The organism is Rathayibacter sp. VKM Ac-2754 (genome assembly GCF_009807095.1).
In the GTDB taxonomy this organism is placed as follows: Bacteria; Actinomycetota; Actinomycetes; order Actinomycetales; family Microbacteriaceae; genus Rathayibacter.
In genome coordinates, this window is record NZ_WUCC01000009.1 from 1 (window position 1) to 181,010 (window position 181,010).

The window sequence follows — 181,010 nt, forward strand, 5'->3', positions numbered from 1 at the left end:
CGCCCGCGCCCTCGGTCGCCCCCGGCGTCTGCAGCGGCGTCGCGCCCGCCGACGTCGACGGGGTCGGCGTCCCCGTCCCGTCGGCGAACGCCGCCGTCGCGCCCAGCCCGGTCAGCCCGAGCGCTCCGGCCGCGATGCAGACAGCGATCGCGCGGACCCTGGGTCGGCGCGGCCCGAAGCCCGAGCCCTTCGTCGTGGTGGTCTCGCTCATGGTTCTCTCCTCGTGCCGGCCCGATGCCGATCCCGTTCGGGAGCGGTTGCGGCCGGTTCCAGTTCAGATTCAGAGCCGAATCTGAAGCGGCGCTTAAGAACAGTGCCTCCCCAGCCGATGCCTGGCCCGCGTCGATCCGCCGCCCCTACGGTCGGAGCATGCTCCCTCCCGCCCGGATCCTGCTCGTCGAGGACGACGACGCCATCCGCACCTCCGTCGAGACCGCCCTGCGCAGCGAGCGCTTCACGGTGCGCGGACTCGCGACCGGCGAGGACCTCGCCCACGAGCTCCTCGCCTTCTCCCCCGATCTCGTGATCCTCGACTGGATGCTCCCCGGCCCGAGCGGCATCGTGCTGGCCGAGCGCGTGCGCCGGGCGAGCGACGCGGCCGTCATCATGCTCACCGCGCGCGACGCCGTCGACGACCGCCTCCGCGGGTTCGACGAAGGAGTCGACGACTACGTGGTCAAGCCGTTCGTGCTCGCCGAGCTCGTCGCGCGGGTGACGGCCGTGCTGCGCCGGCGCGGGCGGGTCCCGTCGATCATCGAGATCGGCGATCTCGTCGTCGACCCCGACTCCGGCCGGGCCCAGCGCGACGGCGCTCAGCTCGACCTGACCGCCACCGAGTTCCGGCTGCTCGCGTTCCTCGCCGGCAGCCGCGGGCGCACGCTCAGCAAGACGCAGATCCTCACGCAGGTCTGGGGCTACGACCACGTCGACCCCAACCTCGTCGAGGTGCACCTCAGCTCCCTCCGCAAGAAGATGGAGGCGCACGGCGAGCGCCTGATCCACACCGTCCGCGGTCTCGGCTACCGGGTCGAGGCGTGAGCGCGACGCCGCTGCGCACCGGCTCGCTGCGCCTCCGGACGGTCGTCGCCGTCGTCGCGCTGCTGGCCGTGCTGCTGCTCGCGCTCTCGGTGACGGTGCAGGCCGTCCTCGGCGACCGCCTCCGCGCCCAGATCGAGGAGCGGCTGCAGGACCGCGCCTCCGCCGCCGCCGCTCTCGTCGGCACGATCGACGACGACGAGCTCGCGTCGCGGCTGTCGGCGCAGGGCGTCGCGGTGCGGATCACGAGCCCCGAGGGCGAGGCCGTCGTCGCCGGCCCGAGCCCGGAGCAGCTGCGCGCCGGCCCAGGGGCGGCCGATCAGCTGGCCGAGCCTCCTGCGGGACCGCCCGCCGCGGCGCCGACTCCCGCACCCCGCGCCGCCGCCGACGCCACCGTGACCGTCGCGTCGAGCTCCGTCTCGGGCGACGACCAGCTGATCACGCTCGAGTCGACCCTCAGCGACGGCACCGAGCTGACCCTGACCAGCGACGCGAGCTCGGTCGGCTCCACTCTCGCGTCGCTCAACGCGATCCTGCTCGTCTCCTCCGCCGCGTTCCTCCTGCTCGCCGCGATCGCCCTGACCGTGGTCGTGCGCGCGACTCTGCGCCCCCTCGAGCGGATGACCGCCGTCGCCCGCTCGATCGCGCACGGTGATCGCGGGCGCCGCCTCCGCCCCTCGCGCCCCGGCACCGAGCTCGGGCGGACCGCCGCCGCCTTCGACGAGATGCTCGACGACCTCGAGCAGGCCGAGCGCACCGCGGTCGCGGCCGAGAGACGGATGCGCGCCTTCGTCTCGGACGCGGCGCACGAGCTGCGCACGCCGGTCGCCGGCATCCAGGCCGCGGCCGACGCGCTGGCCAGGGCCGACGGCTCGGAGGCCGACCGCGAGCGGCTCTCGGTGCACGTGGTGCGGGAGTCGCTGCGCGCGGGCCGCCTGATCCAGGACATGCTGCTGATGGCCCGCCTCGACGAAGGGCTGGCCGTCGAGCCGCGGCCGCTCGACGTGGTGCCCGTGGCGGAGGCGGCGATCGAGCGGCAGCAGCTGCACTCGTCCGGCCTCGCACTGGCTCTGCACCCGTCGGCGCAGGCGCCCCTCGCGCTCGCGGACCCGGACCGGCTCGGGCAGATCCTCGGCAACCTGCTCGAGAACGCTGCCCGCTTCGCCCGCTCGCGCGTCGACGTCACGCTCTCGTCGACTCCCGGCACTGTCGTGCTCACCGTCGACGACGACGGCCCCGGAGTCGCGGAGGCCGACCGCGAGCGCGTCTTCGACCGCCTGGTCCGCCTCGACGACGCGCGCAACCGCGCCGACGGAGGCTCGGGGCTGGGCCTGCCGATCGCCCGCGGCCTCGCCCGCGCCCTCGGCGGCGACCTCGTCTGCGTCGAGGGCCCGGCCGGCGCGCGCTTCCGCGTGACGCTCCCCGCGGCCTGATCGCGCCCGCGACCGAGCGACGAAGGCCCGGCCCACGCGACCACCCGGCGACCGTGGACAACGCCAGGAGGACCGGTGACATCGCGACCGCGTCCGCGTTGGACAGTTCTCGCCCGGACTGCCGTCTCGAAGCGGCAGAAACCGCCGAACTGATCCGAGGACGGCCCCGGCATTCGGCACTTCTCGCCTCCATCGGATACGAGAAGCGGCAGAACCCGTCGAACAGGCGCGCCGCACGCCCAGGAGCGTCGAGAACCTGAGTACCGCCACCGAGGCGATGCGGATCGCCCGTCCCGATCGGGCCGGGTCACCCTGCGGCGTCACCCCCACCCGGTCCGAGGCGGAACCGTCACCCGAGTCCCGAGACACCGCAGCGGATGCCTCGGCCAGAACCGGTTCCCTCGGCCGAGGTCTCCCCCACCTAGGCTCGCCGCATGGCAGCCCGCATCTCGCACACGACCATCGACAGCCGCGACGCTCTGGCGCAGTCCGTCTTCTGGAGCGCCGTTCTCGGCTTCGCGGAGGACCCCGAGGATCCCGACGTGCCCGGGGACGACGAGTGCATGATCTTCTCGAGCGACAGCACTCAGCGACTGCTGTTCATCGAGGTCCCCGAGACGAAGCAGCTCAAGAACCGGCTGCACCTCGACCTCGAGCCCGACGAGGGCAGCACCCGCGACGAGGAGCTCGCCCGCCTCCTGCACCTCGGAGCCCGGCAGGTCGATGACCTCCGCCGCCCCGACGGCACGGGCTGGGTCGTCCTGGCCGATCCCGAGGGCGACGAGTTCTGCATCCTCCGCAGCCGGGCCGAGCGGAGCGCGTAGCCACCCGCCCCTCCGCCCCGTCGTCGCGAGGGAACCGGCTCTCGGCCGGCACGCGGTGTCTCGGCCGGAAGAGGTTCCCCCGGTGAGCCCCTGCACAGCAAACCGGCGATTCCGCAAGCACGTGTCCAGGTGGCATCCGCGCGCCACGATGACGACATGGACACGCTCGACGCCGCCTCGACCCGCACGCTCGTGCGCCACGGGTTCGGCATCGACCTCTCCGAGCTCGCGCCCGTGACCGGCGGGCTCGACCCGCGCGCCCGCGTCTGGTGCGCGACCGACGACTCCGGAGCCGTCTGGAGCGTCAAGGCCACCCGGCGCGACGGGCGCTTCGGGCTCGCGCTCGCCGCCGCGCTCGGCGACGCGGGCGCCCCCGGGGTCGCCGCACCGCGGCGCGCCGTCGACGGGCGCCCGTGGAGCGAGGCCGACGGCCTGCTCGTCTCGCTCGCCCCGTGGATCCCCGGCGAGGACGCGGTCGACGCCGAGGCCGACGCGCTGTCGTGGGAGGAGTTCGGCGGCGTGCTCCGCTCGATCCACGACGCCGAGCCTCCCGCGGGCGCCACACCGATCCGGAGGGGCATCCGCCGCGAGCACCGCCCGCCCGCCGAGCTGATCGCCGAGGTCGACGAGCGCCCCGCCGGCCGGTCCCCGTTCTGGCGCGAGCACCGCGAGCGCCTCCTCGCCCTCGCGAGCGCCGAGCGCCGCCTCAAGCGCGACCGCACCGCCACCTCCCGCGTCCCCGTGCACGGCGACCCGCACCCCGGCAACATCGTGATCGACGAGGCCCGCCGCCCCTGGCTCATCGACTTCGACGAGTCGACCGTCGCTCCCCGCGAGGTCGACCTCCTCCTGGTCGAGCTCGGCGTGATCGTCTCCCGGCCGATCACCGACGCCCAGCGCCGCGCTTTCCGCTCCGGCTACGGCGAGGCCCTCATCGACGACGAGCGGATCGCGCGCTTCGGCTGCGTGCGCGCCGTCGAGGACGTGACGGCCGCGTTCCTCGCACCCGCGGGACCGCACGATCTCGCCGGCCAGCTCGGTCCCCACGGACTCGTCTCGCTCGTCGAGACCGCACTCGAACGACTGCCGGGCGCCTGACCGGCACTCGCGAACCACAGCAGACGACCACCACAGCACTCCCCATCACAGCACTCCCCCACCACAGCAGAGGATCCATCATGCGCAGACGACTACTCCCCCTCGCCGCTCTTCTCACGGCACCCCTCGTCCTCACCGGCTGCAGCGGCTTCGGCGGCGGCGGCGGCGATTCCGCGGACGGCGGCGACTCGATCACCTTCACCACCTGGGCCAGCGAGTCGGAGCAGGCCGCGTTCGAGTCGCTCATCACCGACTTCGAGGCCGCGAACGACGGCGCGAGCGTCGAGCTCAACGTCGTCCCCTACGACCAGATGTTCAGCAACATCGACGCGCAGCTGAGCTCGGGCGAGGCGCCCGACGTGTTCCGCGTCGACTACGGCAACCTCGGCGTCTACTCGAGCCAGGAGCAGCTGCTCGACGTCACCGACCAGATCCCCGAGTTCGACTCGTTCACCCCGGCGTTCCAGGAGGCCGTGTCCTACGACGGCGTGCCCTACGGCGTCCCGCACCAGACCGACGTCTCGGCGCTGCTGGTCAACACCGCGCTGCTCGAGGCCGCCGGTGTCACCGACATCCCGACCGCGGCCGCCGACGCCTGGACCTGGGAGGAGTTCGCCGACGTCTCGACGAAGCTGCGCGCCTCCCTTCCCGCCGAGCAGTACCCGTTCGCCGCGAACTGGCAGCTGGGCGGCACGACCCGCTGGCTGAGCTGGCTGTTCGAGGCCGACGGTGCGCTGCTGGAGGAGGACGGCACGACTCCCGCGATCGACTCCGAGGCGGGAGCGAAGGCCGTCGACTTCACCAAGAGCTTCTTCGAGAACGGCTGGGTCCCGCCGACCAGCTCCGTCAAGTCGCCGGCCTACGCCGACTCCCTCTTCACCGAGCAGACCACCGCGATGGCGTTCGTCGGCTCGTTCCTCGTGCCCGACGTCGACAACCTGGCCGACTTCGAGTGGACCGCCACCCCGATGCCCGTCGATGAGCGCGGCGCGACCGACCTCGGCGGCAACGCCCTCGTCGCCACCGCCGACACCGACAACCCCGAGCTCGCCACCGCGTTCCTCTCCTTCATGACGGAGGCGGACAACATGGCCGCGTTCTGCGCCGCCACGAACGAGCTGCCCACCCGCACCGACATCGACCCCGCCTCGATCGACTTCGCGGTGCGCCCCGACGTGATGCCCGTGTTCGCCGAGCAGGCGACCACCATCACCCCGAGCGACGTCGAGCAGCTCACCTCGCCGTTCCTCGCCGAGATCGCGGTCGGGATGCAGGACCAGCTCGAGGAGGCGTTCGTCAACGGACGCAGCACCGAGGAGACGCTGTCCGGCCTGACCGACGCCATCACGCAGGCCACGGGCGAATGACGGCCGTCCCGCTCCGGCAGGCCGCCGCCGCCACGAACGCCCCGCGTCGCCGACGGCCCGCCCGCACCAGGGAGGCGCTCGCCGGCCTCGGCTTCGTCGGGCCCAACCTGCTGCTGATGGCGCTGTTCCTGTTCGTGCCGATCCTGTGGGCGATCCAGCTGTCGTTCCAGGAGTTGCGCGGCTTCGGCGACCCGGAGTGGGTCGGCTTCGCGAACTACCTGCGGATGGGCGCCGATCCCGTCTTCTGGCAGAGCCTCGCCAACACGCTGGTCTTCACGGCCGTGACCGTGCCGCTCGAGCTCCTCGGCGGGCTCGGCCTCGCCGTGCTGCTCAACTCGGTGCTGCCGGCCCGCGGGATCTTCCGCACGATCATCGTGCTGCCGCTGGTGATCTCGGGAGTCGCCTCCGGGATGATCGCGGTCACGATCTTCAGCGAGTCCTCGGGCATCGTCAACAAGGTGCTGTCCTCGATCGGGCTCTCGCCGGTCTCGTGGCAGTCCGACGGCACGGCCGCGATGGTGTCGGTGATGCTCACCGCGGTCTGGCTGCGCATCGGCTTCAACATGGTGATCTACATCGCCGGCCTGCAGAGCGTGTCTCCCGAGCTGTACGAGGCGGCGCGGATCGACGGGGCGACGCGGTGGCAGCAGTTCCGCGCCCTGACGGTGCCGCTCGTCGGCCCGTCGACGTTCTTCCTGCTGATCATGAACGTCATCGCGTCGTTCCAGGTCTTCGACATCGTCTTCGTGATGACCGGAGGCGGGCCCGGCTTCTCGACCTCCGTGCTCGGCACCTACGCCTACCGCAACGGCTTCCAGGTGCGCGAGCAGGGCTACGGCGCCGCGCTCGGAGTCGTCATCCTCCTCATCTCCCTCGCCTTCACCTACCTGCAGTGGCGCACGAGTCGCACCCGCGACCTCGTCGAATAGGAGCCGCGACCATGACCTCCTCCACCATCCCCTCCCCCGCGATCGCCGCCGCCGTCGTCCAGGCGTCCCCCCGCCGGGACCGCGGCCGCCGCGACGGCTCGCGTCTCGGGCTCGTCCTGCGCATCGTCGTCGCCGTGGTCGCCTCCGCGATCGTCTTCTTCCCGCTCTACTGGATGCTCGTCATCGCGTTCTCGCCCCGCGGCGAGGTCTTCTCGCCGGGGCCCCCGCGCTTCTGGCCGAGCGAGATCTCGCTCGAGAACTTCGCGACGGTGTTCGCGCGCTTCCCGGTCGAGGAGTGGTTCCTCAACTCCGTCGTCATCGGTCTGTTCGTGACGGCCTTCACCGTGGTGCTCAATCTGCTGGCCGGCTGGGGCTTCGCGCGGCTGCGCTTCCCGGGGCGCAACCTGCTGTTCCTCCTGGCGCTGGCCACGATGATGATCCCGGTGCAGGCGATCATGGTCGCCCAGTTCAAGCTCGTCACCGGGCTCGAGATCTACGGCACCTACTGGTCGGTGATCCTGCCCGGAGCGGCGGCCGCGTTCGGCATCTTCCTCGCCCGGCAGTTCTTCCTGTCGATCCCGGAGGAGCTCATCGAGGCCGCGCGCATCGACGGCGCCGGGCACCTGCGCGTCTTCGTGCAGATCGTGCTGCCGCTCAGCCGCCCGCTGATCGCGGTGCTGATCCTGCTGACGCTGCTCGGCAGCTGGAACGACTTCGCCTGGCCGCTGATCGCCCTGAAGGACAACGAGCTGTTCACGCTGCCGATCGGGCTGCTCTACCTCAAGGGCCAGTCGACTCCGGACTACTCGTCGAGCATGGCGCTCGCGCTGGTCTCGGTGCTGCCGATGGTGCTGCTGTTCCTCGCCTTCCAGCGCTACTTCGTCCAGGGCTTCGCCCGCAGCGGTATCCGCTGACGCGGCTCACCTGCTCGAGGGAACCCCGAACCGCCGAGACCGCCCGCTGTGCGTGGCGGTCTCGACGGTCCGGGGTTCCCTCGGTGCAGCGGAGCCGGGGCCGAGGTCGCGATCTATCCTGGAGGCTCCCGATCCTGGAGGCGCCGTGAACGTCCGCGAGCTCCTCACCCACCCCGAGCTGCAGCTCACCCTCGTCAGCGGCGACGACGTGCAGCTCGCCCGCGCCGTCTCGGGCACGTACACGATCGACCTGCCCGATCCAGGGCGCTTCCTCTCGCCCGGCGACGTCGTGCTGACCAGCGCGCTCTGGACCTCGGGCCGCGAGAGCGTCGAGCGCTTCGTCGGCGGTGTCGCCGACCGGGGCGTCGTGGCGATCGTGGTCGGGCTGATCGCGGTCGGCTCGCTGCCCGTGGGCATGATCGAGGTCTGCCGGCGGCACGGCGTCGCGCTGATGACGGTCGCGCCGGACGTGTCGTTCAAGACCATCGCGCAGACGGTCGCCGGAGTCGTCGCGCAGGCCGACCTGCCCACCCTCGGCCGCGACGCCCGCTTCGCGCGGCGGCTGCTCGAGGATCTGGCGTCGGGCGAGGGCGTGCACGTGGCGCTCCGCGCCTTCTTCGAGGAGTTCGCCCACGGCAGCTGGGTCGTCGATCACGCGGCGACGCTGGTCGCCTCCGCCGGCGGCATGCCCACCGCGGCCGACTACGGCGCGGCCTGGGAGGCGTCGCTCGCCTCCGCCGACGACCGCTGGCAGGTCACGGAGCAGGGCCGGTCGCTCTCGCGCCGCGCGCTGTTCTCCTCCGCCGGCGAGCGGCTGGGAGTGCTGGTCGTGACGGGTGATCAGCGCGGCTGGTCGGAGGAGACGGCCGACGCCGTCGAGCTGCTCGCGAGCGCGGTCGGCGGGCGGCTCGAACTCGCGCGGCGGCAGGAGGCGGAGGCGGGCGGTCCGCTGCTCGAGCTGCTCCGCGCCGTCGAGCACGACGAGCTGCCCGAAGCCGAGATCGCGGTGCGGCTGCGGATGCTCGGCGCCCGCCTCGGTGCGCCGCTCCGGGTGGTGACGGCGCGCTCCGACGACCCGGCGCTGCCTCCTGAGGCGCTGACGCGACTGCTGCGCGACGCCGCCGAGCGCGAGCACGGGCTGGCCCTCGGAGCCGTGCTCGACGCCGGAGCGGTGCTCGTGCTCGGCGACCCCGACGACGAGTCGCGGTCGTCGGGCGCGACGCTGCGGGCGGCCGTCGAGTCCGCGCCGTGGCTGCTGCGCGGGCGGCGCGTGGCGATCGGAGTCGGGGACGCGTCGCGCAGTGCGGCTCAGCTCGGCCGATCGCTGCTCGGAGCGCGCGAGCGGATGGCGGCGGCGACCGGAGACGCCGTCTCGGTGCTCGAGCACACCGTCCCCGTCTCGAGCGACGCGCTGCTCGAGCTCGTGGCTCCGCGCACCCGGGCGGCCTTCGCGCGCGAGGTGCTCGGCGAGCTCGTCCACTACGACGACGAGCACCGCACCGACCTCGTCGAGACGCTCCGGGTGTTCCTCGACGGCAACGGCTCCTGGCGCCAGGCCGCCGACCGGCTGCACCTGCACGCGAGCACTCTGCGCTACCGGGTGCAGCGGATCGAGGCGCTCACCGGTCGCGACCTCGCCTCGATGGCCGACCGCGTCGACCTGCACCTGGCGCTGCGGTACCTCTGAGGCCAGCCGCACAACTAAGGCTGAGTCGCGTCCCCGGCGGACGAATCCGAGGAATCCGGATTTCGGCCTTAGTTGTGCAGGCCTTTCGCGCTGACGACATGGATCACCGATACGCCCGCTGCGCGGGCTGCGGGCTCGATCAGCGAGGAGCGGCGGCAGCGACGTATGCGTCGATCCGCGCGAGCAGCGCCTCCTGGGCGTCGGCGTCGGCCCACGAGCCGAGCACGGAGTTGCGCGCCAGCTGCACCAGCTCCTCGCGCGTGAAGCCCGCGGCCTCCAGCGCCGCGTAGTTGTCGGCGATGTAGCCGCCGAAGTAGGCGGGGTCGTCGGAGTTGACCGTCACCCGCACCCCGCGCTCGAGGAGCGCGCGCATCTCGCCGGCCTTCATGTCGCTCGAGACGAAGGAGTTGGACAGCGGGCAGCAGGTCAGCGCGAGTCCGCGCTCGACCAGCACCTGCACGAGCTCGGGAGCCTCGACGATGTTCGTGCCGTGGTCGATCCGGTCCACGCCGATCTCCTCGAGCACCTGGCGGATGTGCTCGATCCCGTTCGGCTGGTCGACGTCGCAGTGCATCGTCAGGCGCAGCCCCGCCTCCCGCGCCCGCGCGAAGACCGGGGCGAACTTCGCCGGCGGGTTGCCGCGCTCGTCCGAGTCGAGGCCCACGCCGATCAGGCGGTCGGCGTACGGCAGCGCCGCCTCGAGCGTCTCGCGAGCGCTCTCGGCCGACATGTCACGGAGGAAGCAGAGGATCAGCGAGGCGTCCACGCCGAGCGCCACCGCATCGACCGCGGCCCGGTGGTAGCCGCCGATCACGGCGTCGAGCGGCACTCCGCGCGAAGTGTGCGCCTGCGGGTCGAAGAACGCCTCGACGCGCACCACGCCGTCGGCCGCCGCGCGCCGGAAGTACGCCGTGGCGAGGTCGTAGAAGTCCGCCTCCTCGCGCAGCACGTCCATCGCCGGGTAGTACACCGCGAGGAACGAGGCGAGCGAGTCGAAGTCGTAGGCGAGCGCCTCCGGCACGGGGAGTCCGTTGCGCTCGGCGAGCGACGCGCGCAGCTCGGGCTCGAGGGTCCCCTCGAGGTGCACGTGGAGTTCGACCTTGGGCAGTCCGACGAGGAAGGAGGACACGGGAGCGCCTTTCGGAGGGGTGTCAGTGGCCGGTCGCGATGAAGTCCATCGCGACGAGGGGTCCCGGCAGGGCGGCGCCGAGCACGGTGCGGGCGGGGGGATCGACGGGGAACCGCTCGGCGTACGCCGCGGAGGCGTCGGCGAAGTCGCGCCCGAAGTCGCTCAGGATCATCGTGATGCGCACCACGTCGCCGAGCCCGAGCGCGAACTCGTCGGCGAGCAACCGCTCGATGTTGTCGAGGGCCGCCGTCGTCTGCGCGCCGACCCCCTCCGGGAGCGTGCCGTCGAGCGGCGAGAACGGCCCGATCGCCGAGCCGTAGACGACGCCGTGCGCCTGGACCGCGTGGCTGTAAGCGCCCCGGGGAGCGCCGAGCGCCTCCGCCGTCACGAATCGACGGACCTCCGAGACGGTCATCGGGGCGGCATTCCGCCCGATACGAGGCGACCGCGCGAGACGACCGCGACGATGTTCTCGGCCCGCAGGTCGTCGATGCTCTCCCAGGGCCGTCCGCGCAGCACCACGAAGTCGGCGCCGAAGCCCTCGGCGAGCCGTCCGACGCGGTTGCCGAGGCCGACGACCGCCGCGGCGTCCGACGTGGCGGCGACGAGGGCGCGCTCCGAGGTCCAGCCGAACGCGTCGCGCATCCGGCGCACCTCGTCGAGCTGCTCGCCCCAGTCGACGTAGACGCCGTTCGCGTCGGTGCCGAGCACGAAGCGCACCCCGGCCTCGCCCGCGGCGAGGAACCCGGCGTCGCGGGTGGCGACCACGTCCTGCGCCTTGAGCGACGCCTCCGGGGACGACGGCGCACGGCCCGCGGCGATCACGTCGTTGATGAAGAGGGTCGGCGCGACCGGCAGGTTCCGCTCGACGAGCGTCGCCCAGTGCTGCGGGCCGATGGCCGTGCCGTGCTCGATCGAGTCGACGCCGAGCGCGAGCGCCCGGTCGAGACCGGCGACGGAGTGGGTGTGCGCGGCGACGGGCATCCCCAGCGCGTGCGCCTCGTCGATCGTCGCGGCGATCTCGGCGTCGGTCTGGTTGCGCCAGCCGACCCGATCGCCCATCGAGAGCACGCCTCCGCTCGTGTAGATCTTGATGCCGTCGGCGCCCGCGCGGGCCCAGGTGCGCACCAGGCGCCGGCACTCGTCGGGGCTGTCGGCGACGCGGTCGCGGTGCGGGTAGTGCGGCGGCACGAAGAGGTCGCCGTGGCCCGCGGTCATGCCGACCGCGCCGTGGTTCACGAGCCGGGGCCCGTCGGCGATGCCCTGCTCGAACATCCGCGCCACGGTCATCTGCAGCTCGTCGGCCCCGAGGTCGCGGAGGGTCGTGACACCCGCGCGGGCGGCCTTGCGCGCGTTGTTCGCGATGTGGAAGACCCGCTCCTCCCGCGGCGTGACCAGCGGCCAGGAGGCGAAGTCGGCCGTCCCCTCGCCCGAGTAGGCGCCGAGGTGCACGTGCGTGTCGACCAGGCCGGGGATGATCGAGAAGGGCGAGTCCCCCGACGCCTCCGAGACTGAGGCGATGTGATCGCCGTCCCACGCCAGCGTGGCGGTGCCGAGGGATCGCTCCCCGTCCCAGATGGTTCCGGTGATGCTGCTCGTTCCGGTGATGCTGTCGCTCATGCCCATCCTCAGTTCTGGCCGCCGAAGCGGACGGCCGCCAGTCTCTCGCCGATCGCCACGACCGCGTAGGCCACGACTCCCAGCGCCGTGATCACCGCGAGCGACGCCCACAGCTCGTCGTAGCGGAATCCGGCCGACGCGCGCTGCACGGCGCCGCCGAGTCCCTTGCCCGTCGCCAGCCACTCGGCCAGCATCGCGCCGCTCAGTGCGGAGGGGACGGCCACCTTGGCCGCCGCGAAGATCGCGGGCACCGCCGTCGGCAGCGCCACCTTGAGCAGTACGTCCAGCGGCGAGCCGCCGTAGACCGTGACGAGCTCGAACGACTCGCGCGAGAGCGAGCGGAGGCCGAACACCACCGTCACCAGCGCGGGGAAGAACACCGCGACGGCTCCGACCACGGCGACCGCCGCGATACCGTTGCCGATCGCCAGGGTGATCAGCGGAGTCACCACGATCAGCGGCATCGACTTGAGCAGCATCGCGATCGGCATGACGGTCGCCTCGAGCGAGCGGATCAGCACGAACAGCACCGCGATCGCGAGGGCAACGAGCATGCCCGCGGCGTAGCCGACGAGGGCGTCGAGGGCGGTCACGCCGAGGTTGCCGAAGACGATCGCCCGGTTCTCGGCGGCGTCGGCCTCGGTGAAGAGGTAGACGGCGACGTCGGTCGGGGTCTTGCCGAGCAGCGGAGACACGTCGGCGATCGCGAGGAAGGCGTACCAGAACGCGAGTGACAGCACGACGGCGACGGCCAGCGGCACGAGCTCGGCGCGGACGATGCGGAGGGCGAGGCGCCCGGTGAGGTCGCGCGGGCGGCGCGCGGGGCGGGTGGCCGGGCGGCCGGCGGCGGCGCTCATACGACTCCTCCCGTCCGGCGAAGGACCGCGCGCCGGGTCGCCCGCGGCGTGCCCGTCACCCGCGGCATCACCCAGCGGCCGAGCGCCGCGATCAGCGCGTAGCCGAGGATCGTGACGACCCCGCTGGTCACCGCGAAGGCCCAGGCGCGCTCGACGTCCATCTGGCGCTGCGCGACCGCGAGGGCGACTCCGAGTCCGGTGGTGACTCCGCCGAGGTACTCGCCGAGCACCGCGCCGAGGATCGCCGCCGGCACGCCGACCTGCAGGGCCGTGATCGTCGCGGGCACGGCCGCGATGGCCTGAACCTTGACGATCTGCGCCCAGCGTCCGCCGCGGTAGGCGGCGACCAGGTCGAGCGCCGTGCGGGGCGCCGAGCGCACGCCGAGCAGCGCGCCGATCAGGGTGGTGAAGAAGACGAGCAGCGCCGCGAGGAAGATCGAGGTCGTGCGGCCGCCGAAGATCACGAGGATCACCGGTCCGACGGCGGTCAGCGGGAGGCAGTGGCTGATCACGCCGATCTGCTCGATCACCCGGTGGGTCCACGGCACGAGCAGCGCGACGGTGGCCAGGGCGAGCGCCGCCAGGTTGCCCCAGAAGTAGCCCTGCCCGGCGGCGAGCACGGTGTCGCCGACGTTGCGGAGGTAGAAGGAGGGCCCGTCGCGGACGAACGCGGCGACGATCGCGCCCGGGCTCGGCACGGCGCGGCTCTCGCGGTAGACGGTGTCGGCGAGGATCCACCACACCGCGACGAAGGCCGCGAGGCCGGCGAGCACCCGCCAGTTCGCGCGGATCCAGACCGTCACGCGTCGTCCTCCATCGCGACACCGTGCTGCGAGAAGAGCAGGTCGGTGATGCGGTCCTCGATCGCGTGGAACTCGGGGCTGCGCAGCATCTCGACCGTGCGGGGCCGCGGCAGGTTGATCTCGATCACCTCGACGATGCGCCCCGGGCGGGGCGACATCACGGCGACGGTGTCCGAGAGGAGGATCGCCTCGGCGATCCCGTGCGTCACCATCAGCGTGGTCGCGGGTCGTGCGGTCCAGATCCGCTGCAGCTCGAGGTTGAGCCGCTGACGCGTCATGTCGTCGAGCGCGCCGAACGGCTCGTCGAGCAGCAGCAGGTCGGGCTGCACCACGAGGGCGCGGGCGATGGAGGCGCGCTGGCGCATGCCTCCCGAGAGCTGCGACGGGTAGGCGTCCTCGAAGCCGCTCAGCCCGACGAGGTCGAGCAGATCGGGGATGCTGTCGCGCTTGCTCGCCTGGCGGGTGAGCTCGAGCGGAAGTCGCACGTTCGAGCGCACCGAGCGCCAGGGCAGCAGAGCCGAGTCCTGGAAAGCGATGCCCAGCTCGGCGGAGCGCTTCGTGCCGACGACCGGGGTGCCGTGGATCGAGACGGAGCCGGTGGTCGGCTTCTCGAGCCCCGCCAGCATCCGCAGGATCGTCGACTTGCCGCAGCCGGAGGGGCCGAGCAGCGACAGGAACGACCCGCGCGGGGTGACGAGGTCGACCTCGGCGAGCGCCTGCACCGAGCGCGATCCCAGATCGAAGCGCTTGCTCAGCCCGCTCAGGCGGATGCCCTCGGTGGCGTTCTCGATGGTGCTCAACTGCTCGTCCTCTCCGCGCGGGTCAGGTTCTCGGGCGTGCTCGGGGCTCAGCCCTCGAGCAGCTCCGGGTGCTCCTCGTAGACCTCGTCGATCAGCGTCGTGTCGAAGAGGTCGTCGGCGTCGAGCTCGATGCCGGTCAGCGCGAGCGACTCGACCGACTGCTCCTGCAGCTCCGGCGTGATCGTGAGCAGGCCGTTCTCGTCGGTGTCGGGGGTGACGATGAGCCCGGTCTGGGTCGTCATGACCTGCGCCTGCTCCTCGACCTTGTAGTTCTGGTCGGCCGCGTAGTCGGCGACGACGGTCTCGGCGGTGGCCTCGGGGTCGGCGACGGCGTCCTTCCAGCCGCGGGCGACCGCGTACAGCAGCGCCTTGACCTTCTCGCGCTCGTCGTCGATGCTCTCCTGCGCCACGACGATGGTCTCGCCGACCATCGGCAGGCCGGTGTCGGCGAGCAGGAACTGCTGCGCCGAGAAGCCGCGCTGGTTGAGCGTGTTGGCGCCCGAGGTCGCGTAGCCGATGTAGCCGTCGACCTGGCCGGTGGTGAGCAGCGTGGAGTCGGTGAGCGGCACGCGGTCGATCTCGGACTCGTCGATGTCGTTCGCGGCGAGGAACGCGCGCCAGACCAGGTCGTTGCTGTCGCTGACTCCGATGGTCTTGCCGACCATGTCCTGCGGAGTCTCGATCGGGGCGTCGGTGAGCGAGACGATCGCGAAGGGGTTCTTCTGGTAGGTCGCGCCGACGATCTTCATCTCGGCGCCCTCCGAGATCGCGGGGCCGGTGATCAGCGGCGACGAGACGCCGGCGAAGGCCGATCCGCTCGCGATGGCGGTCTCGGCGCCGGTCGCGCCGGTGCCTCCGGGGGTCAGGGTGACGGAGTCGAAGCCCGCGTCGGCGAAGTAGCCGTTCGCGTCGGCGAGGTACTCGCCCGCGAACTCGACGTGGGGCACCCACGAGAGCTGCATCGTGGCCTCGCCGAACGAACCGTCCTCGCTGGAGGCGGCCGCGTCGGATCCGCTCGAGCAGGCGGTGAGTGCGGTGGTGGTCGCGAGGGCGACGGCGAGCGCGCCGAGCAGCGCGCGGCGGCGGCGGGCGGGAGTGGTCTGGGGCATGCGGGCTCCGATGCGAGGGAGGGACGAGGAGGAGTGGGGCGGGCCGGGGGAGGCTCCACCAGTCGACCAGAGCGGGGCTCCCCGGCGCCTCGTCGCACGGAGGATCTGTGCGCCGGGGTGCCGCGTCCTCCTCGATGCACGGACAAACCGTGTTGCGGTCAGGTTTCCAGCCTCGCATCCCGCGTTTCCCCTGCACGCATCGTGGATGCCGGACCGCCTCGCCTGACTATCAGCTCAACGATCCGTGCACCGCTTCTGCTGGAGCCGGCGGCGGCGCTCGTCGCCTTCCCTGCTGGTCGAGTAGCCGCGCAGTGGCGTATCGAGACCCACCGACTTCAGTGGATCAAGCAACCGACCCGATCTTCCGGCGGTGGTGGATCTCGATACGCCCGCTGCGCGGGCTGCGGGCTCTATCAGCATGCTGAGACGCATCGCCCCCCCTCCGACGACGCGGCGGCTCAGCCGGCCGCGACGGGCGCCGAGTGCAGCAGCCCCTCGAGCCGGGCGTAGCTCGTCTCCATCCCGTCGGTCATGCCGGTCGCGAGGACCGCGTCGCGCTGAGCGGCATCGGCGTAGGTGATGACCAGGGTCAGCAGCGTGCCGTCGGCCGTCGGCGTCAGGGTCATCTCGTTGAGCGTCGCGGGGAAGTCCGTCCCGATCATCGCCTCGGTGGTGACCGTCCTGAACGGCTCCTCCGACTCGAGGAGCTCGCCCGTGAAGCCGAACCGCTCGTCGCCGCCGTCGCGCTGCCACTCGTAGCGGTAGCTCCCGCCGACCTCGTTCGCGATCTCGCAGACGGGCATCGACCAGCCGTCGGGGCCGAGCAGCCATCGCTTCATCAGTTCGGGATCGTTGTGCGCACGCCAGACCTGCTCGATGCTCCCGCGGACGACCCGCGAGACCCGCACCTGCGTGTCGTTGAGGATCTGCGCCGAGGTGGCTCGGTCCGCGGCGAAGGAGGCCAGATCGGCGAGGACCTCGTCGATCTGGGCCATCGCCTCGCGGGTGCCCTCCTCCATTCCCATCGCGACGAGCTGCTCGAGCTGGTCGAGAGAGTCGAAGGTCGAGGTCGTCGTGAGCCGGGTGCCCTCTGCCGTCTCGTCGAAAGCGAAGACGGCGCGCGTGGCGGGCAGGTCGGCACTCGGTGCACCCGTCTCATCGGCGAACCGGTCGATCACCTCGAACGAGCGCATCGGCTCGACGGCGGTCCAGTCCCAGCAGCCGTAGTGCCGATCGCCGTCGGGGCCGGTCATCAGGTAGACGCTGCGGCCGCCGACCTCGGCGTCGTGGCGGAGGAAGGTGGCCGGGTAGGTCGGCGGACCCCAGAAGCGCTCGATCTGCCGAGGGTCGGTGTAGGCGTCCCAGACGCGCTGAACGGGAGCGGCGAAGTCGGCGACGATCGTGAGCGTCAGCCGGTCGAGATCCTTCTCGACGGAGGTGATGGGCATGGGGTGCCTTTCGGTGGAGTCGGTCAGACAGGGTTCTTCGAGGAGCCGGCGTCGGGCTCGGGTTCCGCGAGCATCGCGTCGAGTCGATCGATGCGCCCGCGCCAGATCTCCTCGAACCCGTCGAGCAGACGCTGGGCCGCGCGGAGGCGCTCGGGGTTGCCGCGCACGAGGCGCTCGCGGCCGAGCGGTCGCTTGGTCACGAGCATCGCCTCCTCGAGCACGGCGACGTGCTTCTGCACCGCCGCGAACGACATGTCGTAGCGGTCGGCGAGCTGCGAGACGGACACCTCTTCCCGGAGGGTCCGCCGGACGATGTCGCGCCGGGTCGCGTCGGCCAGCGCCCGGAACATCCGGTTGACGTCGGCGTCGGAGAGCTTATGTACAACCATGTGATTGCACGTTACGCCCGAAGGGGCGACACCGCAAGAGCGCGCAGCGGTCACACCGTCGGCGTCAGCTCCTGCAGCCCGGTCACGCGCAGCAGATCGAGCCGCGCCTCATCGGCCGACCCCGGCACCACCGTGTAGACCACGATCCGCAGATCGCCGCCGGTCACCGAGAGCACATCGCAGTCGACGGTGATCGGCCCGACGGGCGTGTCCGTGACCGTCTTGCGACTCGCGCGGTGCTCGGCGACGTGCGCCTGCGACCAGCGCGCGACGAAGTCGGCCGAGGCCGCCCGCAACCGCACGACGAGGTGGTCGAGCGCGGCGTCGTCGGGGTAGCGGCCCACAGCGGCGCGCAGGTCGGCGACGAGGTCGGCCGCGAACTCCTCCGCGTGCCGATCGTCGAAGTCGGTGCCCTCGTGCCCCTGCGTGAAGTGGCGCCAGACGAGGTTGCGGTCGAGCCCGGTGAAGCGCGAGGGATCGCCGTTGATCGCGGCCCAGAGCGGGTTCCACAGCAGGATGTCGTGGGCCGCGGTGAACACGGCGAGCGGCACGTCCCCCAGGCGGTCGACGATGCGCTGCACCCCGGCCGTGATGTGCTGCGGCACCTGCGCGCGGGTCGGCGGGGCGACTCCTGCGACGCGGAAGAGGTGGTCGCGCTCCTCCTCCGTCAGCCGGAGCGCGACGGCCAGGGCGCCCAGCAGCTGCCCGGAGGGGTTCACCGCGCGGCCCTGCTCGAGCCGCACGATGTAGTCGACGCTCACGCCGGCGAGGGCGGCGAGCTCCTCGCGCCGGAGACCGGAGGTGCGCCGCCCGGCCCCCGCGGGAAGCCCGACCTCTGCGGGGCGGACGCGCTCGCGCCACGACCTCAGCACGCTCGCGAATTCGCTCATGCGCCCATGCTCCTCCCTCTCCGCCGGTCGGTCCTGGTATCAGCAGTCCCCCCGTCAGGCGATACCTGGGGCGGATGCCGCAGCAGGCACAGCATGGAGTCATGACAACGACACTGATCACCGGGGCCAACAAGAGCCTCGGACTCGAGACCGCCCGCCGCCTCCTCGAGGCCGGCCACACCGTCTACGCCGGGATGCGCGACACCGCGAAGGGCGAGGAGGCCCGGGCGCTCGGCGCCCACGTCGTCCAGCTCGACGTCCTCGATGCGGCGAGCGTCGACGCCGCGATCGCCTCGCTCCCCTCCCTCGACGTGCTCGTCAACAACGCCGGCGTCCTCGGCACCTCCTTCGGCGTCGACGACCTGACGGCGGAGGCGATGGCGAGCGTCCTCGACACCAACGTCACCGGCATCGTCCGGGTGACCCAGGCCGCACTGCCCCTGCTGCGCCGCTCGGACGCGCCCGTGATCGTGAACGTCGCCTCCGGGGTCGGCTGGCCTCGTGCGCTCTCCACCCCGAGTGCCGACGAGTTCCCCGTGCAGACCGTGCCCTACGCCGCGTCGAAGGCCGCGGTCATCGCCCTGACGGTGCAGTACGCCAAGAACCTGCCCGGCTTCCGAGTCAACGTGAGCGATCCCGGCTACACCGCGACAGACTTCAACGGCCACGGCGGGTACCAGACCGTCACGGAGGGGACCGACGCCACGGTCGCGCTCGCGCTCGTCGGCTCCGACGGCCCGACCGGCGAGTTCCACTCCCGGCACGGCCGCATCGACTACTGACGCGCGCGAGGGAACCCCGGACCACCTGTTCACATCGCACTCGGAGATTCGGTAGAACAAGAACATGGGATTCTCCGAGGACGCCGAAGCTCGCGCCGCGCAGCAACGCGCAGAGGCCGCACAACGACAGTCGGAGTCGGAGCGCCTCAGGTCCTCTGTGGCCGAAGCTGCGGCGGGCTTCGCCCGAGTTGCTCTCGCACATGGATTGAGTTCGATTCCGATCTTCACGTGTATCGGCAGGAAGAAGTCATGGGGCTCCACGCGGGACGTGTGGGGGCGGACAGCTTCCGGTTGGGCGATAACCAACATGCAGAGCCACAATCGCCGGACTATCGCCATCTCCGTCGACGGCGGTACCTGCCCGAGCGTCCTCGCTGCGAGTTATGGCGGTCACGGATACCAAGGCAGAGGGTCGGACCATACCAGCAACATTCTGAGCCAATACGAGTACCGATCATTCCGGGAGATACCGCGAGATCAACCATTGATCGTTTGCGAAAGACTTGACCCTGCATCGAGTTCCGAACTCGATCGATCAGACGTCAATCTTCTCCGAGAATTCGCCGCGTCCATCATCAATGGACATCGGCCCGACTACATCCCCTGGGGCGAGCGGAAGATGTTCTAGGCCGTACACCCCTTCAGAGCTGCGAAGGATGCACGGAGCTGGTCGACACCCGACTCGATTGGTTGCAGGAGGCAACAAAACGGAGGCTTAGGCGGCAGAATGGTGAGATGACGCAACGGAGCAACTGGGCGGGCACCTACGAGTACCGCGCCGCCGACATCATCGAGCCCGAGTCGATCGAGGAGGTGCAGCGCCTCGTCCGCGACAACGACCGGGTCCGCGCGCTCGGCACCCGCCACTCCTTCAACGCGCTCCCCGACACCCCGGGCGCCCTGCTGCACCTGGGCCGCCTCGCCTTCGAGCCGGTGATCGACGCCGACGCGAGCACCATCACCGTCCCGGGTGCCACCCGCTACGGCATCGTCGCCTCGCACCTGCACGCCAACGGCTACGCCCTGCACAACATGGGCTCGCTCCCCCACATCTCGGTCGCGGGAGCGATCTCGACCGGCACCCACGGGTCCGGCGACCGCAACGCGAACCTCTCCTCCGCCGTCTCGGCTCTCGAGCTGGTCACCTCCGACGGCTCGCTCCGCACCATCCGGCGCGGCGAGCCCGGCTTCGAGGGCGTGGTCGTCGGGCTCGGCGCCTTCGGCATCGTCACCCGCGTCACCCTCGACATCCAGCCCACCTTCGACGTCCGCCAGGACGCCTTCGTCGACCTGCCCTGGGACCGCGTGCTCGACGACTTCGACGCGATCACCTCCTCCGCCTACAGCGTCAGCCTCATGACGCACTGGTCGAGCCCGACCGTCGAGCAGCTCTGGCTCAAGACCAAGGTCGAGAACGGCTCCGTGGCGGATGTCGACGCGACGCACCTCGGCGCGGTCGCCGCCTCCGCCAGCCTCTTCGCCGTCTCGGAGGGCGTCGACTCGAACCTCAACCCGTTCGGCGGCTCCGTCGGGCCGTGGTCGGAGCGCCTCCCCCACTTCCGGCTCGATCGCGAGCCGAGCGCGGGCGACGAGATCCAGAGCGAGTACATGGTGCCGCGCGAGAACATCCGCGAGGCGATCGTGGCCCTCCGCGCGATCGACGAGCGGATCGACGAGGTGCTGCTCATCACCGAGCTGCGCACCATGGCGGGCGACGACCAGTGGCTCTCGCCCGCGTCGGGTCGCGACAGCGTCGGCATCCACTTCACCTTCGCGAAGGACCGCGCCGGAGTCGACGCCGTGCTCCCCGCCGTCGAGGGCGCCCTGCTGCCGCTCGGCGCCCGGCCGCACTGGGGCAAGCACTTCCTCGCCGGCGCCTCCGAGATCGCGCCGCTCTACCCGCACCTCGCCGACTGGCGCGCGCTGCGCTCCGAGTGGGACCCGGCCGGGAAGTTCGCGAGCGACTTCGTCCAGGAGCGCCTCCTGGGCTGACGCGCGCGGTCAACGGGGTGACCTGCGCATCGCCGCGCCGTAGCGTCGAGGGGACGAGAGGGAGGCACCCCATGCCGCGGAACGAGCAGATCCCGTCCACCATCGAGCGCTCCGACGAGCATGCGCAGGCCCTGTGGTCGGCCGCGCACGACTCGGCCGTCGAGAGCTACGGAGACGGCGAGCGCGCGCACCGCACCGCCTTCGCTGCGCTGAAGCACGAGTACGAGAAGGTCGGCGACCACTGGGAGCGCAAGGCCGAGAAGGGCCCGTCCGACGACCGCGCCGCCCGGAGCGGACCCGACGGCGACGGCGAGACGGCGGGCGGAGTCGACGCGAACGCCACCAAGGCGCACCTGCTCGACCTCGCCAAGCGCCTCGACATCCGCGGCCGCTCCCGCATGACCAAGCCCGAGCTCGTCGACGCCCTCCAGCGCGAGAACACGAAGCGCACCCGCGCGGCCCGCTGACGCCGACTCGACGCGGACGCGGAAGCCGACGCGGACTCCCCCTCGCTGATCGAGTAGCCCGCGCAGCGGGCGTATCGAGATCCACCAGCGTCAGAAGTCCGGATCGACGGGCTCATCCGCTGACGCCGGTGGGTCTCGATACGCCCCTGCGGGACTACTCGACCAGCATGCTGTGGCTGCTGCAGCCTCCCCCTCACCGCACCGCGTCGCGGACGGCCGCCATGCCGAGCTCGAGCTCGGCGAACGTCGTCGACAGCGGCGACAGCCCGATCCGGATGCCGTCCGGCCTGCGGAAGTCGGGGATGATCCCCTCGGCCTGCAGCCGCGGCACGAGCGCCGCGAACGACTCGTGCGCGATCGTCACGTGCGAGCCCCGCTCGCCCGGCGCGCGCGGAGTCGCCACCCGCACCCCGAGCGGCACCAGCCACTCGTCGGCCAGCTCGAGCGCGTACGCCGTCATCGCCTCCGACTTCGCGCGGACCGCCGGCATGCCGACCTCTCCGATCAGCGCGATCATGTCCTGCATCGCGACCATCGCCGTGATCGGCGGCGTCCCGCTGAGGAACCGGCGCATGCCGGCGGCGGGCGTGTAGCCCGGCCCCATCTCGAACATGTCGGCGACACCCATCCAGCCCTGGATCGGCTGCGCCAGCGAGCCCTGGTGCCGCGACGCGACGTACGCCCAGGCCGGCGCCCCCGGCCCGCCGTTGAGGTACTTGTAGGAGCAGCCGACCGCGAGGTCCGCCTCCCACGCGTCGAGGTGCATCGGCACCGAGCCGACCGAGTGGGAGGCGTCCCACAGCACGAGCGCGCCCGCGGCGTGCGCCTGCGCGGTGATCGCCGCGGCGTCGGCCAGGAACCCCGAGCGGTAGGCGACGTGGCTCAGCAGCACGAGGGCGGTGCGCTCCCCGAGCGCCGGCGCGAGATCCTCCGTCGACACCCCGCGCTCCGGGTCGGAGGTGATCCAGCGGAGGGTGCTCCCGGTCTCGGCCGCGATGCCCTCGAGCACGTAGCGGTCGGTCGGGAAGTTGTCGGTGTCGACGACGATCTCGTCGCGACCCTCCTGCGCCTGCCGTGCGACGGCCGCACGCGCCAGCTTGTAGAGGAGCACGGTGGTCGAGTCGGCGACCACCGTCTGCCCCGCGGCCGCACCGAGCGCCGCCGCACCGAGCGCGTCGCCGACCTCGAGCGGACGGTCGAGCCACGACTCCGCCCAGCCGCGGATGAGCCGCCCGCCCCACTCCTCCTCGGCGAACCGGGCGAGCCGCTCGACGCTCGCCCGCAGCGGCCGCCCGAGCGAGTTGCCGTCGAGGTACGAGCGCACCTCGGGCGTGCGGACGAAGAGCTCGGGGTACGGCGCGAGCGGATCCTGGGCGTCGAGCGGATGCATGCCCTCAGCGTAGGGACACCCGCCGACACCCGCTCCGACCCCTCCCTCCACTCTCCAGAAGTTGCGGTAGTCGCGCTCGACTACCGCAACTTCTGAGGAATCGACGCTCTCCGCGCCCGGCCGCCGCCCCCAACCTGAGAAGTCAACGAGCAGACGCCGATCCACCGCCCACCTACGCTCGCCGGAGGACGACCGCCCCCGACCCCGGAGCCGCCCCGTGACCCAGCAGACCCCCCGCCCCCAGCCCCGCCGCGAGCCCGCCGCATGAGGGTCACCGACACCAGCGACCTGTGGTGGCGCTCCGCCGTCTTCTACAACCTCGACGTCGAGACCTTCATGGACTGGAACGACGACGGCGTCGGCGACCTCGAGGGCCTCGCCCACCGCATCGACTACCTCGCCGAGCTCGGCGTCAGCTGCCTCTGGCTCGCCCCGTTCTACCCGTCGCCCGGCCGCGACAACGGCTACGACATCAGCGACTTCTTCGGCGTCGACCGCCGGTACGGCCACCACGGAGACGTCGTGGAGGTCCTCCGCACCGCGCACGACCGCGGGATGCGCGTCATCGTCGACCTCGTCGTCAACCACACCAGCGACCAGCACCCGTGGTTCCAGGCGGCGCGCTCCTCCCCGGACAGCCCCTACCGCGACTACTACCTCTGGCGCGACGAGCCGCCCGCCGACCAGCCCGCCAACGTGTTCCCGGACGCCGAGGACGGCGTCTGGTTCTTCGACGAGCAGGCCGGTCAGTACTACCTGCACAACTTCTACCGCCACCAGCCCGACCTCAACACCGACAACCCCGCCGTACGCGACGAGATCGCCAAGCTGGTCGGCTTCTGGCTCCAGCTCGGGGTCGACGGCTTCCGCGTCGATGCGGTCCCCTTCCTGATCACCCCCGGCGCACCCGACGAGCACGAGTGGCTGCGACTGCTGCGCCGCTTCGTCTCGCGCCGCTCGGGCGAGGCGATGATGCTCGGCGAGGTCAACCTCGGCCGCGACGAGCAGCTCGCCTTCTTCGGCGGCGCCGACGCCGACGAGCTGTCGATCCAGTTCGACTTCATCGGCAACCAGCGCCTCTACCTGGCGCTCGCCCGGGGCGAGGCCGCGCCGCTCGTCGAGGCCCTCGCGAGCCGCCCCGCGATCTCGACCGGCAGCCAGTGGGCCAACTTCGTGCGCAACCACGACGAGCTCACCCTCGACCAGCTGTCGGAGCCGGAGCGCGACGAGGTCTTCGCAGCCTTCGCTCCGGAGGAGTCGCAGCGGATCCACGGGCGGGGCATCGTCCGCCGCCTCCCCCCGATGCTCGACGGCGATCCGCGCCGCATCCGGATGATCTACAGCCTCCTGTTCTCGCTGCCCGGCGTGCCCGTCCTCTACTACGGCGAGGAGATCGGGATGGGCGAGAACCCGTCCCTGCCGGGCCGCGGCGCGGTGCGCAGTCCGATGCAGTGGAGCGCGGCGGCCAACGGCGGCTTCTCGCGGGCCGACGCCGACGACCTGGTCGCCGCCGTCACCGAGGGCGGCTTCGGTCCTGAGCACGTGAACGCGGCGGACCAGCTGCGCGACTCCGTTTCGCTGCTCGCGCACGTGAAGGGCCTCGCCTGGCTCTACCGCCGCTCCCCCGAGATCGGCTGGGGCGACTTCGTCCAGCTGCCCGCCGACGACCCGGCCGTCTTCGCGCACCAGGTGTCGGCGTCGACGGGGACCACGGTGGCGGTGCACAACCTCGCGTCGAGCCCCTGCTCGGCGACGCTGCGGCTGCCGGACGCGCCCGCCGGCGCCCGCCTCGTCGACTCCCTCTCCGGCGACTCGACGCCCGTCGGCCCCGACGCGTCCGTCACCCTGCCGCTCGACGCCTACGGCGCCCGCTGGTTCCGCCTCGCATCGGAGTCGTCCCGCCGCCTGGTCTGACGCCCGCCCGAGACCCCGGAGTCGCCCTCGAGCTCGAGTCACCCGCCCACTCTCCGAAGGTTGCGGTAGTCGCGCCCGACTACCGCAACTTTCGCTGAATCGAGGGCAGCGCCCGGCCAGCAGCCCCGGCGTTCCCTGAGAGGGCACGAGGCGTTCTCACGGCGGACGTCCCTACTCTGTCCCGGTGGACTTAGACACCCTCCTCAACATCGGCCTCGTCGTGCTGTTCGTCCTCATCGGAGGCGTCTTCGCCGGCACCGAGATGGCCATCGTCAGCCTCCGCGAGAGCCAGGTCCGTGCGATCGAGGCCGACAGCGAGCGCGGCCGCCGCATCGCCGAGCTTGTCCGCAACCCCAACACCTTCCTCTCGGCGGTGCAGATCGGCGTCACCCTCGCCGGCCTCTTCTCGTCGGCGTACGGCGCCTCGACGATCGCGCCCGACCTCGTGCCCCCGCTGCAGTCGCTCGGCCTCTCGGCCGGCGCCGCCTCGACAGTCGCGCTCATCGCGATGACGCTCGTCATCGCCTACCTGTCGCTCGTGCTCGGCGAGCTCGTGCCCAAGCGCCTGGCCATGCAGAAGTCGGTCGCCTTCACCAAGATCCTCGCCCCGCCGCTCAACGGGCTGGCCCGCCTCATGCGCCCGGTCATCTGGCTGCTGTCGGTGTCGACCGACGCCGTGGTGCGCCTCCTCGGGGCCGACCCGCGCGAGAAGGGCGAGAGCGTCTCGGCCGACGAGGTGCGCGACATGATCTCGAGCAACACCGAGATCCACGAGGACAGCCGACGCCTCCTCACCGACATCTTCCGCGCCGACGACCGCCGCGTCGCCGAGGTGATGCGGCCGCGTCACGACGTCGACTTCCTCCGCGGCGAGCTGCCCGTGGCGGAGGGGTACCGCGCCGTCCTCGGGGCCCCGCACTCGCGCTACCCGGTCGTCGGCGAGAGCTTCGACGACGTCCTCGGATTCGTCCACGTCCGCGATCTGATGGCCGCGTACCCGGAGGAGTCTCCCCGTACCGTCGCCGACATCACCCGCCCGATGCTCGCCGTCCCCGGCACCACGAAGGTGCTGTCGGCGCTGCGCACCATGCGCCAGGACGGCCACCAGATCGCCGTCGTCATCGACGAGTACGGCGGGACCGACGGCATCATCACGCTCGAGGACCTGCTCGAGGAGCTCGTCGGCGAGATCTACGACGAGTACGACGGCGCCCGCCAGGAGGGCGACGCGAAGGCAGCCGAGAACCTCCTCGAGATCGACGGCGGCATGATCCTCGAGGATCTCGAGGAGCTCCTGCACGTCGAACTTCCCGAGGGCCCGTACGAGACGGTCGGCGGCTACATCCTCGACCGCATCGGCCGCGTCGCGGTGGTGGGCGACTCGCTGGTCGTCGGCGACCACCTGCTCCGCATCGCCGAGACCGACCGCTACCGGATCTCGCGGATCACGCTCGTGCCGCAGCCCGCGTCGTCCGCCGCGGAGGAGTCCGAACCGGCCTCCTGAGCCGGGTCGCGGCAGTCGCGCCTCACGGCAGTCGCGCCTCGACCCACCGCGTCGCCGGCAGCCCGCGCACCCCGGGCCGCGCGGTCCAGAGCCCGCCCGCGAACGGATGCGCCGCCCGCTCCTCCGCCGAGAGGTCGCGCGAGGCGGACGACACGATCGCCACGTCGAGCTCCTCGCCCGCGAAGGCGATGCTCGACACGTGCGGAGCGTCGACGGCGATGCCCTCCCCCTCGACGCGGCGGCCCTCGGCGTCGTAGACGCGCACGCCGCTCCCGCCCCAGATCGCGCACCAGAGCCGCCCCTCGGAGTCGACGGTGATCCCGTCGACGAAGACGCCCTCCTCGGGCTCGAGGAACGTCTCGCGCGCGGACTCGCCGGGGTACGAGCGCCGGTGGACCACTCCCGACTCGGTGTCGACCGAGTACATCACCGAGCCGTCGGGCGACCAGCCGAGTCCGTTCGAGAGCCGCAGGTCGTGGTCGAGCACGGTGACCGAGCCGTCGTGCTCGAGGCGGAGGAGCACGTCGTCGCCCACGGACTCGCCCAGCGTCAGCGACCCGACCACCAGCCGTCCCTGCGGGTCGATCGAGCCGTCGTTGAAACGGTGCCCCTCGGGCAGCAGCTCGGAGCCGCGGGTCAGCGACCCGTCGACCTCGAGGATCGCGAGGCACCGGGTGAGCGCGACCAGCACGCGTCCGTCGCCGAGCGGCAGGGCGCAGCCGACCTGCTCGCCCACGTCCGAGCGCGAGATCGCGCCGATCCCCTCCGCGGTGAGCGGAGCCGAGAGCACGGCACCCGCCTCGATGTCGACCCAGGTCACGCGACCGGTGCCGGCGTCCCAGACGGGCCCCTCGCTGAGGATGTAGGAAGGGGTGCCCGCAGGCGTCGCGTCGATCATCCGCCCACCGTAGTCGCGGGCGGTGGGAGGCCGGGGGGCGGTTGACGCGCTCCCTTCGACGAGCGAGCGCGCCTCCGCCGCCACCCAGCGGACGAAGTCGGCGGCAGGGCCCGCGAGGGTGGGATCCGCCGTCGCCCCTCGCCGTCGCTGGTCGACAGCGGCCTCGAGCAGTCCGCGCCATCGGGGTTCGGTGCGGCCCAGCCACACCGCCGACTCCGCCTTCCCCGCGACAGTGCCGGACGTCGCCGTCCACAGGAGACGGGCGGCCGTGAGCACGGCGTAGGGCTGGGCCCAGTCGTCCACCAGCACCGCCGGGTCGTCGCGAATCCAGACCGCGCGTGCATCGGCCTGCTGCAGCGCCTCCGCCCGCAGGGCTCGGGGATCGATCTCGGGCACCAGCGTCGCGGCCGACTCCCCCGCCAGCGCGATCGCACGATGCCGGAGCAGCCAGCGCGCGTTCCAGGAGTCGTCGTGCGAGGACTCCACCAGCTCGCGGCTGCCGTTGTCGACGTACAGCCAGAGGCCGTGCGCTCCGACGGGGTCGCGCAGAGCGGAGGCGGTCACCCAGCTGCCCTCGAGCCGTCCGGCCCAGCGCAGCGGAAGGTCGGGAAGGGACCGGTGGAGAGCTCTCGCGGCCGCGATCCGGTCGGCGGAGAGCGCCTCCGCGCTCACGATCACGACATCCGCGTCGCTCGCCCGATCGCCGCAGCCCAGCGCGAACGAGCCCGTGAGGTGGACTCCGACGAGTCCGTCTCCGAGGATGTCCGCGACTCCGTCCCGCAGGGCGAGGAGGGTCTGCTCGAGATCGGCCGCCTCACCCTCCGGCAGCTGCCGCCGGAGAGTGGTGCGGATCGTCATGAGCCGACGGTACGCGCTCCTACACCTCCGCGCACCGTGCGGACAAGGGGTGAATAGCCCGGCGATACAAGGGTCTATCGTCGTCTCGCCGCACCCGAGGAGCAGACGGAGCCGGGGCGACAGGAGGGCCTTCTCATGTCGACAGGTACGACCGACTCGCGTGACGCGAAGGGTCCGGTGCGCAGTCTCGTCCCGGCACGCATCGACAGGCTCCCGTGGACGAGGTTCCACTGGTCGATCGTCGTGGGGCTCGGCTTCTCCTGGGTCCTCGACGGACTCGAGATCCAGATCGTCGCCTCCGCCGGATTCGCGAAGGAGTTCGGCCTCGACGCCGCGCAGGTCGGCGTGCTCGGCTCGGTCTACCTGGTCGGCCAGATCGTGGGGGCGCTCGTCTTCGGGCGGCTCAGCGACAAGCTCGGGCGGCGCAGGCTCTTCATCCTGACCCTGGTGATCTACCTGGTCGCGAGCGGACTCGCCGGCCTCGCGCCGAACTACGCGTTCCTCGCGGTGTTCCGCTTCTTCGCCGGCATGGGCATCGGCGGCGAGTACGCGGCCATCAACTCCGCCATCGACGAGCTGATCCCGTCGAAGTACCGCGGCCGCGTCGACATCGCGATCAACGGCACGTACTGGGGAGGCGCGGCGCTCGGCTCCGCGGCGAACCTGTTCTTCCTCAACGACGAGATCTTCGCCGAGAACGTCGGCTGGCGACTCGGCTTCTTCCTCGGCCCGATCCTCGGACTGGCGATCATCTACCTCCGCCGGCACATCCCCGAGAGCCCGCGCTGGCTGATGACGCACGGCCGGGAGGAGGAGGCGGAGCGCACCGTCGACGAGATCGAGCGCCGCGTGAAGGCCGAGGGCGGCACCGTCGAGCCGGTCGACGACTCGCTGGCGATCACGGTCAAGGCGACCGAGAGCATCCCGTTCCGCACCATCGCCCGCGTGCTGATCAGGCAGTACCCGAAGCGGACGCTGGTCGGCGCGACCATGATGATCACGCAGTCCTTCCTCTACAACGCGATCTTCTTCACCTACGCGCTGGTGCTCGAGAACTTCTACGGCGTGGAGCAGAGCGCCGTCTCGTACTTCTTCTTCCCGTTCGCGATCGGCAATCTGCTCGGCCCGCTGGTGCTCGGCCACCTGTTCGACGTGTGGGGCCGGCGCAAAATGATCTTCCTCACCTACGGGATCTCGGGCGCCGTGCTGGCGCTCTCGGCGCTGCTCTTCAGCATGGACGTGCTGACCGCGACGACCCAGGTCGTGCTCTGGTGCGTCTCGTTCTTCTTCGCCTCGGCCGGCGCCTCGAGCGCCTACCTGACGGTGAGCGAGATCTTCCCGCTCGAGCTGCGCAGCCAGGCGATCTCGTACTTCTTCACCCTCGGCCAGATCGCCGGCGCCGTGGCGCCGACCCTCTACGGCGTGCTGATCGGCGACGGCAGCGACCGCGGACCCCTCACCGTCGGCTACTACGTCGGCGCGGCGGTGATGATCGTCGGCGGCGTGGTGGCGCTCGTCTACGGCGTCGACGCCGAGCGCCGCAGCCTCGAGAGCATCACGGAGCCGCTCTCGACGGTGCGCGACTGACGGCGGGCGGCGGAGTCGCGGTACGCGCCTCGCCGTGCTCCACGCGAGGAGAAGTCTCGTCGCGGCATGTTCTTTTGTCAGGACATTGGGTGTAGCCTGGCGGCACGTCCCTTCTGATCCGCGCCGCCGCCCCTCGCCTCCCGCGAGGCGGCGACAGAAAGTTGTACAGAGCCGTATGACCCCCTCCACCACGACCTACGACGTGCTGACCATCGGCCGCGTCGGCGTCGACATCTACCCGCTCCAAGACGGTCTCGGTCTCGAGGACGTCGAGACCTTCGGCAAGTACCTCGGCGGGAGCGCGGCGAACGTCGCGGTCGCGGCGGCCCGTCACGGCCGCTCCGCCGCCCTGATCTCCCGTGCCGGCGACGACCCCTTCGGCCGCTATGTGAAGCGGGAGCTGCGCCGGCTCGGGGTGTCGGACGAGTTCGTCGGCACCGAGGCGGAGCTCGCGACCCCGGTGACGTTCTGCGAGATCTTCCCGCCGGACGACTTCCCGCTGTACTTCTACCGCAAGCCCAAGGCCCCCGACCTCGCGATCACGGCGCAGTCGCTCGACCTCGACGCCATCCTCCGCGCGAAGGTCTACTGGTCGACCGTCACCGGCCTGACCGAGGAGCCGAGCCGCTCCGCCCACTTCATCGCCTGGAAGGCGCGCGCCCGCAAGGAGCTGACCGTGCTCGACCTCGACTACCGGCCGATGTTCTGGAGCTCCCCGGCGAGGGCGACGCAGGAGGTGGCGAAAGCGCTCGAGTGGGTCACCGTCGCCGTCGGCAACCGCGAGGAGTGCGAGATCGCCGTCGGCGAGACCGACCCGCACCGCGCGGCCGACGCGCTGCTCGAGCGCGGTGTCGAGCTCGCGATCGTCAAGCAGGGCCCCCGGGGCGTGCTCGCCAAGACCCGCTCCGAGACCGTCGAGGTCGCCCCCTTCCCCGTCGAGGTCGTGAACGGTCTCGGTGCGGGCGACAGCTTCGGCGGCGCGCTCACCCACGGCCTGATCGAGGGCTGGGACCTCGAGCGCATCCTCCGCTTCGCCAACGTCGCGGGGGCGATCGTCGCCTCCCGCCGCGAGTGCTCGACGGCCATGCCGACCTCGGACGAGGTCGAGGCCTTCCTCGAGGAGCGCAGCGATGTCGCCGTCTGACGCGCTCCGGAGCGGCGACCGCGACGAGGCCTTCGCCCGGCTGCGCCGGCTCCGCGCCGAGGATCCGACCGCGGTCGCACGGATGCTCGCCGCCCGCCGCCGCCGCCCGCTCCTCGGTGAGAACGGCCGCCTCTTCATCGTGGCCGCCGACCACCCCGCCCGCGGCGCCCTCGGCGTCAGGAGCGACGCGATGGCGATGGCCGACCGCTACGACCTGCTCGACCGACTCGCGACGGCCCTCTCCCGCCCCGGAGTCGACGGCGTGCTCGGGACTCCGGACATCATCGACGACCTCGCCCTCCTCGGCCTGCTCGACGACAAGGTCGTGGTCGGATCGATGAACCGCGGCGGGCTCAAGGGCGCGTCGTTCGAGATGGACGACCGCTTCACGGGCTACGACATCGACGGCATCGTCCGCGACGGCCTCGACTTCGCCAAGACCCTGCTGCGGGTGAACCTCGCCGACCACGGCTCCGCGGCGACCATCGAGGCCAACGCCCGGGCCGTCACCGCCGCCGCGGCGGCCGGGATCCCGATCATGCTCGAGCCGTTCATGAGCGAGTGGGTCGACGGAGGGGTCGTCAACGACCTCAGCGCCGACGCCGTCATCACCTCGATCGCCATCGCCTCCGGCCTCGGCTCGACCTCGGCCTACACGTGGATGAAGCTGCCCGTCGTCGACGAGATGGCGCGGGTGATGGCCGCCACGACCATGCCGACCCTCCTCCTCGGCGGCGACCCGCAGGGCAGCCCGGAGGCCACCTACGCCAAGTGGCGCGAGGCGCTCGCCCTGCCCGGCGTGCGCGGGCTCGTCGTCGGCCGCACCCTCATCTACCCGGCCGACGGAGACGTCGCCTCCGCCGTCGACACCGCCGCCGCACTCGTGCACGGCGTCACCTCCTGAGCCCCGCACCGCTCCGCCCCTCCACAGAAGCGCCGCTCTGAGAAGCGTCCCTCCACAGAAGAAGGAATCATGTCCGAGACCACCGGCATCGCGCCGCTCACCACCGTCACCGTCGTCCCGCACTGGATCGACGGCGCACCGTCGCCCTCGACCTCGGGCCGCACCGCGCCCGTCTACGACCCGGCCCTCGGCGTCGTGACGAAGGAGGTGGCCCTCGCCGACCAGGACGAGATCGCGGCCGCCGTCGCGTCCGCCAAGGCCGCCTTCCCCGCCTGGCGCGACCTCTCGCTGACCAAGCGGCAGGCGATCCTGTTCCGCTTCCGCGAGCTGCTCGAGTCCAAGAAGGGCGAGCTCGCCGAGATCATCACCTCCGAGCACGGCAAGGTCCTCTCGGACGCGCTGGGCGAGATCACCCGCGGCCAGGAGGTCGTGGAGTTCGCGACCGGCCTCGCGCACCACCTCAAGGGCGAGTACTCCGAGCAGGTCTCGACCGGAGTCGACGTCTACTCGACGAAGCAGCCGCTCGGCGTCGTCGGCATCATCTCGCCGTTCAACTTCCCGGCCATGGTGCCGATGTGGTTCTTCCCCATCGCCATCGCGGCCGGCAACACGGTGATCCTCAAGCCCAGCGAGAAGGACCCGTCCGCCGCGATCTGGATGGGCGAGCTGTGGAAGGAGGCCGGCCTCCCCGACGGCGTCTTCACCGTCCTCAACGGCGGCAAGGAGGCCGTCGACGGCCTGCTCACCCACCCCGACGTCCGCTCGATCTCGTTCGTCGGCTCGACTCCCATCGCGCAGTACGTCTACGAGACGGGCACCAAGCACGGCAAGCGCGTGCAGGCCCTCGGCGGCGCCAAGAACCACATGCTCGTGCTCCCGGACGCCGATCTCGACCTCGTCGCGGACTCGGCGATCAACGCCGGCTTCGGCTCGGCGGGAGAGCGGTGCATGGCGATCTCGGTCGTCGTCGCGGTCGAGCCCGTCGCGGACGAGCTGATCACGAAGATCCAGGAGCGCGCGTCGAAGCTGCGCATCGGCGACGGCCGTCGCGGCTGCGACATGGGGCCGCTCGTCACCGAGCAGCACCGCGACAAGGTCGCCTCCTACATCGCCATCGCGGAGGAGGACGGCGCCGAGGTCGTCGTCGACGGCCGCGGCATCGAGGTCGACGGAGCCGCCGACGGCTTCTGGCTCGGCCCCACCCTCCTCGACAGGGTCCCCACGACCTCGCGCGCCTACACCGAGGAGATCTTCGGCCCGGTCCTCTCGATCGTCCGCGTCGCCTCCTACGAGCAGGGCGTCGACCTCATCAACAACGGGGCGTTCGGCAACGGCACGGCGATCTTCACGAACGACGGAGGCGCCGCCCGGCGCTTCCAGAACGAGGTCGAGGTCGGCATGATCGGCATCAACGTCCCGATCCCAGTGCCGGTCGCGACGTTCTCGTTCGGCGGCTGGAAGTCGTCCCTCTTCGGCGACACCAAGGCGCACGGCGCGGAGGGCGTCCGCTTCTTCACCCAGCAGAAGGCGATCACCTCGCGCTGGCTCGACCCGTCCCACGGCGGCATCAACCTCGGATTCCCCCAGAATTGACCGCTCGCCATCTGACGCTGGTGGATCTCGATACGCCCGCTCCGCGGGCTGCGGGCTCGATCAGCATGCAAGGGCAGCAGCGGGCAACGGGCGCAGCAGCAGCCCGCGGCTCCGCCCGCCAGCATGCTGGTCGAGTAGCCGCCGCAAGCGGCGTATCGAGACCCACGTCCGTCAGCAGCTCGGATCTGCAGGCCCACCCGCCCAGCATGCTGGTCGAGTAGCCGCCGCAGGCGGCGTATCGAGACCCACGTCCGCCAGCAGCTCGGATCTGCAGGCCCACCCGCCCAGCATGCTGGTCGAGTAGCCGCCGCAGGCGGCGTATCGAGACCCACCAGCGTCAGAAGACCGTTCTCCAGCACGCACGCGAGAAAGAAGGCAACGATGCAACGGCGCAACGACTGGATGTTCCCCCGCGGAGCACTGAGCCGCGACGGGTGGGAGTCCGTCGTCGACGACAGCGTCCCCGGGTGGCGGCACACCGGGCTGCGGGTCGCCGAGCTGGGCGACGGCGACGAGGTGGACCTGCCCGCCGCCGGGCTCGAGCGGCTCGTCGTCCCCCTCTCCGGCTCGTTCACCGTCCGGCACCAGAGCTCGGGCCCGTCGACGACCACCCTGCTGGAGGGTCGGGACTCGGTCTTCGACGGTCCGAGCGACGTGCTCTACCTCTCGACGCTGTCGTCCGCGACCGTGTCGGGGGTGGGGCGGGTCGCGATCGCGGAAGCACCTGCCGCCTCCGTCCACCCGAGCCGCCACATCGCGCGCGTCGACATCCCCGTCGAGCTGCGGGGCGCCGGCCGCTCGAGCCGCCAGGTGCACAACTTCGGCACCCCCGGCGCGCTCGAGGCCGACCGGTTCATCGTCTGCGAGGTCATCACTCCGGCCGAGAACTGGTCGAGCTTCCCCGCGCACAAGCACGACGAGGAGATCCCCGGGCAGGAGACGCGGCTCGAGGAGATCTACTACTTCGAGTCCGCCGTCAGCCGCGGCGTGCAGGCCCCTCCGGCCGCCGAGCCGTTCGGGATGTTCAGCACCTCGTCCTCCCCCGCGGGAGAGATCACGATCGACGCCACCGTGCGCAGCGGAGACATCGCCCTCGTCCCGTTCGGCTACCACGGCCCCGCGGTCGCGGCGCCCGGCTACGACCTCTACTACCTCAACGTCATGGCGGGCCCGGGATCCGAGCGCGCCTGGCTGATCAGCGACCATCCCGCGCACGGCTGGATCCGCGGCACCTGGGACGGCCAGGAGATCGACCCGCGACTCCCGTACACCACGACCGAAGGAAGCACGCACGCATGAGCACGACGAAGCGGATGACCGTCAGCCAGGCGCTGATCGAGTTCCTCGCGAACCAGTGGACCGTCGACGGCGACGTCCGCGAGCGCACCATCGCCGGGACCTTCGGGATCTTCGGTCACGGTAACGTCGCCGGGATCGGCCAGGCCCTGAAGCAGATCGAGGCCGAGCAGCCCGGCCTGATGCCCTACCACCAGGCCCGCAACGAGCAGGCGATGGTGCACCAGTCGGTGGGGTACGCCCGGATGCGGCGACGCCGCGCGACCTACGCGAGCGCCGCCTCCGTGGGCCCGGGAGCCGCGAACATGCTGACCGGCGCGGCCCTCGCGACCACCAACCGGCTCCCCGCGCTGCTGCTGCCCAGCGACACCTTCGCGACCCGCGTGGCCGACCCGGTGCTGCAGCAGATCGAGCTGCCGCACGACACGTCGGTGCAGGTGACCGATGCCTTCCGGCCGCTCTCGCGCTTCTTCGACCGCGTCGACCGCCCCGAGAAGCTCTTCTCCATCGCCCTCGCCGCGATGCGCGTCCTGACCGACCCGGCCGAGACGGGGGCGGTCACGATCGCGCTGCCCGAGGACGTCCAGGCCGAGAGCCTCGACGTCCCGCTCGAGTTCCTCGCCCCGCGCGAGTGGCACCTGCGCCGTCCGCTGCCGGAGGCGGGCCCGCTCGCCCGCGCGGTCGCCGCGATCCGCAACGCGGAGAACCCGATCATCGTCGCCGGCGGCGGCGTGATCTACAGCGGCGCCGAGGACGCGCTGAAGGCCCTCGTCGAGGCGACCGGCATCCCGGCCGGCACCACCCAGGCGGGCGGCGGATCGCTGGACTGGGACCACCCGCAGTACCTCGGCGGCATCGGCGCGACGGGCACGACCGCGGCGAACCGCCTCGCCGCGCAGGCCGACGTCGTCATCGGCATCGGCACCCGGTACTCCGACTTCACCACCGCCAGCCGCACCGCGTTCCAGGCCCCCGACGTGACCTTCGTGAACGTCAACGTCGCCTCGTTCGACGCCTACAAGCACGGCTCGCAGCTGCCGGTGATCGCCGACGCGAGGGAGGCGCTCACCGCACTGCTCGCCGCGCTCGGCGACCACACCGTTCCCGCCGAGTGGGCCCGGCAGGCCGCCGACGAGAAGTCCGCCTGGGACGCGACCGTCGACGCGGCCTTCGAGCCCACGGGCAGCTCCCTGCCCGGGCAGGCCGAGATCATCGGAGCGGTCCAGTCCGCCTCCGAGCCGCGGGACGTCGTCATCCAGGCCGCCGGCTCGCTGCCGGGCGATCTGCACAAGCTGTGGCGGGTGCGCGACAGCCTCGGCTACCACGTCGAGTACGCGTTCTCGTGCATGGGCTACGAGATCGCCGGTGGCCTCGGGGTGCGCCGTGCCGCTCCGGACCGCGACGCGATCGTCATGGTCGGCGACGGGTCGTACCTGATGCTGCACACCGAGCTGGTCACCGCGGTGGCCGAGGGGATCAAGCTCATCGTGATCCTGCTGCAGAACCACGGCTACGCCTCGATCGGCCACCTCTCCGAGACCGTCGGCTCCGAGCGCTTCGGCACGAAGTACCGGTTCCAGGACGAGACGGGCGGCTTCCAGGGGACGCGGACGCTCCCCATCGACCTCGCGGCGAACGCCCGCAGCTACGGAGTCGACACGATCGAGATCGAGCCGAGCCCCCGCGCGATCGACGACCTGAAGGCGGCGATCGCCGCCGCGAAGGCCTCCGACACGACGACCCTCATCCACGTGAACAGCGACCCGCTGTCCTACTCGCCCGACGGCGAGGGCTGGTGGGACGTGCCCGTCGCCGAGACGTCGACGCTCGAGTCGACGGAGACCGCTCGCCGGACCTACCTCGAGAAGCGCGAGCGGCAGCGCCCGCTGCTCGGCTGAGCGCCGCCAGCATGCTGGTCGAGTAGCCCCGCAGGGGCGTATCGAGACCCACGTCCGTCAGCAGAGGAGACTTCTGCTCCACCCTTCTGACGGACGTGGATCTCGATACGCCCGCTGCGCGGGCTACTCGATCAGCGAGGGAGGGAACGCGCGGAGAAGAACACGTCCGCTGGGAGGCTCACCGAGGAAGAGACCCTCGGAAGCTCGCTGGTCGAGCAGCCGCCGCAGGCGGCGTATCGAGACCCACCTCCCTGCAGACGTGAGACCTCTTCCTTCTTCTGCGATGCGGGCCGTGGGCTCGATCACCGCCTTTCCGACGTCCTCATCACCGATCGACGAGCGTGATCTCGAACGAGTAGAGGTCGGGGCGGTAGCAGTGCTGGCCGTACTCGACCGCGCGACCGGAGTTGTCGAAGGCGGTCCGCGTCATGGTCAGCACGGCCGCGCCCTTGCGCAGGTCGAGCAGCTCGGCCTCGCGGGCCGTGGCCGCGCGCGCACCGATCCGCTGCTTGGCGACGCGCATCGCGACGCCCCTGGCCCGCAGCAGCTGGTAGAGACCGTGCGTCTCGAGGGCGGTGAGGTCGAGGTCGACGAACTCGGCCGGGAGGATGTTGTCGAGCACGGCCAGCGGCACGCCGTCCGCCGAGCGGACGCGCACGATGTGCACGACCGGCGACCCGAGCTCGACGCCGAGCGCCCCCGCCGCCGTCTCGTCGGCCACTCCGACCGAGGAGTGCAGGGTCCGCGTCTCGGGCGTCTGCCCGGACCGCTGGAGGTCCTCGTAGAGGCTCGTGAGCTCGACGTTGCGGGTCACCCGCCCGTGCACCACCTGCGTGCCGATCCCTCGACGACGCACGAGGAGCCCCTTGTCGACGAGGTCCTGGATGGCGCGCCGGATCGTCGGACGCGACATCCCGAGGCGGTTGCCCAGCGCCACCTCGTTCTCGAGACGCGAGCCGGCCGGCAGCGTCTCGTCGAGGATGGCCTTCTCGAGGCGGGTTGCGATCTGGTGGTAGAGCGGGATCGGGCCCGAGCGATCGAGGTCCATGAAGAGATCCATGGGCAGGGTCTGCTCCTCCTGAAGTGCCATGTGTCTCCCCCGTCGTCACGCCGTGCGTATGGGCTTACATTATGCCCTCCATGTCACCTCGCGCTCCTTACGTCTTATTGTTAGGACAATTGCTCCTGGCGCCACTAGGCTGATTCCCATCACTCGACGGTGATCCCGTCGGCCGGACCAGCCCTGGAGAAGACATGAGCGACACGCTGACCGCAGACGAGACCTCGACCGCCGCGGCGCCGGTCCTCCCCCTGCGCGCCGCGGCCGAGAGCACGCCGACCAGCCTGTGGAACGACTCCGCCGATCTGCGCGAGCTCGAGCGCTCCATCTCGTTCGGCGCCGTGGGCGCGACCTGCAACCCCGTGATCGCGCTGACCACCATCGAGAAGAACCTCGACGTCTGGGCCCCCCGGATCGCGCAGCTGGCGCTCGAGAACCCCACCGCGGGCGAGAGCGAGCTCGGCTGGCTCGCCATCGAGGCCATGTCGATCGAGGCGGCCGCCCTCCTCGTCCCCGCGTTCCGGGCGAGCGGCGGCCGCGACGGCCGGCTCTCGGTGCAGACCGATCCGCGCCTCCACCGCGACGCCGACGCCCTCGTCGCCCAGGCCGTGCACTTCTCTGAGCTGGCCGAGAACATCATCGTGAAGATCCCCGCGACCGCGGTCGGCATCCGCGCGATCGAGGAGGCGACGTACCGCGGAGTGAGCATCAACGCCACGGTCTCCTTCACCGTCGCGCAGGCCGTCGCCGTCGCCGAGGCGATCGAGCGCGGTCTCGACCGTCGCACGGCGGAGGGGCTGCCCGAGCACGAGTTCGGCTCGGTCGTGACCATCATGGGCGGGCGACTCGACGACTGGATCAAGGCCTCCGCCGCCGCCGATCGACGCCTCGTCGAGCCGGGGTACCTCGAGTGGGCCGGAGTCGCCGCCCTCAAGAAGGCCTACTCGATCTTCCGCGAGCGCGGCTACCGCTCCCGCATCCTCTCGGCCGCCTTCCGGAACCACCTGCAGTGGTCCGAGCTCGTCGGCGGCGACCTCGTCGTCTCCCCGCCGTTCGAGTGGCAGCTGCTGATCGACGAGAACCGGATCGCGGTCGACTTCGATCGGATCGACTCCCCCGTCGCCCCCGAGATCCTCGAGGCGCTGCTCGAGCTGCCGGAGTTCCGCCGCGCCTACCTCGAGGACGGCATGAGCATCGACGAGTTCGACTCGTTCGGCGCGACCCGGCGCACGCTGCGGCAGTTCCTCGACGCGGACGCCCGCCTCGACGCCCTGGTCCGCGACATCCTCCTCCCGGTGATCTGATCCGGTGGGCGGGGAGAGCGGGGGCGGCACCGACGACATCACCTTCCGCTCCCGCCGCTGGGTGCGCCCCGAGGACCTGAACGCCCACGGGAGCCTCTTCGGCGGCAGCCTCCTGCGCTGGATCGACGAGGAGGCGGCGATCTACGCGATCCTGCAGCTCGGGAACCCGCGCGCGGTCACGAAGTTCATCTCCGAGATCGAGTTCGTCTCCTCCGCGGTGCAGGGCGATCTCATCGAGATGGGACTGCGCGCCACCGCGTTCGGCCGCACGTCGCTGACGATGCGGGCCGAGGTGCGCAACATGATCACCCGCCACCGCATCCTCGCGATCGACCGCATCGTCTTCGTCGGCCTCGACGACCAGGGCCGGCCGACTCCGCACGGCTACACCGGCATCACCTACGAACGCGATCGGCTGCCGGCGCACGGCTGACACGTGCGGGGCGCCCCCTGAACCCGAGCACGGGCAGGGGGCGTCCCGCCGACCTCACTTCCCGGTGCGGACCGTGTAGATCGCGCCGGTCGTGACGTCCTCCTCGATCGCCTCGAGGGTCCGGCCGCGGGTCTCGGGAACCTGCGTCGCGATGAAGACCAGCGCGACCACGCCGATGCCCGCGAAGACGAAGAACGTGCCCGAGATGCCGATCGCCTCGACCACCGTCGGGAACCACAGGCCGAGCACCGCGTTCGCGATCCAGCCGAAGAACACCGCGAGGCCGATGGCGAAGCCGCGGATGAAGAGCGGGAAGATCTCGGCGAGCATCACCCAGATGGCGATGTTGAGGAAGGTCTGCATCGAGCCGACGAAGAGGACGACGAGCAGCAGGATCACGAAGGGACGCGCGGCGTTGCCGACCGGCAGCGCGATCGACGCGACGCCGATCAGGAAGTGCATGGCCGTGGTCAGCGAGAAGCCGAGCAGGAGGGTCGTGCGCCGGTTGATCCGCTGCATCAGCGAGAGGCCGATGACGCCTCCGATGACCGAGATGACACCGGGCGCGATGTTCGCGATGAGGGCCGACCCCTCGTCGAACCCGGCCTCGGTCAGCACCGACTGGCCGTAGTACATGATCGAGTTGATCCCGGTGAGCTGCTGGCCCACGCTGATGCCGATGCCGACCAGCACGATCCGGAGGATCCACTTGTCCTTCAGAGATCGCCAACCGCCCTGCGGACGGGCCGACTCCGCACGCGCGGTGCTCTCGATCTCGTCGAGCTCGGCCTGGGCCCGCTCGCGGCTGCGGACGGTGGTCAGCACCGCGAGCGCGTCGTCCATCCGGCCCTTCGAGATCAGCCAGCGCGGCGACTCCGGGACGCCCGCCATGCCGATCAGCAGAGCGGCGGCGGGGAGCGCGCTGACCGCCAGCATGTAGCGCCAGACGCTGCCGTGGTCGGCCCAGACGGTGCCGATGATCGCGTTGACGACGAAGGCCGACAGCTGTCCGACGACGATCATGAGCTCGTTCCGGCCGGCGATGGAGCCGCGGATCTCGTAGGGCGCCAGCTCCGACAGGAAGACCGGCACGACGACGGAGGCGCCGCCGACCGCGAGACCGAGGACGGAGCGGCCCACCACCATCACCTCGAGGTTCGGCGCGAAGACGCAGGTGAGCGCGCCCGCGATGAACAGGATCGCGAGGAGGATGATCGTCCGTCGCCGGCCCCAGGAGTCGGAGAGGCGGCCGCCGAGCAGGGCGCCGATCGCGGCGCCGACCAGGAGGGAGCTGGTGACGACGCCCTCGGTGAGGGTCGTGAGTCCGAGCTCCTCGGCCATCGGGGCGAGCGCCCCGTTGATGACGCCGGTGTCGTAGCCGAAGAGCAGGCCGCCGAGGGTCGCGATGAGGGCGACGACGCCGAGGCGGCGGCTGTGCGGACCCGCGGTGAGGGGCGGTAGCGAGCGGGAGGGGTGGGCTGGTGCAGTCACGGAGACTCCTTCGTCCGGTGGTGAGGCCCCCTGGCCGTGCCGTGGTCGACGTCGTCGTGACTCTCCGGAGCCGGGGTGCGACGACGTCGACGCTGCCTTCCCGGTCGAGCATACCTCACTTATGGTCAATGTGCTATTGTAAGAACATTAGCCAGACCGCTACCAGGGAGTTGTACACCGCCGTATGATCCAGACACTCGTCCGCGCCTCCGCCCCCACCGCCGGAGACCCCCGGTGAAGGCCTCCCTCGCCGGCGCTCCCGTCAGCTTCGGCGTCTTCGAGCTGACTCCCGAGGGGTCGGAGGTCGTCTCGCCCGACGATCTCGTCGACATCCTGGCCCAGGCCGGCTACACCGGCGTCGACCTCGGCCCGGTCGGCTACCTCGGCCGGGGCGCCGAGCTGCGCGGGCGGCTCGAGCGGTCCGGACTCGAGCTCGCAGGCGGCTGGATCCAGCTGCCCTTCACCGACGACGAGGCCTTCGCCGCCGCGCTCCCGCAGCTGCACGAGACCCTGCGGCTCTTCTCCGAGGCGTCCGAGAGCGGACCGTCGCGGCTCCCCCTGCCCACCCTCGCCGACGACGGCTCGACCGCCCGGCGCTCCTCCCCCGGTCGCGGCGAGGCCGCCGATCCCCTCGACGAGGAGCGCTGGTCGCGTCTCGTCGCCAATGTCGACCGCGCCGCGACGATCGTCCGGGCCGCCGGCTTCGAGCCGACCTTCCACCACCACGCGGGCACCTACATCGAGTCGCCCGGCGAGATCGACCGGTTCGTCGGGGCCGTCGACGTCGGCCTGACCCTCGACACCGGTCACCTGCTGATCGGCGGAGGCGATCCCGTCGCCGCGATCGACCGGTGGGGTCCGCACATCAACCACCTGCACCTCAAGGACGTCGACGTCGCCGAGCTCCACCGCGTGCTCTCCGCCGGCGGCGGCATGCGCGAGGTCTGGTCCTCGTCGTCCTTCGTCGCCTTCGGCCGGGGCGACATCGACCTCGACGCGGTGATGACCGCGATCGACTCGAGCGGCTACGACGGCTGGGTGGTGGTGGAGCAGGATGTGCTCAACGCGCCCGACGCCGTCATCGACGACTTCCGCGCCGAGCGCGGCGAAGACCAGAGGATCAACCGCGAGGCGCTCCGCTCCTGGGTGTGAGCCCGCCCCGCCCCCCTCACTCTCCCCACCCTCTCGACCGCCCCCTGGGCAGCTAGGACAACGACGTGACTCACAAGCCGCTCCGCTTCGGACTCATCGGCACCGGCCGCATCGGCCAGGTGCACGCCGCCAACATCGCGGCCGACCCCGAGGCCGCCCTCGCCTGGGTGTGCGACCCCTTCATCGACGGTGCGAACGCCGTCTCGGCCCTCTACGGCGGGACGGTGACGACCGACGCGGCCGAGATGTTCGCCTCCGGTGAGATCGACGCGGTGCTCATCGCCTCGCCCACCGCGACGCACGTCGACCTCCTCGAGGCGGCGATCGACGCCGGCGTCCCCGCCCTGTGCGAGAAGCCGATCGACCTCGACATCGCCCGCGTCGACGCGCTCCTGCCCCGGGTGCAGTCGTCGGGGGTGCCGATCGCGCTCGGCTTCAACCGCCGCTTCGACCCCGCGTTCGCCGAGGCGCGCGCCCGGGTCGCGGCCGGCGAGATCGGAGCGCTCGAGCAGCTCTCGATCATCAGCCGCGACCCCGCCGCCCCGCCCGCCGCCTACGTGGCGGTGTCCGGAGGCATCTTCCGCGACATGACGATCCACGACTTCGACATGGCCCGCTTCTTCCTGCCCGACATCGTCGAGGTCTCGGCGACGGGCACCACGACCTTCGACCCCGGCGCGCGCGAGCACGGCGACTTCGACACCGCGGTCGTCACCCTCCGCGCCTCCTCCGGCGCCCTCGTCTCGATCACGAACTCGCGCCACAGCTCGGTCGGCTACGACCAGCGCATCGAGGCGTTCGGCGCCGACGGCTCGATCGAGGTCGCGAACGCGCTGACGAGCCTGGTGAGCGTCTCGAACGCGTCGAGCGTCCAGGCGAAGCCGCCGTACCAGGACTTCTTCCTCGAGCGCTACTCCGTCGCCTACCGGGCCGAGCTCAGCGAGTTCATCAAGCTCGCGCGGGGCGAGGAGTCGACCAGCCCCACCTTCGCCGATGGTCGCGCCGCGCTGATCCTCGCCGACGCCGCCGCCCGCTCGGCCGTCGAGCGCGTCGCGGTCGGCGTCGCACTGTGACCGCGGCGAGCGGGGAGACGAAGCGATGAGCCTCCGCCTGGCCGCGTCCGCAGAGATGCTCTTCGCCGAGCTGGACTTCGCCGACCGCGTGCGCCGCCTGCACGAGCGCGGCTTCGAGGTCGAGATCTGGGACTGGTCGACGAAGGACCTGCCCGACCTCGCGGCGACCGGCGCGACGTTCTCGTCGATGACGGGCTACCTGTTCGGCGACCTCACGACCCCGGACGGGATCGCCGAGCTCCTCCGCACCGCCGAGCTCTCGCTCGACGCGGCCGAGATCATCGACAGCCCCCGCCTCAATCTGCACGGCACCGGCCTCGCGCCGGGCGGGCTGCCGGTCCGGCCTGGCAGCGACGTGTCTCCCCAGGAGCGCGACCGGGCGCAGGAGACGCTCACCCGTCTCGCCGAGCTCGGCGAGTCCCGCGGCAGGGTCTTCACCCTCGAGAACCTCAACACCGCGGTCGACCACCCGGGCACGCCGTTCGCCCGCGCGGAGGACACGCTCGCGCTGGTCAGCGCCGTCGATCGGGCGGGGCTCCGACTCAACCTCGACCTCTACCACGCGCAGATCGGCGAGGGGAACCTGATCGAGCTGGTGCGCCGCGCCCAGCCGTGGATCGGCGAGATCCAGGTGGCCGACGTGCCGGGCCGCTGCGAGCCGGGCACCGGCGAGATCCGCTACGAGGCGATCGCTCGCGAGCTGCGCACGCTCGGCTACGACGGCGTCGTGGGTCTCGAGGCCTGGCCCTCGACCGACTCGGAGTCGGCCCTCGACGCCTTCGAGGCGGCCTTCCGCGGCTGACGCCCACCCCCCCCTCGCTGATCGAGTAGCCCGCGCAGCGGGCGTATCGAGATCCACGTCCTTCAGCACGAAGGCTTCAACCCGATCTGCTGACGCTGGTGGGTCTCGATACGCTCCTCCGGGGCTACTCGACCAGCATGAGGGAGGGACGGCGCACGCCGACTTCTCCCCCATCCCCGAGACACGAAGCGGCCTCTCCGCTTCTGAGAGAAGTGCCCTCCTGCGCACGCCCCTCTCCTCGCTGATCGAGTAGCCCGCGCAGCGGGCGTATCGAGATCCACGTCCGTCAGAAGGCCGAGCCCGAGGACCGGCCTGCTCACGCGGGGGCTACTCGACCAGCATCCTCGTCAGCTGTCGTAGGTGGTGGGCCCCGTCACGCCGTGCACCGTCTCCCACGCGCGCGCCGCGTCGCTGCGGACGGCCGCCTCGACGATCTCGGCCGCCGACCACGCGTCCGACGCCGAGGGGGCGAGCTGCCGCCCCGCGAGGACCGAGCCGAGGAACAGCGAGGCCTCGATCGTCTTGAGGTCGTCGAACCCCATGCTCGTCCCGGCGCCGGGCTGGAACCGCCCGAAGTCGCCGAAGCCCGGCTCGGCCATCACGGTCCGGTAGCCGCTGGGGTCGTCGGCGAGCTGCAGCTCGTTCAGCCGCTGGAAGTCCCAGCGCAGCGACCCCTTCGTGCCGTACACCTCGAGCGCGTACTCGGCGCGGGGCCCGACGGCCACCCGGCTCGCCTCGAGCACCGCGACGGCGCCCGACTCGAACCGGCCGAGGAGCGCCGCGTAGTCCTCGTTCTCGACGGCGCCCTTCGCCGCGTCGTCGTCGCCCTTGCTGAAGTGACCGGCCGCCGCGGAGCCGGGCAGCGGACGCTCGCGGACGAAGGTCTCGGTGACCGCGGAGACCGAGTCGATCCTCCCGACCACGTACTGCGCCAGGTCGGCGCCGTGCGACAGGAGGTCGCCGAGGACGCCGGACCCCGCGCGGTCGCGCAGGAAGCGCCAGGTGAGCGCGCCGAGCGGATCGGCCGAGTAGTCGGCCAGCAGGCGCACGCTGACGTTCGTCACGGTACCGAGCGCGCCCGCGCCCACCAGAGCGCGGGCCTTCGCCACCGCCGGCGCGTGGCGGTAGTTGAAGCCGACCGACGTCACGATCCCGGCGGTCCCGGCCGCGCGCGCGATGTCCGAGGACTCGAGTGCGGAGCGCCCCATCGGCTTCTCGATCCAGAACGGCTTGCCCGCCTCGGCCGCCGCGAGGGCGACCTCGCGGTGCAGGAAGTTGGGCGCGCAGATCGAGACGACGTCGACCTCGGGGTCGGCGAGCACCTCGCGGTAGTCGGCCGTGGCGCGCCGGTAGCCGAGGACCTCCCGGGCGCTCGTGCGGGTCGCGGGGTCGGTGTCGGCGGCCGAGACGAGGTCGACGGCGACCCCGAGGTCCGGATAGTGCTCCGGGACCGCGCGATACGCACGAGTATGGAGGCGACCCATCCATCCGACCGATACCAGTCCGACTCCCAGTCGGTGAACCATGGCGCTCTCATTCCTTCTCGTCGACGCTGAACGGCACCACTCTACCTCCATGACAATATGTATTGACATTTGCAACGCCCGACTTCATACTCGACGCGACAGCGACGTTTTCCCGGACCGTCATCGACGACGGCATCCGCATCGAAGGGACTTTCAATGAAGAAGCGATTCCTCACCGGACTCGGCGTCACGGCCGCGGCCGCACTGCTGCTGAGCGGATGCACGGGGACCGGTCAGGAGCCCGCCGCCAGTGCCGGAGGCGGCGGCGACTACACCTACGCCGTCGTCACGCACTCCGGCCCCGGCGACGCCTTCTGGGACCGCGTGAAGTCGGGGGCCGAGGCCGCCGGCGCCGACTACGGAGCGACGATCACCTACAACGCCGATCCCGACCCGGCCAAGCAGTCGCAGCTGATCGACAACGCGGTGGCCCAGGGAGTCGACGGCATCGTCGTCTCGATGGCCAACCCCGACGGAGTGAAGGACAGCGTCGAGAAGGCGGTCGCCGCCGGCATCCCGGTGGTCACCATCAACTCGGGCATCGAGCGCTCGGCCGAGTTCGGCGCTCTCACCCACATCGGCCAGAGCGAGACCGTCGCCGGCGAGGCCGTCGGCACGAAGCTCGCCGAGGCGGGGGCGACGAACGCCCTCTGCGTCATCCAGGAGGCGGGCAACGTCGGTCTCGAGGAGCGCTGCAAGGCGGCCGCCTCGACCTTCGGCGGCACGATGTCGAACCTGCAGGTCGACGGAACGAACGACGCCGAGGTCAAGGCGACGATCAAGTCGAAGCTGCAGTCCGACCCCTCGATCGACGGCGTCCTGACGCTCGGCGGCCAGTACGCTATCGACGCCGTCGGCGCCGTCTCGGAGTCGGGCAGCTCGGCGCAGGTCGGCACCTTCGACCTCTCGGAGGACGTGGTCACGGCGGTCGAGGACGGCTCGATCGCCTTCGCGGTCGACCAGCAGCCCTACGTCCAGGGCTTCCTCGGCGTCACCGCGCTCTCGCTCTACAGCACCAACGGCAACGTCATCGGGGGCGGCCAGCCCGTCTACTCCGGTCCCGCCTTCGTGACGAAGGAGAACGCCGCGGCGGTCGCCGAGTTCGCCGCGAACGGCACCCGCTAGCAGCACCACGGAGGCCGGCGTCGCCCCGCGCCGGCCTCCGCTCTCCCCCTTCGAACAGGAGTCACCGTTGACGACCACAGACATCGTGACGATCGCCACGAGGCCACGCCTCGAGAGACGTCCTCTCCGCAAGATCCTGGCCCGGCCCGAGACCGGCGCGCTCGTCGCAGCCCTCGCCGTGCTGGTGTTCTTCTCCCTCTACACCCCTCAGTTCCTGAGCCTCGCCGGAGCGGGCGTCTGGCTCGAGTCCGCCTCGACCTTCGGCATCATGGCGGTCGCCGTCGCGATGCTGATGATCGGCGGCGAGTTCGACCTCTCGGCCGGAGTCATGACCGGCTTCTCGGCCCTCATCGTCGGCATCCTGACCACCCACTACGGGCTCAGCATCTGGATCGCCGTCCTGATCTCGCTGGTCACCTGCCTCGGAGTGGGCGCCCTCAACGGCATCCTCGTGATGAAGACCGGACTGCCGAGCTTCATCGTCACCCTCGGCACCTTCTTCGCCCTCGCCGGGATCGACCTCGCCGTGACCAAGATCATCACCGGCCAGGTCGCGATCCAGGGCATGACGAACGTCCCGGCCTACGACAGCATCCAGCCGGTCTTCGGCTCCTCCCTCACCCTCGGCACCGGCACGTTCTACGTCTCGGTGCTCTGGTGGTTCGCCGTCACGGCGGTCGCCACCTGGATCCTGCTGCGCACCCGCGCCGGCAACTGGATCTTCGCCGTCGGCGGTGCGCTCACCTCCTCGCGCCAGATCGGCGTGCCCGTGCTCAAGACCAAGATCGGCCTCTTCATGGGCACCGCCGGCGCGGCGTGGCTCGTCGGGATGATCTCGCTCTTCCGCACCTCGACCGTGCAGGCGAACACCGGCGTCGGCCAGGAGTTCATCTACATCATCTGCGCGGTCGTCGGCGGCTGCCTGATGACCGGCGGCTACGGCTCCGCGATCGGCGCCGCACTCGGCGCCCTCATCTACGGCATGGTCTTCCAGGGCATCACCTTCGCCCAGTGGGACACCAACTGGCTGCGCACCGTCCTCGGCGGCATGCTGCTCGCGGCCGTGCTGCTGAACAACTTCGTCCGGACACGAGCAGGAGGCGGGCGATGAGCGCCGAGTACACGACCAGCGGACCGTCGACCGGGCGACCGGCAGCGCCCCGCACCCCGGTCGGCGCGACGATCGTCGAGGTCCGCGACATCGGCAAGAGCTACGGAGCCGTCAACGCGCTCGCCGGAGTGTCCACCACGGTGAACGCGGGTCAGGTCACCTGCGTGCTCGGCGACAACGGCGCGGGCAAGTCGACGTTCATCAAGATGCTCGCCGGCGCCCACACTCCGTCAGAGGGGCAGCTGCTCCTCGACGGCGAGCCGGTCACGTTCTCGTCCCCCCGCGCTGCGCTGCAGGCGGGCATCGCGACGGTCTACCAGGACCTCGCCGTCGTGCCGCTGATGCCGGTCTGGCGCAACTTCTTCCTCGGCTCCGAGATCACGAAGGGCATCGGACCGCTGCGGCGACTCGACGTCAAGGCGATGCGCGCGATCACCCAGTCCGAGCTCGCGAACATGGGCATCGACCTGCGCGACGTCGACCAGCCGATCGGCACGCTCTCGGGCGGCGAGCGCCAGTGCGTCGCGATCGCCCGGGCGGTGTACTTCGGCGCCCGCGTGCTCATCCTCGACGAGCCGACCGCCGCCCTCGGCGTCAAGCAGAGCGGAGTGGTGCTCAAGTACATCGCCCGCTCGCGCGACCAGGGCCTCGGGGTCGTCTTCATCACTCACAACCCGCACCACGCCTACCCGGTCGGCGATCGCTTCCTGCTCCTGAACCGCGGCACCAGCCTCGGCAACTTCGAGAAGAGCGAGATCAGCCTCGGCGAGCTCACCAGCCTCATGGCCGGAGGGGCGGAGCTCGCCTCCCTCGCCCACGAGCTCGAGCGGTCGATGGGTCCCGACTCCGACCTCGCGGCCGAGGTGGCGCACGAGGCCGCCGCGAGCCCGTCGACGGCACCCGACCGCGCGGGGGCGAACCCCGCGGTCTGACACCGCGCAGCATCGGCCGGCCCCTCGCTCGAGGTGGTCGGCCGGTTCCGCGTTCGGCCGGCCCGACCACGAGACGAAGGCAGGCGCATGGCGCACTTCCGCATCCGCGACTTCCACCCCGAGGACATCGACGGCATCCTGCCGCTCTGGGAGGAGCTGCGCACGCAGGCCGAGCCCGTCTACGGGCTCTCCGAGGTGCTCGCCTCCTGCCGGCAGGACCACGCGGTGGTCGCCGTCCTCGACGACGTCGTCATCGGCGCGGCGGTGGGCCGCGCCGCGCACGCCCAGGGCTGGATCGTGTTCCTCGCGACCGAGCGGGAGCACCGGCGCACCGGCATCGGCGGCGCGCTGCTCGCGGCGCTCGAGAAGCGGATGGCTCCGCTCGGCCTGTCGAAGCTCTCGGTGCTGCTGCCCGACTCGGGGCTGCCCGACGACGCGTTCGCCGAGCAGGGCTTCGAGGCCAAGAAGAACCTGCGCTACTTCGAACGGCAGATCCCGGTGCAGCGGGCCGAGCTGGGCGTACTGTCCGAGCTCGGCGGCCGCGTCCTGCCCCGGGGTCTCTGGGAGTCGATCGGCGGCATGCAGCGCGAGAAGGAGCTGCTCGAGCGCCGCCTGGTCATGCCGCTCGCCCGCGCCGACCTCGCCGAGCAGTTCGGCGTCGTCCCGCCGAGCGCCGTGGTCCTCTTCGGCCCGCCCGGGACGGGCAAGACGACCTTCGCGCGCGCCATCGCCTCCCGGCTCGAGTGGTCGTTCGTCGAGGTCTTCCCCTCGCGCCTCGCCTCCGACTCGGCAGGGCTCGCCGGCGCCCTGCGCGAGACCTTCGACAGGATCACCGAGCTCGAGCACGCGGTGGTCTTCATCGACGAGGTCGAGGAGATCGCGGTGCAGCGCGGAGGCGAGCCGCCGTCGGCGCTGCAGGGCGTCACGAACGAGCTGCTCAAGATCATCCCCGCGTTCCGCGATCAGCCGAACCGGCTGCTGGTGTGCGCCACGAACTTCATCCGCTCGCTCGACTCGGCCTTCCTCCGCCACGGCCGCTTCGACTACGTGATCCCGATCGGGCTGCCGGACGACGACGCCCGCTTCTCGATCTGGTCGCGCTACATCCCGGGCCACGTCCTCGACACGATCGACGTCGCCGCGCTGGTCGCCGACACGACGGGCTTCTCGCCCGCCGACATCGAGTACGCCGCCCGCAGGGCGTCGCAGGCGGCGCTCGAGGACGCCGTCGACAGCGGCGGCGACGCGATCGAGGCGCGCCGCGGACCGCGGACCTCTGACTACCGCGCGGCGATCGCGGCGACCCGGGCGACGGTCTCGCACGAGGTCGCGGAGGCGTTCCTCGACGACATCGGCCGGCTCGCCCGGGTCTGAGAGGGCGGCCCTACCCGACGTGCACGCCGGGGCGGCGGGAGCGGCGCGCCTCCGCCCGCCGCAGCACCTCGCGGGTGACGGGCGCCACCTCGCCGGTGCCGGTGACCAGGAAGCGGAACATGTTGGTCAGCGGGTCGCCCTCGGTCCACTCGAAGTAGACCTCGGGGATCACCCCGGTCAGCTCCCGGATCTCGAGCAGCACGGTCGCGATCGTGTTCGGGATGTTCCCGGAGGTGACGGTGAGCACGCGGAACCCGTGCCGGATCTCGCCGCGCACGAGCAGGTCCTCCTCGAAGTCGGACGAGTCGGTCGCCTGGACCTCGAGGAAGAGCACCGGCGAGCGCCGCGGCAGGTTGCTGTGATGGTGCTCCTCCGCCAGCTTCTGCCGGTACTCGGCCTCGGATCCGTCGTCGGGCTCGTTCGCGAGGACCCGGATGACGCCGTACTCGTCGGCGTCGGTGGTGACGAAGTCGAGCGCGGCCGCGTCGAAGGTCACCGAGGTCGCGCGCAGCTGGAACGAGCGGTGCACCCGCGACACCAGCGACACCGTCAGGATCCCCAGGATGAACACCCCGGCGATCCGCACGCCGTCGGGCCGCTCGACCACGTTGACGACCGTCGTGTAGACGAAGACCAGCGCGATCACCGCGAAGCCGATCGCGCGCTTGCGCTGCCTCTTGCGCCTCGCCGAGAGGAACACGGCGACGGAGGCGGAGGTGATCAGCACGAGCACGCCCGTGGCGTACGCCCCGCCCTGCGCGTCGACGTCGGCCTGGAACAGGATCGTGATGACGAAGGCGATCACCGTGAACACCAGCACCAGCGGGCGCACGGCGGCGGCCCACTGCGGAGCCATCCCGTAGCGCGGGAGGTAGCGCGGCACGATGTTGAGCAGCCCCGCCATCGCGGAGGCGCCCGCGAACCACAGGATGCAGATCGTGCTGATGTCGTAGACGGTGCCGAAGGCCTCGCCCAGGTACTCGTGCGCGAGGTAGGCGAGGGCGCGGCCGTTCGCCTCCCCTCCCGACCGGAACTCGGCCTGCGGGATCAGCAGCGTCGTGACGAAGCTCGACGTGATCAGGAACGCAGACATCGTGACCGCGGCGGTGACGAGCAGCCGCTTGGCGCCGCGGATCCGACCGGCCGGGTTCTCCTCGGTGTCGCCCGCCTCGCCGCGGATCTGCGGCATCACGGCCACGCCGGTCTCGAACCCCGAGAGCCCGAGCGCCAGCTTCGGGAACACGATCAGCGCGATCCCCACCATGATCAGCGGATTGCCGTGCTGCGTGTTCAGCGCCGACCACCAGTCGCTGACCACGACCGGGTTCTCGGCGACGTGAGCGAGCGCGACGACGATCACCACGGCGTTGAGCACGAGGAACGCCGCCACGAGCACGACCGCGATCGAGATCGCCTCCTTGAAGCCGCGGAGGAACACGACCGCGAGCAGGGTGATCAGACCCAGGGTGAGCGGCACCTCGGCGCCGTGGAACCACTCCGGGGCGAACGGGTTCTCGACGGCGTGCGCGGTGGCGTCGGCCGCGCTGAGCGTGATGGTGATCATGAAGTCGGTCGCCGCGAAGCCCAGCAGCACCAGGACGAACAGCTTGCCGCCCCACCACGGCAGCAGCCGCTCGAGCATGGCGATGGAGCCCTCGCCGCGGAAGCTCTCCTTCGCCACGCGCCGGTAGACGGGCAGCGCGCCGAAGAGCGTCAGCAGCACCAGCACGATCGTCGCCAGCGGCGAGAGCAGGCCCGCGGCGAGCGCCGCGATCGCGGGCTGGTAGCCGAGCGTCGAGAAGTAGTCGACGCCGGTCAGGCACATCACCCGCCACCACGAGTGCGTCTTCTCGGCGGAGGAGTGCGGCCCCGGGTGGGTGCCCGCGTTCTCGCGGAGGCCCTCGAGCAGCCACGCCCGCAGGCCGCCGGAAGGCGCCGTGCGGAGCGGGGAGGGTTCGAGGGCGTCGGCGTCGCCACGGACTGCGGAGGAGGTCACCGGACAGTTCTACTCGCTCGCCACGACCTCCGAGCGCGGATCCCGCGCATCCTTACGGATCCCTAACGGGCAGTTCCTGGGGAGGAGCGTTCAGGCCTCGCGGACCGCGTAGGTGAGCACCGCGTTGCCGGCGCTCGTGATGACGGAGTCGCGCAGCTCCAGCCGCGTCGGGGGGTCTCCCGCCTCGAACAGGCGCCGACCGGCGCCGGCGACGACCGGGTGGATCATCAGGGTCAGCTCGTCGAGCACGCCCGCGAAGAGGAGGGTGCGCACGAGCGAGATGCTCGAGAAGAGCGAGATGTCGCCTCCGTCGGTCTGCTTCAGCCCGGTCAGGAACTCGGCGGCGTCGCCCTCGATGAGGGTGGCGTTCCAGCCGAGCGGGCCCGAGAGGGTCGTGGAGGCGACGTACTTCTCGATCGGGTTGATGAAGGAGGCGAAGGGGTCGTCCGCCGGCGCACTCGGCCAGTACTCCGACCACTCCTCGTAGCCGGTGCGCCCGAGCACGGCGGTGTCGACCGCGCCGATCATCCGGCCCATCATCGCGCCCAGCTCGGCGTCGAAGCTGTCGAACTGGAACAGGTTGGGCGACTCGACGACGCCGTCGACCGACATGAAGAGCCCCGCGGTGAGCGTGCGCATGGTGTGCCTCCCGTGACCGCCGACTCCCCCGCCGGCTTCGTCCACCATCCCGCACCCCCCGCGCGGGGACAACCGTGCATCCGCGCCGCACAGACAAGGCTGGAAGGCCGATTCCGCCGAGAATTCGGCGATCGCGGGATCCCAGCCTCGGTTGTGAGGCCGATCGCCCCGACCCTCAGCTCGCGACGGCCCCCGCGCGGCGGTACCGGCGGTTGCGGACCGCGAGGATCGCGCCTCCGATGATCGCCGCGAGGAGAGAGCCGGCGAGGACCCCGACCTTCACGTGGTCGTCGGACTCGCTGCCCACGCCGTACGAGAGCTCGCCGACCAGCAGCGAGACCGTGAAGCCGATGCCCGCGACGAACGACATCCCGATGACGTCGATCCAGCGCAGGGTCGGGTCGATGACGATCCCGCGGAACCGGGTGAGCAGGAACGTGCTGCCCGAGATGCCGATCGCCTTGCCGAGCACGAGACCCGCGATGATGCCGAGCGCGATCGAGTCCTGGAACGACTCGACGAGCCCCGAGAAGCCGCCGACGGTGACGCCCGCCGAGAAGAACGCGAAGACGGGGACGGCGAACGTCGTCGAGAGCACGCTCCAGCGGTCCGCGAAGTGCGCGGCGAGGCCGTCGTAGAGGGGGCGGCCCTCGGCGTCCGCGCCGGTCTGCACGCGGGCGCGCTTCGTCGCGACGACGGGCACCGTGAAGCCGAGCAGCACGCCGGCGACGGTCGCGTGCACCCCGGAGGCGTGCACCAGCGCCCACGTCGCCACGGCCAGCGGGATGAGCACCCACCACGCGCGCACGCCGCGCTGCACGCAGACGGCGAAGACCGCGAGCGGCACGAGGGCGAGGGCGAGCAGGAGCGCGTCGATCCCCGCGGTGTAGAAGACGGCGATGATCGTGATCGCCAGCAGGTCGTCGACCACGGCGAGCGTCAGGAGGAACGTGCGCAGCGCCGGCGGCAGGAACTTGCCGACCACGGCGATGACCGCGACCGCGAAGGCGATGTCGGTCGCCGCCGGGATGGCCCAGCCGTCGAGGGCGGCGCCTCCGCGGGGCAGGTTCACGAGGACGAAGATCAGCGCGGGGACGGCGACTCCGCCGGCCGCGGCGACGATCGGGACGATCGCGGTGCGCGGGTCGCGGAGCTTGCCGGCGACGAACTCCTCCTTGAGCTCGAGGCCCACGACGAAGAAGAAGATCGCCAGCAGCCCGTCCGCCGCCCAGGCGCCGACGCTCAGGTTCAGGTGCAGCGCCTCGGGCCCGAAGGAGAAGTCGCGGATCGCGTCGTAGAGCCCCGAGGCCGGGCTGTTGGCGATGATCAGCGCGAGCAGCGTCGCGGTGAGGAGGAAGGCGCCGCCGACCGTGTCCTTCTGGAGGGTCTGGCGGAGCCCGCGCCAGATGGCGTGCGGGGCCTGGTCGGCGGGCAGGGGGGTGTGCGGATGCGTCATGGGTCTCTTCCGGAAGGGAGGGAGTCGGGAGACGCGGCCGCGGGCTCGGAGGAGGGGCGGACGCGGATCAGACGCGTGGCGGCGGGCAGCCGGCGATCTCGCCGTGGGCGTTCGTGCCCCACGAGCTGAGCCAGCCGTTGGTCCCCGAGGCGCGCTTCGTGAGGAGCAGGCGGTTCGGGTACGCCGCAGCGGCACGCGCGAGAGCGCGCCGGAGCGGGAGGAGAGACATCCCTGCGAGTTTACCGAGCGCACCTGAGCGCGCACAGAGGGAGAGGCCCGCGCACAAGTGAGGCTGAGAGGCCGGACCCGCCCGGGAAACGGGGGGACGCGGCCTCTCAGCCTCACTCGTGCACGCCGGGCGGAGGCGCACTGCCCCCGCCCGAGCGGATCACTCCTCGACGACGATCGTGGTGATGACCGGGTTGCGGCGGTGGCGGCGGGTCAGCCAGCGGCCGAGGGTGCGGGTGATCAGCGCCTCGATCGCCTCGCGGTCGGTCGGCTTGCCGGCGGCCTGCAGCACCGCGTCGTCGATCGCCTTGCTCGCGTTGGCCTTCCAGCCCGGCTCCTCGACGAAGCCGCGGGTGAAGAACTCCACCGGCTCGCCGAGCGTTCCGCGGTCGAGGTCGACGATCGCGAGGACCGTGATGGCGCCCTCCTCCGCGAGCACGCGGCGGTCGATCATCGCGTCCTCGGTGGCGACGCCCATCGTGGTGCCGTCGACCAGGATCTGGTCGGCCGGGATGCGTCCGCTGATGCGCGAGCGGCCCTTGACGAGGTCGATCGAGACGCCGTCCTCGATGACGAAGACGTTCTTCTCGTCGATCCCGGTGCGGGTCGCGATCGCCGCGTTGGCGGTGAGGTGGCGCCACTCGCCGTGCACGGGCAGCACGGCGGTCGGCCGGAGGATGTTGTAGCAGTAGGCGAGCTCGCCCGCGCTGGCGTGACCCGAGACGTGCACCTTGGCGTTGCCCTTGTGCACGACGGTCGCGCCCCAGCGGGTGAACGCGTTGATGATCCGGTAGATCGCGTTCTCGTTGCCGGGGATCAGCGAGCTGGCCAGCAGGACGGTGTCGCCCGGGCCGATGTCGATGATGTGGTCCTTGTTGGCCATGCGCGAGAGCGCGGCCATCGGCTCGCCCTGCGAACCGGTGCAGATCATCACGATCTCGGTCGCCGGCAGCTTCTCGAGCACCTTCATGTCGACCACGAGACCCGCGGGGATCTTGAGGTAGCCGAGCTCGGCGGCGATGCCCATGTTGCGGACCATCGAGCGGCCGACGAAGGCCACCTTGCGGCCGTGGCGCTGCGCGGCGTCGAGCACCTGCTGGATGCGGTGCACGTGGCTGGCGAAGCTCGAGACGACGATGCGACGCGGAGCGGTGCGGAACACCTGGTCGATCGCGGGGGCGAGGTCGCCCTCCGAGATCGCGAAGCCGGGCACGTCGGCGTTGGTCGAGTCGACGAGGAACAGGTCGACGCCCTCGTCGCCGAGGCGCGCGAAGCCGGGGAGGTCGGTGGTGCGCCCGTCGAGCGGGAACTGGTCCATCTTGAAGTCGCCCGTGTGCAGCACGAGGCCGGCCTCGGTGCGGATCGCGACGGCGAGGCCGTCGGGGATCGAGTGGTTCACCGCGAGGAACTCGAGGTCGAAGACGCCCGCGTCGACGCGGTCGCCCTCCTTGACCGGGCGGGTGCGCGGGGTGATGCGGTGCTCCTGGAGCTTCGCGCTGATCAGCGCGAGCGTGAAGGTCGAGGCGATGATCGGGATGTCGCCGCGCTCCTTGAGGAGGTAGGGCACACCGCCGATGTGGTCCTCGTGACCGTGGGTGAGCACGATCGCCTCGATGTCCTTCAGACGCGAGCGGATCGCGGCGAAGTCGGGCAGGATCACGTCGATGCCGGGCTGGTTCTCCTCGGGGAAGAGGACGCCGCAGTCCACGATGAGCAGCTTGCCCTTGTGCTCGAAGACGGTCATGTTGCGACCGATCTCGCCGAGCCCGCCGAGCGGGGTGATGCGCATCCCGCCCTTCTCGAGGGGCTTGGGCGTGGGGAGCTCGAGGTGGTGACGAGCGGGCTTGGCGGTGCGGGTGTTTCTCATGAGTGCTTTCCGGTGAGGGAGGAGTCCGGTTGGCGGCGCGATGGCGCAGGGCTGCGGAGTTCTCGGTAGGGGTGTCTCGCATCCGGCGTGCTCCTCCGGCGGACTGGCGCGGAAGGGGCGGTGCGGGTGGTCGCGAGGGCGATCAGGGGTGCGCGGAACGATCTGTCGTCCGCGGCTGCTGCTCCTAGTCTGCCAGCGATCGCTGCGCCCTGACGACGGGACGCCGATCCCGGGTATGTCGCGCGCCTCCGGGGGGTGCGCTCAGCGGGTCGAGAGCAGCTCCACGAACTCGTCGGCCATCGCCAGCTGCGCCTGCAGGGTGGCGCGGCGCTCGCGGGCCTGCTCGACGAAGCGGCCGAGCTCGGCGCGGTCCTCGGGGTCGCCTCCGTGCGCCTCGATGCGGTCGATGACGCGCAGCAGGGCCGCCATCTCGTCGAGCGAGAAGCCGAGCGGCTTCATCCGGCGGATGAGGATGAGGCGGTCGTGGTCGTCCTGCGTGTAGAGGCGGAAGCCGCCCTCGGTGCGGCCCGACGCGGTCACGAGGCCGACCTCGTCGTAGTGGCGCAGGGTGCGCAGCGACATCCCGGTCTTCTCGGCGAGCTCGCCGATGTGCATCGTGACCGGCATCCGACCTCCCGAGAGCAACCCTCACGTGAGGGTAGGGTTGGCGCAGGGCGTTCGCCCGCCCCCACATTCTTCCCTGCGCCGAGCCGCGTCTCGCGCCTTCCGACTCTCGCGACGAGAGCCACGACTCCTGGAGCTCCATGACCGCCACCGCCCTGTCCCGCCCCGAGCACTCCGTGAGGACGGCGCTGCGCACGCCGCGGATCCTCAGCCGCGAGGTGCTGGCCGGCCTCGTCGTCGCCCTCGCCCTCATCCCCGAGGCGATCTCGTTCTCGATCATCGCCGGAGTCGACCCGCGGGTCGGCCTGTTCTCCTCCTTCGTGATGGCGGTCACCATCGCCTTCCTCGGCGGCCGCCCCGCCATGATCACCGCGGCGACCGGAGCGGTCGCACTCGTGATCGCGCCTGTCGCCCGCGACTACGGGATGGACTACTTCATCGCGACCGTGATCCTCGCCGGGGTCTTCCAGATCGTCCTCGGTCTGCTCGGGGTCGCGAAGCTGATGCGCTTCATCCCCCGGAGCGTCATGGTCGGCTTCGTCAACTCGCTCGCGATCCTGATCTTCAGCGCGCAGATCCCGAACCTGATCGGCGTGCCGTGGCTCGTCTATCCGCTCGTCGCGGTCGGCATCGTGATCATGGTGGTGATGCCGCGCGTGACGAAGGTGGTGCCGGCTCCGCTGGTCGCGATTGTGCTCATCACCGTGGCCGTCGTCGTGACCGCGATCGCCGTGCCGACCGTCGGCGACCAGGGCGAGCTGCCGCGCAGCCTCCCCGAGCTGTTCGTGCCGGACGTGCCGCTGACCTGGGAGACCCTCACGATCATCGCGCCGTTCTCGATCGCGATGGCGCTGGTCGGCCTCCTCGAGTCGCTGATGACGGCGAAGCTCGTCGACGACATCACCGACACCCGCTCGCAGAAGACCCGCGAGTCGCTCGGGCAGGGTGCGGCGAACGTGCTGTCGGGCCTCTTCGGCGGCATGGGCGGCTGCGCGATGATCGGCCAGACGATGATCAACGTGAAGGCGTCGGGCGCCCGCACGCGCATCTCGACGTTCCTCGCGGGCGTGTTCCTGCTGATCCTCGTGGTCGTGCTCGGCGACATCGTGGCCGTCATCCCGATGGCCGCCCTGGTCGCCGTGATGGTGATGGTGTCGGTCGCCACCTTCGACTGGCACAGCATCCGCCCCTCGACCCTGCGCCGGATGCCGCTCGGCGAGACCCTGGTGATGGTCGCGACCGTCGTCGTCGTGGTCGTCACCCACAACCTGGCGATCGGAGTGATCATCGGCGTCATCGCCGCGATGGTCGTCTTCGCCCGCCGCGTCGCGCACTTCGCCACGGTCGAGCGCATGGTGTCGGAGGGGACCGCGCACTACCGCGTGACGGGCGAGCTGTTCTTCGCCTCCAGCAACGACCTGACGACGCAGTTCGAGTACGCGGAGGACCCGGCCCGCGTCGTCATCGACCTGTCGGGCTCGCACGTCTGGGACGCCTCGACCGTCGCGGCCCTCGACGCGATCACCACCAAGTACGAGCGCCACGGCAAGCACGCGGTGATCGAGGGGATGAACGCGGCCTCCACCCGGATGCACGACCGCCTCGCCGGGAATCTCGGCGCCGGGCACTGACCGGCGCCGGGCCGTGCGGGACCACCGTCGCGATCACCAGCCGTCCCCGAGTGGACGCAGAACGGGGTCTGCGGCCGGGGCAGGGCCCGTCTCCCGTCCAGTCGTCCGTGCAGGTGCTCGCGAGTCGACGCTGACGGGGGTGGGAGCGGGATACGGAGCCCGTCCCGCGTCCACTCGCGCGGGCGGGCCGTGTCGCGGGACGTCGACGGCGGAGCAGGCGTGACGCAGGTCGGACGGCGCCTAGCATCGGGGCATGGCCCTCCTGCATCACGCGACGATCACGCCGACCAAGCTCGAGCTCGTCGAGGCGTGGGCCCCGGCTCAGCCGTGGAGCCCGGCCGGAGGCTTCGCGCAGCTCGGCGCGTACCGGTTCGACGACCCCGCGGGCGAGGTGGGCATCGAGGCGCTCATCGTGCAGGCTCCCGGCGGGCCCGTTCTGCAGGTGCCGGTGACCTACCGGGGCGCACCGCTCGAGGGCGGCGAGCCGTGGCTGATCGGCACGACGATCCACTCGGTGCTCGGCGACCGCTGGGTGTACGACGCGGCGGGCGACCCGGTCGCGGTCGCCGCCTTCGCCACCGCGATCCGCACGGGCGGGGTGCAGGCCGACATCGAGTTCGAGACCGACGGAGTGAGGGAGCGGGTCGATCCGACCACGACGGTCCGCGGCAGCGGCTCCGCCTCGGAGGCGGTCGCCGTGCCCTCGACGGTCAGCACCCGAAGCGACGAGCACTCGACGGTCGTCGAGGCCGACGAGTTCGTGCTGACGCTGCGCCGGGTGCTCGACGACGCACCGGCCGAGGGCGAGACCCTCGTCGGCAGCTGGTCCGGCTCCACTCCGACCATCCTCGCGACTCTGGCCTGACCGACTCCGAGCGCCTGCTGATCGAGTCCGTCGAGGACACGCACGACATCAGCTGAGAGGGGGGTGCCTCGCTCGTCGGCCGAGGGACACTCCTGTCAGCTGATGTTGCGCCGGCGCCTGACGTGAAGCGGCGCCGCGGCTCAGCGCAGCGAGGCCAGGACCGCCTCGAGCTCGTCGACGGCGAAGTCGATCTCGTCGGCGGTGACCACGATCGGCGGCGCCAGGCGGATCGTCGAACCGTGGGTGTCCTTCGCCAGCACTCCGCGCGCCATCAGCGCCTCGCAGACCGCGCGGCCCGAGGCGAGCGCCGGGTCGATGTCGATGCCGGCCCAGAGTCCCGCGCCGCGGACGGCGACGACTCCGTGGCCGAGGAGTGACGTCAGTCGCGCGTGCAGCTGCTCACCGCGCGCCCGGGCCATCGCCTGGTACTCGCCCGTGGCGAGCAGCTCGACGACCGCGAGGCCGACGGCGGCGGCGAGCGGGTTGCCTCCGAAGGTCGAGCCGTGCTGCCCCGGCTGCAGCACGCCGAGCACGTCGGCGTTCGCGACGACGGCCGAGACGGGCACGATGCCGCCGCCGAGCGCTTTGCCGAGCAGGTAGACGTCGGGGACGACGCCGACGAGGTCGCAGGCGAAGGTCGCGCCGGTGCGGCCGAGGCCCGACTGGATCTCGTCGGCGATGAAGAGCACGTTGCGGCGGGAGGTGATCTCGCGCACCGCGGGCAGGTAGTCGGCCGGCGGCACGACGATGCCCGCCTCGCCCTGGATCGGCTCGATCAGCACGGCGACGGTGTCGTCGTCGATGGCGGCCTCGAGGGCCGCCGCGTCGCCGAACGGCACGGTGCGGAAGCCGGGCGTGAACGGCTCGAAGCCGTCGCGCGCCTCCGCGTCGTCGCTGAACGAGATGATCGTGGTCGTGCGGCCGTGGAAGTTGCCCGCCGCGACGATGATGTTCGCGCGACCGGGGGTCACGCCCTTCACGCGGTAGCCCCAGGCGCGGGCGACCTTGATGCCCGACTCGACCGCCTCGGCTCCGGTGTTCATCGGCAGGACCATGTCCTTGCCCGCCAGCGCGGCGAGCGCCGTGACGAACGGGCCGAGCCGGTCGTTGTGGAACGCGCGGCTGGTGAGGGTGACCCGCGAGAGCTGCGCGCGCGCCGCCTCCAGGAGCACCGGGTGCGAGTGCCCGAAGTTGACGGCGGAGTAGGCGGCCAGGCAGTCGAGGTAGCGGCGCCCCTCGACGTCGGTGATCCACGCGCCCTCGCCCGTCGCGGCGACGACCGGCAGCGGGTGGTAGTTGTGCGCGGCGTGCGCCTCCTCGGCGGCGATCAGCTCGGCGGACCGGTGGGTGTCGGTGATGCTCATGTCGTACCTCCTGGAGGCGGTCGACTCCTCAGGAGTCGTCGTACTCGGTGCTCGCGTACGACGACTTCCGAGGAGTGGTGGGTCGAGGGTCAGCGCCGCAGCTCGAGCGTGCAGCACTTCACGCCGCCGCCGCCGAGCAGCAGCTCGGAGAGGTCGACGCCGATCGGGTGGTAGCCGCGCTCGCGGAGCTGGCGCTCGAAGCCGACCGCGCGCGAGGCGATGACGACGTTGAGGCCGTCCGAGAACGAGTTGAGGCCGAGGACGGAGGCGTCCTCCTCCGAGACGAGGATCGCGTCGGGGTACAGCTCGCGCAGCACGCGGTTGCCCTCGTCGCTGAACGCGCTGGGGAGGTAGGCGATGTTCGTGTCGTCGAGCACGGCGATCGCCGTGTCGAGGTGGTAGAACGACGGATTCACGAGCTCGAGGGTCACCACCTCGCGGCCGAAGACGCGGGCGACCTCGGCGTGCGAGTCCGAGGCGGAGCGGAAGCCGGTGCCCGCGAGGATGCGCTCGCCGACGAGGAGGAAGTCGCCCTCGCCCTCGTTGATCTCGTCGGGGACGCGCACGTCGAAGCCGGCTCCGCGGAACCACTCCATGTAGGCGGGGCCCTCGGGCTGGCGCTCGGGGTAGGTGAACGAGGCGCCGTAGGCGATGCCGTCGATCACGAAGCCGCCGTTCGCGGCGTAGACCATGTCGGGCAGACCGGCTTCCGGCTCGATCAGCTGCACATCGAAGCCGAGGCCGACGTAGGTGTCGTAGAGGGACTGCCACTGGCGCAGCGCCAGGGCGGTGTCGGTCGGGATCGCCGGGTCCATCCAGGGGTTGATCCGGTAGACGACCGTGAAGTGCTCGGGGCGGCACATCAGGATCGACTTGGCGACGGGGGTGCGGGCGGGGGCGGGGGCGAGTGCGGCGGTGTCGGTCATTCGAGTCCTCCTGCGAAAGGCTGCGGATGAGCGGACCGGGTCCAGTGGCTCCGGACCCCGCGGAGGATCATCACGGGGTGGAGCACGCTCGCAGCCAGTCTGGCACGCAGCGATCCTGCGATTTTCGCAGCGGCGCGCATCTCATCTGCGCATCTCCACTCCTCGGCGCACGCTCCGTGCGTTCAGCCGACGGAGTCGCCGCCCGCTGCCAGCACGCCCCCGCGCCACACCCGGCGCACCAGCTGCACGCCGGGACGGTAGGCGAGGTGCGCGGGGTCGGGCGCGTCCAGCTCGACCAGGTCGGCCCTCGCGCCCACCCGGACGACGCCCACGTCGTCGCGGCGGAGGGCCGCCGCGCCACCGGCCGTCGCCGCCCACAGCGCCTCCCCGGCCGTCATCCCCATCTCGCGCACCGCGAGAGCGATGCAGAAGGGCAGCGAGGAGGTGAACGACGAACCGGGATTGCAGTCGCTGGCGATCGCGACGCGCACCCCCGCGTCGATCAGTCGCCGCGCATCGGGGTACGGCTGCCGGGTCGAGAACTCGACACCGGGCAGCAGGGTGGCGACGGTGCGCGAGCCGGCGAGGGCGGTGACGTCGAGGTCGGTGAGGTACGTGCAGTGGTCGACGCTGGCGGCGTCCAGGTCGACCGCGAGCCGCACCCCGTCGCCCGGTCCGAGCTGACTCGCGTGCACGCGGATCCCGAGCCCGCGAGCGCGTCCGGCGACGAGGACGCGCCGCGACTCCTCCGGGGTGAACGCTCCGGTCTCGCAGAACACGTCGATCCAGCGCGCGTGCGGAGCACAGGCGTCGAGCATCCCGCCCACGACCAGGTCGACGTAGTCGCCGCGTCGATCGGCGTACTCGGCCGGGACGACGTGGGCGCCCAGGTAGGTCACCTCGTCGGTCAGCTGGGCGGCCAGGCGGACGAGCCGCTCCTCCGTGGCGACGTCGAGGCCGTAGCCGCTCTTGATCTCGAGCGTGGTCGTGCCGTGCGCGTGCGCCTGCCCGAGCAGGTGCCGGGCGTTCGCGAGCAGTGTCTCGTCGTCGGCGGCGCGGGTCGCGGCGACCGTCGAGCGGATCCCGCCGGCGGAGTAGCGCAGACCCGCCATCCGCGCCTCGAACTCGCCCGCGCGGTCGCCCGCGAAGAGGAGGTGGCTGTGCGCGTCGACGAACCCGGGGACGACCGCGCGCCCGCCGAGCCGGGTGACGTCGTCGGTCGCGGGCGCGTCGGCGGCGGCACCGACCCAGGCGACGAGGCCGTCCTCGACGACGACGGCCGCGTCGGTCAGGGCGCCGAGGTCGCGGATGACCGGCTCGGAGCCGTCGCGCGGCACGTTCGTGACGAGCCGGCCGATGTCGGTCAGGAGGAGGGAGGTCATGCGTCGCGCCTTCCGCGGGTCGGGAGATCGGAGGAGGAGGGAGTCGCCGCGCTCCGAGCCGCGTCGAGAGCGCCGAGCGCCTGGGCGAGGAGCGCCTCGGTAATGCCGGTGTCGATGACGCGCCCGCCCACGACGGTCCGCAGCACGTCGGCCGCCGTCGCCACCAGCGGGAGCGCCTCGAGCGGCGCGCCGAGGGTGCGCATCGACGCCGCCTCGATCTCGACGAGATCGCAGACCGCTCCGACACGGATCCCGCCGTGCCAACCGAGCGAGGCGTAGCCGTCGACGGTGCCCGCCCGCCACAGCTCGGCGGGTGAGAGCACTCCGCGCCGTCCGCGGTTCAGGCGCTCGCCCGCCTCGAGCCCGCGCAGCTCGAGCATCGGATCGACGACGGCGTTCTGGTCCGAGCCGACGGCGAGGGAGGCGCCGCGATCGGCGAGGGCGCGCGCCGGCCCGATGCCGTCACCGAGGTCGGCCTCGGTGCTCGGGCACATCACGACGGCGACGCCCGCCGCGCCGAGCAGTTCGTGGTCGCCCTCGGTGAGATGCGTCGCGTGCACGACGGAGAGGCGGTCCGAGAGGGCGCCGGCCCGCGCGAGCAGCCCGGTCGGAGTGAGGCCCGTCGCGGCCAGGCACTCCTCGTTCTCGCGGGGCTGCTCGGAGAGGTGGATGTGCAGCGGGACCTCGGCCGGCAGCCCCGCGACCAGTGCCGCGATCTCGCGTTCGGGGACCGCGCGCACCGAGTGGATCGCGGCTCCGAGCAGCAGCCCGGGTCTGTCGGCGAGCGTCGTGCGGAGGCGGTGCCAGCGCTCCAGCCAGCCCGCCGCGCCGCGATCGCCGAAGCGCCGCTGATCGGGGTCGAGCCCGCGGCCGATCCCCGCCCCGAGATAGAGGGTGTCGAGAAGGGTGAGCCGGATCCCGGCGTCGGCGGCGGCGTCGGCCACCGCGCGCTCCATCGCGTGCTCAGGCTCACGGTCGTGAGCGCCGTCGTGAGGATCGACGCCGTAGGGCTCGCCGCCCGGCCGGTGGTGCACGTAGTGGAACTCGCCGACCGCCGTGTAGCCCGCCGCGACCATCTCACTGAAGACGGCACGGGCCAGCGAGCGGTAGAGGCTCGGATCGAGCACGCCGGCGACCGCGTACATCTCGTCGCGCCAGCGCCAGAAGTCGCCGCCGTCGCCGTGGGTGCGGCCGCGGAGGGCGCGGTGGAACAGGTGCGAGTGGGCGTTCGCGAAGCCGGGCGCCACGGTGCCGAGCAGGTGGTCGCCCGGCCTCGGATCGGCCCCCGGCTCCACCGCGGCGACGACCCCGGACTCGGACACGATGCGGACTCCCCCGCGGGGCACCCCGTCGACGACCGCCCGTTCGCACCAGAACGCCGTCACAGCAGCTCCCGCAGCACCGTCACGAGAGCGTCGGCGCCCCGGCGGCAGTCGTCGTCCTCGGCGTGCTCCTCGGGCGAGTGCGAGACGCCGGTGGGGTTGCGCACGAACAGCATGGCCGTCGGCACCGCGGATGCCAGGATCCCGGCGTCGTGACCGGCTCCGCTGGCCAGCACCGGTACTCCGCCGCCGAGCGCGCCGACGACGCGGTCGCGCAGGGCCGGATCGAAGGCGACCTCTGCTCCGTACGACTCCTCGACCACCTCCAGGGTGCAGCCCTCGAGCTCGGCGGCGAGGTGCGCCCGCGCGACGATGTCCTCGACCGCCGCGCGAGCCTCCGCGTCGACCCCCGATCGCACGTCGAGCCAGGCGTCGACTCTCGAGGCGATCACGTTCGTCCCGCCGGGAACCGGGACGAGGCGTCCCACCGTCGCCCGGGTGGGCACGCGGGCGGCAGCCACCTCGCGGGAGGCGAGCACCGAGCGCGCCGCGGCGACCATCGGGTCGCGCCGGTCCTCGATCGCGGTCGTCCCGGCGTGGTTGCCCTCGCCCGAGAACGAGAGGCGCCAGCGGCCGTGCGCGAGGATGCTCGAGGCGACGGCGACGGGCGCATCGAGGTCGATCAGCCCGCGGCCCTGCTCGACGTGCAGCTCGACGAAGAGGCCGAGCCGGGCGAGCGCCCGGCGGTCGACCCCGAAGTCCGGTAGTCCGGCGGCGGTCGCCGCCTCGCCGAAGGTCACGCCGTCGGCGTCGCGGAGCGCGCCGGCCCGCTCGGCGGTGACGGCGCCCGAGAGGAGGCGGCTGCCGAGGCAGGCGATCCCGAACCGCGATCCCTCCTCCTCGGCGAACACCACCACGGCGAACGGCCGTGACGGGACGAACCCGCTCGCACGCAGCTCCTCGACCGCGACCAGGGCGGAGGCGACGCCCAGCGGGCCGTCGAACGCGCCGCCGCCCGGAACGGAGTCGAGGTGGCTGCCGGTCACGACGGCGTCGTCGCCGGGCTCGCCCCACCACGCCCAGAGGTTGCCGTTGCGATCGGTCTCGACGCCGAGGCCGAGGCCCTCCGCGCGCTCGACGAACCACTCGCGCAGCTCGCGCTCGGCCCGGTCGAACACGTGGCGGGAGTACCCGCCGCGGACTCGGTCCCGCCCGACGCCGTCGATCTCGGCGAGCAGCGCCGGCACGCCTCCGGTCGCGCTCACGCCCCCGAGGTCCCTTCCCACATCGGCACGCGCAGGCCGCGCTCGCGGGCGACCTCGGCGGCCCGCTCGTAGCCCGCGTCGACGTGCCGCATCACTCCGGTGCCGGGGTCGTTGGTGAGCACGCGCTCGATCTTCTGCGCGGCGAGGTCGGTGCCGTCGGCGACGATGACCTGGCCGGCGTGCAGCGAGCGGCCGATGCCGACGCCTCCGCCGTGGTGCAGCGAGACCCAGGTGGCACCGGAGGCGGTGTTCAGCAGAGCGTTGAGGAGCGGCCAGTCGGCGATCGCGTCCGATCCGTCGGCCATCGCCTCCGTCTCGCGGTAGGGCGAGGCGACCGATCCGGAGTCGAGGTGGTCGCGGCCGATCACGACCGGGGCCGAGAGCTCGCCGCTGGCGACCATCTCGTTGAAGCGGAGCCCTGCGAGGTGGCGCTCCTTGTAGCCCAGCCAGCAGATGCGCGCGGGCAGGCCCTCGAACGCGATCTTCTCGCCGGCCGAGGTGATCCAGCGGCGCAGCTTCTCGTCGTCGGGGAACAGCTCGAGGATCGCGCGATCGGTCGCCGCGATGTCGGCGGGGTCGCCCGAGAGCGCCGCCCAGCGGAACGGCCCCTTGCCCTCGGCGAAGAGCGGGCGGATGTAGGCGGGCACGAAGCCGGGGAAGTCGAACGCACGCTCGTAGCCGCCGAGCTGCGCTTCGGCTCGGATCGAGTTGCCGTAGTCGAAGACCTCGGCACCCGCGTCGAGGAAGCCGACCATCGCCTCCACCTGCTTGGCCATCGCGGCGCGGGAGCGGACGGTGAAGTCCTCGGGGTCCGTCTCGGCGCTCTCGGCCCAGTCGGCGACTCCGGTGCCCTCGGGGAGGTAGGACAGCGGGTCGTGCGCGGAGGTCTGATCGGTCACGATGTCGACGGCCGTGCCTCGTTCGAGGATCTCGGTGAAGACGGTCGCGGCATTGCCGACGACGCCGACCGAGAGCGCTCGCCGCTCGGCCTTCGCCCGCAGCACGCGCTCGAGGGCGTCGTCGAGATCGGGCGTCATCTCGTCGAGGTAGCCGTGGTCGACCCGGCGCTGGAGGCGGGCGGGGTCGACGTCGACGATCAGCACGACTCCCTCGTTGAGGGTCACCGCGAGCGGCTGGGCCCCGCCCATGCCGCCCGCGCCGCCCGTGAGGGTCAGGGTGCCGGCGAGCGTGCCGCCGAAGCGCTTGTCGGCGATGGCCGCGAAGGTCTCGTACGTGCCCTGCAGGATCCCCTGGGTGCCGATGTAGATCCAGGAGCCGGCGGTCATCTGGCCGTACATCGTGAGGCCGAGCGCCTCGAGCCGGCGGAACTCGGGCCAGGTGGCCCAGTCGCCGACGAGGTTGGAGTTGGCGATCAGCACGCGGGGGGCCCACTCGTGGGTGCGGAACACGCCGACCGGCTTGCCGGACTGCACGAGCAGCGTCTCGTCCGACTCGAGCGCCTCGAGGGTGCGGACGATCGCGTCGTACGCCTCCCAGCTGCGGGCCGCCTTGCCGGTGCCGCCGTAGACGACGAGATCGTCGGGGCGCTCGGCGACCTCGGGGTCGAGGTTGTTCATCAGCATCCGGAGGACGGCTTCGGTCTGCCAGCTCTTGGCGGTGAGGGTGGTGCCGCGCGCGGCGCGGACGGGGCGGGGGCCGGGCATGGTGGGTCCTTCGTGCGTGCTCGTGGAGTCGGGGAGTGCCGCGTCGCTGGGACGTGACGGGGAGGCGATGGTCATGGGGTCCTCTCGGAGAAGTCCGCTGGTCGTGATCAGAGTCCGGAGTCGACGAGGAAGGCCTTCGCGGCCCGCATCGCGTCGACGGGGGACGGCACGGCGTCGAGTTCGAGCAGGCGCCAGTGCGCACCCGCGGTCGTGTCGTAGAGACGGGCCCAGGCGGGCCAGTCGACGACCCCGGCGCCCAGAGCGCACATGTACTCCTGGTGCTGGTCGTGGATGGTCGAGTGGTCGATCGGGAAGCCCTCCGGCATCCGTCCGATCGCGTCCTTCCAGTGCGCGATGATCACGCGGTCGGCATGGCGCCGGACCACCTCGACGGCGTCGCCACCGGCGAGCGTGATGTGCGCCGTGTCGGGGCAGAAGAAGACGTACTCGGGGTCGGTCGCCGTGAGGATCAGGTCGATGTCGCGCCGGGTGCAGAAGGTCGAGTGCGCCTCGGTGTGCAGTGCGGTCCGCACTCCGACGCGCAGCGTGGCGTCACCGACGGCGTGGGCGAAGGCGGCGACGGTGTCGGCGAAGGCCAGGTCGACGAAGAGGGGCGGGACGCTGTCGCGGCTGGTGCGCATCGGAAGGCCGGCGACGAGCATCCCTCCGCCGACGTCGGCGACGAACTGAGCCAGCTCCTGGGCGCGATCGACCTCGGTGGCGAGATCCGATCCCGCACGCCACCCGGAGCCCGAGTGATAGCTGCTGATCAGCGAGAGCCCGCGCGACTCGAGTTCGGTGCGGAAGCCCGCAGCGGATCCGTAAGCCTCGATGGCGGAGGCGGCGTCGGCCGGCGGGAACGTCATCTCGAACGAGCTGATGCCCGCGTCGGTCAGGGCGTCGAGGATCCGCGTCCAGATCATCAGAGGGTCGCGGCGCCGGATCGCCATGATGTCGTCGTAGGTGCTGACGCCCCAGAAGGACGGGTGGTAGAAGGTGATCAGGTCGACGCCGTAGGCGGGTGCGTTCATGGCGGAGAGCTCCTCGAGGGGTCGGACCGGGGACGCCGCCTGAGCGGCGTCCCCGGTCGTCACAGCTGGATCAGTGGTCGATGTCGTGCTCGGTGAGGAACTCGTCGGCGACGCTCGCTGTCTCCTGCTTGTCGATCGTCACCTTCGAGAGAGCCGAGGTGAGGTTCTCGGTGGTGAGCGCCTCGGAGACGGCGTTGATCGCCTCCTTCGCCTCGTCGGTCGCCTTCTCGGAGCGGATCAGCGGCGTGATGTTCTCGGCGAGGAAGAGGTGCTCGGGGTCGTCGAGGATCACCAGGCCCTCCCGCTCGATGTTCGCGTCGGTGGAGAAGAGGTTGGCGACCTGGATCGTGCCGTCGAGCAGCGCGGCGAGGGTGAGGGGGCCTCCTGTGTCGAGGCCGCGGAACTCCTTGAAGTCGAGGTTGTACTTGTCCTTGAGGCCGACGAGGCCCACGTACGTCTCGTCCCAGCCGGCGCCGGAGCCGATCGCGAACTCTCCCGCGACCGGCTCGAGGTCGGCGATCGAGGTGAGTCCGTACTTCTCCGCCGTCTCGGGGGTGACGACGAGGGTGTCCTTGTCCTCCGCCTCCGACATCGGCAGCGTCTCGAGGCCCTCGGGGAGGACCTTCTGCAGCTCGGCGTTGACGGCATCGGCGGTGGTGACGCCCTCGGGCGCTCCGCCCTCGATGAGGGAGGAGTAGAGGGCGCCGTTGTACTCGGGGAGCAGGTCGATCGAGCCGTCCTGGATCGCCGCGAGGTAGATGTCGCGCGCTCCGATGTTGAAGTTGCGCGTGACGGTGAGTCCCGCCCCCTCGAGCGCCTGCGAGTACATCTCTGCGAGGAGCTCGTTCTCGGGGAACGCGGCGGAGCCGACGGCGATGGTGCCCTCGGCGCTGGATCCACCGCCGCCGGCGGCCATCGGGTCGTTGCTGCAGGCGGAGAGGGTGAGCGCGGCGACGGCGGCGAGGCCGAGCACTGCGGAGTGACGACGGTTCATGGCAGGTGCCTTTCGGGGAGGTCGGCGGCGATCGCATCGCGGCCGAGAGGGGAGGAGGTGGCGCGGGCTGGAGCACGGGGCGTCCTGCGTCGGGTGGGGCGGAGGAGGGAGTTCGTGATTCCGGGAGAGACGACGAGACGTTCGAGGCCGGCGAGAGCGAGATCGATGAGGATCGCGAGCAGCGCGACGAGCACGCCGCCGGCGATGACGCGGTCGTACTGGTTGAGGCTGAGGCCGGTGATGAGCGGCTGCCCGAGACCGCCGAGACCCACGTAGGCGGCGACGGTGGCGGTGGCGATCACCTGGAGGGTCGCCGAGCGGATCCCGGCGAAGATCAGCGGGAGGGAGTTGGGGATCTCGACACGCCACAGCATCTGGAGGTCGCGCATCCCCATGCCGTGCGCCGCGTCCACCGTGTGGCGGTTCACGGCGCGGAGTCCGGCGAACGTCGACGTCAGGATCGGCGGGATCGCCAGCACGACCAGGGCGACCATCATCGGCGTGATGCCGAGACCGATGGTGACGACGAGCAGGCTGATCAGCCCGAACGTCGGGAGGGAGCGCCCGGCGTTGCCGATGGCGATGACGATGAACGAGAACCGCCCGGTGTGCCCGATCCAGAGACCCACCGGCAGAGCGATGAGCGCCGCGATCGCCACGGCCGAGAAGGTGTAGCCCAGGTGCACGGCGATCAGGGCGGGGAAGGCGCCGCTCGGGCCGATCTGCCAGTTCGCGGGGTCGAAGAGCCAGGGGATGTCGGAGCGGTTCATCGCGTGCTCATCCCCAGACGGTTCCACGGAGTGAGCGCCCGCTGGGCGAGGACGATGGCTCCGTCGCAGAACGCCGCGAGGGCGATCGAGAGGACGATCCCCACGATGATCGGCTCGACGTAGCTGAGCTGGAGTCCCCGGGTGAAGAGCGCGCCGAGCCCGCCGACGCCGATCAGCGCACCGACGCTGACGATGCTGATGTTGGCGACCGTGGCCACCCGCAGCCCCTGGAGCGTCACCGGGAGCGACATCGGCAGCTCGACCGCGAAGAGGCGCCGCAGTCGGCGGAACCCCATCGCTGAGGCGGCCTCGAGGACAGTGGGATCGACCGAGCGGAGTCCGTCCGCGACGACCCGCACCATCAGCGCCGCGGTGTAGATCGCCAGGGCGACGACGATGTTCATCGGATCGAGGATCCGCGTCCCGATGATGCCCGGCAGCACGACGAAGAGCGCGAGCGAGGGGATCGCGTAGACGACTCCCGTGACCGCCGTGAGGGGTTGGTAGAGCCAGCCGTACCGGACGGCGAGGTAGCCGAGGGGCACCGAGACGACCACGCCGATCACGAGGGGCACGATCGCGAGCACGATGTGCTGCACGAGCGCGGCGACGACCGTCGCGCCGCTGTTGGAGAGGTACTCGATCACGGCGTTCCTGCGGCTCTCTCCAGGCGACGCGCCGTGAGCTGGGAGAACAGGCTCTCGTGCGTGACGATCCCGTCGGCCGCGCCGTCGGCGTCGACCCGGACGGCGATGCCGACCGGCGAGCTGATGACGGCGTCGGTGACGACACGGAGGGAGTCCTTCTCGGTGAAGGTGGCCCCGACCGGGAGGGCGTGATGCTCGAGTGTCGTCCACCGGAGGGGACGGCCGGTCGCGTCGAGCTCGAGGCGGGCGTCGGCGCTCGACGCCGAGGCGACGGTGTCGACGGTCAGCGCGGCCGCCGACTCGAAGGAGAGGCTGCGGAATCCGCGGTCCCGGCCCGCGAAGGAGGCGACGAACTCGTTGACCGGGTTCTCGAGGATCTCCTGCGGCGGCGCGAACTGCTCGAGGTGGCCGCCCGTCTGGAAGATGGCGATGTTGTCTCCGAGCTTGATCGCCTCGTCGATGTCGTGGGTGACCAGGACGATGGTCTTCCCGATCTCGCGCTGGAGGCGGAGGAACTCGTCCTGCAGCTCGGCGCGGACCACCGGGTCCACCGCGCTGAACGGCTCGTCCATCAGCAGCACCGGCGGGTCGGCCGCGAGCGCGCGGGCCACTCCGACTCGCTGCTGCTGCCCGCCCGAGAGCTGCACCGGGTAGCGCTTCGCCAGTGACAGGGGCAGTCCGACCCGCTCCATGAGCTCGCCGGCGGAGGCCAGGGCCTTGCGCCTGCCCACGCCCATGAGCCGGGGGACGGTCACGATGTTCTCGGCGATCGTCAGGTGCGGGAAGAGGCCGGCCTGCTGGATCACGTATCCGATCGACCGGCGCATCACGGCGACATCGCGCGAGCGGACGTCCTCGCCGTCGAGCCTGATGGATCCGCTCGAGGCCTCGATCATCCGGTTGATCATCCGGAGCGACGTCGTCTTGCCGCATCCCGACGGCCCGACGAAGACACTGATGCGGCCGGTCGGGAGCGTGAGCGTCAGGTCGTCGACGGCGACCGTTCCATCGGGGAAGACCTTCGAGACGCCGTCGAACTCAATCATGATCGGCGTCCGCGCGGGTGAAGGGAGAGACGGTGGTCACGGGCATGGGGAGCCTCCGAGGGATCGGGGTGGGGTGAGGAGGGATGTCGGGTGGGGCGGCGGGGTCAGCCGGCCCCGCCGACGCCGGAGGAGACGAGTCGGGCGGCCCGGACGAGCGCAATCCCGTGGCGCATCTCGTCGACGGCGCGCTCGCGGTAGCTCGGGACGACGAGGCTCATCGCGGCGATGATCCTGGCGCCGGCGTGGACCGGCGCGGCGATGGCGGTGACATCGGGTTCGATGCCGCTCTGCACGACGACGAAGCCCTGGTCGGGGGTCTCCCCCCGGAGCACGGCTCCGGCGGCCGAGCCGTCGAGCGGGATCGCCCGACCGACCCAGCTCGCGTGACGGACCGAGTGGGTGCCCTCGACGATGCTGATGTAGAGGGCGGTCTCCCGGTGACCCTCGATGCTCAGGTACACCGACTCGCCCGTCTCCTCGACGAGGTCCTCCATCACCGGCCGCGCGAGCGTGACCAGCGACTCGCTGCTGAGGGCCTGTGCGCCGAGCTGGACGAGCCTGCTCCCCGGACGGAACGTGCCGTCCTCGTCGCGCCGGACGAATCCGCTGCCCTCGAGGGTGCGGAGCAGCCGCAGGGCCGTGCTGGCCGGGAGGTCGGTGGCTCGGGCGCTCTCGGCGAGCGTCGCGCTCCCCCGGTCGCAGATCACCGCGAGCAGGGCGAGCGCCCTGTCGACGGTGCGGGTTCCTGCTTCCTCCGCCATGGTGCCTCCTTCTCGTGGCCCCTTCTCACAGGGGGTGACGCCGATCGATGTCGAGCGGTGGGGGGCCACCGACCGGCGTCGTGGTTCCCACCGTAGGGAGCGCAGGTTTCCGCTGAACCGGCCTCATGTTTCCGTTCAGTAAAACGTCATTGCCACTGGGTGAAAGCCGCTGCGGGATGCGACAGGATGAGCGCACGACGGAGGAGGACACGTGATCGCACTCGACGGCACGGCCGGAATCGGCGACATCGTCGCCCTCGCGGACCGCCGCGACCGCCCGGCGCTCGGACCGGGCGCCCTCGACGCCGTCGCCGACGCGGCGCGCGCTGCGGACCGCGTCGCCGAGCACACCCCCGTCTACGGGCGCTCGACCGGAGTCGGCGCGAACCGCGCCACAGCGGTCTCCAGCGACAGCGGCCACGCCCTCCGCCTGCTCCGCAGCCACGCCGTCGACGCCGGCCCCGCTCTGCCCGCCCGCGCGGTGCGGGCCATGCTCGCGGTCCGACTGAACCAGCTCTGCCTCCCCGGCTCCGGGATCGCGCCCGAGATCGTGACGGGGCTGCTCCGGATGCTCGAGGCCGACGCGCTTCCCGAGGTGCGAGCTCTCGGCTCGATCGGCACCGGCGATCTGACCGCGCTCGCGGGAGCGGCCCTCGCACTGCTCGGCGAGCGCCCCACCTCCTCGCCGCTGCCGCCGATGGCCCCGTGGGGCGCCGGGAGCGCCCTGGCCTTCGTCAGCAGCAATGCGCTGACGATAGGCCGAGCCTGCCTCGCCGTCGACGAGCTCGCTCGGCTCGACCGTGCCGCGCGCGTGGTCTTCGCCCTCAGCGCGGTCGCCCTCGGCGCCGAACCCGGAGCCCTCTCGATCAGGGCGGCCGAGGCGGCCGCCGCTCCGGGCGTCGTGGCCGTGGCGGAGGAGGTCGGGGGGCTGCTCGCGGGCGTCGCCGACTCCGGGCTGCTCGGCGCTCGCGTGCAGGATCCGTACGGGCTCCGGGTGTTCCCGCACACGCAGGGCGCGCTCGCCGCCGCGCGCGACGCCCTCGCCGATCGGGTGTCCGGTCTCGTCCGCGCCGGACAGGAGAACCCGCTGTTCCACGCCGGCTCCGTCGTGCACCACGGCGGCTTCTTCCAGGCCGCTCTCGCCCTCGCGGCGGAGTCGGCCCTCCTCGCGCTCGCGGGCACGACCGCGACGACACTGTCGAGGATCCGCCTGCTGAACGAGCCCGAGTACACCGGGGCCCGGCCCTTCCTCGCCACGGGGCCGGCCGGATCGTCCGGACTCATGATGGTCGAGTACGTCGCGGCCTCCGCGATCGCCGAGATCCGCTCGAGCGCCCAGCCCGCCTCTCTCGGCACGGTCTCGCTCTCGCGCGGCACCGAGGACGACGCTCCGTTCGCATCGCAGGCGGTCGCGCAGCTCGAGCGCGCGCTGCCGGCGTACCGCGTGCTGCTCGCGAGCGAGCTGCTCGGCGCCGGTCGCGCGCTGCGGCAGCGGGAGCGGACCGCGGGGCACACCGGCGCCCTGGGCCTGGCGGTGGCCGTGGTCGGCACTCTGCCCGTCGACGACTCCGACCGCGATCTGCGCCCGGATCTCGAGCGCGCCGGCGCCGCACTCGAGGAGCTCGCGGCCCTGATCGGCGACCGCGGGTGACCGTCCGGACGGTCCGGATCGACGAGCTCCCCGTCGAGCGCTGGGCGAACGGGCTCGGCCGGACCCGGCCGGTACTCGAGGAGGACGGTCTCCGCGTCAGCGTCGCGACGATCCACGAGGCGGCACCGTTCTCGCCCCTGCCCGGGCTGCACCGGCTCCTGACCGTCGTCGGCCCCGTGGGCGTCCGACTGACCGTCGACGGCGCAGGGCGCGAGGTGGAGCCCGGCGAGGCGATCAGGTTCTCCGGCGCCGCCGCCGTCTCCGTCGACGCGACCGCTGAGCCGACCGCCGTGCTCAACATCCTGCACGACGAGCGATGGGGCGCGGACGTGCTGATCGGACCGGTGCCGCCCGACGAGCCGGCCGACCTCCGCACCGCGCTCGACTGCAGCGGAGCCGGGGTCATCGCGATCTCGGGGCGGCGCCTCACTCTGGCGATCACCGGACCGACGCAGAGCAGCGCGGGCGCCACGCGCGTGATCCTCGCGTCCTGGGCGCCCGTGCCGGGCCGGTCCCGGTGAGGGCGCTCGAGCGGAGCGTCGCCGCCGCCGTCACCGTGGGGCTCCTCGTCGCGGGATCAGCGGCGTGCGGCTCGATCTCCGCCGCACCGTCCCCCACCGTCCTCCGCGCGCCGGAGAGGAGACCGACCGCAAGAAGGAACGACCCCACGGCGATCCGCGCCCGACGCGGATGACGTCAGGAGATCTGCGCGGCTTCGTGCCGCGCCGTGCCGGCGCGGTGGCCGGCTCGGCGTTCGGTGATGAGGAAGACGACGAGGAGGACGACTCCGACCAGGATCACGACGATGTTGCCGAGCTGGGCGAAGGAGGAGAGGGGGCCGGCGGCGGGATAGGTGCCCTGCATGAAGATGCTGGGGTCGGTGCTGGCGTGCAGCAGGATCGGCGCGATGATCGTGCGGGTCACGCGCATCGCGAGGTACATGCAGAAGCCGAAGAAGAACGTGTAGAGGATCTGCAGCAGCGTCGGCAGGAGTGGCTGGCCGATGAAGAGGTTGGTCGCGTGCAGCAGGGCGAACAGGGCGGCGGAGACCATCCCGACGGCGATCTCGGAGCGACCCGACGAGCGCATGATCCGGACGACGTATCCGCGAGTGAGGAGTTCTTCGGAGAAGCCGATGACGAGTCCGGCGAGCAGCCAGGCGGCCACCCAGTCGAACCCGGCGGCGGAGTAGTCGATGCTCGCGAAGCGCATCACATTGAAGAGCAGGACGACCGCGATCGCGATCCACATCCAGCCGCCTCCGCGAGGGGTCTGCCGTTCGAAGGTGCTCCGCAGCCAGCCGACGCTCGCGCCGAAGCCGACCAGGATGAGGCTGCCGATGAGGACCGGGACGGCGATGAGGACGATGACGTAGCTCGCGGAGTCCGCGCCTCCGATGAACGGCACGAACGGTGCCATCAGCAGAGAGGCCGGCTCGTAGATCGCGAGATAGCCGACCGCGAGGATCAGGGCCTTCCACCATCGCCCGTGGTCCCAGAAGCGCGCCCATCCCGACCGTTCCGCAGTGCTGTCCATTGCTCATCCCCCCGAATCGAGATCAGTAGACCACACCTGACGGCCACTCGAGGGCGGCCTGCTTCCGTTCGATCCTCACCATTCGGAACGACCCGGAGCGCGCCTGAGACGACGCCCTCGTCGTGCTGCAGGGCCTGCGGCAGCAGGGGTGGATCGGCGAGCCGTGGCACCGCCGGCGCCGCCCCTGTAGAACGGGAGTCCCGACGAGAGGCACCACCGTGATCGACCGCGACGGCCTGGCCACGTTCCTCCGGCACCGGCGCGAGGCGCTGCAGCCCGAGGACGTCGGCCTCACCCGCGGCCCGCGCCGCCGCACCGCGGGGCTCCGCCGCGAGGAGGCCGCCGCCCTCTGCCACATGTCGACCGACTACTACGCCCGCCTCGAGCGCGGCACCGGTCCGCAGCCGTCCGAGCAGATGATCGCGTCGATCGCGCAGGGCCTGCACCTCTCGCTCGGCGAGCGCGACCACGTCTTCCGGCTCGCCGGCCACACCCCGCCCACGCGCGGATCCGCCGCCGGAGACCACATCGCGCCCGGGCTGCTGCGCATCCTCGACCGCCTGCACGACACTCCGGCCGAGATCATCACCGAGCTCGGCGAGACGCTGCGGCAGAGTCCGCTCGGCGCGGCGCTGCTGGGAGACGCCTCCCTCCGCCGCGGGCCGTCGCGCAGCCTCGGCTACCGCTGGTTCGCCGATCCCGAGGGGAGGGAGGCGTACCCGGAGGAGGATCGCGCGCTGCTCTCGCGGGTGTTCGTCGCGGGTCTGCGCGAGATCGCGACGCTGCGCGGCCCGGGCTCGCGGGCGGTCGAGCTCGTCGACCTCCTGTCGGCCGAGAGCGAGGAGTTCCGCACGCTGTGGGCCGCGCACGAGGCGGGGCTCCGGCCGCCGGCGCTGAAGCGGTTCCTGCACCCGAGCGTCGGGCTGCTCGAGCTCGAGTGCCAGACGCTGCTCGATCCGGAGCAGTCGCACCGGCTCCTCGTCTACACCGCGGTGCCCGGCAGCGAGAGCGCCGAGAAGCTCGAGCTGCTCGCGGTGGTGGGGGCGATGGTCTGAGCCGGGCCCGGCCGTGGATCGCGGAGCCGTGGATCGAGAGGTCCTTCCTCCGCTCCGGGCACCGCCCGACCATGGAGGCACACCGACCCCGAGGAGTCCCCATGGCCCGCAGCACCCCCCTTCCCGACCTGACCGGGCGGCTCGCCGTCGTCACCGGCGCGAGCGACGGCATCGGCCGCGTGATCGCCACTCGTCTCGCTGCAGCGGGGGCCGAGATCGTGATGCCCGTCCGCTCCGCCGCCAAGGGCGAGGCGGCGGCGGAGGGGATCCGCCGCGCGGTCCCCGGCGCCGCGGTGAGCACGCGCCCGCTCGACCTCTCCTCCCTCCGCTCGGTGACGGCGCTGGTCTCGACCCTCCTCGCCGAGGGCCGCCCGCTCGACCTGCTCGTCAACAACGCCGGAGTGATGCAGCCGCCCGAGCGGACGCTCACCGAGGACGGTCTCGAGCTGCAGTTCGGCACCAACCACGTCGGGCACTTCGCGCTGACGCTCGGCCTGATGCCGCTCCTCGAGCACGCCCGCGTCGTGCACCAGACGAGTGTCGCCGCTCGCAGCGGAGCGATCGACTGGGACGACCTCGACGGCGAGCGCCACTACGACGTGATGAAGGCCTACTCCGGCTCGAAGATCGCCGTCGCCCTCTTCGCCCTCGAGCTCGACGCCCGGAGCAGGGCGGCCGGCTGGGGCGTCACGAGCACCCTCGCGCATCCCGGGATCTCGCCGACCAACCTCCTGGCCGCGCAGCCCGGGCTCGGCCGCCCGCAGCAGGTCCGCGGCCGCGGCCTCATCACCGCCCTCTCGCGAGTGGGCGTCGCCGGCACCGTCGAGAGCGCGGCGCAGCCCGCCCTGCTGGCCGCGATCGCGCCCGAGGGCGGCGGCTTCTTCGGCCCGACCCGCGTGATCGGCGGCCCCGCCGCCCGCCGCGACCTCTGGGCGCCGATGCGCCGCTCCGACGACGCCCGACGCCTCTGGGAGGTCTCGGAGAGCCTGGTCGGCAGCCGCTTCCCGGCGTGAGGCGCCCTACTGGGTCCTCTCGATGATGGCGCGCATCACCTCGCTCGCTCCGCCGGCGTCGCCCCTCTGGATGTGCGTCGCCAGGTCGACGTGCAGCTGGAGGTCGTGGGCGTCGAACCCGTGCCGGCCGAGCTCGTGCAGGGTGCGCTCGCGCAGCGTCTCCTGGATGACGGAGGAGACCTGCGCGAACATCGGATTGCCGGACGCCCGGAGGACGAGACCGTGCAGCGCCGCGTCCTCGCGGAGGAGCGCGTCGGGATCGGCGCCGACCGTCGATCCCGCGCTCCACAGCCGGGCCGCGGCGCTCACGATGTCCGCCGCCTCGTCCAGTGTCCGCCGGGAGGCGGCGAGGCGAGCGGCCTCGGGCTCGACGGCCAGGCGCATTTCGCCGAGGGTCCGGAGCTGGCTCTCGCGCTGCGGGGAGCGCAGACGCCAGCGGATGACCTGGGGGTCGAAGAGGTTCCAGGCCGCCTCGGGGAGCACCCGGAGCCCGATGCGCCGGCGCGGCTCGAGCAGGCCCCTCGAGGCGAGCCCTCGAGCGACCTCCCGGACCACGCTGCGCGACGTCGCCGTCGCGACCTCGATCTCCTCCACCGTCATGACGGTCCCCTCGGGGAGCCGTCCGTCGCAGATGGCGGACCCGAGCTGGTCGTTCAGCTGCGAGTAGCTGCTGCCGGCGCCACCCCTGACGACGGGGGCCAGACCGCTGAGGCGCCTCACGCGGCGCTGCCGAGAGGGCGTGCTGTCACGACGTCACGACCGGCGTGATCACGAGCTCGTCGATGCAGACGTGCGGCGGGCTGTCGAGGACGAACTGCGTCGCGGCGGCGATGTCGTCGGGGGTCAGCATCGATCGGCGGGCCTCGGCATCGGGGACGACCGGCCGGTGCGCGAGGAACTCCGTGTCGACCTCGCCGGGGCAGAGGCAGCACGCGCGGATCCCGTGGCGGTTCTCCTGTGCGTTGAGCGTGCGCGTCAGGGACGACAGCGCGGTCTTGCTGGCGCTGTAGGCGACGCCGGCATCCGGGGAGAACTGCCACCCGGACACGGACGAGACGAGGACGATGACGCCGTCGCCGGCGTCGCGCATCCCCGGGAGGACGGCGTCGACGACCCGGGCGCAGCCGGTCAGGTTCGTCTCGACGACGGAGGCGAACCCCGCCATCGACTGGTCCCGCCAGTAGCGGTCGGGCCGGTTGAGACCGGCGGAGGCGGCCAGCCTCGTCACGGGCCCCCAGGCCTCGACGATGCTCCGGTGGACCTCCCGGGGCTCGGCGGGCGCCGCCACATCCGTCGGCGCGATCAGGAACTCGCCGCCGACGGCCTCGACGGCGTCCGCCGTCTCCCGGAGGAGCTCGGAGCGGCGTCCGCTCAGAGCCACGCGATGCCCGTGCCGCGCGGCGGACACGGCGATCGCGCGGCCCATCCCGCTGCCCGCGCCGGTGATCCACAGGACGGGACGGGGGTCGGGACGTGTCATGCTGCTCCGCTCGAAAGGATGAGGTGTCGCCTCGATCCTGCCATGAAGTATGTTTTCAACTCCGGACGAGAAGAGGATCCCGTGCTGATCGATGTCACCGGCCACGTGGTGGTCGTCACGGGCGCGGGCCAGGGGATCGGCCGGGTCATCGCCGAGTCGTTCGCGGAGGACGGGGCGACGGTCGTCCTGCTCGACGTGGCGGAGGCGCTCCTCCGAGAGGTCGGCGCCCACCTCGACGCCCGGGGCCTCGCGAGCGCCCAGTACGTCTGCGACGTGCGCGACGAGGCCGCGGTCGAGAGCGTCATCGGCGACGTCGTCTCCCGTTTCGGCCGGATCGACACCCTGATCAACAACGCCGGGGTCAACGTCGAGGGCCTGATCGAGGACCTCGACGTCGCGGCGTGGGACCGCTGCTTCGAGGTCAACGTGCGCGGCACGTTCATCACGTGCAAGGCGGTGATCCCGGTGATGAAGCGGCAGGGACGGGGCAGGATCGTCAACGCCGCCTCGTTCGCGGCGATCGTCCCCAGCGTCGGCGGTGCGGCCTACGCGGCGTCCAAGGCGGCGGTGGTGCAGTTCACCCGCACCCTCGCGGGCGAGGTGGGCCCGTGGAACATCACCGCCAACTCCTACGCCCCCGGCATGATCCCCACCGCGATGAACGGCTTCGCCGAGCTGTCGGAGGAGCGCCAGGCGCAGAAGCTGGACATGCTGGCCGTGCGCCGCTGGGGCGAGGCCCAGGACATCGCCGACCTGCTGCGGTTCGTCGCCAGCGACTTCGCGGGCTACATCACCGGCACCCTCCTCGAGGTGAGCGGAGGCAAGCTCGCCACGCAGACCGCGAGGGCCGTCGACGAGCAGCGTCCGTAGGCGGCGCGGGGGCCTGCACGGTCCGTTTCGCGCCGGTTCGACGTATCGCCTCTTCCCGATATCGCATCCGGACTATATTCTGAGCAATGAGCTGGGTTGTCGAATTCTCCGACGAGGTACGCGAGTGGTATGTCTCGTTGACTCCGGGCGGCAAGGCTGCGACCCAGCGCATCCTCTCCCGCCTCGAGGATCGCGGCCACCTGCTCGGCATGCCTCACTCCCGACCTCTGGGCGAAGGCCTCCGCGAATTGCGCTTCACCTGCGAGGGTGTGGCCCGAAGGATCACTTACGTACTCGATCCGGAACGGAAGGCCGTCACCCTGACCACCTTCCGCAAGCAGCGCGACAATGAACGCAGCGAAGTGCTCCGAGCTCGGCGCGCTCAGGCCGACCGCTCGACGACCCCTCCGAAGCAGACAAGGAAGAAGCGATGACGACCACGCCTTTCCGCGCTCTCGAGGCCGAGGCCCTCGCCACGATGACCCCGGACGAACGCGCCCGATTCGATGCCGCACTCGAGGAGGAGGAGGCCCGGCTGCGCCTGGCCGAGCTCGTCTACGACGCTCGAACCTCCGCCGGGCTGACGCAGACCGCGCTCGCCGAGAGGATGGGCACCAGGCAGTCCGTCATCTCGGCGATCGAGAACGGCGCTCAGGTGCCGACTTTCGGGATGCTGCGGCGTATCGCTCGAGCTCTCGACCGCGATCTGACCATCGAGCTGGCGCAGGCGGGCTGAGCAGCGCTCACAGCGACCCGCCCCTCTCCTCCGCCAGCCGCCCCGCCACGCGGTAGGCCAGCGCCAGCACCGTCAGCACCGGGTTCACTCCGCCGTTCGTGACGTGCAGCGAGGCGTCGGCGATCGTCAGGTTGTCGTGACCCCAGACGCGGCCCCAGCGGTCGGTGACGGAGGTCGCCGGGTCGAGGCCCATCCGGCAGGTGCCCGCCTGGTGCTGGCCACGGCTCGGGCCGGCGTCGGGCAGGTGGCGGAGGCGGTACGTCGAGGCGGCGCCGCTCGCGCGCAGCCAGTCGACGGCGCGGTCGGCCACGAAGTCGGCCGTGCGGAGGTCCTCGGGGTGGATCCCCCCGGACAGGCGGGCGGCGGGCAGCCCCCAGCGGTCGAGCACCGACGGATCGACGGTGACCCGCGAGTCGGGGGACGGCACCTCCTGCACCGGCCCCATCACGACCAGCAGCCGCGGGAACAGCTCCCGCATCGCCCGCTTCGACGCGAGGCCGTGCGGCGGGACGAGGCCGAGGCCGACCGCCGAGTAGTAGAGCGAGAGCGGCGTCGGCACGAAGTCGTTCGCGAGCATCGCGCCGCCGACGATCCCGGGGTTGGCGTGCCGGTGATCCGTCGTGGCGATGCCCGGGCCCGGGCCGACGCTGTCCTGCACGGGCTCGTCGAACAGCCCCCACGCTCCCGCGTACACGTGCGACTGCAGGTGCCGGCCGACCTGGTCGTGCCGATTGCCCAGGCCGTCGGGCTCGGAGGCGCTCGCGCTGTTCAGCAGCAGCCGCGCGGTCTCGACGGCGCCGGCCGCGAGCACCACGTCGGCGGCGGCGACCTCGAGGGTCCGCTCGCCCACGATCCGCACCCCGGTGACACGGCCCTCGTCGTCGGTCAGCACCGTCGCGACCTGCGCCCCGGTGAGCACGTCGCACCGCCCTGTCGCGACCGCGCGCGGGATCACGGTGTTGCGGGTGTCGGTCTTGAACTCGCCCGGGCACGCGAATCCGACGCAGCTCGCGCAGCGGATGCACGCCCCGCGGCCGTTGTACGGCGTCGTGTTGATCAGCAGCGGCACGTCGGTGGTGCCGAGCCCGAGCGCTGCGGCACCCTCGGCCAGGCGCGCGGAGTCGACGGCGTGCGGGAACGGCGGCATCGGGTAGCCGCGGCGGCGCGGGCCGGCGGTCGCGTCTCCGGTGGCGTCGCCCGAGACACCGAGCTCCCACTCCGCGCGGTCGTACTCGGGCTCGAGGTCGTCGTAGCCGAGGGGCCAGTCGGCCAGCGAGCTGCCCTCGGGCACCCCGTAGGTCGTCGCCATCGCGAAGTCCTCGGGGCAGAACCGCCACGCCTGCGCGCCGTAGACGCGCGTGCCTCCGCCGACCGTCATCGCGTTGCTGCCCCAGCGCGGGTCGGTGGCGAGCAGCGTCGTCGCCGCGCCTCCCGGAGTCGGCACCACGCGCGGGTGACCCGCCGACGGCGGATCGACGACGGTGTCGTAGCCGAGCGAGAGGCGCTGGCTGCGGAGGTGGTCGACGGGCAGATCGGACGCGGCGAGCCAGCTCCCCTGCTCGACCAGCAGCACGCGGCGGCCGGCCTCGGCGAGGACGCAGGCCGCGACTCCGCCGCCCGCTCCGGCGCCGACCACCACGGCGTCGTAGCGGTCGCGGACGTCGCTCCAGGCCGTGACGGGTGCGGCCGATTCGACAGGCCGCGGCCACTCCGTCCCCTCGGGCCGGGGGCGGTAGCCGATCATCGACCACGAGGCGGCGTCGCGGTTGCCGCCGTTGCCGGGGTCGCCGTAGTAGCCCTGGATCACGAGGTCGGCGAGCTGCGCGAGCGCGTCGTCGTCGGGCCGGCCGTCGAGTGCGGCGAGCGCCGGAGCGGCGAGGTCGCTCCGCTCGCCCGAGAGCATCGCCCGGAGGAACTCCGGCGCTCCGACCTCCCACGCCGACGGGTGCTCGTCGGCGGGCACGATGCTCTCGACGAACGCTCGGAGCCCGGGGTGGGCGAGGAGTGCCTCCGCGGCGCTCATCAGGCCAGGGCGGTGGGGGCGGCAAGGAGCTGCGCGGCGGCGACCGCGCCGAGCACTCCCGAGCGGTCGCCGAGCTCCGGAGGCACCATGAAGTCCCACGGGTCGGCCGCGATCGGGTGTCCCGCCAGCGGTCCGCCGGTGACCACGGTGAGCTGGCGGCGCGCCTCATCGAGCAGGCCGGGCGCCTTGACGACCCCTCCGCCGACGGCGACGCGCTCGACTCCCGTGCTGTACGAGATGGCGGCGACCGCCTGCGCGACGTAGTAGCCGAGCATCTCGAAGGCCTCCCGCTGCACGCGCACGGGCAGGTGCGACGAGTCGGCGCCCCAGCGCGCGAGGACGGACGGGCCGGCCGCGAGCCCCTCGAGGCAGTCGCCGTGGAACGGGCAGCTGCCCGCGAAGTCGTCGGACGCGTGCCGGCGGACGAGCAGGTGCCCCACCTCGGGCGCGCCGTTGCTGTGCAGCACGCGGCCGTCGATGACCACGCCGATCCCGACGCCGGTGCCGAAGGTGGCGTAGGCGAGCGAGCCGACGTCGCGGCCCGCGCCCCAGCGCTGCTCGCCGAGGGCCGCACCGCTGACGTCGCTGACGAGGGCGAGCGGCTGGCTCACGTGCTGCGCGATGCGCTCGAGCAGCTTGGTGTTGGCCCAGCCGGGCTTCGACGTGCCGGTGATCCAGCCGTAGCGCGGGCGCGCCGGATCGACGTTGACGGGGCCGAAGGAGGCGATGCCGACCGCGTCGACGCCGTGCTCGCGATCGGCGTCGCGCACGAACTCGACGATCCGCGCGATCGTCTCGGCGGGAGTCGTGGTCGGGAAGCGGCGCGTCATCAGCAGAGTCGTCGGTGCGGACTCGTCCACGACACCGCAGACCACCTTCGTGCCACCGGTCTCGATGCCAGCGAGCATCAGCTCTCCCCTTCTCGGACGCCCCGTGCGCAGACGAGTCGACCCCGGACGGACGTCGTCGAAGCTGCGCGGGCCTCCTCAGTAAAGGGGGCATGTCCCACGTTGTCAAGAACGGGCCTCGGGCGCGCGGCGCGTCACGGCGGGCGACGGCGGGGGGTCGTGCGGCCTTACGATCTCCCTATGACTGACGTGGACATCCCCGACCCGGTCGGCGCCGCGGGCCGGGCGACGGTGGCCGACGTCGCCCGCCTCGCCGGGGTGAGCATCAAGACCGCCTCGCGCGCGCTGAACAACTCCCCCAACGTCAAGCCGAGCACTCGGGCGCGCGTGCTGCAGGCCTCGGGCGCCCTGCGGTTCCGCCCCAACGCGATGGCGCGGGAGCTGCGCCAGGGCCGCCCCGCCACGGCCGTCGCCTTCGTCATGGGCGACCTGACCAACCCCTTCTACTCGCAGGTCGCGATGGGAGTCAGCGCCGCGACCGCCGAGCGCGGCTTCACCCTCGTGATGGCCGCCTCGGGCGACGAGGAGAGCCGCGAGCGCCCCACCGTCGACAGCATGCTCGAGCGCCGCGTCTCGGCGCTGCTGCTCGTCCCCATCGCCGACGACCACTCCTACCTCGAGGGCGAGCGCCAGCTCGGAACGCCCATCGTCGCCGTCGACCGGCCGCTCTCGAACGCGGCCAGCGACTCCGTCGTCTTCGACAACCGCGGCGGAGCCCGCTCGGCGACCCTGGCCCTCGCCGACGCCGGCTGCACCCGCATCGGCTTCGTCGGCAGCTCGAGCCACCTCTACACGCACCGCGAGCGGCGCCTCGGCTACCACGACGCCCTCGTCATCCGCGGCCTCGAGCAGGACGAGACCCTCGTCAGCGACGACGCCGCGACGATCGAGGCCGCCGACGCCGCGACGACCCGGCTCCTGCGCCTGCCCTCGCCGCCCGACGCGATCTTCGCCGGCAACAACCGCGCGACCTTCGGCGCCTTCCGCGCCATCCAGCGCGAGGGCGGCGCGACCGCCCTGATCGGCTTCGACGACTTCGAGCTCGCCGAGCCCCTCGGCGTCACGGTGGTCTCGCACAGCCCGCAGGAGATGGGGCGGATGGCGGCGACCCTCGCGCTGCGCCGCATCGACTCCCTCGACGGCGGGCTCGAGCAGATCGTGCTGCCGACGCAGCTGACGCTGCGGCGCTCGCACCTGGGGTTCCCGCGGGTGTAGAGGGGTGGGCGATCCGGCTGCTCCCGTGGGGCGGAGCGTCCCGTGGGGCGGATCGCGCGGTGGGTGGCGCAGGGCGTGGCGCGAACGTGAGCGAATGTCAGTGGTCGCTTGTCGACTGCTTCACATGGAGATGATCGGAACGGCGGAGGCGGCGCCCGCGGAGGCAGTGCCTGCAGAGGCGGTGCTCGCAGCAGTGCGCGAGTGCGGTGACGGTGTTGCGGGCGAGGACCGCGCGATGGCGCCGCGGCTGCTCGCGACGGCCGAGCGCCTGTATGCGGGGCATCGCAGGGCGCTCGAGGCTCAGGAGTCGTTCGCGCGGGGGCTGCGCCTGTCGCGGAGCGAGGCGAACGACCTCGCCGAGCGCTCGATCCGGGCCGAGCTGGCCGTCGCCCTGGGCACGTCGGAGTGGGCCGTGTCGCGCCGACTCGAGCACGCGCAGCTGCTCGTCGAGGACCTCCCGCTCACCCGCGCCGCTCTGGCGGGCGCGCGGATCCTCTGGCAGTCCGGCGAGCTGATCTGCCGGACCGCCTCGACCCTCCCGCCCGAATCGCGCGCCGCACTCGACGAGCGTGCCGCCGATGCAGCCCTCACGATGACGCCGACGCAGCTGCGACGCGCGCTCGCGCGGTGGCGGGAGCAGCTGCACGAGCAGCCGCTCACCCAGCGCCACGCCCGCGCACGCGAGGACCGCGCGGTATGGCTCACGCCGGAGGTCGACGGGATGGCGACGCTGACCGCCTGCCTTCCGGCTCCGGCCGCTCTCGGCGCCTACCACCGCCTCGACCGGATCGCCCGGAGTCTCCGCGACGGCGACGACGGGCCTGGGGACGAGCGCACCCTCGCGCAGCTTCGGGCCGACGCCCTCGCCGATCTGCTCTGCGACGGCGACATCACCGGCACCACGCCCGTCTCCGACGAGCAGGCCCCCGCGCCGACCTTCGTTCCCGGGGTGCGCGCGGAGGTTCGACTCACGCTGCCCGCGACGACGGCCGCCGGCCTCGATGACGCCGCCGCCGACCTCGACGGGTACGGCCCGATCCCCGCCGACGTCGCCCGTGCACTGGTCGATCGCGGGGCGTCCTTCACTCGAGTCCTCACCGACCCGGTCACACGGACCGTCGCCTCCGTCGGGCGCACCCACCGCATCCCGCCGGCACAGATGCGGCTACACCTCCAGCTGCGGGACCAGACCTGCCGCTTCCCCGGCTGCACCCGCCCCGCCGCCACGTCGGAGGCCGACCACACGATCGAGTGGCGCAACGGCGGCGAGACGGCGCTCGAGAACCTCGCGTCGCTCTGCACCGGCCACCACCACGTCCGTCACGGCGACCGGTGGACCTACGTCCTGCATCCCGACGGCACCGCCGATTGGACCACCCCGACCGGACGCCGCGTCACCACCCGACCACCCGCGCTCCCCGGCAGCCCACCCGGCCCGCCGATGCGACCCCGCTTCACCGACGCACCACCACCGTTCTGAGGACACCGCCCAGCGACAGGATCGGCGGCCCCGAGGCACTCCGATTCGCGCTGCACTCCTCCGACGACCCTTGTCCCGACCTCGACCACGAGGACCACCGCGGGCCTCCTCGGCGCCTCGGCGACTCGGAAAAGAACGCTCTCGACGAGTCACGCGATCGTAACGTCCAAGTAACCTGACCCGCCCTCCGCCGTCCACCGGAGGGCGGTGGGTTTCGCATTTGTTTCGCCGAAGTTACAGAACACGCGTATCAGCAAATCCGATCCGAAGGATGCCTCGCCACTATTTGCCCGGCCGCCGTGCCTGCCTCCAGGATGAGCACCACTCCGCTCCGCATGTCCCGTGTTCCGGGGCCGGACGGCACCCCACCCCCGCGCGTCCTTCATCCCGAGGAGATCCCATGGTCCACCGCAGAAGCACCATCGGCATGACAGCACTCGCCCTCGGCGCAGTCGTCGCCCTCTCGGGATGCGCCGGCGCCGGGTCCGGAGACTCCGACAGCGAGCTGACTCCCTTCACGCTCGGACTCAACTCCTGGACCGGCTACGGGCCCTGGTACATCGCCCAGGACCAGGGGTACTTCGAAGACGCCGGCATCGACCTCGAACTGCTCCTCTACAACGAGGCCGACTACGTCTCCCTCGCATCGACCGGCCAGGTCGACGGCATGAACCACTCGATCAACGACTGGCTCGTCAACGTCGGCGATCACGGCTACGAGCTCGTGCTCCTCGAAGACGTCAGCCTCACCGCTGACGCCATGCTCGGCAGCGAGGGCGTCGACTCGGTCGAGGACCTCGTCGGCGGCAAGGTCGCCTTCGGGTACGGCGGGGTCAGCGCACTCGTCTACTACGACGCTCTCGCCAAGAACGACATCGACCCCGCCGGCATCGAGACCGTCAACCTCGAGCCCGCCGACGCCGGGAACGCCATGATCGCCGGCCAGGTGCCCGCCGCTGTGACGTACGAGCCCTACGTCTCGACCGTCCTCGCCTCCGATCCCGACGCGAAGATCATCTACTCGGCCGGCGAGACACCCGGCCTGATCAGCGACGGCCTCTTCGTCGACCCGGACTACGCCGCCGAGAACCCTGACGTCGTCGAGGGGCTCGCCGACGCCTGGGGCCGATCGATCGCCTTCATCGAGGAGAACCCTGACGAGGCGAAGGACATCATCGGCGAGGCCATCGGCATCCCGTCCGACCAGCGCGAGGACATGTTCGAGGGCCTCGAGTTCTACTCCCTCGAGGACAGCCAGGAGATGCTCGCCCCCGAGGGAGCCTTCCTCACCGAGACCCTCCCCTCGATCCAGGCCGCGATGATCGCCGCCGGGATCATCGACAGCGAGGTCGAGCTCTCGGACGGCGCCGTGTCGACCTCCTGGGTCGACGCCGCGCTCGAGGACTGAGCCGAGAGGACTGAGCCGAGAGGACACCCATGATCGACACCGCCGCACCGCCTCGCAGCGCGACCCCGACCGCCGTGATCCGGAGGAGGCGTCGGCGACTGCCGGCACCGCTCCGGCTGGACGGCAGCATCACCCGCTCGCAGTCGCTCCTCGCGTCGATCGGCGGCTTCGTCCTCCTGCTCGCGATCTGGGCCGGCGCCTCCGCTTCCGGCCTCCTGAACGAGGCTCTCGTACCCGGCCCGGTCGCCGTCGCCGCCCGCACGATCGAGCAGGTCGCGAGCGGAGAGATCTGGGGCGACATCGGCATCTCGTTCGCGCGGATCCTCGCGGCCTTCGCCCTCGCCGCGGTGATGGCGGTGCCGCTGGGCATCGTCATGGCCCGGGTGCGCGTCGTCGAGGCCATGCTGCTGCCGCTGTCGGAGTTCATCCGCTACATGCCGGTCGTGGCCTTCCTGCCCCTCTCGATCGTCTGGTTCGGCGTCGAGGAGAGCCAGAAGCTCTTCATCATCTGGATGGGCACGTTCTTCTCGCTGCTGCTCATGGTCGTCGACGACACCCGGCGGGTCCCCCGGGAGCTCGTCGAGATCGGCCGCACCTTCGGCATGAGCGACACCCGCGTCTTCCTGCGCATCGTCTGGCGATCGGCGCTCCCCGGCATCTGGGACTCGCTCCGCCTCGCCATGGGCTGGTGCTGGACCTGGCTGCTCGTCGCCGAGATCATCGCGGCGGAGTCGGGACTCGGCTACCGCATCACCCTCGCGCGCCGATTCCTCGACACCGAGCTGATCATCGGCTACATCATCGTGCTCGGCCTGCTCGGGCTCATCCTCGACCAGCTGTTCCGCCTCACCGGCCGACGGCTGTTCGCCTACCTCGGGAAGGGTCGGTCATGACCATCGAGTTCTCCGGCGTCGGTGTGCGCTTCGGCACGAGATCGGATCCGTTCTGGGCTCTGCGCGGTGCCGATCTGACCATCGGCGACAACGAGTTCCTCTCGGTCGTCGGCACTTCGGGCTGCGGGAAGAGCACCCTGCTCTCGACAGCGGCCGGTCTGCAGGACGCCAGCGAGGGCACCGTCCTCGTCGACGGCGTGCCCGTGGACGGCCCGGGCCGTGATCGCGGAGTCGTCTTCCAGAGCTACACGCTGCTGCCGTGGCTGACCGCCGCCGGCAACATCGACTTCGCCCTGCGCGAGGCCGGTGTCGCTCGAGTGGAGCGACGGGCACGGGTCGACGAGATGCTGGACGCCGTGGGCCTGCGCGCCTTCGCCGACCGCTACCCGGCCGAGCTCTCCGGCGGCATGCGGCAGCGGGTCGCGATCGCCCGCGTGCTCTCGTACCGCCCGTCGATCCTCCTGATGGACGAGCCCTTCGGCGCCCTCGACGCCCTGACCCGCCGCCTGATGCAGGAGCTGCTGGTCAAGATCTGGGAGCAGTCGAAGCTCACCGTGCTCTTCATCACGCACGACATCCACGAGGCGGTGTTCCTCTCGGATCGCGTGATGGTCATGACGAACCGACCAGGCCGAGTGAAGACCGAGATCCCGATCGACCTGCCCAGGCCCCGAGACCACGACGTGCTGCGCAGCCCGGAGTTCGCGGCTCTCGAGGAGGAGGTGCTCGACGAGATCCGCTCGGAGACGCTCCAGGTGGAGCACATGGCCTCCTGACTCCGTCCTCGGCGAGGAAGGGCGCCCCGGCTCAGGCCGAGGCGCCCTTTCCTCGCCTTCAGGACTCGCCTCGCGTTCAGGACTCGATGCGCGCCAGGAAGTCGGCGACCGGGTCGGTGCCCGACACCGGCTCGGCACCGCACTGCACGATCATCGCGAAGGCGAGCGCGCTCGTGAGCGGGGTGTGACCTCCGGCTCCCCCGGCCCGCACATCGCGCACGAGGAGCGGGCAGAGCATCAGCGCCAGCCGCACGATGCGCTTCCAGTGCGCCGGCAGCAGGCTCCGCTCCTCGAGCGCGGCGACCAGCGGCCGCCAGGTGCGCTCGGCACGGGAGACGAGCAGCGCGGCGCGCAGGGGGGTGAGCGACCAGTCGCGCTCGACGACGAGCACGCCGTCCTCCAGCCGGACGGAGGCGCCGAAGCGCTCCTCGGCGAGCGCGGGCTCGTAGAGCCAGAGCGGGTGCGCGAGGGAGTTGTGGAACGTCGCCTTGACCTCGGCGAGCAGAGCGGGCACGTGACGGCCCGCGAAAGCCGGGTCGAACGCGACGAGCGGGTGCGTGTCCCCTTCCGTCGTGAACCAGATGTTGGCGTTGTGGTCGTCGCCGTGCGCCACGACCCCGCCGAAGGGAGCGAGCGCGGCCGGATCGAGCATCTCGGCGGCCTCGTCGAGCAGCTCGGCGAGAGTCCGGTCGTAGTCGACGCCGTCGATGCGCCAGCGGAGGCCGAGCAGCCGCTCCCAGCTGAGCTCGACCGCCTCCTCGCCCTCGCCGAGCGCGAGATCGCGGCCCCCGTAGTAGGCGGCGATGCGGCCGCCACGACCGGGTGCCGCACCGGGGCTCGTGAGCCGGTGGTGGAAGAGCTGGTGGATCGGCTCGGCAGCGCTCTGCTCGACGGTGACGGGATGCAGGGAGTCGACGAGGATGCGGGCGGCCCGCTCGTCGCGATCGGCCTGCGCGGCGAGTATCACGGCGTCGCGCTCCGCCCCCGTCTCGCCGAGATCGTTCGCGCGGGCGACGTCGGCCAGCCGCGGCTCCTCCCGGAGCGCGTAGAGCAGGATCTGCCGACCCGGCTCACCGTTCGCGAAGACCGGCAGGTCGACGAGGTAGCCGTGCTCGCGCAGGAGCTCGGCGTTGTAGTACTCGGCGATCGTCCCGTCCTCGCCCTCCTCGCTGTGGAACTTGTAGAAGTAGCGGGATCCGTCGGCGAGAGCCGCGCGACCGTTGACGGAGTTGAGGCTGTACTGATCGAGCGTGAGCACGAGCTCGACGACGTCCTGGCCGGTCACCTCGGCGACCAGCGTGCGGATGAGAGCGGCCGCGCCCTCCTCATCGCCTGCTCTGGCGAGATCGCGGGCGCGGGTGGCGAGCGGGTCGTTCGCGGTCATGGCTCTCCTTCATCGTGGCGTGCTCCTCAAGGCTCCTGCGGCCGGGGCCGGACGCGCGATCGTGAGCTGCGTCGATGTCTGAGATCTGGGACACTCGCCCTCCCCCGCCGACCGGCCCCGGCGGAGCGGGCGTTTGAATGGGAGATGTGACCCCGATGCCGACAGCGTGCAGAGTGAACCGCGATCTCACCCTCGAGATCGCCGAGGCGAGTCCTGCTCCGATGGGTGTCGCTGAGGTCCGCGTCCGGCCCGCCTACGCCGGAGTCTGCGGCTCGGATCTGCACGCGGCGCGGACGGGCGCGTGGATCGAGTACTGGCCCGCGACGCTCGGCCACGAGGTCGCCGCGGTCGTCGTGGACTCCTCGGTCGAGACCTGGGTCGCCGGCGACCGGGTCGTCGTCGACTCGCGGATCCCCTGCCGCGCCTGCGCGGACTGCGCCGTCTCGCCCCGCTTCTGCTCCCACCTCACCTGGCTGGGCGAGTCGCGGCCCGGCGGCTTCGCCACCGACCTCGTCGTCCCCGCCACGAGTCTGCACGCCGTGCCCAGCGGCCTCCCGCTCGATGTCGCCGCGCTCGCCGAACCGCTCGCCGTCGTCCTGCGCGCCCTCGATGCGCTGCCCACCGGGGTCGAGCGGGTGCTCGTGCAGGGCTACGGCCCCATCGGCGCGCTCGCCCACCGCGTGCTCGCCTCCCGGGGGGTGGGGGTGAGCGTCACCGAGGCGCGTCAGGATCGACGGGAGCTCGCTGCGGCGCGCGGGGCGGAGCCGCTCGCCCGGGTCGACGCGGTGATCGACGCCGCCGGCTTCCCGGGCTCCGTGCTCGCAGCCGTGAAGGCCGTCCGCCGCGGCGGCACCGTCCTGGTCGTGGCTCTCGGACCGCACTCGATCGACCTCGTCGCCCAGGACCTCGTCGAGCAGGGAGTGCAGATCGCCACCTCTCTCGGCTTCGACGACGGCGACCTCCCGCGCGCGCTCGCCACCCTCGCCGCCGACCCGGAGGGCTTCGCCTCGGTGATCTCCACTCGCATCCCGCTCGACGAGCTGCCCGCCGTGCTCTCGGGCCGCGCCGACACCCTCGGCAAGCTCGTCGTCGCCTGCGCCCCCGAGGAGTCCGCCGCGTGAGCCGCCGCTACCTGATCACGGGCGGCACGAGCGGGATCGGCTCCGCCGTCGCCCGGCACCTGACAGCCTCAGGACACCGGGTCTGGATCACCGGGACGTCCGAGCGCACCCTCGGTGCCGCGCTCGGCGACGGAGTCGCCCTCGGCGGATCCGTCGTGGACGTGACCGATCGCGACGCCGTGGACGCAGCCTTCGCGGCAGCGGTCGACGAGCTCGACGGTCTCGACGGCGTCTTCTCGAACGCGGGCGTCGACGGCGAGGGGAAGCCCGCCGAGCAGCTCGACCCGGATCTCTTCCGCCGCGTGCTCGACGTCAACGTCGTCGGCGGCCTGCACGTCGCCCAGGCCGCGCACCGCACTCTCACGAGGCCGGGATCGCTCGTGATCAACGCCTCCGTGAACGCCGTGCGGCCGGAGGCGCACTTCGCCGACTACAACGCGAGCAAGGCCGCCGCCCTCTCGCTCGCCAGGTCGCTCGCACTCGAGTGGAGCGCCGAGGGACTGTCGGTGACGGCGGTCTGCCCGGGGTACTTCCCGTCGCGGATGACCGCGCCCTACCTCGGCGATCCGCAGATCGCCCAGGAGCTGCTCGAGCTCATCCCCGCGAACCGCTTCGGTCGGGAACGGGAGATCGGCGCCCTGCTCGAGTTCCTGCTCGGCCCCGACGCCGGCTACCTGACCGGCTCCGCCATCACCGTCGACGGCGGCCGCAGCATCTGACGCCGCACGACCCCACCCGACGAACCCGAGGAGAACCATGACCGAGAACACCTCCCCGCTCCTGGAGCGAGGGCTCTGGAGCGCCATGGACGCCGCCGCGCGCGACGACCTGCTCACCCGCGGGCTCGAGAAGATCTTCGACCCCGCGCTCCGCGAGTCCGTACTGGAGATCGTCGAGGACGTGCGTCTGAACGGCGACGCGGCCCTCGTGCGCGCCCTCGCGAAGTTCGACGGAGTCGAGATCGAGCCCGCGCAGATCCGCGTCAGCCGCGCCGAGTTCGAGGCCGCCCGGGCCGCGCTCAAGCCCGGGATGATCGACGCCATCCGCGAGTCCATCGCGTTCGTGCGCCGCTACAACGAGCAGATCCTCGCGCACGACGCCGACTGGATGTTCGAGACCGCCCCCGGCGTCATGGTCGGCGAGCGCACCAGCCCCATCGAGAGCGCGGGCCTCTTCGTGCCGAGCGGCAAGGGCTCCTACCCCTCTGTCCTGATCCAGCTCGCCACTCCCGCGGTCGTCGCCGGCGTGCAGAGGATCGCGGTCGTCGTACCCCCGGTGGCCGGCAGCGGCGGCAGGGTCGACGACGCGGTGCTCGTCGTCGCCGACGAGCTGGGCATCGAGGACGTGTTCCGCGTCAACGGACCGGCGGGAGTCGCGGCGCTCGCCTTCGGCACGGAGAGCATCCCGGCCGTGCGCAAGGTCTGCGGACCGGGCAGCCCGCCCGTCGCGAGCGCCCAGATCGAGGTGCAGCGCTACGGCACCCCCAGCGTCATGCTGCTCGGCCCGAGCGAGAGCCTCATCCTCGCCGACGACTCGGTCGACGTGCGCCTGCTCGCCGCCGACCTGCTCAACGAGGCCGAGCACGGCCCCGACTCGTCGAGCGTGCTCGTGACCGACTCGCAGGAGCTCATCGACGCCCTCCAGCCCGAGATCGCGAAGCAGCTGGCCGAGCTGCCCGAGCCGCGCAGGGGCTACGCCGCGCTCTCGCTCGGCACCAACGGCGGCGCCGTCCTCGTCTCGAGCCTGGAGGAGGGCGCCGAGGTCGCCAACGCCTACGCGCCCGAGCACATGCAGCTCGTCGTGCGCGCCGAGCTCGAGGACGCCGTCCTCGACCTCATCCACGACGCCGCCGAAGTGCTGCTCGGGCAGGACACCACCGTCTCGATGGGCAACTTCGTCCTCGGCGTGCCGGCCTCTCTGCCGACGAGCGGCTACGCGAAGGTCTCGAGCGGCATCACCGCGCACGCCTTCCGCAAGAAGCGCGCCATCGCCAAGTCGACCAGGGAGGGTCTCGTCGCCCTCAGCGGCACCGTGCTGGCCTTCACCGAGCACGAGGGATTCCCCGCGCACGGCAAGGCCGTCAGCGCGAGGCTCTGAGCCGTGCGTCTGCGTGAGGCCATCGACTTCGTAGGGATCGGGCGAGCGGGCGATCGCGGTGCGTTCCGACGGATCCTGACCGTCGACGACCTCCGCTCCGCCGCCCGGCGGGCACTCCCGCGGAGCGTCTTCGACTACGTCGAGGGCGGCTCGGATCGCGAGCTCGCGCTCACCGGAAACGAGGCGGCGTTCCGCGGGGCCCGCTGGCTGCCCCGGCAGGTGCAGGACGTCGCCTCCATCGACACCGGGACGACGATCGCGGGCGACCGGTGGGCGCTGCCCCTGGGCCTGGCGCCCACCGGCTACACCCGGATGATCGATCCGGCGGGCGAGGTCGCCGTCGCTCGCGCGGCGCGGACGTCTCGGATCCCGTACGTGCTCTCCACCGTGGGCAGTACCACGATCGAGGACGTGACCGCTGCCGCGGTCGCACCCTGGTCGCAGCTGTACGCGATGAAGGACCGCGATCTGACCGACGACCTCGTCCGGCGCGCCGTGGAGGCGGGCTCGCCCGTGCTCGAGATAGCGGTCGACACCGCCGTCTCCGGCAATCGCCTGCGCGATCGGCGCAACGGTCTCACCATCCCGCCGAAGATGACCCTGTCGACCCTCACCGACATCGGCATGAAGCCGCGGTACTGGACCCGGATGCTCCGGCACGAGGCGATGGACTTCGCGCAGGTGCGGGCGAGCGACCGCAACGGCGTCTTCGCCGGTGGCTCGATCGCCGACATCGGGGCCCAGTTCGATCCGTCGCTGAGCTGGGACGACGTGGCACGGATCCGCTCCCTGTGGCCTCGCACGCTCCTGCTCAAGGGCGCCTTCTCCCCCGACGAGGCGCGGCGCGCCCGTGACGCGGGCGTCGACGGGGTGCACCTCTCGAACCACGGAGGCCGCCAGCTCGACCAGCACGTCGCTCCGATCTCGCTCGTCGCGCCGGTGCGCGCCGCCCTCGGCGGCGACGCGATCGTGATCGTCGACTCGGGTGTGCGCTCGGGAGGCGACGTCGCCGTGGCGATCGCCTCCGGCGCAGACGCAGCATTCGTCGGCCGCCCCTACCTGTGGGCCCTGGCCGTGGGAGGCGAGGCCGGTGTCGAGCACCTCGCGGACATCCTCGGCGCGGAGTACCGGCGCACCCTCGCGCTTCTCGGTGCGACGAGCACGGCCGAGCTGCGGGCGAGGGGGCCGGAGCTGCTGCGAGGGGCGTGAGAGGCTGTGCCCGAGCATCGCCGGAGGGAGGATCGTCGTGACCGAGCCGCTCGCTCCCCGGGCCGTCGACCGCACCACGGCGATCGGACCGCGCATCCCCGCCCTGCGCAAGGGCATCGCGATCCTGCAGGTGCTCTCGAGCTCCGCCTCACCGGTCCCGGCGTCCGTCCTCTCGCGACGCATCGAGACCCCGCGGAGCACCACCTACCAGCTGCTGCAGGTCCTCGTCGACGAAGGCCTCGTCGTGCACATCCCCGAGTCGCAGGGCTACACCCTCGCCGTGGGGGTCTTCGAGCTCGGCTCGGCGTACCTCCGGCACCACGTCCTCGAGAACATCGGGCGTCCCGTGCTGAAGGCACTGGCGACCGGACTCGGTCACACCGCGCACATGGGCGTGCTGCACGGCCACGAGACGCTCTACCTCCTCAAGGAGCAGCCGCTCCGGCCGACCACGCTCGTCACGGCGGTCGGGGTGCGGCTCCCGGCGCAGCTCACGGCCTCCGGGCGCACGATGCTCGCACAGCTCTCCGACGCCCAGATCGCCGCGATCTTCCCGACGAAGGATCGCTTCGTCGACCGCACAGGAGCCGGCCCGGCGACACTGCGGGAGCTCAGAGAGCTCCTGCGCGCCGACCGTGAGCGCGGATGGTCGATCGAGCACGGCTCGACCACCGAGAACGTCACGTGCATCGCGGCGGCCGCCGTCGACAACGCCGGCCTGCCCGTGCTGAGCGTCGGGGTCTCCTTCTTCTCGGACAGGGTCCCGCAGGAGGACTACAGCGGGATCGCCGCCGAGCTGACCGGAGCCGCCGCGAGGTTGAGCCGCCGTTTCGGAGGGCTGCGGGGCGTCGGCACCTGAACCGGCGTGCACGCGCTCGACGGGTGGTTCAGCGCTCGACGGGGGTTTCAGCCCTTGACGGCTCCGCCGAGCAGGCCGCGGATGAAGTAGCGCTGCAACCCGAGAGCCACGACGACCGGGATGACCATCGAGAGCAGCGCGCCGGCGCTCACGATGTTCAGCCCGCCCCCCGTCGCCTGCACGAGGCCGGCGACCTCGACGGTCGAGGGCGCCGCCGGGTTGCTCGCCCCGAGGAAGAGCAGGGGGATGAGCAGGTCGTTCCAGGACCACATGAACTGCATGATCGCGAGCGACACCAGGATCGGCACCGAGGTGGGGAGCACGATCCGCAGGAAGACGGTGATCGTCCCGGCGCCGTCGAGCCAGGCCGCCTCGATGAGCTCGGCCGGGAAAGCGCGGAAGAAGGCGTAGAGCAGGTAGATCCCGAACGGCACGACGAAGCCGACCTGGTAGATCCAGATGCCCCAGATCTCTCCGGTGAGACCCAGCTGCGTGAAGAGCCTCAGCAGCGGGACGAGGGTGAGCTGCGGCGGAACCACGAGCAGGGCGACGGCGGTCATGAGGATCGCGACCCGGCCGCGGAACTCCATCCGAGCGAGCGCGTACGCTCCGATCGCGCTCACGGCGACCGTGAAGACCGTCGTGGGCACGGTGATCGAGAGGCTGTTGACCAGACTCTGGCCGAGACCGGCGGAGTCGAAGGCCTCGCTGAAGTTCAGCGAGGTGACGCGCGGCCGGGTGACGATCGTCCACCAGCCCGTCAGGGCGTTGTCGGCGCTGGTGCGCAGCGAGTAGACGAGCAGCCCGACGATCGGAGTGATCCAGGCGACGACGACGGTGATGAGCACGGCGTGCAGGAGGATCCTGGCCGGGCGGACGGGGGTGCGGCGACGGCGCGGCGCGGCGAGTGCGGCGGTCATGTCAGCTCCTCTCTGCCCGGAACTGCCGGACGTTGATGACGATGATCGGGACGGCGACGACGAGCAGCAGCACCGCGATGGCCGAGGCGTGCCCGTAGTCGCGGGCCCGGAACAGCTCCGAGAACATGCGGTTGGCGATGACGTCGGTGTTGAAGGCTCCGTTGGTCATCGTGTAGACGATGTCGAAGACCTTGAGCGAGAAGATGAGCTGGGTCGTGTAGACGACGCCGAGGGTGGGCGCGATCTGCGGCACGACGATCCGGAGCAGGCTGCTCACCTCGCCGGCACCGTCGAGCGTCGCGGCCTCCAGCACCGACGAGTCGAGGTTCTTCATCGCGGCCGACGACATCAGCATGCAGAGCCCGACCGACATCCAGACGCCGACCGCGATCAGGGAGAACGTCGTGATCGAGGGATCCGAGAGGAACGCCACCGAGTCGAGACCCACCAGGTTGAGCAGCGCGTTCAGCGTGCCGGTCTGCGCGGCCCCGGTCGGCTGGTACGCGTAGACGAGACGCCAGATCACGGCCGCGGCGGTGAACGAGATCGCGATCGGCAGCACCATCACGGTGCGCACGAGCCATTCGTAGCGCACCCGCTCGGCGAGGGCGGCGAGCAGGACACCGAGCACGAGGGTGACCACCGGCAGCACGACGATCCAGATCAGGTTGTTGACCAGGACCGGCAGGATCGTGTCGCTGAAGGCCCAGGCGTAGTTGTCGAGGCCGACGAAGTCCGCACCGTCGGCGTCCAGGAAGCTCATGACGACGGTCTGCAGGAGCGGATAGAGCAGGATCCCGCCTCCGAGGATCACCGGGATGACGAGCCAGACTGCGGCGCGGGCGGACTCCTGCGCGCGCGACGAGCTGAAGAGGCGCACGGCGCGCTCCCCCAGCGCGAGCCAGAGCACGAGCGCGATCGGCACGGCGACGAGCCCGACGAGGGCCGTTGCGAGCGGTGCGAGGTTCATGGGATGTCTCCTGCCGGGTGAGGGGCTCGGAGCGGCAGGGAGGGTCGCTCCCCCCTGCCGCCCGGCCGGGTCAGTTCGCGGCGACCGCGGCGTCGACGGCCGCGAGGTTCTGATCGAGCGAGGCGGGGTCCTGCACGAACTCCGCGACGGTCGTGTAGAAGGCCGCCGTGACCGCGCTGGGGGTCGAGGCGATCGGGAAGGGCACGAGCTGGTCGGAGCCGGTGAGCAGCTGCTCCGAGACGCCGGCGAGGATCGAGTTCGGGAACGCCTCGGCGTCGATGTTCGCGTTCGCGCCGATCCAGTTGCCGGTCGAGGCGATCAGATCGGACGACTCGACGGAGGCCATGTACTCCATGAAGGCCGCGACCTCGGGGCGATCCGCGAAGGCGGTGAAGACGGTCCCGCCGTAGCCGTTCGCTCCGGCGTACTCGGGCGTGATGGAGGGCATCTCCATGAAGTCCAGGTCGGTGCCCGGCTCGAGCGAGGGGTCGCCGCCCAGGATGATCGAGGCGGTGTAGGTGCCCCAGTGCTCGAGTGCGCACTGCTGCGGGTCGGTGTACATCCCGGCGCCGACGGCACCCGGGTCGGTCGTGAGGACGGCGTCCGGGCCGCCGAGCACGGTCTGGTCGTCGGCGACGACCTCGCCGAAACGGGCGAAGGAGGCGCGGACCTCGTCCGAGTCCCACGCGTGGGTGCCGTCGGCGAGACCCGTGAGCAGGTCGGGACCGAACTCCTTGAGCATGAGGTTGAAGACGAAGTAGGAGCCCGGCCAGCCGGTGTTGGCTCCGGCGCTCAGACCCATGCACCACGCCGCCGTGCCGGAACCCGCGAGCGAATCGGTGTAGGCGGTGAGGTCGTCCCAGGTGAGGTCCTCGGGTGCGGGGCCCTCGTAGACCGACGGGTCGTACCAGATCATGTAGTTGTCGACCATCGTCCAGAGCCCGTAGTTGCCCCCGTCGACGGTCGTCGAGTCGATGAACCCCGGTGCGTAGTTGTCGGCGATGACGTCCTCTCCGATGAGCTCGTTGAGGTCGATCGCGTCGGAGCCCGCGTACTCGTTCACCGTGCCGAGGTTGCCCGCGGCGACGACGTCGATGGGGGTGCCCGCCGCGAGGGAGGTCTGCTGGAGCGTCTCGTAGTCCTCGTTGCCCGTGAAGTCGATCGTCACGCCGGTCGCCTCCTCGAAGGGCGCGAGGGTCGAGAGGAAGCGCTCGCGCTCCTCGCCGCCCCACGTGCCGACGAGCGACACCGTCGTGCCCTCGAGGTCCTCGCCGTCGGCGATGGCGGCGGCCTTGTCGACGGCCGCCGCGACGAGGTCGGTCGGCAGTCCGGAGGCGCCGGCGGAGGTGCCGGTCTCGGCGACCTCGGCGTCCACGCAGCCCGTGAGGGTCAGCGCGGCGATGCCGGCGACCGCAGCGGCGATCGTCAGCGAGCGGGTGTGGCGGTGGGTCATGATGCATGCTCCTCGGAGCTCGGTGGAAGGGATGAGGCGGTGCGGGGACGTGCGGTGGTGCGCAGAGGGCGAGTGGTGCGGGTCGGGAGGGACGGGGTGCGCGCGGATCAGGCGGCGGAGGGCGCGGCGCGCAGCAGCGGCGTGAGGTGCTCGATCGCTGCTCGGATCTCCTGCACGGGCGTCGCGATCGCGTCCACCTCGAGCAGGACGGGGTCGGTGAGGCCCGCGGCGGTCATGACCTCGGTCCACGCGGCCCAGTCGACGACTCCGGTGCCGGGCACACCGCAGAAGGCGCGATGGGCGACGTGCACGCTCTCGTCGAGGGTCAGGTCCCACGAGATCGTGCCGGTCGAGTCCTTCCAGTGCGCCGAGACGAGGCGGTCGCGATGCCGGCGGGCGACGGCCACCGCGTCTCCGCCGCCGAGGGTGATGTGCGCGGCGTCCGGGCACAGTCCGACGTAGAACGGATCGGTGGCGAGCATGAAGAGGTCGATGTCGCGCTCGAGCCACATCGCCGAGTGCGACTCCGTGTGCAGCCCGAAGCGCAGGCCGGCGGCGTGCGCGACGCGGCCCACGTCGTGGAACGGGTCCGAGAGCGCCTGCACGGTGCGCAGGTCGACCGGCACGGCGTCGACGCTGCCGCGGGTGCTGCGCAGGGGAGCGCTGCCGATGAGCGCGGTCGCTCCGGCCTGCGCGAGGAAGTCGGTGTAGGCGCGCACGTCCTCGAGCAGCGCACTGCGACGCTCGGTCGCCAGCGCCTCCGGGCGCTCGAGCGCCGGGAGGTAGCCGCCGCAGACGCTCAGCCCGCGACCGCCGAGCTCGTCGAGGAAGGCCCGGGTCGACCCGTAGGCGGCCGCTCCTGTGCGCCAGTCGAAGGGGGCGAAGGTGAGCTCGATGGCCGAGACCCCCGAGGCGACGATGCGGTCCAGCAGGACGTCCCACAGCTCTCGCGGCTCCTCGGCGCCCCTGCGGACGACGGCCTCCACGCTCTCGAGTCCGAAGACGTCCTCGTGCCAGAAGGCGAACAGGTCGACGCCGAAAACGGGGGTGTGCTGGTCCATCTCGTCCCATTCGTCAGGAGTTCCGGCGAGTCCTCGTCCGGCTGGGATGGAGCATAGGAGCGCCTCGAGGGCGCCGTCCGGGGCGCCTCGGGATCGCGAGTCGGCCCGAGGCGTCGGTGAAACACCGGGGAAACATGCTCGTGACAGGGGCGACACGGACCGCGGGGCGCGCCGGCCGAGAAGCCCGGGAATCCGGGCATCGCCGAATCCGATGCGTCGCTTCGGCTCGTTCGTTACGGTCGGATTAATTGTGCGCAGCGGGTGCCGTAAATCGCCCGCCGCTCCGGATCAGAGGCTCGGCGCAGCGTCCAGCTCGCTGCCCGAGAAGAGCAGAGCCTGCACCTCGTCGAGGCACGACCGGAGCGCACCGTGCAGGATCGCGGAGGGCGACCCGAGCTCCGATGCGGCGAACCGGCTCGCCGGAGCGGTGCCCGCCCGCGCCAGCTCCCGCTCGAACGCCGGCACGAACACCTCCTGGAGCTCGGCGAACGCACCGTCGAGCACGATGAGCTCGGGCGCGAGCGTCCACGCCAGGATCGCGAGGCCGGGCGCCAGCTCCTCGGCGAGGCGCTCGGCCGAGGCGCGTGCCGAGGGATCCCCGGAGCGGACCGCCGCGACGAACGCCGCGGCCCCGGCACTGCGCTCCGCATCGTCCCCGCCGAGTCCGCCCAGGACGTGGCGGTCGAGGGCGGCGAGGCCGTAGCGCTCCGCCCAGACGATCTCACCGGCCACGCCGTCGTGCCCGCGGAACAGCTCGCCCCTGAGCACGATGCCGAGTCCGACCGTTCCGCGGTCGGCGCGCAGCCGCACGAAGTCGTCCACGCCGCGCGCCACGCCGGCCATCCGCTCGCCGAGCGCCGCGAGCTTGGCGTCGTTCTCGACGCGCACCGGGCAGTCGAACATCGCATCGATCTCGCGGGCGATCGAGAACCGCGACCACTCCGGGATCGTCATGGGCAGGTCGACGAGGCCGTCGTCGCGGACGATGCCGAGGGTCGAGACCGTCACCGCCAGGACGGCCTCGGCACTGCGACCGCTGGCCGCGAGGGCAGCCTCGATCGCCGTGCGGAGCACGCCGATCCGCTCCGGGCGCCGCAGGCCCCGGGGAGTCGCGACGGCGTGCTCGACGATCGGCGCACCCGAGAGGTCGGCGACCGTGACGGTGATGTCCTCGAGATCGAGACGCACGGCCACGATCGCTCCGCTCGCGGAGTTGAAGGCGTAGCGGCGCGCGGGCCGTCCCCGCCCTCGGCCGTCCCGGCGCTCCGGCTCGACGTCGACGACCCACTCCCGGCGGCCCAGGTCCTCGAGGATCGCCTCGGTCGTCCTCCGCGAGAGGCCCGTCGCGCGGCGCACCTCGTCGATCGTGAGCGTGCCGCCGTCGTACAGCGCGCGCAGGGTCAGCGACGCGTTGACCGTGCGGATGCGACGCTGGTCGACTCGTTGCACGCTGCCGCTCCGTCCCGGGGCGGACGCCCCGCCCTCATCGTAGGGACCGCCGGAACCGGGCCCGGACCGCCTCAGAGCACCCGCGGCTCGTGCGCCGGTCCCTCGGCCAGGAGCCGCACCGCCGACCGCGCCCGCTCGGCGAAGGCCCCCGCCTTGCGGCTGAGCGGCTCCCCCGATCGCGTCGCGAGCACGATGTCGAGGCCGGGGACGTCATCGAGCAGGGGACGGGTCACGAGTCGTCCCCCGTCGTAGCTGCGCCCGACGGCGGGCCGCTGGTTGAGCAGCGCGAAACCGTGCCCGCGGGCCACCATCGCGCGCACGGTCTCGAAGCTCGCGAAGCGGTAGCGGATGTGGGGACTGAGTCCGCGCTGCGCGAAGAGCCCCACGAAGTAGTCGCGGCTCACCGGCATGTCGAGCAGGATCATGGGCCGCGCCGCCAGCTCGTCGAGAGTCAGGCCGTCGCGCAGCGCGAGCGGATCGTCCTCGGCGACGGCGACGGAGACGGGGGCGGTCGCGAGCAGCTCCTTGCTGATGCCGTCGCCGAGCCCCAGGTCGTAGGTGAGCGCGATGTCGATGGCGCGGTTGCCGAGGGCCCGGGCCACCTCGTCGGCGGTGCCCTCCCTGACGCGCGCCTCGATGCCGGGGTGGGTCCGTTCGAGATCGTGGATGATCTGCGGCAGGTAGAAGGGCGCGAGCGTCGGGAAGCAGGCGGCGTGGAGGGGACCGCTCAGGGCGTCGGGCCGGAAGGCGTCGAGCGTGTCGTGGACGGCGCCCAGCACCTCCCTGGCCCGGGTCAGCAGCTCGTCTCCCGCCGCCGTGAGCTGGAGGCCCTTCACCCGGTGGCGGATGAAGAGCTGGGTCTGGAGCGTCCGCTCGAGGTGCTGCACCGCGGTCGAGACGGCCGACTGCGCGACGAAGAGCTCGGCGGCCGCATCCGTCATCGAGCCGAGCTCGGCGGCGCGGGCGAAGTAGTTGAGCTGGGTGAACGTGAACTCGGGCCGTCCTGCCACGCGTGTCTCCTTCCGACCGACCGGCGAGGGCCGCTGCGCATTTCCAATGTGTTACGCCGATGTGAACCCGGCGTTGCATCCGAATTTCCGATGTTCACGATACTCGAACGCTATTTGCCGGGGCGCTCCGAGGCATCCCAGGATGAGTGCGCAGGGCGCTGGGCCAGGCAGCGCGACAGATCAGGACGCGACCTCACAGGGGGCCCGCGCCGTGAGCCGCAGCATCGAAGTGGAGCCCCATGCAACCCGAGAAGTTCGAAGTCGTCGTCGTCGGCGCAGGCCAGGCCGGCGTCGCCATGAGCGAGCACCTGCTGGACGCCGGAGTGCCGCATGTGGTGCTCGAGCGCGACCGCATCGCCGAGCGCTGGCGCACCGGGCGCTGGGACTCGCTCGTGGCCAACGGTCCCGCCTGGCACGACCGGTTCCCCGGCCTCGAGATCGCGGGCGTCGATCCCGACGGCTTCGCCACCAAGGACCAGATGGCCGAGTACTTCGCCGCGTACGCCGCGCACATCGGCGCCCCGGTCCGCACAGGGGTCGAGGTGCTCTCGGTCACGCGCCTCGAGGGGCGACCGGGCTTCCGCGTCGTGACCTCGACGGGCGAGATCGAGGCGCGCTTCGTCGTCGCCGCGACGGGACCGTTCCAGACCCCGGTCGTGCCGACGAACGTGCCCGCGGACTCCGGTCTCCACCAGATCCACTCGAGCACCTACCGCAGCCCCGCGCAGCTGCCCGACGGAGGAGTCCTCGTCGTCGGCGCAGGCTCCTCGGGCGTGCAGATCGCGGACGAGCTGAATCGCTCCGGCCGCAGCGTGCACCTCTCCGTCGGCCCGCACGACCGACCGCCGCGCCGGTACCGGGGTCGCGACTTCGTCTGGTGGCTCGGGGTGCTCGGCAAGTGGGACCTCGCCGCGCCGCCCGCCGGCGCCGAGCACGTGACCATCGCGGTCAGCGGAGCGCACGGCGGCCGCACCATCGACTTCCGCGACCTCGCGGCGAACGGCATCACGCTCGTGGGCCGCACCGGCGCCTACCACGACGGCAGGCTCGCCTTCGGCACCGACGTCGGGACGAACATCGCGCGGGGAGACGCGAACTACCTGACCCTGCTCGCCGAGGCCGACGCCTACGTCGCCGCCAACGGACTCGACCTGCCGGAGGAGCCCGCAGCCCACGAGCTCGGCCCCGAGCCTCGCTGCGTCACCGATCCCCTCGCCGAGCTCGATCTCGCCGCCGCCGGCATCACGAGCATCGTCTGGGCCACCGGATACGCGACCGACTACTCGTGGCTGCGCATCGCGCCCGAGGCGTTCGACGACCGCGGGCGCCCCGTCCACCAGCGCGGCGTCTCGATCGAGCCCGGCGTCTACTTCCTCGGCCTCCCCTGGCAGTCGCGCCGCGGCTCCAGCTTCGTCTGGGGGGTCTGGCACGACGCCCGCTTCGTGGCCGACCAGATCGGCATCCAGCGCAGCTACGCCCAGTACGACCCCGCCTCCCCCACCCTCGACCTCGTGACCGGAGCCGCCCGATGACCACGCACACCCGCATCCGCCCCTTCAACACCCGGGAGACGTATCCGGAGCAGAGCCTCGACAACGATCTCTGCCAGGCGGTCGTGGCGGGCGGCGTGGTCTACCTGCGCGGTCAGATCGGACAGGACCTCGACACCCGCGAGAGCGTCGGCATCGGCGACGTCGAGGCGCAGGCGGAGAAGGCCATGGCCAACATCGATCTCCTGCTGCGCGAGTCCGGGAGCAGCCTCGCCGACATCGTGAAGGTCGTGGTCTACCTGACCGACATCCGGTACCGCGAGCCGGTCTACCGCGTCATGGGCGCCTGGCTCAAGGGCGTCCACCCGGTCTCGACCGGACTCGTCGTCCAGGCGCTCGCACGACCGGAGTGGCTCGTCGAGATCGACGCGACCGCCGTCCTCAGCGAGCCCGCGTCGTGACCGTCTCGCTGGTCGCCCGCGACCCCCTGACCGGAGCGCTCGGCATGGTCGTGAGCTCGTCGAGCCCCGCCGTCGCCGCACGCTGCCTGCACCTGCGCGCGGGCGTCGGCGCGGTCGCGTCGCAGAACGTGACCAATCCCGCGCTGGGCACCGCGCTGCTCGACGCACTCGAGGCGGGCGTCGACTCCGCGACCGCGCTCGCGGCCGTTCTCGCCGATGAGGCGTTCCCGCAGTACCGCCAGCTCCTCCTCGTCGACGCGTCCGGACGGACCGCCCTCCACTCGGGCGACCGGGCACTCGGGCTCCACTCGGCCGTCCAGGGCTCGTCCGCCGCCGCGGCCGGCAATCTGCTCGCTCACGACGGCGTTCCCGGCGCCATGCTCTCGGCCTTCCACGCGAGCACGGGGTCGACCCTGGAAGAACGTCTGCTCGACGCTCTGCGCGGCGCGATCGAGGCGGGCGGCGAGGCGGGCCCGGTCCGCTCCGCGGGACTCGCCGTCGTCGAGGACGTGCCGTGGCGGGTCACCGACCTGCGCGTCGACGACGCCGACGACCCGGTCACCGAGCTCGAGCGCCTGCTGGGCGTCTGGCTCCCGCAGAAGCTCGACTACCGCCGTCGCGCCCTCGACCCCGAGGCCGCACCCTCGTACGGCGTGCCGGGCGACGAGTGAGCGCCTCCGACCGCAAGCGGCGCGTCGCGGCTCACGTCGACGCGGGGCTCGACGTGCTCCTGCGGATCAGCCACCGTCTGCACGCGGAGCCCGAGACGGCCTGGCGGGAGCACGCGTCGGCGGCGCTGCTCGCCGAGGCGCTCGAGGAGCGCGGCTTCCGGGTGGAGCGAGGCGCCGCCGGACTCGAGACGGCCTTCACCGCCGATCACGGGCCCCGCGACGGACGCCCGGTCGTCGGGATCGTCGCCGAGTACGACGCCCTGCCGGGGCTCGGTCACGCCTGCGGGCACAACGTCATCGCCGCGGCCGCGATCGGCGCCGCCGCGGCCCTCGCCGACGCCGGAGTCGCCGTGCGTCTCCTCGGCACTCCGGCCGAGGAGGGCGGGGGCGGCAAGATCGCGATGCTCGAGGCCGGATGCTTCGACTCCCTCGCGCTCGCCATGATGATCCACCCCGGCCCCGCCGACGCGGTGTACGCGCGACCCCGCGCCGTCGCGCACTTCGACGTGCGCTACCGCGGCGCCACCGCGCACGCCGGCGCCTACCCGCACCTCGGCCGCAACGCAGCGGACGCCTTCACGATCGCCCAGGTCGCGATCGGACTCCTCCGGCAGCAGCTGCCGACGTCGATCCGCGTGCACGGCATCGTCACGGCCGCCGGCACCGCCCCCAATGCCGTCCCCGACCTCGCCGAGGGATCCTGGTACGTCCGCGCCGACGACCTGGCCGAGCTCGACGACGTCTTCCCCCGGGTGCGGGCCTGCTTCGAGGCGGGTGCCCTGGCCGCAGGCGTCGAGTGGGAGCTCACGGAGACGAGCCCCCGCTACGCCGAGTTCCGCAACGACGACCGGCTCGCCGAGCTCTTCGCCGCGAACGCCGCCGCCGTCGGCCGCGACATGGACCTGGACGAGGCCGGCCCGCGCGGCATGGCCACGGCCTCCACCGACATGGGCAACGTCTCGCAGCGGATCCGCGCCCTCCACCCCTACCTCGGCATCGCCTCGCTCCCGTCGGTCAACCACCAGCCGGCGTTCGCCGCCGCCGCCGCGACGCCCGCCGCCGACCGCGCAGTGCGGGACGGCGCCGTGCTGCTCGCCCAGACCGCGATCGACGCCCTCGAGAACCCGCACCACCAGGAGGACCACCATGCGCACCCGTGAGGACTGGGCTCGACTCGCCCGCTCGATCGAGCCCCGCCGCCGTGCCTTCATCGACGGATCGCCCGTCGACGCCGCCGACGGCGGCACCTTCGACACCCTCGACCCCGCGACCGGTCTCGTGCTCGCGAGCGTCGCCCGGGGCGGAGCCGAGGACATCGACCGCGCCGTCGCCGCCGCGCGCCGCGCCTTCTCGGCCGGATCGTGGTCGCGCAGCGCTCCGGCGCACCGCAAGGCCGTCCTGCTGCGCCTCGCAGACCTCGTCCGCACCCACGCCGACGAGCTCGCGCTGCTCGACACTCTCGACGGCGGCAAGCTCATCGCCGACACGTCGACCGTCGACATCCCCGGCTCCGCGCACATCCTCCAGTGGTACGCCGAGGCGATCGACAAGCAGTACGGCGAGGTCGCGCCGACCGCTCCCGGCGATCTCGCGATCATCACCCGCGAGCCGCTCGGCGTGATCGGCGCGGTCGTCCCCTGGAACTACCCGCTCGAGATGGCGATCTGGAAGCTCGCTCCCGCTCTCGCCGCCGGGAACAGCGTCGTGCTGAAGCCCGCTGAGGAGTCGCCGCTCTCGGCGCTGCGGCTCGCCGAGCTCGCGATCGAAGCGGGCCTGCCGGACGGTGTGCTCAACGTCGTACCCGGGCTCGGCGACGAGGCGGGGCAGGCGCTCGGCCGGCATTCCGACGTCGATGCGATCGCCTTCACCGGCTCCACGGCCGTCGGCAGGCTCTTCCTGCGCTACGCGGGCGAGTCCAACATGAAGCAGGTCTGGCTCGAGGCCGGCGGCAAGAGCGCCGGCCTCGTCTTCGCCGACGCCGCCGATCTCGACCTCGTCGCCGACAGAGCGGTCGCGGGGATCTTCGGATGCTCGGGCCAGGTCTGCTCGGCCAACTCCCGCCTCCTCGTCGAGGCCCGCATCGCCGACGAGCTCCTCGAGCGGATCCGCCTCCGCGCCGCCGCTCTGCGCGTCGGCGATCCCCTCGACCCCGCGTCGACCATGGGTCCGCTCATCAGCGCGAAGCAGCTCGAACGCGTCCAGCGCTACGTGGACATCGGCCGCAGCGAGGCCGGACTCGCCTTCGGCGGAGGCCGACTGCATCTCGAGTCCGGCGGCTACTACCTCGAGCCCACGGCCTTCCGGGACGTGCCCGCCGGCGCGGTGATCGAGCGGGAGGAGCTCTTCGGCCCGCTGCTCGCCGTCTCGACGTTCACCGAGGAGTCCGAGGCGATCGCGCGGGCGAATGCGAGCGAGTTCGGACTCGCCGCCTCGGTCTTCACCGACAGTCTCTCCCGCGCCCGACGGGTCGCGTCGGCGCTGCAGGCGGGTACCGTCTCGGTCAACACGGTCGACGCACTCGACGTCACCGTTCCGTTCGGCGGAGTGAAGCAGTCGGGCTTCGGACGCGATCTGTCGCTGCACGCTCTCGACAAGTTCACGTCGCTCAAGACCACCTGGTTCGCCGGGCCCTCGGAGGGATGACCATGGCCTACGACACTCCGGATCTCGTCGACGTCCTCGTCCTCGGCGGCGGCACCGCCGGCATCATCGTCGCCTCGCGCCTCAGCGAGGACCCGTCGCTCAGCGTCGGCCTCGTCGAAGCGGGCCCCTCCGACGCGGACGAGCCCCGCGCGAACTCGATCCGCCGCTGGGCCGAGATGCTCGAGGGCGAGTACGACCTCGACTACCGCAGCGTGCCGAACGCGCGGGGCAACTCCTTCATCCGCCAGTCCCGGCTCCGGATCCTCGGCGGCTGCTCGACGGCGAACACGATGATCACGTGGCGCCCGCTCCGCGGCGACATGGACGAGTGGGTCTCGCTCGGCGCCGACGGCTGGGACTACGAGACCATGTCGGCGACGTACGACCGGCTCCTGGCACCCGTCACGCCCATCCCGCCCGAGGACCGCAACCCGTACCTGCAGGGCGTGATCGACGCCGTCGTCTCGGCCCTCGGCGTCGACGAGAAGCCCTCCTGGAACGATCACGAGTTCGTCCAGGGCGCCGGCTACTTCGAGATCGGCTACGACCCCGCGACGAATCAGCGGTCCTCCGCCTCGCACAGCTACCTGCGACTCCACGGCGCCGAGCACCGACCGAATCTGCACATCACCCTCGACGGACTCGTCGTGCGTGTGATCGTGGAGGACGGTCGCGCGGTCGGTGCGCTCGTTCGCACCCCCGACGGTGTCCGGGAGCTGCGCGCGCGCCGCGAGGTCGTACTCTCGTGCGGCGCCATCGACAGTCCCGCCCTGCTGCAGCGCTCAGGCATCGGACCTCGGGCCGTCCTCGAGGCAGCGGGCGTGCCGGTGCACGTCGACCTTCCCGGTGTCGGCGAGAACCTGCAGGACCACGCGGAGGGTCTGGTCGTCTGGGAGGCGCGCACCGAGCGCCCCCCGATCAGCGCGACCGGCTGGGACGCGGGCTACGTCATCGCGATCGACCCCGACAGCACCCTGCCCGACGTCTCGACGCACATCCCGCTCGAGACCTGGGGCGTGCACGCCGAGCGAGCCGGCTTCACGCTTCCGGAGGGCAGCATCTCGCTCGTCCCCAACGTCGCCAAGCCGCGCAGCCGCGGGCGGGTGTGGATCACCTCGGCCGACCCGGATGCCGCCCCGTCGATCGACTACAACTCCTTCAGCGACCCGGCGGGCCGCGATGAGCGGATGCTCGTGGCGGGCGCCCGTCGTGCCCGGATGGTCGCGCAGCACGAACCGCTCGCCTCCCTGATCGTGCGCGAGGTGTTCCCCGGCCCCGACGCGCAGACGGACGAGGAGCTCTCGGCCGCGCTCCGCGCCACGCACCAGACCGTCTACCACGTCTCGTGCACGGCCAGGATGGGCGCCGACGCCGACCCGCTCGCGGTGCTCGACCCCCGTCTCCGGGTCCGCGGCGTGACGGGGCTGCGCGTCGTCGACGCCTCCTCGTTCCCGACGATCCCCGCGCTCAACCCGGTCGGCGTCGTCATGACGCTCGCCGAGCGCGCGGCCGAGCTCATCCGGGACGATCTCGCGGCACCGCCCACCGGGTGACCTCCGACTGTCTGCGATCTCAGACGGAGGAGCATCGCCGGCTGCGCCCGCGTCCGCCGGAGAGGCTTTGCTGAATGCCATGACTGATCGAGCCGACGCCCCCACCCCCACCGTCGCGGAGGCCGTCGCGGACGTCGTCGCACAGCGGAGCCCGGTCGTGTTCGGCCTCATGGGCAACGGCAATGCGCACTTCATGGCGAGCCTCACCGGCCGCGGCCACCGGGTCGTGACGGTGCGGCACGAGACCGCCACCGTCATCGCCGCGCACAGCTACACCCTCGCGGGCGGCGCGATCGCCGCGGCGACCGCGACCTACGGCGCGGGATTCACCAACCTCCTCACCTCCCTCGCCGAAGCGCGTCTCGCCCGCATCCCCGCGGTCGTCGTCGTGGGCGACGCGCCTCGCACCGGGCCGCGCCCGCAGGACATCGATCAGATCGGTGCGGCGGCCGCCGTCCACGTGCGGACGCTCGTCGTCGACCGAGGGAACGCCGTCGCACAGACCGAGCTCGCGTACGAGATCGCCCGCCGCGATCGCGTCCCCGTCATCGTCGCCCTGCCCTACGACCTCGTCGACGCACCTCTGACCTCCGCCGTCGAGGTGGCGCCGCTCGAGCAGGGCGCCGTGCTGCGCGCGCACGAGATCCCCGCCGCGCCCGCCGTCCCGGCCGAGGTGGCCGCCGGGATCGCCGCGCGCCTGCTCGCCGCAGAGCGCCCCCTCGTCCTCGGCGGGTACGGCGCGGTGCTCGCCGGAGCCGGCGGCGCGCTGCGCGAGCTCGGAGACCGGGTCGGCGCACTGTTCGCGACCTCGCTGATGGCCCACGGGCTCTTCGAGTCGCCCTGGGACATCGGCATCGCGGGCGGATTCTCGACGGAGGAGGCCGCCGCGCTGATCGGCCGGGCGGACCTCGTCCTCGTCGTCGGCGCGAGCATGAACCTCTACCAGATGCGCTACAACGGCCTGATCGCCGCCGATTCCCACGTGATCCAGATCGACACACTGGCCGCGGCGACGCACGACCGGGTCGACGAGTTCCACCGCGCGGACGCCCAGGACTTCGCGAGGACGCTCCTGGAGGCACTCCCCGCGACGCCGCTCGACGGGTGGCGTCACACCGCTGTGCTGCCCCGGCGCGGAGCCGAGGAGTTCCCGGAGTTCGCCGCCGACGGCCTCCTCGATCCGCGCCCCGTGATGGCCGCCCTCGACGGCATCCTCCCCGAGGCTCGGTCGATCACTCAGGACAACGGCCACTACATGGGCTGGGCGCCGCGCCATCTCCGCGCTCCCGACCCGCAGGCCATGCTCCTGCCCGGTCTCGCGCTGCAGTGCATCGGTCTCGGCATGGGCTCCCTCCTGGGCATCGCCGAGGTGCGGAACGACCGCCTGCCCGTCCTCGTCACCGGCGACGGAGGCCTCCTCATGGAGCTCAGCGAGCTCGACACCGTCGTGCGGGAGCTGCCGTCGGCGCTGATCGTGGTGATGAACGACGCCGCGTTCAGCATGGAGGTGCACCAGTACGGAGTGCGCGGCCTGGACGTGTCGGCGATGAGGTTCGCGCGGGTCGACTTCGCCGCTCTGGGCCGCGCCATGGGAGCACAGGGGGCTCGGATCGAGTCACTGGCCGACCTCGAGGCCGTGCGCTCCTGGATCGAGGGAGGCGCCGAGGGCGTCTTCGTCGCGGACGTGGCGATCTCGCCCGCTGTCGTCGCGGACTGGCTGACGCTGAGCAATCGCTACAACGGGGTGCCCGCACCGGAGTGATGCGCTGACCGGTGTCGACGGCCGTCTCCGGTCCTTCCTCCATGCCAGGCGCGCGGGGGTCAGCCTGACGGTGCGAACGTGAGCGAATGTCAGTGGTCGCTGATTAGCTTCTCGTATGGAGATGATCGGAAGAGCGGACGCGGTACTCGCGGAGGTGCGGGAGTGCGGTGACGGTGTTGCGGGCGAGGACCGCGCGATGGCGCCGCGGCTGCTCGCCACGGCCGAGCGCCTCTACGCGGGGCATCGCAGGGCGCTCGAGGCTCAGGAGTCGTTCGCGCGGGGGCTGCGCCTGTCGCGGAGCGAGGCGAACGACCTCGCCGAGCGCTCGATCCGGGCCGAGCTGGCCGTCGCCCTGGGCACGTCGGAGTGGGCCGTGTCGCGCCGACTCGAGCACGCGCAGCTGCTCGTCGAGGACCTCCCGCTCACCCGCGCCGCTCTGGCGGGCGCGCGGATCCTCTGGCAGTCCGGCGAGCTGATCTGCCGGACCGCCTCGACCCTCCCGCCCGAATCGCGCGCCGCACTCGACGAGCGTGCCGCCGATGCAGCCCTCACGATGACGCCGACGCAGCTGCGACGCGCGCTCGCGCGGTGGCGGGAGCAGCTGCACGAGCAGCCGCTCACCCAGCGCCACGCCCGCGCACGCGAGGACCGCGCGGTATGGCTCACGCCGGAGGTCGACGGGATGGCGACGCTGACCGCCTGCCTTCCGGCTCCGGCCGCTCTCGGCGCCTACCACCGCCTCGACCGGATCGCCCGGAGTCTCCGCGACGGCGACGACGGGCCTGGGGACGAGCGCACCCTCGCGCAGCTTCGGGCCGACGCCCTCGCCGATCTGCTCTGCGACGGCGACATCACCGGCACCACGCCCGTCTCCGACGAGCAGGCCCCCGCGCCGACCTTCGTTCCCGGGGTGCGCGCGGAGGTTCGACTCACGCTGCCCGCGACGACGGCCGCCGGCCTCGATGACGCCGCCGCCGACCTCGACGGGTACGGCCCGATCCCCGCCGACGTCGCCCGTGCACTGGTCGATCGCGGGGCGTCCTTCACTCGAGTCCTCACCGACCCGGTCACACGGACCGTCGCCTCCGTCGGGCGCACCCACCGCATCCCGCCGGCACAGATGCGGCTACACCTCCAGCTGCGGGACCAGACCTGCCGCTTCCCCGGCTGCACCCGCCCCGCCGCCACGTCGGAGGCCGACCACACGATCGAGTGGCGCAACGGCGGCGAGACGGCGCTCGAGAACCTCGCGTCGCTCTGCACCGGCCACCACCACGTCCGTCACGGCGACCGGTGGACCTACGTCCTGCATCCCGACGGCACCGCCGATTGGACCACCCCGACCGGACGCCGCGTCACCACCCGGCCACCCGCCCTCCCCGGCAGCCCACCCGGCCCACCACCCCGGCCCCGCTTCACCAACGCGCCACCACCGTTCTGAGCGCGCCCGCAGGCGGGTTCGTCCGGCGCAAGCACCCCGACGCCGATGAGCTGTGCGAGCCGGCTGAGCCCGCGGTGTCGAGCGTCCCTACAGCATCCCGGTCAGCACGCCTCCGTCGGCGCGGAGGGCGGCACCGTTCGTCGCCGACGAGAGCGGGCTCGCGAGGTACACGGCGAGGGTCGCGATCTCGTCGGGCTCGAGGAAGCGCTCGAGCAGGGACGTCCGATTCCCGCCCGCGATCTGCGCCCTCACGTCGCCCTCGGCGAGCCCGTTCGCGGAGGCGAGGCCCCGGACGGCGGCGGCCACGCCGTCGGAGTAGGTCGGCCCGCCCAGGATCGTGTTGACCGTCACTCCCGCGCCCCGGGTGAGCTTGGCGAGACCGTTGCCCAGAGCGAGCATCGCCGCTTTGCTCACGCCGTAGTGCACCATGTCGGCCGGCACGTTCACGCCCGACTCGCTGCCGATGAAGACGATGCGGCCCCAGCCGGCGTCGATCATCCGCGGGAGCAGCGCTCGCGACAGGCGCACCCCGCTCATCAGGTTGACGTCGAGGACGCGCGCCCACGCGGCGTCGTCGACATCGGCGAACGGCGTCACGTCGAAGAGTCCGGCGTTGTTGACGAGGATGTCCACGCCCCCGAGCGCGTCGAGCAGCCGCTGGGTCTCGGAGGCGTCGGCGAGATCGGCCGCGATGCCCGAGACCTCGCCGCCCGGCACCTCCCGCTCGAGCCGACGCACCGCCTCCTGGACCCTGCGGTCGTCCCGGCCGTTGATCACCACCGCGGCACCCTCGCGCAGGAGCGCCCGCGCGATGGCGCAGCCGATCCCCTGGGTCGAGCCGCTGACGAAGGCGCGGCGGTGCGCGAGCTGGAGATCCATGACAGTCCTGACGGTCGATTAACTTGCTTGAGCAAGCAGTACCGTACGGTCGAACAGTTGCTCAGTCAAGTGACGGGTAGACTCCGGGCATGGCCGAGAACCGCCCCGATCACCGCCCCCTCGCCGGCGCCGACCTCGAGACCTGGGCAGCACTCGCGACAGTGCTGGAGTGGCTGCCGCCGGCACTCGACGCCGACCTCGTTCGCGACTTCGAGCTCACCCACTTCGAGTACGGCATCCTCTACGCACTGGGCGCGGCGCCCGACCGCGCGGTGCGGATGAGCACCCTCGCCGACTTCGCGAACAGCTCGCTGTCGCGACTGTCCCGCGCGGTGTCGCGGCTCGAGGCGCGCGGCTGGGTCCGCCGCAGCCCGGACCCCGCCGACGGCCGCTCCACTCTGGCCGCTCTCACCGACGACGGCGGCGCGATCCTCACCGCCGCCACGCCGGCGCACGAGGCGGCGGTCAGGAGGCTCGTCCTCGACCCGCTCACCGGCGCCCAGCGCCGTCAGCTGAAGGAGATCGCCCTGCGGATGCAGCGGGCCGTCCGGGAGCGCGCGGGGTGGCGGGCATGAGCGCCCCTCGTCGGCCCGACATCGCGGCCGTCGAGCTGATCGGCGGTCGGGAGGCGCTCCGGGTCGGGCTGCACCCCTCCGACGACCGCTGGCCCGGTCTCTACGAGCAGCACCGGCGCCGCATCCTCGATGCCCTGCCCGACGTCGAGGTCGAGCACATCGGCTCCACCTCGGTCCCCGGCCTCGCCGCGAAGCCGATCATCGACATCGTCGTCGCGGTGGCCGACATCACCGCCGAGGAGGACTACCTCGACGCCCTCCTCGAGGCCGGCTACGAGCTCCGCGTCCGCGAGCCGGGTCACCGCCTCGTGCGGACGCCCGAGCGCGACGTCCACGTCCACGTCTACGGACGCGGCGCCCGCGAGATCGACGACTACCTCCTGCTCCGCGACCGCCTGCGCTCCGACCCCGCCGAGCGCGCTCTCTACGAGAGCACCAAGACCACGCTCCTGGGCCGCCCCTGGGACGACATGAACGCCTACGCCGACGCCAAGACCGAGGTCGTGCTGGCCATCCGCGAGCGAGCGCGCACCGCCCGCGACGCCTGAGCGCGCCTGGGCTCAGCCCGCCTGGATGGCGTGCAGCCCCGCGTACACGCCCTCGGCCGCGAGCAGCTCGTCGTGCGTCCCGCACTCGACGACCCGGCCCGCGTCGAGCACGACGATCCGGTCGGCCGAGCGGATGGTCGACAGCCGGTGCGCGACCACCAGCGTCGTCCGTCCCGCGCGCAGGCGGAGCAGCGCCTCCTGCACGAGCTGCTCCGACTCGCTGTCGAGCGCGCTGGTCGCCTCGTCGAGGAGCAGGATGCGCGGGTCGCGGATCAGCGCGCGGGCGATCGAGATCCGCTGCCGCTGACCGCCCGAGAGGCGCGCGCCCTTCTCGCCGAGCAGGGTGTCGAGGCCGCGCGGGAGGCTCTCGACGAGGTCCCACGCGTTCGCGTCCCTGAGCGCCCGGCGCACCTGCTCGTCGTCGACGTCGTCGAGTCCGTAGGTGACGTTCTCGCGGATGCTGCCCGTGAAGAGCACCGAGTCCTGCGGCACGACCGACACCGCTCGGCGCACCCGGCGCAGATCGAGGGTGTTCATGTCGACCTCGTCGAGCAGGATCCGCCCCTCCGTCGGCCGGAGGAACCCGAGCGCGAGGTTCAGCACCGTCGACTTGCCCGAGCCCGAGCGCCCGACGAAGGCCACGGTCTCGCCGGGGCGGACGTCGAGGTCGAGGTCGAGGACGGCGGGAGTGTCGGCATCCGGATAGCGGAACGCCACCCGCTCGAAGCGGAGCCGGCCGACCACGCGCGAGGGCGCGGCCATGCCCTCGTTGCGCTCGATGTCGGGCTCCTCGAGCACCTCGGCGATCGACCGGAGCGACTCGCGGCCCTTCGTGATGATCGGCGCGAGGTTGAGCAGGTTGACGATCGAGTTGGTCAGCATCACGAAGTAGGTGCTGAGGAGGACGACCTGGCCCGCCGTGACCGGCAGCAGCCCGGTCACCGAGATGAGCGCCGCCCCGATCAGGCACGCGATCGACAGGAACTGGAAGGCCACCCACGCGAGGGCGGTGAAGCGGCCGTTCAGCACGTCGAGCGAGAAGCCGGAGTCGCGCACCGTCTGCGCGCTCTGGTTCATCCGTCGCGTCGCGACGCCCTCGAGGCCGTGCGCGCGGGTGATCGGCAGGAGCGACGCCATCTCGCCGACCTGCGACGAGAAGTGCTCGACGTCGCGGCGGAACCGCTCGTTGCGCGTCGCCGAGCGCTTCCGCACTCCGGCGACCAGCAGCACGGAGAGCGGCACGACCAGCACGAAGAGGATCAGGAATCCGGGCACCTGCACGGCCACCACGGCCAGTGCGCCGACGATGACGCCGAGGGCGCTGAGCAGCGGGTTCGCGCCCTGCTGCAGCATCAGCTCGACGTTCTCGACGTCGCGCACGACCTTGGTCTGCATCACCGACGAGCTCGAGCGCGTGTGGAAGCCGATCGACAGCTCCTGGAGGCGGTGGGCGAGCTGGTTGCGCAGGGAGACGCCGAGATCGCGCACCGTCGACATGAACAGGCGCACGAAGAGCTGCGCCGCCGGGTAGTTCAGCGCGACGAGGACCAGCGCGCCGGCGCCGAGCCCCAGCAGGGTCGCCGGGGATCCGCCGGCCACGACGGTGTCGATCACGGCCGACGTGATGACGGGCAGCACCCAGATCGGGCTGTCCTTCACGAGGTAGGCGAGCACCGCCACGAGCAGCCGCGACCGGGCGGGGCGGAGCGAGGCGACGAGCCCTCCGAGAGGCCGTCGCGCGGTGATGACGGGATGCAGCCCCCGCGGATGACGTCTCTGGCCCACGATGTCATCGTAGGCACACCGGGCCCCGCGCGGGAAGACCGGCGAGCGCTCTCCGCCCGCTTTCGGACCGGGAGAGCCGCGGATCGCGGCCCCGGTCACGATCATGACAACGATGGTACAAATCTCTTGACTCGCCGCCGGAGCCCCGTGTACCGTCCCCCGGAGACAGGGCAGCCGCCACACGGCTCGGTCCGTCGGTCAAAGACGATCACGAAGGAGACACCATGAAGTTTCGGCGCGTCATCGCAGTCGGAGGCGTCCTCGCTCTCGCCGCCGGCCTCACGGCCTGCTCCGGCGGCGGAGGCGACTCGAGCGGCGGAATGGACGGCACCCCCGAGGGGGAGATCACCGTCCTCACCCAGCGCACCGACCTCATCCAGGACGGCACGTTCGACGAGTACGCGAAGCAGTTCACGGAGGCGTACCCCGGCACCTCGGTCAAGTTCGAGGGCATCACCAACTACGAGCAGGACGTGACGACCCGTCTCTCCTCCGGCAACATCGGCGACGTGCTCGCCCTGCCGACCTCGGTCGCACCGGATCAGTTCTCGGCCTTCTTCGAGCCGCTCGGCACCACCGAGGAGCTCTCGAAGACCTACCGCTTCACGGAGCCGAAGGCCTACGAGGGCACCGCCTACGGCATCGCCCAGTTCGGCAACACGATGGGCTTCGTCTACAACAAGAAGGTCTGGAGCGAGGCCGGCGTCGACGGCATCCCGACCACGCCCGACGAGTTCCTCGCCGACCTGCAGCTCATCAAGGACAACACCGACGCGACTCCGTACTACACGAACTACAAGGACGCGTGGCCGCTGTCGCAGTGGAACGGCGACCCGAGCATGCTCGGCGACGCCGACGCCAACAACGCGCTGAACAGCGACGAGACTCCCTGGACCGGTGACGACTCCTACGTCGGCATCTCGGACGGACTGCTCTTCGACATCGTCAAGAACGGCCTCTCGGAGGAGGACCCGACCACCACCGCGTGGGAGGGCTCGAAGGCCATGATCGCCACCGGCGAGGTCGCCACCATGTACCTCGGCTCCTGGGCGATCCAGCAGATGAAGGATGCGGCCACCACCGCCGGCACCGACCCCGCCGACATCGGCTACATGCCCTTCCCGTACCAGGCCGACGGAAAGTTCGTCGCGACGCTCGCCCCCGACTACTTCAGCGCGATCAACAAGAAGTCGGACAACAAGGCGACCGCCATGGCCTGGATCGAGTGGTTCACGCTCGAGTCCGACTACGCGGCCAAGTCGGGTGCGATCGGCACCGCCATCGACAGCCCGAACCCCGACACCCTCGCCGACTTCACCGAGCTGGGCGTCGAGTACCTCGAGCAGGACGCCGCTCCCGCCGGTGAGGAGAGCGTGCAGGCCGACATCATCAAGGCCTCGCAGGTCGACCTGACCGGAGGCATCTACCGCCAGAAGCTCGTCGACATCGCTCGCGGTGCCGCCGACGGAGACAAGGAGTCGGCCTTCGCCGACCTCGACTCCCGCTGGGCCGAGGCCATCGCCTCGATCGAGTGACCGACTCCGGAGGCGGGGTGCCCACGCGCCCCGCCTCCGGATCTCGTCTTCATCCACTTCGACCAGCGGGACTCCAGACATGACCGAGATCATCGGCGCCACGGGCGTCGCCTCCACCCGGGCGCTCGCGGGCGCCTCCCCCGTCGTCAAGCGCCGGCGCGGGCTGAGGGGCCCGAACGGCGAGCTGAGCATCACGCCGCTGCTCTTCCTCGCGGTGCCCCTCGTCCTCCTCATCACGCTGACCTACTACCCGGTCGGCAACATGATCTGGTACTCGTTCACCGACTGGGACGGCATCTCGCTCGAGAAGGACCCGATCGGGTTCGACAACTACCTGCAGATCTTCACGAAGCCCGAGTACTTCCAGGTCTTCTTCGTCAGCCTCTACTACTTCGCCGCCTCGTTCGTGCAGATGTTCATCGCGCTCTACTTCGCGACCCTGCTCAGCTTCGACACCCGGTTCCGCAACCTCTTCAAGGGCATCATCTTCTTCCCCTACCTCCTCAACGGAGTGGCGATCGCCCTGGTGTTCCTCTTCTTCTTCCGGCCCGGAGGAACGCTCGACGCGACCCTGGCCGGCCTCGGCCTCGCGCAGACCGGCACCACTCCGCTGTGGCTCGGCGACCCCGACTGGGTCAACGTCTCGCTCGGCGGGGTGTCGATCTGGCGCTACACCGGTCTCAACTTCGTGCTGTTCCTCGGAGCGATCCAGTCGATCCCCGACGAGATCTACGAGGCGGCCGACCTCGACGGCGCCAACTCGTGGCACAAGTTCCGCTTCATCATCGTGCCGGGTATCAAGCGCATCATCAGCCTGTCGTTCATCCTGGCCATCGCGGGATCGCTTTCGGTGTTCGAGATCCCGTACATCATGACGGGCGGCTCGAACGGCAGCTCCACCTTCGTCATCACGACGATCCAGCAGGCCTTCGTCTTCCAGCGGGTGGGCTTCGCCTCCGCCATGGCGGTCATCCTGCTGATCGTCGTCCTGCTCGTCACCTACGTCCAGCGCCGGCTCGTGCCGGACGACGACGTGGCCCTGAACTGATTCGTGGCCCCGAACTGATTCGTGGCCCTGAACTGATTCGACAATCACTGATCCGTCTGGAGACGTCATGACCTCCGCACTCGCCGCGCCGCAGCGGCCCCGGGAGCGCTCGCTCGCCCCCCATCCGATCCGGCGGTTCCTCGCCGTCTTCGGCAAGTACGCGTCGCTGATCGCCTTCAGCCTGCTGCTCCTGCTGCCACTCGTGGTCATCGTGTTCGCGAGCTTCAAGACGGCGCAGGAGTACGCGACGACCTCGCCGATCACTCCCCCGCAGAACTGGCTCAACTTCGAGAACTTCGGCACGGCCTGGGTCGGCGGCGACATGCTCCGCGGCTTCGCCAACACCGGCCTCGTGCTGACGCTCTCGATCATCGTCACGATCCTGATCGGCACGATGGCGGCCTACGCGCTCGACCGGTTCGAGTTCCGGGCCAAGAAGCTGGTGTTCGCGCTGTTCCTGATCGCGACGCTGGTCCCCGGAGTCACGACCCAGGTCGCGACGTACCAGGTCATCAACGGCTTCGGCCTGGTCAACACCTACTGGGCGGCGGTGCTGCTCTTCTCGGGCACCGACATCGTCTCGATCTACATCTTCGTGCAGTTCATGCAGTCGATCCCGAAGAGCCTCGACGAGGCGGCGATGCTCGAGGGCACCAGCCGCTTCGGCATCTACTGGCGGATCATCCTGCCGCTGCTGCAGCCCGCGATCGTCACCGTGATCATCATCAAGGGGATCGCGATCTACAACGAGTTCTACATACCGCTGCTGTACATGCCGACGCCCGAGCTGAACATGGTCTCGACCTCGCTGTTCCGCTTCATCGGGCCGTTCAGCTCGTCGCAGCAGATCATCGCGGCGGGGGTGCTGATCGTGATCGTGCCGACGCTCGTGATCTTCGTCTCGCTGCAGCGCTTCATCTACAACGGCATCACCAGAGGGGCCACCAAATGACCACGTCCGTCCGACCGACCACCGTCCGACCGACCACCGTCCGACTCCACGAGGGCTGGAGCGTCGAACCGCTCCCGGGGCGCCTGGTGCCCCGCGCCGTCGCCGCCGCCGGCCCGATCGCGGCCGTCGTCCCCGGCACCGTCCACACCGACCTGCTGGCCGCCGGCCTGATCGAGGACCCGTACATCGGCACGAACGAGAAGCTGCAGGAGTGGGTCGGCAGTACCTCGTGGCGCTACACGACCACCTTCACCGCCTCCGCCGACGGCGCCGACCGCGCCGACCTGGTCTTCGAGGGGCTCGACACCATCGCGACCGTGCGCCTGAACGGCGAGGTCGTCCTCGAGAGCCGCAACCAGCACCGCAGCTACCGCGTGCCGGTGCAGGGCCGCCTCGTCGACGGAGAGAACACGCTCGAGGTCGTCTTCGCAGCGCCCGTCCCGGCGGCCGACCGGGCCTCCCTCGAGCTCGAGTACCGCCCGCACGTCAACCACCACCCCTTCAACGCGATCCGCAAGTCGGCCTGCAGCTTCGGCTGGGACTGGGGTCTCGACACCTCGACCAGCGGCATCTGGCGCCCCGTTCTCCTCCAGTCGTGGTCGACGGCGCGGATCGCCGAGACGATCGTGTCGGCGGATGTCGACGGGAACGACGGGGTCGTCGACCTGCGCGTCGCGGTCGACTCGGTGACCTCCGACGCGCTCGAGGTCGTCGCGAGCGTCGGGGGCACGACTCTTCGCGCCGACGTCGTGGACGGCGAAGCGCGGCTCCGCCTGGCGGTGGCCGACGTGCAGCGCTGGTGGCCCCGCGGCTATGGCGAGCAGACGCTCTACGACCTCGCGATCTCGCTCGAGGCGGGCGGCGAGGTGCTCGACGAGCGCACGAAGCGGATCGGCTTCCGCACCGTCCGCGCCGACACGACTCCCGACGACGCCGGCACCCCGTTCGTGCTGATCGTCAACGACCGCCCGGTCTACGTGAAGGGCGTCAACTGGATCCCCGACGACACCTTCCCGCACCGCATCGACGCCGAGCGCTACCGCGCGCGGCTCACGCAGGCCGCCGACGCGAACATCAACCTGATCCGCGTCTGGGGCGGCGGGATCTTCGAGAGCGACGACTTCTACGACGCCGCCGACGAGCTGGGCCTGCTGACCTGGCAGGACTTCCTGCTCGCCTGCGCCGCCTACGCCGAGGAGGAGCCGCTCTTCTCCGAGATCGTCGCGGAGTCGCGCGAGGCGGTCATCCGTCTGGGCTCGCACCCCTCGCTCGTGATCCTGAACGGCAACAACGAGAACATCTGGGGCCGCGTGGAGTGGGGCTGGGACTCCCGGCTCGAGGGCCGCACCTGGGGCGAGGGCTACTACTACGACGTGTTCCCCGGGCTCGTCGACGAGCTCGCGCCGCACGTCGTCTACACGCCCGGGAGCCCCTTCTCGCCCGATCGCTCGCAGCACCCCAACGACGCCCTCAACGGCACGACGCACCTCTGGGAGCACTGGAACCGCGAGGACTACCCGCGCTACCGCGAGGTGCGCCCGCGCTTCGTCTCCGAGTTCGGCTGGCAGGGCCCGCCGACCTGGGCGACGCTCTCCGAGGCGATGCCCGATGAGCCGCTCACGCCCGAGTCGCCCTCGATGCTCGTGCACCAGAAGGCGATGGAGGGCAACGTCAAGCTCACCGACGGCCTCGTCGCGCACCTGCCGCTGCCGAACACGATGCCCGAGTGGCACTGGGCGATGGGGCTCAACCAGGCCCTCGCGATCCGCACCGCGCTCGACTGGTTCCGCTCGCTGCAACCGCACAACACCGGCGCGATCGTCTGGCAGCTGAACGACAACTGGCCGGTGGTCTCGTGGGCGGCCGTCGACGGCTACGGGCGGAAGAAGCCGCTCTGGTACGCGATCCGCGCGGCGTTCGCCGACCGCGTCGTGACCGTGCAGCCCGAGGGCGGGCGACTCGAGGCGTCGCTGTCGAACGACACCGACGTCGACTGGACGGGGACCCTGCGCGCCTCGCGGCGGTCGTTCGACGGCGAGGTGCTGTCCGAGACCTCCGCGACTCTCGAGGTGCCGGCACGCACGACGATCCGCGTTCCGCTCGAGCTGGGCGCGCCTGCCGACGCGGCCGCCGAGCTGCTCGTCGCCGAGTTCGGCGGAGAGCGCGGGCTGTGGTTCTTCGCCGAGTTCCGCGACTCCGCGCTGCGCTCTCCGTCATCGGCCGAGGCATCGCTCGAGACCGAGGCGCACGCGGTCGACGGAGGCGTCGACGTCACCGTGACGGCGCGCAGCCTCGTCCGCGAGCTGGCGCTCCTGGCCGATGTCGCCGCTCCGGACGCCGAGGTCGACGACATGCTCGTGACCCTGCTGCCGGGCGAGAGCGTCACGTTCCACGTCCGCACGGCGTCCGGGGTCGCTCCGGAGGCGTTCACCGCGCCCGAGGTGCTCCGCAGCGCCAACACGCTCCTCGCGGCGGTGACCGCATGAGCGTCGACCTGTCCGCGCTCGACGAGCACTTCTCGGGGATGACCTGGGGCTGGACCGGTGTCCGCGGCACCTGGGCGACTCCGCAGGCCGAGCACTCGCTCGACGAGATGCGCCCGCTCGGCCTCAACTGGGTCACCATCGCCTTCGCGACGCTGCAGGACACGGTCGTCTCGACCGAGATCCCGTGGCGGGAGGCGCCGACGCCGACCGACGACGAGGTGCGCTGGGCGATCCGCGCCGTGCACGAGCGCGGCTGGAAGGCCGTGCTGAAGCCGACCGTCAACTGCCGCGACGGCCTCTGGCGCGGCTACATCGGCTTCTTCGACTGGGACGTGCCCGGCGAGGCGCACTGGGGCGACTGGTTCGCCTCCTACACCGAGTACATCGTGCACTTCGCCGGGATCGCGGAGCAGGAGGGGGCCGAGATGCTCTGCATCGGCTGCGAGATGGTGCGCAGCGATCCGCGCCAGGCCGAGTGGCGCGCCCTCGTCGCCGAGGTGCGGAAGGTCTACTCCGGCATCGTCACGTACAACTGCGACAAGTACCAGGAGGATCACGTCGAGTGGTGGGACGCGGTCGACGTGATCTCGGCCAGCGGCTACTACCCGACAGGGCAGTGGGAGGAGCAGCTCGATCGCATCGAGCCGGTCGCCCGGCGCTCCGGCAAGCCGTTCCTCTTCATCGAGGCCGGCTGCCCGAGCCGCGACACGTCTCCCCAGCGCCCGAACGACTGGACGCTGCAGGGCGCGCCGTCGGGGAAGGCGCAGGCCGACTACCTCGGTGAGATGTTCGAGGCGTGCCGCTCGCGCGACTGGGTCGGCGGCTTCGCGCTGTGGGACTGGCCGGTCGCGCTCTACGACCCGGCCGAGGCGGAGTCGGACACCGACTACTGCATGTACGCGAAGCCGGGTCAGCAGGTCGTCACCGACTACTACGCGTCGCGCGCGCTCGACGCCCCCTGATGGGGGTCGGTGGGGCGGGCCGGCAGGAGTTCTCGAAGCACCTCGACGGCTAGCATTCAGACACCTGCCCGCCCGCGGCTCACCGCGGATCCTCTCGAAAGATCTGCCGTGAACTCACGCCGCCGCCGGCCCCTCGTCCCCCTCACCGCGCTCGGCCTCGCCGCCGCGCTCCTCACCACCGGGCTCGCCGCGAGCCCCGCGTCGGCGGCTCCCGTCTCGGACGCGTCGACCGGCCAGAAGACCGCTCGCGAGGTCGTGCAGGCCGACGCCGCCGCCGGCGAGGTGGTGCTCTCGGGCACCATCGCGCTGTCGGACGTCGACGAGGCGCACCCCGCCCCGACCGGCGCCGCGTACTCGCTCCGTGTCGAGAACGCCGCGTTCGAAGAGGTGACCACCGTCGTCGTCGAGTCGACGTTCTCGATCACCCTGCCCGGCGGCGAGGACTACTTCCTGCGCGCCTCGGTGATCGGCGACTCCGCCTGGTACCCCGTCTGGTACGGCGACGACACCCCGATCGACGTCGAGGCCGAGCCTCTCGCCACGACCACCGCCGGCCTCACGATCACGCTCCCGCGGAACGCCCCGGTCTCGGGCACGGTCACGGCGGACGCGGTCGCCGGAGTCACGACCACCGCCCTCGAGGTGCAGGCCTGGTGGTACGAGGAGGGCAGCGACGCCTTCTACAAGCTCGGCGGCGACGCTCCCGCCGCGGGCGCCCCCACCACCGCCGTGCCGTGGTCGCTCGTGGCGATCCCCGCGGGCGAGTACGTCTTCCGCTCGGCCGAGGACACCTACCCGGCCTACGACGACCAGTACTTCTCGAAGCTCCCCCGGCTCGTCGAGCAGGCGGTGACCACGGTCCCTGCCGCCGGTCTCACCGGCGTCGACTTCACCCCGGGGATCTACGGCTCGAGCGTCTCGCGCCTGCAGGGCAGCGATCGCTACGCCACCGGAGTGGCCATCACGAAGTCGACCTTCGACACCGTCGACGTCCTCTACATCGCGAGCGGAGCGAACTGGCCCGACGCCCTGAGCGCCGGCCCCGCCGCCGCCGCGCAGAAGGGCGCGCTGCTGCTGACCGACCCGAACGAGCTGTTCGACGTCGTCGCCGCCGAGATCGTGCGCCTCGACCCGGAGCGGATCGTCGTCGCCGGCAGCTCCCTCTCGGTCAGCGACGCCGTCCTCGACGACATCGCGAGCCTCACCGACGCCCAGGTCGACCGCATCGCCGGCTCGGACCGCTACGACACCTCCCGGAGGCTCGTCGCGGACGCGTTCCCCGACGGCTCCTACGACTCCGTCTTCCTCGCCACGGGCAACGCGTTCCCGGACGCGCTGTCCGTAGCCCCGATCGCCGGACGACGCGGCGAGCCCGTGATCCTCGTCGACGGAGCGAAGCCCGAGCTCGACGCGGCGACGAAGGCCGCCATCGGCGACCTCGACGCGACGAACGGAGTGCTCCTGGGACGCGCCGGCTCCATCTCGCAGGGCATCCAGAGCAGCCTGCAGTCCTCAGGCGCTGTGCAGGCCGTCAAGCGGGTGGCCGGCGTCGACCGCAACGACACGAGCCGACAGCTCAACGAGGCCTACCGGCCGTCGCTGCTGACCGACACCGCCTTCCTCGCCTTCGGCAACGGCTTCGCCGACGCCCTCGCCGTCGGCCCGGTCGCCGCGGCGGTCGGTGCCCCGCTGTACCTCAGCGAGGCGACCTGCCTGCCCCGCGACACCCGCACCGCGCTGCAGAGGAACAGCCTCGACTACGTGACGCTGCTGGGCAGCCGCCTGACCCTGGCGGCGCCGCTGGAGTCGCTGACGGTCTGCCCGTAGGGCGATCGCGGGAGGGGGCACGGGCTCGACGCCTCCGACCACTAGCATTCAGAAATCCCGTGTCCTCCGCGGCCCGCCGCGACGTCCAGAAAGCTCTCCTGTGACTCCTCGCCGCCGCCGCACCCTCCTGCTGTCCCTCTCCTCCGTCGCGATCGGCGCGCTCGCCGCCGTGGGGTTCGCCGCCCCGGCCTCGGCCGCCTCGGCGCCGATCAGCGGGTCGATCACGTCGCCCGCCGGCGTCGCGGGGAGCCACCGCTACGTCGTGCAGGCGTGGTCGGTCGACGGGGACTCCTTCGACGAGGCGGAGCTCGCCGGCTCCACGACGACCACGCTCGCCAGCGGAGCGACGGGCGCCTACACGCTGCCGGCGCTGCCGTCCGGGTCGTACACCGTCCGCGTGCTCGAGCAGCCCGCGGGCTCCGGCGTTCCGACCGTGGCCGACGAGTTCTGGATGGACACCGACTGGGTCCGCGCGGCGACGAGCGTCGAGGTCGGCGAGTCGCCGGTCTCGGACATCAGCTTCACGCCGGAGGCCTACTCCTTCTCCTCCGCGCGGATCGAGGGCGGCGACCGCTACGCGACCTCGGTCGCGACGACGCAGAGCGTCCAGCCCGGCGTGCCGGTCCTCTACCTCGCCAGCGGCGAGAAGTGGGCGGACGCGCTGAGCGCCGGGCCCGCGGCGGCGATCCAGGGCGGCGCGCTGCTGCTGACCGACCCGAACACTCTGTTCGCCACTGTCTCGGCCGAGATCGAGCGGCTCGCTCCGGTGAAGACCATCGTCGTCGGCAGCGAGCAGACCGTCTCGGCGGCCGTCTACTCGCAGATCGACGCCGTCGTCGGCGACCTCGAGCGGATCGGCGGCAGCGACCGCTACGACACCTCGCGGCAGATCGTCGCCGACGCGTTCCCCGCCGGATCGGCCGACGACGTGTTCCTGGCCACCGGCGGCAACTTCCCCGACGCGCTCTCGGTCGCTCCCGTGGCCAGCCGCTCGGGCGAGGCCGTGCTCCTCGTCGACGGGGCGGAGGACGACCTCGACGCGCCGACGACGGCCGCGCTGAAGCGCCTCGACCCGACCACCGCCGTGGTGATCGGCCAGGAGCCCTCGATCTCGGCGGGTATCGAGACCGCGCTGACCGCCTCCGGCGCCGTCGACGACACGACGCGCATCGGCGGACCCAGCCGCTACGCCACCAGCCGCCTCATCAACGAGGCCTTCCCCCCGGCGCCGCTCACCGACACCACGTACATCGCCTCGGGCGAGGGCTTCGCCGACGCCCTCTCGGGAGCGACCGTCGCCGCGGCGAACGGCGCCCCCATCTCGCTGAGCTACCCCTCCTGCGTGCCTGCCGAGACCGTCGACTCGCTGAAGCGCCTGCACCTCGACTACGCCTTCGTGCTCGGCAGTGAGCTGACGCTCTCTCGCGCGATCAGCACCGTCACGCCCTGCTGACCCGGGGCGAGCAGTGAGCAGCACCCCCCTCCTCGTCGGCATCGAGACCGGAGGGACGAAGGTCGTGGCGGCCGTCGCCTCCGCCGCCGCCCCCGAGACGATCCTCGCGACGACGACCCTGCCGACCCGCGGGCCGGTCGAGACGCTGGCCGATCTCGCGGCCTTCGTGCGCGACCCGGGAGTCGACGGCACGGTCGGCGCCGTCGGCCTCGCCTCCTTCGGCCCGCTCGACGTCGACCCCGCATCGGGCGACTACGGCCGCCTCACCTCGACGCCCAAGCTCGACTGGGAGGGCACGGACGTGCTCGGCCCGATCGGCGCCGCCGCCCCGGGCGCGCGACTCGGACTGGTGACCGACGTCAACGGCGCCGCCCTGGGCGAGGCGCGCTGGGGAGCCGGGCTCGGCGTGCCCGACTTCGCCTACCTGACGGTCGGCACGGGCGTCGGCGGCGGCCTCGTCTCGAGCGGCGGCCTGCTCGCCGGCAGCGGCTGGCCCGAGGTCGCGCACATCCTGCCCCGCCGCCACCCGGAGGACCGCTTCGACGGGATCTGCCCGTTCCACGGCGACTGCATCGAGGGCCTCGTGAGCGGCCCCGCGATCTCGGCGCGATGGGGAGTCGACGGTTCGCGCCTCGGCCCCGACGACGCCGCCGCGAACCTCCGCTTCAGCTCCTCCTACCTCGCGCAGCTCATCACCACGCTCGCCTACGTGACCGGCGTGCGCCTGGCGATCGTGGGCGGCGGCGTCTCGAAGACGCCCGGGCTCGTCGCCGCGGTCGAGGCGGAGGCGGCGCGGCTGATGGGCGCGCCCGGCGCCACGGGCACGGGCGGCGGTCCGGTCCGCGTCGTCCGCCCGACCCTCGGCGACGAGGCCGGCGTGCGCGGCGCCCTCTCGCTGGCGGAGTCGCTGCTGCGCTGAGGACTCGCCCCTCCCTTGCTGATCGAGTAGCCCCTGCGGGGCTACTCGACCAGCAGGGAAGGCGACGGGCGCCGACTTCTCCCCATCGCTGAGACCCGGAGCCGCTGCGGCCGCTAGGCGTCGAGCTCGTCGAGCTCGCGCAGGGCCTCGCGGGCGCGCTCGAGGCGGTCCGCCTCGGGCTCGTCCCACCAGGCGGGGCCGCGCTCGCCGAGGCCGTGCTTCGCGAGGCCGACGCGGCGGCGAGCAGCGGCGACGGCATCCGGGTCGCCCTTCGCGGCGCGCACACCCGAGCGCCCGCGGCCGAGGTGCGACGTCAGGGCCGTCACGACGTCGTCGGGGAGGCTCGGGTCGGTACGCCGCCACCGGCGCCCGCCGATCACGAGCCAGCGCTCGTCGTCCTCGGTCATCGCGCGCGACCGTTGACGCGGTCGCCGGTGCTCGTCAGGTCGACCTCGGCCGGCAGGGGCAGCGCCTCGATCGTCCCCTCTGCGGCGAGCGCCAGCAGGGCGTCGACCAGCTCGCGCGAGCCGCCGACCACGGTCGAGTCGAAGTCGATCTCGCTCGCGAGGTACCAGGCCCGGTCCTCGGGCCAGAGCGCCATCGGGGTCTGCACGGTCAGCCCCGACGCGTCCGCGAATCCGGAGTCGCGCGCCCAGCGGGTGTCGGTCAGCGCACGGACGTCGAGCGCGAACAGCAGGCAGTCGCGGCCCGGCAGCTCGAGGTACGGCGCCGACGCGACGAGCCCGAAGCCCTCCCAGAACGCGGCGAGGCAGTCGTCGGGAGTCGCGGTGCTGAGCGCCAGCACTCCCGCGATCGCGGCGAGCTCGTCGAGCGGCAGCTCGCCCGTCCGCGGCGGGCTGTAGACGTCGGAGTGATCCGCGACGAGGTCGCCCCACTGGGCGAGAGGGTGCAGCACCGTGCCCTCGCGCTCGGCGACGGCGCGCCAGCGGAACCGCTCGTCCGCCCCGAGGCCGGCGGGGTGCAGGATCCGCACGGCCGCCTCGAAGACGGGCGGGACGATGCCGTCGAAGGTCCCGAAGCGGCCGAGCGCGTCGAGCACCCACCGGCCGCGCTCGACATCGGTCGCGGCGCGGAGGGGTCCCATCGCGCCAGGCTAGCGGGGGGCCGTCGCCGGAGACAGGGCGTCGAAGGCGCGGGCCGGTCCCGGTGCATCGCGCAGGGCCGCGGACAGGGCGTCGAGACGATCGCGCGCGTCGCCGTCGAGCGCGAGCATCCGCCGCGCGGCCTCCGCGAGGTCGGCGACGACCGCCGTGTTCGGATCGAGCGCCAGAGCGACGCCCGCGTCCTCGAGCGCGGCGGCTCCGGCGAACTGGTCGGTCGAGAACGGCAGCACGACGAGCGGGACTCCCGCGGTCATCGACTCCGTGACGCTGTTGTTGCCGCCGTGCGTGATCGCCAGACGGGCGCGACCGAGCAGGGTGACCTGCGGGAGGAACCCGCGGACCAGCCAGCCCGACGGGACGACGCCGAGCGACGAGAGCGCCGTCGCTCCGGAGGCGAGGGCGACCCGCACCGGCCGGCCGTCGATCTCGACGTCGGCGAGCGCCGCGACCACCCGGGCGAGCACGTCGTCGCGCACCGAGAGGAAGCTGCCGAAGCTCACGTAGACGATCGGCGCGTCGGAGGCGGCGAGCCACTGCTCGACCTCCTCGTCCCGCTCCTCCGAGCGCACGGCCGAGCCGAGGAACGCGTGCGGAGGCAGCAGCGCCGTGCGCGCCGCATCGTGCAGCTCGCCGGGGTAGTTGAGCAGCAGCACGTCGCCCGTCTCGGCGAAGGCGTCGGTGCTGGGCGGCGCGCTCGGATCGAGCGCGGCCAGCGCCGCGTTCCACTCCGCGGTGAAGGAGTCGCGGACCCGCTCGCAGAGCGCCCGCAGCTCGGAGGTCTCCGCGGCCGCGGGCGCGAAGGCCGCGGGCCAGGCGGGCGGGAAGCCGTAGACCTCGCCCGGCACGGTCAGCGCGCTGGGGTGGCCGAGCACGACGTCGCCGTAGGGCACGCCGAGCGCGCGGAGGGCGACCCGGGCGGTGAAGGCGAGGTGGTCGACGACGATCGCGTCCGGCTGCACGTCGTCGAGGATCTCGCGGAGGCGCACGGAGACGCCGGCCGGGTCCCAGAGCAGGTCGGTGAGGCGCTCACGGGCCTGGTAGGCCAGCGTCGGCACCATGCCGAGTCGCGTGGCGTCGAAGAAGCCGCGGAGCGACTCCCCCTCGTCGGGCGCCTGCTCCTCGGCGCGGATGGTGCCCGCGTTCGAGCCGCGGCCGAGGCGGAGCGGCGTGTGCTCGAAGCCGAAGCCGTCGACGATCGCGCGGGTCGCCTCTCCGGTCGCCACGACGACGCGCTCGCCGCGATCGCGCCAGGCGGTGCCGAGCGTCGCGAGCGGGAGCAGGTGCGAGGCGTAGTCCGGGCTGACGATGAGCAGGCTCATGACGCTCCCAGCACGAGTCCCGAGTGGAACGGGCGCTCCTGCTCGGCCGTCGCCTTCGCGTAGACGCCGGTGAGCGCCCGGGCCATGGCCCGGATCGTGTACCGCTCGGCGACCATCGCGCGGCCCCGTTCCGCGGCGTCCGCGGCGAGCGGCCCGCCGGCGAGGTCGAGGGCGCTGCCCGCGGCGCGAGCGAGAGCGGCGCGGTCGGAGGTGTCGATCAGGAAGCCGGTCACGCCGTCCTCGACGTAGGTGGCCGGGCCGCCGGTCGCCGGGGCGACGACCACGAGCCCGGCGGCGAGCGCCTCCAGGAGTGCGATGCCGAACTCCTCCTTGACGCTCGCGCAGACGTAGGCGCCGCCCGGCGCCGAGAGCCCGGGGCGGCCGTGGCGCACGGCGCCGAGCCAGCGGGCGACCGTGCCGTTGGGCCGGTGGCCGGCGAGCAGCAGCCCGTCCGCGGCGACGGCGGCGATCCGGTCGAGCTGCTCGCGCTCGTCAGGGCTCGGGTCGGTCAGGTCGCCGCCCACGAGGACGAGGTTGGCGCGCTCGCGCAGGGCGGGATCGTGCGCCCACGCCTCCGCGAGTGCCGCCATGCCCTTGACCCGGTGCAGGCGCCCGACGCTGAGCAGCACCGGCAGCGAGCGCCGCTCCTCGGGGAGCTGCGCGAGCAGCGCGTCGAGCGAGGCGAGGTCGTCGCGCACATCGGATGCGACGACTCCCCCGGCCGCCGAGATCCGGGCCGCCTGCTCGCCGCGCTCGACGAGGCGCACGTCGATCCCCTCCGGCACGACCGTGTGGCGCTCGGGGTGGGCGGTGATGTCGATGCCGATCAGCTCGCGCATGCTCGTCGCGAGATCCTCCCGGGGGAAGAGCACGGTGTGCGCGGCGTCGGCGGCGAGCCGCTGCACCAGCCGCACCCGGAACCAGAAGTGCTCGGTCGCGTCGCGGTCGCCGAAGTCGGCGCGGGAGAGCGCCCCGGAGGCGTCGAGTCCGGCGATCAGCGCGTGCGGGTCGGGAGCGACCGTGAAGACGGTGGGGATGTCGAGCTCGCGCGCGACCGCGGCGGCCGCCAGCGAGCCGACGTCGGCCATGCGCAGGTGCAGCACATCGACGCGTCCGGCGGCGCGCAGCACGCGCCGGATCCCGCGCTCGGCGGCGACACGACGCGGCCAGGCCTGCGGCATCGGCACGGGCAGTCCGACGAACGGCACCGGCGCGAATCCGTGGCCCGAGACGGGCAGATCGGCGAGCGCCCGCTCCGCCTCGGTCGGGGTGCCGCGCGAGAGGGTCAGCACGCGCGCGACGCCCTCGGCGCCGAGAGCGTCGCCGAGACGCACGAGCAGCGTCGCGATGCCGCCGTTGTCGCCCGCGCCGACGCGGGTCAGCGAGCCGTCGATGTCGGCGTGGACGAAGAGCTGCGCGACCGTCGGGCCGGCCTGCGAGGCGACGAGGGGAGCGCGGTCGGCGAGCGCGAGGCGGGCGACCGCGCCGAGCTGGCCCGCGTCGTCGGCCAACCGGGTCAGGAGGAGTGCGGCGTCGTCGGACCGGCGCTCGCCCAGCGCGTCCGCAGCGGCCATCCGCACCTCGAAGCACTCGTCGCCGTCGGCGGCGAGGTGCAGGAGGCTGCGCTCGGCGATCGCGCCCGGCACCAGTCCCAGCGTCTCGGCGTAGCGGGCGCGCACGTCGAAGTCGCGCTCGCCGATCAGGGCGCCCTCGAGCGCGAGCGAGAGGAGGTCGGGGGTCGACGGCGCCCAGAGGAGAAGGGTGCGCTGCGCGAGCATGCCCGCGAAGCCTCCCGCGCGCAGCATCCGGAGCAGCGGGCCGATCGCCGCAGGGCGGGGCAGACGGCCGCCGAAGGCCCAGGCGGCGTGCTCGCGGAGGAACGCGCGATCGTCGGCGAGCAGCGCCAGGAGGGCGAGGTCCGCCTCCTCGTCGAAGACCTGAGCGAGCGAGTGCACCGCGGCGATGGCGGTGAGCTGGTCGGAGGGGTCGAGCGCGGCCCGCATCAGCAGGCGGACGGCGCGGCCGCCGCCGTCGCTCACCGCCGCGATGGTCAGCTCATCGGCCGCCCGGATCGCCTCGAGGAGGGTCGGAGCGCTGCGAACGGCATCGAGAACGGTCTGCACGGCCACGGTTCACCTGGATCTCATCGGTACGGGGAGCAGGCCGAGACGCACTCGGCCACCCTGAGACTGCCAAGCCGGGGGCTGGGATTTCACCTCTTGCGCGCGGGTCGAACCCGCGCTAGGCCGTTCTGTCAAGGGATACCGTGCGGGCGCGAGTGATGCAGGTCAGGCGCGCGTCCACTCCAGCAGCCGCTCGAGCGGCCACGTCGTCACGATCCGCTCCTCGGGCACACCGAGCCGCTCGGCGCGCTCGGCCCCGTAGTCGAGGAGCCCCAGCTGCCCTGGGGCGTGGGCATCGCTGTCGATGGCGAACAGGCAGCCCGCCTCGATCGCGAGGGCGATCAGCTCGTCCGGCGGATCCTCGCGCTCCGGTCGCGCGTTGATCTCGACCGCGGTGCCGTGATCGGCGCAGGCGCGGAAGACCGCGGCGGCGTCGAACGTCGACGGCGGGCGCGTGCCCCGCTCGCCGCTGACGAGCCGGCCGGTGACGTGGCCGAGCACGTCCGTGCGCGGATCGGACGCGGCCGCGACCAGCCGCGCCGTCATCTCGCGGCTCGGCATCCGCAGGGTCGAGTGCGCGCTGGCGACCACGACGTCGAGGCGGTCGAGCAGCTCGTCGCTCTGGTCGAGCGAGCCGTCGTCGAGCACGTCGACCTCGATCCCGCTGAGGAGCCGCAGGGGGCCGGTGTCGAGGGTCGCGAGGTGCTCCAACTGCTCCTCGAGGCGCTCGGCGCTCAGTCCGTGCGCGACGCGCAGCCGCGGCGAGTGGTCGGTGAGGGCCAGGTACTCGTGGCCGAGCGTCCGCGCCGCGTCGACCATCGCGGCGACCGGAGTCGCGCCGTCCGACCACTCGCTGTGGCAGTGCAGATCGCCGCGGAGGCGGCTCCGCAGCGCGCTGACCGGCAGCGACGCGGTTCCGCGCAGCTCGGCGAGGTAGTCGGGCACCCGCCCCTCGCGCGCCTGGCTGATCACGGTGAAGGTGGTGTCGCCGATCCCCGCGGCCCGCCGCACGGCCGCGAGGTCGTCGCGCTCGGCGTCGGGCATCGCCTCGAGCACGGCGATCGCCTTCCGGAACGCCTTGGCCCGGTACTTCGAGGCGCGCTCCTGCTCGAGCAGCGCGGCGATCTCGGCGAGTGCCGTCAGTGGGTCCATCAGCCCGGTCTACCAGAGGCTCCGCCGCCGGTCAGCCCCTGCCCTCGACCAGGATCCGCAGGGCGTCGCGCACGAACGCCGCGCCGGTGGCGCCTCCGTAGTGCGCGGCGAAGCGCTCGTCGGCGACGTACATCTCGCCGAGCCCGAGCAGGTACCCGTCGTCGGGGGCTCCGGAGGCGTCCCGCGGGATCCCCGGGACGGAGTCCAGCCAGCGGCGGTGCCGCTCGGCCAGCGCCTGCGCCTCGGGGCCCGCGGGATCCGCGCCCGCCTCGGCCGCGGCCGCCCAGTCGTCGGCCAGCCGCTTCTGCGAGCGCTGCCACTCCTCCTTCTCCGTCGCGCTCATCGAGCGCCACCAGCGGTCGCTGTCCGCGTACGCGGCCGACCCCCAGCGCCGCTCGACCTCGTCCTGGTACCGCGTGTGGTCGAAGCCGTCGAACATCTCGTCCGCCATGAGCTCCTCCCCTCCTCTCATCGTCGTGATCGTCCTGCGCACCGCGGCGATCCGCCGCTGCAGCAGCTCGCCCTCCTCCTCGAGCCGGTCGAGGTGCCGTTCGAGCGCCTCGGCGGCATCGGTCTCGCGGCGGAGGATCCCGGCGATCGCCGGCAGCCCCAGCCCGAGATCGCGCAGCAGCAGGATCCGCTGCAGCCGCACGAGCGCCTCGGCGTCGTAGAAGCGGTATCCGTTCGCCGCCACCCGGCTCGGCTCGAGCAGTCCCTCCGCCCCGTAGTGACGGAGGGTCCTGCTGGTCGTCCCCGCCAGGCGGGCGACCTCGGCGATCGGCCAGTCGCGCATCGGCGCCTCCCTCGGTGCGCACCGGCGGGGTGCCGGCGACGTCTCCGACGGTAGGCGTTGACGGTGCGTCAAGGTCAAGGTCGTCGCCTGGTCAACTGCTGAGCAGACGTTGCCTGCGGGACAGACGCGATATATCGTGTCTCACACCAACTCGCGTTATATCGCGTATCAGCCCCGCCCCACCCGGGCGCAGGAGAAGAGGAGCACCATGTCTCTCGAGAAATGGCTCGTGCAGGCGGGCGAATCGAAGGTCGTCGACCTCGACGTCGTCCGATCGCTCAAGCTCGCCCTGGTCGGAGGTCAGATCGACGTCATCGCGCACGACGAGCCGACCGCCCGCGTCGAGGTGCACAGCGTCAGCGGCCGTGCCCTCAAGATCTCGATGGACGGCGACCGTCTCGAGATCGACCACATCCAGCTGCGCTGGGACACGATCGTCGACGTCGTGAAGGGCCTGGGCCGCCGCGGCGACCGCGCCGACGTCAGCCTCCTCGTCCCCCGCGGCGTCGAGCTCAAGTTCGACACCGTCTCGGCCGACGGCCTGGTCTCGGGTCTGCACAGCGACGCCCGCGTCTCGACCGTCGGCGGCGACATCGTCCTCGACGGCCTGCACGGCGACATCGAGGTCAACACCGTCCACGGCGAGCTCTCGGTGCGCAGCCACACCGGCCGCGTCACCGCGCACACCGTCTCGGGCGACGTCACCGCCGCCGGCGACCTGACCCGCTTCTCCGTCGACGGAGTCTCGGGCAGCGTCTTCGTCGACGCCGAGGGCACCCCCGATCAGATCCAGGCCAACACCGTCAGCGGCGACCTCACCGTGCGGATCGACGAGAGCCTCGGCGCCCGGTACCGCATCAACACCGTCTCGGGCACGCTCCAGCTCGACGGCTCCGTCGTCCGCGGCACCTTCGGCCGCGGCTACACCTCGACCACAGGCTCGCTCGACTCCCAGTGGATCGACATCGCCGCCAACTCGGTCTCGGGAGACGTCACCGTGGTCCGCCGCGTCGCCGCCCCGACCCCGGTCGACGAGCACGCCGGCTGGGGCTCGCCCGATGCAGGCGCACGCCCGACCGACGGAGGCGTGCTGTGAGCCCCGTCTTCGCGCACGGACGCCTGCGCCTCTACCTGCTCAGCCTCCTCGCCGAGTCGCCCAAGCACGGCTACGAGCTCATCCAGGCGCTCAGCGAGCGCTTCGGCGGCACCTACTCCCCGAGCGCCGGCACGGTCTACCCGCGCCTCGCGAAGCTCGAGGAGGAGGGACTCGTCACCAAGGAGGCCGACGGCCGCAAGACGGTCTACTCGATCACCGACGAGGGCCGCGCCGAGCTGTCGAACCGCGCGACCGACCTGGGCGACATCGAGGACGAGCTGACCGACTCCGTCCGCCGCCTGGCCGACGAGGTGCGGCTCGGAGTCGCGGAGGCGATGAAGAGCCTCCGCGCCGACCTGGCGAGCGCCGCCCGCGACGCCCGCGGGCCGTCGGAGCAGCGCACGCCCGAGCACTCGACCGAGGAGCCGCGCCCCCGCGACGCGGAGACCCCTCAGGAGACCGCGCCCGCGGCCGACGCGCGCACCGCCTCCCGGCTCGCGCTGCGCGACGCGGAGGTGCTCCTCACCGAGTTCCGCGACGAGCTGCGGGCCGAGCTCCGCACCGCGGTCTCGCGCGGCGGAGTGACGGCCGAGAGCGTCAGCGCCCTCCGGTCGGCTCTCGAGCAGGCGCGCACGGCGGTCCGCTCGACCCTGAAGTAGCCGCTCCGCAGCACCGCCGACGGCGGGGATCCCTTCGGGGGTCCCCGCCGTTCGTGCGTCCGCCACCCGCGCACCCGCCACCCCCTTGCGCTCCGAGCCCTTACTCCCGCACTCTCTTTCCTATAGGATCTTTTGTGCGTCCAGAGTCGGGCGCCCGAGTGCAAGGGAGCACGATGACCGAAGTCAGCACCGGCGGCGGAGCCCAGACCTGGGACGACGTCGACTGGAATCCCGACAGCTGGACGGCCGAGACGTGGCCCATCGCCACGTGCCTGCACGGCATCCCCCCGGTCGGCCCCGACGGCGTCGCGCTGCACGACGCGGCCCCCGAGGTCTGGGACGACATGTTCGCCCAGGTCGAGCAGGTCGGCTTCACCCTCGCCGAGCTCGCCGACAGCCACGTCCGCCCGGCCGACCTCGAGCCCTCGCGGCGCGACGAGTTCCTCAGCATCGCGCGCTCGCACGGCATCGGCATCCCCTCGGTGCACCTGCAGCGCCAGAGCGTCATCATGCCCGGGCACGAGGAGAAGAACCTCGCCTACGCACACCGCACCATCGACGCGGCCGCCGAGTGGGGCATGAAGGTCTTCTCGACCGGACTGCACCAGCCGTTCAGCGAGGCGCAGAAGCGCGCTCTGTGGTTCTGGACCGCCGAGGGCCCGAAGGACCCCGACGACCCCGAGGTGTGGAACGCCGCCGTCAGCCGCATCCGCGAGCTCGGCAGGCACGCCGCCGACGTCGGCCTGCCGCTCGCCCTCGAGCTCTACGAGGACACCTACCTCGGCACCGCCGACAGCGCCGTCCGCTTCGTCGAGGAGGTGGGCCTCGACAACGTCGGCCTCAACCCCGACGTCGCGAACCTCATCCGCCTGCACCGCCCCGTCGAGAACTGGCGCGAGCTGTTCGCCAAGACGCTCCCCTACGCCAACTACATGCACGTGAAGAACTACACCCGCGACGAGTCGGCCGACGGATCGTGGGCGACCTCGGTCCCCTCGAGCATGGAGGCCGGTCTCGTCAACTACCGCCAGGTCCTCCGCGACGCGGTCGAGGGCGGGTTCCGCGGCATCCTCCTCGCCGAGCACTACGGCGGCGACAGCCTCGGCATGTGCGGGACCAACCAGACCTACATCCGCTCGCTGCTGCCCCGCGCGGCCCGGGCCTAGAAGGAACGAGATCATCATGACGTCACGCAGAATCGCCGTCGTCGGCTCCGGCTACATGGGCGGAGGGATGGCCCAGGTCCTCGCGCTCTCGGGCGCCACCGTCGTCATCGCCGATATCTCCGAGGAGATCGCGCGCAGCAACTACGAGCGCCTCCTCACCGAGACCGCGCAGTTCGTCGCCGACGGCCTGTTCCCCGAGGACGCCGTCGAGCGCATCCGGCAGAACCTCTCGCCCACCATGTCGATCGAGGAGGCCGTCGCCGACGCCGACTTCATCGAGGAGGCGGTGCCCGAGAAGATCGAGATCAAGCACGAGACCCTGCGCCGCATCAGCGCCGCGGCCCGCGCCGACGCGGTCATCGGATCGAACACCTCCACCATCCTGATCGGCTCGCTCGCCGAGGCGGTCACGAACCCCGAGCGCTTCCTCGGCGTGCACTTCTCGAACCCCGCGCCGTTCATCCCCGGCGTCGAGCTGATCCCGCACGAGGGAACCTCCGAGAGCGCGATCGCGCTGGCCGAGGAGATCGTCGCGGCGACGGGCAAGGAGACCGCGCGGGTCAAGGACTCGACCGGCTTCGTGCTCAACCGCCTGCAGTACGCGCTGTTCCACGAGGCGACGCAGATCGTCGAGGAGGGCATCGCGACCCCCGAGGACATCGACACGATCGTCCGCACCACCTTCGGCTTCCGCCTCCCGGTCTTCGGCCCGTTCGCGATCGCCGACATGGCCGGGCTCGACGTCTACGCCTTCTGCTACGCCTCGCTGCAGACCCGCTGGCCCGAGCGCTTCGCGACTCCGGAGTCGCTGGCCGCGCTGGTCGACGCCGGCAGGTTCGGCATCAAGTCGGGCGCCGGCTACCTCGACGTGCCCGCCGACCGCACCGCCGAGCTGATCGCGTACCGCAACCGCGCGTATGTGGCCATCAAGAAGCTCATGGACGAGCTGGGCCCGGCTCCGATCGCCTGACCCGCCGCACCACCCTCCCGACACCGTCGTCAGAAAGGCACCCATGTTCCCCGAGTCCCGCACCGTCGTCCTCACCGGCGCCGCCTCGCCCCGTGGCATCGGCCGCTACTCCGCCCACCACCTCGCCGAGCAGGGCTGGAACGTCGGCATCATCGACCTCCAGGCCGAGGCGGCCGAGGAGGTCGCCGCCGAGATCGCCGAGCAGCACGGCGTGCAGGCCGCCGGCACCGGCGCGAACGTCGCCGACGACGCGCAGGTCCGCGCCGCGTTCGACACCCTCGAGGCGGCGCTGCCTCCGGTCGTGGCCCTCGTCAACCTCGCCGGAGTCGCCTCCCCCGTCTCGTACCTCGAGGTCACCCCCGAGGAGTGGCAGCGCGTCATCGACATCAACCTCAACGGCGTGCACTTCACCACGCGCCGCGCGGTCGAGTCGATGGTGACCCGCGGAGTCGGACGCGTCGTCAGCCTCTCCTCCGTCTCGGCCCAGCGCGGCGGCGGCACGTTCAGCAAGACCGCCTACTCCGCGGCGAAGGCCGGTGTCATCGGCTTCACCCGCAGCGTCGCCCGCGAGCTCGGCCAGCAGGGGATCACGGTCAACGCGATCTCCCCCGGCCCGATCGACACCGACATCATGGGCGGCACCCTCACCGAGGAGCGCAAGACGGCCATGGCGGCCGACGGCGTCCTCCCCCGCATCGGCACCCCGCGCGACATCGCGGCGGCCATCGCGTACCTCATCAGCGAGGACTCCGGCTTCGTGACGGGTCAGACCCTGAACGTCGACGGCGGCCTCTACATGCACTAGCCCCGGATCGGAACCCTCATGAACAAGCTCGTCGGAACGTGGTCGATCGGCCGCTTCATCTTCCTCGGCGTCGGAGTCCTCCTCGTCGGAGTCGGCGCCGCCCAGATCCTGCCCGCTCTCGGCGCCTGACCCTCCCGGGTCCCGCGCCCCTCACTCCGCACCATCGGTCAACCCTCAAAGGAGAGTGCCTTGTCCACCGCTTCGCCGTCCGCGGCCCTCGGATCCAGCCGTGATCCCGCACTGAAATCCGCCATCTCCAAGGCGTCCCGGCATCTCATGCCGATGCTCGTCATCCTCTACTTCGTCGCGTTCCTCGACCGCACCAATGTCGGGTTCGCGGAGGAGGCGCTCTCGGTCGACCGCGGCATCTCCGACGGAGCGTTCGCCCTCGGCGCCGGCATCTTCTTCATCGGCTACGCGATCTTCGAGATCCCGAGCAACCTGCTGCTGAAGCGCTTCGGCGCCCGCTTCTGGCTCGCCCGCATCGCGGTGACCTGGGGCATCGTCGCGGCCTGCTTCGCCTTCACGACCGGCGACACGATGTTCATCATCCTGCGCTTCCTGCTCGGCGTGACGGAGGCAGGGCTCTTCCCGGGCGTCATCATGTTCCTGTCGGAGTGGTTCCCGAACAAGGTCCGCGTCCAGATGTTCTCGATCTTCTACCTGGCGCAGCCGTTCTCGCAGATGCTCGGCGCACCGCTCAGCGGCGGCCTGATCAGCGTCGGCAACCAGGTCACTCCCTGGGAGGGGTGGCAGGTGATGTTCTTCGTCGAGGGCGTGCTCGCGGTGATCGCGGGAATCGCGGCACTGAAGTTCCTGACGAACCACCCGTCGAAGGCGAAGTGGCTGACGCAGGGCGAGAAGGACTCGTTGACCGCCGCGATGGAGCGCGAGGACACGGTGCGGCAGGCCGACGGGCCGACCGGCATCTGGCGCGCGATGGCGAGCTGGAAGGTCTGGTACTTCACGGTCATCTACTTCTGCCTCCAGATCGCGGTCTACGGCACGACCTTCTACCTCCCGCAGCAGGTCGCGAACCTGATCGGCCAGGACGTCGGCTTCCAGGTCGGACTCGTCTCGGCCATCCCGTGGCTCGTCGGCCTCTTCGCCTGCTACTACGTGGGCAAGCACGCCAACACGATCCGCCGCCGCCGCTCCTGGGGCTCGCTGTTCTACATCTTCACCGGCCTCTCGATCTTCGGATCGGCGTGGGCGGGAGCGACGGAGCAGCCGATCCTCGGCCTGCTCTTCATCACCCTCGCGGTGGCGAGCTTCCTCTCGGTCGGACCGATCACCTGGGCCTACCCGACGGCGTTCCTCACCGGCGCGGCCGCCGCGGCCGGCATCGGCCTCATCAACTCGCTGGGCAACCTGGGCGGCTTCGTCGCCCCGCTGATGCGCAACGGCTTCAACGAGGCCGTCCCGACCGACAGCGGGGTCTGGGGAGTCGTCTCCCTCGGCGTCTTCGCCTTCCTCGCCTCGGCGATGATGTTCAGCACCAAGTTCTTCCGCGGCTCCAAGGCGGACGAGCTGCTCGAGACGACGAGCGTGCAGGCGGGCCACTGACCCGCTGTCCGCTCGAAGGCCCGGTCGCTCCGCGCGGCCGGGCCTTCGTCGTGTGCGGCCTCTCCACCCATGCTGATCGAGTAGCCCGCGCAGCGGGCGTATCGAGATCCACGTCCGCCAGAAGACCGAGTCCGAGAACCGATCCGCTGGAGCCGGTGGGTCTCGATACGCCGCCTCGGGCGGCTACTCGACCAGCATGAATTCCGGCGGTCCTGCGCGGCGCCGGCCCGCTCAGCGCACGGAGTCGCGCCGCGAGCGCTCGCGGACGCGCTCGATGTGCGAGCGCATCGCCGCCGCGGCGGCCTCGGGGCCCTCGGCGAACGCGTCGACGATCGCGCGGTGCTCGATGACGGCGTCATCGGCGTCGCTGATGCCGGTCTGCACCGTCTGCCGCATGCGGTGCACCCGCGTCGAGATCGCGTCCGACATGTCGATCAGGAACGGATTGTGCGTCCCCTCGAAGATGAGGTGGTGGAAGTTCCAGTCGACCGCGAAGTACTCCCGCAGCAGCTCGACCGGCAGCTCCCCCGCGGAGGAGGCGGCGCGCACCACCGCGGTCATCTCCTCGTGCTCGATGAGCGCCTGCTGCAGCCGCGGCACGAGCGCCGCCTCGTGGGCCGAGGCGAGCGCCGCGGCGCCGCTCTCGAGCACGAGTCGCGCGTCGAACAGGGCGTCGAGCTGGTCGTCGGCGAGCGGAGGCGCGACCCGGTAGCCCTTGTTGGCCACGCGCGTGACGAGGCCGGTGCGCTCGAGCTGCACGAGCGCCTCCCGCACGGGCGTCGGCGAGACGCCGAGCTCCCGCGCGACGGCGTCGATCGACAGCCGCATGCCCGGCTCGATGCCGGGGCCGAGGAGCACGTCGAGCACGCGGTCGTAGACGTGGTCGCGCAGGCCCCGCCGTTCGATCGACTCCGAACCGGGGAGGCGGAACACGGGGTCGGTCATCAGGGGCCTCGCGGTGTAGTCGGTGGGGGAGGACGCCAGCATACGCAGTCGCGGGCGCCCGTCCCCGAGAAGGGCTAGGCCTTCTCGTACGCGACGATCTCGGCGACCTTCTCGGCCGAGGCGCTCGACGTGTCGAACACGTAGCCGAGCCACTCGCGCACGTTGCGGCGCGCGAGCTCGATGCCGACCACGCGCTGGCCCATGCAGAGCACCTGCGCGTCGTTCGAGAGCACGCTCCGCTCGACCGAGTAGCTGTCGTGGGCGGTCACCGCGCGGATGCCCGGCACCTTGTTCGCCGCGATCGCGACTCCGAGGCCGGTGCCGCAGATCAGCAGGGCCCGGTCGGCCTCGCCGCGCGCCACCCTCTCGGCCGCGGTGGTCGCGACGGTCGGATAGGCGGTGTGCCCGTCGGCGTCGACTCCGACGTCGACCACCGAGACGACGCGGTCGTCGGCCTCGAGATCGCGCTTGAGGATCTCCTTGTAGTCGTAGCCGGCGTCGTCGGATCCGATGACGATCCTCCAGGTGGTGCTCACGGGGTCTCCTTCGTCGAGGCGGTGGTGTCGGTCAGCTGCGCGGCGATCGTCTCGACGATCAGCGCGAACGAGATCGCTCCGGGGTCGGGGGTGCCGAGCGACTTCTCGCCGTGCGAGCGCGCCCTCCCGAGGCCGGGCATGAGGTCGGAGGTTGCGTCGGCGGCGGCGCGGGCACTACCGGCGGCGGTGGTCCAGGCGGAGGCGAGCGCTTCGCCCGCCGAGACCCGCTCGGCCAGGGTGTTCACGAACGGAACGAGCGCGTCGACCATCGTCTTGTCGCCGATCGTCGCCTTGCCGTACTCGCGCACTGCGTCGGAGGCGGCGGTCGCGCCGGCGCTGACGTCCTGCGCGGTCACGGCGCGGTCGTCGCCGAGAGCACCGCCGAGCGTGTTCAGGATGACGCCCCAGAGCGCTCCGGAGGTTCCGCCGGCCCGGTCCGACCAAGCGTCGCCGGCGCGGGCCAGGAGCGACTGCGCGCCGGCGCCGCGCTCGAGCACCGACGCGGCCTCCTCCGCTGCGGCCCGGGCGCCGCGCTTCATGCCGATGCCGTGGTCGCCGTCTCCTGCGATGGAGTCGAGGCGCCCGAGCTCGTCGGCGTTCGCGTCGATCACCGCGCGGACGGCGTCGAGCGCCGAGGCCAGCACGACCGCGGCGGCGCGGGACTCCTCCGTCGACTCGGGCAGCTCCTCCTCCGCGATCTCGTCACTCGAGGCGGCGACCGCCACGAGCGCCCCGCCGTCGACCGACCCCGTGCGGTAGGCCGGGGTGTCGCTCGGAGCGGCCCACAGCGTCTCGAGCTCGTCGTCGACCCAGAAGAGGGTGAGCGAGACGCCCGCCATGTCGAAGCTGGTGCAGAACTCGCCGACCTGCGGGTCGACGAGGGTCACGCCGCGCGCCTCGAGGAGGTCGGCGATCGTGCTGTAGACGACGAAGAGCTCCTCGCTCTTCACCGAGCCGAGACCGTTGAGCACCGGCACGACGCGCGCTCCGTCGATCGAGACGCCCTCGGGGATCTCGGCGTCGGCGAGCAGGTGGGTGACGAACAGCTCGCCCAGCTCGGCCGCGCTCGGGATGTCGACCTCGTCGATGCCGGGCTCGCCGTGGATGCCGAGGCCGACGGCCATCCGTCCCTCGGGGACCGTGAAGAGCGGCTCCTCCGCTCCCGGCAGCGTGCAGCCGGTGAAGGCGACGCCGAGCGAGCGGGAGCGGTCGTTGGCCGCGACGGCGACGCGCTCGACCCCGTCGATGTCGTAGCCGGCGGCGGCCGCGGCGCCCGCGACCTTGAAGACGGTGAGGTCTCCCGCGATCCCGCGGCGCTTGTGCGCCTCGGCGGGCGGGGCGCTGAAGATGTCGTCGGTGACGGTGACGGTGCGGCAGTCGATTCCCTCGGCGCGCACCACGTCCTGCGCGGCGGTGAAGTGCAGCACGTCGCCGGCGTAGTTGCCGTAGCTGAGCAGCACGCCGCGGCCCTGCTCGCTCGCGCGGACGACGCTCTCGACCTGGTGCGCCGACGGCGAGGCGAAGAGGTTGCCCATCGCGGCGCCGTGCGCGAGCCCCGGGCCGACGAGGCCTGCGAACGCGGGGTAGTGGCCGGAGCCGCCTCCGATGACCACGGCGACCTCGGGCTCCTCGGAGCGGGTCGAGCGCGAGACGCCTCCGACGACCTTGCGGACCCAGCGGCCGTTGGCGCGGACGAAGCCGTCCACCATGTCGTCGGCGAAGTCGGCCGGTTCGTTCCAGAGTCGGGTCATGCGCGCGGTGCTCCTCATCATCGAGTCGTGCGGCCCTGCAGCCGAACAGCATCGATCCTATAGGATTCTATCCCGACGGGCCAGTGCGGCACTCACTGCCGACCGACCGCCAGCGCCTCCTCCTCGACGTCGAGGAACGCCAGCGCACTGACCACCGCCGGCTCCTGGTAGCGCCCCTCCGCGCGGGCCTTGAGCACCGCCTCCCGCTCGGCCTCGATCATCACGCGGCGCAGCCGGTTGTACGAGCGGGTGAGCGGCTCGCCGTCGGCCGGAGGGTTCTCGAGTGCGTCGGCGAGGAACGTCGCGTTCCGCCGCAGCCGGTCCAGCACCCGCTCCTCGACTCCGTCCTGCGGCTCCTGGTCGAGTCGCGCGAGGCCGGCGGTCTGCGCCTCGGCGAGCAGCATCTGCTTCTCGACGTGCTCCTGCATCTCGTTCGGAGGCGGCAGCTCGAGCGCGCGGACGAGGCGCGGCAGGGCGAGCCCCTCCACGAGCGTGCCGGCCACGACCACGAAGGCGAGGAACTGGAGGAACGCCCGCTGCGGAGTCTCCTCGGGCAGCAGGAAGGCCGCGGCCAGCGTCACCACTCCGCGGATCCCCGCGAACGAGACCCCGATCGCGGTCGGCCAGGTCCAGCCGCGCTGCTGGAGCCGCCGCGGTCCGTGCCGGAACAGCATCGTCGTCATGCACATCCACAGCACGCGACTGCCGATGAGCGCCGCGAGGATCGCCGCACTGATGCCCACCGTCTCCCCGACCCCGATGCCCGAGTCGGCGGTCGCACCGACGACGGAGGAGAGGCTCAGCCCGATGAACAGGAACACCGCGTTCTCGAGCAGGAACTGGATCGTGCGCCAGTTCAGCGACTCCGCGATGCGCGCCTGCGCGGACTGGATCACCGGCGAGCGGAAGCCGAGGAAGAGCCCGGCGACGACCACCGCGAGCACTCCGGAGCCGTGCAGCAGCTGCGCCGGGATGAAGGCGACGTAGGGCGTCACCAGCGAGAGGCTCGTGTCGAGCACCGACGACTGCACCTGCTTGCGGATGAATCCGAGCACGACGGCGATGACGACGCCCACTCCCGCGCCGACCACGACGGCCAGCACGAAGTCGAGCGCGATGCCGCCGGGCGTCACCGTGCTCACGATCGCGAGCAGGGAGGCGTTCAGCGCGACCAGCGCCGTCGCGTCGTTGAGCAGGCTCTCGCCCTCGAGCACCGTGAGCATGCGCCGAGGGAGGCGGAGCCGCCCCGCGATCGCCGTCACCGCCACCGCGTCGGTCGGCGCCACGATCGCCCCGAACGCGAGGGCGGCGGCGATCGAGATCGCCGGGACGACGGCCCACGCCACCGCACCGACGACCAGCACCGTGAAGACCACGAGCCCCACCGAGAGCAGCAGGATGCTGTCGCCGCGGGCCCGGACGTCGAGCACGGAGGTGCGGATGGCCGCCGCGTAGAGCAGCGGCGGCAGGATCCCGTAGAGGACCACGTCGGGCTCGACCACCACCTCGGGGATCCCGGGCACGAACGAGATCAGCGCCCCCACGAGCACTAACGCGACCGGAGCCGACCAGCCCGCCCGCCCCGAGAGGCCCGTCACGATCACGGTGACGACGACGAACGAGACGATCCAGATGATCGCGACGACCGGTTCCTCCACGGCGGCTCCCCTTCTCCGGCGCACCGCGCGCCTCCGGGGACCATTCTGGCGGCGCGGCGGTGCCCGGCGGCGAGGCGCTAGGCGCGGGACTCGTGCACGTCGCGCGCCTTCGTCACGCGGGCGGAGTCGACGGGGTTCATGCCGAGGACGATCTTGCCGCGGGAGTGCCGCTTCTCGAGGTCGTCGAACGCGTCCTGGATGTGGTCGAACGGGTAGAAGCCCGAGACCAGCACCCGCAGCTTCTGCGCCCCGACCAGCGTCACCAGCTCGCCGAGGATCTCGGTGTCGCGTCGCGCCGTCTCGGGGTCGGGCCAGACGGCCCGCAGCTCGATCTCCTTGCGGTCGTCGCTGGAGTGGAAGCGGCCGGGCTCGATGCCGAGCTCCTGCGCGAGCGCGGCGTTGTCGCCGCCGAAGTTGTCGAGGAACGCGGTCACGCCGTTCGGAGCCGCGGCTCGGATTCGGTCGGCGATCCCGTCGCCGTAGACGATGGGCTTCACGCCGATCTGGCGGAGGTAGTCGAAGTTGCGCTCGCCGCACGTGCCGAGCACCGTCGCTCCGCGGAGCTTCGCGAGCTGGATCTCGAGGCTGCCGACTCCGCCGGCCGCGGCCGACACCACGACGGTGTCGCCCTCGCGCACGCGGACCGCCTCGAGAGCGCGCCAGGCGGTGACCCCCGCGAGGAAGAGGGCGCCGCCCACCTCCCAGCTGACCGAGGCCGGCTTCGCGACCAGGTTCTCGCGGGGCACGACGACGTGGGTCGCGTGCGAGCCGACGAGCGCGTGGCCCACCACCTCGCTGCGCAGCTTCAGATCGGTGACGCCATCGCCGAGCGCGACGACCGTGCCGGCCAGGTCGGTGCCCTGCCGCATGGGGAAGACAGCGGAGTGGTCGGAGTCGAACATCCCCTGCCGGATGAACGCCTCCATGTGGTTCACCCCCGCCGAGAGGACCTCGACGAGCACCTCGCCCGCCCCGGGCTTCGGCCTCTCGACCTCCGCGATCTCGAGGACGTCAGCCCCTCCGAAGCGGGAGTACTGGACGACACGGCTGGAATCGGGACGCAGACGGCTCATGCCCCATCCTCTGCCCATCCCCCCGCAAAAGAGTTACCCCCGAATGGGGACGTGCACTTCTGATCCTTCCGAAGAGCGGCCCCCGACCCCACCCGCGTCAGCAGAGGGGCCTCCCGCATCGGGACACTTCCTCCGAAGAATCGGCCCCTCCTCCCCTGCTGGTCGAGTAGCCGCCGCAGGCGGCGTATCGAGACCCACCGGCTTCAGCGGATCGAGCTTCTGCCCCGCCCTTCTGACGGACAGGGATCTCGATACGCCCGCTGCGCGCGCTACTCGATCAGCAAGGGGGAGAGAACCAGCCCCCTCCCCCCTCCCCCCTCCCCCCAGGAGAGGAGCGGCCAAGAAAGAAGGGGAGGTGGGGGGTGTGCACACGGCACATCCCCCACCTCCCCTTCTTTCTTGGCTAAGAGAACACCGTCTCAGTTGGCGACGCGCAGCGTGACGGCTGCACTGGTCGTGAGGTTCCCGGCCTTGTCCTGGGCCTTGGCCGTCACCTGGTAGCTGCCGTTCGGGTACGAGGCGGAGCTCGCCGAGAGCGTCCACGTGCCGTTCGACTGCTTCACGCCGTTGCCGAGCTTCGTCGATCCCGCGTAGAACGCGACCGCCGTCACTCCGACGTTGTCGCTCGCGGAGGCCACCAGTCGGATGGAGCCGGTGACCGTCGTGCCCGAGGCCGGCGAGGTGATCGCGACCGTGGGCTTCTGGGTGTCGGGCGCCGTCGTCGGAGGCGTGGTGGGCGGCGTGGTCGGAGGCGCCGTGGTGGGAGGCGTCGTCGGCGGCGTGGTGGGAGGAGTGGTCGGCGGCGTCGTGGGCGGCGTGGTCGGCTCCGTCACGGTGCCGGTCGGGAGGGTGCTCACGCCGTAGCCGAAGTAGCGGCCGGCGGTCGCGCGCGTCGGGTCGCCCTGGAAGGTGCGGCCGCGGGTCGTGGCGGCCTTCGCCTGCGCGATGACCTGGGCGCGGATCTGCGTCGGGGTCTTGCCGACGCAGGATCCACCGGAGCTCAGGCAGTCGAGGACGACGCCGCTGACGGCCGCGGCCGCCATGCTCGTGCCGGACTGGATGTACGCGTACGAGCCGCCCTTCTTGGTGGTGTACGGGCACATGCCCGGAGCGGCGATGGTGTGCTTCTGGTCGGCGGCCGAGACGGCGAAGTTGCTGTTGACCGCGACGGTGTCGTCCTTGGTGGTGATCGACGCGCACGGGATCGAGGCGAGTCCGCCGGGCTTGCCGTCGTAGTTCGCGAAGTTCGTCACGGCGAGGGTCTCGTCGTAGGCGGCGGGGATCCAGCCCGCGAGGTCCTCGGAGGTGTTGCCGGCCGAGCCGACGGTGACGACGCCCTTGCTCTCGAGGTCGCAGATCGCCTGGTGGATCACGTCGCCGTTCGAGCGGCCGCAGTTGCCGTCGTCGGTGCCGTAGGTCGCGAGCGACATGTTGACGACCTTGATGTTGTACTTCGCGGCGTTGGCCGACACCCAGTCGAGGGCGCACATCAGGGTCGCGGTGGTGCCGCGGTTGTTCGCGTCGAGCGCACGGACGGAGTAGACGGGAGCGCCGGGGGCGACGCCGACCGTTCCCGAGCCGTTGTCGAGGGCGGCCATGTAGCCCGAGACGCCGGTGCCGTGACCGTTGGCGTCGGCGGCGGTGCCGGACCCGAAGCAGTTGATCTGCTGGGCGAGGTTGTAGTCGGGGTGGGCGCTGACGCCGGAGTCGATGACCGCGACGGCCGGGCCGGAGTAGTTCGTCACTCCGTCGCCCGCGCGCACGGGAGCCTTGTCGGCCTCCGCCGTGAGCACGTGCGAGGGGATCGTCTGGGCCTGGCCCTCGACGACCTGGTCGGCCGAGGCGACGCCGAGGATCCGCGAGTCGGCCTCGAGGAGCGCCTTCTGGCGATCGGTGAGGGTCGCGGTGAATCCGGCGACGCCTCCGTCGTACTGGATCTCGTCGGCGATGCCGAGAGCCGAGACGAGCTGCTGCGAGACCGACTTGGAGTCGACGGTGACGAGGTAGCGGCCGGAGGCGGCCTGGGCGGGGGCGGAGCCGGCGAGGGCGAGGCCGCCGACCACGGCGAGCGCCGTCGCGAGGCCCGCGGCTCGGCGGAGCAGGGATCGGGCCGGCGGCGCGGAGGCCGGAGCGGTGCGAAGGGAGGACACGGGTTCCGTCGATTCTGTCGGCGTCTCGGCCGACGGTTCGGTGGTGGAGTGCGAGGAATCGAGGGCGCACGGACAGGGCGCCCGCGCCGCTGCTGCGGGACTCGGGTAGGCGCCGGGAGGCGGCGTGGAGTGCGGGTCTCTCCGTGCGGTGACGGCCTGAACCGCGCCCGCTCCCCCCGTCGGAGTGACTCGCTCTCGACTCCAACAGACTTCGGGTGATTTCACAGCATCTGGGGTGGCCCCAGTACGGGGGTCATTTGCCCCCCTGTCCCACAAATGATGACCCTTCCGCGCGACCCGGTCGACCCGCCCGCGAAACCCCCGGTCACAGCGCGGGTTCAGCCGCCGTTCGCCCCGCGTCCACGCGGCTTGACTCCCCCTTTGCGCGGAGTAGTGTCGTCGCTCGTGACACACGAGGCGCCGCCGTCCGACGCGGAGGAATTACCCACCGACCCGAACGAGCTCCGCACCGCGAAGCACTTCTTCATCGGCGAGCCGCTGCCCAGCGACAAGCTCGAGGGGCAGCTGCTGCCCAAGCGCCTCGCGCTCCCCATCTTCGCCAGCGACCCGCTCTCCTCCGTGGCCTACGCGCCGCAGGAGCTGCTGATGATCCTGATGCTCGGCGGCCTCTCCTTCCTCACCTTCGCCCCGTGGGTCGCGGCCTGCGTGGTCGTCCTGCTCGTCGTGGTCGTCCTGAGCTACCGGCAGCTCATCAAGGCCTACCCCTCGGGAGGCGGCGACTACGAGGTCGCCCGCACCAACATCGGCGAGACGGCCGGCCTCACGGTCGCCGCGGCGCTCCTCGTCGACTACGTCCTCACGGTGGCGGTCTCGGTCGCCTCGGGAGTGGACAACATCATCTCGGCCGTGCCCGAGCTCGCGCCGCTGCGAGTCGAGCTCGCGATCCTGTTCGTGGTGCTCCTGGCGGCCGTCAACCTCCGCGGCGTCTCGGAGTCGAGCAAGGCCTTCGCCGTCCCCACCTACCTCTTCGTCGCGAGCGTCTTCGTGATGGTCGTCGTCGGACTCGCCCGCACCGCCTTCGGCGACACCCCGGTCGCCGAGTCGGCCGGCTTCACCGTCGAGGGCGAGCAGCTGACGCAGGCCGCGGTCGTCCTCCTCCTCCTGCGCTCCTTCGCGAGCGGGTGCGCCGCGCTGACCGGAGTCGAGGCCATCTCGAACGGCGTCCCCGCGTTCCGCGTGCCCAAGGTCAAGAACGCGCAGCGCACCCTCGTCGCGATGGGCACGATCGCGATCACCCTCTTCGTCGGGCTCACCGCGCTGGCACTGCTCTCGGACGTGCACTACGCAGAGCGCGCCTGCGACCTGGTCGGCTTCGCGAACTGCGAGACGACTCCCCAGCGCTCGGTGATCGCGCAGGTCGCCGCCGCCACCTTCGGCAACAACACGATCCTCTTCTTCGTGATCCAGGCCGCGACCGCCGCGGTGCTGCTGCTGGCCGCCAACACGGCGTTCAACGGCTTCCCGCTGCTCGGCTCCGTCCTCGCCCGCGACGGCTACGCGCCCAAGTCGCTGAACACCCGCGGCGACCGCCTGATCTACTCCAACGGAGTGATCATCCTGGCGCTGGTCGCCGCCATCATCCTGCTCGTCTACCAGGCCTCGCTGACGAGCCTGGTGCAGCTGTACATCATCGGCGTCTTCGTCTCGTTCACCCTCGGCCAGTCGGGGATGGTGAAGCACTGGATCCGGATGATCAGGAACGGCGAGGGCTCGCGCACCGTCTACACCAGCCTCGGCATCAACCTGTTCGGCGCCACCCTCACCTTCGCGGTGCTCGTCGTCGTCACGATCACCAAGTTCACCCACGGCGCCTGGCTCGTCTACCTCGTGATGCCGATCCTCGGCTTCCTGATGGCGGGCGTGTACCGCTACTACCGCGACGTCGAGAAGGAGATCGAGGTCGACCCGACCACGACCTTCGGCGCCAACGGCGACCACGCGATCGTGCTCGTCGGCCGGATGAACAAGCCGACCCTGAAGGCGCTCGACTACGCGATCGCCGCGCGGCACGAGAGCCTCGAGGCGATCCACTCCTCCATCGACGACGCGCAGACCGCGCAGCTCAAGGCCGACTGGGCGAGCATGGACATCGAGGTGCCGCTGCGCTGCATCGCCTCGCCCTACCGCGACATCTCCTACCCGCTGATCAAGTACATCAAGGCGCACCGCCTCGAGCACGGGTCCGAGATAATCACCGTCTACATGCCGCAGTACATCGTCGGGCACTGGTGGGAGACGCCGCTGCACAACCACAAGTCGCGCCGCATCCGGCAGAAGCTCCTGCTCGTGCACGGCGTGACCGTGGCGCTGGTGCCGTGGCTGCTCGACTCCTCCGAGGTGATCTACGGGCGCCGGTCGCGCCCCATCCCCGGTCAGGCCCGCCGCGGCGAGCCGGTCCGCCCGGTCACGCGCCGCCCGATCCCGCCCGCCTCGGTGCTGCCGAAGGGCGCCGCCGGCGAGGGCGCGCCGCGGCGGCCGCAGGAGCGACCCTCCGCCGCCGCGCGCAACCGCGCCAAGCGCCGCTGACCGGCGGCCTCCGGGAGGAGCTCCCGGGCAGAGGTAGAGGGCCCGCGGCTCAGCCTGCGGGCCCTCGATTTCCCCTTGTGCCTTCCCCCGAAGGCGGCCCGCCCCAACGGGCCACCTCGACGGTATCGGCGGGCTATGCACCTGCGCATCCTCCTCACGACGGATCCGCTCCTGCTTCAGGACGAGGCACCGGCAGGCCCGCGAGCCGCCACAGCAGCGCCACGACGACGAGCGCGACGGCGGTCCAGCTGACCACGAGGATCGCCGCGTCGACCACGTACGAGCGGTACTCCTCCTCGAACGGGTCGAGACCGGTCCCCGCGAGCACGATCCCGGCCGGCACGATCGCCGCCGCGAGCACGGCCGTCCACGCGGCGAGCCTGGCCGGCCCTCGGCCGTCCTCCTTGATCGGATGCGGCCGCCGTGTGACGTACCAGACCGCCGCTCCGATCGCGAGGCCGAGCAGACCCAGCACCCCGCTCGCGTACTGCGCCCACTTGTAGCCGGGGAACGGGCCGAACTGCTGCTGCAGGAAGGGCGCCGCCGCGACGAACGGCCCGCCCAGGTGGGTGAAGCCGTCCCAGAGCACGTGGCTGGCCGATCCGATCACCAGGCCCGCCGCCGCGAGCAGCAGCGTCACGGTCCACGCGCGGGCGCCCCGCGGTCGCCGCGGGGGCGGGCGGAGGCGGACCCGCACGATCCACGGGGCGAGGTCGCGCCAGGCAGGCGCGAGCAGCACGCTCCAGAGCAGGAGGCCGAGCGCGCCGAGGAGCAGATCGACCGTCACGACGCCGAGGAGCGAGTGGGTCGACTCCCGCGCCCAGCGCACCGGCAGGTAGAGGCCGACATCGGGCACCATCGCGCCGACGGCCACCGCGGCGGCCGGGATGCGCCCGTTCGAGAACGCGAGAGCGACGACGGCGTGGCTCGGCGTGAACGGCATAGTGCACGGTATCCCGGTCGCCCGACGCGCGGTGCGTTCAGCGCCCGGGGGCGTCCGACGCGACGCCGTCGGGCTCCTCGGAGGGCGGAGGGGAGTCCGCCTCGGCCGGCTCGCCCGGTCGCCCCGCGGCGCCGATCGCGAAGAAGGTGATCCCGACCGGGAGGAACGCGATCCAGGCCGAGTTCCCGGTGAGGACGAGCACGGCGCACACCGCGAGGAACACGCCTCCGAGCACCATGAACGCGGCCTGCTGCCCCCTGGGTGCGCCCTCGTCCGATCGCGTCATCCTCCGACGCTACGTCGGCGATCCCTCCTCCGCGTCCGTCGCTGGTCGGAGAGCGCACGGCCCCCTTGCGGGAGGGAGCTCCGAGCGGGGCGACCGTAGAATCGCACGATGGTCCGGCCCGCCGGGCGGGGTGCGACGGATCGGAGCGGTGTGCGGAAGACGTTCGCGATCCTCCGACTCGCACTCGCGGGCCTGGGCGCCGTGGGCCTCGTCGCCGACTTCTTCTACACGCTGGGCTTCCGCGCCTTCCAGATCGACAACTTCTTCGCCTACTTCACGACGCAGTCGAACATGGCCGGAGTCGTCGTGCTCGGCCTCTCGGGCCTCCTCGGCCTCGCCCGCGAGCGCGAGCCGCGCTGGCTCAGCAGCCTCCGCGCGCTGGTGCTGACCTACATCGTCGTCTCGGGCATCGTCTTCGGGCTCATCGCGGTCGAGGCCAACAACCGCGGGGTGCGGGTCGACGTGCCCTGGTCGAGCGCGCTCCTGCACTTCGTCATCCCGACGATCGCCCTGCTCGACTGGCTCCTCGGGCCGGGGCGGCACCCGGTGCGCTGGCGCTCGGCCCTCACCGTCCTCGGCTTCCCGATCGTCTGGGGCGTGATCACCCTCGTCCGCGGCGCGCTGATCGGCTGGTACCCCTACTTCTTCCTCGACCCGGGTCAGGTCGACGGGCCGGTCGCCTTCGTGCTCTACGACGTGATCGTGCTCGGCCTCATCTCGGGCATCGCGGCCTTCGTCGTCGCCCTCAGCCGGGTGCGCCCCCTCGGCGCCGCGCGCAGCACGGAGTGGCGGGGCCCGCTGGCGAGGCTGCGCGAACTCGTCAGCCGGAGACGGCGGCGAACGGCTCCAGCGCCGTCTGCGCGACCGTGAGCAGCTCGTCGTCGCTCAGCGCCTGCAGCGACAGCGCCTGATCGGCCCCGAACACTCCGACGAGGACGGCCTCCCCCGTGACCGGCTGCAGGTTCACCCACTCGGTGATGCCCGCCTCGGACCCCACGAGCGACCAGCGCGAGGCGGTCACGGCCTCGACGTCCCAGAACGGCTCGTCGAAGCGCAGCCAGAGCGAGTCGACCACTCCCGAGCCCAGCGCCGCGATCGCCGCCCGGTGCGCGAACGGCAGGGCGGGGTCGAAGGCGATCGCGTCGGTCTGCAGCACTCCGATCGGCACGGTGATCAGGACGCGGTCGGCGGTGAACGACTCCCCCGTCGCCAGACGCACGCTCGCGCCGTCCTCGTCGTAGCCGATGCCGCTGACGACGGCGCGCAGCGACACCTCGACGTCCTCGAGCAGGGTCTCGACGAGGGGCGCGAGTCCGTCCGTCAGGCTGCTGTCGGAGGCGTCGCTGAGATCCTCCGCGGTGGTCGCGGCCGACGCGTCGCCCAGCCCGTACCAGGCCGACAGCTCGGCGGTCGCGGCGCCCGTGCGCAGGGCGGCGCTCCCGGCGAGGTAGGCGGCCACCCGCTCGGCGTCGCCGTCGCCGCCGCCCGGCTCCGCGCTCGCCGGGTCGGGGGCGCCCGAGCCCGCGAAGGCCTCGGTCAGGGGCAGGTCCTCCTGCTGCTCGGCGCCCCACTCGAGAGCGCGGGTCAGGGCCTCGGGGCCGGTGGTCTGCACGTCGAGGTCACCGCCGTCGGCGGCCACCGAGCGGACGGTCGCGAGGTCGATGGCCGAGAGGGAGATCCCCGCGTCGAGCACGCTCTCGCGCAGCGCCGGGCCGGCCTCGGTCAGCGCCCAGGCGCCGGTGTCGACGGCGATCGGCCAGCCGTCGGGCGTCGAGGTCGCGATGCGGCCGCCGACGCGGTCGCGCGCCTCGACGAGGGTCACGTCGTAGCCGGCGTCGAGGAGGCGCCGCGCCGCGATCGCGCCGGCCAGCCCCGCGCCGATGATCGCGATGCGCTCGCCGTCGGCCGCGATCGCGGCGATCTCGCCCGCCGCGCGCACGCCGGAGTTCCAGGCCCCCTGCAGCGTCGCCGGCGCCTCGGTGTCGGTGGCCTCGCCCGCGAAGAACAGCCGGTCGAGCACGTTCTGCGCGAGGTCGTCGCGGTGCTCGGGCGTCGCTCCGACGGGCAGGTACGAGACGGAGCCCAGCGAGTACGGGTCGGTGCCCCAGGCGGAGCGCACGAACGCGGCGGGCGTCGGGACGGCGGTCGTGCTCACCGTCGGGACGGGCGCCTTCGTGACCGAGCGCGTCGGCGTCGGGCGCGGCGGCGTGCACCCCGCGAGGACCAGGAGGCCGACGCCCGTGGCGGCTCCCGACAGGAAGGTGCGGCGTCCGATCGTCATCCCCGTCATCCTACGTTCTCGGCCGTGCCTGCTGATCGAGCCCGCAGCCCGCGCAGCGGGCGTATCGAGATCCACGTCCGTCAGACGGCAAGGCCCGGAGCCTGACCTGCTGACGCTGGTGGGTCTCCTAGGAAAAGTGACCTCCTGCGTGTGGTCGCTGCCTTGCTGATCGAGTAGCCCGCGCAGCGGGCGTATCGAGATCCACCAGCGCCAGAAGTCCAGATCAGAAGCCCGATCTGCTGACGCTCGCGGGTCTCGATACGCCCCTGCGGGGCTACTCGACCAGCATGGAGGGCGACGAGCGCCCTCTTTTCCCTCACCACCGAGACGCATCGCGGCTTCGCCGCTCGATACGCCGCCTGCGGCGGCTACTCGACCAGCAGGCAAGGCGACGGGGCTACCCGACCAACCGGCTGCGGGCCGCCGCCCTCGCGATGCGGGTCACCGCCTCCTCCAGCACCTCCGGGGAGCAGGCGAGGTTGAGCCGCACGAAGCCGCGGCCCTCGCGGCCGAAGTCGGCGCCCGACGAGAGAGCCACCCGCGCCTCGGCGAGGATCACCGCGGCCGGATCGACGCCGAGTCCCGCGTCGCGCAGGTCGATCCAGGCGAGGTACCCCGCTCGCGGCCGACGGTAGCGAGCGGCGGGGAGCAGCCGGGCGAGCAGCGTCCCGAGCAGCGCGGCGCTCTCGTCGATCGCGGCGATCGTCCCGTCGAGCCAGTCCTCCGCCTCCTCGAACGCGGCGACGCTCGCGTGCAGGCCGAGCAGGCCCGTCCGCCAGGCGACCTCCTCCGGCAGCCGTCCGAGCGCCGAGTGGAGCCGCTCGTCGGCCGTCACGATCAGCGCGCACTTGAGCCCGGCCAGGTTCCAGCCCTTGCTCGCGGAGGTGGCGCACACGCCGACCCTGGCGGCCGCCTCCGACACCGCGAGGAACGGTGTGAAGCCGTCCTCCGTGCGCGCGAGCGGTCCGTGGATCTCGTCGGAGAGCACGATCGCCCCGTGCTCCTCGGCGAGCGCCGCCAGCTCGGCGAGCTCGGACGCAGGGTGCGGGAGGCCGAGCGGGTTCTGCGGGTTGCACAGCAGGATCGCGGCCGCTCCCGCCGCGAAGGCGCGCTCGATGCCGGCGAGGTCGAGGCGGTACGCGCCCGACTCCTCGAGCATCGCGACCTCGAGGACCTCGTGCCCCGCCTCCGGGATCAGCTCGAAGAACGGCGGGTACACCGGCGGCGTGATCACGACGCGGCTCGCCGGGGGCAGCAGGACGCGCAGCGTCTCGGGGATCGCGACGCTGACGTCGGTCGTGCTCAGCACCTGCGCGGAGTCGACCTGCCAGCCCCAGCGCCGCTCGGCGAACGAGGCGAACGCCCCCGCGAGCGGGCCGGGGCCGAAGGCGTAGCCGGTGTCGGAGGCGCGCACCCGCTCGACGAGCCGCTCGGCGATCACCGGCGCGAGCGGGTAGTCGGTCTCGGCGACGAAGAGCGGCAGCACGTCCTCGGGGTGGAGCCGCCACTTCGCGCTCGTCCGCTGCCGGAGGATCGCGAGCGGCTCGGCGCGGACGACGGTCATGCCTCCACCGTAGGCGGAGTGCAAGGCCGCGCGGATGCTCCGCCTGCAGTGGTAGGACTAGGGGCATGAGCAACGACATCCGCGAACTCTCCGAGGGCGAGAGCTATCTCGCCTTCTTCCAGGGCGGGCCGTTCGACGGCCAGACCGAGACCCGTGTCAGCACCGACGGCGGGTACGAGAAGGAGGTCGACGTCTACGCGGCCGTCGACGGCCAGGAGACCCACCTGGTCTACACCTCCGTCGCCGCGAAGGAGGTCGGCGAGGCGGTCCACGTGACGTACTCGCTCGACAAGCCCGACTCCGACCCCATCGAGGACCCGGAGGACCGCGGGGGCGGGTTCCAGTAGCCCGCACCTCCCCCTGAGATGCCGCCCCGGTCGTGTTCCGCGCGACCCGGGCGGCATCTCGTGCGTCCGGCGCCGGAACTCCCGCCGATGGGGGTGCGACGCCTGCGGTCGGGCTAAACTGACGGTTCCTCATCTGCCGTGACTCGCGAGGGAGCCATCGTGACCGTGCACCCCAGGACCTCTCCGTGACGCCGCTGCGCGACTCCGCCGCTCGCGAGTGGCTGAGCTCACGCGGGATGCAAGCGGAGGCGGCGACGCTCACCCTCGTGCCACAGGAGTGGAGGGGCTCCGGAGTGACGGTCCGGCGGCTCTGGCACACCGCCGCGTCGCTGCGTCGACCGGACGCGTCCACCGGCCTCCTGCTCGTCGTACCCCTCGAGGGCGTCGTCACGATCACCACGCCGAGCGGAGCGACCGACTCGGTCGAGCGGGGCCGGTTCACGACGCTGCCCGCCTCCGCGACCCTCACGACCGGGGCGCCGAGTGCGCGCCTCGAGCTGCTGAGCCCTCGAGCGGAGTCGAGCCCTCTGCTCGCCGTCCGCTCGTCCCCGGCGCTGGCGGTTCTCGTCGCGACGGCCGACGCGATCCTCGACGGCGACCTCGATCACGACGGGCCGAGCCGCGCCGGGCTCGGCAGCGCCCTCGAGAGCCTGCTCACCGCGGTGCTGGCGGGCTCCGCTCCGTGACGAAATGTGACCCTTCTCGGGGTCGACTCGAAGGCATCGAACCTACGATCGCGCCGGGAACGGCCGATCGACGGCCGCCCGGACGGAGACGACGATGCCCACCGAGCAGACCACCTCGACGATCGGCGCCCAGTCCGCCGAGTTCACGACCGGCTTCAACGAGACGATCGGCGACGAGCTCGCCGCGGTCTTCGCGGCCGAGCAGGCCGACCTGGTGTCGAGCGGAGTCCCCGACGGCGCTGTCTCGGTCGGCGACCGGCTGCCGAGCGCGACGGTTCTGACCGTCGGCGGCGAGACCGTCCACCTCGCCTCCGTCCTCGGCCGGGGAGCGGCGGTGCTCGTGTTCTACCGCGGCGCGTGGTGCCCGTACTGCAACATCACCCTGCGCCACTACAACGCCACCCTCGCGCCCGCGCTCGCGGAGCGCGGCGTCACGCTGGCGGCCGTGAGCCCGCAGACGGCCGACGCCTCCGGATCGGTCGCGGACGGCGAGCTCGGCTTCACCGTCGTCTCCGACCCGGGCAACGTGCTCGCGGCCGAGCTCGGCATCGTCACCGCTCCGAGCGACGCCGCGGTCGCCGCGCACACCGAGCTGGGCTTCGCGGTCAAGGACTCCAACGCCGACGACACCGCCGCGATCCCGTTCCCGACGGTCCTGGTGCTCGATGAGGCCGGAGTCGTGCAGTTCGCCGACGTGCACGTCGACTACACGACGCGCACCGAGACCGACGAGATCCTCGCCGCGGTCGACGCGATCCTCTAACCAGTGCGGGGAGGGGCTGTCAAGGGTCCCTCCCCTCCCAGCCTCCTCCCCATCCGCGGCGCGACGCTCCTTCGAACAGCTGAATGACGCCGATCCTCGGCGCCGGAAGGAGCACGACTCATGGCAGAGATCACCGCCCACCACGGACTCTTCAAGGACACCGACCTCCACGTCGACGACACCGGCGGCTCGGGCCGTCCGATCGTCCTCATCCACGGCTGGCCCCTCTCGGGCGAGTCCTGGAGCGAGCAGGTCCCGGCCTTCGCGGCCGCCGGCTACCGCGTCATCACGTACGACCGCCGCGGCTTCGGTCGCAGCGACAAGCCCCTCACCGGGTACAGCTACGACACCCTCACCGAGGATCTGCACACGCTGCTCACCGAGCTCGACCTGCAGGACGTCTCGCTCGTCGGCTTCTCGATGGGCGGCGGCGAGGTCGCCCGCTACTTCTCGAAGTACGGTGCCGAGCGTCTGCACAGCGTCGTCTTCGCCTCCGCGGTGCCGCCGTACCTGATGAAGACCGACGACAACCCGGAGGGTCCGCTCGAGAAGTCGGCGGCCGCCGAGATGACGGCCGGCCTCACCAAGAGCGAGGACGACTTCTACGAGCAGTTCACGACCGAGTTCTTCTCGGTCGACGGCGTCCTCAAGGTCACGGAGGCGCAGCGCCAGGACGCGCTCGCCCTCGCGAAGCAGTCGTCCAAGCACGCCGCACTGGCCTGCATGACCGCGTTCGCGACGACCGACTTCCGCGAGGACCTGCCGAAGGTCTCGGTCCCCACGCTGGTCATCCACGGCGACGGAGACGGCACCGTTCCGTTCGAGGGCTCGGGAGCGCGCACGCACGCGGCGATCCCCGGCTCCGAGCTGTACGTCGTCGCGGGCGCCCCGCACGGCGTCAACGTCAGCCACGCCGACGAGTGGAACCGCGTCGTCCTCGAGTTCCTCGCGAAGTAGAGGCACCCGCGCTCGAGAAGGGGCGCTCCGCATCGGCGGGGCGCCCCTTCCGCGTGCCCTTGCGGATCGCACCCGCCCCCTCCTCGCTGGTCGATGCGCCGGCCTGGAGGGGCCCCCGCGTCAGCCCTTCTCGGCGCCCTCCGTGGTGTTCATGATGCGCTTCTGGAAGACGAAGAAGAGCACGGCCACCGGGATCGACATCAGCACCGCCGCCGCGAGCTGCAGCGGGTACTGGTTGCCCGTGCCCAGCTGGCCCGAGACCAGCGACGCGACTCCGGTGGTCAGCGTGTTCAGCTCCGGCGACTGCCGCGACACCACGAAGTGCGAGAACTCGTTCCACGAGCCCTGGAACGACAGGATGAACAGCGTCACGATCGCCGGCCGCGCCATCGGCACCACGATCGAGCGGAACGTGCGGAACACTCCCGCTCCGTCGATCCGCGCGGCCTCCTCGATCGACAGTGGGATCGAGTCGAAGAACTGCTTCATGATGAAGATGCCCGCCGCGTCCACGATCAGCGGCACGATCATCCCCGCGTAGCTGTCGTAGAGCCCGAGCTGCTTGAGGATCAGGAACCGCGGGATCAGCAGCACGACGCTCGGCACGCTCATCACTCCGATGAACAGCGCGAACAGCAGCCCTCGCCCGCGGAAGCGCAGCCGCGAGAGCGCGTAGCCCGCGAGCGAGTCGAAGAACACGCGGCCGACCGTGACGACCACGGTGACGATCACCGAGTTCAGCGTCCACAGCGGCAGCGGCACGTCGGTGAAGAGGCGCTCGTAGGAGGCGAACGACCAGGTCGCCGGGAGCAGCGACAGCGGGTTCGCGGTCGCGTCGGAGTCGGTCTTGAACGACGAGGCGACCGAGATCAGGAACGGGTAGATGTAGACCAGCGCGAGCCCGATCAGCAGCAGGTAGCCGCCGATGAGCGAGGCGCGACCGCGGGCGCCGAGGGTGACGCGACGGTGCGGGACGCGGGCGGGCTGCTCCTCCGGCGTCGGGTCGGCGGTGGTGCGGTCGGAGACGAGCGTGCTCATCGCACACCTCCCGTGGTGAGGGTCGTCGCGGCGTCGGCGCGGGCGGCGCGGCCCGCGCGCTTGCGGGGCTCGCCCTTCTCGCGGAGGATCGCGCGCTGCAGCAGCGTGAGGACGACGATGATGAAGAACAGGATGAAGGCGATCGCGGCGCCCTGGCCCCAGCGCAGATCGGTGAACGACGACTCGTAGGCGAGGTAGGCGGGGGTGAGCAGCGTCTTGCCCGGAGACCCTCCTCCGGTGAGGTAGATCTGGTCGAACACCTGCCAGGTGCCGATGAGGCCGAGGGTGAGCACGGTGAAGAGCGTCGGGCGCAACATCGGCAGCGTCACCGAGAAGAACTTGCGCAGCGGCCCCGCGCCGTCCATCAGCGCGGCCTCGTCGATCTCGGCGCCGATGTTCTGCAGCGCCGCGAGGAACAGCAGCATGAACGTGCCCGAGGTGGTGAAGATCGCCATGGTGATCAGCACGCACATCGCGACGGAGGGGCCGGACAGCCAGTCCCACCAGGTCAGCCCGAGAGGCGCGGCTCCCCCGAAGCCCGTGCCGTCGAGGCCGATCAGCCCGAGCAGGCTGTGCAGCACTCCGGTCGGATCGGCCATCCAGGTCGGGCCGTCGGCGCCGAACCAGCCGAGCACCGCGTTGACCACTCCGGAGGCGCTGAAGAGGAAGAGGAAGATCACGGTGATCGCGATCGAGGAGGTGACGGAGGGGAAGTAGAACGCGGTGCGGAAGAAGCCGCGGCCGCGGAGGATCCGCCGGTTGACCTGCACCGCGAGGAACAGCGCGAGCGCGGTCTGCAGCGGCACGACGAGCAGCACGTAGTAGACGTTGTTGCGGATCGCGGTGCCGAAGTCCTTCTGCGCGAGACCGGAGTCGAGGAGCACGGCCCGGTAGTTGTCGCCGCCGACGAACTGGGCGGTCGGGCCGAGCGGGGAGCCGAGGCCGTTCCAGTTGCTGACGCTGACCCAGAGGGCGAGGCCGATCGGCACGACGAGGAACACGCCGACGATGACGAGGGCCGGCAGGGTGAAGAGCCAGCCGTAGCGGGCCTCGTGCCCGCGGATGCCGGAACGGCGCCTCCGCGCGGCGACGGTGGTGCTCATCGATGCGTCTCCTTCGACGATTCGCGATGCGGGTGGGACCGGGGGGCGGCGGTCGGGTCCGCCGCCTCCCGGAGTCGGGCTACTGCGCGGTGGCCGTGTCGAGCGCGTCCTGCAGGTTCGTCTGCAGATCCGCGAGGATCGCCTCCGGATCGCCGGTCGCCAGGCCCTCGAGGGCCGAGTTGAAGTCGGTGATCACGGTCGCGGCGCCGGCGAAGGCGACGGGGCTCACGGCGTAGTCGTTGCCCGAGACGAAGGCGGCGTTCTCGGGATACTTGGTCGCGTACTCCGCGGCCCCGGTCTCGGTCGACGGGATCACGCCGAAGGCGTCCGAGAAGGCGAGCTGCTGCTCGTCCGAGGTGAGCGCGGTCACGAGCGACTCGGCCTGGTCCGCGGTGTCGCTGCCAACCGGGATGCCCCAGCAGTTGCTGAAGGTGAAGGTCGACTTCCCGCCCGGGCCCGCGGGGAGCTCGGCGACCGTGTAGTTCACGTCGGGGTAGTCGGCGGCGAGCGCTCCGTTGATCCACGGGCCCTCGATGACCATCGCGGCGGCGCCCTTGCCGAACGCCTCGCCCGACCAGCCGGAGTCGAGGTCGGCCGGGAACTTCAGCGTCCCGTCGGTCAGCAGCTTCTTCACCTCGGTGAGGCCCGCGACGTTCTCCGGGGTGTCCGCCGTGACCGTCTGGCCGTCCTCCGACAGCAGCGAACCGCCGGCCTGGTTCATGAACGTGCCGATGCGGGCGTACTCCGCGCCGAACGAGAGCCCGGCGACGCCGTTCGCGGTGAGCGTCGTCGCGGCCGCCTCGAGCGAGGCCCAGTCGGTCGGGATGTCGGCGTCCGTCAGTCCGGCCGCCGCCCAGAGGTCCGTGTTGATGATGAGGCCGAGCGTCGAGAAGTCCTTGGGCTCGCAGTAGAACTGGTCGTCGTAGGTGAAGGCGTCGCGCAGCGCCGGATAGAAGGCGTCGGCGTTCCCGGCGTCCTGCGCGTAGGGCTCGAGGTAGCGGTTGCTCGCGTAGGTCTGGAACTGGTCCCAGCTCATGTAGAAGAGATCGGGCGGGTTGCCGCCCGAGAAGCCCTGGCCGAGCTGCTGCGTGAGGTCGCTCGCGGCGACGACGTCGACCGTCGTGCCGTTCTCCTCGCCCCAGCTCGTGACCGCGTCGGTGACGGCGGTCGTCTCGGCGTCACCGGAGGAGCCGATCATCACGGTGAGGCCGGCGGAGTCGCCCGACCCTCCGTCGTCGCCGCCGCCTCCGCTCGAGCAGGCCGCGAGGCCGAGCATCGTCGCGCCGGCGAGCAGGGCGGCACCCCATCGTGCCGCGGTGTGGGTGGGTGTCATGGTCGGAGCCTTTCGTGGGAGATGTCGGCCGCCTCGGGTGCGGCCGGGGGTGGGGTCAGTGCTGGTGCAGGGGCGTCCGCACGACGAGGTGCGGCTCGATCAGGCGGTGCGCCTCGCCGGGGGCGAGCTCGCGGTGGACGACGTCGTCGCCGTGCTCGCCGAGCAGCAGCTCGAGCACTCCCGCGGCGACGGCGCCGAGGTCCTGCTCGACGCTCGAGAGCCCGACCGCCGCCGCGACCGGGGTGTTGTCGAAGCCGACGATCGGCAGCTGCGCTCGACCGACCGCCACCGCCGCCATCGACGCGCCGAGGGCCAGCGAGTCGGAGGCGCAGACCAGCCCGTCGATCCCCGGCTCGTCGCAGAGGAGGGTCATCGCCGCCGACCGCGCCCGCTGCACGTCGTCCTCGGCCGCCGCGACCGTCAGCGGCGACTCGGGGAGGCGCTCGCGGAGGATCCGCTCCCAGCCGCTGCGCCGGTCGTCGCCCGTCGCCGACCCGTCGGGCCAGCCGAGGAAGGCGATGCGGGTGCAGCCCTCGGTGACGAGGTGCTCGGTCGCCTGCGCGACTCCGGAGGCGCCGTCGACGTCGACCCAGAGGTGCTGCGGATCGTTCTCGTCGTCGACTCCCCACGGGCGGCCGAACGTCACGAAGGGCACGCCCTGGTCGATGAGCCACGCGGTGCGCGGATCGCCGTAGAAGGTCGAGGTGAGCACGAAGGCGTCGACGTCGGCGCCGTCGCGCAGGCGGCCGATCTGCGCGATCTCCTCCTCCGGCGACCGTGCCGTGTAGAGGAGGATGCGCATCCCGCGCTCGTCGGCCTGCTCGGTCACGGCGTGGAGGAACCGGTCGAGCAGGCTGCCCGAGACGCCGTCGAGCACGCGGTCCATCCGTATGCCGATCGTGCCGGACTTGCGCGTGCGGAGGCGGCGGGCCGAGGCGTGCGGGCGGTAGTTCAGATCGGCGATGGCCGCCTCGACGCGCTCCCGAGTGGCCGCGCGGACGATCGCGGGGCTGTTGAGCACGTTCGAGACGGTCTGCCGCGACACTCCCGCGACGCGGGCGACGTCGGCGACGGTCGGCAGTGCCATGCGTCCTCCTCGACGGGTTCGATCGTTCAAATGCCGGCTCATGCTGCGGATTTGATCGATCCAATTCGAGTGCTACATTACCTCCGACCGCGGTGGTGTCAACCGGGTGACTCCCGATCCCCTGCCCCGTGCCGACGATTCAGTGAGGAGTCGACCGTGACGACCGAGCACGACGACCGTCCGCTCCAGCCGCTCCTCCACGACGCCGTCGTCCTGCTCCGCGCCCCGTCGCAGCTCTGGTCCGACGACGCGGGCGACCTCGGCGGCCTGCCCGTGCACGGGCTCTACCACGGCGACGTCCGGGTGCTCGCGGGAGCGCGCCTCCTCGTCGGCGGTCGGATGCCCGAGCCGATCTCCGCGGGACGCGCCGACGCCTCCTCCGCCCGCTTCACCGGCCTGGCGCGCCTGCTCGACGACGCCTCGGCCGACCCGCGGATCCGGGTGGTCCGCTCCCGGACGGTCGCCGCGGGGTCGCTGCGCGAGACCGTCCGCCTCGAGTCGGCCCTGCCCGAGGCCGTCGCCACGCGCCTCGAGCTCGCCCTCGAGGCCGACTTCTCGCTCGTCCACGTCGTGAAGGCCGGCCTCCGCGACGACGTGACGATCGAGACCGCGCGCGGCAACGCCTCCCTCGAGTGGCGCCACGGCTCGACCCGGGCGATCGTCCGGGCCGAGGGCGCCTCGATCGACGGCGGCACGGAGGCGGCGCTCGGCTGGGACGTCGTGGTGCCCGCGCGCGGGGCGGTCGAGGTCGCCTGGAGCGTCGAGATGGACGACTCCGCCGCCGTCGTGGCCGCCGCCCCCGGCCCGGCCGAGTGGGCCGGCACGACGGTCGACTCGGGCGACTCGCGCCTCGCCTCCTGGTGCCGCGCCGCGCTCGACGACCTCGACGCCCTGCGGATGGTCACCGTCGACAGGCCTGGCGAGGCCTTCCTCGCCGCCGGCGCGCCCTGGTTCTTCACCCTGTTCGGCCGCGACTCGATCTGGGCGGCGCGGATGCTCCTCCCGCTCGGCACCGGGCTCGCCGCCTCCACCCTCCGCGTCCTCGCCGGGCTGCAGGGCACGCGCGACGACCCCGAGACGGCGGAGCAGCCCGGCAAGATCATGCACGAGCTGCGCTCGACGACCCTCGAGATCCCGGGCGAGGGAGTGTCGCTCCCGCCGCTCTACTTCGGCACCGTCGACGCGACCGCGCTCTGGGTGTGCCTCCTGCACGACGCCTGGCGGTGGGGCCTGCCCGACGACGAGGTCGAGGCCCTGCTGCCCGCGCTCGAGGCGGCGCTGCGCTGGCTGCGCGACGACGGCGACTCCGACGGCGACGGCCTGCTCGAGTACGTCGACAGCACCGGCCACGGCCTCGCCAATCAGGGCTGGAAGGACTCCGGCGACTCGATCCAGTGGCGCGACGGCACCCTGGCCGAGGGGCCCATCGCGCTCTGCGAGGTGCAGGCCTACGCCTACGAGGCGGCGATCGGAGGCGCGGCGCTGCTCGAGCGCTTCGGCCGCGACGGCGCCCCGTGGCGCGCCTACGCCGCCGCCCTGAAGGAGCGCTTCGCCGACTCCTTCTGGATCGACACCCCTGACGGCGGCTTCCCCGCGATCGCCCTCGACGCGCAGAAGCGCCCGGTCGACACCGTGACCAGCAACATCGGGCACCTGCTCGGCACCGGCATCCTCTCGCCCGAGCACGCGGCGCGGGTCGCCGAGCTGCTGATCTCGCCCGAGCTCGACTCCGGCTACGGCCTGCGCACGCTGTCGACCGACTCGGCCGGCTACTGGCCGCTCTCGTACCACGGAGGCTCGGTGTGGGCCCACGACACAGCCATCGCCGTCACGGGGCTCGCCCGCGAGGGCTTCGGCGCGGAGGCGACGACCCTGTCGCGCGGGCTCCTCGCCGCCGCCGAGGGGTTCGGCTACCGGATGCCCGAGCTGCACTCGGGCGATCCGGCCGCGGAGGCCCCCGCGCCGGTGCCCTACCCGTCGTCGTGCCGCCCGCAGGCCTGGTCGGCCGCCGCCGCCGTCGCCGTGCTCACGGCGGCGCTGGGGCTGGCGCCGGGGGGCGAGACGCTCGCCGTCGCGCCGATCCCGCTCGCCGGGCCGATCAGGGTGACGGGGATCCGCTACCGCGGCGCGGACGTGCCGATCGACACGCGCGACCTCGGCTGAGGGCTCAGGACAGCCGCGCGACGACCGCCCGCGCGATCCTCCGCCCGGAGCGGTTGGCGCCGATCGTCGACGCCGTCGGCCCGTAGCCCGCGAAGAACACGCGGGGGTCGGTGAGGGAGGCGCCGTCGGCCACCGCGACTCCGCCCTCGCGCTCGCGCAGACCCAGCGGAGCGAGGTGGCGCAGCTCCGGGCGGAACCCCGTCGCCCAGATGATCGCGTCGGCACGGCTGAACGATCCGTCGGGCCAGCGCACGCCGTCCTCCTCGATCGCTCGGAACATCTCGCGCTCGCGGAGGACGCCCCGCTCGATGCCGGCGACGACCCGGCGGGTGCGCTGCACGCCCGTCCCGCCGACGATGCTCGGCAGGGCGCGACCGGCGCGGGCCGCGCGATCCTGCTCGGCCACCGCCTCCACCGCCGAGTTCAGCGCGAGCTGCTCGCCGTCGTGGTACCTGACCGGGCGCCGCGTGGCCCACGTCACCGTGCGGGCGACCCGCTCCAGCTCGAGCAGGAACCCGATCGCCGAGGTGCCGCCGCCCACGACGACCACCTGCAGGCCCGCGAAGTCGGACGCCCTGACGTACTCGGTGGTGTCGACCTGCGTGCCGCGGAAGCGCTCCCGGCCGGGGTAGTACGGCACGAAGGGCGAGCCCCACGTGCCCGTCGCGTTCACGAGGATCCGCGCCCGCTCGGCCGCGCGATCGGTCTCGACGACGAGTTCTGCCGATCGGTCGCCCGGCGTCGCACTGCTGACGCCGCGCACCGCCTCCGGGCGGCGGACGGCGAGTCCGAACTCGTCCTCGTAGCGCCGGTAGTACTCCGAGACGACGTCTCTGGCGGGCCGCCGGCGGTCGGCCGTGGCGAACGAGAGGCCGATCCGGTCCATCCCGGGCAGGTCGTGCACGCGGTGCGCGGAGCCGAGCCGCAGCGCCTCCCAGCGGAACTGCCACGCCCCGCCCGCGCGCGGCCCGCGGTCGAGGACGACGAAGTCGCTGCCCGCCGCGAGGCCCAGACGCTGCAGGTAGTAGGCCACCGAGAGGCCCGCCTGGCCCGCACCGATCACGACGACCGGCGTCGGGGCGACAGGCCGCGGAGCGAGCGCACGGGTCATGCTGCTCCCAACGGGTCGAGGGGCCGTGGCGGACCGACGCGCGAGGGCCGGAGTGGCGGATGCCCCGTCTGCTAAACTACCGGGTAGATTTCATTCTTCTCTGTCTGCTATTTATCCCCAGCTGGCTCACCGCCCGTCTGGCCTGTCATCGTGAGGGGGTCACCCATGGGGCGCGGCCGTCAGAAGGCAAAGAACACCAAGATCGCTCGGGAGCTGAAGTCGTTCAGCCCAACGGTCGATTACACAGCGCTCGAGCGCGAGCTCAGCCACCCGGACGAGCCGGACTACTCGAAGTGGATCGACCCCTCGGACGACGAGGACGACGACACCGGCTTCGTCGAGGAGCAGCACCAGAAGCGTGCCTGACACGTCGTCGCCAGCGGGGTCGCTCGGTTCGAGCGGCCCCGCTGTGCGTTCGGGGGGCGTCGCTCCGGCGGTCGTCGAGCAGCTGTCGACCCGCATCGCCTACGAGACCCCGTGGATCCGCGTCCGCGAGGACGAGGTCCTCTGGCCCGGGGGCAGCACGGGGGTCTACTCGGTCGTCGAGCGCGCCGACTACGCGCTCGTGATGCCGCGCGAGCGCGACGGCTTCTGGCTCGTCGAGCAGTACCGCTACCCGATCCGCCGGCGCGCGTGGGAGTTCCCGGCGGGCGGCTGGCCGCACGGGTCGGCCGGCGGCGACGCCGTCGCGCTCGCCCACGCCGAGCTGCGCGAGGAGACGGGGCTGCGCGCCGGCCGCCTGCACCACCTCGGGCGTCTGAGCGAGGCCTACGGATTCGTCGCGCAGGCCGTCGAGATCTTCCTCGCGGAGGAGCTCGAGCACGGCGAGCACGAGCGCGAGGCGACCGAGTCGGACATGGTGCAGCGCTGGTTCTCCGACCGCGAGGTCGCCGAGATGGTCCGCTCGGGCGCGATCGTCGAGACCGCCGCCGTCGCGGCGCTCGGCCTGTTCTGGATGCACCGCGGGCTCGTCCCCTGACGCTCTGAGCACTGCTCGGCGCGGTGTCAGGGGTGCCTGCGACACTGACCGGATGTCCTCTCCTCCGCTGTCGCGGCAGCCGGTGTGGCACTCCGACGTCCGTGGGAACGACCTCGACGAGGCCCGAGACTTCTATGCGCGCGGCTACAACGGCTCCGGGTTCCGTGCCGAGCGCTCCGCCGCGCCGTTCTCGTACCGCTACGCGTCGACGGCACCCGGTCCGGTCAGCCTGCACTCCGCCTCGTTCCTCGGGTCCGTGCGCGGCGCGGTCGATCCCGGAGGCGTCTACGTCGTGCTCTGGCTGACCCAGGGCCGGGCCTCGCTCGACCTGGGCCGCGACGAGATCCGCCCGGCGATCGGGCAGCCCGCCGTCTTCCCCACGGGCCGTCCCTTCGGCTTCGACGCGCACGAGTACCGCGACGCCCTCGTGCACATCGACGCGGCCTACCTCGAGCGCGCGGCCGCCGAGCGGCACGGGACGGCGCCCGGTCCCCTCCGATTCGCGCCCACTCCCGGTGATACCGCGACGTGGTGGGCGGCCGTGCGCGTCCTCCGCGACACGCTCGCCTCCGCGACCGCGCCGACCGCCCTGCAGCGCGACGCCGCGCACCGGATCACCGCCGACGCGATGCTGAGCACCTTCGCGCACCTGGTCGCCGCTCTTCCCCCGACACCACCGTCGGTGAGCGCACGCCGGCTGCGCCGCGCCGTCGAGTTCGTGCACGCCAACGCCGATCTCCCGCTCGGCGTCGCCGACATCGCCGACGCCGCGGGGCTCACCGTCCGCGGGGTGCAGCTCGCGTTCCAGCGCGCCTTCGCGCAGACGCCGCGGCACTACCTGCGGGGCGTCCGCCTCGATCGCGCGCGCGAGGAGCTGCTCGCCGGCAGCCCCGGCACACTCGTCGTGAGCGACGTCGCCGCGCGCTGGGGCTTCGTCAGCGGCGGCCGCTTCGCCCAGCACTACGCGCGCCGCTTCGGCGAGCTCCCCCGCCAGACGCTGCGCGCCTGACGCCCGCCGCAGCGCAAGGGGGTGCCGCGAGGTCCGGCCCGGCGTAGGGTCCGAGGACGGCCTGCGGAACGACCTGCAGGCTCGCGTCGATGGAGCCGCGATGTTCGAACCCGAAGGATCCGTGCGCCCTGTGGCACGGATCAGCTATGTCACTGCCGCCCTGCTGGTCGGCGCGATCCTGGTCGGCGGTGCCGTGGGCGCCGCAGTGGCCCTCGTCCTCTACCTCCCCGGCGCACTGCGCGCGGGCGAGCTCGATCCGTCCGCCCTGGTGAGCTTCGGGATGCTGATGGGCATCGCCTCCGGAGCCGGGATCGGCGTGGCAGGAGGCGCCGGCGCCGTCGCCGGAATGGTCTCGGCCCGCGCCGTCAGCCGCAGCGACCGCGCCTTCGTCCTCGGCACCAGCCTGGGATCCGCGGCCGGCGTGCTGACCGCCTCCGCGAACCTGCTGGTCAGTCGCGACGCCTCGACGTGGCTGGCCGCCCTGCTCGCCACCGCGACCGCGTTCGTGCTGTGCCTGCTCGGGGCGCGACTGCTGACCCGCCACGAGCACTCGTGGGAGCGCGAGCACGCGACCCGGAGCCGCTCGGCCTGACCTCCGGCCCGCAGGAACGGGTTCGGCTCGCAGGAACACGCGATTCCCGCGAGCCGAACGCGATTCCACGAGCCGGAGCTCGACACTCAGCCCGCGTAGGACCCGACCAGGCGCACCGCGCCGCCGTCGACGCCCTTCGCACCCTGCTCGAAGCCGTCGAGCCCGCGCTCGCCGACCGTCACGCGCCCCGCGACCCAGGAGGGGACGCCCGCGCGCTCGAAGCTCGCGATCACCGCGGGCGCCGAGTCGGCGTCGACGACCGCGAACATGCCGATGCCGAGGTTCCACGTGCCCTCGGTGCTCTCGAGCGACGCCCCCGACATCGCCGCGAGCGCGCGGAACACGTCGGCCGGGCTCCACGACGCGCGGTCGACCTCGACCCACGATCCCCGGGGCAGCACCCGCGCGAGGTTCGCCGCGATGCCGCCTCCGGTGACGTGGCTGATCGAGTGGATGCTCGCCCCGAGCGTCTCGTCGTCGAGCACGGTCAGCAGCGGCGCCGTGTAGAGGCGGGTCGGCTCGAGGAGCACCTCGCCGACGACCCCGCCCAGCTCCGCGGAGCGATCGGTGAAGCCGACGCCGCGATCGGCGAGGATGCGGCGCACGAGCGAGAAGCCGTTCGAGTGCAGTCCGGAGGAGGCCATCGCGATCACGAGGTCGCCGTCGCGCACCCGGTCGGCGCCGCGCACCGCGTCGGCCTCGACCGCGCCGACCGCGGCACCGGCCACGTCGTAGTCGTCGGGTCCGAGCAGCCCCGGGTGCTCGGCGGTCTCGCCGCCGACGAGGGCCGTGCCCGTGGCGGAGCAGGCGCGTGCGATCCCGGCGACGATGTCGGCGATGCGCGTGGGCACCACCTTGCCGCAGGCGATGTAGTCGGTCATGAAGAGCGGGCGCGCGCCGACCACGACGATGTCGTCGACGACCATGCCGACGAGGTCCTGGCCGATCGTGTCGTGCTTGTCGATCGCCTGCGCGATGGCGACCTTCGTCCCCACTCCGTCGGTCGACGTGGCGAGCAGCGGCGCTCGGAAGTCCTTGAGGAACGACACGTCGTACAGCCCCGCGAACCCGCCGACTCCGCCGAGCACGTTGCGGTCGTGGGTCGCCGACACCGCCGCCTTCATCAACTCGACCGCGAGATCTCCCGCCGCCGTGTCGACTCCGGCTCGGGCGTAGCTGCTCGTCTCATCACTCACGCGACGACCCTATCCAAGGGCCGCGCTGTGGAGGCGACGGTTCCCGCCGGGCTCCTGCCGCGACCGCGCTCGACGACAGACTGGTCGCCGTGCCTCTTGTCGCTGTCACCCCCGCCGACATCCACTCCCTCCGCGCCTTCCTCACCGAGGCCGATCTCACTCTCGCCGGACTGGACGACCCCGCGGTCCGCCTCTGGACGGACCGGGGCGCGGACGGTGCGATCGTCGGCAGCACGGGGTTCGAGCTCAGCGCCGACGGAGCGCACGCGCTGATCCGCAGCGTGGCGGTCGCCGGTGGTCGACGGGAGGCCGGCACCGGGTCCCGCCTGGCGACCCACGCCCTGGAGGCGGCGGCGGCCTCCGGAGCGACTCGAGCGTGGCTCTTCTCCCGCCGCTCGGGCCCCTTCTGGCAGAAGCTCGGCTTCGAGGCGGCCGATCGCGAAGCGCTGGCCGCCGCACTTCCCGACGCGCATCAGGTGCGCCTCTTCAGAGCGACCGGCCAGCTCGATCGCGAAGTCGCCTGGTCGCGGGGCTTGGACACCGCGATGGGCGACAACCCTGGGCTTGTACAACCCCTGACTGATACTATGCACTCTTGACCTGGCGGGTCCTGCAGAGCGACCAGGTCTCGGAGTGGCTGGACGGGCTGGACGACTCGACCTACGAGCAGGTCATCGCCGCCCTCCTCCTGCTCGCGCAGGAGGGTCCGCAGCTGGGCCGACCTCTGGTCGACACGATCACGGGCTCCGCTCTGAAGAACATGAAGGAGCTGCGTCCGGGATCGAGCGGACGCAGCGAGATCCGGATCCTCTTCGCCTTCGACCACCGGAGACAGGCGATCCTCCTCCTCGCTGGAGACAAGGCCGGCAATTGGAAGAAGTGGTACCGCACGAACATCCCGCTCGCCGAAGCGGAGTTCGACCGACACAGTGAAGGAGACATGCCGTGATGCGCACCCTCGAAGAACAGCTGCAGCGCCGACCGGTCGATCGCGAGCGGGTCGAGGGACTCGTCGACGACCTACGCCAGCGGGTACGCGCCGCGCGTCTCCGAGAACTCCGCGAGCGCCTCGACCTGACGCAGGTCGAGCTCGCGTCAGAGCTCCACATCTCCCAGAATCGCGTGTCGCAGATCGAACGGGGCGACATCGACAAGTCCCAGGTCGAGACTCTCCGTCGCTATGTCGAGGCTCTCGGAGGTTCTCTTGCCATCGAGGTCTCGTTCGGCGACGAGCGCTACATCCTTGCGTGAGCGCGACACCTGATCGCAGAAGAGTGGCGCGCTGGCCGATCCGCCCGCACATCGCACACCGGCGCCCCGCGGCCCGGCCGATCCGCCGACAGCGAACCATTAGGGCCAGCGTCGCACCCATGTCAGGATGGACCGTCATCCCCCCTCCATCCCCTTGGGAGCCCATCCGGCATGTGCGGAATCGTTGGAATCGTCTCCTCGGGACCCGTCAACCAGTCCATCTACGACAGCCTCTCGCTCCTGCAGCACCGCGGCCAGGACTCGACCGGCATCGCGACGGCCGACGGCAGCACGCTGCACATCAAGAAGGCGGCGGGGCAGGTCAGGGAGGCGTTCCGCACCCGCGACATGCGCTCGCTGCTCGGCACGATGGGCCTCGGCCACGTCCGCTACGCCACCAAGGGCAACGCGGAGCGCGAGGAGGAGGCGCAGCCGTTCTACGTGAACGCGCCGTACGGCATCATCCTCATCCACAACGGCAACCTGACGAACACGCGTGAGCTCACCGAGGAGCTTTTCCGCATCGATCGTCGCCACCTCAACACCACGTCCGACACCGAGCTGCTCGTCAACGTGCTCGCGAACGAGCTCCAGGCCTCCATGTCGGGCCGCGACCTCGACGCGGACGAGGTGTTCGACGCGGTCGCCCGCGTGCACGAGCGCGTCGAGGGCTCCTACGCGACCATCGCGCTCATCGCCGGCGTCGGGCTGCTCGCCTTCCGCGACCCGTTCGGCATCCGCCCGCTGATCGTCGGACGCAGGTCCACGGCGAACGGACCGGACGACTGGGTCGTCGCCTCCGAGTCGCTCGTGCTCGAGGCCCAGGGCTTCGAGATCGTGCGCGACGTCGCCCCCGGCGAGGCGATCTTCATCACCCCCGACGGCCGGATGACCAGCCGCCAGTGCGCGAAGGACCCGCGCCTCATCCCGTGCTCGTTCGAGTACGTCTACCTCGCCCGCCCCGACTCCGTGCTGTCGGGCATCTCGGTCTACGAGGCGCGCCTGCGCCTGGGCGACCGCCTCGCCGACACCATCGCGGCCTACACGCCGGGCGGAGCGATCGACGTCGTCATGCCGATCCCCGACTCCTCGCGCCCCGCCGCGATGCAGGTCGCGCAGAAGCTGGGCATCCCGTACCGCGAGGGCTTCTACAAGAACCGCTACGTCGGCCGGACGTTCATCATGCCCGGCCAGGCGGTCCGCAAGAAGTCGGTGCGGCAGAAGCTCAACGCGATGTCGAGCGAGTTCAAGGGCAAGAACGTGCTCATCGTCGACGACTCGATCGTGCGCGGCACGACCTCGAAGGAGATCGTCGAGATGGCCCGTACAGCCGGAGCGAACAGCGTCACGTTCGCCTCCGCCGCCCCGCCCGTGCGCTACCCGCACGTCTACGGCATCAACATGCCGTCGCGGAAGGAGCTCGTCGCCCACGACCGGCGCATCCCCGAGATCTCGGAGGCGATCGGCGCCGACTACCTGATCTACCAGGAGGTCGCCGACATGAAGGCCGCGATCCTCGAGGGATCCGACGTCACCGACCTCGAGACGAGCTGCTTCACCGGCGACTACGTGACCGGCACCGTGACTCCGGAGTACCTGGACTGGGTCGAGCGCACGCAGCTCAGCTGATCGGCGTGCAGAACCGAGGCTGAGACGCGCGACTCCGCGCTCCGGCGGGGCCTGGGAGCGCCGCTCCTCGGTTCTGTACGCGCATCCGCCCCGCACACCCCTCGTCAGCGCGCAAGCGGGTGCCCGAAGCGCCGCCGGCGTCGGATGATCGAGGGCGCGCCTGTTCCCGGGCGCATCGAGACGAGGAGTCCCCGTGATCTACCGCCTGCTGCCGTTCCTTCTGACGTTCGTCGCGCGCCGCCTGAAGAAGTCGCAGAGGGCGAAGCGCGCCACGCAGACCCAGGCGCGCCGCACGGCACGCAAGGGCCGCTGACCCTGCTCTAGCGGGCGGAGGCGTCCGGGTCGTCGACGGACGCTCCGGCCTCGTCCTCGGCCGGCGTCTCGCGTGCCACCGTGCGCTCCGCCGTGACGCGGACCACGCGGCGCCCGACGAACCGGTCGAGGACCACGACGACGAGCCCCGCGAGGGCTCCGAAGAGCGTGATGAACAGCAGCAGGCTGAAGCCGAAGATCTGACCCTGCGAGAAGCCCTCGGTCTCGGGCAGCGCGAACGTCAGCACGAACGCGACGATCGCACCGAGGCCGGCACCGAGCGCCAGGATCCGCCACACCCGCGGCGAGCGCCGCATCTCGACCTCTTCGCGGGTGATCTCGACGTCGGCGGGGCGCGGCGAGGAGTCGAGCGGGTCGGTCATGACTTCATTCTCCCCCGCGGGCCCGGGTGGTCGCGACGACTTGCGCTCGCACCGGGTGTGCGCTGGAGGCGGGTCACATCGTGTGCACGATCCGGCCGGCCTGCGCCCGCAGCTCCCGGACGACGGTCCGGACCGAGAGCCGCTCCGCCCGGTCGGGGCGCATCAGCGCGACGATGTGGCGCTGCGAGGCGACCCCGCGCAGCGGCTTCACGACGATGCCCTCGGTGCCGGCCGTGTAGCGCGGGACGACCGCGATGCCCAGGCCCGCCGCCACGAACGCCTCCGTGACCCTGGTCGAGGCGAACCGCTGCTCGACGCGCACGGGCCCGCCGGACGCGGTCTCGATCTCCTGCATGACCCGTTCGAAGGGGAACCCGTCGGGCACGCCGATCCACGTCTCGCCGACGAGGTCGGCCGCCGTCACCGTCGCGCGGTCGGCGAGGCGGTGATCGAGCGGCAGCGCGATGTCGAGCGGCTCGACCATCAGCTCGGCCATCGCGAGCCCGCGGCCGGCCCAGGCGCTGCGTCCGTTCGGCGAGTGCCCGAGCACGATGTCGAAGTCGGCGGTCAGATCGGCGAACTCGTCCGTCCCCGGGTCCGCGTCCTCGCACTGCACGACCAGCCCGTCCACGCTCTGCAGCGCCACCAGCGCGTTCGGGAGGAGCATCTGCCCGGCCGTCGGGAACGTCGCGATGGTCACCTCGCCGATCGGGTTGTTCTTGAAGGTCTGCCAGACGGCGTCGGCGCGCTCGAGCGCGATCGCGATCTCGGTGGCGCTGCGGGCGAGCTCGCGGCCCGCGGCGGTGAGCACGACGCCGCGGCCCGAGCGCTCGATCAGCGGCACGCCGGCCTCGCGCTCGAGCACCTTCAGCTGCTGCGACACCGCGGAGGGCGTGCGGTGCGTCGCCTCCGCCACCTCGGTGATCGAGCGCCGCATCGAGAGCTCTCTGAGCAGTTCCAGCCGTCGCACGTCCATGAAGCAACGCTACATGTCGGGCCAAGAACTGTTCGATTGTCCTTAGGAACGAGGCGAGCCACAGTAGACGTTGTACAGAACATCCGGGCGGATGGATCAGACTCCGCCACAACGAAAGGCAGAACAGTCATGAGCATCGCAATCCTCGTCGTCCTCAGCGCCATCGCCGCGTGGGGAACGGTGTCGACGGTGCTCGTCGCCAGCCGCGACGGCTACCGTCAGGTCCCCGCCCAGCACTGAGCCCCGCGCTCAGCGACAGCACCTCATCGCGTTCGAACGCCGTCTCCCAGGTGGGAGGCGGCGTTCCTGCGTTCGCGGGCACGCGGAAGGCCCCGCGGCGGGTGCCACGGGGCCTTGAGCGTTTCCTGAGCGGCAGTGCCGCCTCCCGGGATTACTTCGTGACGGTGCGGCGGCGCAGACGTGCCGCCGTCATGCCGAGGCCGAGGAGCAGCGCCGCGATGCCCGCTGCGAAGGCGGGAGTCGCGTCGATGCCGGTCGCCGCGAGGTGCTTCGTCGGCGTGGTCGGCGCGTGCACGGCGGGAGCCGGCGTCGACGGGGTGGTCGGGATGACGGTCTCGATCGGGGTGGGCGCCGGCGTCGGCGTGGTGCCTCCGTCAGCGGTCACCGTGAAGGTGTAGCTGAGGGTGACGCCGTTGACCGGGAGGCCGAAGGAGAACTCGTGCTCTCCCTCCGCCAGGTCGTCCGCGACCGGGACGGTCACCGACGCCTTGCCCTGCTCACCGTTGTCCGGCGCGAAGGTGTGATCGATCGGGGCGCGGGAGACCTCGACTCCGTCGACGCTCACGACGACCTCAGGATCGAGCGTCGCGGGGTCGACGTTGTTCACGTCGAGCGAGGTGAGGTCGAAGGTGAACTCGTCCGCGCCCTCCACCGAGGTGTCGACGACGCCGATCCCGCGGGTGGCGGTGTCGGGCGAGACCGGGGAGTTCTCGGCGAAGAAGTCCTCGAGCACCTGGACGTCCCCGCGGCCCGAGTCGGCGACCGCGGTCGCCTCCGTGAAGCCGGTGAAGCCGTCGCCGCCCGAGAAGAAGAAGCTCGGTCCCACGACCGTGAAGGAGTCCTCGGGGGCCACGGGCTCGCCCTGGTAGAACATCTCGCTGATCCGCTCGCCCCACGCCGCAGTCGGGTCGTAGGTGTAGGAGAAGCCGTCCGAGACGCCGAGGCGGAGGTCGGTGGCGCGGTCCGTGATGTCGGGGCGACCTGAGTAGGCCCACTGCTCCTCGAGAACCGTCTCGATCTGAGTGCCGGTCATCTCACCGGTGAACAGCGTGTTGCCGAAGGGCTGGAGCGTGTAGAGCTCGGCGACCGAGATGTTCCCCTCGGGATCCGTCGGGCCGCTGGAGGCGTACAGCAGGTCGGACCGGACTCCGCCGGGATTCATGAAGGCGATCTCGGTGCCGATGTCGGCGGTCTCGCTCAGCATCGCGTCGGCGAGGAGATTGCCTGCCGCGGACTGCGCGGCACGGTTCTCGTTGCCGTTGATCGGACCGTAGACCGTGTCGCTGCCTCGGAGGATGTCACCGGTGATGCTTCCCGCGGACGCTTCGCCCAGCGGAGCGGCTTCAGCCACCGCGGTGGCGACGGTCGCGGCGACCGCCGGGTCCTCGGGGTACACGAGTGCTCCGTCGACGACCAGGGGGATCATGTCGCCGGTGACGGTCGCCTCCGACGTCTCCTTGTCGTAGGTGACCGAGACGTGGCCGAGGTTCGAGCCGTAGACGCCGGTCTCGAGGACGGGGATCGTCTTGCCGTCGATCTCGACGCTCTTGTTGTAGAGGTCGTGGGTGTGTCCGGTGACGAAGGCGTCCACCCGGGCGCCGACTCCGTTCACGATCTTCGCGAGCACGGAGTCGTCGGAAGCGAAGTCGCTGAGGGCGCCGTCGATCGGGTCGGTGGACGGGGTGCCGTCAGCGTTGACGAAGCCGCTCGCCGAACCACCCTCGTGCATCACGAGCATCAGGACGTCGGCTTCGCCGTTGGCATCGTCGCCGTCAGTCAGCTCGTCGGCCACGGTGTTCACCGAGGCCACGATCGGTCGCACGTCGAGGGAGGCGATCCCGGCGGGGTCGACCAGCGTCGGCAGGGCCTCTGTCGTCGCTCCGATGAAACCGACCGTGACGTCATCGAACGTCTGCAGGTCGTACGGTGCGTACGCGTGCTCGTCGGTCCCCTTCTCGAAGAGGTTGGACGAGATGTAGTCCCAGTCGGAGGCCGGCACGATGCGGTCGTCCAGGTCGGCCCGGCCCTTGTCGAACTCGTGGTTCCCCACGGCGCTGGCGCTGAGGCCGATCTGGTTGAGCACATCGATCGTCGGCTGGTCGTCCGCGACCGCCGAGACGAAGGGCGACGCGCTCACGTTGTCGCCGGCCGACACGAGCGTCGATCCGCCCGGGTTCGCCGCGGCGAGAGTGGCGTACGCCGTCGCGATCGAGGCCGCTCCGGCCTCGCCGCCCTCGGCGTCCGACTCGATGTGGCCGTGGAAGTCGTTCATCGTGTAGACGTCGATGACGGTCTCGTCGGCGGCCGTCGCGGGCGCGGCGCCCAGCATGGCCGCTCCGGCGACGGCACTGACGGCCGCCACGGAGAGGAATCGGGAGAGGCCGCGTCGGCCGTTGTCGGGATTTCGCATCTGGCGGAGGACTCCAAGCATCGAGCGGCTTTCGGAGAGAACTCCTGCCGCATAGGGGGAACTTTCCCAGACAACCCGACGGCGGGGCTCCCGTCAAACGGCCCGGCGGAGGGGCGGGTGCGTTTACGAGAAGTTAATGCGGCGTCGGTCGGGCGGCGATCAGACGACGCGGAGGACCGGCAGGTACGGGGTCAGGTCGGCCCGCACCCCCGAGGCGTGGATCCGGCCGCTGGCGAGCCCGTCCTGCCAGGGGAGCGCACCGGTCGCGAGCGGCAGCCAGGTCGCGGCGTCCATCTCGATCACGTTCGGCGGAGTGCCGCGGGTGTGGCCGGGGCCCTCGACGCACTGCGCCGCACCGAACGGGGGGACGCGCACCTCGACGCTGCGGCCGGGCACGTTCGTCTCGATGATCTGCAGGAGGAAGCGGACCGCGGTCGCCGTGGTGTTCCGGTCGGCGTCTCCGGCGAGCGCCGTGCGCACCGCCTCCTGGCCGCTCTTCTCGTCGATCCTGCCCTTGGCCATGGGTCCATCCTGCCGGTGCGCGAGGCAGGACCGGTTCCGCGAGACGACTTCGGGGCAGGCGCCTCCGCCGTCCGACCTCTCGGCCCCGACCTCTCGGCCCCGACCTCTCCGACTCAGACGCCGAACGACTCGCGCTCGACCTTGACGCGGGTGCCGGCCTGCTCGATCACCCTGATGCGCGTGCCCTCGGGGATCGGCTCCTCCGAGTAGGCGGGGCGCCGCTCGACCTCGCCCGGACCGTCGAGGCTGACCTCGCCCCCGCGCACCGAGATCGACGCGGTCGCGATGCCATGCAGGCCGATGACCGCGACCGTACCGCCGTCGGAGCCGCCGACGATGCGCCGGGTGAGACGGAGCACGATGAGATAGGAGGCCACGGCCGCGACGAACGCGGCCGCGTACGCGACGGCCGTCGGCAGGGCGAGCGACATCGTGAGCACGCCCGCCGCGCCGAAGAGCGTCGCGGCGATGCCGAGAGCGGTGCCCGACAGCGCGCTGCCGCCGACCCTCTCGAGCACGTCGCCGACCACGACCGACACCAGCAGCATCAGCAGCCCGGCGACCCCGACCACGATGAAGGTGATCATCGCGGTACCCCCTGTCCCCTCGCGATGGGTCGATCCTGGCAGCAAGCGGGGCGGCGCGGCGTCCGCCGCGAGACGGGTAGTGGAGAGCCGGCGCGCGCCGTCGCGGTGGAGGAGACCCGGGGTCGGCGCTCCGCAGGCCGGGCCTATCCTGTCAGGGTGAAGATCCTCGTCCTCGGCTCGGGTGCCCGTGAGCACGCCATCATCACCGCTCTCCTCGCTGAGGAGGAGCAGCACGAGATCATCGCGGCGCCCGGCAACGCCGGCATCGCCCGCGATGTCGAGGTCATCCACTTCGACACCAACAGCCCGCGCCTGGTCACCGACTTCGCGCTCGAGCAGGGCATCGAGCTCGTCGTCATCGGTCCGGAGGCGCCGCTGGTCGCCGGAGTCGCGGACGCGCTGCGCCAGCGCCGCATCCCGACCTTCGGTCCCGACCGCGCCGCGGCCGCGCTCGAGGGGTCCAAGACCTTCGCGAAGCGGGTGATGGACATGGCGCGCGTGCCCACCGGGCGGGCCACCCGCGTCTCGACGCTCGTCGACGCGAACCGCGTCATCGACGAGTTCGGCGCGCCCTACGTCGTCAAGGCCGACGGCCTCGCCGCGGGCAAGGGCGTCCTCGTGACGGAGTCGCGGAGCGCGGCCGTCGCGCACGCCGAGTTCTGGCTGCAGTCGGGGGACGTGCTGATCGAGGAGTTCCTCGCCGGCCAGGAGGTCTCGCTCTTCCTCCTCTCCGACGGTCACGACGTCGTCCCGCTCTCCCCCGCGCAGGACTACAAGCGCCTCGGCGACGGCGACGAGGGCCCGAACACCGGCGGTATGGGCGCGTACTCGCCCCTCCCCTGGCTCGCCGACCGCTGGGCCGACGAGCGCGCCTTCGTCGACGAGGTCATCGACACCGTCGCGATCCCGACGATCCGCCAGCTCGAGCGCGAGCGCACCCCGTTCATCGGACTCCTCTACTGCGGCCTCATCGTCACCGACGCCGGCATCCGCGTGATCGAGTTCAACGCCCGCTTCGGCGACCCCGAGACGCAGGTCGTGCTCCCGCGCCTCGCCTCGCCGCTGTCGGCCCTGCTGCACGCCGCGGCGACCGGATCGCTCGCCTCCGTGCCGTGGCCCGCCTTCACCGACGAGGTCGCGGTCACCGTCGTGCTGGCCAGCGAGGGCTACCCCGAGAACGCCGTCACCGGCCGCGCGCTGAGCGGGCTGGAGGCCGCGGCCGCCGTCCCCGGAGTCACCATCGCCCACGCGGCGACGCAGCTCGTCGACGGCCGCTTCGTCGCCACGGGCGGGCGCGTGCTGAACGTGGTCGCGCGCGGCGCGGACTTCACCGAGGCGCGAGCACGGGCGTACCGGGCGCTCGATCTGATCCACCTCGACGGCGGGCAGTACCGCCTCGACATAGCTCTTCGAGTCGCGCAGTAGCGCGCCACGAAGAGCTATGTCGTCTGAGCCGCTCCTCGCGCGGCTCAGCGCAGTCGGCTTCTCGAAGTGGTCGCGATTCGCAGAGCGTCCTGCGTACGGCCCGCCGAAAACGCTTGGCACGCGTTTTCGGCTTCGCCTTCAATGGCCAGGGTGGTCTGCAAGTGCGCCGGAGGGCCGGCCGCCAGCCGCCGTCCATGCTGGTCGAGCCCGCAGCCCCGCAGGGGCGTATCGAGACCCACCAGCGTCAGCGGTTCACGCTTCTGCCCCGGCCTCCTGGCGGAGGTGGATGCCAATAGCCCGCTGCGCGGGCTGCGGGCTCGATCAGCGTGCAGGGGACCGTGCGCTGCACGTGGCTTCTCCGCCGAGGGCGTTCGATCCGTCACAGAACACCCGTGTCATCGAGGCGGTTTCAAGCGG

General features: G+C 71.9%; 162 protein-coding genes. 87 read left to right on the forward strand and 75 right to left on the reverse strand.

The window, feature by feature from the left end; all coding sequences use genetic code 11:
• Nucleotides 1-211 (reverse strand): hypothetical protein (locus tag GRS92_RS14495; RefSeq protein ID WP_204162407.1); only part of this gene is annotated, 211 nt, incomplete at its 3' end.
• A gap of 158 nt (nucleotides 212-369) precedes the next feature.
• On the opposite strand from GRS92_RS14495, the gene GRS92_RS14500 reads away from it, so the two are divergent.
• From GRS92_RS14500 to GRS92_RS14535, 8 genes are all read left to right on the forward strand, one after another.
• The gene (locus GRS92_RS14500) at nucleotides 370-1,038 is read left to right on the forward strand and encodes a response regulator transcription factor (protein ID WP_159857634.1); all 669 of its coding nucleotides are present in this window, start codon (nucleotides 370-372) and stop codon (nucleotides 1,036-1,038) included.
• Nucleotides 1,035-2,468, forward strand: coding sequence for a HAMP domain-containing sensor histidine kinase (locus tag GRS92_RS14505; protein ID WP_159857636.1), 1,434 nt, complete (start codon nucleotides 1,035-1,037; stop codon nucleotides 2,466-2,468). Before GRS92_RS14500 ends, GRS92_RS14505 begins: the two co-directional genes overlap by 4 nt.
• A 434-nt stretch (nucleotides 2,469-2,902) precedes the next feature.
• Complete coding sequence (locus tag GRS92_RS14510) at nucleotides 2,903-3,292, forward strand: VOC family protein (protein WP_159857638.1); 390 nt, start codon at nucleotides 2,903-2,905, stop codon at nucleotides 3,290-3,292.
• Between the two features lie 156 nt (nucleotides 3,293-3,448).
• Nucleotides 3,449-4,390, forward strand: coding sequence for a phosphotransferase enzyme family protein (locus tag GRS92_RS14515; RefSeq protein WP_159857640.1), 942 nt, complete (start codon nucleotides 3,449-3,451; stop codon nucleotides 4,388-4,390).
• An 80-nt stretch (nucleotides 4,391-4,470) separates the two neighbouring features.
• Entirely contained in the window at nucleotides 4,471-5,757 is a 1,287-nt protein-coding gene (locus GRS92_RS14520) for an ABC transporter substrate-binding protein (RefSeq protein WP_159857642.1), read from the forward strand.
• A complete protein-coding gene (locus tag GRS92_RS14525; RefSeq protein WP_159857644.1) occupies nucleotides 5,754-6,686 on the forward strand; it encodes a carbohydrate ABC transporter permease in 933 nt (310 codons plus the stop codon). The genes GRS92_RS14520 and GRS92_RS14525 overlap by 4 nt, the downstream gene beginning before the upstream one ends.
• Nucleotides 6,687-6,697: 11 nt before the next feature.
• Nucleotides 6,698-7,600, forward strand: a complete 903-nt coding sequence (locus tag GRS92_RS14530; RefSeq protein ID WP_159857646.1) for a carbohydrate ABC transporter permease — start codon at nucleotides 6,698-6,700, stop codon at nucleotides 7,598-7,600.
• Between the two features lie 145 nt (nucleotides 7,601-7,745).
• Nucleotides 7,746-9,287, forward strand: a complete 1,542-nt coding sequence (locus tag GRS92_RS14535) for a PucR family transcriptional regulator (RefSeq protein WP_159857648.1) — start codon at nucleotides 7,746-7,748, stop codon at nucleotides 9,285-9,287.
• A 139-nt stretch (nucleotides 9,288-9,426) separates the two neighbouring features.
• On the opposite strand, the gene add is transcribed toward GRS92_RS14535, so the two are convergent.
• From add to GRS92_RS14585, 10 genes are all read right to left on the reverse strand, one after another.
• Nucleotides 9,427-10,416: an adenosine deaminase gene (gene add / locus GRS92_RS14540; RefSeq protein ID WP_159857650.1), complete on the reverse strand. Its 990-nt coding sequence runs from the start codon at nucleotides 10,414-10,416 to the stop codon at nucleotides 9,427-9,429.
• 22 nt (nucleotides 10,417-10,438) lie between these two features.
• Nucleotides 10,439-10,831, reverse strand: a complete 393-nt coding sequence (locus tag GRS92_RS14545) for a RidA family protein (protein WP_159857652.1) — start codon at nucleotides 10,829-10,831, stop codon at nucleotides 10,439-10,441.
• A complete protein-coding gene (locus tag GRS92_RS14550) occupies nucleotides 10,828-12,036 on the reverse strand; it encodes an amidohydrolase family protein (RefSeq protein WP_159857654.1) in 1,209 nt (402 codons plus the stop codon). Before GRS92_RS14550 ends, GRS92_RS14545 begins: the two co-directional genes overlap by 4 nt.
• A gap of 8 nt (nucleotides 12,037-12,044) precedes the next feature.
• The gene (locus tag GRS92_RS14555; RefSeq protein WP_159857656.1) at nucleotides 12,045-12,893 is read right to left on the reverse strand and encodes an ABC transporter permease; all 849 of its coding nucleotides are present in this window, start codon (nucleotides 12,891-12,893) and stop codon (nucleotides 12,045-12,047) included.
• Entirely contained in the window at nucleotides 12,890-13,696 is an 807-nt protein-coding gene (locus GRS92_RS14560; RefSeq protein WP_204162408.1) for an ABC transporter permease, read from the reverse strand. The genes GRS92_RS14555 and GRS92_RS14560 overlap by 4 nt, the downstream gene beginning before the upstream one ends.
• On the reverse strand, nucleotides 13,693-14,496 hold the full coding sequence (locus GRS92_RS14565; protein ID WP_159857658.1) for an ABC transporter ATP-binding protein: 804 nt from the start codon (nucleotides 14,494-14,496) through the stop codon (nucleotides 13,693-13,695). Before GRS92_RS14565 ends, GRS92_RS14560 begins: the two co-directional genes overlap by 4 nt.
• A 47-nt stretch (nucleotides 14,497-14,543) precedes the next feature.
• Entirely contained in the window at nucleotides 14,544-15,605 is a 1,062-nt protein-coding gene (locus tag GRS92_RS14570; RefSeq protein WP_159857660.1) for an ABC transporter substrate-binding protein, read from the reverse strand.
• A 458-nt stretch (nucleotides 15,606-16,063) separates the two neighbouring features.
• On the reverse strand, nucleotides 16,064-17,053 hold the full coding sequence (locus GRS92_RS14575) for an SRPBCC family protein (RefSeq protein ID WP_159857662.1): 990 nt from the start codon (nucleotides 17,051-17,053) through the stop codon (nucleotides 16,064-16,066).
• A 23-nt stretch (nucleotides 17,054-17,076) separates the two neighbouring features.
• Nucleotides 17,077-17,442 (reverse strand): ArsR/SmtB family transcription factor, encoded by a 366-nt coding sequence (locus GRS92_RS14580; RefSeq protein WP_159857664.1) that lies wholly within the window; start codon nucleotides 17,440-17,442, stop codon nucleotides 17,077-17,079.
• Nucleotides 17,443-17,492: 50 nt separating this feature from the next.
• Complete coding sequence (locus GRS92_RS14585; protein WP_159857666.1) at nucleotides 17,493-18,332, reverse strand: helix-turn-helix transcriptional regulator; 840 nt, start codon at nucleotides 18,330-18,332, stop codon at nucleotides 17,493-17,495.
• A gap of 101 nt (nucleotides 18,333-18,433) precedes the next feature.
• On the opposite strand from GRS92_RS14585, the gene GRS92_RS14590 reads away from it, so the two are divergent.
• From GRS92_RS14590 to GRS92_RS14600, 3 genes are all read left to right on the forward strand, one after another.
• Nucleotides 18,434-19,114 (forward strand): SDR family NAD(P)-dependent oxidoreductase, encoded by a 681-nt coding sequence (locus tag GRS92_RS14590; protein ID WP_159857668.1) that lies wholly within the window; start codon nucleotides 18,434-18,436, stop codon nucleotides 19,112-19,114.
• Nucleotides 19,115-19,849: 735 nt separating this feature from the next.
• Nucleotides 19,850-21,106, forward strand: a complete 1,257-nt coding sequence (locus GRS92_RS14595) for a D-arabinono-1,4-lactone oxidase (protein ID WP_159857670.1) — start codon at nucleotides 19,850-19,852, stop codon at nucleotides 21,104-21,106.
• Between the two features lie 71 nt (nucleotides 21,107-21,177).
• Entirely contained in the window at nucleotides 21,178-21,573 is a 396-nt protein-coding gene (locus tag GRS92_RS14600) for a ChaB family protein (RefSeq protein ID WP_159857672.1), read from the forward strand.
• A 193-nt stretch (nucleotides 21,574-21,766) separates the two neighbouring features.
• Here the strand turns inward: GRS92_RS14600 and GRS92_RS14605 are convergent, their stop codons facing one another.
• Nucleotides 21,767-22,963 (reverse strand): kynureninase, encoded by a 1,197-nt coding sequence (locus GRS92_RS14605; protein ID WP_159857674.1) that lies wholly within the window; start codon nucleotides 22,961-22,963, stop codon nucleotides 21,767-21,769.
• Between the two features lie 264 nt (nucleotides 22,964-23,227).
• Between GRS92_RS14605 and GRS92_RS14610 the strand changes: the two genes are divergently transcribed.
• Both GRS92_RS14610 and GRS92_RS14615 read left to right on the forward strand, forming a co-directional pair.
• Nucleotides 23,228-24,877, forward strand: a complete 1,650-nt coding sequence (locus GRS92_RS14610; RefSeq protein ID WP_159857676.1) for an alpha-amylase family protein — start codon at nucleotides 23,228-23,230, stop codon at nucleotides 24,875-24,877.
• 184 nt (nucleotides 24,878-25,061) lie between these two features.
• Complete coding sequence (locus GRS92_RS14615) at nucleotides 25,062-26,381, forward strand: hemolysin family protein (RefSeq protein ID WP_159857688.1); 1,320 nt, start codon at nucleotides 25,062-25,064, stop codon at nucleotides 26,379-26,381.
• Between the two features lie 22 nt (nucleotides 26,382-26,403).
• Here the strand turns inward: GRS92_RS14615 and GRS92_RS14620 are convergent, their stop codons facing one another.
• Complete coding sequence (locus GRS92_RS14620; RefSeq protein ID WP_159857690.1) at nucleotides 26,404-28,137, reverse strand: SMP-30/gluconolactonase/LRE family protein; 1,734 nt, start codon at nucleotides 28,135-28,137, stop codon at nucleotides 26,404-26,406.
• Nucleotides 28,138-28,272: 135 nt separating this feature from the next.
• On the opposite strand from GRS92_RS14620, the gene GRS92_RS14625 reads away from it, so the two are divergent.
• The 6 genes from GRS92_RS14625 to iolD all read left to right on the forward strand — a co-directional run bounded on the left by GRS92_RS14625 (nucleotide 28,273) and on the right by iolD (nucleotide 36,559).
• Complete coding sequence (locus GRS92_RS14625) at nucleotides 28,273-29,724, forward strand: MFS transporter (RefSeq protein ID WP_159857692.1); 1,452 nt, start codon at nucleotides 28,273-28,275, stop codon at nucleotides 29,722-29,724.
• 175 nt (nucleotides 29,725-29,899) lie between these two features.
• Entirely contained in the window at nucleotides 29,900-30,868 is a 969-nt protein-coding gene (iolC, locus tag GRS92_RS14630) for a 5-dehydro-2-deoxygluconokinase (protein ID WP_159857694.1), read from the forward strand.
• Entirely contained in the window at nucleotides 30,855-31,772 is a 918-nt protein-coding gene (locus GRS92_RS14635; RefSeq protein WP_159857696.1) for a class I fructose-bisphosphate aldolase, read from the forward strand. Before iolC ends, GRS92_RS14635 begins: the two co-directional genes overlap by 14 nt.
• 69 nt (nucleotides 31,773-31,841) lie before the next feature.
• Nucleotides 31,842-33,365, forward strand: a complete 1,524-nt coding sequence (locus GRS92_RS14640; protein WP_159857698.1) for a CoA-acylating methylmalonate-semialdehyde dehydrogenase — start codon at nucleotides 31,842-31,844, stop codon at nucleotides 33,363-33,365.
• A gap of 381 nt (nucleotides 33,366-33,746) precedes the next feature.
• Nucleotides 33,747-34,664, forward strand: a complete 918-nt coding sequence (gene iolB / locus GRS92_RS14645; protein WP_159857700.1) for a 5-deoxy-glucuronate isomerase — start codon at nucleotides 33,747-33,749, stop codon at nucleotides 34,662-34,664.
• Entirely contained in the window at nucleotides 34,661-36,559 is a 1,899-nt protein-coding gene (gene iolD / locus GRS92_RS14650) for a 3D-(3,5/4)-trihydroxycyclohexane-1,2-dione acylhydrolase (decyclizing) (RefSeq protein ID WP_159857702.1), read from the forward strand. The genes iolB and iolD overlap by 4 nt, the downstream gene beginning before the upstream one ends.
• Before the next feature lie 325 nt (nucleotides 36,560-36,884).
• Here iolD and GRS92_RS14655 read toward each other — a convergent pair whose 3' ends face one another.
• Entirely contained in the window at nucleotides 36,885-37,649 is a 765-nt protein-coding gene (locus GRS92_RS14655; RefSeq protein WP_327437448.1) for a GntR family transcriptional regulator, read from the reverse strand.
• 164 nt (nucleotides 37,650-37,813) lie between these two features.
• On the opposite strand from GRS92_RS14655, the gene GRS92_RS14660 reads away from it, so the two are divergent.
• On the forward strand, nucleotides 37,814-38,923 hold the full coding sequence (locus GRS92_RS14660) for a transaldolase family protein (RefSeq protein WP_159857704.1): 1,110 nt from the start codon (nucleotides 37,814-37,816) through the stop codon (nucleotides 38,921-38,923).
• 4 nt (nucleotides 38,924-38,927) lie between these two features.
• Nucleotides 38,928-39,356: an acyl-CoA thioesterase gene (locus tag GRS92_RS14665; protein ID WP_159857706.1), complete on the forward strand. Its 429-nt coding sequence runs from the start codon at nucleotides 38,928-38,930 to the stop codon at nucleotides 39,354-39,356.
• A gap of 54 nt (nucleotides 39,357-39,410) precedes the next feature.
• On the opposite strand, the gene GRS92_RS14670 is transcribed toward GRS92_RS14665, so the two are convergent.
• Nucleotides 39,411-40,847 carry a sugar porter family MFS transporter gene (locus tag GRS92_RS14670; RefSeq protein WP_159857708.1) on the reverse strand — a complete coding sequence of 479 codons (1,437 nt, stop codon included), beginning with the start codon at nucleotides 40,845-40,847 and terminating at the stop codon, nucleotides 39,411-39,413.
• A gap of 234 nt (nucleotides 40,848-41,081) precedes the next feature.
• Here GRS92_RS14670 and GRS92_RS14675 point away from each other — a divergent pair, with 234 nt between their 5' ends.
• The 3 genes from GRS92_RS14675 to GRS92_RS14685 all read left to right on the forward strand — a co-directional run bounded on the left by GRS92_RS14675 (nucleotide 41,082) and on the right by GRS92_RS14685 (nucleotide 43,874).
• A complete protein-coding gene (locus GRS92_RS14675; RefSeq protein ID WP_159857710.1) occupies nucleotides 41,082-41,999 on the forward strand; it encodes a sugar phosphate isomerase/epimerase family protein in 918 nt (305 codons plus the stop codon).
• A 65-nt stretch (nucleotides 42,000-42,064) separates the two neighbouring features.
• Nucleotides 42,065-43,072 carry an inositol 2-dehydrogenase gene (iolG, locus tag GRS92_RS14680; RefSeq protein WP_159857712.1) on the forward strand — a complete coding sequence of 336 codons (1,008 nt, stop codon included), beginning with the start codon at nucleotides 42,065-42,067 and terminating at the stop codon, nucleotides 43,070-43,072.
• Nucleotides 43,073-43,097: 25 nt separating this feature from the next.
• A complete protein-coding gene (locus GRS92_RS14685; protein ID WP_159857714.1) occupies nucleotides 43,098-43,874 on the forward strand; it encodes a TIM barrel protein in 777 nt (258 codons plus the stop codon).
• A gap of 347 nt (nucleotides 43,875-44,221) precedes the next feature.
• On the opposite strand, the gene GRS92_RS14690 is transcribed toward GRS92_RS14685, so the two are convergent.
• Nucleotides 44,222-45,400, reverse strand: coding sequence for a Gfo/Idh/MocA family protein (locus GRS92_RS14690; protein WP_159857716.1), 1,179 nt, complete (start codon nucleotides 45,398-45,400; stop codon nucleotides 44,222-44,224).
• A gap of 156 nt (nucleotides 45,401-45,556) precedes the next feature.
• Between GRS92_RS14690 and GRS92_RS14695 the strand changes: the two genes are divergently transcribed.
• From GRS92_RS14695 to GRS92_RS14710, 4 genes are all read left to right on the forward strand, one after another.
• On the forward strand, nucleotides 45,557-46,525 hold the full coding sequence (locus GRS92_RS14695; RefSeq protein WP_159857718.1) for a sugar ABC transporter substrate-binding protein: 969 nt from the start codon (nucleotides 45,557-45,559) through the stop codon (nucleotides 46,523-46,525).
• Between the two features lie 67 nt (nucleotides 46,526-46,592).
• Nucleotides 46,593-47,636: an ABC transporter permease gene (locus GRS92_RS14700; RefSeq protein WP_159857720.1), complete on the forward strand. Its 1,044-nt coding sequence runs from the start codon at nucleotides 46,593-46,595 to the stop codon at nucleotides 47,634-47,636.
• Complete coding sequence (locus tag GRS92_RS14705) at nucleotides 47,633-48,568, forward strand: ATP-binding cassette domain-containing protein (RefSeq protein WP_159857722.1); 936 nt, start codon at nucleotides 47,633-47,635, stop codon at nucleotides 48,566-48,568. The genes GRS92_RS14700 and GRS92_RS14705 overlap by 4 nt, the downstream gene beginning before the upstream one ends.
• Nucleotides 48,569-48,655: 87 nt before the next feature.
• Entirely contained in the window at nucleotides 48,656-49,942 is a 1,287-nt protein-coding gene (locus GRS92_RS14710; protein WP_159857724.1) for an ATP-binding protein, read from the forward strand.
• Nucleotides 49,943-49,952: 10 nt separating this feature from the next.
• Here GRS92_RS14710 and GRS92_RS14715 read toward each other — a convergent pair whose 3' ends face one another.
• The 6 genes from GRS92_RS14715 to GRS92_RS14735 form a co-directional block, all read right to left on the reverse strand.
• Entirely contained in the window at nucleotides 49,953-51,938 is a 1,986-nt protein-coding gene (locus GRS92_RS14715; RefSeq protein ID WP_442966241.1) for an amino acid permease, read from the reverse strand.
• A 90-nt stretch (nucleotides 51,939-52,028) separates the two neighbouring features.
• The gene (locus GRS92_RS14720; protein ID WP_159857726.1) at nucleotides 52,029-52,577 is read right to left on the reverse strand and encodes a dihydrofolate reductase family protein; all 549 of its coding nucleotides are present in this window, start codon (nucleotides 52,575-52,577) and stop codon (nucleotides 52,029-52,031) included.
• Nucleotides 52,578-52,752: 175 nt separating this feature from the next.
• Nucleotides 52,753-54,033: a Na+/H+ antiporter NhaA gene (gene nhaA, locus GRS92_RS14725; RefSeq protein WP_159857728.1), complete on the reverse strand. Its 1,281-nt coding sequence runs from the start codon at nucleotides 54,031-54,033 to the stop codon at nucleotides 52,753-52,755.
• Nucleotides 54,034-54,100: 67 nt separating this feature from the next.
• A complete protein-coding gene (locus tag GRS92_RS18895) occupies nucleotides 54,101-54,262 on the reverse strand; it encodes a hypothetical protein (protein ID WP_204162180.1) in 162 nt (53 codons plus the stop codon).
• Nucleotides 54,263-54,421: 159 nt separating this feature from the next.
• Nucleotides 54,422-56,050, reverse strand: coding sequence for a ribonuclease J (locus GRS92_RS14730; RefSeq protein WP_204162130.1), 1,629 nt, complete (start codon nucleotides 56,048-56,050; stop codon nucleotides 54,422-54,424).
• A gap of 339 nt (nucleotides 56,051-56,389) precedes the next feature.
• On the reverse strand, nucleotides 56,390-56,755 hold the full coding sequence (locus GRS92_RS14735) for a MerR family transcriptional regulator (protein WP_159857732.1): 366 nt from the start codon (nucleotides 56,753-56,755) through the stop codon (nucleotides 56,390-56,392).
• A gap of 137 nt (nucleotides 56,756-56,892) precedes the next feature.
• Between GRS92_RS14735 and GRS92_RS14740 the strand changes: the two genes are divergently transcribed.
• Nucleotides 56,893-58,383, forward strand: coding sequence for a SulP family inorganic anion transporter (locus GRS92_RS14740; RefSeq protein WP_159857734.1), 1,491 nt, complete (start codon nucleotides 56,893-56,895; stop codon nucleotides 58,381-58,383).
• Between the two features lie 253 nt (nucleotides 58,384-58,636).
• Nucleotides 58,637-59,248 (forward strand): CG0192-related protein, encoded by a 612-nt coding sequence (locus tag GRS92_RS14745; protein WP_159857736.1) that lies wholly within the window; start codon nucleotides 58,637-58,639, stop codon nucleotides 59,246-59,248.
• Nucleotides 59,249-59,388: 140 nt separating this feature from the next.
• Here GRS92_RS14745 and rocD read toward each other — a convergent pair whose 3' ends face one another.
• The 12 genes from rocD to GRS92_RS14805 all read right to left on the reverse strand — a co-directional run bounded on the left by rocD (nucleotide 59,389) and on the right by GRS92_RS14805 (nucleotide 72,420).
• Entirely contained in the window at nucleotides 59,389-60,612 is a 1,224-nt protein-coding gene (rocD, locus tag GRS92_RS14750) for an ornithine--oxo-acid transaminase (RefSeq protein WP_159857738.1), read from the reverse strand.
• A gap of 89 nt (nucleotides 60,613-60,701) precedes the next feature.
• On the reverse strand, nucleotides 60,702-61,538 hold the full coding sequence (gene ddaH, locus GRS92_RS14755) for a dimethylargininase (protein ID WP_159857740.1): 837 nt from the start codon (nucleotides 61,536-61,538) through the stop codon (nucleotides 60,702-60,704).
• Nucleotides 61,539-61,720: 182 nt separating this feature from the next.
• The gene (hutI, locus tag GRS92_RS14760) at nucleotides 61,721-62,920 is read right to left on the reverse strand and encodes an imidazolonepropionase (RefSeq protein WP_159857742.1); all 1,200 of its coding nucleotides are present in this window, start codon (nucleotides 62,918-62,920) and stop codon (nucleotides 61,721-61,723) included.
• Nucleotides 62,917-64,305, reverse strand: a complete 1,389-nt coding sequence (locus GRS92_RS14765) for a formimidoylglutamate deiminase (protein WP_159857744.1) — start codon at nucleotides 64,303-64,305, stop codon at nucleotides 62,917-62,919. The genes hutI and GRS92_RS14765 overlap by 4 nt, the downstream gene beginning before the upstream one ends.
• Nucleotides 64,302-65,507, reverse strand: coding sequence for an allantoate amidohydrolase (locus GRS92_RS14770; RefSeq protein WP_204162032.1), 1,206 nt, complete (start codon nucleotides 65,505-65,507; stop codon nucleotides 64,302-64,304). Before GRS92_RS14770 ends, GRS92_RS14765 begins: the two co-directional genes overlap by 4 nt.
• On the reverse strand, nucleotides 65,504-67,171 hold the full coding sequence (hutU, locus tag GRS92_RS14775) for a urocanate hydratase (protein WP_159857746.1): 1,668 nt from the start codon (nucleotides 67,169-67,171) through the stop codon (nucleotides 65,504-65,506). Before hutU ends, GRS92_RS14770 begins: the two co-directional genes overlap by 4 nt.
• A gap of 107 nt (nucleotides 67,172-67,278) precedes the next feature.
• Nucleotides 67,279-68,202, reverse strand: coding sequence for a sugar phosphate isomerase/epimerase family protein (locus GRS92_RS14780; protein ID WP_159857748.1), 924 nt, complete (start codon nucleotides 68,200-68,202; stop codon nucleotides 67,279-67,281).
• 70 nt (nucleotides 68,203-68,272) lie between these two features.
• Nucleotides 68,273-69,196 carry an ABC transporter substrate-binding protein gene (locus GRS92_RS14785; RefSeq protein WP_159857750.1) on the reverse strand — a complete coding sequence of 308 codons (924 nt, stop codon included), beginning with the start codon at nucleotides 69,194-69,196 and terminating at the stop codon, nucleotides 68,273-68,275.
• Entirely contained in the window at nucleotides 69,193-69,966 is a 774-nt protein-coding gene (locus GRS92_RS14790; protein ID WP_159857752.1) for an ABC transporter permease, read from the reverse strand. The genes GRS92_RS14785 and GRS92_RS14790 overlap by 4 nt, the downstream gene beginning before the upstream one ends.
• The gene (locus tag GRS92_RS14795) at nucleotides 69,963-70,613 is read right to left on the reverse strand and encodes an ABC transporter permease (protein WP_159857754.1); all 651 of its coding nucleotides are present in this window, start codon (nucleotides 70,611-70,613) and stop codon (nucleotides 69,963-69,965) included. Before GRS92_RS14795 ends, GRS92_RS14790 begins: the two co-directional genes overlap by 4 nt.
• A complete protein-coding gene (locus GRS92_RS14800; protein WP_159857756.1) occupies nucleotides 70,610-71,659 on the reverse strand; it encodes an ABC transporter ATP-binding protein in 1,050 nt (349 codons plus the stop codon). Before GRS92_RS14800 ends, GRS92_RS14795 begins: the two co-directional genes overlap by 4 nt.
• 104 nt (nucleotides 71,660-71,763) lie before the next feature.
• On the reverse strand, nucleotides 71,764-72,420 hold the full coding sequence (locus GRS92_RS14805) for an IclR family transcriptional regulator (RefSeq protein WP_159857758.1): 657 nt from the start codon (nucleotides 72,418-72,420) through the stop codon (nucleotides 71,764-71,766).
• A 211-nt stretch (nucleotides 72,421-72,631) separates the two neighbouring features.
• Between GRS92_RS14805 and GRS92_RS14810 the strand changes: the two genes are divergently transcribed.
• Nucleotides 72,632-74,071 (forward strand): aromatic amino acid lyase, encoded by a 1,440-nt coding sequence (locus GRS92_RS14810; protein ID WP_159857760.1) that lies wholly within the window; start codon nucleotides 72,632-72,634, stop codon nucleotides 74,069-74,071.
• A complete protein-coding gene (locus GRS92_RS14815; RefSeq protein ID WP_159857762.1) occupies nucleotides 74,068-74,592 on the forward strand; it encodes a HutD family protein in 525 nt (174 codons plus the stop codon). The genes GRS92_RS14810 and GRS92_RS14815 overlap by 4 nt, the downstream gene beginning before the upstream one ends.
• Before the next feature lie 175 nt (nucleotides 74,593-74,767).
• Here the strand turns inward: GRS92_RS14815 and GRS92_RS14820 are convergent, their stop codons facing one another.
• Entirely contained in the window at nucleotides 74,768-75,607 is an 840-nt protein-coding gene (locus tag GRS92_RS14820; protein WP_159857764.1) for a CPBP family intramembrane glutamic endopeptidase, read from the reverse strand.
• A gap of 218 nt (nucleotides 75,608-75,825) precedes the next feature.
• Between GRS92_RS14820 and GRS92_RS14825 the strand changes: the two genes are divergently transcribed.
• Nucleotides 75,826-76,662 (forward strand): helix-turn-helix transcriptional regulator, encoded by an 837-nt coding sequence (locus GRS92_RS14825; RefSeq protein ID WP_159857766.1) that lies wholly within the window; start codon nucleotides 75,826-75,828, stop codon nucleotides 76,660-76,662.
• Between the two features lie 101 nt (nucleotides 76,663-76,763).
• A complete protein-coding gene (locus GRS92_RS14830; protein ID WP_159857768.1) occupies nucleotides 76,764-77,675 on the forward strand; it encodes an SDR family oxidoreductase in 912 nt (303 codons plus the stop codon).
• Between the two features lie 6 nt (nucleotides 77,676-77,681).
• On the opposite strand, the gene GRS92_RS14835 is transcribed toward GRS92_RS14830, so the two are convergent.
• Nucleotides 77,682-78,395 carry a FadR/GntR family transcriptional regulator gene (locus tag GRS92_RS14835; protein ID WP_159857770.1) on the reverse strand — a complete coding sequence of 238 codons (714 nt, stop codon included), beginning with the start codon at nucleotides 78,393-78,395 and terminating at the stop codon, nucleotides 77,682-77,684.
• A gap of 25 nt (nucleotides 78,396-78,420) precedes the next feature.
• A complete protein-coding gene (locus GRS92_RS14840) occupies nucleotides 78,421-79,155 on the reverse strand; it encodes an SDR family oxidoreductase (RefSeq protein ID WP_159857772.1) in 735 nt (244 codons plus the stop codon).
• Nucleotides 79,156-79,197: 42 nt separating this feature from the next.
• On the opposite strand from GRS92_RS14840, the gene GRS92_RS14845 reads away from it, so the two are divergent.
• The 3 genes from GRS92_RS14845 to GRS92_RS14855 all read left to right on the forward strand — a co-directional run bounded on the left by GRS92_RS14845 (nucleotide 79,198) and on the right by GRS92_RS14855 (nucleotide 80,761).
• Nucleotides 79,198-80,025, forward strand: a complete 828-nt coding sequence (locus tag GRS92_RS14845) for an SDR family NAD(P)-dependent oxidoreductase (RefSeq protein WP_327437449.1) — start codon at nucleotides 79,198-79,200, stop codon at nucleotides 80,023-80,025.
• Nucleotides 80,026-80,111: 86 nt separating this feature from the next.
• The gene (locus tag GRS92_RS14850; protein WP_159857774.1) at nucleotides 80,112-80,459 is read left to right on the forward strand and encodes a type II toxin-antitoxin system RelE/ParE family toxin; all 348 of its coding nucleotides are present in this window, start codon (nucleotides 80,112-80,114) and stop codon (nucleotides 80,457-80,459) included.
• Nucleotides 80,456-80,761 carry a helix-turn-helix domain-containing protein gene (locus GRS92_RS14855; RefSeq protein WP_159857776.1) on the forward strand — a complete coding sequence of 102 codons (306 nt, stop codon included), beginning with the start codon at nucleotides 80,456-80,458 and terminating at the stop codon, nucleotides 80,759-80,761. The genes GRS92_RS14850 and GRS92_RS14855 overlap by 4 nt, the downstream gene beginning before the upstream one ends.
• 7 nt (nucleotides 80,762-80,768) lie before the next feature.
• Here GRS92_RS14855 and GRS92_RS14860 read toward each other — a convergent pair whose 3' ends face one another.
• Both GRS92_RS14860 and GRS92_RS14865 read right to left on the reverse strand, forming a co-directional pair.
• Nucleotides 80,769-82,784: a GMC oxidoreductase gene (locus GRS92_RS14860; protein ID WP_204162031.1), complete on the reverse strand. Its 2,016-nt coding sequence runs from the start codon at nucleotides 82,782-82,784 to the stop codon at nucleotides 80,769-80,771.
• Complete coding sequence (locus tag GRS92_RS14865) at nucleotides 82,784-83,692, reverse strand: ROK family protein (protein WP_159857778.1); 909 nt, start codon at nucleotides 83,690-83,692, stop codon at nucleotides 82,784-82,786. Before GRS92_RS14865 ends, GRS92_RS14860 begins: the two co-directional genes overlap by 1 nt.
• Before the next feature lie 180 nt (nucleotides 83,693-83,872).
• On the opposite strand from GRS92_RS14865, the gene GRS92_RS14870 reads away from it, so the two are divergent.
• The 5 genes from GRS92_RS14870 to GRS92_RS14890 all read left to right on the forward strand — a co-directional run bounded on the left by GRS92_RS14870 (nucleotide 83,873) and on the right by GRS92_RS14890 (nucleotide 89,464).
• Nucleotides 83,873-84,907, forward strand: coding sequence for a LacI family DNA-binding transcriptional regulator (locus GRS92_RS14870; RefSeq protein ID WP_159857780.1), 1,035 nt, complete (start codon nucleotides 83,873-83,875; stop codon nucleotides 84,905-84,907).
• 124 nt (nucleotides 84,908-85,031) lie between these two features.
• Nucleotides 85,032-86,387, forward strand: a complete 1,356-nt coding sequence (locus GRS92_RS14875) for an HNH endonuclease signature motif containing protein (RefSeq protein WP_159857782.1) — start codon at nucleotides 85,032-85,034, stop codon at nucleotides 86,385-86,387.
• Nucleotides 86,388-86,787: 400 nt separating this feature from the next.
• A complete protein-coding gene (locus tag GRS92_RS14880; RefSeq protein WP_159857784.1) occupies nucleotides 86,788-87,795 on the forward strand; it encodes an ABC transporter substrate-binding protein in 1,008 nt (335 codons plus the stop codon).
• 29 nt (nucleotides 87,796-87,824) lie between these two features.
• Nucleotides 87,825-88,688: an ABC transporter permease gene (locus GRS92_RS14885; RefSeq protein ID WP_159857786.1), complete on the forward strand. Its 864-nt coding sequence runs from the start codon at nucleotides 87,825-87,827 to the stop codon at nucleotides 88,686-88,688.
• A complete protein-coding gene (locus tag GRS92_RS14890) occupies nucleotides 88,685-89,464 on the forward strand; it encodes an ABC transporter ATP-binding protein (protein WP_159857788.1) in 780 nt (259 codons plus the stop codon). Before GRS92_RS14885 ends, GRS92_RS14890 begins: the two co-directional genes overlap by 4 nt.
• A 76-nt stretch (nucleotides 89,465-89,540) precedes the next feature.
• Here GRS92_RS14890 and GRS92_RS14895 read toward each other — a convergent pair whose 3' ends face one another.
• On the reverse strand, nucleotides 89,541-90,848 hold the full coding sequence (locus tag GRS92_RS14895; protein ID WP_159857790.1) for a hypothetical protein: 1,308 nt from the start codon (nucleotides 90,846-90,848) through the stop codon (nucleotides 89,541-89,543).
• A 173-nt stretch (nucleotides 90,849-91,021) separates the two neighbouring features.
• Between GRS92_RS14895 and GRS92_RS14900 the strand changes: the two genes are divergently transcribed.
• Genes GRS92_RS14900 through GRS92_RS14920 form a run of 5 tightly spaced genes read left to right on the forward strand, consistent with a single transcriptional unit; the run spans nucleotide 91,022 to nucleotide 96,134 of the window.
• Nucleotides 91,022-91,969: a zinc-dependent alcohol dehydrogenase gene (locus GRS92_RS14900; RefSeq protein ID WP_159857792.1), complete on the forward strand. Its 948-nt coding sequence runs from the start codon at nucleotides 91,022-91,024 to the stop codon at nucleotides 91,967-91,969.
• Nucleotides 91,966-92,688, forward strand: a complete 723-nt coding sequence (locus GRS92_RS14905; protein WP_159857794.1) for an SDR family NAD(P)-dependent oxidoreductase — start codon at nucleotides 91,966-91,968, stop codon at nucleotides 92,686-92,688. The genes GRS92_RS14900 and GRS92_RS14905 overlap by 4 nt, the downstream gene beginning before the upstream one ends.
• A 37-nt stretch (nucleotides 92,689-92,725) precedes the next feature.
• Complete coding sequence (hisD, locus tag GRS92_RS14910) at nucleotides 92,726-94,066, forward strand: histidinol dehydrogenase (protein ID WP_159857796.1); 1,341 nt, start codon at nucleotides 92,726-92,728, stop codon at nucleotides 94,064-94,066.
• A gap of 3 nt (nucleotides 94,067-94,069) precedes the next feature.
• Entirely contained in the window at nucleotides 94,070-95,275 is a 1,206-nt protein-coding gene (locus tag GRS92_RS14915; RefSeq protein WP_159857798.1) for an alpha-hydroxy acid oxidase, read from the forward strand.
• 37 nt (nucleotides 95,276-95,312) lie between these two features.
• On the forward strand, nucleotides 95,313-96,134 hold the full coding sequence (locus GRS92_RS14920; RefSeq protein ID WP_204162030.1) for an IclR family transcriptional regulator: 822 nt from the start codon (nucleotides 95,313-95,315) through the stop codon (nucleotides 96,132-96,134).
• A 47-nt stretch (nucleotides 96,135-96,181) separates the two neighbouring features.
• Here the strand turns inward: GRS92_RS14920 and GRS92_RS14925 are convergent, their stop codons facing one another.
• The 6 genes from GRS92_RS14925 to GRS92_RS14950 form a co-directional block, all read right to left on the reverse strand.
• Entirely contained in the window at nucleotides 96,182-97,054 is an 873-nt protein-coding gene (locus GRS92_RS14925; RefSeq protein WP_159857800.1) for a carbohydrate ABC transporter permease, read from the reverse strand.
• Between the two features lies 1 nt (nucleotide 97,055).
• A complete protein-coding gene (locus GRS92_RS14930) occupies nucleotides 97,056-98,024 on the reverse strand; it encodes a carbohydrate ABC transporter permease (RefSeq protein ID WP_159857802.1) in 969 nt (322 codons plus the stop codon).
• 70 nt (nucleotides 98,025-98,094) lie between these two features.
• Nucleotides 98,095-99,477, reverse strand: coding sequence for an ABC transporter substrate-binding protein (locus GRS92_RS14935; RefSeq protein WP_159857804.1), 1,383 nt, complete (start codon nucleotides 99,475-99,477; stop codon nucleotides 98,095-98,097).
• Between the two features lie 107 nt (nucleotides 99,478-99,584).
• Nucleotides 99,585-100,538 carry a sugar phosphate isomerase/epimerase family protein gene (locus GRS92_RS14940; protein ID WP_159857806.1) on the reverse strand — a complete coding sequence of 318 codons (954 nt, stop codon included), beginning with the start codon at nucleotides 100,536-100,538 and terminating at the stop codon, nucleotides 99,585-99,587.
• A gap of 288 nt (nucleotides 100,539-100,826) precedes the next feature.
• Complete coding sequence (locus GRS92_RS14945; protein WP_159857808.1) at nucleotides 100,827-101,987, reverse strand: ROK family protein; 1,161 nt, start codon at nucleotides 101,985-101,987, stop codon at nucleotides 100,827-100,829.
• Between the two features lie 71 nt (nucleotides 101,988-102,058).
• Nucleotides 102,059-102,997: a LysR family transcriptional regulator gene (locus GRS92_RS14950; RefSeq protein ID WP_159857810.1), complete on the reverse strand. Its 939-nt coding sequence runs from the start codon at nucleotides 102,995-102,997 to the stop codon at nucleotides 102,059-102,061.
• 239 nt (nucleotides 102,998-103,236) lie between these two features.
• On the opposite strand from GRS92_RS14950, the gene GRS92_RS14955 reads away from it, so the two are divergent.
• From GRS92_RS14955 to GRS92_RS14990, 8 genes are all read left to right on the forward strand, one after another.
• Nucleotides 103,237-104,529 carry a flavin-containing monooxygenase gene (locus tag GRS92_RS14955; protein ID WP_159857812.1) on the forward strand — a complete coding sequence of 431 codons (1,293 nt, stop codon included), beginning with the start codon at nucleotides 103,237-103,239 and terminating at the stop codon, nucleotides 104,527-104,529.
• On the forward strand, nucleotides 104,526-104,948 hold the full coding sequence (locus tag GRS92_RS14960; RefSeq protein ID WP_159857814.1) for a RidA family protein: 423 nt from the start codon (nucleotides 104,526-104,528) through the stop codon (nucleotides 104,946-104,948). Before GRS92_RS14955 ends, GRS92_RS14960 begins: the two co-directional genes overlap by 4 nt.
• On the forward strand, nucleotides 104,945-105,619 hold the full coding sequence (locus GRS92_RS14965; RefSeq protein ID WP_159857816.1) for a DUF1028 domain-containing protein: 675 nt from the start codon (nucleotides 104,945-104,947) through the stop codon (nucleotides 105,617-105,619). The genes GRS92_RS14960 and GRS92_RS14965 overlap by 4 nt, the downstream gene beginning before the upstream one ends.
• Entirely contained in the window at nucleotides 105,616-106,779 is a 1,164-nt protein-coding gene (locus tag GRS92_RS14970) for an amidohydrolase (RefSeq protein ID WP_159857818.1), read from the forward strand. Before GRS92_RS14965 ends, GRS92_RS14970 begins: the two co-directional genes overlap by 4 nt.
• Nucleotides 106,766-108,262, forward strand: coding sequence for an aldehyde dehydrogenase (locus GRS92_RS14975; RefSeq protein WP_159857820.1), 1,497 nt, complete (start codon nucleotides 106,766-106,768; stop codon nucleotides 108,260-108,262). The genes GRS92_RS14970 and GRS92_RS14975 overlap by 14 nt, the downstream gene beginning before the upstream one ends.
• Before the next feature lie 2 nt (nucleotides 108,263-108,264).
• A complete protein-coding gene (locus tag GRS92_RS14980; protein ID WP_159857822.1) occupies nucleotides 108,265-109,815 on the forward strand; it encodes a GMC family oxidoreductase in 1,551 nt (516 codons plus the stop codon).
• Nucleotides 109,816-109,894: 79 nt separating this feature from the next.
• The gene (locus tag GRS92_RS14985) at nucleotides 109,895-111,577 is read left to right on the forward strand and encodes a thiamine pyrophosphate-binding protein (RefSeq protein WP_159857824.1); all 1,683 of its coding nucleotides are present in this window, start codon (nucleotides 109,895-109,897) and stop codon (nucleotides 111,575-111,577) included.
• 121 nt (nucleotides 111,578-111,698) lie between these two features.
• Nucleotides 111,699-113,018, forward strand: coding sequence for an HNH endonuclease signature motif containing protein (locus GRS92_RS14990; protein WP_235022049.1), 1,320 nt, complete (start codon nucleotides 111,699-111,701; stop codon nucleotides 113,016-113,018).
• An 87-nt stretch (nucleotides 113,019-113,105) separates the two neighbouring features.
• Here GRS92_RS14990 and GRS92_RS14995 read toward each other — a convergent pair whose 3' ends face one another.
• On the reverse strand, nucleotides 113,106-113,897 hold the full coding sequence (locus tag GRS92_RS14995) for an SDR family NAD(P)-dependent oxidoreductase (RefSeq protein WP_159857828.1): 792 nt from the start codon (nucleotides 113,895-113,897) through the stop codon (nucleotides 113,106-113,108).
• An 89-nt stretch (nucleotides 113,898-113,986) separates the two neighbouring features.
• On the opposite strand from GRS92_RS14995, the gene GRS92_RS15000 reads away from it, so the two are divergent.
• Complete coding sequence (locus GRS92_RS15000) at nucleotides 113,987-114,472, forward strand: MarR family winged helix-turn-helix transcriptional regulator (protein WP_159857830.1); 486 nt, start codon at nucleotides 113,987-113,989, stop codon at nucleotides 114,470-114,472.
• Complete coding sequence (locus GRS92_RS15005; RefSeq protein WP_159857832.1) at nucleotides 114,469-115,020, forward strand: GrpB family protein; 552 nt, start codon at nucleotides 114,469-114,471, stop codon at nucleotides 115,018-115,020. The genes GRS92_RS15000 and GRS92_RS15005 overlap by 4 nt, the downstream gene beginning before the upstream one ends.
• Before the next feature lie 12 nt (nucleotides 115,021-115,032).
• Here the strand turns inward: GRS92_RS15005 and GRS92_RS15010 are convergent, their stop codons facing one another.
• On the reverse strand, nucleotides 115,033-116,805 hold the full coding sequence (locus tag GRS92_RS15010) for an ABC transporter ATP-binding protein (RefSeq protein ID WP_235022050.1): 1,773 nt from the start codon (nucleotides 116,803-116,805) through the stop codon (nucleotides 115,033-115,035).
• Nucleotides 116,806-117,029: 224 nt separating this feature from the next.
• On the opposite strand from GRS92_RS15010, the gene GRS92_RS15015 reads away from it, so the two are divergent.
• The 8 genes from GRS92_RS15015 to GRS92_RS15050 all read left to right on the forward strand — a co-directional run bounded on the left by GRS92_RS15015 (nucleotide 117,030) and on the right by GRS92_RS15050 (nucleotide 127,987).
• Nucleotides 117,030-118,340: an ABC transporter substrate-binding protein gene (locus tag GRS92_RS15015; RefSeq protein ID WP_159857836.1), complete on the forward strand. Its 1,311-nt coding sequence runs from the start codon at nucleotides 117,030-117,032 to the stop codon at nucleotides 118,338-118,340.
• Between the two features lie 79 nt (nucleotides 118,341-118,419).
• Nucleotides 118,420-119,388 (forward strand): carbohydrate ABC transporter permease, encoded by a 969-nt coding sequence (locus GRS92_RS15020; RefSeq protein WP_159857838.1) that lies wholly within the window; start codon nucleotides 118,420-118,422, stop codon nucleotides 119,386-119,388.
• Nucleotides 119,389-119,455: 67 nt separating this feature from the next.
• The gene (locus GRS92_RS15025) at nucleotides 119,456-120,340 is read left to right on the forward strand and encodes a carbohydrate ABC transporter permease (RefSeq protein ID WP_159857840.1); all 885 of its coding nucleotides are present in this window, start codon (nucleotides 119,456-119,458) and stop codon (nucleotides 120,338-120,340) included.
• A complete protein-coding gene (locus tag GRS92_RS15030) occupies nucleotides 120,337-122,826 on the forward strand; it encodes a glycoside hydrolase family 2 protein (RefSeq protein ID WP_159857842.1) in 2,490 nt (829 codons plus the stop codon). Before GRS92_RS15025 ends, GRS92_RS15030 begins: the two co-directional genes overlap by 4 nt.
• Nucleotides 122,823-123,788: a glycoside hydrolase family 113 gene (locus GRS92_RS15035; protein ID WP_159857844.1), complete on the forward strand. Its 966-nt coding sequence runs from the start codon at nucleotides 122,823-122,825 to the stop codon at nucleotides 123,786-123,788. The genes GRS92_RS15030 and GRS92_RS15035 overlap by 4 nt, the downstream gene beginning before the upstream one ends.
• A 108-nt stretch (nucleotides 123,789-123,896) precedes the next feature.
• Nucleotides 123,897-125,615: a cell wall-binding repeat-containing protein gene (locus GRS92_RS15040; RefSeq protein ID WP_159857846.1), complete on the forward strand. Its 1,719-nt coding sequence runs from the start codon at nucleotides 123,897-123,899 to the stop codon at nucleotides 125,613-125,615.
• 100 nt (nucleotides 125,616-125,715) lie between these two features.
• The gene (locus GRS92_RS15045) at nucleotides 125,716-127,068 is read left to right on the forward strand and encodes a cell wall-binding repeat-containing protein (protein WP_159857848.1); all 1,353 of its coding nucleotides are present in this window, start codon (nucleotides 125,716-125,718) and stop codon (nucleotides 127,066-127,068) included.
• A gap of 13 nt (nucleotides 127,069-127,081) precedes the next feature.
• A complete protein-coding gene (locus tag GRS92_RS15050) occupies nucleotides 127,082-127,987 on the forward strand; it encodes an ROK family protein (RefSeq protein WP_159857850.1) in 906 nt (301 codons plus the stop codon).
• Nucleotides 127,988-128,100: 113 nt separating this feature from the next.
• Here the strand turns inward: GRS92_RS15050 and GRS92_RS15055 are convergent, their stop codons facing one another.
• The 6 genes from GRS92_RS15055 to GRS92_RS15080 form a co-directional block, all read right to left on the reverse strand.
• Nucleotides 128,101-128,394 (reverse strand): biopolymer transporter Tol, encoded by a 294-nt coding sequence (locus tag GRS92_RS15055; protein ID WP_159857852.1) that lies wholly within the window; start codon nucleotides 128,392-128,394, stop codon nucleotides 128,101-128,103.
• A complete protein-coding gene (locus GRS92_RS15060) occupies nucleotides 128,391-129,092 on the reverse strand; it encodes a hypothetical protein (protein WP_159857853.1) in 702 nt (233 codons plus the stop codon). Before GRS92_RS15060 ends, GRS92_RS15055 begins: the two co-directional genes overlap by 4 nt.
• A 9-nt stretch (nucleotides 129,093-129,101) precedes the next feature.
• A complete protein-coding gene (locus tag GRS92_RS15065) occupies nucleotides 129,102-130,430 on the reverse strand; it encodes a glycosyltransferase (protein WP_159857855.1) in 1,329 nt (442 codons plus the stop codon).
• Nucleotides 130,427-132,559: a glycosyltransferase gene (locus GRS92_RS15070; RefSeq protein ID WP_159857857.1), complete on the reverse strand. Its 2,133-nt coding sequence runs from the start codon at nucleotides 132,557-132,559 to the stop codon at nucleotides 130,427-130,429. Before GRS92_RS15070 ends, GRS92_RS15065 begins: the two co-directional genes overlap by 4 nt.
• Nucleotides 132,560-132,718: 159 nt before the next feature.
• Nucleotides 132,719-133,705: a PHP domain-containing protein gene (locus tag GRS92_RS15075; RefSeq protein ID WP_159857859.1), complete on the reverse strand. Its 987-nt coding sequence runs from the start codon at nucleotides 133,703-133,705 to the stop codon at nucleotides 132,719-132,721.
• 31 nt (nucleotides 133,706-133,736) lie between these two features.
• Entirely contained in the window at nucleotides 133,737-134,498 is a 762-nt protein-coding gene (locus GRS92_RS15080) for a MerR family transcriptional regulator (RefSeq protein WP_159857861.1), read from the reverse strand.
• 208 nt (nucleotides 134,499-134,706) lie between these two features.
• On the opposite strand from GRS92_RS15080, the gene GRS92_RS15085 reads away from it, so the two are divergent.
• The 6 genes from GRS92_RS15085 (at nucleotide 134,707) to GRS92_RS15110 (ending at nucleotide 140,760) form a co-directional block, all read left to right on the forward strand.
• The gene (locus GRS92_RS15085; RefSeq protein ID WP_235022051.1) at nucleotides 134,707-135,594 is read left to right on the forward strand and encodes a hypothetical protein; all 888 of its coding nucleotides are present in this window, start codon (nucleotides 134,707-134,709) and stop codon (nucleotides 135,592-135,594) included.
• Nucleotides 135,591-136,253 (forward strand): PadR family transcriptional regulator, encoded by a 663-nt coding sequence (locus GRS92_RS15090; protein WP_159857863.1) that lies wholly within the window; start codon nucleotides 135,591-135,593, stop codon nucleotides 136,251-136,253. Before GRS92_RS15085 ends, GRS92_RS15090 begins: the two co-directional genes overlap by 4 nt.
• 173 nt (nucleotides 136,254-136,426) lie before the next feature.
• Nucleotides 136,427-137,419, forward strand: coding sequence for a sugar phosphate isomerase/epimerase family protein (locus GRS92_RS15095; RefSeq protein ID WP_159857865.1), 993 nt, complete (start codon nucleotides 136,427-136,429; stop codon nucleotides 137,417-137,419).
• A gap of 16 nt (nucleotides 137,420-137,435) precedes the next feature.
• Complete coding sequence (locus GRS92_RS15100; protein WP_159857867.1) at nucleotides 137,436-138,389, forward strand: 3-hydroxyacyl-CoA dehydrogenase family protein; 954 nt, start codon at nucleotides 137,436-137,438, stop codon at nucleotides 138,387-138,389.
• Between the two features lie 43 nt (nucleotides 138,390-138,432).
• Nucleotides 138,433-139,194 carry an SDR family NAD(P)-dependent oxidoreductase gene (locus tag GRS92_RS15105; RefSeq protein WP_159857869.1) on the forward strand — a complete coding sequence of 254 codons (762 nt, stop codon included), beginning with the start codon at nucleotides 138,433-138,435 and terminating at the stop codon, nucleotides 139,192-139,194.
• 276 nt (nucleotides 139,195-139,470) lie between these two features.
• Nucleotides 139,471-140,760, forward strand: a complete 1,290-nt coding sequence (locus GRS92_RS15110) for an MFS transporter (protein ID WP_159857871.1) — start codon at nucleotides 139,471-139,473, stop codon at nucleotides 140,758-140,760.
• Between the two features lie 231 nt (nucleotides 140,761-140,991).
• On the opposite strand, the gene GRS92_RS15115 is transcribed toward GRS92_RS15110, so the two are convergent.
• From GRS92_RS15115 to GRS92_RS15140, 6 genes are all read right to left on the reverse strand, one after another.
• Entirely contained in the window at nucleotides 140,992-141,705 is a 714-nt protein-coding gene (locus tag GRS92_RS15115) for a GntR family transcriptional regulator (RefSeq protein ID WP_159857873.1), read from the reverse strand.
• A 74-nt stretch (nucleotides 141,706-141,779) separates the two neighbouring features.
• Nucleotides 141,780-142,241: a ribose-5-phosphate isomerase gene (locus tag GRS92_RS15120; RefSeq protein ID WP_159857875.1), complete on the reverse strand. Its 462-nt coding sequence runs from the start codon at nucleotides 142,239-142,241 to the stop codon at nucleotides 141,780-141,782.
• The gene (locus GRS92_RS15125; RefSeq protein WP_159857877.1) at nucleotides 142,238-143,992 is read right to left on the reverse strand and encodes a dihydroxyacetone kinase family protein; all 1,755 of its coding nucleotides are present in this window, start codon (nucleotides 143,990-143,992) and stop codon (nucleotides 142,238-142,240) included. The genes GRS92_RS15120 and GRS92_RS15125 overlap by 4 nt, the downstream gene beginning before the upstream one ends.
• A gap of 92 nt (nucleotides 143,993-144,084) precedes the next feature.
• The gene (locus GRS92_RS15130) at nucleotides 144,085-145,650 is read right to left on the reverse strand and encodes a cation:proton antiporter (protein ID WP_159857879.1); all 1,566 of its coding nucleotides are present in this window, start codon (nucleotides 145,648-145,650) and stop codon (nucleotides 144,085-144,087) included.
• Between the two features lie 77 nt (nucleotides 145,651-145,727).
• A complete protein-coding gene (locus GRS92_RS15135) occupies nucleotides 145,728-146,723 on the reverse strand; it encodes an NADP-dependent oxidoreductase (RefSeq protein ID WP_159857881.1) in 996 nt (331 codons plus the stop codon).
• Nucleotides 146,724-147,142: 419 nt separating this feature from the next.
• Nucleotides 147,143-148,873, reverse strand: a complete 1,731-nt coding sequence (locus tag GRS92_RS15140) for an Ig-like domain-containing protein (protein ID WP_159857883.1) — start codon at nucleotides 148,871-148,873, stop codon at nucleotides 147,143-147,145.
• 486 nt (nucleotides 148,874-149,359) lie between these two features.
• Here GRS92_RS15140 and GRS92_RS15145 point away from each other — a divergent pair, with 486 nt between their 5' ends.
• A complete protein-coding gene (locus GRS92_RS15145; RefSeq protein ID WP_235022056.1) occupies nucleotides 149,360-151,420 on the forward strand; it encodes an APC family permease in 2,061 nt (686 codons plus the stop codon).
• A 154-nt stretch (nucleotides 151,421-151,574) separates the two neighbouring features.
• On the opposite strand, the gene GRS92_RS15150 is transcribed toward GRS92_RS15145, so the two are convergent.
• A complete protein-coding gene (locus GRS92_RS15150; protein WP_159857887.1) occupies nucleotides 151,575-152,363 on the reverse strand; it encodes a DUF4184 family protein in 789 nt (262 codons plus the stop codon).
• A gap of 37 nt (nucleotides 152,364-152,400) precedes the next feature.
• Nucleotides 152,401-152,649 (reverse strand): hypothetical protein, encoded by a 249-nt coding sequence (locus GRS92_RS15155; RefSeq protein ID WP_159857889.1) that lies wholly within the window; start codon nucleotides 152,647-152,649, stop codon nucleotides 152,401-152,403.
• A gap of 108 nt (nucleotides 152,650-152,757) precedes the next feature.
• Here GRS92_RS15155 and GRS92_RS15160 point away from each other — a divergent pair, with 108 nt between their 5' ends.
• Nucleotides 152,758-153,519 (forward strand): Pr6Pr family membrane protein, encoded by a 762-nt coding sequence (locus GRS92_RS15160; RefSeq protein WP_159857891.1) that lies wholly within the window; start codon nucleotides 152,758-152,760, stop codon nucleotides 153,517-153,519.
• Here GRS92_RS15160 and GRS92_RS15165 read toward each other — a convergent pair.
• Complete coding sequence (locus GRS92_RS15165; protein WP_159987803.1) at nucleotides 153,470-154,930, reverse strand: NAD(P)/FAD-dependent oxidoreductase; 1,461 nt, start codon at nucleotides 154,928-154,930, stop codon at nucleotides 153,470-153,472. The genes GRS92_RS15160 and GRS92_RS15165 overlap by 50 nt on opposite strands.
• A 397-nt stretch (nucleotides 154,931-155,327) precedes the next feature.
• On the reverse strand, nucleotides 155,328-156,494 hold the full coding sequence (locus GRS92_RS15170) for a MalY/PatB family protein (protein ID WP_159857893.1): 1,167 nt from the start codon (nucleotides 156,492-156,494) through the stop codon (nucleotides 155,328-155,330).
• A gap of 65 nt (nucleotides 156,495-156,559) precedes the next feature.
• On the opposite strand from GRS92_RS15170, the gene GRS92_RS15175 reads away from it, so the two are divergent.
• The 4 genes from GRS92_RS15175 (at nucleotide 156,560) to GRS92_RS15190 (ending at nucleotide 159,247) form a co-directional block, all read left to right on the forward strand.
• Nucleotides 156,560-156,841, forward strand: a complete 282-nt coding sequence (locus GRS92_RS15175) for an oligoribonuclease (RefSeq protein WP_159857895.1) — start codon at nucleotides 156,560-156,562, stop codon at nucleotides 156,839-156,841.
• A gap of 185 nt (nucleotides 156,842-157,026) precedes the next feature.
• Nucleotides 157,027-157,527 carry a hypothetical protein gene (locus tag GRS92_RS15180; protein WP_159857897.1) on the forward strand — a complete coding sequence of 167 codons (501 nt, stop codon included), beginning with the start codon at nucleotides 157,027-157,029 and terminating at the stop codon, nucleotides 157,525-157,527.
• Between the two features lie 94 nt (nucleotides 157,528-157,621).
• The gene (locus GRS92_RS15185) at nucleotides 157,622-158,290 is read left to right on the forward strand and encodes a peroxiredoxin-like family protein (protein WP_159857899.1); all 669 of its coding nucleotides are present in this window, start codon (nucleotides 157,622-157,624) and stop codon (nucleotides 158,288-158,290) included.
• Between the two features lie 120 nt (nucleotides 158,291-158,410).
• Nucleotides 158,411-159,247 (forward strand): alpha/beta fold hydrolase, encoded by an 837-nt coding sequence (locus GRS92_RS15190; protein WP_159857901.1) that lies wholly within the window; start codon nucleotides 158,411-158,413, stop codon nucleotides 159,245-159,247.
• A gap of 120 nt (nucleotides 159,248-159,367) precedes the next feature.
• On the opposite strand, the gene GRS92_RS15195 is transcribed toward GRS92_RS15190, so the two are convergent.
• From GRS92_RS15195 to GRS92_RS15210, 4 genes are all read right to left on the reverse strand, one after another.
• Nucleotides 159,368-160,285, reverse strand: coding sequence for a carbohydrate ABC transporter permease (locus GRS92_RS15195; RefSeq protein WP_159857903.1), 918 nt, complete (start codon nucleotides 160,283-160,285; stop codon nucleotides 159,368-159,370).
• Entirely contained in the window at nucleotides 160,282-161,388 is a 1,107-nt protein-coding gene (locus GRS92_RS15200) for a carbohydrate ABC transporter permease (protein ID WP_159857905.1), read from the reverse strand. The genes GRS92_RS15195 and GRS92_RS15200 overlap by 4 nt, the downstream gene beginning before the upstream one ends.
• A gap of 79 nt (nucleotides 161,389-161,467) precedes the next feature.
• Nucleotides 161,468-162,721 carry a sugar ABC transporter substrate-binding protein gene (locus tag GRS92_RS15205; protein WP_159857907.1) on the reverse strand — a complete coding sequence of 418 codons (1,254 nt, stop codon included), beginning with the start codon at nucleotides 162,719-162,721 and terminating at the stop codon, nucleotides 161,468-161,470.
• A 55-nt stretch (nucleotides 162,722-162,776) separates the two neighbouring features.
• Entirely contained in the window at nucleotides 162,777-163,808 is a 1,032-nt protein-coding gene (locus GRS92_RS15210) for a LacI family DNA-binding transcriptional regulator (protein ID WP_159857909.1), read from the reverse strand.
• A gap of 156 nt (nucleotides 163,809-163,964) precedes the next feature.
• Here GRS92_RS15210 and GRS92_RS15215 point away from each other — a divergent pair, with 156 nt between their 5' ends.
• A complete protein-coding gene (locus GRS92_RS15215) occupies nucleotides 163,965-165,971 on the forward strand; it encodes a glycogen debranching N-terminal domain-containing protein (RefSeq protein ID WP_235022052.1) in 2,007 nt (668 codons plus the stop codon).
• Nucleotides 165,972-165,975: 4 nt separating this feature from the next.
• Here GRS92_RS15215 and GRS92_RS15220 read toward each other — a convergent pair whose 3' ends face one another.
• Complete coding sequence (locus tag GRS92_RS15220) at nucleotides 165,976-167,082, reverse strand: NAD(P)-binding domain-containing protein (RefSeq protein WP_159857913.1); 1,107 nt, start codon at nucleotides 167,080-167,082, stop codon at nucleotides 165,976-165,978.
• Nucleotides 167,083-167,247: 165 nt separating this feature from the next.
• On the opposite strand from GRS92_RS15220, the gene GRS92_RS15225 reads away from it, so the two are divergent.
• From GRS92_RS15225 to GRS92_RS15240, 4 genes are all read left to right on the forward strand, one after another.
• On the forward strand, nucleotides 167,248-167,448 hold the full coding sequence (locus tag GRS92_RS15225; protein WP_159857915.1) for a DUF3073 domain-containing protein: 201 nt from the start codon (nucleotides 167,248-167,250) through the stop codon (nucleotides 167,446-167,448).
• A 43-nt stretch (nucleotides 167,449-167,491) separates the two neighbouring features.
• Nucleotides 167,492-168,061 (forward strand): NUDIX domain-containing protein, encoded by a 570-nt coding sequence (locus tag GRS92_RS15230; protein WP_159857917.1) that lies wholly within the window; start codon nucleotides 167,492-167,494, stop codon nucleotides 168,059-168,061.
• A 52-nt stretch (nucleotides 168,062-168,113) separates the two neighbouring features.
• Nucleotides 168,114-169,070: a helix-turn-helix transcriptional regulator gene (locus GRS92_RS15235; RefSeq protein ID WP_159857919.1), complete on the forward strand. Its 957-nt coding sequence runs from the start codon at nucleotides 168,114-168,116 to the stop codon at nucleotides 169,068-169,070.
• Between the two features lie 130 nt (nucleotides 169,071-169,200).
• Nucleotides 169,201-169,662: a hypothetical protein gene (locus GRS92_RS15240; protein WP_159987795.1), complete on the forward strand. Its 462-nt coding sequence runs from the start codon at nucleotides 169,201-169,203 to the stop codon at nucleotides 169,660-169,662.
• Between the two features lie 86 nt (nucleotides 169,663-169,748).
• Here GRS92_RS15240 and purM read toward each other — a convergent pair whose 3' ends face one another.
• Nucleotides 169,749-170,858, reverse strand: coding sequence for a phosphoribosylformylglycinamidine cyclo-ligase (gene purM / locus GRS92_RS15245; RefSeq protein ID WP_159857923.1), 1,110 nt, complete (start codon nucleotides 170,856-170,858; stop codon nucleotides 169,749-169,751).
• Nucleotides 170,859-170,947: 89 nt separating this feature from the next.
• Between purM and GRS92_RS15250 the strand changes: the two genes are divergently transcribed.
• The 4 genes from GRS92_RS15250 to purF all read left to right on the forward strand — a co-directional run bounded on the left by GRS92_RS15250 (nucleotide 170,948) and on the right by purF (nucleotide 173,738).
• Nucleotides 170,948-171,457, forward strand: a complete 510-nt coding sequence (locus tag GRS92_RS15250) for a GNAT family N-acetyltransferase (protein WP_327437450.1) — start codon at nucleotides 170,948-170,950, stop codon at nucleotides 171,455-171,457.
• On the forward strand, nucleotides 171,454-171,807 hold the full coding sequence (locus GRS92_RS15255; RefSeq protein ID WP_235022053.1) for a type II toxin-antitoxin system RelE/ParE family toxin: 354 nt from the start codon (nucleotides 171,454-171,456) through the stop codon (nucleotides 171,805-171,807). The genes GRS92_RS15250 and GRS92_RS15255 overlap by 4 nt, the downstream gene beginning before the upstream one ends.
• Entirely contained in the window at nucleotides 171,807-172,109 is a 303-nt protein-coding gene (locus GRS92_RS15260) for a helix-turn-helix domain-containing protein (protein WP_159857955.1), read from the forward strand. The genes GRS92_RS15255 and GRS92_RS15260 overlap by 1 nt, the downstream gene beginning before the upstream one ends.
• Nucleotides 172,110-172,280: 171 nt before the next feature.
• Nucleotides 172,281-173,738 (forward strand): amidophosphoribosyltransferase, encoded by a 1,458-nt coding sequence (purF, locus tag GRS92_RS15265; protein ID WP_159857925.1) that lies wholly within the window; start codon nucleotides 172,281-172,283, stop codon nucleotides 173,736-173,738.
• Between the two features lie 320 nt (nucleotides 173,739-174,058).
• Here the strand turns inward: purF and GRS92_RS15270 are convergent, their stop codons facing one another.
• The 5 genes from GRS92_RS15270 to GRS92_RS15290 form a co-directional block, all read right to left on the reverse strand.
• A complete protein-coding gene (locus GRS92_RS15270; protein ID WP_159857927.1) occupies nucleotides 174,059-174,433 on the reverse strand; it encodes a hypothetical protein in 375 nt (124 codons plus the stop codon).
• Nucleotides 174,434-174,506: 73 nt separating this feature from the next.
• Nucleotides 174,507-175,409, reverse strand: a complete 903-nt coding sequence (locus GRS92_RS15275) for a LysR family transcriptional regulator (protein ID WP_159857929.1) — start codon at nucleotides 175,407-175,409, stop codon at nucleotides 174,507-174,509.
• Nucleotides 175,410-175,800: 391 nt separating this feature from the next.
• The gene (locus GRS92_RS15280; protein WP_235022054.1) at nucleotides 175,801-178,059 is read right to left on the reverse strand and encodes a bifunctional metallophosphatase/5'-nucleotidase; all 2,259 of its coding nucleotides are present in this window, start codon (nucleotides 178,057-178,059) and stop codon (nucleotides 175,801-175,803) included.
• A 159-nt stretch (nucleotides 178,060-178,218) separates the two neighbouring features.
• Nucleotides 178,219-178,581 (reverse strand): sterol carrier family protein, encoded by a 363-nt coding sequence (locus GRS92_RS15285; RefSeq protein ID WP_159857931.1) that lies wholly within the window; start codon nucleotides 178,579-178,581, stop codon nucleotides 178,219-178,221.
• A gap of 113 nt (nucleotides 178,582-178,694) precedes the next feature.
• On the reverse strand, nucleotides 178,695-179,168 hold the full coding sequence (locus GRS92_RS15290) for an NfeD family protein (protein ID WP_159857933.1): 474 nt from the start codon (nucleotides 179,166-179,168) through the stop codon (nucleotides 178,695-178,697).
• 156 nt (nucleotides 179,169-179,324) lie between these two features.
• On the opposite strand from GRS92_RS15290, the gene purD reads away from it, so the two are divergent.
• The gene (gene purD, locus GRS92_RS15295; protein WP_159857935.1) at nucleotides 179,325-180,593 is read left to right on the forward strand and encodes a phosphoribosylamine--glycine ligase; all 1,269 of its coding nucleotides are present in this window, start codon (nucleotides 179,325-179,327) and stop codon (nucleotides 180,591-180,593) included.
• Nucleotides 180,594-181,010 lie beyond the last annotated feature (417 nt).

Coding starts and splice junctions, on each gene's coding strand:
- GRS92_RS14500 (WP_159857634.1), top strand. CDS start 370: ATGCTCCCTCCCGCCCGGATCCTGCTCGTCGAGGACGACGACGCCATC.
- GRS92_RS14980 (WP_159857822.1), top strand. CDS start 108,265: ATGGCCTACGACACTCCGGATCTCGTCGACGTCCTCGTCCTCGGCGGC.
- GRS92_RS14935 (WP_159857804.1), bottom strand. CDS start 99,477: ATGACCCACCGCCACACCCGCTCGCTGACGATCGCCGCTGCGGTCGCC.
- GRS92_RS15185 (WP_159857899.1), top strand. CDS start 157,622: ATGCCCACCGAGCAGACCACCTCGACGATCGGCGCCCAGTCCGCCGAG.
- GRS92_RS14940 (WP_159857806.1), bottom strand. CDS start 100,538: ATGGACCAGCACACCCCCGTTTTCGGCGTCGACCTGTTCGCCTTCTGG.
- GRS92_RS14780 (WP_159857748.1), bottom strand. CDS start 68,202: ATGAACGCACCCGCCTACGGCGTCGACCTGATCACCTTCTACCACCCG.
- GRS92_RS14885 (WP_159857786.1), top strand. CDS start 87,825: ATGATCGACACCGCCGCACCGCCTCGCAGCGCGACCCCGACCGCCGTG.
- GRS92_RS14590 (WP_159857668.1), top strand. CDS start 18,434: ATGACAACGACACTGATCACCGGGGCCAACAAGAGCCTCGGACTCGAG.
- GRS92_RS14600 (WP_159857672.1), top strand. CDS start 21,178: ATGCCGCGGAACGAGCAGATCCCGTCCACCATCGAGCGCTCCGACGAG.
- GRS92_RS14875 (WP_159857782.1), top strand. CDS start 85,032: ATGGAGATGATCGGAACGGCGGAGGCGGCGCCCGCGGAGGCAGTGCCT.
- GRS92_RS14895 (WP_159857790.1), bottom strand. CDS start 90,848: ATGACCGCGAACGACCCGCTCGCCACCCGCGCCCGCGATCTCGCCAGA.
- GRS92_RS14955 (WP_159857812.1), top strand. CDS start 103,237: ATGCAACCCGAGAAGTTCGAAGTCGTCGTCGTCGGCGCAGGCCAGGCC.
- GRS92_RS15100 (WP_159857867.1), top strand. CDS start 137,436: ATGACGTCACGCAGAATCGCCGTCGTCGGCTCCGGCTACATGGGCGGA.
- GRS92_RS14870 (WP_159857780.1), top strand. CDS start 83,873: ATGACTGACGTGGACATCCCCGACCCGGTCGGCGCCGCGGGCCGGGCG.
- GRS92_RS15160 (WP_159857891.1), top strand. CDS start 152,758: ATGGTCCGGCCCGCCGGGCGGGGTGCGACGGATCGGAGCGGTGTGCGG.
- GRS92_RS15195 (WP_159857903.1), bottom strand. CDS start 160,285: ATGAGCACGCTCGTCTCCGACCGCACCACCGCCGACCCGACGCCGGAG.
- GRS92_RS15210 (WP_159857909.1), bottom strand. CDS start 163,808: ATGGCACTGCCGACCGTCGCCGACGTCGCCCGCGTCGCGGGAGTGTCG.
- GRS92_RS14850 (WP_159857774.1), top strand. CDS start 80,112: ATGAGCTGGGTTGTCGAATTCTCCGACGAGGTACGCGAGTGGTATGTC.
- GRS92_RS14585 (WP_159857666.1), bottom strand. CDS start 18,332: ATGAGCGAATTCGCGAGCGTGCTGAGGTCGTGGCGCGAGCGCGTCCGC.
- GRS92_RS14740 (WP_159857734.1), top strand. CDS start 56,893: ATGACCGCCACCGCCCTGTCCCGCCCCGAGCACTCCGTGAGGACGGCG.
- hutI (WP_159857742.1), bottom strand. CDS start 62,920: ATGACCTCCCTCCTCCTGACCGACATCGGCCGGCTCGTCACGAACGTG.
- GRS92_RS14960 (WP_159857814.1), top strand. CDS start 104,526: ATGACCACGCACACCCGCATCCGCCCCTTCAACACCCGGGAGACGTAT.
- GRS92_RS14845 (WP_327437449.1), top strand. CDS start 79,198: ATGAAGTATGTTTTCAACTCCGGACGAGAAGAGGATCCCGTGCTGATC.
- GRS92_RS14995 (WP_159857828.1), bottom strand. CDS start 113,897: ATGGATCTCCAGCTCGCGCACCGCCGCGCCTTCGTCAGCGGCTCGACC.
- GRS92_RS15125 (WP_159857877.1), bottom strand. CDS start 143,992: ATGACCCGACTCTGGAACGAACCGGCCGACTTCGCCGACGACATGGTG.
- GRS92_RS14595 (WP_159857670.1), top strand. CDS start 19,850: ATGACGCAACGGAGCAACTGGGCGGGCACCTACGAGTACCGCGCCGCC.
- GRS92_RS14735 (WP_159857732.1), bottom strand. CDS start 56,755: ATGCCGGTCACGATGCACATCGGCGAGCTCGCCGAGAAGACCGGGATG.
- GRS92_RS15260 (WP_159857955.1), top strand. CDS start 171,807: ATGCGCACCCTCGAAGAACAGCTGCAGCGCCGACCGGTCGATCGCGAG.
- GRS92_RS15020 (WP_159857838.1), top strand. CDS start 118,420: ATGACCGAGATCATCGGCGCCACGGGCGTCGCCTCCACCCGGGCGCTC.
- GRS92_RS14525 (WP_159857644.1), top strand. CDS start 5,754: ATGACGGCCGTCCCGCTCCGGCAGGCCGCCGCCGCCACGAACGCCCCG.
- GRS92_RS14545 (WP_159857652.1), bottom strand. CDS start 10,831: ATGACCGTCTCGGAGGTCCGTCGATTCGTGACGGCGGAGGCGCTCGGC.
- GRS92_RS14975 (WP_159857820.1), top strand. CDS start 106,766: ATGCGCACCCGTGAGGACTGGGCTCGACTCGCCCGCTCGATCGAGCCC.
- GRS92_RS14510 (WP_159857638.1), top strand. CDS start 2,903: ATGGCAGCCCGCATCTCGCACACGACCATCGACAGCCGCGACGCTCTG.
- GRS92_RS14515 (WP_159857640.1), top strand. CDS start 3,449: ATGGACACGCTCGACGCCGCCTCGACCCGCACGCTCGTGCGCCACGGG.
- GRS92_RS15015 (WP_159857836.1), top strand. CDS start 117,030: ATGAAGTTTCGGCGCGTCATCGCAGTCGGAGGCGTCCTCGCTCTCGCC.
- GRS92_RS14800 (WP_159857756.1), bottom strand. CDS start 71,659: ATGATTGAGTTCGACGGCGTCTCGAAGGTCTTCCCCGATGGAACGGTC.
- GRS92_RS15165 (WP_159987803.1), bottom strand. CDS start 154,930: ATGACGATCGGACGCCGCACCTTCCTGTCGGGAGCCGCCACGGGCGTC.
- GRS92_RS15025 (WP_159857840.1), top strand. CDS start 119,456: ATGACCTCCGCACTCGCCGCGCCGCAGCGGCCCCGGGAGCGCTCGCTC.
- GRS92_RS14830 (WP_159857768.1), top strand. CDS start 76,764: ATGGCCCGCAGCACCCCCCTTCCCGACCTGACCGGGCGGCTCGCCGTC.
- GRS92_RS15030 (WP_159857842.1), top strand. CDS start 120,337: ATGACCACGTCCGTCCGACCGACCACCGTCCGACCGACCACCGTCCGA.
- GRS92_RS15135 (WP_159857881.1), bottom strand. CDS start 146,723: ATGAGCCGTCTGCGTCCCGATTCCAGCCGTGTCGTCCAGTACTCCCGC.
- purF (WP_159857925.1), top strand. CDS start 172,281: ATGTGCGGAATCGTTGGAATCGTCTCCTCGGGACCCGTCAACCAGTCC.
- GRS92_RS14620 (WP_159857690.1), bottom strand. CDS start 28,137: ATGACGATCCGCACCACTCTCCGGCGGCAGCTGCCGGAGGGTGAGGCG.
- GRS92_RS14660 (WP_159857704.1), top strand. CDS start 37,814: ATGAGCGACACGCTGACCGCAGACGAGACCTCGACCGCCGCGGCGCCG.
- GRS92_RS14840 (WP_159857772.1), bottom strand. CDS start 79,155: ATGACACGTCCCGACCCCCGTCCCGTCCTGTGGATCACCGGCGCGGGC.
- nhaA (WP_159857728.1), bottom strand. CDS start 54,033: ATGACGCATCCGCACACCCCCCTGCCCGCCGACCAGGCCCCGCACGCC.
- GRS92_RS15190 (WP_159857901.1), top strand. CDS start 158,411: ATGGCAGAGATCACCGCCCACCACGGACTCTTCAAGGACACCGACCTC.
- GRS92_RS15035 (WP_159857844.1), top strand. CDS start 122,823: ATGAGCGTCGACCTGTCCGCGCTCGACGAGCACTTCTCGGGGATGACC.
- GRS92_RS15235 (WP_159857919.1), top strand. CDS start 168,114: ATGTCCTCTCCTCCGCTGTCGCGGCAGCCGGTGTGGCACTCCGACGTC.
- GRS92_RS14610 (WP_159857676.1), top strand. CDS start 23,228: ATGAGGGTCACCGACACCAGCGACCTGTGGTGGCGCTCCGCCGTCTTC.
- GRS92_RS14520 (WP_159857642.1), top strand. CDS start 4,471: ATGCGCAGACGACTACTCCCCCTCGCCGCTCTTCTCACGGCACCCCTC.
- GRS92_RS14785 (WP_159857750.1), bottom strand. CDS start 69,196: ATGAACCGTCGTCACTCCGCAGTGCTCGGCCTCGCCGCCGTCGCCGCG.
- iolB (WP_159857700.1), top strand. CDS start 33,747: ATGCAACGGCGCAACGACTGGATGTTCCCCCGCGGAGCACTGAGCCGC.
- GRS92_RS14790 (WP_159857752.1), bottom strand. CDS start 69,966: ATGAACCGCTCCGACATCCCCTGGCTCTTCGACCCCGCGAACTGGCAG.
- GRS92_RS14730 (WP_204162130.1), bottom strand. CDS start 56,050: ATGCGCATCACCCCGCTCGGCGGGCTCGGCGAGATCGGTCGCAACATG.
- GRS92_RS14860 (WP_204162031.1), bottom strand. CDS start 82,784: ATGAGCGCCGCGGAGGCACTCCTCGCCCACCCCGGGCTCCGAGCGTTC.
- GRS92_RS14990 (WP_235022049.1), top strand. CDS start 111,699: ATGATCGGAAGAGCGGACGCGGTACTCGCGGAGGTGCGGGAGTGCGGT.
- GRS92_RS14985 (WP_159857824.1), top strand. CDS start 109,895: ATGACTGATCGAGCCGACGCCCCCACCCCCACCGTCGCGGAGGCCGTC.
- GRS92_RS14550 (WP_159857654.1), bottom strand. CDS start 12,036: ATGAGCGACAGCATCACCGGAACGAGCAGCATCACCGGAACCATCTGG.
- GRS92_RS14820 (WP_159857764.1), bottom strand. CDS start 75,607: ATGGACAGCACTGCGGAACGGTCGGGATGGGCGCGCTTCTGGGACCAC.
- iolD (WP_159857702.1), top strand. CDS start 34,661: ATGAGCACGACGAAGCGGATGACCGTCAGCCAGGCGCTGATCGAGTTC.
- GRS92_RS14705 (WP_159857722.1), top strand. CDS start 47,633: ATGAGCGCCGAGTACACGACCAGCGGACCGTCGACCGGGCGACCGGCA.
- GRS92_RS15170 (WP_159857893.1), bottom strand. CDS start 156,494: ATGACCGTCGTCCGCGCCGAGCCGCTCGCGATCCTCCGGCAGCGGACG.
- GRS92_RS14530 (WP_159857646.1), top strand. CDS start 6,698: ATGACCTCCTCCACCATCCCCTCCCCCGCGATCGCCGCCGCCGTCGTC.
- GRS92_RS14685 (WP_159857714.1), top strand. CDS start 43,098: ATGAGCCTCCGCCTGGCCGCGTCCGCAGAGATGCTCTTCGCCGAGCTG.
- GRS92_RS15085 (WP_235022051.1), top strand. CDS start 134,707: ATGTCTCTCGAGAAATGGCTCGTGCAGGCGGGCGAATCGAAGGTCGTC.
- GRS92_RS14580 (WP_159857664.1), bottom strand. CDS start 17,442: ATGGTTGTACATAAGCTCTCCGACGCCGACGTCAACCGGATGTTCCGG.
- GRS92_RS14570 (WP_159857660.1), bottom strand. CDS start 15,605: ATGCCCCAGACCACTCCCGCCCGCCGCCGCCGCGCGCTGCTCGGCGCG.
- GRS92_RS14635 (WP_159857696.1), top strand. CDS start 30,855: ATGTCGCCGTCTGACGCGCTCCGGAGCGGCGACCGCGACGAGGCCTTC.
- GRS92_RS14695 (WP_159857718.1), top strand. CDS start 45,557: ATGAAGAAGCGATTCCTCACCGGACTCGGCGTCACGGCCGCGGCCGCA.
- rocD (WP_159857738.1), bottom strand. CDS start 60,612: ATGAGCATCACCGACACCCACCGGTCCGCCGAGCTGATCGCCGCCGAG.
- GRS92_RS15055 (WP_159857852.1), bottom strand. CDS start 128,394: ATGACCGAGGACGACGAGCGCTGGCTCGTGATCGGCGGGCGCCGGTGG.
- GRS92_RS15105 (WP_159857869.1), top strand. CDS start 138,433: ATGTTCCCCGAGTCCCGCACCGTCGTCCTCACCGGCGCCGCCTCGCCC.
- GRS92_RS14555 (WP_159857656.1), bottom strand. CDS start 12,893: ATGAGCGCCGCCGCCGGCCGCCCGGCCACCCGCCCCGCGCGCCGCCCG.
- GRS92_RS15110 (WP_159857871.1), top strand. CDS start 139,471: ATGCCGATGCTCGTCATCCTCTACTTCGTCGCGTTCCTCGACCGCACC.
- GRS92_RS14745 (WP_159857736.1), top strand. CDS start 58,637: ATGGCCCTCCTGCATCACGCGACGATCACGCCGACCAAGCTCGAGCTC.
- GRS92_RS14575 (WP_159857662.1), bottom strand. CDS start 17,053: ATGCCCATCACCTCCGTCGAGAAGGATCTCGACCGGCTGACGCTCACG.
- GRS92_RS14805 (WP_159857758.1), bottom strand. CDS start 72,420: ATGGCGGAGGAAGCAGGAACCCGCACCGTCGACAGGGCGCTCGCCCTG.
- GRS92_RS15150 (WP_159857887.1), bottom strand. CDS start 152,363: ATGCCGTTCACGCCGAGCCACGCCGTCGTCGCTCTCGCGTTCTCGAAC.
- GRS92_RS15270 (WP_159857927.1), bottom strand. CDS start 174,433: ATGACCGACCCGCTCGACTCCTCGCCGCGCCCCGCCGACGTCGAGATC.
- GRS92_RS15060 (WP_159857853.1), bottom strand. CDS start 129,092: ATGGGACCCCTCCGCGCCGCGACCGATGTCGAGCGCGGCCGGTGGGTG.
- GRS92_RS15080 (WP_159857861.1), bottom strand. CDS start 134,498: ATGCGCGACTGGCCGATCGCCGAGGTCGCCCGCCTGGCGGGGACGACC.
- iolC (WP_159857694.1), top strand. CDS start 29,900: ATGACCCCCTCCACCACGACCTACGACGTGCTGACCATCGGCCGCGTC.
- GRS92_RS14865 (WP_159857778.1), bottom strand. CDS start 83,692: ATGCTCGCTGGCATCGAGACCGGTGGCACGAAGGTGGTCTGCGGTGTC.
- GRS92_RS15065 (WP_159857855.1), bottom strand. CDS start 130,430: ATGAGCCTGCTCATCGTCAGCCCGGACTACGCCTCGCACCTGCTCCCG.
- GRS92_RS15000 (WP_159857830.1), top strand. CDS start 113,987: ATGGCCGAGAACCGCCCCGATCACCGCCCCCTCGCCGGCGCCGACCTC.
- GRS92_RS15155 (WP_159857889.1), bottom strand. CDS start 152,649: ATGACGCGATCGGACGAGGGCGCACCCAGGGGGCAGCAGGCCGCGTTC.
- hisD (WP_159857796.1), top strand. CDS start 92,726: ATGACCGAGAACACCTCCCCGCTCCTGGAGCGAGGGCTCTGGAGCGCC.
- GRS92_RS14925 (WP_159857800.1), bottom strand. CDS start 97,054: ATGACCGCCGCACTCGCCGCGCCGCGCCGTCGCCGCACCCCCGTCCGC.
- GRS92_RS15280 (WP_235022054.1), bottom strand. CDS start 178,059: ATGCGAAATCCCGACAACGGCCGACGCGGCCTCTCCCGATTCCTCTCC.
- GRS92_RS14605 (WP_159857674.1), bottom strand. CDS start 22,963: ATGCATCCGCTCGACGCCCAGGATCCGCTCGCGCCGTACCCCGAGCTC.
- GRS92_RS15205 (WP_159857907.1), bottom strand. CDS start 162,721: ATGACACCCACCCACACCGCGGCACGATGGGGTGCCGCCCTGCTCGCC.
- GRS92_RS15175 (WP_159857895.1), top strand. CDS start 156,560: ATGAGCAACGACATCCGCGAACTCTCCGAGGGCGAGAGCTATCTCGCC.
- GRS92_RS18895 (WP_204162180.1), bottom strand. CDS start 54,262: ATGTCTCTCCTCCCGCTCCGGCGCGCTCTCGCGCGTGCCGCTGCGGCG.
- GRS92_RS14640 (WP_159857698.1), top strand. CDS start 31,842: ATGTCCGAGACCACCGGCATCGCGCCGCTCACCACCGTCACCGTCGTC.
- GRS92_RS14625 (WP_159857692.1), top strand. CDS start 28,273: ATGTCGACAGGTACGACCGACTCGCGTGACGCGAAGGGTCCGGTGCGC.
- GRS92_RS15285 (WP_159857931.1), bottom strand. CDS start 178,581: ATGGCCAAGGGCAGGATCGACGAGAAGAGCGGCCAGGAGGCGGTGCGC.
- GRS92_RS15075 (WP_159857859.1), bottom strand. CDS start 133,705: ATGGACCCACTGACGGCACTCGCCGAGATCGCCGCGCTGCTCGAGCAG.
- GRS92_RS14930 (WP_159857802.1), bottom strand. CDS start 98,024: ATGAACCTCGCACCGCTCGCAACGGCCCTCGTCGGGCTCGTCGCCGTG.
- GRS92_RS15225 (WP_159857915.1), top strand. CDS start 167,248: ATGGGGCGCGGCCGTCAGAAGGCAAAGAACACCAAGATCGCTCGGGAG.
- GRS92_RS14880 (WP_159857784.1), top strand. CDS start 86,788: ATGGTCCACCGCAGAAGCACCATCGGCATGACAGCACTCGCCCTCGGC.
- GRS92_RS15220 (WP_159857913.1), bottom strand. CDS start 167,082: ATGACCCGTGCGCTCGCTCCGCGGCCTGTCGCCCCGACGCCGGTCGTC.
- GRS92_RS14890 (WP_159857788.1), top strand. CDS start 88,685: ATGACCATCGAGTTCTCCGGCGTCGGTGTGCGCTTCGGCACGAGATCG.
- GRS92_RS15200 (WP_159857905.1), bottom strand. CDS start 161,388: ATGAGCACCACCGTCGCCGCGCGGAGGCGCCGTTCCGGCATCCGCGGG.
- GRS92_RS15290 (WP_159857933.1), bottom strand. CDS start 179,168: ATGATCACCTTCATCGTGGTCGGGGTCGCCGGGCTGCTGATGCTGCTG.
- ddaH (WP_159857740.1), bottom strand. CDS start 61,538: ATGACCGACACCGCCGCACTCGCCCCCGCCCCCGCCCGCACCCCCGTC.
- GRS92_RS14720 (WP_159857726.1), bottom strand. CDS start 52,577: ATGCGCACGCTCACCGCGGGGCTCTTCATGTCGGTCGACGGCGTCGTC.
- GRS92_RS15005 (WP_159857832.1), top strand. CDS start 114,469: ATGAGCGCCCCTCGTCGGCCCGACATCGCGGCCGTCGAGCTGATCGGC.
- GRS92_RS15115 (WP_159857873.1), bottom strand. CDS start 141,705: ATGACCGACCCCGTGTTCCGCCTCCCCGGTTCGGAGTCGATCGAACGG.
- hutU (WP_159857746.1), bottom strand. CDS start 67,171: ATGCCCGGCCCCCGCCCCGTCCGCGCCGCGCGCGGCACCACCCTCACC.
- GRS92_RS15095 (WP_159857865.1), top strand. CDS start 136,427: ATGACCGAAGTCAGCACCGGCGGCGGAGCCCAGACCTGGGACGACGTC.
- GRS92_RS15275 (WP_159857929.1), bottom strand. CDS start 175,409: ATGGACGTGCGACGGCTGGAACTGCTCAGAGAGCTCTCGATGCGGCGC.
- GRS92_RS14710 (WP_159857724.1), top strand. CDS start 48,656: ATGGCGCACTTCCGCATCCGCGACTTCCACCCCGAGGACATCGACGGC.
- GRS92_RS14855 (WP_159857776.1), top strand. CDS start 80,456: ATGACGACCACGCCTTTCCGCGCTCTCGAGGCCGAGGCCCTCGCCACG.
- GRS92_RS14690 (WP_159857716.1), bottom strand. CDS start 45,400: ATGGTTCACCGACTGGGAGTCGGACTGGTATCGGTCGGATGGATGGGT.
- GRS92_RS14655 (WP_327437448.1), bottom strand. CDS start 37,649: ATGGCACTTCAGGAGGAGCAGACCCTGCCCATGGATCTCTTCATGGAC.